Source organism: Vreelandella piezotolerans (assembly GCF_012427705.1).
GTDB lineage: Bacteria > Pseudomonadota > Gammaproteobacteria > Pseudomonadales > Halomonadaceae > Vreelandella > Vreelandella piezotolerans.
In genome coordinates, this window is the sequence record NZ_CP048602.1 from 1,032,680 (window position 1) to 1,263,365 (window position 230,686).

The 230,686-nt window shown below is 58.6% G+C and carries 199 protein-coding genes and 9 tRNA genes (2 of these 208 cut by a window edge); 128 read left to right on the plus strand and 80 right to left on the minus strand.

All coding sequences use genetic code 11. The features are described from left to right. A protein-coding gene (locus tag GYM47_RS04775; protein ID WP_153842281.1) for a DUF4870 family protein crosses the window boundary here: on the minus strand, window positions 1-155 show its 5' portion. 250 nt of this gene lie to the left of the window's left edge; 155 of the gene's 405 nt are visible here — the first part of the coding sequence; it begins with the start codon at window positions 153-155; the stop codon falls past the left edge of the window. A 117-nt stretch (window positions 156-272) separates the two neighbouring features. After that, window positions 273-656 (minus strand): VOC family protein, encoded by a 384-nt coding sequence (locus GYM47_RS04780; protein ID WP_153842282.1) that lies wholly within the window; start codon window positions 654-656, stop codon window positions 273-275. Between the two features lie 41 nt (window positions 657-697). Here GYM47_RS04780 and GYM47_RS04785 point away from each other — a divergent pair, with 41 nt between their 5' ends. From GYM47_RS04785 to GYM47_RS04850, 14 genes are all read left to right on the plus strand, one after another. Next, a complete protein-coding gene (locus GYM47_RS04785; RefSeq protein WP_153842283.1) occupies window positions 698-1,336 on the plus strand; it encodes a class I SAM-dependent methyltransferase in 639 nt (212 codons plus the stop codon). A gap of 135 nt (window positions 1,337-1,471) precedes the next feature. Further along, window positions 1,472-2,842, plus strand: a complete 1,371-nt coding sequence (locus tag GYM47_RS04790) for an MFS transporter (RefSeq protein WP_153842284.1) — start codon at window positions 1,472-1,474, stop codon at window positions 2,840-2,842. Window positions 2,843-2,956: 114 nt separating this feature from the next. Then, entirely contained in the window at window positions 2,957-4,753 is a 1,797-nt protein-coding gene (locus GYM47_RS04795; protein ID WP_153842285.1) for an acyl-CoA dehydrogenase, read from the plus strand. Between the two features lie 107 nt (window positions 4,754-4,860). Next, on the plus strand, window positions 4,861-6,507 hold the full coding sequence (locus tag GYM47_RS04800; RefSeq protein ID WP_153842286.1) for an acyl-CoA synthetase: 1,647 nt from the start codon (window positions 4,861-4,863) through the stop codon (window positions 6,505-6,507). Continuing rightward, a complete protein-coding gene (locus GYM47_RS04805) occupies window positions 6,504-7,352 on the plus strand; it encodes a 3-hydroxybutyryl-CoA dehydrogenase (RefSeq protein ID WP_153842287.1) in 849 nt (282 codons plus the stop codon). The genes GYM47_RS04800 and GYM47_RS04805 overlap by 4 nt, the downstream gene beginning before the upstream one ends. 109 nt (window positions 7,353-7,461) lie before the next feature. Then, window positions 7,462-8,235, plus strand: a complete 774-nt coding sequence (locus GYM47_RS04810; RefSeq protein ID WP_139525333.1) for an enoyl-CoA hydratase/isomerase family protein — start codon at window positions 7,462-7,464, stop codon at window positions 8,233-8,235. Window positions 8,236-8,335: 100 nt separating this feature from the next. Next, window positions 8,336-8,953, plus strand: a complete 618-nt coding sequence (locus GYM47_RS04815) for a LysE family translocator (RefSeq protein ID WP_153842288.1) — start codon at window positions 8,336-8,338, stop codon at window positions 8,951-8,953. 37 nt (window positions 8,954-8,990) lie between these two features. Continuing rightward, the gene (locus tag GYM47_RS04820) at window positions 8,991-9,698 is read left to right on the plus strand and encodes a glutathione S-transferase family protein (RefSeq protein ID WP_153842289.1); all 708 of its coding nucleotides are present in this window, start codon (window positions 8,991-8,993) and stop codon (window positions 9,696-9,698) included. Window positions 9,699-9,744: 46 nt separating this feature from the next. After that, window positions 9,745-10,284 (plus strand): YaeQ family protein, encoded by a 540-nt coding sequence (locus GYM47_RS04825; RefSeq protein ID WP_153842458.1) that lies wholly within the window; start codon window positions 9,745-9,747, stop codon window positions 10,282-10,284. A 304-nt stretch (window positions 10,285-10,588) separates the two neighbouring features. Further along, window positions 10,589-11,527, plus strand: coding sequence for a lipid A deacylase LpxR family protein (locus GYM47_RS04830; protein WP_231125531.1), 939 nt, complete (start codon window positions 10,589-10,591; stop codon window positions 11,525-11,527). Window positions 11,528-11,581: 54 nt separating this feature from the next. After that, on the plus strand, window positions 11,582-11,902 hold the full coding sequence (locus tag GYM47_RS04835; RefSeq protein WP_153842290.1) for a hypothetical protein: 321 nt from the start codon (window positions 11,582-11,584) through the stop codon (window positions 11,900-11,902). Window positions 11,903-11,963: 61 nt separating this feature from the next. After that, window positions 11,964-12,503: a DUF421 domain-containing protein gene (locus GYM47_RS04840; protein ID WP_139525336.1), complete on the plus strand. Its 540-nt coding sequence runs from the start codon at window positions 11,964-11,966 to the stop codon at window positions 12,501-12,503. Between the two features lie 71 nt (window positions 12,504-12,574). Then, window positions 12,575-12,892 carry a DUF6693 family protein gene (locus GYM47_RS04845; protein WP_153842291.1) on the plus strand — a complete coding sequence of 106 codons (318 nt, stop codon included), beginning with the start codon at window positions 12,575-12,577 and terminating at the stop codon, window positions 12,890-12,892. A gap of 153 nt (window positions 12,893-13,045) precedes the next feature. Continuing rightward, a complete protein-coding gene (locus GYM47_RS04850) occupies window positions 13,046-15,157 on the plus strand; it encodes a TonB-dependent siderophore receptor (protein ID WP_231128599.1) in 2,112 nt (703 codons plus the stop codon). A gap of 101 nt (window positions 15,158-15,258) precedes the next feature. Here GYM47_RS04850 and GYM47_RS04855 read toward each other — a convergent pair whose 3' ends face one another. The 4 genes from GYM47_RS04855 to GYM47_RS04870 all read right to left on the minus strand — a co-directional run bounded on the left by GYM47_RS04855 (window position 15,259) and on the right by GYM47_RS04870 (window position 17,625). Continuing rightward, window positions 15,259-15,489, minus strand: coding sequence for a DUF2798 domain-containing protein (locus GYM47_RS04855; protein WP_139525338.1), 231 nt, complete (start codon window positions 15,487-15,489; stop codon window positions 15,259-15,261). Between the two features lie 23 nt (window positions 15,490-15,512). Then, entirely contained in the window at window positions 15,513-16,373 is an 861-nt protein-coding gene (gene yghU, locus GYM47_RS04860; RefSeq protein ID WP_139525339.1) for a glutathione-dependent disulfide-bond oxidoreductase, read from the minus strand. Window positions 16,374-16,622: 249 nt separating this feature from the next. Continuing rightward, window positions 16,623-17,048, minus strand: coding sequence for an organic hydroperoxide resistance protein (locus GYM47_RS04865; RefSeq protein ID WP_153842292.1), 426 nt, complete (start codon window positions 17,046-17,048; stop codon window positions 16,623-16,625). 127 nt (window positions 17,049-17,175) lie between these two features. Then, a complete protein-coding gene (locus GYM47_RS04870) occupies window positions 17,176-17,625 on the minus strand; it encodes a MarR family winged helix-turn-helix transcriptional regulator (protein ID WP_139525341.1) in 450 nt (149 codons plus the stop codon). A 308-nt stretch (window positions 17,626-17,933) separates the two neighbouring features. On the opposite strand from GYM47_RS04870, the gene GYM47_RS04875 reads away from it, so the two are divergent. The 6 genes from GYM47_RS04875 (at window position 17,934) to GYM47_RS04900 (ending at window position 23,549) form a co-directional block, all read left to right on the plus strand. After that, window positions 17,934-19,007: a TRAP transporter substrate-binding protein gene (locus GYM47_RS04875; RefSeq protein ID WP_153842293.1), complete on the plus strand. Its 1,074-nt coding sequence runs from the start codon at window positions 17,934-17,936 to the stop codon at window positions 19,005-19,007. Between the two features lie 71 nt (window positions 19,008-19,078). Continuing rightward, window positions 19,079-19,705: a TRAP transporter small permease gene (locus GYM47_RS04880; RefSeq protein ID WP_139525343.1), complete on the plus strand. Its 627-nt coding sequence runs from the start codon at window positions 19,079-19,081 to the stop codon at window positions 19,703-19,705. Window positions 19,706-19,710: 5 nt separating this feature from the next. Continuing rightward, entirely contained in the window at window positions 19,711-20,991 is a 1,281-nt protein-coding gene (locus GYM47_RS04885; RefSeq protein WP_139525344.1) for a TRAP transporter large permease, read from the plus strand. A gap of 57 nt (window positions 20,992-21,048) precedes the next feature. Next, a complete protein-coding gene (locus GYM47_RS04890) occupies window positions 21,049-21,549 on the plus strand; it encodes a gluconokinase (RefSeq protein ID WP_153842461.1) in 501 nt (166 codons plus the stop codon). Between the two features lie 79 nt (window positions 21,550-21,628). Next, the gene (gene gntR / locus GYM47_RS04895) at window positions 21,629-22,624 is read left to right on the plus strand and encodes a gluconate operon transcriptional repressor GntR (RefSeq protein WP_153842294.1); all 996 of its coding nucleotides are present in this window, start codon (window positions 21,629-21,631) and stop codon (window positions 22,622-22,624) included. 88 nt (window positions 22,625-22,712) lie between these two features. After that, window positions 22,713-23,549, plus strand: coding sequence for an MOSC domain-containing protein (locus GYM47_RS04900; RefSeq protein ID WP_153842295.1), 837 nt, complete (start codon window positions 22,713-22,715; stop codon window positions 23,547-23,549). Here the strand turns inward: GYM47_RS04900 and GYM47_RS04905 are convergent. Then, window positions 23,509-24,414 (minus strand): DMT family transporter, encoded by a 906-nt coding sequence (locus tag GYM47_RS04905; protein WP_139525347.1) that lies wholly within the window; start codon window positions 24,412-24,414, stop codon window positions 23,509-23,511. The two genes, GYM47_RS04900 and GYM47_RS04905, sit on opposite strands and share 41 nt — an antisense overlap. Before the next feature lie 241 nt (window positions 24,415-24,655). Between GYM47_RS04905 and GYM47_RS04910 the strand changes: the two genes are divergently transcribed. Continuing rightward, window positions 24,656-25,078: an OsmC family protein gene (locus GYM47_RS04910; protein WP_044627904.1), complete on the plus strand. Its 423-nt coding sequence runs from the start codon at window positions 24,656-24,658 to the stop codon at window positions 25,076-25,078. Window positions 25,079-25,214: 136 nt separating this feature from the next. Here the strand turns inward: GYM47_RS04910 and GYM47_RS04915 are convergent, their stop codons facing one another. Further along, window positions 25,215-25,694 carry a PRC-barrel domain-containing protein gene (locus GYM47_RS04915; RefSeq protein WP_153842296.1) on the minus strand — a complete coding sequence of 160 codons (480 nt, stop codon included), beginning with the start codon at window positions 25,692-25,694 and terminating at the stop codon, window positions 25,215-25,217. Window positions 25,695-25,981: 287 nt separating this feature from the next. On the opposite strand from GYM47_RS04915, the gene GYM47_RS04920 reads away from it, so the two are divergent. Beyond that, on the plus strand, window positions 25,982-26,947 hold the full coding sequence (locus tag GYM47_RS04920) for a L,D-transpeptidase family protein (protein WP_139525349.1): 966 nt from the start codon (window positions 25,982-25,984) through the stop codon (window positions 26,945-26,947). Window positions 26,948-26,954: 7 nt separating this feature from the next. Here the strand turns inward: GYM47_RS04920 and GYM47_RS04925 are convergent, their stop codons facing one another. From GYM47_RS04925 to GYM47_RS04940, 4 genes are read right to left on the minus strand one after another with little or no spacing between them, the layout of a single operon-like run. After that, window positions 26,955-27,620: a response regulator transcription factor gene (locus tag GYM47_RS04925; RefSeq protein WP_153842297.1), complete on the minus strand. Its 666-nt coding sequence runs from the start codon at window positions 27,618-27,620 to the stop codon at window positions 26,955-26,957. Next, window positions 27,620-29,149: an ATP-binding protein gene (locus tag GYM47_RS04930; protein ID WP_153842298.1), complete on the minus strand. Its 1,530-nt coding sequence runs from the start codon at window positions 29,147-29,149 to the stop codon at window positions 27,620-27,622. The genes GYM47_RS04925 and GYM47_RS04930 overlap by 1 nt, the downstream gene beginning before the upstream one ends. 20 nt (window positions 29,150-29,169) lie before the next feature. After that, the gene (locus tag GYM47_RS04935; protein ID WP_153842299.1) at window positions 29,170-29,838 is read right to left on the minus strand and encodes a 2OG-Fe(II) oxygenase; all 669 of its coding nucleotides are present in this window, start codon (window positions 29,836-29,838) and stop codon (window positions 29,170-29,172) included. After that, window positions 29,835-30,506, minus strand: coding sequence for a CoA pyrophosphatase (locus tag GYM47_RS04940; protein ID WP_153842300.1), 672 nt, complete (start codon window positions 30,504-30,506; stop codon window positions 29,835-29,837). Before GYM47_RS04940 ends, GYM47_RS04935 begins: the two co-directional genes overlap by 4 nt. Before the next feature lie 93 nt (window positions 30,507-30,599). Between GYM47_RS04940 and GYM47_RS04945 the strand changes: the two genes are divergently transcribed. Next, the gene (locus tag GYM47_RS04945; RefSeq protein WP_153842301.1) at window positions 30,600-31,157 is read left to right on the plus strand and encodes an NUDIX hydrolase; all 558 of its coding nucleotides are present in this window, start codon (window positions 30,600-30,602) and stop codon (window positions 31,155-31,157) included. Between the two features lie 35 nt (window positions 31,158-31,192). Here GYM47_RS04945 and GYM47_RS04950 read toward each other — a convergent pair whose 3' ends face one another. Then, window positions 31,193-31,504, minus strand: coding sequence for a YqfO family protein (locus GYM47_RS04950; protein ID WP_153842302.1), 312 nt, complete (start codon window positions 31,502-31,504; stop codon window positions 31,193-31,195). 121 nt (window positions 31,505-31,625) lie between these two features. Between GYM47_RS04950 and GYM47_RS04955 the strand changes: the two genes are divergently transcribed. From GYM47_RS04955 to GYM47_RS05005, 11 genes are all read left to right on the plus strand, one after another. Further along, on the plus strand, window positions 31,626-32,579 hold the full coding sequence (locus GYM47_RS04955) for a sugar-binding transcriptional regulator (RefSeq protein WP_139525356.1): 954 nt from the start codon (window positions 31,626-31,628) through the stop codon (window positions 32,577-32,579). A 164-nt stretch (window positions 32,580-32,743) separates the two neighbouring features. Beyond that, entirely contained in the window at window positions 32,744-34,066 is a 1,323-nt protein-coding gene (locus GYM47_RS04960) for an ABC transporter substrate-binding protein (protein WP_153842303.1), read from the plus strand. 75 nt (window positions 34,067-34,141) lie between these two features. Further along, window positions 34,142-35,032 (plus strand): carbohydrate ABC transporter permease, encoded by an 891-nt coding sequence (locus tag GYM47_RS04965; protein WP_139525358.1) that lies wholly within the window; start codon window positions 34,142-34,144, stop codon window positions 35,030-35,032. A gap of 32 nt (window positions 35,033-35,064) precedes the next feature. Continuing rightward, on the plus strand, window positions 35,065-35,916 hold the full coding sequence (locus tag GYM47_RS04970) for a carbohydrate ABC transporter permease (protein ID WP_153842304.1): 852 nt from the start codon (window positions 35,065-35,067) through the stop codon (window positions 35,914-35,916). A gap of 11 nt (window positions 35,917-35,927) precedes the next feature. Continuing rightward, entirely contained in the window at window positions 35,928-37,085 is a 1,158-nt protein-coding gene (locus GYM47_RS04975) for an ABC transporter ATP-binding protein (RefSeq protein ID WP_139525360.1), read from the plus strand. After that, window positions 37,082-37,780 carry an HAD family hydrolase gene (locus tag GYM47_RS04980; RefSeq protein ID WP_139525361.1) on the plus strand — a complete coding sequence of 233 codons (699 nt, stop codon included), beginning with the start codon at window positions 37,082-37,084 and terminating at the stop codon, window positions 37,778-37,780. Before GYM47_RS04975 ends, GYM47_RS04980 begins: the two co-directional genes overlap by 4 nt. Further along, window positions 37,764-38,549: an L-iditol 2-dehydrogenase gene (locus tag GYM47_RS04985; protein ID WP_153842305.1), complete on the plus strand. Its 786-nt coding sequence runs from the start codon at window positions 37,764-37,766 to the stop codon at window positions 38,547-38,549. Before GYM47_RS04980 ends, GYM47_RS04985 begins: the two co-directional genes overlap by 17 nt. A 7-nt stretch (window positions 38,550-38,556) precedes the next feature. After that, entirely contained in the window at window positions 38,557-39,177 is a 621-nt protein-coding gene (locus GYM47_RS04990; RefSeq protein ID WP_153842306.1) for a nucleoside/nucleotide kinase family protein, read from the plus strand. Between the two features lie 36 nt (window positions 39,178-39,213). Further along, complete coding sequence (locus tag GYM47_RS04995; protein ID WP_153842307.1) at window positions 39,214-40,701, plus strand: mannitol dehydrogenase family protein; 1,488 nt, start codon at window positions 39,214-39,216, stop codon at window positions 40,699-40,701. Further along, a complete protein-coding gene (gene xylB / locus GYM47_RS05000) occupies window positions 40,701-42,185 on the plus strand; it encodes a xylulokinase (RefSeq protein ID WP_153842308.1) in 1,485 nt (494 codons plus the stop codon). Before GYM47_RS04995 ends, xylB begins: the two co-directional genes overlap by 1 nt. 73 nt (window positions 42,186-42,258) lie before the next feature. Next, entirely contained in the window at window positions 42,259-43,107 is an 849-nt protein-coding gene (locus GYM47_RS05005) for a fructosamine kinase family protein (protein ID WP_153842309.1), read from the plus strand. On the opposite strand, the gene cynS is transcribed toward GYM47_RS05005, so the two are convergent. From cynS to GYM47_RS05025, 4 genes are read right to left on the minus strand one after another with little or no spacing between them, the layout of a single operon-like run. Further along, window positions 43,092-43,532 (minus strand): cyanase, encoded by a 441-nt coding sequence (gene cynS, locus GYM47_RS05010; protein WP_153842310.1) that lies wholly within the window; start codon window positions 43,530-43,532, stop codon window positions 43,092-43,094. The genes GYM47_RS05005 and cynS overlap by 16 nt on opposite strands. Beyond that, a complete protein-coding gene (locus GYM47_RS05015; protein ID WP_153842311.1) occupies window positions 43,525-44,481 on the minus strand; it encodes an ABC transporter ATP-binding protein in 957 nt (318 codons plus the stop codon). Before GYM47_RS05015 ends, cynS begins: the two co-directional genes overlap by 8 nt. A gap of 10 nt (window positions 44,482-44,491) precedes the next feature. After that, the gene (ntrB, locus tag GYM47_RS05020) at window positions 44,492-45,349 is read right to left on the minus strand and encodes a nitrate ABC transporter permease (RefSeq protein ID WP_139525368.1); all 858 of its coding nucleotides are present in this window, start codon (window positions 45,347-45,349) and stop codon (window positions 44,492-44,494) included. Window positions 45,350-45,351: 2 nt separating this feature from the next. Beyond that, entirely contained in the window at window positions 45,352-46,776 is a 1,425-nt protein-coding gene (locus GYM47_RS05025; RefSeq protein WP_139525369.1) for a CmpA/NrtA family ABC transporter substrate-binding protein, read from the minus strand. Window positions 46,777-47,069: 293 nt separating this feature from the next. Here GYM47_RS05025 and GYM47_RS05030 point away from each other — a divergent pair, with 293 nt between their 5' ends. The 5 genes from GYM47_RS05030 (at window position 47,070) to GYM47_RS05050 (ending at window position 56,054) form a co-directional block, all read left to right on the plus strand. Further along, the gene (locus GYM47_RS05030; protein WP_176558194.1) at window positions 47,070-49,028 is read left to right on the plus strand and encodes a sigma 54-interacting transcriptional regulator; all 1,959 of its coding nucleotides are present in this window, start codon (window positions 47,070-47,072) and stop codon (window positions 49,026-49,028) included. 148 nt (window positions 49,029-49,176) lie between these two features. Further along, window positions 49,177-50,646, plus strand: a complete 1,470-nt coding sequence (locus GYM47_RS05035) for a TolC family outer membrane protein (RefSeq protein WP_139525370.1) — start codon at window positions 49,177-49,179, stop codon at window positions 50,644-50,646. A gap of 65 nt (window positions 50,647-50,711) precedes the next feature. Further along, window positions 50,712-51,980: an efflux RND transporter periplasmic adaptor subunit gene (locus tag GYM47_RS05040; protein WP_139525371.1), complete on the plus strand. Its 1,269-nt coding sequence runs from the start codon at window positions 50,712-50,714 to the stop codon at window positions 51,978-51,980. Next, on the plus strand, window positions 51,980-55,168 hold the full coding sequence (locus GYM47_RS05045; RefSeq protein WP_139525372.1) for an efflux RND transporter permease subunit: 3,189 nt from the start codon (window positions 51,980-51,982) through the stop codon (window positions 55,166-55,168). The genes GYM47_RS05040 and GYM47_RS05045 overlap by 1 nt, the downstream gene beginning before the upstream one ends. Before the next feature lie 211 nt (window positions 55,169-55,379). Further along, window positions 55,380-56,054: a hypothetical protein gene (locus GYM47_RS05050; protein WP_139525373.1), complete on the plus strand. Its 675-nt coding sequence runs from the start codon at window positions 55,380-55,382 to the stop codon at window positions 56,052-56,054. A 9-nt stretch (window positions 56,055-56,063) separates the two neighbouring features. Here the strand turns inward: GYM47_RS05050 and GYM47_RS05055 are convergent, their stop codons facing one another. Beyond that, window positions 56,064-56,987, minus strand: a complete 924-nt coding sequence (locus tag GYM47_RS05055; RefSeq protein WP_153842312.1) for an alpha/beta fold hydrolase — start codon at window positions 56,985-56,987, stop codon at window positions 56,064-56,066. Window positions 56,988-57,057: 70 nt separating this feature from the next. Then, window positions 57,058-57,669: a TetR family transcriptional regulator gene (locus GYM47_RS05060; protein ID WP_139525375.1), complete on the minus strand. Its 612-nt coding sequence runs from the start codon at window positions 57,667-57,669 to the stop codon at window positions 57,058-57,060. A gap of 243 nt (window positions 57,670-57,912) precedes the next feature. On the opposite strand from GYM47_RS05060, the gene GYM47_RS05065 reads away from it, so the two are divergent. Beyond that, window positions 57,913-58,944 carry a succinylglutamate desuccinylase/aspartoacylase family protein gene (locus tag GYM47_RS05065; RefSeq protein ID WP_139525376.1) on the plus strand — a complete coding sequence of 344 codons (1,032 nt, stop codon included), beginning with the start codon at window positions 57,913-57,915 and terminating at the stop codon, window positions 58,942-58,944. A 182-nt stretch (window positions 58,945-59,126) separates the two neighbouring features. After that, window positions 59,127-60,581 carry a catalase gene (locus GYM47_RS05070; protein ID WP_139525377.1) on the plus strand — a complete coding sequence of 485 codons (1,455 nt, stop codon included), beginning with the start codon at window positions 59,127-59,129 and terminating at the stop codon, window positions 60,579-60,581. A 113-nt stretch (window positions 60,582-60,694) separates the two neighbouring features. On the opposite strand, the gene GYM47_RS05075 is transcribed toward GYM47_RS05070, so the two are convergent. Beyond that, window positions 60,695-61,579, minus strand: coding sequence for an AraC family transcriptional regulator (locus tag GYM47_RS05075; RefSeq protein ID WP_153842313.1), 885 nt, complete (start codon window positions 61,577-61,579; stop codon window positions 60,695-60,697). Between the two features lie 157 nt (window positions 61,580-61,736). On the opposite strand from GYM47_RS05075, the gene GYM47_RS05080 reads away from it, so the two are divergent. Further along, window positions 61,737-62,468: an SDR family oxidoreductase gene (locus GYM47_RS05080; RefSeq protein ID WP_139525379.1), complete on the plus strand. Its 732-nt coding sequence runs from the start codon at window positions 61,737-61,739 to the stop codon at window positions 62,466-62,468. Window positions 62,469-62,810: 342 nt separating this feature from the next. Here GYM47_RS05080 and dusA read toward each other — a convergent pair whose 3' ends face one another. Further along, window positions 62,811-63,854: a tRNA dihydrouridine(20/20a) synthase DusA gene (gene dusA, locus GYM47_RS05085; RefSeq protein WP_153842314.1), complete on the minus strand. Its 1,044-nt coding sequence runs from the start codon at window positions 63,852-63,854 to the stop codon at window positions 62,811-62,813. A 395-nt stretch (window positions 63,855-64,249) separates the two neighbouring features. Between dusA and GYM47_RS05090 the strand changes: the two genes are divergently transcribed. Then, window positions 64,250-64,828 (plus strand): hypothetical protein, encoded by a 579-nt coding sequence (locus tag GYM47_RS05090; RefSeq protein WP_139525432.1) that lies wholly within the window; start codon window positions 64,250-64,252, stop codon window positions 64,826-64,828. 21 nt (window positions 64,829-64,849) lie between these two features. Here the strand turns inward: GYM47_RS05090 and GYM47_RS05095 are convergent, their stop codons facing one another. Next, window positions 64,850-65,374 carry a helix-turn-helix domain-containing protein gene (locus tag GYM47_RS05095; RefSeq protein WP_139525433.1) on the minus strand — a complete coding sequence of 175 codons (525 nt, stop codon included), beginning with the start codon at window positions 65,372-65,374 and terminating at the stop codon, window positions 64,850-64,852. 286 nt (window positions 65,375-65,660) lie between these two features. On the opposite strand from GYM47_RS05095, the gene gltX reads away from it, so the two are divergent. The 3 genes from gltX (at window position 65,661) to GYM47_RS05110 (ending at window position 67,471) form a co-directional block, all read left to right on the plus strand. Further along, on the plus strand, window positions 65,661-67,139 hold the full coding sequence (gene gltX / locus GYM47_RS05100) for a glutamate--tRNA ligase (RefSeq protein ID WP_153842315.1): 1,479 nt from the start codon (window positions 65,661-65,663) through the stop codon (window positions 67,137-67,139). A 129-nt stretch (window positions 67,140-67,268) separates the two neighbouring features. Next, window positions 67,269-67,344: transfer RNA gene (locus tag GYM47_RS05105), tRNA-Ala, on the plus strand. 51 nt (window positions 67,345-67,395) lie between these two features. After that, window positions 67,396-67,471, plus strand: a tRNA-Glu gene (locus GYM47_RS05110). Window positions 67,472-67,846: 375 nt separating this feature from the next. Here GYM47_RS05110 and GYM47_RS05115 read toward each other — a convergent pair. Beyond that, complete coding sequence (locus GYM47_RS05115; RefSeq protein WP_139525435.1) at window positions 67,847-68,728, minus strand: NAD(P)-dependent oxidoreductase; 882 nt, start codon at window positions 68,726-68,728, stop codon at window positions 67,847-67,849. A gap of 99 nt (window positions 68,729-68,827) precedes the next feature. After that, window positions 68,828-70,114: a citrate synthase gene (gene gltA, locus GYM47_RS05120; RefSeq protein ID WP_139525436.1), complete on the minus strand. Its 1,287-nt coding sequence runs from the start codon at window positions 70,112-70,114 to the stop codon at window positions 68,828-68,830. A 488-nt stretch (window positions 70,115-70,602) separates the two neighbouring features. Between gltA and sdhC the strand changes: the two genes are divergently transcribed. The 9 genes from sdhC (at window position 70,603) to sucD (ending at window position 82,374) form a co-directional block, all read left to right on the plus strand. Beyond that, on the plus strand, window positions 70,603-70,980 hold the full coding sequence (gene sdhC / locus GYM47_RS05125) for a succinate dehydrogenase, cytochrome b556 subunit (protein WP_196781579.1): 378 nt from the start codon (window positions 70,603-70,605) through the stop codon (window positions 70,978-70,980). Beyond that, window positions 70,974-71,321: a succinate dehydrogenase, hydrophobic membrane anchor protein gene (sdhD, locus tag GYM47_RS05130; protein ID WP_139525437.1), complete on the plus strand. Its 348-nt coding sequence runs from the start codon at window positions 70,974-70,976 to the stop codon at window positions 71,319-71,321. The genes sdhC and sdhD overlap by 7 nt, the downstream gene beginning before the upstream one ends. A gap of 3 nt (window positions 71,322-71,324) precedes the next feature. Beyond that, entirely contained in the window at window positions 71,325-73,100 is a 1,776-nt protein-coding gene (gene sdhA / locus GYM47_RS05135) for a succinate dehydrogenase flavoprotein subunit (protein ID WP_139525438.1), read from the plus strand. Window positions 73,101-73,127: 27 nt separating this feature from the next. Then, window positions 73,128-73,838, plus strand: a complete 711-nt coding sequence (locus GYM47_RS05140; RefSeq protein WP_016914530.1) for a succinate dehydrogenase iron-sulfur subunit — start codon at window positions 73,128-73,130, stop codon at window positions 73,836-73,838. Between the two features lie 347 nt (window positions 73,839-74,185). After that, a complete protein-coding gene (locus GYM47_RS05145) occupies window positions 74,186-77,020 on the plus strand; it encodes a 2-oxoglutarate dehydrogenase E1 component (RefSeq protein ID WP_153842462.1) in 2,835 nt (944 codons plus the stop codon). A 38-nt stretch (window positions 77,021-77,058) separates the two neighbouring features. Then, window positions 77,059-78,618 (plus strand): 2-oxoglutarate dehydrogenase complex dihydrolipoyllysine-residue succinyltransferase, encoded by a 1,560-nt coding sequence (odhB, locus tag GYM47_RS05150; RefSeq protein ID WP_153842316.1) that lies wholly within the window; start codon window positions 77,059-77,061, stop codon window positions 78,616-78,618. Between the two features lie 112 nt (window positions 78,619-78,730). Beyond that, window positions 78,731-80,170 (plus strand): dihydrolipoyl dehydrogenase, encoded by a 1,440-nt coding sequence (gene lpdA, locus GYM47_RS05155; RefSeq protein ID WP_139525441.1) that lies wholly within the window; start codon window positions 78,731-78,733, stop codon window positions 80,168-80,170. 165 nt (window positions 80,171-80,335) lie between these two features. Beyond that, window positions 80,336-81,502 carry an ADP-forming succinate--CoA ligase subunit beta gene (sucC, locus tag GYM47_RS05160; RefSeq protein WP_016914526.1) on the plus strand — a complete coding sequence of 389 codons (1,167 nt, stop codon included), beginning with the start codon at window positions 80,336-80,338 and terminating at the stop codon, window positions 81,500-81,502. Then, window positions 81,502-82,374, plus strand: a complete 873-nt coding sequence (gene sucD, locus GYM47_RS05165; RefSeq protein ID WP_044627828.1) for a succinate--CoA ligase subunit alpha — start codon at window positions 81,502-81,504, stop codon at window positions 82,372-82,374. Before sucC ends, sucD begins: the two co-directional genes overlap by 1 nt. Window positions 82,375-82,439: 65 nt before the next feature. Here the strand turns inward: sucD and GYM47_RS05170 are convergent, their stop codons facing one another. From GYM47_RS05170 to GYM47_RS05180, 3 genes are all read right to left on the minus strand, one after another. After that, complete coding sequence (locus GYM47_RS05170; protein ID WP_153842317.1) at window positions 82,440-83,477, minus strand: glucosaminyl phosphatidylglycerol flippase; 1,038 nt, start codon at window positions 83,475-83,477, stop codon at window positions 82,440-82,442. Next, the gene (locus GYM47_RS05175; protein WP_153842318.1) at window positions 83,455-84,573 is read right to left on the minus strand and encodes an N-acetylglucosaminyl phosphatidylglycerol synthase; all 1,119 of its coding nucleotides are present in this window, start codon (window positions 84,571-84,573) and stop codon (window positions 83,455-83,457) included. The genes GYM47_RS05170 and GYM47_RS05175 overlap by 23 nt, the downstream gene beginning before the upstream one ends. Window positions 84,574-84,707: 134 nt before the next feature. Further along, the gene (locus tag GYM47_RS05180; protein WP_139525670.1) at window positions 84,708-86,648 is read right to left on the minus strand and encodes an exoribonuclease II; all 1,941 of its coding nucleotides are present in this window, start codon (window positions 86,646-86,648) and stop codon (window positions 84,708-84,710) included. Between the two features lie 180 nt (window positions 86,649-86,828). On the opposite strand from GYM47_RS05180, the gene GYM47_RS05185 reads away from it, so the two are divergent. From GYM47_RS05185 to GYM47_RS05215, 7 genes are all read left to right on the plus strand, one after another. Next, window positions 86,829-87,626, plus strand: a complete 798-nt coding sequence (locus GYM47_RS05185; RefSeq protein WP_139525444.1) for a Cof-type HAD-IIB family hydrolase — start codon at window positions 86,829-86,831, stop codon at window positions 87,624-87,626. Window positions 87,627-87,741: 115 nt separating this feature from the next. Next, entirely contained in the window at window positions 87,742-88,467 is a 726-nt protein-coding gene (locus GYM47_RS05190) for a response regulator (protein ID WP_153842319.1), read from the plus strand. 74 nt (window positions 88,468-88,541) lie between these two features. Next, window positions 88,542-89,945, plus strand: coding sequence for an ATP-binding protein (locus GYM47_RS05195; protein WP_231125535.1), 1,404 nt, complete (start codon window positions 88,542-88,544; stop codon window positions 89,943-89,945). Window positions 89,946-90,116: 171 nt separating this feature from the next. Then, the gene (locus GYM47_RS05200) at window positions 90,117-91,391 is read left to right on the plus strand and encodes an ABC transporter substrate-binding protein (protein ID WP_153842320.1); all 1,275 of its coding nucleotides are present in this window, start codon (window positions 90,117-90,119) and stop codon (window positions 91,389-91,391) included. A 98-nt stretch (window positions 91,392-91,489) separates the two neighbouring features. Then, entirely contained in the window at window positions 91,490-92,404 is a 915-nt protein-coding gene (locus tag GYM47_RS05205) for a carbohydrate ABC transporter permease (protein WP_139525447.1), read from the plus strand. Next, window positions 92,397-93,275: a carbohydrate ABC transporter permease gene (locus GYM47_RS05210; RefSeq protein WP_139525448.1), complete on the plus strand. Its 879-nt coding sequence runs from the start codon at window positions 92,397-92,399 to the stop codon at window positions 93,273-93,275. Before GYM47_RS05205 ends, GYM47_RS05210 begins: the two co-directional genes overlap by 8 nt. 176 nt (window positions 93,276-93,451) lie before the next feature. Continuing rightward, window positions 93,452-94,573 carry an ABC transporter ATP-binding protein gene (locus GYM47_RS05215; protein WP_139525449.1) on the plus strand — a complete coding sequence of 374 codons (1,122 nt, stop codon included), beginning with the start codon at window positions 93,452-93,454 and terminating at the stop codon, window positions 94,571-94,573. A gap of 18 nt (window positions 94,574-94,591) precedes the next feature. Here GYM47_RS05215 and GYM47_RS05220 read toward each other — a convergent pair whose 3' ends face one another. The 4 genes from GYM47_RS05220 to GYM47_RS05235 are packed head-to-tail and all read right to left on the minus strand — an operon-like array spanning window position 94,592 to window position 98,181. Beyond that, window positions 94,592-95,629 carry a YcjF family protein gene (locus GYM47_RS05220; RefSeq protein WP_139525450.1) on the minus strand — a complete coding sequence of 346 codons (1,038 nt, stop codon included), beginning with the start codon at window positions 95,627-95,629 and terminating at the stop codon, window positions 94,592-94,594. Further along, window positions 95,626-97,014, minus strand: coding sequence for a YcjX family GTP-binding protein (locus GYM47_RS05225; protein WP_153842321.1), 1,389 nt, complete (start codon window positions 97,012-97,014; stop codon window positions 95,626-95,628). Before GYM47_RS05225 ends, GYM47_RS05220 begins: the two co-directional genes overlap by 4 nt. A gap of 47 nt (window positions 97,015-97,061) precedes the next feature. Continuing rightward, entirely contained in the window at window positions 97,062-97,253 is a 192-nt protein-coding gene (locus tag GYM47_RS05230) for a hypothetical protein (protein ID WP_058576924.1), read from the minus strand. 58 nt (window positions 97,254-97,311) lie between these two features. Then, on the minus strand, window positions 97,312-98,181 hold the full coding sequence (locus GYM47_RS05235) for a D-hexose-6-phosphate mutarotase (RefSeq protein WP_153842322.1): 870 nt from the start codon (window positions 98,179-98,181) through the stop codon (window positions 97,312-97,314). 117 nt (window positions 98,182-98,298) lie between these two features. Between GYM47_RS05235 and GYM47_RS05240 the strand changes: the two genes are divergently transcribed. The 4 genes from GYM47_RS05240 (at window position 98,299) to GYM47_RS05255 (ending at window position 103,155) form a co-directional block, all read left to right on the plus strand. Next, a complete protein-coding gene (locus GYM47_RS05240; RefSeq protein ID WP_139525453.1) occupies window positions 98,299-98,541 on the plus strand; it encodes a GlsB/YeaQ/YmgE family stress response membrane protein in 243 nt (80 codons plus the stop codon). 181 nt (window positions 98,542-98,722) lie between these two features. Further along, window positions 98,723-101,188, plus strand: a complete 2,466-nt coding sequence (locus GYM47_RS05245; RefSeq protein ID WP_153842323.1) for a DUF1266 domain-containing protein — start codon at window positions 98,723-98,725, stop codon at window positions 101,186-101,188. A gap of 211 nt (window positions 101,189-101,399) precedes the next feature. Further along, window positions 101,400-101,930 carry a C40 family peptidase gene (locus GYM47_RS05250; protein ID WP_231125521.1) on the plus strand — a complete coding sequence of 177 codons (531 nt, stop codon included), beginning with the start codon at window positions 101,400-101,402 and terminating at the stop codon, window positions 101,928-101,930. Between the two features lie 37 nt (window positions 101,931-101,967). After that, window positions 101,968-103,155 carry an MFS transporter gene (locus GYM47_RS05255; protein ID WP_139525456.1) on the plus strand — a complete coding sequence of 396 codons (1,188 nt, stop codon included), beginning with the start codon at window positions 101,968-101,970 and terminating at the stop codon, window positions 103,153-103,155. Here the strand turns inward: GYM47_RS05255 and GYM47_RS05260 are convergent. The 5 genes from GYM47_RS05260 to GYM47_RS05280 are packed head-to-tail and all read right to left on the minus strand — an operon-like array spanning window position 103,123 to window position 107,947. Then, window positions 103,123-103,755, minus strand: a complete 633-nt coding sequence (locus GYM47_RS05260) for an ABC transporter ATP-binding protein (protein WP_139525457.1) — start codon at window positions 103,753-103,755, stop codon at window positions 103,123-103,125. The genes GYM47_RS05255 and GYM47_RS05260 overlap by 33 nt on opposite strands. Beyond that, a complete protein-coding gene (locus GYM47_RS05265) occupies window positions 103,748-104,569 on the minus strand; it encodes an ATP-binding cassette domain-containing protein (protein WP_139525458.1) in 822 nt (273 codons plus the stop codon). The genes GYM47_RS05260 and GYM47_RS05265 overlap by 8 nt, the downstream gene beginning before the upstream one ends. 29 nt (window positions 104,570-104,598) lie before the next feature. Next, window positions 104,599-105,396, minus strand: coding sequence for an ABC transporter permease (locus GYM47_RS05270; protein ID WP_139525459.1), 798 nt, complete (start codon window positions 105,394-105,396; stop codon window positions 104,599-104,601). Next, window positions 105,393-106,373 carry an ABC transporter permease gene (locus GYM47_RS05275; RefSeq protein ID WP_231125522.1) on the minus strand — a complete coding sequence of 327 codons (981 nt, stop codon included), beginning with the start codon at window positions 106,371-106,373 and terminating at the stop codon, window positions 105,393-105,395. Before GYM47_RS05275 ends, GYM47_RS05270 begins: the two co-directional genes overlap by 4 nt. Continuing rightward, entirely contained in the window at window positions 106,364-107,947 is a 1,584-nt protein-coding gene (locus tag GYM47_RS05280) for an ABC transporter substrate-binding protein (protein WP_139525460.1), read from the minus strand. Before GYM47_RS05280 ends, GYM47_RS05275 begins: the two co-directional genes overlap by 10 nt. A gap of 105 nt (window positions 107,948-108,052) precedes the next feature. Between GYM47_RS05280 and nikR the strand changes: the two genes are divergently transcribed. Then, window positions 108,053-108,454, plus strand: a complete 402-nt coding sequence (gene nikR, locus GYM47_RS05285; RefSeq protein ID WP_139525461.1) for a nickel-responsive transcriptional regulator NikR — start codon at window positions 108,053-108,055, stop codon at window positions 108,452-108,454. A 79-nt stretch (window positions 108,455-108,533) separates the two neighbouring features. Here nikR and GYM47_RS05290 read toward each other — a convergent pair whose 3' ends face one another. Beyond that, window positions 108,534-109,016, minus strand: a complete 483-nt coding sequence (locus GYM47_RS05290; RefSeq protein WP_139525462.1) for an FKBP-type peptidyl-prolyl cis-trans isomerase — start codon at window positions 109,014-109,016, stop codon at window positions 108,534-108,536. Window positions 109,017-109,192: 176 nt separating this feature from the next. Here GYM47_RS05290 and GYM47_RS05295 point away from each other — a divergent pair, with 176 nt between their 5' ends. Next, window positions 109,193-109,471: a hypothetical protein gene (locus tag GYM47_RS05295; RefSeq protein ID WP_139525463.1), complete on the plus strand. Its 279-nt coding sequence runs from the start codon at window positions 109,193-109,195 to the stop codon at window positions 109,469-109,471. Window positions 109,472-109,608: 137 nt separating this feature from the next. Here the strand turns inward: GYM47_RS05295 and GYM47_RS05300 are convergent, their stop codons facing one another. The 9 genes from GYM47_RS05300 to GYM47_RS05340 form a co-directional block, all read right to left on the minus strand. After that, window positions 109,609-110,076 (minus strand): outer membrane lipoprotein, encoded by a 468-nt coding sequence (locus tag GYM47_RS05300; protein WP_054641192.1) that lies wholly within the window; start codon window positions 110,074-110,076, stop codon window positions 109,609-109,611. Between the two features lie 225 nt (window positions 110,077-110,301). Next, window positions 110,302-111,900 (minus strand): isocitrate lyase, encoded by a 1,599-nt coding sequence (locus tag GYM47_RS05305; RefSeq protein WP_139525464.1) that lies wholly within the window; start codon window positions 111,898-111,900, stop codon window positions 110,302-110,304. Between the two features lie 381 nt (window positions 111,901-112,281). Beyond that, a complete protein-coding gene (locus GYM47_RS05310) occupies window positions 112,282-112,707 on the minus strand; it encodes a GNAT family N-acetyltransferase (RefSeq protein ID WP_153842324.1) in 426 nt (141 codons plus the stop codon). Between the two features lie 3 nt (window positions 112,708-112,710). After that, window positions 112,711-113,886 carry a cupin domain-containing protein gene (locus tag GYM47_RS05315; protein ID WP_153842325.1) on the minus strand — a complete coding sequence of 392 codons (1,176 nt, stop codon included), beginning with the start codon at window positions 113,884-113,886 and terminating at the stop codon, window positions 112,711-112,713. 50 nt (window positions 113,887-113,936) lie between these two features. Beyond that, window positions 113,937-115,322, minus strand: coding sequence for an adenylosuccinate lyase (purB, locus tag GYM47_RS05320; RefSeq protein ID WP_139525467.1), 1,386 nt, complete (start codon window positions 115,320-115,322; stop codon window positions 113,937-113,939). A gap of 55 nt (window positions 115,323-115,377) precedes the next feature. Next, window positions 115,378-116,016, minus strand: a complete 639-nt coding sequence (gene hflD / locus GYM47_RS05325) for a high frequency lysogenization protein HflD (RefSeq protein WP_153842326.1) — start codon at window positions 116,014-116,016, stop codon at window positions 115,378-115,380. After that, a complete protein-coding gene (mnmA, locus tag GYM47_RS05330) occupies window positions 116,013-117,170 on the minus strand; it encodes a tRNA 2-thiouridine(34) synthase MnmA (protein ID WP_153842327.1) in 1,158 nt (385 codons plus the stop codon). Before mnmA ends, hflD begins: the two co-directional genes overlap by 4 nt. A gap of 72 nt (window positions 117,171-117,242) precedes the next feature. Next, window positions 117,243-117,713: an NUDIX domain-containing protein gene (locus GYM47_RS05335; protein WP_153842328.1), complete on the minus strand. Its 471-nt coding sequence runs from the start codon at window positions 117,711-117,713 to the stop codon at window positions 117,243-117,245. Further along, window positions 117,710-118,381, minus strand: a complete 672-nt coding sequence (locus GYM47_RS05340) for a pseudouridine synthase (RefSeq protein WP_153842329.1) — start codon at window positions 118,379-118,381, stop codon at window positions 117,710-117,712. The genes GYM47_RS05335 and GYM47_RS05340 overlap by 4 nt, the downstream gene beginning before the upstream one ends. 308 nt (window positions 118,382-118,689) lie before the next feature. Here GYM47_RS05340 and GYM47_RS05345 point away from each other — a divergent pair, with 308 nt between their 5' ends. The 3 genes from GYM47_RS05345 (at window position 118,690) to clpA (ending at window position 123,957) form a co-directional block, all read left to right on the plus strand. Continuing rightward, window positions 118,690-120,924, plus strand: a complete 2,235-nt coding sequence (locus tag GYM47_RS05345) for an NADP-dependent isocitrate dehydrogenase (RefSeq protein WP_139525472.1) — start codon at window positions 118,690-118,692, stop codon at window positions 120,922-120,924. Between the two features lie 294 nt (window positions 120,925-121,218). Further along, window positions 121,219-121,527 carry an ATP-dependent Clp protease adapter ClpS gene (gene clpS, locus GYM47_RS05350; RefSeq protein ID WP_044627932.1) on the plus strand — a complete coding sequence of 103 codons (309 nt, stop codon included), beginning with the start codon at window positions 121,219-121,221 and terminating at the stop codon, window positions 121,525-121,527. 153 nt (window positions 121,528-121,680) lie between these two features. Next, window positions 121,681-123,957, plus strand: a complete 2,277-nt coding sequence (clpA, locus tag GYM47_RS05355) for an ATP-dependent Clp protease ATP-binding subunit ClpA (protein ID WP_139525473.1) — start codon at window positions 121,681-121,683, stop codon at window positions 123,955-123,957. Between the two features lie 173 nt (window positions 123,958-124,130). Here the strand turns inward: clpA and infA are convergent, their stop codons facing one another. From infA to aat, 3 genes are all read right to left on the minus strand, one after another. After that, window positions 124,131-124,349: a translation initiation factor IF-1 gene (gene infA, locus GYM47_RS05360; protein WP_007111068.1), complete on the minus strand. Its 219-nt coding sequence runs from the start codon at window positions 124,347-124,349 to the stop codon at window positions 124,131-124,133. Window positions 124,350-124,486: 137 nt separating this feature from the next. Continuing rightward, entirely contained in the window at window positions 124,487-125,221 is a 735-nt protein-coding gene (locus GYM47_RS05365; protein ID WP_139525474.1) for an arginyltransferase, read from the minus strand. A gap of 28 nt (window positions 125,222-125,249) precedes the next feature. Further along, entirely contained in the window at window positions 125,250-125,999 is a 750-nt protein-coding gene (aat, locus tag GYM47_RS05370; protein WP_153842330.1) for a leucyl/phenylalanyl-tRNA--protein transferase, read from the minus strand. Between the two features lie 117 nt (window positions 126,000-126,116). Between aat and GYM47_RS05375 the strand changes: the two genes are divergently transcribed. Beyond that, window positions 126,117-129,389 (plus strand): DNA translocase FtsK, encoded by a 3,273-nt coding sequence (locus GYM47_RS05375; protein WP_153842331.1) that lies wholly within the window; start codon window positions 126,117-126,119, stop codon window positions 129,387-129,389. Window positions 129,390-129,529: 140 nt separating this feature from the next. Beyond that, on the plus strand, window positions 129,530-130,186 hold the full coding sequence (gene lolA / locus GYM47_RS05380; RefSeq protein ID WP_139525477.1) for an outer membrane lipoprotein periplasmic chaperone LolA: 657 nt from the start codon (window positions 129,530-129,532) through the stop codon (window positions 130,184-130,186). Window positions 130,187-130,217: 31 nt separating this feature from the next. Here the strand turns inward: lolA and GYM47_RS05385 are convergent, their stop codons facing one another. Next, window positions 130,218-131,543: a replication-associated recombination protein A gene (locus tag GYM47_RS05385; RefSeq protein WP_153842332.1), complete on the minus strand. Its 1,326-nt coding sequence runs from the start codon at window positions 131,541-131,543 to the stop codon at window positions 130,218-130,220. 234 nt (window positions 131,544-131,777) lie between these two features. Here GYM47_RS05385 and GYM47_RS05390 point away from each other — a divergent pair, with 234 nt between their 5' ends. The 5 genes from GYM47_RS05390 (at window position 131,778) to GYM47_RS05410 (ending at window position 140,633) form a co-directional block, all read left to right on the plus strand. Beyond that, window positions 131,778-132,323 (plus strand): hemerythrin domain-containing protein, encoded by a 546-nt coding sequence (locus GYM47_RS05390; protein WP_139525479.1) that lies wholly within the window; start codon window positions 131,778-131,780, stop codon window positions 132,321-132,323. 156 nt (window positions 132,324-132,479) lie between these two features. Continuing rightward, the gene (gene murI, locus GYM47_RS05395; RefSeq protein WP_153842333.1) at window positions 132,480-133,277 is read left to right on the plus strand and encodes a glutamate racemase; all 798 of its coding nucleotides are present in this window, start codon (window positions 132,480-132,482) and stop codon (window positions 133,275-133,277) included. 57 nt (window positions 133,278-133,334) lie between these two features. Beyond that, a complete protein-coding gene (gene trmA / locus GYM47_RS05400) occupies window positions 133,335-134,444 on the plus strand; it encodes a tRNA (uridine(54)-C5)-methyltransferase TrmA (protein ID WP_153842334.1) in 1,110 nt (369 codons plus the stop codon). 193 nt (window positions 134,445-134,637) lie between these two features. Then, the gene (locus GYM47_RS05405; RefSeq protein ID WP_153842335.1) at window positions 134,638-139,461 is read left to right on the plus strand and encodes an NAD-glutamate dehydrogenase; all 4,824 of its coding nucleotides are present in this window, start codon (window positions 134,638-134,640) and stop codon (window positions 139,459-139,461) included. Window positions 139,462-139,616: 155 nt separating this feature from the next. Beyond that, complete coding sequence (locus tag GYM47_RS05410) at window positions 139,617-140,633, plus strand: quinone-dependent dihydroorotate dehydrogenase (RefSeq protein ID WP_153842336.1); 1,017 nt, start codon at window positions 139,617-139,619, stop codon at window positions 140,631-140,633. A 78-nt stretch (window positions 140,634-140,711) separates the two neighbouring features. Here GYM47_RS05410 and rmf read toward each other — a convergent pair whose 3' ends face one another. Continuing rightward, window positions 140,712-140,921, minus strand: a complete 210-nt coding sequence (gene rmf, locus GYM47_RS05415) for a ribosome modulation factor (protein ID WP_139525484.1) — start codon at window positions 140,919-140,921, stop codon at window positions 140,712-140,714. Window positions 140,922-141,309: 388 nt separating this feature from the next. Between rmf and rlmKL the strand changes: the two genes are divergently transcribed. Further along, window positions 141,310-143,547, plus strand: coding sequence for a bifunctional 23S rRNA (guanine(2069)-N(7))-methyltransferase RlmK/23S rRNA (guanine(2445)-N(2))-methyltransferase RlmL (rlmKL, locus tag GYM47_RS05420; protein ID WP_153842337.1), 2,238 nt, complete (start codon window positions 141,310-141,312; stop codon window positions 143,545-143,547). Beyond that, window positions 143,540-143,875: a glutaredoxin family protein gene (locus GYM47_RS05425; protein WP_139525486.1), complete on the plus strand. Its 336-nt coding sequence runs from the start codon at window positions 143,540-143,542 to the stop codon at window positions 143,873-143,875. The genes rlmKL and GYM47_RS05425 overlap by 8 nt, the downstream gene beginning before the upstream one ends. A 35-nt stretch (window positions 143,876-143,910) precedes the next feature. Here GYM47_RS05425 and GYM47_RS05430 read toward each other — a convergent pair whose 3' ends face one another. Beyond that, entirely contained in the window at window positions 143,911-144,192 is a 282-nt protein-coding gene (locus tag GYM47_RS05430; protein WP_139525487.1) for a hypothetical protein, read from the minus strand. 84 nt (window positions 144,193-144,276) lie between these two features. On the opposite strand from GYM47_RS05430, the gene pdxB reads away from it, so the two are divergent. After that, window positions 144,277-145,416, plus strand: coding sequence for a 4-phosphoerythronate dehydrogenase PdxB (pdxB, locus tag GYM47_RS05435; RefSeq protein WP_153842338.1), 1,140 nt, complete (start codon window positions 144,277-144,279; stop codon window positions 145,414-145,416). A 55-nt stretch (window positions 145,417-145,471) separates the two neighbouring features. Here pdxB and htpX read toward each other — a convergent pair whose 3' ends face one another. The 8 genes from htpX to GYM47_RS05475 all read right to left on the minus strand — a co-directional run bounded on the left by htpX (window position 145,472) and on the right by GYM47_RS05475 (window position 153,979). Further along, on the minus strand, window positions 145,472-146,377 hold the full coding sequence (gene htpX / locus GYM47_RS05440; protein ID WP_139525489.1) for a protease HtpX: 906 nt from the start codon (window positions 146,375-146,377) through the stop codon (window positions 145,472-145,474). A 98-nt stretch (window positions 146,378-146,475) separates the two neighbouring features. Then, the gene (locus tag GYM47_RS05445) at window positions 146,476-147,726 is read right to left on the minus strand and encodes a pyridoxal phosphate-dependent aminotransferase (protein ID WP_153842339.1); all 1,251 of its coding nucleotides are present in this window, start codon (window positions 147,724-147,726) and stop codon (window positions 146,476-146,478) included. A 54-nt stretch (window positions 147,727-147,780) separates the two neighbouring features. Continuing rightward, the gene (gene ylqF / locus GYM47_RS05450) at window positions 147,781-148,734 is read right to left on the minus strand and encodes a ribosome biogenesis GTPase YlqF (protein ID WP_153842340.1); all 954 of its coding nucleotides are present in this window, start codon (window positions 148,732-148,734) and stop codon (window positions 147,781-147,783) included. A gap of 80 nt (window positions 148,735-148,814) precedes the next feature. Further along, entirely contained in the window at window positions 148,815-149,213 is a 399-nt protein-coding gene (msrB, locus tag GYM47_RS05455; RefSeq protein WP_153842341.1) for a peptide-methionine (R)-S-oxide reductase MsrB, read from the minus strand. Window positions 149,214-149,421: 208 nt separating this feature from the next. After that, window positions 149,422-151,008: a gamma-glutamyltransferase family protein gene (locus GYM47_RS05460; protein WP_153842342.1), complete on the minus strand. Its 1,587-nt coding sequence runs from the start codon at window positions 151,006-151,008 to the stop codon at window positions 149,422-149,424. 27 nt (window positions 151,009-151,035) lie between these two features. Continuing rightward, on the minus strand, window positions 151,036-152,361 hold the full coding sequence (locus GYM47_RS05465; RefSeq protein WP_153842343.1) for a TRAP transporter large permease: 1,326 nt from the start codon (window positions 152,359-152,361) through the stop codon (window positions 151,036-151,038). A 3-nt stretch (window positions 152,362-152,364) separates the two neighbouring features. Then, window positions 152,365-152,874, minus strand: a complete 510-nt coding sequence (locus tag GYM47_RS05470) for a TRAP transporter small permease subunit (RefSeq protein WP_153842344.1) — start codon at window positions 152,872-152,874, stop codon at window positions 152,365-152,367. A gap of 1 nt (window position 152,875) precedes the next feature. Further along, window positions 152,876-153,979 carry a TRAP transporter substrate-binding protein gene (locus GYM47_RS05475; protein ID WP_139525496.1) on the minus strand — a complete coding sequence of 368 codons (1,104 nt, stop codon included), beginning with the start codon at window positions 153,977-153,979 and terminating at the stop codon, window positions 152,876-152,878. A gap of 363 nt (window positions 153,980-154,342) precedes the next feature. Between GYM47_RS05475 and GYM47_RS05480 the strand changes: the two genes are divergently transcribed. The 6 genes from GYM47_RS05480 to GYM47_RS05505 all read left to right on the plus strand — a co-directional run bounded on the left by GYM47_RS05480 (window position 154,343) and on the right by GYM47_RS05505 (window position 154,900). Next, window positions 154,343-154,418: transfer RNA gene (locus tag GYM47_RS05480), tRNA-Glu, on the plus strand. 25 nt (window positions 154,419-154,443) lie between these two features. Continuing rightward, window positions 154,444-154,518: transfer RNA gene (locus GYM47_RS05485), tRNA-Gly, on the plus strand. Window positions 154,519-154,522: 4 nt separating this feature from the next. Then, window positions 154,523-154,598 (plus strand) — tRNA-Glu (locus GYM47_RS05490). A 40-nt stretch (window positions 154,599-154,638) separates the two neighbouring features. Next, a tRNA-Gly gene (locus tag GYM47_RS05495) sits at window positions 154,639-154,713 on the plus strand. 4 nt (window positions 154,714-154,717) lie between these two features. Continuing rightward, window positions 154,718-154,793 (plus strand) — tRNA-Glu (locus GYM47_RS05500). A 32-nt stretch (window positions 154,794-154,825) separates the two neighbouring features. Then, window positions 154,826-154,900, plus strand: a tRNA-Gly gene (locus GYM47_RS05505). 159 nt (window positions 154,901-155,059) lie between these two features. On the opposite strand, the gene GYM47_RS05510 is transcribed toward GYM47_RS05505, so the two are convergent. Further along, the gene (locus GYM47_RS05510; protein ID WP_153842345.1) at window positions 155,060-156,691 is read right to left on the minus strand and encodes a methyl-accepting chemotaxis protein; all 1,632 of its coding nucleotides are present in this window, start codon (window positions 156,689-156,691) and stop codon (window positions 155,060-155,062) included. Window positions 156,692-156,964: 273 nt separating this feature from the next. Here GYM47_RS05510 and GYM47_RS05515 point away from each other — a divergent pair, with 273 nt between their 5' ends. The 6 genes from GYM47_RS05515 to GYM47_RS05540 all read left to right on the plus strand — a co-directional run bounded on the left by GYM47_RS05515 (window position 156,965) and on the right by GYM47_RS05540 (window position 160,898). Continuing rightward, the gene (locus tag GYM47_RS05515; RefSeq protein WP_139525498.1) at window positions 156,965-157,927 is read left to right on the plus strand and encodes an ABC transporter ATP-binding protein; all 963 of its coding nucleotides are present in this window, start codon (window positions 156,965-156,967) and stop codon (window positions 157,925-157,927) included. After that, the gene (locus tag GYM47_RS05520; RefSeq protein WP_139525499.1) at window positions 157,924-158,697 is read left to right on the plus strand and encodes an ABC transporter permease; all 774 of its coding nucleotides are present in this window, start codon (window positions 157,924-157,926) and stop codon (window positions 158,695-158,697) included. The genes GYM47_RS05515 and GYM47_RS05520 overlap by 4 nt, the downstream gene beginning before the upstream one ends. Before the next feature lie 62 nt (window positions 158,698-158,759). Beyond that, entirely contained in the window at window positions 158,760-159,593 is an 834-nt protein-coding gene (queF, locus tag GYM47_RS05525; protein WP_153842346.1) for an NADPH-dependent 7-cyano-7-deazaguanine reductase QueF, read from the plus strand. Between the two features lie 27 nt (window positions 159,594-159,620). After that, entirely contained in the window at window positions 159,621-160,181 is a 561-nt protein-coding gene (locus GYM47_RS05530; protein ID WP_139525501.1) for a nitroreductase family protein, read from the plus strand. 31 nt (window positions 160,182-160,212) lie between these two features. Further along, window positions 160,213-160,719, plus strand: coding sequence for a YiiD C-terminal domain-containing protein (locus tag GYM47_RS05535; protein WP_153842347.1), 507 nt, complete (start codon window positions 160,213-160,215; stop codon window positions 160,717-160,719). A 91-nt stretch (window positions 160,720-160,810) separates the two neighbouring features. Next, a tRNA-Ser gene (locus tag GYM47_RS05540) sits at window positions 160,811-160,898 on the plus strand. A gap of 367 nt (window positions 160,899-161,265) precedes the next feature. Here the strand turns inward: GYM47_RS05540 and GYM47_RS05545 are convergent. Continuing rightward, complete coding sequence (locus GYM47_RS05545; RefSeq protein ID WP_153842348.1) at window positions 161,266-162,159, minus strand: hypothetical protein; 894 nt, start codon at window positions 162,157-162,159, stop codon at window positions 161,266-161,268. Between the two features lie 496 nt (window positions 162,160-162,655). Here GYM47_RS05545 and GYM47_RS05550 point away from each other — a divergent pair, with 496 nt between their 5' ends. After that, window positions 162,656-162,859 (plus strand): helix-turn-helix transcriptional regulator, encoded by a 204-nt coding sequence (locus tag GYM47_RS05550; RefSeq protein ID WP_153842349.1) that lies wholly within the window; start codon window positions 162,656-162,658, stop codon window positions 162,857-162,859. Between the two features lie 126 nt (window positions 162,860-162,985). Here GYM47_RS05550 and radC read toward each other — a convergent pair whose 3' ends face one another. From radC to GYM47_RS05575, 5 genes are all read right to left on the minus strand, one after another. Continuing rightward, entirely contained in the window at window positions 162,986-163,483 is a 498-nt protein-coding gene (radC, locus tag GYM47_RS05555; RefSeq protein WP_153842350.1) for a RadC family protein, read from the minus strand. Window positions 163,484-163,494: 11 nt separating this feature from the next. Further along, a complete protein-coding gene (locus GYM47_RS05560; protein ID WP_153842351.1) occupies window positions 163,495-164,106 on the minus strand; it encodes a lambda exonuclease family protein in 612 nt (203 codons plus the stop codon). A 58-nt stretch (window positions 164,107-164,164) separates the two neighbouring features. Continuing rightward, window positions 164,165-164,929 carry an ERF family protein gene (locus tag GYM47_RS05565; protein WP_231125523.1) on the minus strand — a complete coding sequence of 255 codons (765 nt, stop codon included), beginning with the start codon at window positions 164,927-164,929 and terminating at the stop codon, window positions 164,165-164,167. Between the two features lie 10 nt (window positions 164,930-164,939). Beyond that, complete coding sequence (locus GYM47_RS05570; protein WP_153842352.1) at window positions 164,940-165,125, minus strand: hypothetical protein; 186 nt, start codon at window positions 165,123-165,125, stop codon at window positions 164,940-164,942. Window positions 165,126-165,241: 116 nt separating this feature from the next. After that, window positions 165,242-166,210: a DUF932 domain-containing protein gene (locus GYM47_RS05575; RefSeq protein WP_153842353.1), complete on the minus strand. Its 969-nt coding sequence runs from the start codon at window positions 166,208-166,210 to the stop codon at window positions 165,242-165,244. A 162-nt stretch (window positions 166,211-166,372) separates the two neighbouring features. Between GYM47_RS05575 and GYM47_RS18285 the strand changes: the two genes are divergently transcribed. Both GYM47_RS18285 and GYM47_RS05585 read left to right on the plus strand, forming a co-directional pair. Next, a complete protein-coding gene (locus tag GYM47_RS18285) occupies window positions 166,373-166,579 on the plus strand; it encodes a hypothetical protein (protein ID WP_153842354.1) in 207 nt (68 codons plus the stop codon). Window positions 166,580-167,289: 710 nt separating this feature from the next. After that, entirely contained in the window at window positions 167,290-168,435 is a 1,146-nt protein-coding gene (locus GYM47_RS05585) for a YagK/YfjJ domain-containing protein (protein WP_168444436.1), read from the plus strand. Window positions 168,436-169,247: 812 nt separating this feature from the next. Here GYM47_RS05585 and GYM47_RS05590 read toward each other — a convergent pair. Further along, on the minus strand, window positions 169,248-170,525 hold the full coding sequence (locus tag GYM47_RS05590; RefSeq protein WP_153842355.1) for a hypothetical protein: 1,278 nt from the start codon (window positions 170,523-170,525) through the stop codon (window positions 169,248-169,250). Between the two features lie 204 nt (window positions 170,526-170,729). On the opposite strand from GYM47_RS05590, the gene GYM47_RS05595 reads away from it, so the two are divergent. The 11 genes from GYM47_RS05595 to GYM47_RS05645 all read left to right on the plus strand — a co-directional run bounded on the left by GYM47_RS05595 (window position 170,730) and on the right by GYM47_RS05645 (window position 190,177). Further along, window positions 170,730-171,392, plus strand: coding sequence for an SH3 domain-containing protein (locus tag GYM47_RS05595; protein ID WP_153842356.1), 663 nt, complete (start codon window positions 170,730-170,732; stop codon window positions 171,390-171,392). 229 nt (window positions 171,393-171,621) lie between these two features. Then, a complete protein-coding gene (locus GYM47_RS05600) occupies window positions 171,622-174,888 on the plus strand; it encodes a DUF499 domain-containing protein (protein ID WP_168444437.1) in 3,267 nt (1,088 codons plus the stop codon). A 9-nt stretch (window positions 174,889-174,897) separates the two neighbouring features. Beyond that, window positions 174,898-175,530, plus strand: coding sequence for a DUF7680 family protein (locus GYM47_RS05605; protein ID WP_168444438.1), 633 nt, complete (start codon window positions 174,898-174,900; stop codon window positions 175,528-175,530). 80 nt (window positions 175,531-175,610) lie between these two features. Further along, window positions 175,611-178,763, plus strand: a complete 3,153-nt coding sequence (locus GYM47_RS05610; RefSeq protein WP_196781580.1) for a DUF1156 domain-containing protein — start codon at window positions 175,611-175,613, stop codon at window positions 178,761-178,763. A 12-nt stretch (window positions 178,764-178,775) separates the two neighbouring features. Further along, on the plus strand, window positions 178,776-180,170 hold the full coding sequence (locus GYM47_RS05615) for a DUF3696 domain-containing protein (RefSeq protein WP_153842360.1): 1,395 nt from the start codon (window positions 178,776-178,778) through the stop codon (window positions 180,168-180,170). Between the two features lie 8 nt (window positions 180,171-180,178). Beyond that, window positions 180,179-180,706 (plus strand): hypothetical protein, encoded by a 528-nt coding sequence (locus GYM47_RS05620; RefSeq protein ID WP_196781581.1) that lies wholly within the window; start codon window positions 180,179-180,181, stop codon window positions 180,704-180,706. Next, window positions 180,699-181,382, plus strand: coding sequence for an RNA ligase family protein (locus GYM47_RS05625; RefSeq protein ID WP_153842362.1), 684 nt, complete (start codon window positions 180,699-180,701; stop codon window positions 181,380-181,382). Before GYM47_RS05620 ends, GYM47_RS05625 begins: the two co-directional genes overlap by 8 nt. A gap of 31 nt (window positions 181,383-181,413) precedes the next feature. After that, window positions 181,414-183,114 carry a DUF262 domain-containing protein gene (locus GYM47_RS05630; RefSeq protein WP_153842363.1) on the plus strand — a complete coding sequence of 567 codons (1,701 nt, stop codon included), beginning with the start codon at window positions 181,414-181,416 and terminating at the stop codon, window positions 183,112-183,114. A gap of 15 nt (window positions 183,115-183,129) precedes the next feature. Continuing rightward, complete coding sequence (locus GYM47_RS05635) at window positions 183,130-186,909, plus strand: helicase-related protein (RefSeq protein ID WP_153842364.1); 3,780 nt, start codon at window positions 183,130-183,132, stop codon at window positions 186,907-186,909. Window positions 186,910-186,923: 14 nt separating this feature from the next. Then, window positions 186,924-188,378 (plus strand): hypothetical protein, encoded by a 1,455-nt coding sequence (locus GYM47_RS05640; protein ID WP_153842365.1) that lies wholly within the window; start codon window positions 186,924-186,926, stop codon window positions 188,376-188,378. Between the two features lie 38 nt (window positions 188,379-188,416). Beyond that, window positions 188,417-190,177: an acetate and sugar kinases/Hsc70/actin family protein gene (locus GYM47_RS05645; RefSeq protein ID WP_153842366.1), complete on the plus strand. Its 1,761-nt coding sequence runs from the start codon at window positions 188,417-188,419 to the stop codon at window positions 190,175-190,177. A gap of 52 nt (window positions 190,178-190,229) precedes the next feature. On the opposite strand, the gene GYM47_RS05650 is transcribed toward GYM47_RS05645, so the two are convergent. Continuing rightward, window positions 190,230-190,478, minus strand: coding sequence for a WYL domain-containing protein (locus GYM47_RS05650; RefSeq protein ID WP_153842367.1), 249 nt, complete (start codon window positions 190,476-190,478; stop codon window positions 190,230-190,232). A gap of 59 nt (window positions 190,479-190,537) precedes the next feature. On the opposite strand from GYM47_RS05650, the gene GYM47_RS18575 reads away from it, so the two are divergent. Then, a complete protein-coding gene (locus tag GYM47_RS18575; RefSeq protein WP_153842368.1) occupies window positions 190,538-190,816 on the plus strand; it encodes a YkgJ family cysteine cluster protein in 279 nt (92 codons plus the stop codon). Window positions 190,817-190,998: 182 nt separating this feature from the next. Here the strand turns inward: GYM47_RS18575 and GYM47_RS05660 are convergent, their stop codons facing one another. Beyond that, complete coding sequence (locus tag GYM47_RS05660) at window positions 190,999-192,183, minus strand: tyrosine-type recombinase/integrase (RefSeq protein WP_153842369.1); 1,185 nt, start codon at window positions 192,181-192,183, stop codon at window positions 190,999-191,001. A 396-nt stretch (window positions 192,184-192,579) separates the two neighbouring features. Here GYM47_RS05660 and GYM47_RS05665 point away from each other — a divergent pair, with 396 nt between their 5' ends. Beyond that, entirely contained in the window at window positions 192,580-193,461 is an 882-nt protein-coding gene (locus tag GYM47_RS05665) for a GGDEF domain-containing protein (RefSeq protein WP_153842370.1), read from the plus strand. A gap of 137 nt (window positions 193,462-193,598) precedes the next feature. Here the strand turns inward: GYM47_RS05665 and GYM47_RS05670 are convergent, their stop codons facing one another. Then, a complete protein-coding gene (locus GYM47_RS05670) occupies window positions 193,599-194,378 on the minus strand; it encodes a CLCA_X family protein (protein ID WP_153842371.1) in 780 nt (259 codons plus the stop codon). 500 nt (window positions 194,379-194,878) lie between these two features. Here GYM47_RS05670 and GYM47_RS05675 point away from each other — a divergent pair, with 500 nt between their 5' ends. Then, window positions 194,879-195,565: a type 1 glutamine amidotransferase domain-containing protein gene (locus tag GYM47_RS05675; protein ID WP_153842372.1), complete on the plus strand. Its 687-nt coding sequence runs from the start codon at window positions 194,879-194,881 to the stop codon at window positions 195,563-195,565. A gap of 419 nt (window positions 195,566-195,984) precedes the next feature. On the opposite strand, the gene GYM47_RS05680 is transcribed toward GYM47_RS05675, so the two are convergent. Together GYM47_RS05680 and GYM47_RS05685 are read right to left on the minus strand one after the other, a co-directional pair. After that, window positions 195,985-196,188 (minus strand): hypothetical protein, encoded by a 204-nt coding sequence (locus GYM47_RS05680; RefSeq protein ID WP_139525505.1) that lies wholly within the window; start codon window positions 196,186-196,188, stop codon window positions 195,985-195,987. 389 nt (window positions 196,189-196,577) lie between these two features. After that, a complete protein-coding gene (locus GYM47_RS05685) occupies window positions 196,578-197,837 on the minus strand; it encodes a M20/M25/M40 family metallo-hydrolase (RefSeq protein WP_153842465.1) in 1,260 nt (419 codons plus the stop codon). 599 nt (window positions 197,838-198,436) lie between these two features. Here GYM47_RS05685 and gbdR point away from each other — a divergent pair. The 7 genes from gbdR (at window position 198,437) to etfB (ending at window position 207,898) form a co-directional block, all read left to right on the plus strand. Then, entirely contained in the window at window positions 198,437-199,579 is a 1,143-nt protein-coding gene (gbdR, locus tag GYM47_RS05690; RefSeq protein WP_153842373.1) for a choline metabolism transcriptional regulator GbdR, read from the plus strand. A 231-nt stretch (window positions 199,580-199,810) separates the two neighbouring features. Next, a complete protein-coding gene (locus tag GYM47_RS05695) occupies window positions 199,811-200,788 on the plus strand; it encodes a dipeptidase (protein ID WP_139525507.1) in 978 nt (325 codons plus the stop codon). A 179-nt stretch (window positions 200,789-200,967) separates the two neighbouring features. Then, window positions 200,968-201,513 (plus strand): DUF5943 domain-containing protein, encoded by a 546-nt coding sequence (locus GYM47_RS05700; RefSeq protein WP_139525508.1) that lies wholly within the window; start codon window positions 200,968-200,970, stop codon window positions 201,511-201,513. Window positions 201,514-201,536: 23 nt separating this feature from the next. Next, entirely contained in the window at window positions 201,537-203,609 is a 2,073-nt protein-coding gene (gene dgcA / locus GYM47_RS05705) for a dimethylglycine demethylation protein DgcA (RefSeq protein ID WP_153842374.1), read from the plus strand. A gap of 200 nt (window positions 203,610-203,809) precedes the next feature. After that, entirely contained in the window at window positions 203,810-205,813 is a 2,004-nt protein-coding gene (locus GYM47_RS05710) for a (Fe-S)-binding protein (RefSeq protein ID WP_153842375.1), read from the plus strand. After that, window positions 205,810-207,078 (plus strand): electron transfer flavoprotein subunit alpha, encoded by a 1,269-nt coding sequence (gene etfA / locus GYM47_RS05715; RefSeq protein WP_153842376.1) that lies wholly within the window; start codon window positions 205,810-205,812, stop codon window positions 207,076-207,078. The genes GYM47_RS05710 and etfA overlap by 4 nt, the downstream gene beginning before the upstream one ends. Next, window positions 207,068-207,898, plus strand: a complete 831-nt coding sequence (gene etfB / locus GYM47_RS05720; RefSeq protein ID WP_153842377.1) for an electron transfer flavoprotein subunit beta — start codon at window positions 207,068-207,070, stop codon at window positions 207,896-207,898. Before etfA ends, etfB begins: the two co-directional genes overlap by 11 nt. A 77-nt stretch (window positions 207,899-207,975) precedes the next feature. Here the strand turns inward: etfB and GYM47_RS05725 are convergent, their stop codons facing one another. The 3 genes from GYM47_RS05725 to GYM47_RS05735 all read right to left on the minus strand — a co-directional run bounded on the left by GYM47_RS05725 (window position 207,976) and on the right by GYM47_RS05735 (window position 212,481). After that, window positions 207,976-208,863, minus strand: coding sequence for a DMT family transporter (locus tag GYM47_RS05725; protein WP_153842378.1), 888 nt, complete (start codon window positions 208,861-208,863; stop codon window positions 207,976-207,978). 98 nt (window positions 208,864-208,961) lie between these two features. Continuing rightward, complete coding sequence (locus tag GYM47_RS05730) at window positions 208,962-210,707, minus strand: sodium:solute symporter family protein (protein WP_153842379.1); 1,746 nt, start codon at window positions 210,705-210,707, stop codon at window positions 208,962-208,964. A 193-nt stretch (window positions 210,708-210,900) separates the two neighbouring features. Next, the gene (locus tag GYM47_RS05735; protein WP_153842380.1) at window positions 210,901-212,481 is read right to left on the minus strand and encodes a BCCT family transporter; all 1,581 of its coding nucleotides are present in this window, start codon (window positions 212,479-212,481) and stop codon (window positions 210,901-210,903) included. 243 nt (window positions 212,482-212,724) lie between these two features. Here GYM47_RS05735 and fdhA point away from each other — a divergent pair, with 243 nt between their 5' ends. After that, window positions 212,725-213,915 (plus strand): formaldehyde dehydrogenase, glutathione-independent, encoded by a 1,191-nt coding sequence (fdhA, locus tag GYM47_RS05740; protein WP_153842381.1) that lies wholly within the window; start codon window positions 212,725-212,727, stop codon window positions 213,913-213,915. A 215-nt stretch (window positions 213,916-214,130) separates the two neighbouring features. Here the strand turns inward: fdhA and GYM47_RS05745 are convergent, their stop codons facing one another. Further along, entirely contained in the window at window positions 214,131-215,417 is a 1,287-nt protein-coding gene (locus GYM47_RS05745; protein WP_153842382.1) for an aromatic ring-hydroxylating oxygenase subunit alpha, read from the minus strand. 361 nt (window positions 215,418-215,778) lie between these two features. On the opposite strand from GYM47_RS05745, the gene GYM47_RS05750 reads away from it, so the two are divergent. The 9 genes from GYM47_RS05750 (at window position 215,779) to GYM47_RS05790 (ending at window position 228,008) form a co-directional block, all read left to right on the plus strand. Then, on the plus strand, window positions 215,779-216,885 hold the full coding sequence (locus GYM47_RS05750) for an FAD-binding oxidoreductase (protein ID WP_153842383.1): 1,107 nt from the start codon (window positions 215,779-215,781) through the stop codon (window positions 216,883-216,885). Window positions 216,886-217,268: 383 nt separating this feature from the next. After that, complete coding sequence (glyA, locus tag GYM47_RS05755) at window positions 217,269-218,582, plus strand: serine hydroxymethyltransferase (protein ID WP_153842384.1); 1,314 nt, start codon at window positions 217,269-217,271, stop codon at window positions 218,580-218,582. Window positions 218,583-218,629: 47 nt separating this feature from the next. Further along, on the plus strand, window positions 218,630-219,880 hold the full coding sequence (locus tag GYM47_RS05760) for a sarcosine oxidase subunit beta family protein (RefSeq protein WP_153842385.1): 1,251 nt from the start codon (window positions 218,630-218,632) through the stop codon (window positions 219,878-219,880). Between the two features lie 24 nt (window positions 219,881-219,904). Further along, window positions 219,905-220,246 (plus strand): sarcosine oxidase subunit delta, encoded by a 342-nt coding sequence (locus GYM47_RS05765; RefSeq protein ID WP_139525521.1) that lies wholly within the window; start codon window positions 219,905-219,907, stop codon window positions 220,244-220,246. Next, window positions 220,243-223,293: a sarcosine oxidase subunit alpha family protein gene (locus tag GYM47_RS05770; protein WP_153842386.1), complete on the plus strand. Its 3,051-nt coding sequence runs from the start codon at window positions 220,243-220,245 to the stop codon at window positions 223,291-223,293. Before GYM47_RS05765 ends, GYM47_RS05770 begins: the two co-directional genes overlap by 4 nt. Further along, on the plus strand, window positions 223,286-223,918 hold the full coding sequence (locus tag GYM47_RS05775) for a sarcosine oxidase subunit gamma (protein ID WP_139525523.1): 633 nt from the start codon (window positions 223,286-223,288) through the stop codon (window positions 223,916-223,918). The genes GYM47_RS05770 and GYM47_RS05775 overlap by 8 nt, the downstream gene beginning before the upstream one ends. Before the next feature lie 59 nt (window positions 223,919-223,977). After that, window positions 223,978-224,844, plus strand: a complete 867-nt coding sequence (gene purU / locus GYM47_RS05780) for a formyltetrahydrofolate deformylase (RefSeq protein ID WP_153842387.1) — start codon at window positions 223,978-223,980, stop codon at window positions 224,842-224,844. Window positions 224,845-225,027: 183 nt separating this feature from the next. Further along, window positions 225,028-226,410 carry an L-serine ammonia-lyase gene (locus GYM47_RS05785; RefSeq protein ID WP_153842388.1) on the plus strand — a complete coding sequence of 461 codons (1,383 nt, stop codon included), beginning with the start codon at window positions 225,028-225,030 and terminating at the stop codon, window positions 226,408-226,410. A gap of 134 nt (window positions 226,411-226,544) precedes the next feature. Then, window positions 226,545-228,008: a sodium-dependent transporter gene (locus GYM47_RS05790; protein ID WP_153842389.1), complete on the plus strand. Its 1,464-nt coding sequence runs from the start codon at window positions 226,545-226,547 to the stop codon at window positions 228,006-228,008. On the opposite strand, the gene GYM47_RS05795 is transcribed toward GYM47_RS05790, so the two are convergent. From GYM47_RS05795 to GYM47_RS05805, 3 genes are all read right to left on the minus strand, one after another. Continuing rightward, window positions 227,931-229,319 carry a Y-family DNA polymerase gene (locus GYM47_RS05795; RefSeq protein ID WP_153842390.1) on the minus strand — a complete coding sequence of 463 codons (1,389 nt, stop codon included), beginning with the start codon at window positions 229,317-229,319 and terminating at the stop codon, window positions 227,931-227,933. The two genes, GYM47_RS05790 and GYM47_RS05795, sit on opposite strands and share 78 nt — an antisense overlap. Further along, window positions 229,316-229,759, minus strand: a complete 444-nt coding sequence (locus GYM47_RS05800) for a LexA family protein (protein ID WP_139525528.1) — start codon at window positions 229,757-229,759, stop codon at window positions 229,316-229,318. Before GYM47_RS05800 ends, GYM47_RS05795 begins: the two co-directional genes overlap by 4 nt. Window positions 229,760-229,848: 89 nt before the next feature. Then, on the minus strand, window positions 229,849-230,031 hold the full coding sequence (locus tag GYM47_RS05805; protein WP_139525529.1) for a hypothetical protein: 183 nt from the start codon (window positions 230,029-230,031) through the stop codon (window positions 229,849-229,851). Between the two features lie 80 nt (window positions 230,032-230,111). Here GYM47_RS05805 and GYM47_RS05810 point away from each other — a divergent pair, with 80 nt between their 5' ends. Then, window positions 230,112-230,686 carry the 5' portion of an alpha/beta fold hydrolase gene (locus tag GYM47_RS05810; protein WP_168444439.1) on the plus strand. The gene runs 298 nt beyond the window's last position, so the window shows 575 of its 873 coding nt (coding positions 1-575); it begins with the start codon at window positions 230,112-230,114; the stop codon falls past the right edge of the window.

The window sequence follows — 230,686 nt, forward strand, 5'->3', positions numbered from 1 at the left end:
ATCAGCGAGGTAAACCCAACCACGAAGCTGGCCAAGTACAGTGCGTAAATTACCATGGCCATGGTGGTGTCCGGGGAGGGGGAAGGCGCTGAGGATTCTTCCTGTGAGGCGTGGCGGTCGACCACTTCGCCTTCTAGCGGGGTGTCATCGCGCATGGGCGTTCCTTCTTCGATCGGTTCTATTCCAGCATCCAGCGGACACTTCGGCTGCGCGCTATGATAGCGTGGGCGCAGCGACTTATCACGCGCGGGCGGCCCACGATGTGGTCGCGCCTAACGCGCTGCCGGGCGACAAATTTCCAGCAGGTTGCCGTCGGGGTCGCGCAGGTAGAGCGATTCAATGGGGCCGCTAGCCCCTTGGCGGGGTACGGGGCCAAGCTCGACGTCGATGGCCAACGCATCCAGATGCTGCTTGAACTCGTCCAGCGGTAGCTGGCAGCGCAGGCATAAATCCAGACTGCCCGGCGTCGGCGTGGCGGAAATGGGCGCAATATCCGTGTCAGTTTGGTGCAGGCGCAGGGCGGTATCGCCCAGCAGGAGATCGACGCGCTGAGCGTCCCGGTAGCGTACGTCCAGGCCCAATACGCGAGAGTAGAAATCCACTGCGCGACCCATATCGGTCACGGTAACCACAAGATGATCCAGACCTGAGAGCATGCCTCTTTCCTTAAATACGAACGTCAAAACCAGAGAATACGATGATGCGACGCTGTCCGCTATGCCACGCGCAAGAGTCTGCGCTGTACCATCAAGACCGTCGCCGTGATTACTACCAGTGTGCCACGTGTGCGCTGGTGTTTGTGTCTAGTGAGCAGCATTTAAGCGCCGCCGCTGAAAAAGCCGAGTATGACCAGCACCAAAACTCGCCGCAGGATACGGGATATCGACGCTTTCTGGGGCGTTTATTCACGCCGCTGGCGGAAAAGCTGGCGCCTGGCGCAAAAGGGCTGGATTTTGGTTGCGGCCCGGGGCCGACGCTCTCGGTGATGTTCGAGGAAGCGGGTTTTGAGATGGACGTGTACGACATTTTTTACGCGCCCCATGCCGTGTCGCTCAGCCGCCAGTATGATTTCATCACCGCGACCGAGGTGGTCGAACACTTGGCGGCGCCGGGCGAGGTGTTGGGTGAGCGTATCGCGCAACTCGACCATGGCGGCTATCTTGGGCTGATGACCAAGCGAGTGACGAGCCAAGAAGCCTTCGCCCGTTGGCATTACATCAACGATCCCACCCATGTCAGTTTTTTTAGCGAAGCCACCTTTCGCTGGTGGGCGGCGAAAGAGAGGTTAACAGTCGAATTTGCTGGTAATGACGTGGTAATTTTTAGAAAACACTAATTTATTCAGTGTCGGAGCGAAAAAGCATTGACTTTGCGCCTCTGAAAGCAATAATTGCGCGCCCGTTTTCTTGCCTATTCGATGTGATGGCGTGTAAACGGCAACGATTCATCCATTGAGCAAGGTGAGGTAGGCATGTCGCGGCAACTGCTGGCCATGGCGCTAGCGCCCCTATTAGGGCTGTTTATTCTTGGTATTGGCAATGGCTTTTTGGCCACGCTGATTACCGTGCGCCTGGACGCTGCGGGCGAGTCGGCGACCATGATCGGTATCGTCTCGTCGGCCTATTTCATTGGCCTCGCCATCGGGGCCATGCTCAACGACCGCCTGCTGCTGCGCATTGGCCACATCCGCGCGTACGGCAGCTTTGCATCGCTGGTCGCGGTGACCGTGCTACTGCAGGGACTGTTCTTCGATCCTTGGGCGTGGTTTGCCCTACGGCTGATTGGCGGCTGGGCGACCGTTGGGGTCTACTTGGTCATCGAAAGCTGGCTGCTCACGGCGGGTGACCAGAAAGTACGTGGACGCCTGCTGGCGCTTTATATGATTTCGCTTTACGCGGCTGGGGTGCTTGGGCAGCTCATGCTGGGGGTCACCAGTGCGATGGGCGACACAGCACCCTTCATGGTGATTGGTCTGCTGGCATCGCTATCGGTGCTACCCATGGCGATGATTCCCCGCGTCTCGCCGCTCATCGAACACGCTGAACCGCTGCCGCCGCATCGTCTCATTACCATGACGCCTACCGGCGTTATGGGCAGCCTTGGCTCTGGTATGGTGGTGGCTGCGGCCTATACGCTGCTGCCACTTTATTTACAGCGCATTGGCATGAGCGTTAACCAAGTCGGTCAAATGATGGCTGTCGTAATTTTGGGGGCCATGCTGCTGCAGTACCCCATTGGCCGTTGGTCGGACCGCCACGACCGCCAAATGGTGCTGATCGGTATCAGTGCCTTCTGCGTGGTGATTTCGGCGGCCATGCTGTGGCTGCCGCTCTCTACGCCACTGCTCGCTGTGCTGCTCTTTTTGCTGGGCGGCGGCGTCTTTGCGCTCTACCCGGTGGCAGTGAGCCATGCCGCCGACCGCGCGCCTGCAGGTGCCTTGGTGCGGATGAGCCAGGGCCTTCTGTTGATCAACTCGATTGGGGCCACCGTCAGCCCGCTGATGATTTCGCCGGTAATGACGGCAATGGGCGATGCGGGCCTATTCTGGGCATTTGGCGCGCTCAGCCTGTTCTTCGTGTTTTTCTTTGGCTGGCGCCGCAGCGTGCGCCCGGCACCGGTGCCCGTGGCACCGTTCCATGCTACGACGCCGATGACCGCCGCAGGTGCTGAGCTGGTGGTCACCGAGGAGCTGGTGCAAGGGGCGCTCGAACACGAGCACCTAGAAGACCTATCTGATGTCGTACCCGAGGTCGACGTGGCCGAGCCGGTGGTAGGGCCGCCCCAGGCAGACGAGAGCCATATCACCTACTACGACGATGTCGAAACCGAGGTGCGCAAGTAAGACGTCAAGGTGGCTATCTGCTGAGACCTTGGGCTAATGGTGTTGAAGAAATAGGGAAACTACTATCGTCGATAGTGTTTTTACTATATCACCGCGTCTGCCTGAGGTTTTGCCATGAATGTTTATGCTGCGCCGGTCCGCGATCTGCGCTTTGTGCTCGAAGAGATGCTTGCGCATCGCTCCTTGTCGCTGCCGGGATTCGAAGAAGCCACGCCAGATCTCGTCGAGGCCGTTTTGGAAGAAGCTGCGAAGCTGGCTGGCGACGTCTGGGCTCCGCTCAACGGCACCGGCGACCGCCAAGGGGCCAAGCGCCAAACTGATGGCAGCGTCACCACTCCTGAAGGCTTTGCCGCCGCCTATCACGCCTACGTCGAAGGCGGCTGGAACGGCATTGGCGTGTCGGAATCGCTGGGCGGCCAGAACCTGCCCGAAGTGGTGGCCAGCGCGGTACAGGAGATGCTTCACGGCGCGAACATGGCTCTGGGGCTTTGCCCGATGCTCACCGCCGGTGCCATCGAAGCGCTGGCCCACCACGGTAGCAATGCTCTCAAAGCCATCTATCTACCCAAGCTGGTCGAAGGGACTTGGACCGGCACCATGAACCTCACCGAACCTCAAGCAGGGTCGGACCTCTCCAAAGTGCGTACCAAAGCCGTTCCAGAAGGCGAGCACTACCGCATCAGCGGCCAAAAGATCTACATCACCTGGGGCGAACACGACGCCGCTGAGAACATCATTCACCTCGTCCTTGCTCGCAAGCCCGATGCCCCGGAAGGCAATAAGGGCATTTCGCTGTTCCTGGTTCCCAAGTTTCTAGTGAACGACGACGGCTCGCTGGGTGAGCGTAACGACGTCACCTGCGCCTCCATCGAGCACAAGCTCGGCATTCACGGCTCGCCCACCTGCACGCTGAGCTTTGGGGAAAACGGCGGTGCCGTAGGCTACCTCGTCGGCGAGGAGGGGCGCGGGTTGAACCATATGTTCACCATGATGAACGAGGCGCGCCATAAAGTCGGGATCCAAGGCATTGGCGTGGCCGAGCGCGCCTGCCAGCACGCCTTGGCCTACGCGAATGACCGCACCCAGGGGCGTTCGCCCAAGCAGCGCGGCGGCAGCGAATGCACGATCAGCGACCACTTCGACGTGCGTCGAATGCTGCTCTCCATGCGCGCCCGCACCGACGCGCTGCGTGCACTGGCACTCTACTGTGCCGGACAGCTAGATATCGCTCGTCATGCAGAGAGCGAGGCCGAACGCCAAGCCGCCCAGGCCTGTGCCGATGTGCTGATTCCCATCGTCAAGAGCTTCTCGACGGACCAAGCGGTAGATATCGCGTCCATGGGCGTGCAGGTACACGGCGGCATGGGCTACGTGGAAGAGACCGGCGCTGCCCAGTTATTGCGGGATGCGCGCATTGCGCCTATCTATGAAGGCACCAACGGCATTCAAGCGCTGGACTTGGCTGGTCGCAAATTGCAGCGAGACGGCGGCGCGGCACTCTCGGCGCTGATCGATGACGTGCATAAAACGGCCGAAACGCTGCGGGGTGAAGCGTCGCTGGCCAGCATGGGCAGTGCACTCGCGGCAGGCGCTGACGACCTGCGCGTCGCCATGGCCTTGGTGCTGGAGCAGGGCCGCGACCCTGAGCACGGCCCCGATGCCGTACAGGCTTACGCGACGCCGCTGCTTAACTTGGCCGGGCACGTACTGTGCGCTTGGCAAATGGGCATTGCAGCGCTGCACGCCCAACAGGCTGTAAAAGGCGGCAGCGATGAGCCGTTTTACCGCACCAAGCTGTGCAGCGCCGAGTTTGCCATTCACCAATGGCTGCCGGTGGGCCGCGCCCACCGTGCCGTGATCGAGGCCGGCTGGCACTGTTTCAGCCAGTTTGACAGCCACCTTGCCCACTAGCCCCGCCGCCGCCTTTTAGGCGGCGGCGTTCATCAGGCATCGCCGATTGGCGAACGTCGCGCATACTAAGATCTTCAATAATAAAACCAAGAGTGCAGGAACCGATCATGACCTCCATCTTTGAACAAGACTTACCGCCAACCGCTGCCAACCATGTGCCGCTCTCGCCACTTACCTTTATCGAGCGCTCGGCGGCCATCTATCCCGATTATCCGGCTGTGGTGCATGGCACGACGCGCCGTACCTGGGCAGAGACCTGGACGCGCTGCCGAAGGCTTGCCTCGGCGCTGGAAAAGCGTGGCATTCAGCCAGGGCAGACGGTGGCCGCCATGCTGCCCAATATTCCCGCCATGTTCGAGGCGCACTTTGGCGTGCCGCTGGCGGGCTGCGTGCTGAATACGCTGAATATTCGTCTCGATGCCGACGCGATTGGCTACATGCTGGCCCACGGCGAAGCCAAAGCGATTCTAGTGGATCCTGAGTTTGCCGAGGTGATTCAGGCGGCGGTGGCCAAATTGGAAAGCAAGCCGCTGATCATCGACGTGGCCGACCCGGAATTCCTGGGCGAGACCCAAGGCATCGGCGAGCTGGAGTACGAGTCGCTGCTGGCCGAGGGAGATCCTGAGTACGCCTATCAACTGCCCAGCGACGAGTGGCAGGCCATTTCACTCAATTACACGTCGGGTACCACCGGTAAACCCAAAGGGGTGGTGTATCACCATCGCGGCGCCTACCTGAACGCGGTGAGTAACATTCTCGAGTGGGCCATGCCCCATCACCCTGTCTATCTCTGGACGCTGCCGATGTTCCACTGCAACGGCTGGTGTTTCCCCTGGACCATTGCCGCCAATGCCGGTGTCAGCGTGTGCCTACGCAAAGTCGACCCCAAACGCATCACCGACCTGATCGCCGAAGAGAGCGTCACCCACTTCAGCGGTGCGCCTATCGTGCTCAACGGGCTGGTCAACCTGCCCGCCGATCAAAAGCGGGTGTTCGATCATCCGGTGAAAGTGACCACCGCAGGGGCTGCGCCGCCCGCCTCGGTGATTGCTGGGGTGGAAAAGCTGGGCATCGAAGTGACCCACGTTTACGGGCTCACCGAGGTGTATGGCCCGGTGACCGTGTGCGCTTGGCGCGAGGCGTGGAACGAGCTGCCGCTGGAATCCCGTGCCAAAATCAAAGCCCGCCAAGGGGTGCGCTACCACATGCTGGAAGCGCTCTGCGTGGCCGACCCGGTGACGTTAGAACCGGTTGCAAAAGATGGCCGAACCATGGGCGAAATCTTGATGCGCGGCAACAACGTGATGAAGGGGTATCTCAAAAACGCCGAGGCGACGGAAAAAGCCCTGGAGGGCGGCTGGTACCACACGGGCGACTTGGCGGTATGGCATGCCGATGGCTATATCGAGATCAAAGACCGCTCGAAAGATATCATCATCTCCGGCGGTGAAAACATCTCTACCATCGAAGTGGAAGATGCCATTTACAGCCATCCCGCGGTGGAAGAGGCCGCCGTGGTCGCGAAGCCGGACGACAAGTGGGGCGAAACGCCCTGTGCGTTCGTCAAATTGAAAATAGGCTACGGCGAAGTCACCGAGGCGGATATTATCGCCCACTGCCGTAAGCATCTTGCGAGCTTTAAAGTGCCGAAAACGGTGGTGTTTAGCGAACTGCCGAAAACGTCCACGGGCAAAATTCAAAAATTCGTGCTGCGTGAAGAAGCCAAACAGCACCAGCCAGGGGAGTCGAAATGAGCGAACAACGGATTGGCGTCGTAGGCGCAGGCACCATGGGGCAGGGCATTGCCCAGGTGGTCGCGGCCAGTGGCTTTAACGTGCGGCTGTACGATGTCGCCGACGAGCAGCTCACCCGCGCCAAGAGCGCGATCGATAAAGGGTTCGAGAAGCTCGTTACCAAAGAGAAGATGACCGCTGAGGGCAAACAGGAGGCGCTGGCTCGGCTTTCGACCACCACGGCGCTAGATGCGCTTAGCGACTGCAGCGTGATTATCGAAGCTGCCCCCGAGCAGCCTGCGTTGAAAGAGAAACTGTTTCGCGATCTCAGCCATCTGAGCAGCGATGCCATTCTGGCCTCTAACACGTCTTCGCTGTCACTCACCCGCCTGGCCGCGGTGTGCGAGCGCCCTGAGCGGGTAGTGGGCATGCACTTCTTCAATCCGGTGCCGGTACTCAAGCTGGTGGAAGTGATTCGCGCCGAGCAGACCTCGGATGCCACCGTGGAGCGCATCGAAGCGCTGGCCAAAGCGTTGGGCAAAACCGCCGTGCCGGTAGGCGACGCGCCGGGCTTTGCCGTGAACCGCCTGCTGGTGCCGATGATCAACGAAGCCGCGTTTATCGTGCAGGAGGGCACCGCGACACCGGAAGCCATCGATGACGCCATGAAGCTAGGTGCCGCGCACCCCATGGGGCCGCTGGCGCTGGCGGATTTGATCGGCCTGGATGTGTGCTTGGCGATTATGGACGTGCTGCAGGAAGGCTTTGGCGACCCGAAATACCGCCCCTGCCCGCTGCTCAAACGCATGGTGGCCGCAGGCTACCTGGGGCGTAAGAGCGGCCGTGGGTTCTATATCTACGAGTAGCCAGCGGCTGGGTCGAAGCGCGACAAAAGAAGTGATTGCCACCCAACCAAGCGTTCGCTAGGGTTGAGTGGTTACCACTTCTACGCGCAATAACAATCAAGGAGCCACTATGAGCGACGCAGTGATCGAGAAGGTTGATAACGACGGCGTGGTGCGCCTGACCATCAATCGCCCCAAAGCCTTGAACGCGTTGAACAGCGACGTGCTCAGCGCCTTGGAAGCGCATTTGGTCGAACTCGAAGCGCACCCCAGCCTGCGGGCGGTGTTGATTACCGGTGCTGGAGAAAAATCCTTTGTAGCCGGAGCCGATATCACCGAAATGCGTGATAAAACTCCCGAAGAGGCCCGCGCCTTTGCCAGCCAAGCGCTGCGTACCATCAAGCGTCTTGAAACGCTGCCCGTGCCGGTGGTCGCGCTGGTCAACGGGTTTTGCCTTGGCGGCGGCTGCGAACTGGCGCTGGCCTGTGACTGGGCCGTCGCCAGCGACAACGCCGTCTTCGGCCAGCCGGAAGTCTTGTTAGGCGTCATTCCTGGCTTTGGCGGCACCCAGCGTCTGCCGCGTCGTGTCGGCCCCGCCATGGCGATCGATCTGGTTACCACCGGGCGCAAAATCGATGCCCAGGAAGCGCTGCGCATTGGCCTCGTGAACCGCGTGATGCCCCAGGCCGAGCTTGAGAGCTATGTCGAAGAGCTCACCAAGCAGCTGAAGGGCAACGGCCCGCAGTCGGTCCGCGGTGCCAAACAAGCCGTCCACGACGGCATGGACCAGGATCTCGATAGCGCCCTGGCCCTGGAAACCAGCCTATTCGCCTTCTGCTTTGCAGGCCAAGAGCAGAAAGAGGGCATGAGCGCCTTTGTCGAGAAGCGCAAACCCAACTTCTAAGTTTTCTTTTTCGTGTTTGGTTCATTTAAGGGGTGGCGTTTGCGTCATCCCTTATTTTATTCTCAGGCTTACGATTTTTTGATAAGCCGGAGTCATCGCGATGGAGTGGGTTGCCTTTCTTCTCGCCGCGCTGGGGTTTGCCTATTTACCCGGACCGGCGATGTTGTACACCGCTGCGCAAACGCTGGGACGCGGTCGGCGCGCAGGCTGGTTGGCGGTGACTGGCGTGCATTTAGGCTGCTACGTGCATGTGGTGGCTGCCGCTTTTGGTTTGGCTCTACTGTTCGCCGCCATTCCGCCTGCCTATCTTGCGATGAAGGTCATCGGTGGCATTTATTTACTTTGGATGGGGGTGCGCTTATGGCAACAAGGTATCCGGACGAACGCTGAGGAGCTGCCGCTCGCGACCACCAGACGGGTACTGCGCGATAGCTTTTTAGTGGAGGTACTGAACCCTAAAACGGCGCTCTTCTTTGTGGCCTTTTTGCCGCAATTTGTGCAGCCCGACAGCGCCATGCCGGTGGCATGGCAGCTCCTTTGGTTAGGCATTGCTACCAACGTTTTGTTCTCATCAGCGGATGTGGTGGTAGTGCTGTTAGCCAGCCCACTGCGTGCATGTCTGCAAACGTCTCACGGCTCTTCCAAGCTGATTCAGCGAATGGGAGGCGGTGTGTTGATGGGACTCGGAGGGAATACGCTGGTCCAGGCGGCACGGTAGGGCCATTCATTGTTATGTTCAACGTAAGGAGCGCAGCATGTTAGACCTATATATCGCTAACAAGAACTACTCTTCCTGGTCGCTGCGCCCTTGGGTGTTGCTGAAGGCGCTGGAGATCCCCTTTAACGAGCACTTGATGCCTTTCGAGGGTGGCTTTGGGGAGAGCCTCGCGACGTTCAAGCGCTTTTCACCGTCTGGCTTGGTGCCATGCCTAGTGGATAGCGAGCACAGTGTGGCCGTATGGGACTCGCTGGCGATTGTGGAGTATGTGGCGGAAACACACTCCAACGTATGGCCTCGGGCACGTGCTGCGCGGGCGTGGGCACGCTCTGCCAGTGCTGAGATGCACAGTGGCTTTGGCGCGCTGCGGGATGAATGCTCCATGAACTGCGGCGTTCGCGTGACAATGAACGCGCTCTCTCCAGGGCTGAAAAGTAATTTGGCCCGGTTGGATGCGCTGTGGCAAGAAGGGCTCGAGCATTTTGGCGGCCCGTTTCTGGCAGGCGAGCACTTTACTGCGGTGGATGCGTTTTACGCCCCTGTTGCGTTTCGGATACAAACCTTCAACCTGCCGCTAAGCGATGCCTCACTTGCCTATGTAAAGCGCCTATTGGCACTACCCGCCATGCAGGAGTGGTACGAGGCTGCCTTAAAAGAGACGTGGCGCGAGCCGATGCATGAAGAGGAAACGGTGAAAAACGCCACGCTCATTAGCGATGAACGCAGCGCCGCAGGAGAGCCATAAATCCGCTACACTGCGCGCCACTTCTTTTTCGAACGAGACCTTCGCCATGGCGCTGAGCGCTACCCCTTATAAAGTCGACGTTAACCTGACCGACCTGGACCGCAGCGTTTTCGAAACGCTGCGCTTTACGGTGGCTCGCCACCCCTCCGAAACGGAAGAACGTTTATGCGCTCGGCTGATTGCTTATGTCCTATGGTACAGCGAATCGCTGGCATTTGGACGTGGGTTATCGGATGTCGACGAACCCGCCTTATGGGAAAAAAGCCTGGATGGCCGAGTGCTGCACTGGATCGAGGTCGGTCTACCCGACGCCGAGCGTTTGATCTGGTGCTCGCGCCGCGCTGAGCGGGTGTCCCTGCTGGCGTATGGCCGCGTCGATATCTGGGAGAGTAAGGTGCTACCGGCCGTTGCCTCACTGAAAAATGTTCACGTCGCAGGGTTGCCGCAAGAGGCGCTGGCCACCGTTGCTGCAGATCTTCCCCGTGCGATTAATTGGGCCGTCATGGTTAGCGACGGTTCGCTGTTCATCACCGATGAAAATGGCCAGCATGAGATCACCCCGCAGTGGCTATTGCGGGAGCGTTGAAGCATCTTGTGCTAAGTTTTGATGGTCGGGCGGTGGGTCTGCCCGCCATGAAAGGGACTTCTTTTGGGCACGGTGGATGCGACAAAGCAATGTAGCTTGCTATCTAATTGTGTAATTACATACAATCAGCAATGTTTGTTGTTCCCCTGTGTCCCTGACTACCTGCTTCAGCACTCAACTCAAGGAATGAGCCATGATGCCCTCTGTTCTATGTTCCCGCGTTGCCCGTGGTAACGCCCCTGTTCATCAGAAAAAGCGCTACGCAGGAGGTCTCCGTAAAGCCATCCTGCCGCTGGTGCTGCCTATGACCCTGCTGCCCGCCGTGGCGCCCGCCGACGACAGTGCGCTGTCCATCAAGTTCGAAAACGATGGGTTTGCCAGCAGTGATGATGGTCACTTTACCAGCGGTTTCGAGCTGAACTGGATGTTTACCCCCGAGCCGCAAAGCTGGACCCAGCGTTTGGCTGTGGCGTTACCCGATAGCCTGATTGGCGAAGCGGATCGCGCCTCGTATCGCTTGGTACATCAAATTTACACTCCCAATGTGATCGAGCGCCGCGACTTGATCGAAGACGACCGCCCCTATGCGGGGTTAGTGTACGGGGGCGTGTCGCTTTACGAGGATAAAGCGGTAGGCCGCTGGCAGCAGGCGACGGATCTGCATCTAGACGTTGGTTTGGTGGGGCCTTCATCACTGGCAGACAGTATTCAGCGCGAAGTGCACCGCGTGACCGACAGCGACCGTCCGCGCGGTTGGCGTAACCAGCTGGGTGACGAGGCCATCCTCAACCTGACCATGCGCCGCCAGTGGTGGCATGATGCGCCATTGGCCGGCAAGCAGTTTTCTCATGGGCCAAGCGTTGGCGCGGCGCTGGGTAATTTGTATACCTACGCCAGCGCGGGTTATAGCGTGCGTTGGGGGGACGATGCGCAGGGAGTGCCGACGCTAACGCCCAATCCTGGCAGCCGCCATCAGCTCGAGGGCACCCGCGGGTGGCAGTGGTACCTGTTTGCGAACGTGGAAGGGTACTACATGGCGCAAAACCTGACGCTCGATGGCAACACTTTCCGCAACAGCCACTCGGTCGATCGCAACGAATGGGTGGCCGAGGCGTCTGCCGGGTTGGCACTGGCCTGGGATGCGTGGCAGGTGACCTACGCGGCCGTTCAGCGGACCCGAGAATTCGATGGGCAAGACGAGCAGGATAAATTTGGCGCACTAACACTCACCAGACGCTTTTAAGACCTTCATCGATAGCCGGTGGGCGCGGCTTTAGGGGCTAATAGGGGGAGGGCGATGGCCAATCAGTATCCTCACACGCCAGATGGCCGCTATTTCGTTGCCAAGAATCGGCTTTGGCGTTGCACCGACCCGCGCCTCTCGGAAGGGGAGAAGCGCCTCCATATCAAAGCGCTGATGAAAGCGCGTCGGGCGGTACGCAGCGCTCAGCAACAGGAAGATGAACATGCGCTGCGCCAAGCGCGTCAAGCGGTACAAGCAGCGAAAGAAGCGTTAGGGGAGCGCGGGCCCGTATGGTGGGAAGATGGCGCGCCTGATGAGGGTGGCCTTGCGCCTCACAATAGCTCCTACGCCCAGTGGTGGGCGTCGCGCTCCTAACCCACGGTTGCTACCCTGAGCAGTGGAAGAGATAGATGTCTTCACTTAGGAGTAGTGACATATGGAGATGGTTTTTTTTAGCAGTTGGGAAAGTTTAGGTCGCACGCTGATCGTAGGCGTGCTTGCCTACGCGGTGCTGATCGTATTTTTACGCTTGTCAGGCAACCGTACGCTTTCCAAAATGAACGCCTTCGATCTGATTGTGACAGTGGCGTTGGGGTCGACGCTGGCCACGGTACTGTTGTCCAAAGACGTGGCGCTGGCCGAAGGGGCGCTGGCGTTGGGGTTACTGATTTCTCTACAGTTCATAATTACGTGGCTAAGCGTGCGCGTGAGCTGGGTCAAACGGGTAGTCACCGGTGAGCCGCTCTTACTGCTGTACGAGGGCGAGCTGTTGCTCGACGCGCTCTACAGGGCGAGGGTAACACGCGATGAAGTTCGCTCTGCCGTGCGCAGTAGCGGGTTAGCCAGCCTCGACGCTGCCCAGGCGGTCGTGCTGGAGACCGATGGCTCGCTGAGTGTGGTGAAGCGTAGTCGCCGAGCAGATGAGTCCAGTCTGGCTGGCGTGCGAGGGGCTAGGTGTGAAGGCTGGGAGCGATAGTCATCGTTCACGGCGAGCTTCGACGATGGTACGCTGCGCTCCCTCTTTCTATTACCGTGCAAGGGCAACCCGTGAACGTAAAAGCGGATCTTTCGATTTTGGACATCATCGGCCATTTGTTGATTTGGGTGGTATTGACCCTGATTACCTTTGGCATCGCGCTGTTTTTCTTTCCTTATTCGTTTGCTCGCTTCGTGATCAATCGCACCCGTGTGATCGATAACACGACGGGCATCGAGCGGAGAATGGTGTGCGATATCAATATTTTCAGTAATTTGGGGCATATCATTCTATGGATGGTGATCTCGTTTCTCACCTTGGGACTTGGTTATATTTTCTACTTTTACCGGGTGTGGAACTACGCCCTGAATAACGCTCGCCTGCAGTAATCTCTCCGGTTGTACTTCCCAACAGCGCCACGACACTCCCTCTGCCGAGCATCGGCAGGGGAGTGTGTGTCATTGACAACCCATGTACAACTCCCTATATTTGCGTGAATAAAAATTACTATCATTAATATTAATATTCGCTCCGGGATCTACATGATGAAAACCACACCTAGCTTTCGACTGCGGTCACTTGGCGTTGCGGTCGCCCTTGCGTCTGCTGCTTCGGTATCGGCAGCCAATGCACAAGACAATGCGTCTGATAGCGTCAATTTAGAAACAGTGGAAGTGACTGCAGACGCTGCAGGCCGCTTTGGTTATAGCGACGCCGAGCACGAACCTGGCGTAGGCAAGTTGGATGTTCCCCTGGCCGAGCAGCCTTACTCCATGTCCGTCATCGACCAGGAGTTCATTCAGGATAGCGGTGCTAAAAACATTCAGGATGCACTGCTTTATACTCCCGGCGTCTATGCGGGCAACTTTGGCTTCGACACCCGTGGCGACAGCCCCAAAGTGCGCGGGCTGGATGCCGGTCGCTATTTGGATGGCCTGCGTCAAGTATACGGTTCTTACAATACGGTTCGCACCAATGTATACGCTCTAGAAAGCGTAGAGGTGCTACGCGGTCCCTCTTCCATGCTGTACGGTCAAGCGGATCTGGGCGGTATCATCAACGGTGTCTCGAAGCTGCCGCAAGAGGAGCGCAGCGGTGAAATATGGGCCCAGTATGGCTCTTATGACCGCAAGCAGCTCGCAATGGACGTGACGGGGGCCGCTGATGAGGATGGTGAGTTTCTGTATCGGCTCGTCGCGTTGACCCGCGATAGCGATACCCAGGTCGATCACGTCGAAGATGATGGCTATTTGTTTGCGCCTTCATTTACCTGGCGCCCCAGCGATGACACCCATATCACGCTGCTGTTCAATCGTCAGGAGAACAAGGGGCAGGTGTCGGCACAGTTTCTTCCCCAAGTAGGCACCTTGGAACCAGGGTCACTCGGCTTCATTGGCTCGGAACGCTTCGTCGGAGAGCCTGGTTGGGATCGTTATGACCGCGAAAAAACCGAAACCACGCTGTTCGTCGATCATCAGCTCAACGATGACTGGGCGTTTGCCGCCACCGCGCGCTATACCGACTCCAGTACCGAGACCCGCGAGCACTGGGTCGACATTCCCAGTATTCCCGATGCGGATGGCAATGTCAGTCGCACCATTTTTACGGCGGATGCCCAAACGCGTATTCTCAATATGGATGCTCGTCTGGAAGGCTCGTTCGAACTCGGTAACACCCAGCACACGCTCATTGCGGGTGTCGACCGTCAGGACGCCCGCTGGTCGCAGGATAACTATAGTTCGGTGCCCGGTGGTGGTGGTCAGTTCAACGTCTACAACCCCCAATATGGCAACTTGCAGTTAGATTCATTGAACCCCACCGATCGTCCGGATAATGAAATCGAGCAGGTCGGCATCTACGTAGCCGACCATATCGAGGTAGGGCCGGTGGTGGTGTCTGCTGGCCTGCGTCGTGACTGGGCGGAGAACCGGACGCTGGCGCTGTCTGGGCCGGATACCGTCAGCGATGAGGGCGAAACCACGGGCCGCGTGGGGTTGATGTACCGTTTCGATAACGGTTTCTCGCCTTACGTGAGCTATTCGGAAGCGTTTGCCATGAACCTGGGTACCGACGGGACGGCCAATCCGAGTCCGTTGAAACCCACGACCGGTGACCAAGAAGAGGTTGGTTTCAAGTACGTCTCTCCTGATCAATCGTTGGCCATTAGCGCTGCCTATTTCGATATTACGCAGCAAAACCGTATTAGCGACGGCGTTACCCCCGGCGGTGTCGAACAGCTAGGTGCCGTGGTCGATGGCTGGGAACTACAGGTCAACAAGCGCTGGCAGCAGTTTGAGACCCAGGTGGCCTACACTAACTTGAACGCTAGCAACGATAGTACCGGCACGCGGTTACCCTACGTAGCCGAAGAGCAGGCTTCCTGGTGGAACCGCCTGTACGTTGGCAGTAACTGGCGTATTGGCGCTGGCGTGCGCTATGTCGGTGACAACGTCGGCTCTGGCGGTGCGCCGGTGGTGCCCTCTAGCACGCTATACGATGCAATGGTCGGTTACACTATGGGCGAGTGGGACTTCTCGGTGGACCTGAAAAATGCCACCGATGAAGAGTACGTCTCCTGGTGCCGTTATGACGGCGGCGACTGTGGCTACGGCGACCGCCGCAGCGTCACGGCCAACGTACGCTATCAGTTTTAAGGTAAACGATGCGTGACGCGCGTTGGCGAAACGTCACATACACAACGGGGCCTGCTCATCGCAGGCCCCGTTGTTTTTTGGAACTCGACGTGATGCCACGGTTAGTGTGGCCGCTTGATCAGCAGCTTCACTAAACGCCGCACGATAGGGGAGACTAGATTGATGACCGGCAGCGCGACGGCAAAGGCAAACAGCCACGCTTTGAGCCAAATCATCACGATTCCCTCGACGAGGCCCACGTTATACAACGTAATCACCAGCGACATGATGCATGACATGAATAGCGCCATCAGGCATGAAAATATCAGCTGGGCGTATTTCGGATCGAACATCGTGCGTTTCCTAAATACGCGAATCAACGCTTGTCTTCGGTTTTTTCAGTAAAATCGCTGGCGTCATGGCGCTCGTGAAGCTGCTCGCTGGGCTCGCCCCAGGTGCGGTTCACCATACGGCCTCGCTGTACTGCGGGGCGGGCATCTATCTCTTCCGTCCAGCGCAATACGTTGGTGTACGTATGCGCTTCTAGGAACTCGGCCGCCTCGTATACGCGGTTCTTAACCAGCGCGCCGTACCAAGGGTGAATTGCCATGTCGGCAATCGTGTATTCATCGCCCGCCATGAAGCGGTTGTCGGCCAAGTGACGATCCAGCACGTCTAGCTGACGTTTGACTTCCATGGTGTAGCGGTCGATCGGATATTGGTACTTCTCTGGTGCGTAGGCGTAGAAGTGTCCAAAGCCGCCGCCCAGCATCGGTGCGCTGCCCATTTGCCAGAACAGCCAAGAGAGACACTCGGTGCGCTTGGCGGGGTCTGTCGGCAGGAACTCTCCGTATTTCTCCGCGAGGTACAACAAGATGGCCCCTGATTCGAACACGCGCTGGGGTGGGGTCACGCTGTGATCCATCAGCGCCGGGATCTTCGAATTGGGATTCACCTCGACGAAGCCACTACCAAACTGATCGCCTTCGCCGATTTGAATCAGATGCGCATCGTATTCGGCGGCGGTGACGCCTTTTTCAAGCAGCTCTTCGAGCATGACCGTCACTTTGACGCCGTTAGGTGTCGCCAACGAATAGAGCTGTAGGGGGTGCTTACCAACGGGTAGCGGCTTTTCGTGGGTCGCGCCTGCCACCGGGCGGTTGATATTGGCAAACTTGCCGCCGTTGCCCGGCTCCCACTTCCAAACCCGCGGTGGCGTGTAGGTCGTATCGCTCATAATAGCCTCGCTGTTGAACAGGTGATAAGTGCAGTACCAATTGCCTAGCTTGCTAAGTTGTGTCTTTTTAATGGGGACGTAAAACCTGGGTACAAGGGTAGTTCGCGTGTTCGTCAAATAAAAATATACAGGGCGTATAGGGGGACTGACGGTAGGAGCTGTCTGGATGACCCGCAAGGGTAAAAGAAAGCGCAGAGCAGATGCAGTGTCGCCGCCTTGCCGATTGGCAAGGCGGCAAAGAGAGCGGCTTTACACCAGTGTCAGCGTGACATCGATGTTGCCACGAGTGGCATTGGAGTAGGGGCAAACGATATGCGCTTTATCGACCAGTGCCCGCGCAACGTCCTTCTCAAGACCCGGCAAGCTGATTTTTAGCTCTACTTCGATCCCAAACCCCGTGGGGATAGCGCCAATGCCTACGCTACCATCGATCTGAGTATCTGTGGGCAGTTTGACTTTTTCTTGGCTGGCCACGTGCTTCAGCGCGCCTAGAAAGCAAGCGGAGTAGCCTGCCGCAAACAGCTGCTCTGGGTTGGTGCCGTCGCCACCTGCGCCACCCAGCTCTTTGGGGGTGCTCAGTTTGACATCCAGCGCGCCATCGGAGGACTTGGCATGGCCTTCACGGCCACCCTTGGCGTGAGCATGTGCACGATAAGCAATCGTTTCAATCGACATAGACGTCTCCTTTTTTGGTCGTTAAGTGGGTCATGCTGGGATAATGATCTGTTTTAATTTAGTCCAGCTTTGTTTTGCGCGCAATATAATTGAGCGGAAAAACGTTTCCCATTGAAAAAGCGGGTCGTCATTTTGCTTTTTGCAAACTCTCACGCAGCTGTACTAAGTCCTCTTTGAGCTGCGTCAGGGCCTCGACCGATTTCTCACTGGCATTCACTACGCAGCTAGGGATGTGGCGAGCCTGTTCGCGCAGCGCCCGGCCTTTGTCGGTGAGAAAGAGCTCGACGACGCGCTCATCTTGCACGCTGCGCTGGCGGCGCAGTAGCTGGTCCGCCTCCAAGCGTTTGAGCAGTGGAGTGAGTGAGCCAGGGTCCGTCAGCAGTCGCTTACTCAGCGCGCCAACGGTAATGCCATCTTCTTGCCATAGCACGAGCATGGCGAGGTATTGCGGGTAGGTCAGCCCTAGCTCTTTCAAAAGTGGTTTATAGATTTTGGTCATCGTCAACGACGTTGAATAGAGGGCGAAACAGAGCTGGTGATCGAGCTCAAGTTCGCTGCAAGGGTCTAACGCAGGCATGTGGACTCCCAGACGAAATGCATAGTGGGTAATGTAGCGCGCCAAACGATGAGTGGCTATCCCTAGACGTTGGTCGTAAGTGAGCAGTTTTGTTTTGACACCCCGCCAAGCGATCGCTAGCCTTCGCTTATTGAATGTTACCGGTAACAAAAAAGGCGTAACCCGTCGATTAGCCGCAGCATTCATATTGACGCGTTATTCGATAAAGCGAATGAAGACGCGGCTCGCTCGGGTGGCAGATAAACGCTCAGCATCTCAGTACACCACTGCTCAACATTTAACAACAATGAATGTTTGGAGATAACGTCATGACAGCGATTTGGCGCAGCACGCTTACTCTGGTAGGCGCAACGACTCTGACCTTTGGTATGGCTCATGCCCAAAGTCCCGAGCTTTCCGATCCGCCCGCCATCGAAGGGGATATCGTCGCCGACCACGGTAGCCACACGCTTCGTATGGGTATTGGTTTGTCGGAAACGTCCCCGCAGTTTCTCTCTAGCCAATACTTTGGCGAGATTCTAGAGCAGCGCACCGAAGGCCGTATCACGGTCAACGTGTTCCCCAACAGCCAGTTGGGCGACGATGTTCAGATGATGGAAATGCTGCAGACCGGCACGCTAGACATGACCTATCCCTCCAGCTCAGCCACCACTGGCTACGTTGAAGAGCTGTCTGCTTTTGATCTGCCGTTCCTGCTGCCCAGCCGTGAAGCCGCCATTGCCGTCATGCAGAGTGACGTAGCGCAGGAAATGCTGGATAAGTTCGAGGGTACCGGCCTGAAAGCATTGACGTTCTCTGAGAATGGCTACCGTCAGCTCTCCAACAGCGCGCGTCCGGTCGAATCGCCGGAAGACGTCGCCGGTTTGGACGTTCGCGGTTTGAGCGTGCGCACCATGCAGAATCCGGTGCACTTGGCGATTTGGGAAGCATTAGGTGCTAACCCCACGCCGATGGCGTTTGGCGAGCTGTTCTCTGCCCTAGAGCAGGGCGTGGTCGATGGCCAGGAAAATCCCTGGAGCACCATCCTGACATCCAACTTCAACGAAGTTCAGGATTACGGCACCGAAACTCGTCACGTTTATACACCGTTCATCATGATGTTGTCCGAGCGTACCTGGGACCGTATGGCACCCGAGTACCAAGAGCTGGTGCTTGAAGCCGCGCGTCAATCCGCCGAGTACGAAATTCAGCTCTCTGCTGAGTATGACGACTGGTCCCGTGAGCAGTTAGAAGCCCGCGGTATGCAAATCACTCGCCTGAGCGATGAGCAACTGGCCGCGTTCCAAGACGCCGTGCAGCCCGTTTATGAAGAGTGGGCACCGCGCATTGGCGAAGATCTGATCGCTGAAATTCAACAGATCGTTGAAGATGCCAGCAACTAATACGCACCATTAAGCGCGCCATCGGGCAGGCCATTGTGCCTGCCCGACTTGTCAGTGCCCTTGGAGTTCTTATGACATCCTCCTCAACACCTCCCAACGCTGATCCCTCTTTGGCAGCGCCCATCATGGAAGATCCTTCGGTTTACCTGGACGATCCCAATCGCAAGCTGCTGGAAATCGATACCGACACGCGCCAGGGCCCTGCGCTGTTTCGCTGGTTAACGCTGGGTATGGAATATCTGATTGGCATGATCTTGGTGGCGTTGATCGTCGCGGTGTCGAGCAACGTGGTGGGCCGCTCGCTGTTCAACCACTCGCTCCCCTGGGTCGATGAGCTGGCGCGCATGCTGTTCATTTGGCTGGTCTTCATTGGTGCGGCGGCCGCGTTCGCCCGCTATGAACATATTGCTGTGGATGCGCTGGTGCGGCGTCTGCCGCTGCGCTTCGCACACATGCTCTACTGCCTGCAGCACCTGATCATTACGGGTTTGATGCTAGTGATGGTGTTTGGTGGTTATCAAGTCTTGTCACGCTCCAGCGGTCGCTCGGCCATCATGGGCGTGCCGCTCAGCCTTGTGAGTCTTTCCCTCGTGCTATGCGTTGCCTTCATTGCCGCCGTGTCACTGTGGCGGGTATGGATGAGCATACGCGTGATCGTTCAACCACACGACCCATCGACCAAAGCGCAAGGGGAGTAATCGACATGCTGTGGATTTTTCTGGCTATTTTATTGGTCTCGATCATCATCGGCTTACCTATCGCTTTTGGTTTGGGAGTCGCGGCGCTGGTGATGGCCGTCCTATCGGATATTCCGCTCTCCATCCTGATCGAGCAGTCCATCCGTGGGGTGAATAGCTTCCCGCTACTGGCCATTCCGTTCTTTATTTTGGTCGGCGAGGTCATGAGTAACGGCGGCATCGCGCGCCGTTTGATGGAGTTAGCCGGTGCGCTGGTCGGCTTCATGCGCGGTGGCTTGGGGCAAGTGGCCATCACTGGCTCGATGTTCTTTGGCGGCATCAGCGGCTCGGCAGTGGCCGATACAGCGGCCACTGGCTCGATGATGATTCCCTCGATGAAGCAGCAGGGCTACACCGCTGCCAACGCCACGGCGATCAATACCGTTTCATCGGTGATCGGGATCATCATTCCTCCTTCCATTCCACTGATTCTGTACGGCATCGTAACGGAAACGTCCATTAGCCGCCTGTTCATCTCCGGTATCGTTCCGGGGTTACTCATCGGTGCGGCCTTGATGGTCACCACCTTCATTCTGGCCAGCAAGCAGGGTGGCGGGGTGCGGCAATTTCGCTGGGACGTGCTCTGGAAAGCCTTCAAAGACGCTTGGCTGGCCCTGGTGCTACCGGTCATCGTGATTGGCGGCATCATTGGCGGTGTGTTTACGGCCACCGAAGCGGCGGTCGCTGCACTGCTTTACTCGCTGGCAATTTCGCTGCTGGTGTATCGTGAGTTCAAACTCTCAGAACTGGTCGGCATGCTGATTCGTACCGCCAGGCTCTCCGGTATGGTGATGATGCTGTTGGCCTTTGCCACCGTGATTGCCTGGTTCTTGACCATCAATATGGTCCCGCAAACCCTGGTACGTCAGGTACAGGCGATTACTGAAGAGCCTTTTTTGCTGCTGCTGATCGTGGCGGCCCTGCTTCTGATCGTCGGTTTCGTGATGGATCTGACCCCGGCCATGGTCATCATGGCGCCGATGCTGGCACCTATCGTCACCTCGGTGGGTGTGGATGCCGCTTACTTTGGCGTGCTCATGGCCTTCATTCTGGGAATTGGGCTACTCACGCCGCCGGTGGGCACCTGTCTTTACGTGGGCTGTGGCGTGGGTAAAGTCTCCATGGAGTCTTTGGTCAAGGCCATGTTGCCTTACTATGCCGCGCTGCTTGTGGTGCTGGTGCTGCTCATCGCCTTTCCAAGCATCGTGACTTGGTTGCCCGACCTCACCGCCGTGCGCGGTAACTGATAGGAGCCGCGTGTGACGACTGATTCAAATCATAACGGCTCATATCGCATTCTCGTCATGGGGGTTTCTGGATCGGGAAAATCGCATATTGGTCAGCAGTTGGCTGCGACGCTAGGTGCCACCTTCATCGATGGCGATGATCATCACTCGCCCGCTAACGTGGCCAAAATGGCCAGCGGCACACCGCTAAACGACGATGACCGCCGCGACTGGTTGGCAACTCTGGCCATGCTGTTTGCTGAGTTCAAAGCGCGAGGCGAATCGGTGGTGATTGCCTGCTCTGGTCTCAAGCGGCGCTACCGCGACCGCTTGCGAAAAGGGGATAGCGAACTGCGAATTTTGTACCTGGAAGGCACCCACGAGCTACTGCGGAAGCGCTTGGAAACCCGAGCCGGGCACTTTTTCAAAGGCGATAACATGTTGGCCAGCCAATTGGCCGACTTGGAGCCGCCCCAGGTAGACGAAGCCGTGACGCTCCCCATCAGCTTAACGCCTGCGGTGATCGTGGAACGTTTTAGCGCTACGCTCGCGCCCACGCCGCGCCGCTCATTAGGCTAAAGGAAGGGATAGGCGGCGGGCCCTGCTATTCGCTATGGTAGGGTTCGAGCGCCATCCATTGTACAAGGCAGCGACGCCATTGAAGAAAAAACGCCCTACATTACAAGATATTGCTGATCGCGTTGGTGCCACCAAGATGACCGTTAGCCGCTGTTTACGCGACCCGGAAACGGTATCGGAAGGGCTTCGAGAGCGCATCTTCGGCATCGCCGAGCAGCTTGGTTATATACCCAATCGTGCCCCGGATCTGCTCTCCCGCGCGACCAGTCACTCGATAGGCGTACTGGTCCCCTCGTTGACCAACCAAGTATTTGCCGACGTCATCGTGGGGATCGAAGCCCATACCGAACCGGCAGGCTATCACTTGATGCTCTCCCACTACGGCTATAGTCAGGAGCTCGAGGAGCGCAGCCTTGCCTCGCTACTGTCGTATAACGTAGATGGGGTGATTCTCTCTGACCATGATCACACGCCGCGCAGTCTACGCATGCTGGAAACGGCGGGTATTCCCATCGTCGAGATCATGGATACCCACCGCCCGCCCCTGCAGCAGGCAGTAGGCTACGACAATGTACGCGCCGCTTACGACATGGTCAGCGAGATGATTCGCCGCGGTCGTCGTCAGGTGATCTACCTCGCCGTTCGGCTCGATGAGCGTACCCGGCAACGGGAGCAGGGGTATCGCCAAGCCATGGAAGAGCAGGGGCTCACGCCGGTGACCCTGCAGAGCAGCCAGCGCTCCTCCTATACCGTCGGGGCCGCGCTGATGCAGGAAATTCAGCGCGACTACCCAGAAGCAGACGGCATTTTTTGTACCAACGACGACGTAGCCGTAGGGGCTTATTTCGAGTGTCGGCGTCAGGGCGTCGACGTGCCCGCAAGGATGGCGATTGCCGGCTTTCATGGGCACGACGTGGGCCAAGCGATGTCACCCCGCTTGGCCAGCGTCGTGACGCCCCGCCAAGCCATCGGTGAGGCGGCCGCCCAAGCGTTGTTGGCGCGCATTCGTGGTGAGACGTTGGCGCAGAGAGTCGTGGATTTGGGATACCGCATCGAAGCAGGCGACACGCTATAGCGGCGCGACCAAAAATCGTTTGGCGGTGCATCAGAACCTCGTTAGGCTAACGGTTCATTTTGCCATGCCCTAGGCGTACGAGGCCGCTGTGAACATTACCCAATTGACGGTTTATCCAGTGAAATCCCTTCGGGGGATCGATGTGACCCAGAGCGAGATTCATGCCCACGGCCTCGCTTGGGATCGCCGTTGGATGCTGGTGGATGCCCAGCAACGCTTCGTCACCCAGCGCCAGCTACCTGCGCTGGCCACGATCACCGTGGCGTTGACCTCCGATGCCCTGGTGCTCTCTCACCCCACCGTCGAGCCGATTTCCATTTCACTGGAAGAGCCCAAGGGCAACTTGCGGCTGGTATCGGTGTGGAGTGATCACTGCAAAGCGCTGCCGGAGAGCGAGGCGGTGTCCGAGTGGCTAGAGGCGGCATTGGGTGAGTCGGCCAAGGGTGTGAGTCTGGTGCGTTTCGCCACTACCTTTACACGGGCGGTGGAAGACGATTTTCTGGCCGGTGGCGAGGCGCACACCTACTTTGCCGATGGTTATCCCTTTTTGATCACCACTACCGGTTCGCTGGATGCGTTGAACAACGCGCTGGTGGCGGGCGGCAATACACCGGTGCCCATGAATCGGTTTCGGCCCAATATCGTGGTGGATTGCGACGAGGCCTGGCAAGAGGATGGTTGGGCGACGATCGAGAACGGCAGCTATCAGCTCACCCTGCGTAAACCCTGCCAGCGCTGCAAAATCACCACCGTCGACCAGCAGACCGGCACGATTCCTACTCAAGCCGAGCCACTGAAAACGCTGCTGGCACTGAATACCCAACCCCACTTGAAGGGCGCGCACTTTGGCCAAAACGCCACGTTGACGGCGGGGGAAGGTAGCGTCATTCGTGTGGGGGAGGCGGTCTCCGTAACGCCCCGCTAGGCCTAAAACGTAGCATTTTCGTGGCAATGGCAGTGCCCAGTAGGGTAATCACCATCCCCGCAATGACCTGTAGACTCAGCGTTTCATCCAGTAGCCAATAGCCCCACAGCAGGGCGCTAACGGGGACTAAGAAGGTGACCGTCGAGGCTGCCGTTGCGCCCGCGCTTGCCAGTAAACCAAAGTAGAGCAAGAACGCCAGTGTCGTGCTGAGCATGGCCAACGCCAGCGCGTTGCCCCACGCCAAGGGGCTGATGGGGTCGCTTGGCCACAGCAGCACGCCGGGAATCAGTAGCACCAGGGCCGACATGGCACTGCTGCCCGCGGCAAGCACCCGCGTAGGCAAATGGCCCAGGCGCGTTTTGGAATAGTTGCCCGCGATGCCGTAGCAGAACGTGGCGCCGAGGATCGCGATGATGAACCAGCCGTCGCCGCCGAGTGCGAAGTCCAGTCTGTCTGCCGAGAGCACGTACACCCCCAACAGCGCGAGCGCCAATCCCAAGTACTGCTGGCGTTGCACAGGGGTCGCAAAGAAGGCGGCGCCCAGCAGGGCAGTGAAAATGGGGGTCGTTGCATTGATCAGCGAGGTAAAGCCTGCCTCTAGCCGAGTAGTGGCCAGGGCCAGTAGCGAAAAAGGCAGCACGTGGTTGACTACCCCGAGCAGCAGCAGCGGCCCCTTATGCTGCCAAATCAGACGCACGTAGTGCAGGCTCAGCAGCAGCGGCAGTAGCAGCAGAGCGCCAATGCCCATTCGTACCAACACCAGCGGTATCGGGCCGAACTCGGGCGCCGCGACGCGCATAAAGATGAACGACAATCCCCATAACGAAGAGAGCAGTAGCAAGCGCAGCGTATCGGCCGATGACATGGAGTGTCCTTACCGTGGTATGTCGGTCTTTTTAAAGAGATGAACAGCTTAACGACAAAGCCACCGCCAGCGAATCCTTTTTATTGTCCGCAGTGAAGCGCCAGCAGTTTTATCGTCGGGGTTTAGAGGTTTCGACAGCCACATAGAATCGCTGCTAAGAATCAGCTACGCTGAATGAGCACCGAACGTAACCCTGCGTTCATCCTGCGAGAAGCACACTACCCTAGGAAAGGAGAACAGAATGGATAGTAAAGCAAGCGCACATTGGGAAGGTGGTTTGAAAGATGGCCAAGGCAAAGTCGCCACGGAAAGCGGCGTACTGGATGCAGGTTACTCCTTCAAACAGCGTTTCGAAGGCGAGCCCGGCACCAACCCAGAAGAGTTGATCGGCGCCGCACATGCCAGCTGTTTCTCGATGGCCCTATCGATGATCCTGGGTGAGAAAGGCTACACCGCCGACGCCATCGATACCCAGGCAAAAGTCACGCTGTCGCAAAGCGATGCCGGTTTCGATATCTCCAGCATTCACCTGGACGTGGAAGCCAGCGTGAGCGGTGCCGACGACGCTGCTTTTCAGGAGGCCGCCGAAACCGCCAAGGCCAACTGCCCAGTATCTAAAGTCCTCAAGGCCGATATCACGATGTCTGCCAAGTTGAAAGGCTAATATCTGGCGCTGCCTTAGGGCAGCGCTTGGCAGCGTGTTGTATACCGTTGTTGCCACTCACATACGAGAAGGGCCTTGCCGAATGGCAAGGCCCTTTTTGCGAGCAATGGCTGCTATGTACTCGTTAAAGTACCGCTTAGCTCTGTGTGTCGCGCATCTCGTTAGCGTTGTCTTCGCTATTGTTCATCTCGGTGTCGCGCTCGGTGCGAAGATCATCGTTGCGCTCGTACTCCTGGGCTTCCTGAAGGGCTTCTTCAGAGGCGTTGACGGAGATGACGTACTCTTCGTTATCTTCGCCCTTCGTCAGTTCCAGGGAGTCCCATTCGATGGCGACGTTCTTTTCGCCCATCCCTAGAAAACCGCCGACACCAACGACCACGGCGTTGATTTTGCCGTCTTCATCGATGATCAAATCGTTGATGGTACCAATGTCTTCGTCGTTTTCGACACGGCTGCGCACTTGGTTACCCGTAAGCGAGTCAGAGTGAAAAGTGTTGTCTGGGGCATGGGTCAGGTAAGACGCTTCCATACCATTGCCGCCCTCATTGGCCTGAGCGATGCCTGCCGTAGCCATCAGCGCGGGAAGGATGAGGGTAGTCAGAAAGGTCGGTTTCATGGTGATTGCTCCTTGCGTGGTGATGAAGAGGTCTCACTGTGCGTGGCACCTCTTTGTCCGAAGTTGCCCTGCACCTCGCTGTGCAAGGACACTTCTCAAGGTAGGTGCTGAGACGTTCTTTGCAATCGCTGTGTCAAACTCTTAATCAATATCAATAAAATGCTAGATAAAGGTTAAACGGCTGCGACAGTCTGGCGAATTGACCCGCTGCCTGTGGCTGTGCATATTCATTTTCATCGTCATCAAGATCGCCGTAGAGCGATAGCGACATAGAGAGAGATTTTCCAATGACCCTGACAGACCCTTCATGGCTGTTTCAGCCATTGAAACAGCGCTTGGCTGGCGGTGTTGTGGCATTAGGCGCTTGGCTGATGACAGCCAGCGCGATCGCCAACGATACTGAGCTGCCGAAAGGCCATTTTTTACTGCCCGAGTCGGGCAATATGGTGGGCGAAGTGTATACCGTCACTGCGAGTGAAGAGGACACGCTGCTGGATATTGCCCGAGCGCATAACGTGGGCTACGAAGAGATCCGCATGGCTAACCCGGACGTGAGTCTGTGGGTGCCTGGCGAAGGCACCGAGGTCACCATTCCGGGGCAGTTCATCCTTCCTGACGAGCCTCGCACTGGTATCGTGATCAACGTTGCCGAGCTGCGCATGTACTACTACCCCGAGGCCGAAGATGGCCATGCTCCCCGTGTCGAAACCTATCCCATCGGCATTGGCCGCGATGCCTACAATACGCCGTTGGGTATCACCGAAACCACCATGCGCTTGGAAAATCCGGCATGGTACCCGCCTGAGTCGATCCGCCGCGAGGCCGCCGAGCGTGGTGACCCGCCGCCTGCGGTCGTACCGCCTGGACCGGATAACCCGCTGGGTCAATATGCCATTTTGTTGGATATTCCCGGTTATCTGATTCATGGCACCAATCAACCTGACGGGATTGGTATGCGCGCCAGCCGCGGCTGTATTCGCATGCACCCCGAGGATATCGAGTCAGTCTTCTGGCGTGTGCCGGTGGGCACCCAAGTGAACATCATCGATGCGCCGATCAAGTTGGGATGGGACGTCGGAGGCGACGCCTACATTCAGGCGTTCACGGCGACCGATGAGCAGGCGTTTGGTATGGAGACGCTATTGAATGTAGTGAGCCTGATCGAAGCGCATGAAGGTGAAGGTCGCGCGAACTACGAGCAGGTGAGCCGCGTCTTGGAAGACGCCAACGGCCAGATCGTGCCACTTAGCTAACCAACGATCAGTCGACATCAGGCGGCAACGCGGGGACCAACGAGAGCGCTACCGCCTGACGCACTAAGGCAGCCACGTTGGCTGCCCCCATCGCTTTCATGGCACGCAGCCGATAGACCTCGACGGTTTTGGCGCTGATGCCCATGTGATCGGCGATTTCACGGCTGGTCATGCCCTCTGCAACATGCTGCACGATGCGCTGCTCTTTGGGGCGCAGGGCGTCGAACTCTGTTTGTAATCGTGCCAGTGCCTGGGTCTGTTGACGCTGCTGTTCGGTATGGCTGAGCGCTTGCTGCACTACATCGATGAGCTGCTGATGATTGAAGGGCTTCTCGATAAAGTCGAATGCGCCGTTCTTCAATGCTGCCACCGCCATGGGAACGTCGCCGTGACCGGTCATCATGATGAGGGGCAGGCGGCTGCCCTGGTCAACGAGCTGTTGTTGCACCTGAAGACCACTCATACCCGGCATGCGCACGTCCAGCAGTAGCGCGCCAAAGGCTTCGTGCCCCGTGGTTAAAAAGGCGTCACCGCTGGCGAAAGCGCGGGGGGTGAGCCCTACCGATTCCAATAGCCACACCAGCGATTCCCGAAGCGCGTCGTCGTCATCGACCACCGCGATGGCGCTAGCCTTAGGCGAAGAGGCAGTCGTAGGCGCGTTAGCCGAGGGCATCAAACGTCGGTCTCCGTGCGTAGAAATACGTCAAAACAGGCACCTTTAGCGCTGTCGGCACGCAAAGCAAGCGCGCCCCCCATACTTTCCACCAGTGTACGGCTAATGGCTAGCCCCATGCCAAGCCCTTCATCACGGGTGGTAAAAAAAGCGTCAAAAATCATGGGCTGATGCCTCGGGTCGACCCCCGGCCCTTCGTCCTCCACGCTTAGCATGATTTGTCGCTGGCCGCTTCGCCGTGCGCTGACGCGCACTGTTTTGGCATCAACCACTCGACGGCTGGCAGTCAGCGCATTCAGCAATAAATTGACGATGACCTGTTCCAAGGCAATCGCGTCGCCGTAGATCCGCGGCAGCACAGCGGGAAGCTCTACCGTTAGACCCACCGCTGCCTGTTGGTACTGCCAGTCGCAGAGCCCGCAGGCGGCCGTCACTACGTCAGCCAACACCAGTGGGCGTACTTGATGGCTACGCTTTCGGACGAAGCTGCGCAGATGCCGCAGCCGCTGAGCGAGGCGCTGTACCTGCTCGTCGATGCGCTCTAGAGGTAGTTGAAGCTCGCTGGCGAGGGGCGTGGGTTGCTGCTGGCACTTTAGCAACGCGCCGCTGGTATAGTTGGCAATCGCGCCGAGAGGCTGGTTCAATTCGTGGGCGATATTGGAGGCCAGTTCCCCCGCCGCGGCCAGTCGGTTGGCGTGAGCAATCTGCTCCTGATGGCGTCGCGCCTGGGCGTCAGCGGCTTTGCGGGCGCTGATATCACGATTCACCAAGGCGTAGTGGCCGGGTGTGGCCCCCCGGCTGCGATGGGCCAGTACCACGCTGAGCACCGGCACGCTGCCGTTCTCGGTGCACATCTCCAATTCCCCGCTCCAGGAGCCGTAGCGTTCGACGGCTGGAAACACCACCTCGATGAGCAAGCGCAGCGACTCGGCTTGATACAGCGCGCTTAGCGCCGTAGGCGACGCCGCGGGTAGGGCAAAGCAGCGGCGGGCGGCTTCGTTGGCACTGAATACTTGCTGGTCCGGCCCTAAAAACAGCACGTAGTCAGTAGTGGATTCGACGACTTGGGCCAAGCGCTCGCGGGTGGCTTCTGCTTCGATACGTCGGCCGACGTCGCGGGAGACGCACAAAATATCGATCAGCTCACCGGTGTGAGTGTCTCGCCGGGTACGGCTGGTGGTTTCGAACCATACGTAGTGGCCTGCCTTGGCACGAAACCGATAGGTTTGCTGATAGAAGCCATCGTGATAGTACACCCGCGGCGACTTGTTGAGCAGGTCGCTCAAATCTGCTGGGTGAAACAGCTGATACGCAGAGACGCCGATAAGTTCATCCGGCTCATAGCCTAGCAGCTCCCGAGCGGCTTGGGACGCGTACAGAAACGTGCCGTCTCGGGCGTGGCGTGAAATGAGATCCGTCGTACTCTCGGCCAGCCACTGATAGTGGCACTTCTCCTCTTCGAGTGCGGCGTTGCGAGCTTCCAGGGTCGCCACTTTTGCCGCTAGGATAGCCTCTCTTTCAGCACTCACGGGCTCGTCTCGCTCATCGTTTAGCGGGCAGGGTCTAACACGCCACCCATGGAGGCGTTGCGACGGAACCAACCTGCAATGCTGGCGCGGGGCTGGCGGGTGGGGAGCACTTCATGGGGAATGGTTTCCGATAAAAAGCAGGCAAAGGTGCCAGCTTCGGGTACTACCCGGGCCACTTCCAGAGTGGGGTCATCGGGGTGGTAAATCACCATTTCGCCACCGCCGTCGCTCGGCCAGTTGGGGTTCAAGTAGCCGACGGTGGAAATCACTCGGTTGGCCCGCCCGCGAAAGCTGTCCAGGTGGCGCTGGTAGAAGGCACCGGCAGGGTAGTGGGCAAAGTGGGCTTCGTACTCGAACAGACCCAAAAACAGCGCTTGATTCAGCGACTGCTGCAGCTCTGCCATGGCATCCAGATAGCGGCGCTGGGCGTCGCTTTCGCGATCGAGCCAGTGGATGGCGTCGCCGCGGATGTCTTTACGCAGGTGGTGCTGTTGGCCTCGCCCAATGCCCGCCTCATCCAGCGCGTCACGCTCGGCCAAGAGATGGATTTCCCGGTGCAGTGATTGGCAAAGCGCTGGGTCGATCACGCCTTTACCGACGTACCAACCCTGTTCCACCAGTGCGTCTACGAGCGCCAAGTGGGCCTGGGGCGTGAGGGCTGGCGTATCCATGTCAGGCGTTGCAATCATTTCGTTGATCTCGTAGCGGGGTCGCGCTTGGTCGTAGCCGAGCGACGGCTAGTGGGGGTACGGCGTTCAGGGTAGTGGCGTAGGGCGCCGGGCGGGCGCTGATAAAGGTCAATCTCCATTCCAAAACCCTCGGCCAACAGCTCCACCAACATCATGGCAGATAATCCCCAAATGACGTGACCATCGACGTGATAGCTGGGCACATAGTGCGCGACGCCATCGACGGTGATCACATCGGTATGGGTGCGCTGGTCGTCTAAAAAGTGGCTGAGCGGGACCTCGAAGATGGCGTCCAGCTCGCCAGGGTCGGCGACCAGCGGCAGGTCTGGCGGAATCAGACCGACCCAAGGCGTCACGCGAATGCCGTGAAGCGAAATCACATCCGACAGTCGCCCGAGCGGTTGCACTTGGCCAGGCGCCAGCGCAATCTCTTCTTCTGCTTCTCTCAAGGCGGTGGCGTATAGGTCGGCATCGTCCGGTTCGCGTTTGCCGCCTGGAAAAGCGACCTGACCTCGGTGGGTCGTCAAGTGGCTGGCCCGGCGTGTGAACAGCAGGGTAGGAGCAGGACGCTCGACGATGGGCATGAGCACGGCCGCCTCCGGCAGCGCTATGTGGTCTAGCCGTTGAGGGGTATGCTGTTGCAGCCGTTTGCGCAGTTTCTCTAACATAGGCGTCTCTTTACTTTGCTCTCTTTTACCCAGCCACGGTGATCATCGTCAAGCACGTTGATGCCCCGACCCACCAGCCGTAGAGAAAACGCGATGAACTTTTGTAGTCAGTGTGGTGAGAAAGTCCGGTTTGCCGTTCCCGAAGGCGACGATCGCCCCCGCTACCTGTGCGACGGCTGTGGCACGATCCACTATCAGAACCCACGCATCGTGGCGGGTACGCTGCCGATCAGTGGCTCCAAAGTACTGCTTTGCAAGCGGGCGATATCGCCTCGAAAAGGGTACTGGACGCTACCGGCGGGGTACATGGAAAACGCCGAAACTACCCAACAGGCCGCCATGCGAGAAACCTGGGAGGAGGCGTTTGCCGAGGTCGCCCTTGGGGACCTATACACGCTGATCGACCTGCCGCATATCAACCAAGTCTATATGATTTTTCGTGCCGACTTGGTGGGGAGCTTCGACGCAGGGCCGGAGAGCCTCGAAGTGGCGCTCTTCGAGGAGCACGAGATTCCCTGGGACGCGCTGGCGTTTCCCACCATCGAGCGGACGCTGCGTCACTATTATGCTGACCGTGAAAGCGCCATATTTCCGCTGCATATCAGTAAGATCACGCCCGAGGATCGCGAGCGCTACTTCGGCAGCGCCTAGATCGTTCGCTTCGCGCATTCGTCTAGTCCATGCGCTTACAGGTCGGCGAGCTGCCACACATCGTAGGCCACTTCTTCATAGGGGTGAGCCAGCTTGAGCGCAGCAATGGCGGCGCGGATATGCTCGTCGTCGCACACCATCTCGATTTTGAACTCGTCGACCGTTTCCAGCGTGCCGACCTGTCCAATATGCGGTTCGGCGCCCGCCATCGGTCGAAACTGACCGGTGCCGCGGGAGTGAAAGCAGACATGCTCGTAGTCGCCAATGCGACCGGCACCCGCCTCGAAGACGGCGCGTTTGACGCTATCGGCATTTTCAATGGGAACGAAAAACGCAAGTTTATACATGGCCACCTCTGTGCATCGGGAATAAGACGTCGCTGCCCATGTTAGCGGATCGGACACTACTGGTCTTGGCGAAGGCTTTGTATGATGAGGTTTTTTTAACGACAAGGCGGCGAGCCCAGTCATGGATAAGTTCGAAGTAAAACTGGATCAGGCGGCGAGAGCTGCCTGGATGTCCTATGTCGGTGGCATGACCCAGGACGAGATTGCCAGCCAACTTGGCGTCTCACGCCCCGGTGTTCAGCGTTTACTGGCCCTGGCGCGCCAAGAGGGGTTGGTGAAAGTGCATATCGACCACCCCATCTCGACCTGTATGGCGCTCGGCAGCACGCTGCGTGAGCGTTTTCAACTGACCTACTGCGACGTGGTGCCAGCAGACACCCAGGCCCCTGAGAGTGCGGCCTACTACTTGGCCGTAGCAGGGGCAGAGCGCATTGCCCGTCTGGTGGAGCGCAGCGAGCCGTTAACGCTGTCGCTGGGAACTGGACGTTCGGTGCGCGCCGCGGTGGAAGCGTTGAGCCGCGTGGAGCGGCCGCAGCATCGTTTTGTCTCACTGGTGGGCAACGTGGCGCGTGATGGTTCCGCCAACCGCTACGACGCCGTGATGGTGCTGGCGGATAAAACCGGCGGAGAGCGTTTTTTGCTTCCCGCTCCGGTCGTCGCGGCGTCACTGGCGGAAAAAGAGGCCATGCTCTCGCAGCGTTTGTTCAAAGCGATTGCCGACGTGGCGCGGGAGTCGGAAGCCGCCTTTATCGGTATTGGGCGCATCGATCGTCGAGCCACGCTGTTTCAAGATCACTTCATCAGTGAAACCGAGCTGGATGAGCTACTGGGCCGAGAGGCCGTGGGGGAGCTGTTGGGTTGGCCGCTGAACCGCCGTGGCGAGGTGGTGGACTGCTCGATCACCCGGCGCGTGACTAGCCTGCCGCTTGAACGCTTTGGCAAACATCTGATGGTAGGCATTGCCGGTGGCCGGGATAAAGCCCCCGCCATTTTAGCCGCGCTGCGCGGCGGCTGGTTGAAAGGGTTGGTCACCGATGAGATTGCCGCCCGACACATCGTGGAGGCAATGGAGTGAAGCGCGACTTCGCGCCTGCAACATGCAAACGATTGAATGCATTAGCGTAAAGTCTAACGCGGCAGGCTTTGCTTTTTTTTGGTCTGCATACGATCATTTGTTCGGTTGATGATCAATAAGATCAAGGCAACAACAATGCCAATATTTGCCAAGAGGAGTGCTGTATGCGTCTCGCGCGTCATTTGCCCGTTACGACCCTAGCGGCTGCCGTTGCGGTAGCTGGCCAAGCCCAGGCTCAAACCGAGATCACCGTCGCGACGGTGAACAATAACGACATGGTCATCATGCAGAGCCTGACCGACGCCTTTGAACAAGCGCATCCTGAGATCACGCTGGACTGGGTGGTGCTCGAGGAGAACGTGCTGCGTCAGCGTATGACCACGGACATTGCCACCGGCGGTGGGCAATTCGACGTCATGACCATCGGCACTTACGAAGTGCCCATTTGGGCGGAGCGCGGCTGGCTAGAGCCGCTGGACGACCTGGCTGACGACTACAACGAAGACGATCTGCTGGCATCGGTGCGCGATGGCTTGAGCCTAAATGGTACGCTGCACGCCCTGCCGTTCTACGCGGAAAGCTCGATGATGTATTACCGCACCGATCTATTCGAGCAGGCAGGCATCGAGATGCCCGAGCAGCCCACCTGGTCGCAGGTGCGTGACTGGGCCGAACAGCTCCACGGTAGCGAAGAGGGCCTTGCGGGTATCTGTTTGCGCGGTAAGCCGGGCTGGGGCGAGAACATGGCCTTTGTTTCGACGCTGGTAAACACCTTCGGTGGACGCTGGTTCGATGAGCAGTGGAACCCAGAGCTCAACTCCGAGGCCTGGAATGAGGCAATTGCGTTCTACGTAGATCTGCTTGGCAACTATGGCCCGCCCGGCGCCAGCTCCAACGGCTTTAACGAGAACCTCGCGCTCTTCTCCCGCGGCAACTGCGCGATGTGGGTCGATGCTACCTCGGCGGCTGGCAAGCTCTATGATGAGAACGAATCCGACGTAGCCGACACGCTGGGCTTTGCACCCGCGCCCATCGCGGAAACCCCCAAAGGCTCCCACTGGCTGTGGTCCTGGGCGCTCGCCATCCCAGCCTCCTCTGAGCATAAAGAGGCTGCGCAGGCGTTCATCACTTGGGCCACATCCCAGGAGTACATCGAGCTAGTCGGTGACACCAACGGTTGGACCAGCGTACCGCCTGGCACCCGCGAGTCTACCTATGCTAACGAGCAGTACACCTCCGCCGCGCCGTTTGCTGGCTTCGTACTGAACGCCATTCAAGAAGCCGACCCCACCGATGCCACCCTTGAGCCGAACCCCTATGTGGGCGTGCAGTTCGTCGGTATCCCCGAGTTCCAGTCGATTGGGACGCAGGTTGGCCAGACCATTGCTGCGGCACTTACCGTCGATACATCGGTTGAACAGGCGCTGGATAGCGCCCAACGCGCCACCGAACGCACCATGCAACGGGCGGGCTATATCGAACGTTAAAGGCACTCCCGCGCCTGCCCGGCCCTGGGCAGGCGTTGCTGGTGGTTCTCGCAGGTCTTTCTTGCAGGTATTTACATGAATAGAACACGTGCTTCTGGCCGGACGGTCGGCGGGCTGAGGACGCTGTCGCTTCAAGCGCCCGCCGTCACGCTGTTGCTGCTCTGGATGATCGTGCCTTTAGGCATGACCCTCTGGTTCTCTTTTCAGCGCTACAACCTGCTGATGCCCGGAATGACCGGCTTTGCCGGGTTGGAGAACTACGAGTATCTGCTCACCGACCCCGCGCTCTGGTCGGCCATGGGCACCACGCTGCTGCTGGTGGGCTGGGTGCTGGTGGTCACCGTTGTAGGCGGCACGCTGTTGGCGGTGCTGTTTCAACAGGAGTTTGCCGGGCAGGGTATCGCCCGCGTACTGGCGATCTCTCCCTTCTTCGTCATGCCAACGGTCAGCGCGCTGGTGTGGAAAAACATGATGATGCACCCCTCCAATGGGGTCCTGGCATGGCTGGCGGAGTCGTTAGGGCTCCCCGCGCTGGACTGGTTCTCGTCGCTACCGCTGACCTCCATCATCATTATCGTCTCGTGGCAGTGGCTGCCGTTCGCGCTCCTCATTCTACTCACGGCCATGCAATCGCTGGATGAGGACCAGGTGGAGGCCGCCCGGATGGATGGCGCAGGGCCGCTGGCGATTTTTTTCTTCATCACGCTGCCGCATCTCAAGCGTGCTATAAGCGTGGTGATCATGATCGAAATGATCTTCCTGCTGACGATTTTTGCCGAGATATTCGTCACCACCTCCGGCGGGCCGGGGCTCGCGACGACCAACTTGGCTTATTTGATCTATATCCAAGCGCTGCTGGATTTCGATGTGGGCATGGCCTCGGCGGGTGGGGTGATCGCCATCATTCTCGCCAATATCGTCGCGATTTTCCTTGTCCGCATGGTCGCTAAGAACTTAGAAGACTGACCCCGGCACCAGGGCGTCTTGGGAGCATTTCAATGACAACGCATCGTAATAGCGCACCAGCACACACTCGCTCGTTGCCGATGAGGCAACTGGTGCTCACCCTGTTGGGCTGGACCATCGCGCTGATCATCTTTTTTCCCATCCTCTGGATGGTGCTGACGGGGTTCAAAACCGAGACAGCGGCGATTGCCGATCCCAGCTTTATTTTTTCGCCCACCCTGGAAAGCTATCAGGCGGTACAGGACCGCTCGGGCTACGCCCGCTTTGCACTAAATAGCGTAGCCGTGGCGTTTGGCTCGACCTTTTTAGCGCTGCTGATCGCCATTCCCTCGGCCTACGCCATGGCGTTTTTACCCACCAAGCGCACCAAGGGCACGCTGCTGTGGATGCTCTCCACCAAGATGCTGCCTCCGGTGGGTGTTTTGGTGCCTATCTATCTGATTTTTAGAGATGTCGGGCTGCTGGATACCCGCACTGGGCTGATCATCGTCTATACCCTGATGAACCTGCCCATCGTGGTGTGGATGCTCTACACCTTCTTCAAAGACATGCCCAAAGACATCCTCGAAGCGGGCCGGATGGACGGTGCCTCTACGTTGCAGGAAGTGTTTTTCCTGCTGTTACCGCTCACGCTGCCGGGCATTGCCTCTACCGGGTTACTGTCGGTGATTTTGAGCTGGAACGAGGCGTTCTGGAGCCTCAACTTAACGTCGTCGAAAGCCGCGCCATTGACCGCCTACATTGCTTCCTTCTCGAGTCCTGAAGGGCTGTTTTGGGCCAAGCTGTCGGCGGCGTCCACCATGGCTATTGCCCCCATCCTGATCCTCGGTTGGCTGACCCAAAAACAAATGGTGCGTGGCCTGACCTTTGGCGCCGTCAAGTAAAGGAGTTCCCCATGGCGACCTTACAACTCAAGAACATTACCAAGCGGTTTGGCGACACCCAGGTCATCAAAGGTATCGATCTCGACGTGAATGATCGTGAGTTCGTGGTGTTCGTTGGCCCCTCGGGCTGCGGTAAATCCACGCTGATGCGCATGATCGCGGGGTTGGAGAGCGCCAGCGACGGCGATATTCTCATCGATGGCCAGCGCATGAACGACGTGGGACCCGCCGACCGTGGATTGGCAATGGTGTTTCAGAGCTATGCGCTTTACCCGCACATGACCGTCGAGGGCAACATGGGCTTTAGCATGCGCTTGGCTGGCGTGCCCAAAAAAGAGCGCCGCGCCAAAGTGCTGGAAGCCGCCAAGATCCTTCAGCTCGAGCCGCTGTTGGACCGCAAGCCCAAAGCGCTGTCCGGCGGCCAGCGCCAGCGGGTGGCGATTGGCAGGGCGATCGTGCGTAACCCCAGCATCTTCCTGTTCGACGAGCCGCTTTCCAACCTAGACGCGGCGCTGCGTGTGCAGATGCGTATCGAGCTGGCGCGGCTGCATGAAGAGCTGGATGCCACGATGATTTACGTGACCCACGACCAGATAGAAGCCATGACCATGGCCGATAAAATCGTCGTGTTGCACGATGGCGTGGTGGAGCAGGTGGGCTCGCCCATGGCGCTCTATCACCATCCGCGTAACCGCTTCGTGGCGGGCTTTATTGGCTCGCCCAAGATGAACTTCTTCAGCGTCGAGCAGCGCTCCATTGGCGATGACGGTGTCACCGTGCGCCTGCCCGGCGGGCGGCCGTGCACCATTCCCGTCTCGGGCGAAGGGCTCGCCAGCGACGAAGCGCTGGAGCTAGGTATTCGTCCTGAGCACCTACAGTTGGATGAAAACGGCCCGCTGAGTGGCCAAATCAAAGTGTTGGAGCGCTTGGGCGGGCAGACCTCGCTGTACGTTCAGATGGGCGAGCTGCTCATCACCCTCATGGCCGATGGCGACGTGGCCTACCGGGTGAACGATACCGTGCAGTTTGGCTTTGCCGCCGAGCGTGCTCATCTGTTCGATGCCCAAGGGTTGGCGCTAGAAAGCCTGTCACAGCACCCGCTGGCCAGCCTGACCCGACAGGATAACCGTGCGGCGACCGAGACGCCTACGCCCGGAGCGCAGGTATGAAGGTGCTGATTTTTGATTGCGATGGCGTCTTGGTGGATAGCGAGGCACTGGCGGAAGAGACCTTGGAAACCCACCTTGTGCAGTGGCTGCCGGATCTGGATATTCCCTCGCTGCTCAGCCAAGCCCTGGGCATGACGACCGCCGACATCCTAAAGCACTTGGCGCAGTTAAGCCGCTATCCGCTGCCGTCCAATGCCTCTGAAGTCGTCGATAGCGCTATAGAAGCGCGTCTAGCGCGAGAACTCACCGCTATTGAAGGGGTTCACGACGCTGTGAGCGGTATCGATTTACCCAAAGCCGTGGTCTCCAACAGCCGCCGCTGCCGCGTGCTGGCATCGCTCGCCACGACACAATTGAAAGAGGCGCTGGGCGACGCCCCCATTTTCACCGCCGAGCAGGTCGACAACCCCAAACCGGACCCCGCGATTTATCGCTTGGCGGCAAGCGAGTTGGGTTGCCCGCCCAGCCGCTGTCTAGTGGTCGAAGACAGTGTGGCAGGGGTGAGCGCTGCCCATGCCGCCGGCATGCGGGTGATTGGTTTTGTGGGCGCCAGCCATATCGACGACGAGCAGTCTAACCGCCTGCTCGCGGCGGGTGCTTGGCGAATTTTGCCCCATATGCGTGGGCTCAACGCCTTGGTCGACGAGTGGCAACTACATCTGCAAGGAAACGATAACAATGAAACTGCTCGATAAACGTGCCGTGATTACCGGCGGTGCCCGTGGCATCGGGCTCGCCATTGCCCAGCGCTACTTGGCCGAAGGAGCCCAGGTGGTGGTGGCCGATATCGATGCCAACGCCATCGAAGACGCGCTCGCCACGCTGCAGCAGGATGCTAGCGCCGAGCGGGTCATGGGCGTGGTGCTGAACGTGTGTGACCAAGGCTCCATCGATGCCATGGTGGAGAGCGTCACCGAGCGCTTTGGCGGCATTGATATTTTGGTCAATAACGCGGCGGTGTTCGATATGGCGCCGGTGCTGGACGTGACCCAGGCCAGCTTCGATAAACAGTTTGCGGTGAATACCAAGGGCATGTTTTTCACCCTGCAGGCCGTAGCCCGCGCCATGGTGGCCCAAGGCCAGGGGGGTAAGATCATCAATATGGCCTCCCAGGCGGGTAGACGAGGCGAGCCGCTAGTAAGCGTTTACTGCGCTAGCAAAGCCGCCGTGATTAGCCTGACCCAGTCCTGCGGTCTCGATTTGATCAAACACCACATCAATGTGAATGGCATTGCCCCCGGCGTAGTGGATACCCCGATGTGGGAAGAGGTCGATGCGCTGTTCGCCCGCTACGAGAACCGCCCGCTGGGTGAGAAAAAGCGCTTAGTGGGCGAGTCGGTGCCCTTTGGCCGTATGGGGCTGCCGGAAGATCACACCGGCGCCGCCGTGTTTCTTGCCAGCCAGGATAGCGATTACGTTGTCGCCCAAACCCTGAACGTCGATGGCGGCAACTGGATGAGCTAAGACGCCCATGAGCCCTGATCTTGTTTCGTTAAGCCACCAACTACTGGATGCTGCCGACGGCAAGGCGCGCTGGATGGTTGCCCTGGCGGGGCCGCCGGGGGCAGGAAAATCCTACCGCAGCGCGCTGCTCTGTGAGGCGATCAACCAGCTGCGCCCTGGGCAGGCGGTGGTGGTGCCGATGGATGGCTACCACTTCGATAACGCCGTACTGGGCGATGAGCAGCTTCCTGTGAAAGGCGCGCCCCATACCTTCGATGTGGAGGGGTTGCATCATGATTTGACGCGCATCCGTCGTGTGGATAAGCCGGTCGCTGTACCGGTCTTTGATCGACCGCTGGATCTTGCCCGTGCCGGTGGGCGGCTCGTGACGCCAGAGCATCGCATCGTGATCGTGGAGGGCAACTACCTACTACTGGACCAAGACCCGTGGCGTTCACTGCACGCGCTGTTCGACTGGACGGTATTTATCGACGTGGACGATGCCGTGCTCGTGGAGCGGCTGGTGAACCGCTGGCTCTGTATGGGCCAAGACCGGACCGGTGCCCTCGAGCGTACCCACCAAAAAGACATGCTCAATGCCGCGCTGGTCAAAACCTGCAGCGTGACACCTGACCAGCGCTGGCGCTAGGACGCGCTTGCCTAACCCATAACCCGGAGAGTGACGATGACCCAGCTTAACAACCACAACATGGGTGCCCTCAGCGCGGCGGTCGAGACGCCAACCTATGATCGTCAGGCCGTGACGCCTGGCATCGTGCATATTGGCGTTGGTGGTTTTCATCGAGCCCATCAGGCCATGTACGTGGATGCGCTGATGAACCAGGGCGAAGCGCTGAATTGGGGCATTGTGGGCGTGGGGGTCATGCCCGGCGACAAGCGCATGCAGCAGGCCCTCGCTGCGCAAGACTACCTCTATACGCTGGTGGTCAAGCACCCTGACGGTGAGTATCAGCCTCGGGTGATTGGTAGCATGGTGAACTACCTGTTTGCCTCGGAAGACCCCGAGGCGGTCATCGAAACCATGGCCGACCCCGCCATCAAAATTGTCTCGCTCACCGTTACGGAGGGCGGCTACAACTTTCATCCGGTGTCCGGAGAATTCAACTTGGACGCCCCCCAGGTGCGCGACGATCTCGCCCACCCTGAGCGCCCCTCCACCAGCTTTGGCTTGGTGGTGGAAGCCCTGGTACGCCGCCGGGCACGGGGTATTGCATCGTTTACGGTGATGTCCTGCGATAACATTCAAGGCAACGGCGATGTCGCCAAGCGCATGTTCAGCGCCTACGCCCGCGCCCGCAGTGCGGAGCTGGGCGACTGGCTAGCCGCTGAGGTAGCGTTCCCCAACGCCATGGTGGACCGCATCACGCCAGTGACCGCGCCCACGGATATCGAAGAGCTCTCCCAGCGCTTTGGCGTGGAAGATGCCTGGCCCGTGGTGTGTGAGCCCTTTACCCAGTGGGTGTTGGAAGATCACTTCCCCTTGGGCCGCCCGGCGTTCGAGAAGGTCGGCGTTCAAGTTGTCGAGGATGTCGAACCGTACGAACTCATGAAGCTGCGCCTGCTCAATGCCAGCCATCAGGCGCTGACCTACTTTGGCTATTTGGCGGGCTACCGCTACGCCCATGAGGTGTGCCAAGACCCGCTGTTTGTCGAGTTCTTGCTCGGTTACATGCGCGAAGAGGGCACGCCGACGCTGGCCCCCGTGCCGGGGGTAGATCTAGAAACCTACCGGCTGACGCTGATCGAGCGCTTTGCGAACCCGCAAATCAGAGACACCTTGGCGCGGCTGTGCGCCGAAAGCTCGGATCGCATTCCTAAATGGTTAGTGCCGGTGATTCGCCAGCAGCTTGCCCAGGGCGGTGAGATTGAGCGCAGCGCCGCCGTGGTGGCCAGCTGGGCACGCTACGCCGAAGGCGTCGATGAGCAGGGTCAGTCCATTGAGATCGTGGACCGTTTGCGCGAGCCGTTAATGGCCATTGCCGCCAATAACCGCACCCATCCAGCGGCCTTCGTGGAAAACCGCGAGCTGTTTGGCGACTTGGCGGACCAGCCTCGTTTCCTTAACGCCTACCTGGAGGCACTGAAGTCGCTGCATGAACGAGGCGCACGGGCTACTCTTGAGGCTCTGGTCGCGTCCAAAGGAACGTTGTGATGTATATCGGGGTGGATTGCGGTACGCAAAGTACCAAAGTCGTGGTGGTTGATGTGGAGCGGGGCGTCATTCTGGGCGAGGGCAGCCGCCCGCATCGCCTGGATGAAGGGGAGCATGGCCGCCGGGAGCAGGCACCCGCGGAGTGGCTGGCGGCGCTCAAAGGCGCGTTCTTTCAAGCGATTGAGCGCGCCGGCATCGATGCCAAGCAGGTGCGCGGCATCGGCGTGTCTGGCCAGCAGCACGGCATGGTGGCACTCGATGCCGATGGCGTGCCGGTGTATCCCGCCAAGCTGTGGTGCGATACCGAAACCAGCGCTCAAAATAGCGCACTAGTGGAAACGCTGGGGGGCGAGGCGGGCTGCCTGGAGAAGCTGGGCCTGGTGCTGCAAACCGGCTACACCGCCTCAAAAGTGGCTTGGCTACGCAACCACCATCCGGATGCCTATCAGCGTATTGCCACACTCTTGCTGCCCCATGACTATCTAAACTTCTGGCTAACCGGCGAACGCGTGACCGAGGCAGGCGACGCCTCGGGCACTGGCTACTTCGATACCCGCGCCCAGTGCTGGCAGAAAGCGGTGTTTGCCGCCATTGCGCCGGAGCTCGACCCTGACCGTGTATTACCTCGGATTATTGACGCCCATGAACCAGCAGGCCGGGTGCGCCCGCTAGTGGCGCAGGAGCTGGGGCTGAGCGATAACGTGGTGGTCTCCTCCGGCGGTGGTGACAACATGATGGGGGCGATTGGCACCGGCAATATTACCCAAGGACTGGTCACGCTCAGCTTGGGCACCTCCGGCACGGTGTGCGCTTACTCGCCTAGTCCCGTGGTGTGTGACAGCGCCATGGTGGCGAATTTTTGCGCCAGCCACGGGGGGTGGTTGCCGCTGATTTGCACCATGAACGTGACCTCGGCAACGACTCGCGTGCGTGAACTGTTTGGGCTGGATTTGGCCGCCTTTAGCGAACAGGTCGCCAGCGCCCCGATTGGCGCTGAAGGTGTCACCGTATTGCCGTTTTTTAACGGCGAGCGGGTGCCCATGCTGCCCGATGCCGCCGGCGATTTTCTCGGGTTGACCAGCCTGAACATGACCCAGGCCAACCTCTGCCGAGGCGTAATGGAGGGCGCGACCTTTGGTCTACGCTATGGGCTGGAGCTGTTGGGTGAGCTTGCCGCAGGCACCAGCCAGATTCGGCTGATTGGCGGCGGGGCGAACAGCCCGGTGTGGCGGCAGATGGTGGCGGACATTACCCGTACCCAGGTGATCTGCCCCGAGATTACCGATGCCGCTGCGCTAGGGGCTGCCATTCAAGCGGCCTGGTGCGATCTACAGGCCGAGGGGGTCAGCCTGGCATCGCTCTGCGAGCGCCTAGTGCATCTGGATGCTGCCTCGCTGGCGGAGCCCGATGTCGAGCGTGTGGCGACCTATGAAGCGGCCTATCGGCGCTATTTGGCTGCGCTAGGGCAGCGCCATACGCTATAACCCCCCATTGCCTTCATGGTCGATGGCCCTGTAGCGTGATCTATTCAACCACGGTAACGCAGCGGAGAATGCCATGGAGGCGCGCTTACGCCATCTGCTCACGACTCACGATATAGCGCCAACCGGCGAACTAGAGCCGCTAAGCGGCGGCGACAGTGCAGCGGTGTACACGTTATCCACGCGCCAGGGGCGGGTGATCGTGAAGCACGACGATCCCGAGCGTCTTAGGGGCGAGGCAAAGGGCCTGCACGCCCTGGCCGGGGCCCATACCTCGCTCATCATTCCGGAAGTGCTCGGCCAGGCGGAAGGCTGGTTGGTGATAGAAGCCCTGGAGACTCAGCCCGCCAACCGGCAGGATGCGACCGCGCTAGGGGAGGGGCTTCGCCAGCTGCACGGCGTGATAGGCAGCTCCCATGGTTGGCATGAAGACAACGCCTGCGGATTGACCCCGCAGCCCAATGCGCCACTGGCCGATGGGCGGCAGTTCCAGCGCGAGCGGCGCCTGCTCCCTCTTTGCGAGGCTTGCTTTCAGCGTGGTTTACTCGATAGCGCGCTACGTCGCCGTATCGAGCAGCAGGCCGAACAGCTTGAGCGCTGGTTGCCGGACGGCCCCGGGAGTTTGCTTCACGGCGACCTATGGTCCGGCAATGTACTGACCACGCCCTGCGGGCCAGCGCTGATCGACCCGGCGATTTATCGCCACTACCCCGAGACCGACCTGGCCATGCTGACGCTGTTCGGCTCCCCCGGTGACGCGTTTTTCGAGGCTTACTGGAACGGCAACGCCCCGGCCGACTGGCCGAGGCGTGAGGCGCTGTTTCAGCTCTATCCGCTGCTCAACCACCTACTGCTGTTTGGCGTCAGCTACCGTGGCGGCGTCGAGCGCAGCGTCGCGCGGCTGGAGCACTACCAGGATTTATAGGGCAGGAATTTGCCGTTGAGGGTGAGCAGCACACGGTCGCCTTTCGGGTCTTCGACCTTATCCACCTCCATGGTGAAGTCGATGGCGCTCATGATGCCGTCGCCGAACTTCTCCTGCACCACGTCCTTGAGCGTTTCGCCGTACACGCCCACCACTTCGTAGAGCCGGTAGATGAACGGGTCTTGGGGAATCGCTTCATCCCACGCTTTGGTGGGGAAGGCCGTGAGTGCGGTAGCGACGTCGCCATCCACTTCGAGTACGTCGCAGAGTTTATGAGCGATATCGGCGCTGGCGCTGTTCATGCCGTAGCAGGCAGAGGCGACCCACACCGGCGACATGCCGACGGCGCTGGCAATGTCGTCCCAACTCAGTTTTTTGCGGGCCTTGGCAGCCAGCAGGGTATGACGCATTTCTAGCTTATCCATGACGGACCTCCTTGGGAGTGAACTTCACTAGGTTTTCTTGGGATTCGGTGGCAGGGGTTGCCGGGGTTGAAACCGTGGTGGCCTCGGCAGTCGCTAGTTGCACCGGGTTGACCGGTGTGGGATAGCGCAGGCCTTGGCCGTCGAACTCCTGGGTGCGCAGCTCGCCGGAGCGGTTCACCAGGAAGTCGACCAGGTAGTTACGAATCGTGTAGAAGTGCGGGTGTTTAACGATACTTGCCCGCTGGCGCGGCCGTGGCAGATCGATCTCCACCGCCTCGGCGATACGCGCCTGGGGGCCGTTGGTCATCAAAAAGATGCGGTCGGCCAGCAAGATCGCTTCGTCCACATCGTGGGTAATCATGAACACGGTTTGCTGATCCTGGCTCCAGATGTTGATCAGCTCGTCTTGAATGACGCCCCGGGTCAGCGCATCCAGCGCGCCAAACGGCTCATCCAACAGCAGCAGTTTGGGCTTGGTGGCAAACGCCCGGGCGATGCTCACCCGTTGACGCATACCGCCAGAGAGCTGGGAGGGCTTGCGGTCCACCACTTCTTTCAAGCCGACCATGTCCAGGTACTTCATGCTGTGGTCGGTAACTTCTCGATCGCTCCACGTTTTCCACCGGGCGCGTACGCCAAAGCGAACGTTTTCAAGCGCGGTTAGCCAGGGCAGCAGGCTGTAGTTTTGGAACACCACGCCGCGCTCGAGGCCTGGGCCGCTGATCTCTTTGTTCTCCATCACCAAGGACCCTTCGGAGAACTGATCCAGCCCGGCGAGCGCGTTCATGATGGTGGATTTACCGCAGCCAGAGTGGCCGATGATGCACACGAATTCGCCTTTCTCGAGCTGAAAACTGATGTTCTCGAACACCGTCAGCGGTTCGGCTTCTTTACTGGCACTTGGGAAGCGCTTGGCAGCTTTCTGTACCTCTACGAACGCATGACTCATGGTCGGCTCCTTATTCGGCGTAAGTGACGAAGCGGGCAATATAGGCAAGCGACATATCCAGCAGCATGCCCACCACGCCGATCATTAGGATGGAAAAGATCACGCTGGTCAGGTCGAGGTTGTTCCACTCGTTCCAGACGTAGTAGCCAATGCCCGTACCGCCCACCAGCATCTCGGCGGCCACGATGACCAGCCAGGCGATGCCGATGGAGATCCGCATACCGGTCAGAATGGTGGGCGCTGCCGCAGGTAGAATGACCTTGAAGGCCGTTTGCAGCGACGACAGCTCGTGGGTGCGGGCCACGTTCACCCAGTCGTTGCGTACGCCCGCCACGCCAAAGGCCGTGTTGAGCAGCATGGGCCAAATGGAGCAGATAAAGATCACGAAGATGGCGGAGGCTTCGGAATCGCGAATGATGAACAGTGCCAGCGGCATCCAGGCCAGCGGGGAGATGGGCCGCAACACCTGAATGAACGGGTTGAGCGCTCTGTACGCCAGCGGCGACATGCCAATCAAAAAGCCAATGGGAATCGCCACCAGCGCGGCCAGCAAATAGCCGCTGAGCACGCGATACAGCGAATAGCCCAGCTGAATGCCAATGCCTTTATCGTTGGGGCCTGCATCATAAAAAGGGTTCGAAAGCTCTTGCCACGCTTTGACGGCGATTTCTGAAGGTGGCGGTACTTTAGCGCTCTCATCGGCCCCGGCCAGCAGCTGCTCGTATTCGCTCAGCTCGGCACCTCCCCCCATGAGCGGGGATTGATTCAACCCTTCCCAGATGCCCAGACCCACGACCAGCAACATGATGGCAAGAATCGTGGCGCGAACGTTTAGGCTCAATTTCCACTCGGTAGTGGTGCGGTCCATGGTTAACCCCTCCGAATGGCGAAGCTGTCGACGTACGCTTCGGGCTGGGTGTAATCAAAGGTCTTGCCCATGATTTGGTAGTTGCGGGCGGTCTCTTCGGGCGCTTCATAGCCCAGCTCGCGCATCACGGTCTGCGCATCGGTAGCCAGATACACGTCCCGAGCGATCTGCTGATAATCCACGTCGCCTTCGATATAGCCCCAGCGCTTCATCTGCGTCAGGATCCAGACCGCCATGGAGTGCCAGGGGAAGGGGTCGAAATCGATGCGGTCGGGCACGTTCTGTACGCCGCCCAAACCGTCGGCAAAGCGCCCGGTGAGTACTTGCTCTATGACCGTGACCGGCTGGTTCAGGTAATTCGTCGGAGCAATGGCTTCGGCAATCTCTGAGCGGTTGGCAGGGTCGGAGGAGTACTGTGTCGCGTCGATAATCGCGCGAAGCAAAGCGCCGTAGGTGTTCGGGTTCTCGCGGGCAAAGCGGGCGCTGGTGGCAAAGGCGCAGCAGGGGTGTCCGTCCCAAATCTCTTTGGTCAGCAGATGAATGAAGCCGATGCGTTCGAATACCGCGCGCTGGTTGAAGGGGTCGGGTGATAAGAAGCCGTCGATGTTGCCTGCCCGCAGGTTGGCGACCATCTCGGGCGGCGGAATCACGCGAATTTGAATATCTTGATCCGGATCCAAGCCGTGCTCGGCGACATAGTAGCGCAGTAGGAAGTTGTGCATGGAGTACTCGAACGGTACGCCAAAGGTAAAGCCTTTCCACTGCTGCGGATCGCGCTTATCCAGGTGGTCGTTATGTAGCACGATGGCCTGACCGTTGATGTTTTCTACCGCTGGCATGATGAATGGCTCGGGCGTGGAACCCGCACCGAGGGTCATGGCCAATGGCATGGGCGTTAGCATGTGCGCCGCGTCGTATTCGCGGTTAAGGGATTTATCCCGCGCCACTGCCCACCCCGCGGTTTTGATGACCGAGACATCCAGGCCGTAGCGCTCATAAAAACCCATGGGGTGGGCCATGATGATGGGGGTAGCGCAGGTAATGGGAACGAAGCCCACATTAAGCTGGGTTTTCTCGAGCGGACCTAAACTCTCTTTGACGGCGGCTTTGATCGAATCTAGGGGGAACAGGCTCGCTAACGCCGCGGCGGCCGTGCCGCCACCCACCAGCTTCATGAACTGACGGCGGTGCATGTCGCTATGGCCAAACATGCCGCGTATTAAGGCGCTTTCGACCACTCGATCCATAACGTCATCGGCGCTGCTTGGCGTTAACGATGGTGCCACTGCGTTTGTCTGATGCGGGGACCTAGCGCTGTTGGGTTGGGAGGGGGAGCACTGATGGCAATCGCACTGTCGTCCGTGAATCAGTGATTGGCGATGATCGAACGGGTTGCCAAGACTGCTGGGGTCGTTGTTCTCTTTCATGGACGTTCACCTCACAGGAGCAAAAGGGGTTTAAGCTGCGCCGTCTTGGTGCGTAACGATTCCCTGCGGCGCTATGTCCATAGATAGCGACTTATATGCCAAAACGAGTTTTTCTGATGTTTTTGTCGATGAGTCATAGGGTTACTGGTGTGAGAAGGCAGTCGCTGAGTCAACGAATTCGTCACGATTTTTCGTCAATGACGATATTTCGTTGTTTAAATAACGAAAATTCGTGATTGGCCCGCTGTTTGTATGGAAAGAGAGTCGTCCAGCTGGCTGCCAAGGAGCCTGTGATGCGTGGCACTTCCCACTCCTCGATCATCGAAACGCCCTTAACGCATATGGCCAGCCATACGCCGCTGGCCATGATCATCGTCGATCCGCTTAGCGATTCCCTGATCGATGCCAACCCTGCCGCCTGCCACTTGCTGCTCCTAGCGCGTGATCAAACCCTCACCACCCCCTTCAGTCACCGCTTGAGCGCCTCACTGCCGCTATGGGTCAGCTTTACCGACGAGGTACTAACGACCGGGCAAGGGTGGTCGGATGATTTAGTGCTGCTGGATAGCGCCCGCCAACCTCGTCGTGTCGAAGTCTATGGCCAACGCTTGCAGAGCGAATCGCAGCTATTGTTGACGTTGATCGATCGCAACAAGGCCGAACAGCGTCGTGCCAAGGCCGAGCTTAGCCGACAGCACCGGCAAGGGGAGGTGGGCTGGCAGCGGGTCGAGCAGGTGTTCGAGCGTATCGAAAAGCAGAACCAGCTGATTCTCAGCGCGGCCGGGGAGGGCATTTACGGCCTGGATGCCGATGGCAAAACCACCTTCGTCAATCCGGCCGCCGAGCGCATTCTTGGCTGGAGTACGGAGGATATGGTGGGCCACGATGCGCATCTGATGTTTCATCATACCCACGCCGATGGCAGCCACTTCCCCGTCCAGCAGTGCCCTATCCATGCCTCGTTTAGTGATGGTCAAGTGCACCATGTGGATGACGAAGTGTTCTGGCATAAAAATGGCGAGGCCATTCCCGTGGAGTACACCAGCACGCCGATTTTCGAAATGGGCCGATTAGTGGGAGCGGTGGTCCTGTTTCGCGATATTCGCGAGCGTAAACGTGCCGAGCAGCAGCTACGCGATGCGCTAGAAGAGGTGGAGTCGCTCAAACGCCGCTTGGAGCTAGAGAACCAGTATCTGCAAGAAGAGATCAAAGCCGAAGTGAACCACCGCAATATCGTCGGCAACAGCCCGGCGGTGGCCAAGCTGACTCAGCAGATTGCCATGGTCGCGCCGACCAGCGCTAACGTGCTGATTAGCGGCGAGTCAGGTACTGGCAAAGAACTGATTGCCCGGGCAATTCACGCAGGTAGTACTCGCAGCGACCGGCCGTTGATCCGCGTGAACTGTGCCGCGATTCCCCGCGACCTCTTCGAGAGTGAGTTCTTCGGTCACGTGAAAGGCGCCTTTACCGGCGCGGTGCAAGACCGTCCGGGACGCTTTGAATTGGCCCATGGCGGCACGCTGTTCCTGGATGAAGTAGGGGAAATCCCATTAGAGCTGCAGAGCAAGCTGCTGCGCGTATTGCAGGATCAGCAGTTCGAGCGGGTGGGGGATAACCGTACCCGCGAAGTGGATGTGCGGGTGATTGCGGCGACCAATCGTGAGTTAAAAGAGATGATCGATGCCGGGCAGTTTCGCGAGGATCTCTACTTCCGATTGAACGTCTTTCCCATCGACTCCGTTCCACTGCGCAAACGCATCGAAGACGTGCCGCTGCTGGCCCGCCACTTCTTGCATCGCGCCTGCCTGAAGTTCAACAAACCTGGGGTACGAATACCGCCTGCGCAACTTGATGTCCTCACGCGTTATCCCTGGCCCGGCAATATTCGCGAGTTGGAGAACGTCATCGAGCGTCAGGTAATCGTGACGCAAGATCAGCGGCTCTCTTTCGATGACCTTTTGTTGGTAGAGCCACTATCTCGTCACACGGCGTTCAACGAAACGTCGCACGATAGTAGCGAGTTGCCCGACCACCTGCTCACCGAGCAAGCGCTGTGCCATCAGCAGCGGTGCAATGCACTAAAAGCGTTGAAAGCCGCAAACGGAAAGGTGTCTGGGGCGGGAGGAGCGGCTGAGCTGTTGGGCATGAAGCCCACCACCCTCACTTCGCGACTGCAAAAATGGGGCATCGATCCTCGGCAATATCGCAGACGCCAGCGCAAAAGTACGTCAGCCAACGATGCTTTGGACTAAGGTTAGGGAGGATCTGCTTGACATCCGTTTGTACACACAAATCAGGCAACTTCAAGTCTAGCATACATACATGAATGTAACTATAATGCCACTCTTTCATAATGGTGCTCTGCTGCGCCGTCTTACGTTGACACCTAGAGGCAATCCCATGCGACTAGCACACTGGGCAGTCAATGCCCCCTTCCGCCCCCTATTGTTGGCAGTACTCACGGCGTCCTTTATCGCGCCCGCCCAAGCGGCCGATTTGGTGACCATTACCCGTGACGCGCTGAATAACAATGCGGCTCTGGCCTCTGCGCGGTCTGAGTTTTCAAGCGTCGAAGCGGCGCGTGACGTCGCCCGCGGTGGACTGCTGCCTCAAGTGAACGCCTCTGGCAGCGCTGTGCATAACGAGCAGTTCGAGAGTCAAGGCTCGGCCCGTGGTGCCGGTACCGGAGCAGGGGCTAATGCGGGTGTCGGCGTCAGTGACGATAGCTACAACACGGTCTCTTTGACGTTAGAAGCCACCCAGGCTCTATTCAATGCGGTGACACGGCAGGAAGTCACTCAGGCAGAGCGTCAGATCGATCAGCAGGTCTATCTGCTGGCCGCCACCGAGCAGCAGCTGTTGATCGATGTGGCCAGTGCCTACTTCGATATTCTACGCGCTCATGAAGTGTTGGAAGCACGGTTAGCGCAGGAGCGTGCTATCGGCCGTCAGCTAGAGCAGGCCCGTGAGCAGTTCGAGGTCGGTTTGATTGCGATTACCGAAGTCGAGGAGGCGCGGGCGAGCTTCGATCAATCTCGCGCCGATCGCATTGCTGCCGAGAGCAACCTGCAAGTAGCGTTTGAAGTGCTGGAGCAGCTTACCGGCCAGCGTTATGCCAGCATCGAAGCCCTGGGCGATAGTATGCCCATCGCGCTGCCGACGCCCACCGACCGTGATTACTGGGTCGAACAGTCACTGGAGCGCAACCCCCAGGTACTTGCCCAGCAGGCGGGTATCGAAGTTTCTCGTGTGGGAGTAGAGCTGGCCCGTGCTGGTCGTTTGCCCACCGTGCAAGCGTTCGCCAACTATCAGTACGCCGACAGCGACAGCGAATTAGTGAGCGGTTACGACACTTCCGCTCAGGTCGGTGTTTCGGCGAACGTGCCGATCTATACCGGTGGCAGCACCAGCGCCAGCATTCGACAAGGCACTTTCCAATTGGAGAGCAGCCAGTACGACTTCGAGTCTCAGCGCCGCACTACGATTCAACAGGTTCGCTCGCTCTATACCCAGGTCAGCAACAACGTCGAAACGGTCGAAGCGCGCCAGCAGGCCATCGTGTCCAACCGCAGCGCGCTGGAAGCGACCCGCGCGGGTTACGAAGTGGGTACGCGCAATATCGTCGACGTGCTCAATGCCGAGCAAAACCTCTATAACGCCATCGCCAATTATGCCGAGGCGCGTTACGACTATGTCGTGAATCTGCTGTCGCTGCGTCAGCAGGCAGGGCTGCTCGATGTCGAGGCCATCGAAGAAGTGAACGCGTGGCTCACCGGCGAGGACATCCACTTTATTCTACCGGAAAGCAATGAGCCCGACGCGTATCAGCGTGCAATGGATATTGGTGCACCGCCCACTCCAGGTGCTTGACGTACGCTGCGCATGCCTTCTTGGCGGTCGGTCAATGTTTAGAAAAATGAATGGGAATTCGACGCATGAAAAGAGTGATTCACTCAGGTAGAGCGAGTCTAGTGACGCTGATCGCCGCGTTAGCGCTCACGGCGTGTGGCCAGGAGCAGCCACAAGAGCAGCAAAGCCAGCAGCAGGAAGCGCCGCCCCACCCGGTGGAGGTCACTGAGATAGCGCGTCGGGACATACCGCTGGATAAATCCTACCCCTCGCTGTTGCGCAGCGATAGTGAAGTGACGCTCGTGGCACGCGTCAGCGGCTTTTTGGAAGAGCGCCACTTCGAACCTGGTCAAATGGTCGAGCAGGGCGATCGTCTGTATACCATCGAGCCCGATCTGTATCAGGCGACCGTCAACCAGCGGGAAGCCGACCTGCAAAGCGCCCGCGCCGAGCTGGCCCGTGCCCAGCGCGATGCTCAGCGTTTCGAGCAGCTGCTGAGCCAAAACTCCGTTAGCCGCCAGCAGTACGATCAAGCGCTTGCCGAGCAGCGCGTGGCGCAGGCCAACGTTGCCCAGGCGGAGGCGGCACTGACCAGCGCCAACCTGGACTTAGGCTACTCCAACGTGACGGCACCGGTATCCGGCATGATCAGCTTGAGCCAGATCAACGTCGGCAACTTGGTGACGTCGGGCACCGAGCTTGCCACGATCACGCCGCTGGATCCGCTGGAAGTGCGCTTCCAGTTGCCCCAGCGTGATGCCTTCGAGCTGCGTCGCCAGCTCGGCAGCGACGGCGATGCTTCCCAAATCACCGCTCGCCTGCGGGTGCCTGGGTTGGATGGTAGCGAAGGCAGCGAGCTGGAAGGTCGCCTGGACTTCCTCGGTTCCCGCGTGGATACCGGCACCAGCACCGTGCAGGCCTCGGCGACCTTTGCCAATCCCGATGGCGCAGTGCTGCCAGGCCAATTCGTGCGCGTGCGTATCGAAGGCTTGAAGCGCTTCGGCGTGCTGGCCGTGCCAGAAATTGCCGTCACGCAAGGCTTGATGGGGCCTTTGGTATACGTGCTGGATGACGAGAACAAAGCCCGGGAGCGCACCGTTCAGTTGGGTGAAGTCGCAGGCCCATGGCAAATCATCCGCGATGGTCTGGAGCCTGGTGATCGCGTGGTCGTCGGTGATCCTGCCGGTCTGGAAGCGGGGGTCTTGATCGATCCTCAGCCGTTTAGCGGCAGCGCGACTGAGGTAGTGGAAGAAGCGATGCAGGAAGATGCCCAGGAAGAAGCGCAAGCCGCTGAGGCAATGCAGCAAGCCGACGGCGCGCAACCCGCTGCTGAAGGGGAAGAGGGCGCGCAATAATGAATTTCTCTAACTTCTTTATCAGTCGTCCGATTTTTGCCACGGTACTGGCAATCATCGTCACGCTGGTAGGTGTGATGGCCATGCGGGTCCTGCCGATCGAGCAGTACCCCAGCGTGGTGCCGCCCACGGTATCGGTACAGGCCCAGTTTCCAGGGGCGGATGCCGAAACCGTAGCGCAAACGGTGGCGGCCCCGCTCGCCGAGGCGATTAACGGCGTCGAGGACATGCTCTACATGACCTCCAATAGCGCCGATAACGGCACCATGAGTCTGAGTGTAGCGTTCAATATCGGCACGGATGGCGATATCAACACGATCAACGTCAACAACCGTGTGCAGGGGGCGCTATCGCAGCTACCGGAGGCCGTGCAGTCCCAGGGGGTCACCGTCGAACTGCGCTCAGACTCCATTTTGATGCTGGTGGCGCTGACCTCGCAAAGCGGGGATTACGATAAGATCTACATGCAGAACTACGCCACGCTCAACATTCTGGATGAGCTTCGCCAAGTGCCAGGGGTGGGTAACGCCGAGGTGCTCGGCGGCGGTGAGTTCGCCATGCGGATATGGATGGACCCCGACAAGCTGGCGCAATACGACCTCACGCCCAGCGAAGTGGCTAGCGCCATTCGTGCTCAGAACACCGAAATTCCCGCTGGTAACCTGGCCGCGACGCCGCAAAGCGACCCGCGCGCCTATACCTACACGATCACCGCCGGTGGACGACTCACTAGCACCGATGATTTCCGTGAGATTTTCCTTCGCACCAACCCCGATGGCTCGTCGCTGCGCCTACAAGACGTAGCGCGTATCGAACTGGGCGCCTCGTTCTATGGCGTCGACGCACGATTGAACGGCGACGCCATGACGCCGATCATCATCAATCAGCAGCCGGGGGCCAACGCGCTGGAAACCGCCGAGGCGGTGCGTGCCACCATGGAAGAGCTGGCCGGGCGGTTCCCGCCAGGGCTCGAGTACGTCACTCCCTACGATACGACGCTGTTCATCGATGCCTCGGTAGAAACGGTGATCAAGACGTTCATCGAAGCGTTTCTGATCGTCATCGTGATCCTGTTCATCTTCCTGCAGAACTGGCGCTTTACCGTGATCGCCATGTCGGTGGTGCCGGTGTCGGTGATCGGTACCTTCGCAGGCTTTTATCTGTTCGATTTCTCGATCAACCTGCTGACGCTATTTGCCCTGGTGCTGTCGATAGGCATCGTGGTGGATGACGCCATACTGGTGGTCGAGAACGTCGAGAGGGTTCTTAGCGAAGAGGACGACATCAGCGTTCGTGAGGCGACGATCCGAGCCATGAAGGAAGTCGGTGGGCCGGTCATTGCGACCTCGCTGATCATGGCGGCGGTATTCGTACCGGTCGCTTTCTTGGGAGGCTTCACCGGGCAGATCTATCAGCAGTTCGCGATTACCGTAGCCATCTCGGTGGCGCTGTCGGCGCTGATGGCGTTGACCTTCACCCCCGCCCTGTCGGCGATCTTCATCAAGCACAACTTGCACAAAACCAAGCAATCGGCGTTCAAGCGTGCCATTACCACGCCGCTGCGGCTGTTCGACCGCTTCTTTGCGGGCTTCACCGCGGTGTACATGTGGGTGGTGAAGAAGCTGGTGCGTTTCTGGGTGCTGGCGCTGGCGTTGACCGTGGCGGTGGGCGCAGGCTCTTATTGGCTCTACGCCAATACGCCCTCGACGCTGGTGCCAGAAACCGACCAGGGGATCGTCTTGGCAAGTATCTCTTTGCCGGATGCGGCCTCGCTGAGTCGTACTCAAGCGTACATGGCCGAGTTGAGCGAGCAGATCGAAGCCATCCCTGGTGTCGAGTACTCCTCAGCTGTGGCGGGTTACGACATTCTCTCCAGTGCGGTGAATACCGCACGCGGCATCATGTTCATCAACATGAAGCCATGGGCAGAGCGTGAACTCACCGCTAACGAACTGGTCGGCCGCATCATGCAACTGGGTGCCAGTATCGATGGCGGTTCGGCGATGGCCTTCAACGTGCCGCCGATCATGGGGCTTTCCACGACCGGTGGCTTCACCGGCTATTTGCAGTCGTTCGACGGAGCGTCCACGCGGGAGCTGTATGAAGCTTCGTTGCAAATCATGCAGGCGGCGAACCAGCACCCGGTGCTGAACCGTGTGTTCACCACGTTCAACGTGAACGTGCCTTCGTACCGGGCGGAGATCGACCAGCAAAAAGCGCTCAGCTACGGCGTTGCGCTGGAGAACATCAATTCGGCGCTGGCGAACACCTTTGGTAATGGGTTTGTGAATTACTTTAGCTACCAAAACCGCAACTTCCAGGTGTACTTACAGAACGAGGACGAGTTCCGTAAAACACCGGAAGACGTCAACAACGTCTACGTGCGCGGCGGTAATGGCGAGCGTATTCCACTCTCTGAGTTCGTCACGCTAGAGCGTCAAACGGGACCTGCGGTGGTGTCGCGTTTTGGGGTCTACGCGGGGGCGCAATTCCAGGGTAACCCGGCACCCGGCTACAGCTCGGCCCAAGCCATCGAGGCCATGGAAGAAGTGGTGCAAGAGACGCTGGGCGATAACTGGGGCATGGGCTGGACCGGAACGGCGTATCAGGAGTCCAACCTGGGTAATACCGCCACGCTGGCCATCGTGTTCGGTATCTTGATGGTGTTCTTGATTCTGGCGGCACAGTACGAAAGCTGGTCGTTGCCGTTGGCGGTTCTCACCGCTACACCTTTCGCCTTCCTGGGCGGCATCGCGGGTATCGTGCTACGCGGATTGGATACCAGTGTCTACGTGCAGATCGGCATGCTGGTGGTGGTCGGCCTGGCGGCGAAGAACGCCATCTTGATCGTCGAGTTTGCCGAGCTGCAGCGTAAAGAGCAGGGTAAGTCGATTCGTGAAGCTGCGGTGACCGCAGCAGAGCTGCGCTTCCGTCCGATCGTCATGACCTCATTGGCGTTCATTTTCGGCACGTTACCGTTGGCGCTGGCCACCGGTGCCAGTGACGTGAGCAGTCACCACATTGGTACTACGGTAGCGGTGGGTATGGCCTCCGTGGCGGTGTTGGGAAGTCTCTTCATTCCCAGTTTCTACGCCATGATCGCGTCGGTCTCGGATTGGCTCTATCGTAAGCGCCATCCGAACGGCAACCGCCAATCGCAGGCGGAACTTGGCCACGATAACGGTTAATGTATCTGGCTTGACTGACGACGGGCGCCCTTTTCAGGGCGCCCGTTTTTTTGCCACCGATCCGATTGCCCCTCGACCCTGGCGCTTCATAAGCCAATGAGATGAGCTACGCTAGTAGTGACCCCGTTTTTAGCTTGTACTAATAAACGCCAATAATCAGAGCGTGGGTCAGGCGCAAACAAGACTGGGTACGCCCAGAGGAGGACACGCCATGCAAACGCTTATCTCTGCTGCGCTGCAGTTTCCTACCGTCGTGTTTAGTTTTTTGCTGGCGCTAATGGCGCTCTACTGGCTGCTGGTACTCATTCGACTAGCCCCTCTAGAGCTTTTCGAGCGCGACAGCTTACGCGATGATCATATGGCCAGCACCTTGGTCTCGCTTGGGTTTGCCGGGGTACCCGCGACGCTGGCGCTCAGCTTCTTGATGCTCATTGCCGGTGCGTTATCACTAGCCGTCGAGCTGCTCGCTCTGCGATGGATGCCGCTTGGATTGCTCAGGGTGCCGGTCGGGGTGTTGGTCGTGTGGGCTGCGCTCGCGGTAGCTTCCCCCATCGCTGCCGCTTTATGCCATGCGCTGCAGCGTGCGCTGCACCGTTATCAACCCTTCAAACGTCGCTGTCTGCTGGGCGCTACCGTCGTGGTGGCAGAGCGCCAAAACGACGAATCTGCCAGCGCTACGCTGCTCAATGAGCCCAACAGTACGGTCATATTGCACTGTAAAGCCGGGGACTGCCCGCAGCCGGGTGAACGCCGTGTGTTGGTGAAGTATCTAGCCAAGGAAGGGGCATACCGCAGCGTGCTAGAGCAGCACTATCTGGATACACGGGTGCGTATCAATAAGCTTCGTTTGCAGCACAAGCAGCATCCTAACGGATACTCCACCTAACGGCTGCCTTCAGCGATGAAACCAGCGCTGCCACTGTCTCGTCAGCCAGCTCAATAGGGTGGGCGCAGCGGTGGCGGCACGTTCGCGATGTGTGCGTGCAGGCGCGTCGAGGAAGTGGCGTATGGGCGTAACCTGTTCGGGCGTGTTGAGCATCGGAGCGTGGCCGCATCCTGTGACGGTCAAGGTCGTCAAGGTAGGCTGGACCTCGGCCATCTTGGGTAGCGTCTCGGCATCCAATAGGGTCGATGTCTCTCCGCGAATCACCATCAGCGGGCAGCGAATGTTGGCCCAGTCGGCCCAGGTGTCTCTGGGTGTGTCGTGGATAAACTGTTCGCCGATACGCGGGTCGAAGTGGTAGGTCCAACTGCCGTCGGGCAGGCGGCGAGCGCTGTTCAAGGCCAGCTCTCGCCACTCCTCCTCGCAGGTGATACCAAAACTGGCGTAATGCTCGGTAAGTTCTGCTTTTAAGTCGGCAAAGTTGTTGAACCGATGCGTCACGCCAAAGTAGCTCGACAAGGCGATCAGCCCCTCTTTATTCAGCTCGGGCCCCACGTCGTTGAGTATCAGCCGTGAAATGCGCGAGCGGTGCTGTGCGTCTGCTGCGATCAACATGCCCAGCAGGCCGCCCATGGACGTCCCCAGCCAGTCCACCTGATCGAGCTCGTAATGATCCAGCAACGCAACGGCAATGGTGATGTAGTGACTGTAGAGATAGTCATGGGCGGGAAACAGCGACCAGCTGGAGAGTCCGCGACCCGGAGTGTCTGGGGCGATGATGCGCCACTCGCTGCCCAGCTCTCTCGCCAGGGCGGCGAAGTCACCGCCGTGGCGGGCAAGCCCGTGCCAAGCGATCAGAGTGCGCGTTGCTTTTGGGTTCCAAATGCGTACGGCCACGTCCAACTCGCGCACGCGGATAAATTCCAAAGCATCCATACTGGGCTCCTTTCATGAGATAGCTCCAGTATAGGCGATTTGCTGCAGTGCAACAGAGAGGGGAGTCACCTCAGCGGTGGAGCATGGCCATTAAAGCGTCAATCAACTCTCCGCCGCGCTCGCGTAGGGAAAACGCATCGGGATTACGTAGCCAGTCGTGAAACAGGCCGCCAAGAGTAGCCTGCATGAGCCTCGTGGCAATCTCCGGTGTTATATCATCGCGTAATAGCTGCTGCTGTTGGGCGAGCTGAAACACCAGAAGCATCTCGTCGAAGCATTCTTCGGCAATTTCATCCTGCATTTCGATGGGATTGATGTCGCTAAAGAACTCACAGCGATGCAGCAGAATCGATAGGATGCGCTGGTGAGAGGGCTGCTCCAAACGGTTCAGGCCCGCATGGCAGGCAAGACGGATGGCATCGAGTGGTGACACCGTGGGGTCGGCGTTATTAACCTCTTCCATCAACGACTGAAATGGCATGCGCACCCGCTGTACCAGCGCCATGAAGAGGTCACCCTTGTTTTTGAAGTGCCAATAAACGGCACCTCGGGTAAGGCCAGCATGGCGAGCAATTTGCTCCAATGACGTGCGCGCAACGCCTTTTGCGAAAAACACCTCTTCAGCAGCATCCAACAGCGCTTCGCGAGTTGCAGCAGCCTCCGCTTTGGTTTTTCTTGCCATGAAACCATTACCTCACTCTCGATACACAATGGCGTTATTTTATCTGATGTGGTGCCTTTTTACATTCAAAACTGTATGGATAATGGGTATAAGTTGATAATCTAGGTTATCAAGCACGTTACTTAATGGTTGAAAACGGATATGATTTCATTTTAAAACACTGTTTTAAAACCTTTCAAAGCCCTGGTGCCACTTAGAAATGGCGTATCAGGCTATGTCTCCCTGCATGTATAAGGAATGGCCATGGCGCGAGCTCCTTTCTCCCTAGCTGGGCATACCGTGATGCCTGGGCAACGTTTACAGATCGACGTGCCGGTGGCGCGCCTGTATACCCATACGCCGCTGCATATTCCGGTCGAAGTGGTTCATGGCCGCAAAGAGGGGCCGGTAATGTTAGTGTGTGGAGGGATTCATGGCGATGAGATCAATGGTGTGGAGATCGTCCGCCGTTTGCTGCGCTCGAAGACGATCAATAGCCTGCGTGGTACGCTGATTGCGGTGCCGGTGGTCAATGTTTTCGGCTTTCTCCAACAGACGCGTTACCTGCCTGACCGTCGCGACTTGAACCGCTGTTTCCCTGGTAGCGAAAAAGGTTCGCTGGGCGGCCGAATCGCGGCGCTGTTTCGCGATGAGATCGTCGATCACGCCACCCATATCATTGACCTGCATACCGGCGCCATTCACCGCACGAACTTGCCGCAAATCCGTGCACAGCTAAGTACGGGCAGCGAAACCGAGCGCATGGCAGACGCCTTTGGTGCGCCGGTTATTTTGAATGCGGAACTACGCGAAGGCAGCCTGCGTCATTACGCCCAAAGCCGCGGTATTCCGGTGCTCACCTATGAGGCGGGTGAAGCGCTGCGCTTCGATGAATGGGCCATTGTCCCAGGGGTGCAAGGCGTGCTGCGCGTCATGCGCCGCTTGGGCATGCTCACAGGCGAGCAGCGTCGCCGTGCCCCGGCTCCGGCCGAACTGGCCAATGGCTCAAGCTGGGCGCGCGCACCCATCGACGGCATCTTGCGCCCCAAGGTGCGCTTGGGGGCGCGAGTGGCCAAAGGCGAGGTGCTTGGCAAAGTGGCAGATCCATTCGGCAACGATGAAGACGAAGTGCGCGCCATGGCGGACGGCATCGTCATCGGCATGAGCCGCTTACCGCTTGCCAACGAAGGAGAGGCGCTTTACCACATTGCCCGTTTCGATGAGATCGAAGAAGCCGAGACGGCCATCGAAAGCTTTCAGTCCAGCCTGACGCCTCCACCAGACGCGCTGTATTGACGTTACCTCGATAGTTAACAGCTATTAAAGCAATAGCCCTATAACCAGCGCCATGGATGGCGCGATGCTGGCTTGTTGACTATACCTGTGTGGATGCCGTTTTAGCTTACGTTAAAAAGCAGTAGCGGTGATTTCCAGTGGTACAGACCGTGCCATGTCGAGTGTGACAAGGAGGAAGAGCAATGAGTAGTGGTAGCCAGCATCCCACCACCAATGAAGCAGGTATTCCGGTAGCGAGCGATGAGCATTCGCTGTCGGTAGGCGCGGATGGTCCGATCGTGATGCACGATCACTACCTGATGGAGCAAATGGCGGCGTTTAACCGGGAAATGATTCCCGACCGGCAGCCCCATGCGAAAGGCAGTGGCGCTTTTGGTCACTTCGAAGTCACTCAAGACGTTAGCCAATACACCAAAGCAAAATTTCTGCAGCCAGGCACGAAGACCGATGTCCTCATTCGCTTTTCCACCGTAGCAGGGGAGAGCGGTAGCCCGGATACATGGCGCGATCCGCGCGGCTTCTCGATCAAGTTCTACACCGAAGAAGGTAACTTCGACATGGTGGGTAACAACACCCCCGTGTTCTTTGTACGCGACCCAATGAAGTTCCAGCACTTCATCCATTCTCAAAAGCGCCGCGCCGATAATGGCCTGCGCGATCACGACATGCAGTGGGATTTTTGGACGCTGGTGCCTGAATCTGCTCACCAAGTGGCTTGGCTCATGGGCGACCGCGGCGTTCCCGCCACCTGGCGGCACATGAACGGCTACTCCAGCCACACCTATATGTGGGTAAACGATGAGGGCGAACGGTTCTGGGTGAAGTACCACTTCAAAACCGATCAAGGCATCAAATGCATGACTCAAGAGCAGGCCGACCAGATGGCCGGTAGCGATGCGGATTACCACCGCCGCGACCTGTTCGAGGCCATCAAGCGCGGCGATTACCCCACCTGGACGTTGCACATGCAGATCATGCCGTTCGAGGATGCCAAGATCTATCGCGTTAATCCCTTCGATCTTACCAAAGTGTGGTCACACAAAGATTACCCCTTGATCGAAGTGGGTAAACTGACGCTCGACCGTAACCCTACCGATTTCCATAGCGAAATCGAGCAGGCCGCGTTCGAACCCAACAACATGGTGCCCGGCACCGGGCTGTCGCCGGATAAAATGCTGCTGGCTCGCTCCATTTCCTATGCGGATGCCCACCGCGCACGGTTAGGGGTAAACTACAAGCATATCCCCGTGAATACCCCCAAATGCCCTGTGCATAGCTATGGTCAGGGTGGCGCCATGCGCATTCGCCACGCCACTGATCCTGTCTACACCCCCAATAGCAAAGGCGGCCCCAAAGCAGATGGGCAGCGCTACCCGGAAGATGCGGTGTGGTCGACGGATGGGCAATTCGTACGCGCCGCGTACACGCTGCGCAAAGATGACGACGACTGGAGCCAAGCGCACACCCTGGTGCGTGAGGTGATGGACGATGCCCAGCGTGACCGGTTGGTTTCCAACGTGGTGGGGCACCTTTCCGGTGGCGTCACCGAGCCGGTGTTGGAGCGCGCGTTTGAGTATTGGCGCAACATCGACCAAGAGGTGGGCGAGCGTATCGAGCAAGGCGTTCGCGCGCAGTAGCCCCGTAAACGACAACGCCCAACGATAACATCGTTGGGCGTTAGCTAAACTGTCAGCCCATTGGCCCGGGCACCATTTAGCATGTCTGATTTATTTCCCCTAATACTTGGCTATTACCTAATCCTGGCAATATCACGTGCTGGCGGGTTGCCAAACATGCGTGCATATTCGCGGCTGAACTGCGAGGGGCTTTCGTAACCTACCTTATATGCTGTGCTGGCCGCATCCAAATGCTGCGCAATCATCAAACTACGCGCTTCGACCAACCGGACTGACTTCTGAAACTGCAACGGACTCATGTTGGTTACCGCTTTAAAATGGGCATGAAAAGACGACACGCTCATTCCAGCCATCGCCGCCAGTTCCTCTATGGTGACGGTTTGATCGTAGTCCCGGCGTAATTTTTGAATAGAAACCGAAATGCGCTGAGTTGGCGTGCCTTTTAATGAGATCTGAGCAATTTCTTTGCCGTAGTTGCTACGCAGCATACGATAGTGCATCTCGCGGACTAGGCTTTCGCCAAGTACCGGAATATCGTCTGTCACTTGCATTAATGTTAATAAACGCAGCAGGCTATCGCCCATTTGTGGGTCAACCTGGCCGATAAACAATCCACTTTCGGCTTTGCGGTTTGCAACGGCCAAATGTTCCATCTGTAGCAGTAATTCTGACAGTATCCTGACATCAATATTAATCTGGATAACATAATACGGCTGCTGCTCTGATGCTTCTACCACGGTACCAAGAATGGGTAAGTCGACCGAGGCCACCAGAAACTCCAGTTCGCCATAACTTAGTATATCGGTGCCAAGCATTACGTTTTTGCGGCCCTGCACGATAATACATAGACAGGGTTCATACACCGCTGGCATCGTGACCTGAGAGCTGCGAACTTTGTAACAAAATACATTAGGTAAAGCGGTGCTGTTTAGCCCTTCATTAACGGCAACTTGCTGGACCAGCGGCAACAGTTGTCGTTTCAGAGTACTGTGAATCATCTCTCCACCCCCCCCCCTCTGACTTAGGTTGGATAATCAGGCAATCATAGCGTATTTTTGGGTATCCATAACAGTCCTTCATGCTTTTAACATAACAGGCATCGGGTTAGCCCGTATAAAAGCAGCATTATTTTCTTTATTTACAAAGGATTTTGTTATGAGCGCTATCAAACCTAGAGTTGTTCTGGTCACCGGTGCCAGCAGCGGTATTGGTGAAGCCACCGCTGAAATATTAGCTAACGCCGGGCACACCGTGCTGGTAGCAGCGCGCCGTACTGATCGGCTTGAAGCATTAACTCAGAGAATTAAGCAAGCAGGTGGTAAGGCGAAAGCTTATACGCTTGATGTCACATCACGCGATAACTTTAAGGCGGTAGTGGCGGCTGTCAGCGAAGAGTTCGGCCCGGTTGATGTTTTGGTGAACAACGCTGGCTTAATGCCGCTGTCACCCATGGCGGCGCTGAAAGCAGATGAGTGGAACCGAATGATAGACGTGAACATTAAAGGGGTATTAAACGGCATTGAGTCTGTGCTCAGCGTGATGGAGCAGCGTGGCGGGCATATAATCAATACTGCGTCTATAGCTGCCCACAGTGTATTTCCGACAGCTGCAGTGTACTGCGGAACTAAGTTTGCAGTACGTGCTATCTCCGATGGTCTGCGGATGGAAACAAAAAAAGTCAGGGTTACCACTATTTCGCCGGGTGTAGTCGAAAGCGAGTTGGCGCACACCACCACAGACACCGCAACTAAAGCCTGGCTGGAAGATTTTCGTCAGGTAGCGCTGAAGCCTGACGCGATAGCAAATGCCATTGCCTACGCCATAGTGCAACCGGATGATGTAAATATCGATGAAATAATTATTCAGCCAACGCAATCTGGCTACTAAGGTTTATCTGTTTACGCAACCGGTAAATTAAAACCCCGGCCGCGCAGTTGAGCTGCGCACCGGGGTCTTCTTCGAGAGGTGCTGCAGCCGTTTTTGCTCACGCTGCGCATTCATCAGCGCCGGTAGCTAGCAACGTTAGTACTGAACTTATTGGCAAGGCTTACACGAAAGAGGCGCCTTTAGCCAAAATATCCCACGGCTTACCGTCAAAATTTGCCACTGCGACGATGAGGTTAGCACCATCAATTAGGTGTGGCGCTGTTTGAACGAAAAGCCCGAGGTATCGAGCCTACAGAGGCGGCGCACGATTTAGCGCTGCAGGTTTCAACTCCCCTGGATGTGTTAGAACAAAAGCTGGCTGGTCTTATGCTCTTCGATAGACTCCGCTTCAAACTTAGGCTCGCGAACCAAGCCGAGCGCATCATCAAACAAACGTAAGCCTGCACCCTCTTTGTGCGCATGCTCCGACAGGTGGCGACGGAACCGACGCCCGCCAGGACAGCCCTGAAACAGCCCAAGCAGATGCCGAGTGATATGATTCAGCTTGGCCCCTTCATCCAGCCGCTGCTGAATGTACGGGCGAAACGCCGTGGCTGCTTCCAATCGCGTACGCGCAGGGCCAGACTTCCCAAAAATCTGCTTATCCACACTCGCCAGTAACCACGGGTTTTGGTACGCCTCACGACCTACCATCACGCTATCTACGTGCTCAAGCTGCGCTTGGCACTCTCCAAGCGTTTTAATGCCGCCGTTGATGCCGATGTGCAGCTCAGGATAGCTCTGCTTCAGCCGGTGCACGCGGGGATAATTCAGCGGCGGAATATCGCGATTCTCTTTCGGCGACAGCCCCTGCAGCCACGCCTTGCGGGCGTGTACGGTAAACACCTCACAGCCCGCCGAGGCCAAGATATCGATAAATCGTGCTAAATCTGTATCTTCATCCTGATCATTGATGCCGATGCGGCACTTCACCGTGACCGGAATCGACACCGCCGCCTGCATGGCTTTCACCGCCGCCGCTACTTTCTCTGGGTGGCCCATCAGACACGCGCCAATCATGTTGTTCTGTACCCGGTCGCTGGGGCAGCCAACGTTCAGATTGACCTCATCATAACCCCACGCCTGCGCAATCGCCGCGCACTCCGCCAGTTCCCCCGCATCGCTGCCCCCCAACTGCAGTGCAATCGGATGCTCCACCTCGCTATAACCCAGAAAGCGCTCCCGGGGAGAACCATGCAACACCGCCCCAGTCGTCACCATCTCGGTATATAGCAGCGCCCGCTTGGTCAGCGTGCGCGCGAAGGCGCGGTAATCTCGGGTCGTCCAATCCATCATAGGCGCGACGGAGAATCGGCGTGCCATGTCTGCTGGGCTTTGTTTATTCATATCAATCACTTGCATCATAAGATGCTATCTATAAGTCATGCTCTATGTACCACTAATGTTCCAATAGCAAGTTTCTTGCCGTGTAACGAAAAGCGGTGGTGCACCATGGCTATGTATTCGAAGGGGCATCGTTGGCGTGCGATTGTACGCAAGAAGCTATGAACAGTACAAAGCTAAGCTATCTCTGTACGACTGTTGAGGTCCTAACACTGTGGACCCCATTGGAGAGGCATGGCGTCTCTAAGGAGGGGTGAGAGGTCTGTCTCAATCATCGCGCAGCCCTCATCAGTTCTTATAAACCCCTGCATCACTTTGCGTATTTTGTGGTCAAAAAAAGGTATGGTGAGAGTCAACGCTGGGTAGGCAGGCGTGGCACATTAAGATGAGGAGTCGTTATGGGGAAGACGCTCGGTTATGTTGGCGTGGCGTTAGTCGGGGCCCTGCTATTGAGCGGGTGCAGCGGGCCGGAGGAAGAGGTCTCACAAACCCAGCCTAACTCCGTGGCCGAAGAGCGCGCCTCTGAGCCGGAACCGCCAACGCAGCAGGTGGAGCCCCTGGAAGTCGTTATTTCGACGTCAGCGTCACTGCGTCCCGATCGCCGCCTAATGGTAGAAGGCGACACCAATTTGCCGGATAACGCCCAAGTGCAGGTGATTATCGAGCGGGAGCTAAGCCGCGTCCGTTGGCAAGCGCGTACGCGAGTGATGGACGGTAAATTCGAAGCGGGGCCCTTTGGTTCTGGCAGCGGCCTACCGGATGGGGGCTATTGGGTTACGGTACAGTTAGGTGAGGCTGCCGTTCAGCCAGAAAGCGTGCAGGAACGCATTGGTGGAGAAGGCGAATACTTGGCGGGAGAGCTGGTCAGCCAATCCCGCCACGGTCTAGGGCAGATAGCCACCTACTCGCGCCGTTTCTTGATTGGCAATGAACCAAGACGGACGCGCGACCAGGTGGAGGTGATTGAGGACAACTAAAGGGATGGGGAGGTAGTTGCTTTAGGCAGGACACCAGTGTGCCAGTAATACGGCATGGATAGAGATGTCACTTGGCGCTTTCGCAAAGTGTTCGATCACGAAGCGGTTATCCCGCTGGACCAAGTAATGGCCCGCCTTATGGAACACATGTGTTGGGCCGAGCAGGAGTAAATCCCCGGATGCAATGGGTGAAAAATCCGTGTCTTTGCCCGGGGTCGCCATCACGCAGGGCGCTTTCCAGTCGATCTTCAACGGCAGATGATGCGGCACGGTAATGGTCGTGGCCTGAACCTGTTCCCAGGGGAGGGGACCCGTATGGCTCAGGGTTAACAGTTGAGGTGCACTATCACCTTCTAGCAGGGTAGCCAGCGAACAATCGAGGGCATCGGCGAGCGCCACTAGACGCTCGTGGCCGATCTGTTTAATCGCCCCGGACTCCCAGTAAGAAATGGTGACATCTGACACGCCAACTTTACGTGCAAGGGCAGCCTTGTTGAGCTTGGCCCTAAGCCGCAGTTGCTTGATACGTGAGCCTAGCGATTCCATTTCATTTTCCTGTCGATGAGCTGAATCAGCTCGTTGAATGTACTTCCACCCGCAAGGTGGCGCTCTGATCATACTGAGAAAGACGCAATGTTTTCTCATGTACGAACACGAATCATAGGTACTGCGTCATACTAAGCGATTGTGCATTAGCGCGCATCTTCCTATCGACGATCCTTGAGCACTCGTTCAGACGCTTTTAAGCCAAACTCGTTCCCTTATGGAGGCTGTTGGTTGATCTAAGGGTGCGTATAATGGCGCCACGCTTAATTGCCAAAAGGATCCGTTGATGACCGTTCGCACTCGTATCGCGCCTTCTCCTACAGGCGATCCGCACGTAGGTACTGCTTATATTGCGTTGTTCAATCTCTGCTTTGCTCGTCAGCACGGCGGGCAGTTCATTCTGCGTATCGAAGATACCGATCGGGTGCGTTCGACTCCCGAGTCCGAACAGATGATTTTGGATTCCTTGCGCTGGCTGGGGTTGGAGTGGGATGAAGGTCCTGACGTTGGTGGCCCACATGGCCCTTATCGCCAAAGCGAACGTGGCGATATCTATGCGATGCACGCCCAGCGGCTGCTGGATGCTGGTCATGCTTTCAAATGTTACCGCACCAGCGAAGAGTTGGACGAACTGCGTGAGTCTCGCAAAGAGGCGGGCCTACACTTAGCGCTGAAGCCAGCCGATCTAGCCTTGGACGTCGACGAGCAGGCACGCCGTGAGCAAGAAGGCTGGCCGTACGTCATTCGTATGCACGTACCCAGCGAGGGTGTGTGTGTGGTGAGCGACATGTTGCGCGGCACGATCGAGGTCGATTGGGCGCAGGTCGATGCGCAGATTCTGATGAAGTCAGACGGTATGCCCACCTATCATCTGGCGAACGTGGTGGATGACCATCTGATGGGCATTACTCACGTACTGCGTGGTGAAGAGTGGATCAACTCCGCGCCGAAGCACCAACTGCTATATGAGTACTTTGGCTGGGAAATGCCGCAGCTCTGCCATATGCCGTTGCTGCGTAATCCGGATAAGTCCAAGCTCTCCAAGCGTAAGAATCCCACATCGATCAACTACTATCGTCGCATGGGGTTTTTACCCCAGGCCGTTACCAACTACCTAGGGCGCATGGGCTGGTCGATGCCCGACGAGCGTGAAAAATTCAGCCTGTCAGAAATGATGGCGGAATTCGATATTCAGCGCGTCTCCCTCGGTGGTCCCGTGTTCGATCTGGAGAAGTTAACGTGGCTAAACGGCGTTTACATTCGAGAAGATTTGGATGACGACGCCCTGCTTCAGGCGCTGCGCGAATGGGCGTTCAACGATGCGTACGTTAAACAGATTTTGCCGCAAGTGCGTCCACGGATAGAGACGCTTTCTCAGGTCGTACCGCTCGCTGGCCATTTCTTCTCAGGTTTGCCAGCGATCAGTAAAGATGACTTTGATAGCGTAAAGCTGGACGACGAAGAACTCGTCAAGCTGCTGCAATTCCTGGTTTGGCGTTTCGAGGCCGTTTCTGCTTGGCATAAAGACGCACTTCTGGCCGAGGTGAAAACATTGTCAGAGCACTTCGAGCTCAAAATGAAAGTGTTCTTGGCACCGGTGTTCATTGCCATCACCGGAAGTGCGTCCAGTACCTCGGTGATGGATGCGATGGCTATCTTGGGCTCCGATGTGACACGTGCGCGGTTGCGTAACGCTATTGACGTGTTAGGGGGTGTTTCCAAAAAGCAAGCGAAGCGGTTTGAAAAAGAGTACCGCGATCTGTAATTGACCCCTGGTATGAAAATGGAGAGAGCGTCGCGCGGTCTAGTTATGAACGCGTGGCGTTTTCTTCGGGAAATAGGCTTGACGAAGATCAGGCGAATCAGTAATATACGCTCCGTCTTCGCGACATGTGGGGCCTTAGCTCAGCTGGGAGAGCGCAACACTGGCAGTGTTGAGGTCAGCGGTTCGATCCCGCTAGGCTCCACCAATATCAGCCATCCCTGATGTTGATTGTCCAAGATATCTAAGGTCTGACAACGTCCCATTCGTCTAGTGGTCTAGGACACCGCCCTTTCACGGCGGGAACAGGGGTTCGAACCCCCTATGGGACGCCACTCTCTTTGTTTCTCTCCTTAAATCATTTCGATTCGCGAATAGCAATGAGTCTTCTCACTTGCCTTTTTTGCATTCCCGTCGTCTAGAACTTGCGTCTATTTCACGCGTTTTTTGTCCATATTGTGCTTGACTTGTCCACTTTTGTAACTTGGAGGATCGGGTTGTGCACAACCACATAAAGATGAAGCAAAAAATCAGCAATTTAGCGTAAGCTCTTTAAAATCAATCAGTTATATTAGGTTAAAAAATAACCAATTTAAGGTTGAGTCACTGTTCATGGCGATTGTGGGGCGTTTTCTAGTGGTTGTGAACAGGGTTATCCACAGATAGTGTGGAAAACCCTGGCTAGGCAGCGAGTGCCAAAAAGTCAAGCGTTATTCAGGTTTGCGCAGCCGTTTTAGTAGCGATGACGTGTCCCAGCGGCCGCCTTCCATACGCTGTACGTCCGCATAGAATTGGTCGACCAACGCCGTGACAGGAAGGGTGGCGTCTAACCGTCGCGCTTGCTCGAGGCATATCCCCAGATCCTTGCGCATCCAGTCCACCGCGAAACCATGGTTATACTCATCAGCAATCATTGTTTTATGACGGTTCTCCATCTGCCAAGACCCTGCAGCGCCTTTGGAAATGACGTCGATGACTTGGTGCTGATCGAGTCCGGCTTGCTCAGCAAAGTGCAGGCCTTCCGCCAAGCCTTGTACCAAGCCTGCAATGCAGATCTGATTCACCATTTTGGTGAGCTGACCACTGCTGGCAGCGCCCATGAGCGTGACGGCACGTGCGTAATGATTCAGGAAAGGGGCGACGGCATCAAAATGCGCTTGCTCGCCGCCGCACATGATGGTCAGTGCGCCGTTCTCGGCACCTTGCTGGCCGCCTGACACGGGGGCGTCAATAAACGCTACGCCATTTTCTCGACAGGCAGCATCCAGCTCCAGCGCTAAATCCGCTGACGCGGTGGTGTGATCGACGAGGTAGCTCCCGCTGGTCATGGTGCTCAGTACACCATCGCTGCCCATGGTCACTTGGCGCACATCGTCATCGTTGCCGACACACACCAATACCAAATCGGCCCCCTGGGCTGCCTCGGCGGGTGTCGCGTGAGCCGTGCCGCCAAAGGCGTTAGCCCATGCTTCTGACTTGCTTGCGGTGCGGTTGTAAACCCGCGTGGTGAGGCCCTGCTTGGCGAGGTGGCCGGCCATCGGGTAGCCCATGACGCCAAGGCCGATAAACGCAACGGTTTTGATAGATTGCATAAAGCACCTTTGTTGTTGGTAGGAAGTACGAGCAAACAAAAGGCCACCCGTGGGTGGCCTTCGTCATCCTATGCATGCATTAGCGCGTTAGCTGCCAAATCACTTGCTGGGATAGTCACGTTTTTCGTGACCGACGTACAGCTGGCGCGGGCGGCCGATTTTGTAGCTTTCGCTGAGCATTTCATGCCAGTGGGAGATCCAACCAATGGTACGCGACACCGCAAAGATCACGGTGAACATGTTGGTCGGAATGCCCATGGCTTTCAGAATGATGCCTGAGTAGAAATCGACGTTCGGATACAGTTTGCGCTCGATGAAGTATTCATCTTCGAGTGCGATTTGCTCCAGGCGCTTGGCGATTTTGAGCTGCGGGTCGTCGGCCATGCCGAGCTCGGCCAGTACTTCGTCGCAGGTCTCTTTCATCACTTTGGCGCGTGGGTCGAAGTTGCGGTAGACGCGATGACCGAAGCCCATCAGTTTGAAGGGATCGTTCTTGTCTTTCGCTTTATCCACGAAGCGCTGAATGTTCTCTTCGGAATCGTCGCCGATTTCGTCCAGCATGTTGAGCACGGCCTCGTTGGCACCGCCATGCGCAGGACCCCACAAGGCCGCAATGCCCGCGCTGATACAGGCAAACGGGTTGGCGCCAGTTGAGCCTGCCAGACGAACGGTAGAGGTAGAGGCGTTTTGCTCGTGGTCCGCATGCAGCATGAAGATGCGGTCCATGGCTTTCGCGTATACCGGGTTGATTTTGTACTCTTCGCACGGGTTGCTGAACATCATGTAGAGGAAATTCTCTGCATAGCTCAGATCGTTGCGCGGATAATTGAACGGTTGGCCCACATTGTACTTGTGCGACATGGCGGCCAGGGTCGGCATCTTGGCGATCAAACGGATCGCGCTGATGACGCGGTCTTCTTCCTGAGTGATGTCCATGTGATCGTGGTAGAAGGCTGCTAGGCCGCCCACGACACCGCACAGAATCGACATTGGGTGCGCGTCACGGCGGAACCCTTTGAAAAAGTTGTTGATCTGGTCGTGCACCATGGTGTGATTGCGAATACGTGATTCGAAATCAGCGTACTGCTCGTCGTTGGGCAGCTCACCAAACAGCAGGGTGTAGCAAACTTCTACAAAGTTCGACTCTTTCGCCAGTTGATCAATGGGGTAACCGCGGTGCAGCAGTACGCCCTTGCCGCCATCGATATAGGTGATGGCAGATTGGCAGGAAGAGGTGGCCATAAAGCCGGGGTCGTAGGTAAACAGGCCTTCGGCGCCTAAGCCGCGCACGTCGATGACGTCGGGGCCAAGTGTGCCGGAATACATGGGTAGCTCGATCGTTTTGTCGAGACCGTCTACCGTCAATGTCGCTTTCCTGTCAGCCATGCTGGCCTCCTTTCGAATTCGGTTTGGGACGTAAAGTCGTTGTTTCGCATACCGCGCCGGCGAAAAGGCTTGCCCACTATAGAAGTGTGCGACATTTTGTCAATTAGCCTAAGCGCTAGCTATGCTTGTACAGAGATTGTTGTTATGAACAATTTTTGTATATGATAAATGAGGTGTTCATAGTAGCGAAGTGCCAGAGGATTGACGATACGTTAACAGGCTTATCAAACCATCAATCTCCTGTCACTATAACCATGCTGCATCGCAAAATCGACTCGGGTAGGCGGCATTTTTCTTGCACCATGGTCGAGTTAAGCCTGAGATCGGTTTGTCAGCAGGGGCTAAGGTTCTTATAATCCACGGCGCGCGACCGGCAGGTAGGTGGTCGTGCCCGACTTGGCAACGGCCGAGCCCCTTCCAGCAACCACTGCCCGCTCGGGCTATGCCCGACCTGTCGCAGAGCGGGCCAAGAGAGTGTGTATAACGCCGTGAATAGCAAACGACCCGTAAACCTAGATCTAACGACGATACATTTCCCACTACCGGCGCTAACGTCGATTACACACCGTATCACGGGTGTGATCCTGTTCGTTGGCCTGATTTTCGCTTTTTGGGCGTTGGGTAAATCCCTATCATCTCCGGCTGGCTTCGATGCTGTCAGCAGTGCCTTAGCCAACAACTTCTTTGCCAAGCTCGTTGCGTGGGGGCTGCTGTCTGCCTTGGCATTCCACTTTGTGGCAGGCATCAAGCACCTGCTGATGGACGCCAATATTGGGGTGACCTTAGAAGGTGGCGTGAAAAAAGCACAGGCGACCGTCGTGGTAAGCGCGGTTCTGATCATTCTGGCAGGAGTTTGGGTATGGTAACCAACATTACGAGTTTTGGCCGTAGCGGTCTGTCTGACTGGCTGATGCAGCGTGTTTCTGCGGTCGTGCTGGCCCTCTATACCGTTTTCGTCGTTGCTTACCTGCTGTTGAATCCGAACCTGGATTACTACACCTGGAGCGGCCTGTTCGAGCAAACCTGGATGCGTATTTTCTCGCTGCTGGCGTTTATCTCGATCGCTGCGCACGCCTGGATCGGTTTGTGGACCGTCACCACCGATTACCTCAAGTCCACTCGCCTGCGCGTGGGTGCCCAGACGCTGATCATTCTGGCCATCTTCGTGTACCTCGTGTGGGGCATTCAAATTCTGTGGGGAGCTTGATACATGTCTAACCTTCGTAGCCTGACATTCGACGCCATCATCATCGGTGGCGGTGGCTCTGGCCTGCGTGCGGCGCTCGAACTAGCAAAATCCGGTAAAAAGACAGCCGTACTTTCCAAAGTGTTCCCGACGCGCTCTCACACGGTTTCTGCTCAAGGCGGTATTACCTGTGCCATCGCCTCCGCCGACCCGAACGATGACTGGCGTTGGCACATGTACGACACGGTCAAAGGCGGCGACTACATTGCTGACCAAGACGCCGCTGAATACATGTGCTCCGAAGGCCCCAAAGCGGTCTTCGAACTGGAACACATGGGCCTGCCGTTCTCGCGTTTCGATAACGGCCGCATCTACCAGCGTCCGTTCGGCGGTCAGTCGAAGAACTTCGGTGAAGGCGGTCAGGCAGCGCGCACCTGTGCAGCCGCCGACCGTACCGGCCACGCACTGCTGCACACCCTGTACCAAAACAACCTCAAGAACAACACCACGTTCTTGAACGAGTGGTATGCAGTCGACCTGGTCAAGAACGCCAGCGGTGACGTAGTGGGCTGTATCGCCATGTGCATCGAAACTGGTGAAGTGGTGCACGTCAAATCGAAAGCCACGGTTCTGGCGACGGGCGGTGCGGGTCGTATCTACGCCTCTACCACCAACGCTCTGATCAATACCGGTGACGGCATCGGCATGGCGCTGCGCGCGGGCTTCCCGATGCAGGATATGGAAATGTGGCAGTTCCACCCGACCGGTATCTACGGTGCGGGCACCTTGGTGACCGAAGGATGCCGTGGTGAGGGTGGCTACCTGATCAACAAAGACGGCGAGCGTTTCATGGAGCGTTATGCACCGAACGCCAAAGACTTAGCGGGTCGAGACGTGGTGGCACGCTCCATGGTCATGGAGATTCTCGAAGGCCGCGGCTGTGGCGAGAAGGGTGATCACGTCTTCCTGAAACTCGATCACCTTGGCGAAGAAGTCCTTGGCAAGCGTCTGCCGGGGATCGTCGAGCTCTCCAAGACCTTCGCCCATGTCGATCCGGCGAAAGACCCGATTCCTGTCGTCCCGACCTGCCACTATATGATGGGCGGTATTCCGACCAACATCCATGGCCAAGCGATCACTCAAGACGAAAATGGTAACGACCAGATCGTCAACGGCCTGTTCGCCTGTGGCGAAGCGGCGTGTGTATCGGTCCACGGTGCCAACCGCCTGGGCGGTAACTCACTGCTCGACTTGGTGGTCTTCGGCCGTGCTGCGGGTATGTTCATCGAAGGCGCGCTGAACGAAGGTATCGAATACCTCGACGCTTCCGAGTCGGACATCGAGTTCGCCATGAAGCGCATCACGCGCTGGAACGAATCCGAAGAGGGTGGCGAAAGCATTCCGGCACTGAAAGCCGAGCTGCAAGACATCATGCAGAACTCTTTCGGTGTATTCCGTGAAGAGAAAAACATGCAAGAAGGTGTCAAAAAGCTGGCGGACCTGCGTGGCCGCATTGCCAATGCGCACCTGCCGGACAAATCCAACGCGTTCAACACGGCTCGTGTCGAAGCGCTGGAGCTGGACAACCTGATGGAAGTGGCAGAAGCAACGGCGATTGCTGCCCTCGAGCGTAAAGAGAGCCGTGGTGCCCACTCGCGCTACGACTACCCTGACCGTGATGATGTCAACTGGCTGAAACACTCGCTCTACTTCCCGGCCAGCAAAGAGCTGAAGAAGCGCGACGTCAACTTCAAGCCGAAAACCGTCGATACGTTCGAGCCCAAGGTTCGTACCTACTAATCTTCGCACCGACGAGAGGGAGTCACCATGTCCAATCTTCAGGTATCCGTATACCGCTACAATCCGGAAACCGACTCCGCACCTTATATGCAGGAGTTTCAGGTCGATACCAAAGGCCGCGATCTGATGGTGCTGGATGTTCTGCATCTGATGAAAGAGCAAGACAGCGGTTTGGCCTATCGCCGCAGCTGCCGTGAGGGTGTTTGCGGTTCCGACGGCATGAACATGAATGGCAAAAACGGCCTGGCGTGCATCACGCCGCTGTCAGACGTCGTGAAAAACAACAAGCTGACACTTCGCCCGCTGCCTGGTCTTCCGGTCATCCGCGATATGGTGGTCGACATGGGGCTGTTCTATAAACAGTACGAGCGTATCCAGCCGTATCTGCAGAACGACACCCCGGCACCGGCCATTGAGCGCCTGCAGTCGCCGGAAGAGCGCGACAAACTGGACGGCCTATACGAATGTATTCTGTGCGCGTGTTGCTCCACATCGTGCCCGTCGTTCTGGTGGAATCCGGACAAATTCGTGGGTCCTGCTGGCCTGCTGCAATCCTACCGCTTCCTGGCCGACAGCCGCGATACCGCAACCCGTGAGCGCCTGACCAGCTTGGAGGATCCGTTCTCGGTTTTCCGCTGCCGTGGCATCATGAACTGTGTTGCCGTGTGCCCGAAAGGTCTTAACCCGACCCGTGCAATTGGTAAAATTCGTGAAATGTTGCTTGCGGACGCTACGTAACTATCTAATCCCATGAAGAAAAAGCGTGTACCACGTAAGTTGCAGCATAAAGCTACTTAAATCGTGGCGCTTCGCTTGTTATCATAGGGGCCGTCACGGTGCGGCGACGCGTCGCACCGTGGTCAGCCAAGTTTAAAAGCCGGTGCTTTAAGTACCGGCTTTTGAGCATGAACTGAATGAGAAACGCGTCGCAACTACGTGGTCTTAACCACGTGTATGAACAAGGGCTTCCGGCCTCCGGTCGGCGCCGCCGGCAAACGTCCCGCCCCGCCGGCAGGGCAATAGCGATGTCGTTGCATGCATGCAGCGATGCCGATACCACCCCATCAGTGCAGGGTGACCGAGAGATGCAACAAGGCATAATGGAGTTGATGTGGCGTTCCTCTCACGTTAGTGGTGGCAATGTCCACTACGTGGAAGCGCTTTACGAGCAGTACCTCGCCGATCCTGATTCTGTCTCAGACGAGTGGCGCAGCTATTTTGATCAGCTGCCGCGTCCTGAGGGCAGTGCCTCCCACGATGTTCCACTAAGCCCCATTCGTGATCAGTTCTACCAACTGGGCCGTGAAAGCCGCCCGGGCCGGGTAGCTGCCGCCTCCGACAGCGGTGAGAACAAGAAGCAGGTCAAAGTCCTGCAGCTGATCAACGCGTATCGCTTCCGTGGCCATCAGAAGGCCAATATCGACCCGCTTGGGCTGCGTAATCCCACTCCCGTTCCCGACCTCGACCTGTCGTTCCACCAGCTCTCCAAAGCTGATCTCGACACCGAGTTTCAAACCGGCTCGTTTTTCCTGGGTATCGATAAAGCGCCGCTGCGTGACATCGTCGACGCGCTGGAGCAGACCTACTGTCGCTCCATCGGTTGCGAGATCATGCACATCGTCGATACCGAAGAGAAGCGCTGGCTACAGCGTCGGTTCGAATCGGTACGCAGCGCACCCAAGTTCAGCGATGACGTGCGCAAGCACGTGCTGGAGCGGTTGACCGCAGCGGAAGGATTAGAAAACTACCTAGCGTCCAAGTACCCGGGCACCAAACGCTTCGGTCTGGAGGGTGGTGAGTCGTTCGTACCGATGATGGACGAGCTGATTCAGCGCGCCGGTGGTTACGGCACCAAAGAAGTCGTCATCGGCATGGCCCACCGTGGTCGCTTGAACCTGCTGGTCAATATCTTGGGTAAAAACCCAGCGGATTTGATCGACGAGTTCGATGGCAAGAAAGTCATCGAGCGTGGCTCCGGCGACGTCAAATATCATCAGGGCTTTAGCTCGAACGTCATGTCACCGGGTGGGGAAGTCCACCTCGCCATGTCGTTCAACCCGTCGCACCTGGAGATCGTTGCGCCGGTCGTCGAAGGGTCTGTACGCGCTCGCCAGGATCGTCGTAACGATGACGAAGGCAGCAAAGTACTGCCCATCAACGTCCATGGTGATGCTGCATTCGCCGGTCAGGGCGTGGTGATGGAGACATTCCAGATGTCTCAGACCCGTGCTTACAAGACGGGCGGCACGGTGCACATCGTCATCAATAACCAAGTGGGCTTCACCACCTCGAACCCCTTGGACGCGCGCTCTACGGAATACTGTACTGACATTGCCAAAATGGTTCAGGCGCCGATCTTCCATGTCAACGGCGACGACCCTGATGCCGTGATTCACGCGACACAAGTAGCGCTGGATTATCGTCAACAGTTCAAGAAAGACGTCGTGATCGATCTGGTGTGCTACCGTCGCCGTGGTCACAACGAGGCAGACGAGCCGTCAGGCACGCAGCCAATGATGTACGCCAAGATTAAAGACCACGCTTCCTCACGTACGCTTTACGCGCAGCGTTTGGTCGAGCAGGGCGTCATCACTGAAGACGATGCCAAGGCCATGGTAGAAACCTACCGTGATGACCTTGTTGCAGGTAATCATGTTGCCAATGCGCTGGTCCAAGAGCCCAACACCTCACTATTCGTGGATTGGGCGCCTTACCTTGGCCACGAGTGGACCGGTGACGCCGACACCACCTTCGATATGAAGCGTCTTCAGCAGCTAGCGGCGAAGATGTGTGAAATACCGGACGGTGTCGACGTTCAGCGCCAGGTCGCCAAAATCTACGAAGACCGCCGTAAAATGCAGGCGGGCGGCATGGGGCTCAACTGGGGCTTTGCAGAAACCCTGGCGTACGCCACGTTGCTCGACCAAGGTCATCCTATCCGCATCACCGGGCAGGATGTGGGGCGTGGGACGTTCTCCCACCGTCACGCGGTCGTGCACAACCAGAAAGACGGGTCGACCTATGTACCGCTGCAGAATATGGCCGACGGTCAGCCGCGCTTTACCATCCACGACTCCTTCCTGTCGGAAGAAGCCGTGCTGGCATTCGAATACGGTTACTCGACCACCGCCCCGAATGACTTGGTCATTTGGGAAGCGCAGTTCGGTGACTTCTTCAACGGCGCTCAAGTGGTGGTCGACCAGTTCATCTCTTCCGGTGAGACCAAGTGGGGTCGCCTGTGCGGCTTGACCATGCTGCTGCCTCATGGCTATGAAGGCCAAGGGCCCGAGCACTCTTCTGCCCGTCTAGAGCGCTTCTTGCAGCTGTGCGCCGAGCACAACATGCAGGTGTGCGTACCGACGACGCCAGCGCAGATTTTCCACCTGCTGCGCCGCCAAGTGATTCGTCCGCTGCGTAAACCGCTAGTGGTCATGTCGCCTAAGTCGCTGCTGCGCCACAAAGAAGCAGTGTCGAGCTTGGAAGATCTCGCCCACGGCAAGTTCCACATGGTACTGCCGGATCAAGCGAATCTCGACGCCGACAACGTCACCCGCGTCATTATGTGCGCAGGCAAGGTCTACTACGATCTGGCCAACTGGCGCGCTGAAAACGAGCGTGACGACACGGCGATCATTCGTCTAGAGCAGCTCTATCCCTTCCCGAAAGAAGAGCTTCTGGAAGTGCTCCAGGCGTATGCCAATGTGGAAGACATCGTATGGTGTCAGGAAGAGCCGCTGAACCAAGGCGCCTGGTACTCCAGTCAGCACCACATGCGTACCGTGGCCGATATGTTGAAAGATGGCCTTGGACGTGAGTTGAAATTCGCAGGGCGTCCTGCCTCGGCTGCTCCGGCAGCGGGCTACATGTCCGTCCACACTGAACAGCAGCGCCAGCTGGTGGAAGACGCTTTTAACCTATAAGCGCCCACCGGGTTTAGAGAACACATAAGGGAAACGACATGGCTACTGAGATCAAAGCGCCAACCTTTCCGGAATCCGTTGCCGAGGGCACTGTGGCCGCGTGGCATAAAAAGCCGGGTGACAGCGTCGAACGCGACGAGCTGATTGTTGAAATCGAAACCGACAAAGTGGTGCTCGAAGTCGTCGCACCGGAAGCGGGTACCCTGACCGACGTCATGGCCGAAGAGGGCGATACCGTCGAGTCTGAGCAAGTATTGGGCAAAATTGGCGAAGGCAACGCGTCTGCCAGCAAAGAAGATAGCTCTTCTAAAGAGAGCGCTTCAAGCGATAGCAGTACTGAAAAAACCGAACCAAAAGCAGAGTCTAAGCCTGCTGGCGGCGGTAAAAAGCACGATGTAAAAGCCCCCAGCTTCCCTGAATCGATCCAGGAAGGCACCGTTGCCACGTGGCACAAAAAAGTTGGCGAAGCGGTCAAGCGTGACGAAGTACTCGCCGACATCGAAACCGACAAGGTCGTACTCGAAGTCGTGGCACCGGCCGACGGTGCGCTGCAAGAGATCAAGGCCGAAGAGGGCAGTCAGGTAGAGTCGGAAGCGATTCTGGCGACCTTCGTCGAAGGCGGTGGCAGCGACGAAGCCAGCGCACCGAGCACCGAAGACAAGTCCGGCAGCGACGACGACGGCGCTGACGAGAAAGTCGGCGACAAGATCCTGGCACCGGCGGCACGTAAAATGGTGGCTGAGCACGATCTGGACGTGTCCAAGATCGAAGGTACCGGCAAAGGCGGCCGTATTCTGAAAGAAGACGTTCAGAAAGCCGTCAAAGAGGGCTCGGCAAAGAAAGCGGCTAAGTCCTCTGCACCCGCTAAAGCCGCTGCTGCGCCAGCGGTCGAGGGTGAGCGTGCCGAGAAGCGCGTGCCGATGAGCCGTCTGCGTCAAACCATCGCCAAGCGTTTGGTTCAAGCACAGCAGACCGCTGCCATGCTGACCACGTACAACGAAGTGGACATGGGTGCGGTGATGTCGCTGCGTGCCCAGTACAAAGATACCTTCCTGAAGGCCCACGACACCAAGCTTGGCTTCATGGGCTTCTTCGTAAAAGCCGCCTCCGAAGCTCTCAAGCGCTTCCCGGATGTCAACGCCTCTATCGATGGCACCGATATCGTTTACCATGGTTACCAAGACATCGGTGTTGCCGTATCGACGGATCGTGGTCTCGTGGTGCCAATTCTGCGTGACACTGACAGCATGAAAATTGCCGACGTCGAGAAGACGATCGTCGACTTTGGCAAGCGTGCGCGTGACGGTAAGCTCGGCATCGACGAAATGCAGGGCGGCACCTTCACCATCACTAATGGTGGTATCTTTGGCTCGCTGATGTCGACCCCGATCATCAACCCGCCGCAAACCGCTATCCTGGGGATGCACAAGATCCAGGAACGTCCGATGGCGGTGAACGGTAAGGTCGAAATTCGCCCGATGATGTATCTGGCACTGTCTTACGACCACCGCATGATCGACGGCAAAGACGCGGTACAATTCCTGGTTACGATTAAAGAGCTGCTGGAAGACCCGGCTCGTCTGCTGCTGGACGTATAACGAAGCGCGCTGATCCGCCTTCGCTAGTGTTGAGCACGCTGAGTTAATCGCACACAGCCTCCTACCCGCTGTCATCCACCCGGGAGGAGGCCACCAAGCTAAAGGAGCCAACATGGCTGACAAGTTTGACGTGATCGTTATTGGTGCAGGCCCTGGTGGCTACGTAGCGGCTATCCGCGCTGCGCAGCTGGGTCTGAAAGCCGCCTGTGTTGAAAAATGGATCGGTAAAGAAGGTAACGTCGTTCACGGCGGTACCTGCTTGAATGTCGGTTGTATCCCGTCCAAAGCGCTGCTTGAAGCCTCGCACAAGTTCGTCGAAGCCAAGCACGATTTCGACGACATGGGTATCGAAGCCGGCGACGTGACCATGGACGTCAAGAAGATGATGGCGCGCAAAGACAAGATCGTTAAGAACTTGACCGGCGGCATCTCTGGCCTGTTCAAAGCCAATGGTGTTACGGCCATCGAAGGTACCGGTAAAGTCATCTCTGGCAAGCAAGTCGAAGTCACCGACCTCGACGGCAATACCACGACTTATGACGCCGATAACATCGTCATCGCGGCAGGCTCCGTGCCAGTGGAAATTCCGCCGACCCCGCTGACCGAAGGCCTAATCGTCGATTCCACCGGCGCCCTGGAATTTCAGGAAACGCCGAAGCGTCTTGGCGTCATTGGCGCGGGCGTCATCGGCCTGGAGCTGGGCAGCGTATGGAACCGTCTGGGTTCTGAAGTCACCGTCCTGGAAGCGATGGACTCCTTCCTGCCGATGGTCGACACCGCGATTGCCAAAGAGACCCAGAAACTGCTCAAGAAGCAGGGGCTGGACATCAAACTGGGTGCCCGTGTGACCGGTTCGGAAGCGAACGGTGACGAAGTCGTCGTCAAGTACACCGATGCCAACGGCGAACAAGAGATGACCTTCGACAAGCTGATCGTTTGCGTTGGCCGTCGCCCCTACACCAAAGGCGTGATTGCCGATGGCGTGAGCGTCGAGCTGGACGAGCGTGGTTTCATCTTCGTCGACGACCAGTGCCGTACCAACGTGCCGGGTGTTTACGCCATCGGCGACTGTGTACGCGGCCCGATGTTGGCGCACAAAGCGTCCGAAGAGGGCATCATGGTGGCGGACATCATCGCTGGCCACAAAGCCGAGATGAACTACGACACCATCCCGAACGTGATCTACACCTTCCCGGAAGTGGCGTGGGTCGGTATGACCGAGCAAGATGCCAAGGCCAAAGGCATTGAGGTCAAAACCGGCAGCTTCCCATTCGCCGCCAGCGGCCGTGCCATGGCGAACAATGCCACCGAAGGTAGCGCCAAGATCATTGCCGATGCGGAAACGGATCGTATCCTCGGTATGCACATCGTCGGTCAGCACGCCGGTGAAATGATCGCTCAAGGCGTGATTGCGATGGAATTCGGCTCTAGCGCCGAAGACCTCGCGCTGACCTGCTACGCGCACCCGACCATGTCGGAAGCCGTGCACGAAGCTGCTCTTGCGGTAGAAGGCCATGCGATTCATATGGCGAACCGTAAGAAGCGCAAGTAATTCGCTAAGCAACAACCAAGCGCCACCGTCAGGTGGCGCAACACTTTCAGCCCCGCGCGGTAATGTGCTGGCCACTGAAAGTACGGGGATGGTCAGGGCGGTACAGATACACTGTCACGCCAGCTGATCATCGTTCGAGTCACATGCAACCAATGGCATGAATCGATGAACCTTCACGAGTATCAAGGCAAGCAGCTGTTTGCCGATTATGGTCTGCCAGTGTCCAAAGGCTTTGCCGTGGACACTCCCGAAGAAGCTGTAGAAGCGTGTAAAAAAATCGGCGGCGACATGTGGGTCGTCAAAGCCCAGGTTCACGCTGGCGGCCGCGGTAAAGCGGGCGGCGTCAAGCTGATCAAAGACCCGGCAGAAGCCAAAACCTTCGCCGAGCAGTGGCTGGGCAAGAACCTAGTGACTTACCAGACTGACGAAAAAGGTCAGCCGGTTGCCAAGATTCTGGTAGAGACCTGCACCAACATCGCCGACGAGCTCTACTTGGGCGCGGTCGTTGACCGTACCACTCGTCGCGTCGTGTTCATGGCTTCCACCGAGGGCGGTGTCGAGATCGAAACCGTTGCTGAAGAGACGCCTGAGAAGATCCTCAAAGCGGAAATCGATCCGCTGGTCGGCGCACAGCCCTACCAAGCGCGAGAGCTGGCCTTTGCGTTGGGTCTGGAAGGCGATCAGGTGAAACAGTTCACCAAGATCTTCCTGGGTCTCTCCAAGCTGTTCCACGACAAAGATCTGGCACTGCTCGAGATCAACCCGCTGGTCATCACTGACGAAGGCAACCTGCACTGCTTGGATGCCAAACTGGGGCTCGACAGCAACGCCCTGTACCGTCATCCAGACCTGCAGGCCATGCGCGATCCTTCCCAGGAAGATCAGCGTGAAGCCGACGCGGCGAAGTGGGAACTGAACTATGTTGCCCTCGACGGTAACATCGGTTGCATGGTGAACGGCGCAGGCCTGGCCATGGGCACCATGGATATCGTCAACCTGAGTGGCGGCAAGCCCGCTAACTTCCTGGACGTTGGCGGCGGCGCGACCAAAGAGCGCGTTGCAGAAGCGTTCAAGATCATCCTGTCTGACGACAACGTCAAAGCCGTTCTGGTGAACATCTTCGGCGGTATCGTTCGTTGCGACATGATTGCGGAAGGCATCATCGGTGCCGTCGAGCAAGTGGGCGTCAACGTCCCGGTGGTCGTACGTCTGGAAGGTAACAACGCGGAATTGGGCGCTGAGAAACTGGCGTCTAGCGGTCTGAACATCATCGCTGCTACCAGTCTGACCGACGCGGCTCAGCAGGTTGTCAAAGCAGCGGAGGGCAAGTAATGAGCATCCTGATCGATAAGAACACCAAGGTCATCTGCCAAGGTTTCACCGGTGGCCAGGGCACGTTCCACTCCGAGCAGGCGATTGCCTATGGCACGCAGATGGTCGGTGGTGTCACGCCGGGCAAAGGCGGCCAGACGCACCTGGGCCTGCCCGTTTTCAACACCGTGAAAGAAGCGGTCGAGAAAACCGGTGCAGAGGCCAGCGTGATCTACGTACCGGCACCGTTCTGCAAAGACTCGATCCTTGAAGCTGCAAATGCTGGCATCAAGCTGATCGTGTGCATCACCGAAGGCATCGCGACCCTCGACATGCTCGACGCAAAAGTCAAATGCGACGAGCTGGGCGTACGCCTGATCGGCCCGAACTGCCCGGGTGTGATCACTCCCGGTGAGTGCAAAATCGGTATCATGCCGGGTCACATCCATCAGCCAGGCCGCGTCGGTATCGTGTCTCGCTCTGGTACCCTGACCTATGAAGCCGTTAAGCAGACCACTGATCACGGTTTCGGTCAGTCTACCTGTGTCGGTATCGGCGGCGACCCGATTCCGGGTTCTAACTTCATCGACATCCTGGAGATGTTCGAGAAAGACCCGAAAACCGAAGCAATCGTGATGATCGGCGAAATCGGCGGCACCGCCGAAGAAGAAGCCGCGGCTTACATCAAAGCCAACGTGTCGAAGCCGGTGGTTTCCTACATTGCCGGCGTGACGGCACCTCCTGGCAAGCGTATGGGCCACGCGGGTGCCATCATCTCTGGTGGTAAAGGGACTGCCGATGAAAAATTTGCGGCTCTAGAAGACGCCGGTGTCAAAACCGTTCGTTCTTTGGCGCAAATTGGCGATGCGTTGAAAGAAGTCACCGGCTGGTAAGCCGCGCACTTTTTTCATGACGCTGAAAAGGGCACCCTCGGGTGCCCTTTTTGCGTTCGTGAGGGTCAAGGAAAGCGGTGGGGCGGCTTGCGCTGACGCAGCAGACGCGCGCTGTAGAGCAGTAGCAGCGGCGCGCCGGCGGCGAGGTAAAGGTGGTAGCTAATCAGCCGCCAAACCAGCACAGCGGCAGCGGCCTGCTCCCTGCTCATCAAAGGCAGCAGCAAGCTTCCCACCCCCACTTCAGCCGCTCCCGCGCCGCCAGGCAGAAAGCTGAACTGGCTGGCGGCCATGGCCAGCATCTGAGTCAAAAACGTCCACAGCCAGTCGGCATGCCCGCCGATGCCAATCACTGCTAGGTAAAGCAAGCTGTAGCGCAGTAGCCAGTGCAGGGTCGTCAGCGCCAGCATTGCTGCCAGCGTGCCCTTGGGGAGCGCTAACGTCATACGCAACGCATGGCGGCAGCGTAACAGTCGCCTGACCAGCCAGCGCCGTCGGCTTGGGCGTAGCCAAGCCAGCCACTGACGACGCGACCGTAGCAGCTTGGGTAAATATCCCATGATCAGCGAGACGCCTACGGCTAGCAGCGCCAATCCCAGCAATGAAAGCTGTACCAGGCCCTGGTGCGGCCACTGGGCATCACCGACTACCGACATCGCCACCAAGCCGCTCAGCATCACTAGGAAGAACAGCAGGTCACAGCCCTGGTCGATGAGAAATACGGCGGTGCCTTTCGAGGGTGAAAATCCCCGCTGGGCAAGCAGTAACAGCAGGGTGGCCGGACCGCCGCTGCCGCCTGGCGTCGCGCAGAGCGCGCACTTCGCTGCCAGCTCGATGCCCAGCGCGCCGCGCTGTCCAAGCTGGCCAGCGCGGCCGTTCAGCATCAGGCGTAGCCGGGCGGCGTTCAAGTTCCAGCACAGCGCCGCCATGGCGATCATCAGAACCAGCAAGCCAATGGGGAATTGCGCCACATGGTCGAACGCACGGCTGCCACCGGCCAGTGAGGTGAGCACCAGCGGTGCCACCAGGGCAGCGAGCAGCAACACACCGTGTAGCGGACGAAAACGTAGCAGCCGTTGGGCGTTAGCGGCGGACGGCACGGGCATCGGGCTGTTCGAGTCCGCATAGGTCGATGTAGTGCGTCAGCAGCGAGCCAATCACGCTATCCCAACTGAACTGTCGCTCGACATAGTGGCGCGCATAGCGACCGCTCGCGGCGATGTCGTTGCTAAATAGTGCGGCGCAGGCGTCAGCCATGGCATCTGGGTCCAGCGGCTGGCAGAGCACGCCCGCGCCCAGCGGTACGTTCTCGATCAGCGCACCCGCCCGCGCACCAATGACTGGCAGGCCGCTGGCCATCGCTTCCTGAGCCACTAGCCCAAAGGTTTCGCGGGTGCCGGCATGCAGTAACGCATCGCTACTGGCCAGCGCTCTTGCCACTTCATGGCTGCCGCAGCAGCGGTTCACCACCGTGACATTGCTGGGCACCTGCGTTGGCATGCCCGGCCCCATTAGTAACAGATGATAGTCGCTGCCCAGCGCCCGCATGGTGGCGAGTAAAACGTCGATGTTCTTTTCTCGCGAGAAGCGACCGACGAATATCAGTAGTTTCTTATCGTCAGGTACACCCATGGCTGCACGGAAGCCAGGGTCGCGCCTTGAAGGGTGGAACTGCACTAAATCGACCCCTAACGACTGCACGCGTACGTTGGGTACGCCCCACTCGGTGAGACGGTTGGCCATGGCGTGGCAGGGGGCGAGTACGCTATCGAAGCGCTGGTACAGATCTACCACGTAGCGAACCAGCCGTTGGTGGACGTGTCGTCCAAAACGGTCCCCCATTAAGTTAGGTAAGTCGGAGTGGTAGAAACCCACCACTGGCACACCTAGCCGCTGGCCAGCCTCTAGCGCGGCCCAGGCGGTCACATACGGATCACCTGCTTCGATCAACGTGGGTGAGAGGTCTACCAAGGCTTCTCGCCAAGGACGGCGGCGCAGCGGAAATCGATAACCCTGCCCAAGCGGCAGGTGCAGCGCCGGCAGCGTATGGTGGTCGCCCAAACTATCGCGTTCGGCCCCCGGCACCAGCAGGCTGGTTCGCAGGTTGGGGCTGCGCGAAAGCACGCGATGTTTAGCCTGTAAGTAGGTGCGAACGCCGCCACTTGCCGGGGCGTGGAACATGGTCACATCGGCGATGTGCAAGGTAACCTCCGAGCCACATGAGTGTCATCGACTTACCTTAGGGTAGAAATAAGTCAGTTCTGCGACAACGTCACCGTGCAGCAGAAATAAAAACGCCACGGCAAAGCCGTGGCGCGAACACGTGTTGGCTGCGTTTAGGCAGCAGGTTTGGCGACCAGCGATCGTGTCTCTTCGCGAGCTTCGGTCAGTGAGACACGCAGGCTATCGCCCAGCTTGAAGCGCTCCTCGCCCTCGATCTGAATGCGGCCCTCTTTGTCATCGATGACCACTTTATCGCGGTCACTGTGCATCAAGGGGGCGGGCACGAACGCCGTCGCGCCGTTTTCTATCAGACGAACCCGCATACCGCCACGGTTGATCGCCATGATTTCGGCGTCGAAGGTGTCCTGATTCTGCGCCGCCGGGGTCAGGTAGCGCACGTAAAGCCAATCTTTTACGTCGCGTTCAGCCATACGATTCAGACGGCGGCGCTCGGTGAGCTGCTCGGTGAGCTGCTGGCTGGCTTCTGCCGGAGCCTGCTCGCCCTTGAGCACACGCTTGATCAAGCGGTGGTTGACCATATCGCCGTACTTACGAATCGGCGAGGTCCAGGTGGCGTAGGCGGGCAGCCCCAGCCCAAAATGCGGGCCAGGCTGGGCCGACATGCTGGTGAAGCCCTGGAAACGGCGTAGGCGCGCATCCAACCAAGCGTCGTCGCGGCTCTCAAGCGCACGCTTGAGTTCCTTATAGTGAGCCAGTTCGGTCAAGGCCTGTTGATCGACGACGATTTCCTGAGTGGCGAGGAACTCTTGGGCCGCTTCGGCTTTTTCCGGCTCGAAAGCGCGGTGGACGTTGAAGATGCCGTGGCCGATATGGCTGGCCAGGAAGTCCGCGCAGCAGGCGTTGGCGGCAATCATCGACTCTTCGATCATGCGGTTGGCAATGCGGCGGTCTTCGGTGCGAATGCCCAGCACGTTGCCCGCTTCATCCAGATCGAAGACGTAATCAGGACGATCTTTGAAGACCAGTGCGTGCTCGTTACGCCATGCAGTGCGAGCTTCCGTCAAGGCCTGCAGCGCCTTCAGCTGCTCGGCAATCTCCTCGGCCGGTGCCCAGTCGCCCTGGCCTTCGATCCAGTCGGAGACGCGCTCGTACACCAGCTTCGCGTGGGACGTCACGTTGGCCGCGAAGAAGCGGTAGTCGCCCAGGCTGCCGTCGGCATGAATGGTCAGCGTGCAGGCAAGGGCTGGGCGCTCTTGGCCTTCCCACAGCGAGCACAAGTCGTCCGCCAACTGCTCGGGCAGCATGGTGACGTTCTGGCCCGGCAGGTAGACGGTAAATGCGCGAGTGCGCGCTTCCAGATCGGCGGCGTGGCCCTCTTCCACATAGGCGGTGGGGTCGGCAATGGCCACGCTCAACTGCCAGCCGCCTTCGGGACGGGCCACCACATATAGGGCATCGTCCATGTCTCGCGTCTTTTCGCCGTCGATGGTAAAGAAGGGCTGTGCGGTGAGGTCTTCCCGCGTCAGTCCCTCGTCGCGTAGCGGCCAATCGCTGCCAGCATCCGGGCACTCTTGTTCCAGCGCGTGGCGAGCAAGCGTCACGCGCCAAGGTACGGCAGGGTCGTCGGCTTTGGCCACCAACTCATCGATCTGGGAGAAGAAGCCGCGGTCGTTCTCTTTTAGTGGGTGGCGTACCAAGCGCGCCACGACCCAGTCGCCATCGCCAATGCTATTTTCGTCGAGGCTGTTTTTTATACGTGCTTTCAACACGTTGCGAATCGAAGGGTGGTCCGGCACCACCGCCAGGCGGCCGTCGCGTTTTTGCACACGTGCAACGAAGCGGTCCAAACCGGCTTCGATGAGCTTTTCCGGCTCGACCGACTTCTTATCGCCGTTTTCGTGTATGACGGCTTCCACGCGATCACCGTGCAGTACCTGCTTCATGGCGGGAGGTGGCACGAAATAGGAGTCGCCGCTGTCGGTTTCAAGAAACCCAAAGCCTTTTTCGGTAGCTTTGATCACCCCTTCGGCGCGAGGAGTCGTTTCACGGATCTGTTGCTTGAGCTGGGCAAGCAGGGAGTTGTTTTGAAGCATGTGTTCGATCAGTTGGCGAGAGTAGGGTGCCACTATACGGATTCCCACTGGCCGCGCCAATCGTTGCCCTGGGGGAAGTGGCGGTGGGCACGACAGGTCAATGGCTTACTTACGCTTGGCTGAATCGGTTAAGCTGAGTAGATCGACCGCTAAGGCGACTAACGTACAAGGAGCGCGCTTATGACCCCACGCCTGATCGTTTCCGACCTAGACGGTACGCTGCTGGGCAGCGACCACCGGTTACATGACAGCACCGTCGAGGTGCTGCGTAGGCTGGTACAGCAGGGGCACCATCTGGCGCTGGCCTCCGGCCGCCATTACCACGATATGCGCGTATTCCGTGACGAATTGGGCGTCCCTGCCCACCTGATCAGTACTAATGGGGCGTACACCCATGATCCCGCGGATAGCTTGGTCAGCGCGTCCCATCTCGATCCGGCTCATGCCCGCACGCTGATTCAATTACCCCGACCACCCCAAGTGCGTCTCAGTCTTTACCGCGAGGTAGGCTGGCATGTGGATGCCCACGCGCCACATCTGCTGTCATTACATGCCTCAACGGGCTTTCGCTATGAGGTCGTGCCGCCCGATCAGATGGACGCCAACGGCGTGGGTAAAGTGCTCTATTTAGGCGACCCGGAAGCGCTAGCAGAGCTGGAAGCTCAGGCCCAGGCCGCCCACGGCGATGGGCTGCACATTACCTACTCCACGGTGGACTCGTTAGAGATCATGGCGGGCGGGGTCAACAAAGGCGTGGCATTGGCGGCGCTACTGGAGTCGCTGGGGCTCACCGCCGCCGACTGCTTAGCCTTCGGAGATAACCTCAACGACACTGAAATGCTTACCTTGGCAGGTGAAGCCCAGGTGATGGCCAACGCCCATCCGGCGCTGTTCGATCGCGTGCCAAGAGCCCAGCGCATCGGCCACCACGGCGAAGCGGCGGTGGCGTCGTTCCTGAAGCAGCGCTTTGGGCTTTAGCATTTTTGCTGCCATTATCACTCTGCCACCTTAGTCGAGAGCCGCTTGCGGTAGGCGATACGCTCCACCATCATCTAGCCCCTAAAACGATAATAACCTAGGGGCCCTTTCTACGATGACTACCACACCTGCGACCTTGATGGTGGTCGACGATGATCCGGAAATCCGCGAGCTACTGGCGGATTACCTGGGGCGACACGGTTACCACGTGCGGACCGCCGAAGACGCGAACACGCTTTACTCACAGCTTGCCGAGCGAACACCCGATTTGCTGATCGTCGATGTGATGATGCCGGGGGATGACGGCTTCACCATTTGCCGGGAGCTGCGCAAAACCAGCGACACGCCGATCATCATGCTCACCGCCAGCGCCGACGATACCGACCGCATCTTGGGGCTGGAATTAGGGGCCGACGACTATATCGGCAAACCCTTCAACCCTCGTGAGCTGCTGGCGCGTATCAAAGCGGTACTGCGCCGCACGCGCACGGCTGCCTCGGCGGCCGCCCCTCATGAAGCGCGTTGGGTACGCTTTGGTGAGTGGCAACTCGACCGCATGACGCGGGAACTGGTCGGTCACAACGGCGAGCGCACCGCGCTGTCGGGGGCAGATTTTCAGCTGCTTCAGGTGTTCTTGGAGCGTCCCGCCCAGGTGATCACTCGCGATGATCTCTATACCTTGACCCGAGGCCGTGATGCGCCGCCGCTGGATCGTTCGATTGATGTGCACGTCTGTCGGCTACGCCAGCGGCTAGGTGAGGATGCCCAGCATTCACAGTTGATTCGTACCGTACGCGGGGCGGGCTACGTGCTCACGGCCCGGGTAGAACCAACGTCGTGAGGGCGTGGCGACGTTGGCTGAAACGACGTTCACGCTGGCTGCCCGGCAGCCTGCGCGGGCGCTTTGTCATCATCATGATTGCTGGGGTGCTGGCCGCTCAGGTGGCCAGCTATACCATCTGGACCTCTCAAGTGCGCGCCAGCCAGCTTGAACAGCTCGATGAGCTCTCCAGCAATATGGCGTTTAGCATTGCCTCCACCATGAAATTTTTCCGTTCGCTGCCGGTGGACTATCGGCATATCGTGCTGGATCAGCTGCGTAGCATGGGCGGCACGCGTTTTTTTGTCAGTGTGAACGAGCGGCGTATCCCCGTAGTGGACATCGGCAACGGTCCGGAAAAAGCAGTGGTGGTGAATAACGTTCGCACCATTCTGACTCAGCAGCTCTCGATTGACGATGTGGTGGTGGAGTTTTCCCGCCCGGAAACGCTGCGGGTATTCAATAACGAAGTGCTGCTCCACGATCTGCCGCCCCGTTGGGGCCAGCATAGCCTGTTGATGGAGCCGCTATCGCCGCCGATTCTGGTGGTGCAGTTGGAGTTGGCCCCGGATACTTGGCTCTATGTGGCCACGCTGCTGGGCGTCCCGGATATCTTCAGCGGCTACCGCTGGCTCTCGGAAGAGCGGCTGCTGGCGGGCATCGTCGTGCTGCTCACCGTGCTGGCGCTGTCGTTATTGAGTATTACCAGCGTCACGAGACCGCTGGCTAGACTTTCTCGGGCGGCGCGTCAGCTCGGCGACGACCTGGATAGCCCGCCGCTGAAAGAGAGTGGCCCCAAGGAAGTAGCAGCTACCGCCGTGGCGTTCAATCGTATGCAGCGGCGTATTCGCGAGCAGGTGGAGGAGCGCGAGAGGCTCTTCTCAGCGATCTCCCACGACTTGAAAACGCCGATTACCCGCATGCGCTTACGGGCTGAAATGCTCGATGACCCAATACAGCGTGAGCGCTTCTGCGCCTCGCTGGACGAGCTGTCCGAGCTGGTCAAAGGCGCGCTGGCCTCGGTCAAGGGGTTAGACCTGCATGAAGAGCCGCAGCCAACGGATCTCTACGCGCTCACGATTGAACTGGCCGAGGCGCTGCGCTTGCAGGGGGGCGACGTGCAGGTGGCCGGGCAGGTGGCGCCACTCACGGTCAAGCCGCTGGCGATGAAGCGCTGCCTGGCGAACCTGTTAGAAAATGCGGTGTTTTACGGCCAGCGGGCGAGGGTAACGCTGGAAGAGCAGTCGGGCGTGGTGCGCCTACATATTCACGACAGTGGCCCTGGCATTCCTGAGGATCAGCTTGGCCGCGTGTTTTCACCCTTTGTACGCCTGGAGGTGTCCAGAAGCCGCCACACCGGTGGAAGCGGCCTGGGGCTAGGCATTGCGCGGCATATCGCCCGTGCCCATGGGGGCGATATTACCCTTGCCAACCACCCCGTAGGCGGCCTGCTGGCCACGCTTACGCTGCCTCGCCAAACCAGCGTTACAGACTTGTAATAAATCGCTAACACTATGCAGGACTCGGTAACTCCCGTTGTGGGCGCAGGTGACGTACTCTGCGATGAGCCGCCTCTCCACGAAGCGCGGCGCGATAACCGCGATAAAAACGGCGCTCTCGCCGTTTACCCATCATCGTTATCCCTATAAAAACAACAGCAGGAGCAACTCATGCGTCATTTGTTACCCGTCTTCAAAAAATCCGCCCTCGCGCTGGCCCTTGCCGCCGGTACGGCCCTGGCAAGCACCGCGCAGGCCAATGAGGTCGAAGTGCTGCACTGGTGGACGTCCGGTGGTGAAGCCCGCGCAGCCAACGTTCTCAAAGAGCTACTCGAAGCCGAAGGTTACGGCTGGCAGGATTTCGCTGTGGCCGGCGGTGGCGGTGAAACCGCCATGACAGTGCTCAAATCCCGTGCCATGTCAGGTAACCCACCCTCCGCCGCGCAAATTAAAGGCCCGGAAATTCAGGAGTGGGGCGAGCTTGGCCTGCTAGGTGACTTAAATGAAGTGGCGGATGCCGAAGGCTGGAACGACCTGTTACCAGAAATTGTGGCCGATATTATGCGTTATGACGGCCAGTACGTAGCCGTGCCCGCAAACGTACACCGGGTTAACTGGCTGTGGGCCAACCCAGACGTGCTGGAAGCCGCTGGCGTAGAAATGCCCACCACCCTCGACGAGCTGTTTGCCGCCGGGGAAGCGATTCGTGAAGCAGGCTTTGTGCCGCTCGCCCACGGTGGCCAGTCCTGGCAGGACGCCACCGTGTTTGAAAGCGTGGTGTTAGGTAGTCAAGGCACCGAGTTCTATCAGCAGGCGCTGGTGGAGCTAGACCCAGAAGCCCTGGGAGGCGAGCAGATGGTCGCCGCACTGGAAGATTTCAAACGCCTGCGCGAGCTGATGGACGAAGGCATGCCGGGCCGCGATTGGAACATTGCCACCGCGATGGTGATCGAGGGCGTGGCTGGTTTCCAGTTGATGGGTGACTGGGCGAAGGGGGAGTTCACCGCTGCAGGCATGACCGCCGGTGAAGACTACCTGTGCACCGCCGCTCCGGGCACCGAAGACGCCTTTACCTTCAACATCGACAGCCTGGCGATGTTCCGCGTGTCCGATGATGCCGAGCGTGAAGCTCAGCACACGCTGGCGCGTTTGGTGCTTGAACCCACCTTCCAGGAAGCCTTCAACCTTGCCAAAGGCTCCATTCCCGCGCGCCCTGACCTGGATATGAGCGAGTTCGATAGCTGCGCCCAGCAGTCAATGGACGATTTCCAGAGCACTGCCGATGAAGGCGGATTAGTGCCCAGTATGGCTCACGGTATGGCCGTACGTGCCGACGTTCAGGGAGCCATCTTTGACGTCGTGACCAACTACTTCAACGACGCCGATATGCCCGCCGAAGAAGCGGCCCAGCGACTGGTCAGCGCCGCAGAAGCTGCCTCGTTCTAAGCGCGGCACCATTGGCAATAGCGCAAGTACGCGCTGAACGTACGCAACCAGCGCCGCCGCAACGGCGGCGCTAGCGGTTGACTGGCGAGGAATTCCCCATGAGCGAAACCCCAACGCACACCGCGTTGCGGCCAACGGCCTCTGGTCGGCTGCAGGCCTGGCTGCCAAGGCTAGTGCTGGCACCCTCGGTGGCGGTGTCTCTGTTTTTTGTTTACGGCTTTATGCTGTGGACCTTTGTCTTATCACTCACCAGCTCGCGTATGCTGCCCAGCTACGATTTTGTCGGGTTTGGCCAGTATGCGCGGCTGATGGCCAACGAGCGCTGGTGGGTGGCGTCTACCAATCTGATGATCTTTGGCACGCTGTTTATCGTGATCTGCTTAGTGCTGGGGGCACTGCTGGCAATGCTGTTGGATCAAAAGATTCGTCAGGAGGGCGCGCTACGCACGGTGTATCTCTACCCCATGGCGCTGTCGTTCATTGTTACGGGGGTCGTGTGGAAGTGGCTGCTGAACCCGCAGCTAGGCATTCAGGCCATGGTGCGCAGCTGGGGCTTCGAGTCGTTCGAGTTCGACTGGATCGTCGATCCGGATATGGCGATCTACACCTTGGTGATTGCCGCCGTTTGGCAGGCCTCTGGCTTCGTGATGGCGCTCTTTCTCGCCGGGCTGCGCGGTATCGACGATAGCATTATCAAAGCCGCCCAGCTCGATGGCGCGAGCCTGCCGCGCATTTACTGGCGGGTGGTCATGCCCTGCCTGCGCCCGGTGGTGTTCAGCGCGGTGATGATTCTGGCCCACATTGCCATCAAGAGTTTTGACTTGGTCGTCGCGCTCACCGGCGGCGGGCCGGGTTATGCAACGGACCTGCCGGCCACGTTCATGTATACCCATGCGTTCAACCGGGCGCAGATCGGGCTGGGGTCGGCCAGCGCCATGCTGATGCTCGGTGGGGTGTTGGCCATCCTGATTCCTTACCTCTACTCCGAATTAAGGAGCCGCAAACATGGCTAATGTGATTCGTCGCCAAACGCCTGCGGCCAAGTTATGGCGTGGCGTGCTGTACGCGGTCCTGGTCATCGCCGCGCTGTTCTACGTGCTGCCGTTGGTGGTCATGCTGATGACCTCCATTAAACCGTTGAGCGAAATCAGCGCCGGGTCGCTGCTGTCGTTACCGCAAAATCCGACGCTGGCCCCCTGGGCAAAAGCCTGGGGTGAAGCCTGCACCGGTATGCGCTGCGACGGCGTGGGTGGTTATTTTTGGAACTCCTTTGCCATCGTCATTCCTGCGGTGCTGATCTCCACCGCCGTGGGAGCGCTGAACGGCTATGCGCTGACAAAATGGCGCTTCAAAGGCTCCGAGCTGGTCTTCGCGCTGATGCTGTTCGGCTGCTTTATTCCGTTTCAGGTGGTGCTACTGCCCATGGCGCAAACCCTGGGCTGGCTGGGGCTCTCTAGCTCTCGAGCGGGGCTGATCCTGGTGCACGTAGTGTTTGGTATCGCCTTTACCACGCTGTTTTTCCGTAACTTCTACGTGGGGATTCCTAACGAGTTGGTCTCGGCGGCCAAGCTGGACGGAGCCGGGTTCTTCCGTATTTTCTGGCGCATCCTGCTGCCAGTGTCGGCGCCCATTATCGTGGTGTCGGTGATTTGGCAATTCACCCAGATCTGGAACGACTTCCTATTCGGCGTGGCGTTCTCGGCACACGACACCCAGCCGGTTACCGTGGCGCTCAATAATCTGGTGAACACCTCCACCGGCGTGCGCGAATACAACGTCGATATGGCCGCCGCCATGATTGCCGCACTGCCCACCCTGGTGGTGTACGTGCTGGCGGGTAAATACTTCGTACGCGGGCTCACGGCAGGCTCAGTTAAGGGCTAATAACAACTAGGTGCATGGCAGTCGCAGGTAGAGGTCAGCATCACCCCGTAGCGGGGGTCTTTCGCCAGGACGGCGAAAGTAGCGCCCAGGGAAGGGTTTACAGCGCCCCCGCCAAGGGGTGATCTGACCGGTGCCAATGCGCTTCTTGCCAGCCCCCTTAGAACAGGATTTTGATCATGGCAGCGTTAGAGATTCACAACGTACGCAAAGAGTTTGGCAGCGAGCGGGTGCTGAAAGATGTCAGCATCTCCATAGATTCCGGCGAGTTTTTGATTCTGGTGGGGCCATCCGGCTGTGGGAAATCCACGCTGATGAATGCCATCGCCGGGCTTGAGCCGGTCACCAGCGGCAATATCTATATCGACGGTGAGGACGTCACTTGGCGCACCCCCGCCGAGCGCGATATTGCCATGGTGTTCCAATCCTACGCCCTGTACCCCAGCATGACCGTGCGCCAAAACATCAGCTTTGGTTTAGAGATGCGCAAAGTGCCCAAGGCCGAGCGGGAAGCCGCCGTGGAGCGGGTGGCCGATCTGCTGCAAATCTCCCACCTGCTAGAGCGCAAGCCCGCCCAGCTCTCCGGCGGCCAGCGCCAGCGGGTGGCCATGGGGCGTGCCCTGGCGCGGGAGCCCAAAGTCTATCTTTTTGACGAGCCGCTCTCGAACCTGGACGCCAAGCTGCGCGTGGATATGCGCACCGAGATCAAAAAGCTTCACCAGCGCCTGGGCACCACTATCGTTTACGTTACCCACGATCAGGTAGAAGCCATGACCCTGGCAGACTGTATCGCGGTGATGCGTGACGGGCATATTCTGCAGTTGGGCAGCCCCGATGAGGTCTACAACAATCCGGTGGATATGTTCGTGGCGGGCTTTATGGGCTCGCCGTCGATGAACTTCATCCGCGCCACGCTAGAAGCCGACGGCGATGGCTATGCACTGCGCATTGCCACCCCCGACGAAGCCGACCTGCTGTTGCCCTGGCCAACGGCCCGACACACGGCAGGCTTGGTAGAGCAGCTCGACAAGCCGGTGATTCTGGGTCTACGGCCCGAGCACTTTAGCGAAGAGGACCTGCGCCTCAGCGAGCAAGCCGAAGGTACGCTGTTGGACGCCAAGGTGAGCGTGGTGGAACCGACCGGTGCCGATATTCTGCTGCGCCTGCCGCTGGGTGAGCAGGAGATTACCGCGCGGGTCGGGCCCAAATGTGAGGTATCACCCGGGGAGCGCTTGGCGCTGAGGGTCGATATGTCCCGAGCGGTGCTGTTCGATGCCGAAACCGAGCAGCGGCTGGCGTGAGCCGCTGGGTGAGTGGTATTAATCGCGGTGACGCGCGGCGGGGGCGGGCTCTTTGTCGAGCCGCTTGATCTGCCGCCAGAGGTCTTGGCGAAGGTCGGCTAATTTGGGCTGCTCCTCTGGCGTAAAGGCCACCGGGCGGCACAGCCGCTGGGCACGCAGCCCCAGGCGGGCGCTCAGCAACCCGGTCGCCAAGCCCTGGCCGGCTCGCGCCGAAAGGCGGCCTGCCAAGTCCAGCGAGAGCATGTCCATGCTGGCATCGGTGGCCAGTTCGCTGGCGCCTGCAAAGGCCATGTTGTGCAGCACGTGGCGAAATAGCCGCAGGCGGCTGGCGTAGCCAAGCTCCAGCCCGTACAGACGGCTCAGCCGATCCACCATGGCCAGGCTGCGCCACGCCACCAGCGTCATGTCCACCAGGGTCAGCGGGGAAACCGCCACCATGATGGCGGTTTCCCCCGACATCCGGGTAATCAACCGCTGAGCTTCCCGGTCACGGGGGGCCAGCAGGTGGTAGCGCAGCAGGGTTTGAATCTCTTCCCCGCTGTGGTGCGGCTGGCACGCCCGCTGGAAGGCCAGCCAGTGAGGATCATCGTTGCTCAGCGCGAGCTGCTGTTTCAATTGAACGGCCATCGCCTGGGCCTGCTGGCTGGAACGCTGGGGAAGCTCGGCTAGGTTGGCCCGTAACTGGTCGTGTCGCTTTAAGCGCCGCAAACGGCCCAGCTCCTTGAGAAGCGATACACCGCCCAAGCCAATCAGGCTAATCCCAAACAGCTGCCACGCCATCGTCATCCACTGGGACTGGGACAGCGCGTCAGGAATGCCGGTTGCCAGCTCTACCGTGCCGAGTGTGGCTCCGCCTGCCAAGGCGAACATCAGCCCCCAGCGGCGCTTGCGGGGCGCGCCTAGGGTCTCTTCCGGCAGTGCTTTGAGTTCGGCTTGGGTCGCTAGCGGCTGGTGCGATTCAGTCGCCGAAAAGCGTTCGTGCTGGCGCAGGGTTTCCGGGGTAGGTTCGGGCGGCGCTTCGGTGTGGAAGTCGCGGCGGGGCTGAGGGTTGCTCATGTCAGTTTGTCTCCAATCAGCCAGTCAATCGCGGCGTCCATACGGATGTGGGGCAGTGCCTCGCTATCGGCGGGCATCGGGCGGAAGCTGGGGAAATCAAACCCTTGCTGCTGCCAAAAATCGGCTTTGGGCAGGCGGCTGGGCACATCGCCGGGGTACACCAGCACGTCTTCGCCTTCTAACGTGGTGCCTTTCAGCGCTGGTGTTCGCTTGCCATCATGCAGCACTTCGCGGGCCTCGGTGGCGCGAATGGCCGCCAACGACAGCGCTTTCACCGGGATATCTGCAAAGCGTAAGTCTTTCAATGGCTCCGCCAGCAGCGCTTCTAACAGCTGCACCACTTGGGTGTGTTGGTCGGGTGTCACATGGTCCGCTTTGGTGGCGGCAATGGCGAGGCGGTCAATTTTGGGAGCGAACAGCCGGGTCAGCAGGCTGCGCTTGCCGTAATCAAAGCTCTTCATCAGCTGTTGCAGCGCGCGGGAAAGATCCTCGAAGCGCTCCGGCCCGGCATTGAGCGCGCCCAGCACGTCCACCAGCACAATCTGGCGGTCAAAGCGGCGGAAGTGGTCGCGGTAGAAGGGGCGAACCACCTGCTGCTGATAGTAGCGAAAACGCGCCGCCAGGGTGGCGTAGAGGCTCGACTCGGGCAGCGCGTCGAGGGTTTCTTTGGGAATATCTAATCCGGGCAACGGGAAGAACTGCAGCACCGGTGCGCCATCCAGCTCGCCGGGCAGCAAAAAACGCCCCGGCTGCAGGTTAGAAAAGCCCGCCTGCTTGGCGCGCCGTAGGCCCAATGCGTAGGCCTCGGCCAGCGTGGCGAGCTGCGCTTCATCGGCTTCCGCCGTGGGGTCTAGCTGCTCTGCTTCGGCCAACCATTCGCTAAACAGCGCTCGGCGATGGGGGCCTTCGTGCTGGGCTTGGCTCTGGCTCCAACTATAGAAGTCGTGCTGCAGCAGCGGTAAATCCAGCAGCCATTCGCCAGGGTAGTCGAACAGGTCCAGTGTCAGGTGAGCGATATCCGGCGTGAACCAGCCCTGTTGGGCAGGGCGGTAGCGCAGCTGCAAGCGAAGCTCGCTGATACCCCGAGTAGGCTCTGGCCAGCGCGGCGGTGTGTCTCTCAGCGAGGCCATGCCGGGGTCGTAAGGGAAACGCGGCACCCCTAGGTCAGGCTGATTCAAACGCTGCGCGCCTAGCAATCGCCCTTCGCGGGCAACCGATAACAGGTCTAATCGTGCTTCTACGCCTGCATGGCGCAGTTGGTTCACTAGCGAGGTCAAAAAGGCTGTTTTTCCTGCTTGCGACAGACCCGTCACCGCCAGACGCAGCTGCCGGTCTCGGCTTCGCTCTAATAGGTTGCTCAATTCGCGGCTCAGCGGCTGGCGCATCCTGTCGCTTCCTTGGTTGGGTAGGGCGTTCGAATGAGATGAGCGCGCTAGCGCTGCCACATCAAGACCAGCTGAGAGAGCATGGGCAGGGTCGCAATGATGAAGCCAACGACCGCAAGGCTATAGCCGGGCCAGCGGCGCTGCATTTTTTGCGCAAGGGTCAAACCCACCAAGCACACCACCATGCCGATTAGGTTAAAGGCCAGCGTGGCGGCCTCCAGCCATTGCTGCGGATCCATCGTCTCTCCTTGGGGATATTGGTGGCATGATCATAGCAAAGCCTCGATGAACCGATCATTAACCGCGGCTTATTGTCGTCCCTAGCAAGTGCTGTGCTCCGGGAACCAGCCAAACGGGATCAAGGCGAGTATTGGCGGCTTCGACGCATACAAAGTGCTTGGCGGCGTCAGCGGGGGTATCGTTGGGCAGTTCGCTATCCGGGTGCCAGATCACCGTAGAGTCGCTGGACTGTTTGCCGATGCGCAGCGTGCGCTGACCGTCGTCGAGCAGCACGGCTTCGTTGGTGTGATAAATACGGTCGACCGGTCCACGAATCGCCAGCGTGCCCTGCTGCTCAGACTCGGCAAAGTCGCGCAGCTTGTCCAGGTAGCGCGCCCCCGCCAGGCCCTCTAAACGGCACTGATGGGCGTCATGGACAGCCAAGTAGCTGTGCAGCGCACCGCTGGTCTTGATCGGGGCATCGCCGATGTTTTCGCTGATGATCTCGACGTTGAGCCGCTGGGCGTTGGCTTGAATCACCACGCGCGCGGTGAGCTGGCTATGCAGACGCTCTTCTGGCGAGAGGTGGACCTCGATGCCTTCGGCGTGGTCGTCAACGGCGTCCAGGCGCCACATGGCGTGACGGGCAAGCCCATGAAAGGGGCCGTTACGCTCGGGGCTTTCGTCAGCGTAGCGCTCGTCGGCGAACCAAGGCCAGCAGAGCGGGATGCCGCCACGGATCGCGCCGGGCAGCGCTTGGGGCGTTGGCGTTACCCATAGCCAGCCAGTGTCGCCTGTCGGCTGAAAGTGCAGCACCTGTGCGCCTTGCAGGCTAATGACCATTTCCCCCCAGGCCATGTTGAAGAGCGTAACGTCACGGCCTTCCCAGGTGACGCGTTGATGACCATCAACATGACTAAGTAGCTGTTTAAGGGAGTCGGGAATCATAGGGGAATCCTTGTGGGCAAAGGCAACAAATAGGCAGAACAGTAGCGCCGTGTGCTATGGTAGGACAAGCATAGATGGAAGGTAAAACCCCAAGCTGAGTGAAACCAAGGAGGTAGTATGGGCTTTATTGCGTGGTTAATCATTGGTGGTTTAGCTGGCTGGATCGCCGGCAACATCATGCGTGGCGGCGGCTTTGGCGTGCTCGGTAACATTGGCGTCGGCGTGGTCGGTGCGCTCGTCGGTGGTTTCCTATTCAGCCTGCTGGGGCTGCAGGCGGGCGGCTTCATCGGCTCGCTCGTCACGGCGACCGTGGGGGCCGTGGTCTTGTTATGGGTCATTAGTAAAGTTAAAAGCGCCTAGCGTTTCTCACGCTAAGTGGTATCTGCTGCCCGGCCTTTGTGCCGGGCAGCGCTGTTTTGTGCGGCGGCTATCGGTCTTGGCAGCAGATTCCGTTACACTATTCGGCTTTTAGCAGCCGCGACTGGCTGCTCCGATGGGTGATGGCTTTCATGGATCGCTTTCTGTTTCTTCGAGGTGTCTTTTGGTCGACGCACTAACTACCTGGTGGGCTCAACAGCTGGTGCTGTGTGACTGGGCTTTTACGCCGCATCCACTGGCGGTGGATGCGGTTGCAGCGGAGCAGCGCCTGCTGGAACTGGGTATGACAGATCGTGGCGCGTTGGCAGACCAGCTATTTTTTGCCCTTGGTGCGCCATCGGGGGGTGCCGACCAACTGCTGGGCGCGCTGGAGTGGTCAGCCCTGGCGGGAGCAGCAGGCTGGTTGAGTCAGGCGCAGGCGGCGAACTGGGCGCACCACCTAATACGACGCATCACCGCCGACTACGGCGATCAGCGAGCGTGGCTGGCCGACCTGCGCCGCGCCTTAGGTGCTAAAGGCTGGGAAACCGGTGCCGATGACCGTTTTATCGATGCCTGCCAAGCGTTGTCGGATCTAGAGAGTGAAGGTGAAGGTGTTACCTGGCAGGCGCTGGATGCCGCGCTCGCCGAGCGTGGCGCCCCAGCATCGTTGTGGCCTCAGTCTGCTGCAGCCCAGCCCTGGCGGTTGGGCGCACTGTTCCGCCCGCTGGTGTGCTATCCAGCCAGCACCGCCGATTGGCCCGACGCCACGCAGTGGTTGGCGCGTGTTTGGCAGATTCACGACCGTGAGCAGTTACTGGAAGTGATGCTTTGGCTCAGTGCCCAGGGCGAGCGCCAGCGCTGGGATATCGAAGCCCGCGAACTGCTAACCATGGATCATGCTCAGCGCCAAGAGTGGCAACGGGGCGCGGTGAACGATGCGCCTTACGCGCCGGTGCTCACCACGTTCGTCAATCAGGGCGAGCCGCTGGAGTGGGCTGCCTGGGATTGGCTGCGATTGGTGGAGCTTGCCTGGGCCGGTGCCTGCTGCGGCTGGCTAAGCCAGGTGGAAGCGGACGACCTGGCGGCCCACGCGGCTGATCTCGTCGGGCGCCGTTACCACGACTGGCATGCTGTACTGAAAGCCTACCTTCGCGGGCAAAGCCTCTTCGAGGGCGTCGATCGCCGGGGGATGACGCCTAGCGCGCGTCATAAGCTGCTCATGCACGCGCCCCACAGCCCTTGGAAACACTCGCTGGGGGCGTTACTGGACGAGCCGACCCGTGATGCCTCGCGGGCGCGCATCAAAGCATGGCGTCATACGCCGCACCATTGGCTGCTCGCGTTGGCGGGCGTCCGCGAGCCGGACGTCATGTTGCGGCAACTCGATCCGTCAGCGCCGATCGCCGAACAGCGCAGGGCAGATGCCGCCGTTTACCTTCAAGACTCTCTGGGGCTGCATGCCGATGAGGGCCACCAAGTGCTGGCGCGCTACTGGCTACCTGCCCAGGCGCACCATCTTAACCAGCTGGCTGCGGATGCCGCCCATGGCGTATTGCCACCGTCGCAGACGCGCTTTGGTCAGCCGACCCCCGATGAGCTCAAACAGCGCAACGCGGTAAAAGGCGTGAGCCGCCACGCCGCGACGATTCACATGGCGGAGAAATTTGCCTTCTATCTGCATATGGCTTTCGACAGTGGTCTGTTCGAGCGCGAACCGCTCATGCAACACGCTAGCGCCTTACGTAGCTGCTTGTGTCGCTTTTATGCGTCGCCCAAGCGTCTGCTAGAGGCGTGGTTTGCCTGGGAGAGTTGCCTGCCAGAGCCCGAGCATGATTCGCTGATCAATGAAATCGCATGGCATTTGGAAGATCCTGGCAGCCTGTTCCACTGGCTAGATTGGCGCCCCGATGCTTGGTGCGAACCGGGTGAGAGACCTACATTGACCCACTTCACGGCGATGTCGCTGGTGGGGCCGCTGAACAGCGCGGTCTGGAGCGAGCCACAGTTGGAAAGTCCTCGTGAGTGCGCCGACATTCGCGAATGGGTAGAGAGCCACTATCACCTCTCTAGCGCCGACGACATGCAGGAGTTTTTGACCTTCATGTTGGAGGCGGGAGATCGGCAGGAGTACCAGATCAACTACGCGCCCTACACGCTGAACCCGGAGCGGTTGGCGGCTGAGATCGCCATATTGGAGTCCGGCGACTGCGGCGAAGAGGAGCGTCACCACTTGTTGCGCCTGCGCCGAGTGAGTACCAACGAAGATGGTTGTAATGACGTGGATATGGCCGCCTGGGACATTGCCCAGCTCGTCGATCTCGCCATTGCGGCACGTCAGCTAGGTTGGCTCGACAAGTCAGCGTTCGCGAACGTGCTCGACCGCGCCTATCAGTTGGCGGCGGATCATTACTCGGGTTGGCAGGAGTATGCGGCGGGCATGTACGCAGGGTTTTCGTTTTTCATGGGCGACACCCCGGAACGAGAGAGTTTCTTGGCCGGTTTTCGTCAAGCGCTGGTGGCTTGGTTATGCGGCGCGCCAGTGCTGGCCGGCCCCTGGGCGAGCCTGGATTTTCCAGGCAACAAGCCGCGCCATTTCGCGCCGCTGCATATCGATACGCTGCCGGGTGATCAACGAATCTTACATTAGGCTCGCCAAGCATAGGATAACTAGCTTATAGTCCAGGGTTTGTAAAAAATGAGTTTTCTCATGCTTGGGTCTTTTCCACTTTTTCTTCAGTCACGAGGTTAATCGCATGGTTGCGTCGCCACACCCCGCTGTGACCGCTGTCCGTGTTGTAAGTGTTTGTGTCGTCGTTGCTTTGTTAGCTGGTTGTGCGGGCTCCGCCTCACGCCAGGGTATGGAACCCCCCGAGGATTACTTCTCGATGTCGCTTCCCGGCATGCAGGGCGCCAATCCTCAAATGTCGCCCGTTGATCCCATCGATGCGCATCTTCGCAGTCTGCAGACACCCCCGCCAACAGTCGTGCGCCAAGCGCTTCTAGAGCAGCATCAGCGGTGGGCCGGAACGCCTTATCGGATTGGAGGAACGACGGATCGAGGGATCGATTGCTCTGCCCTGGTGAGAAACGTATTCCGCGATACCTTTGACGTCGAGTTACCCCGTTCCACCCAAGATCAAGTGCATGAGGGACGCCCGATCGACCGCCAAGAGCTACAGGCGGGCGATCTGGTCTTCTTCCGCCCACCGGGACGCTACAACCATGTGGGCATTTACGTCGGCAATGGCTACTTTCTCCATGCGTCCACCTCCAAAGGGGTGATCATCTCAAGCTTGGACAACAGCTATTGGCAGCGCTATTACTGGCAGTCGCGTCGGGCGCTAGAGCCGACCAATCTGGCTCAGCTCAGCAGCCGTTTCATGCCGTAAGTGTTCGCCGTGAGCGTCCGTTCACGTTGGAAAGGCCATGATTGAAGCAAAGACGCGCGCTTGGTGGCGCGCGACGGCGGCCCTCTGTTTAGGGTCGTTTTTGGTGTTCATCAACCTGTACGTACCGCAGCCGCTGCTGCCTGGACTCAAAGAGACCTATGGCGTGTCGACGCTAGGTGTCAGCCTGCTGATGTCGGTGTCGACACTCTCGCTGGCCTTGGCGCTGCTGGTGTTTGGGCCGCTCTCCGACGCGATTGGTCGGGAAGCCATCATGCGGTTTACGCTGCTCCTGGCCGGTGGCCTGTCGCTTGCCTTGGCCTTTGCGCCGTCCTTCGAAAGTTTGCTGTTGCTGCGCTTGCTGCAAGGCTTCGTGCTCGGAGGTTTGCCTGCGGTGGCCATTGCCTGGATGGGCGATGAGTTCGACAAGACGGCTCTGCTGAGCGCCGTCGGGCTCTATATCGGCGCCAATTCGTTGGGCGGTATCAGCGGACGTATCGTTGGCGGTGGTGCCGCCGCCATCGGCGGGCCAACGGCAGCGTTTATTGCAGTGGGAGCCATGACCCTGGTTGGCTGTGTGCTTTTCTGGCGGCTACTGCCCAACAGCCAAGCCTTCGTGCCCAAACGTTTTCATTTGCGTGACGCAGTGACAGACCTGCTGGGACATCTGCGCTCACCGGTGCTGCTCGCCGCCTACTGTCTAGGCGGCATCAACTTTCTGATTTTTATCAACCAATACAGCTATATCACTTTTCGTCTAGCGGATGCGCCTTATCAGTTGGCGACCAGCGGTCTAGGGCTGATTTTTCTTACCTATCTGGGCGGTACCTTTGGTTCGACGGTGTCCGGCAAGTTGGCGGGGCGTTTTTCACCTGCCATCTGTATTAGCGCAGGCATCGTGATTCTGATGCTGGGGACGGCTGTGACCTTGGCGGACTCGCTGGCACTGATCATATTGGGTTTGACCATTAACGCTTTTGGCTTTTTTATGGCGCATTCGCTGGCGTCTAGCTGGGTGGGGCGCTATGCCCAAGGAGCGCGGGGTAGCGCATCAGCGCTCTATCTCGTGTTTTACTATCTAGGTGCCAGCATTGGCGGTTTTTGGTTGGAGCCCTTTTGGCGCTGGTCGCAGTGGCAGGGCGTGGCGATCGGTTCGTGGCTGCTGCTTTGCGTGACGCTGTTCATTAGCGTGGGCCTATGGCGCTTCGAGCGCCGTACCAGCCGTTAATTGCCCACCCGCCAAATGCCACCGTTGATGGCACAGGCGCTTTAGCAGCGCCGTATCGTGGCTGATTACCAGCACGCCCAGGTTGTGGCGTTCCGCTTGGGCGCGCAGCGCCTGCCAAAGGGTTAATTGGGTGATGGGATCCAGCATGGTTGAGATTTCATCGGCCACCACGTAGCGCACGCCGGGGGCGAGTGCGCGAAGTACGCATACACGCTGTAGCTCTCCGCCAGAGAGGGCGCTGGGAAAACGCTTGAGCCAGTGCGGCTCAATACCAAACGCTTTCATCAGCGTATCGGGGGGTGTCCATGCCTCTCTCACTATCTTGCCTACCCGCCAGCGCGGGTTGACCGCCAGCTCAGGTGACTGCGGAAGCCACTGTACGGGGCTTAAACCTTGTGTCGGTAGCGGCGCGCCGTCAATGGTCACTTGGCCCTCGTGGGGGGCTAGCTGACCTGCCAGCAGTTTACCCAGGGTGGTTTTTCCTGCCCCAGAGTCGCCGCTGAGCCCGATCCATTCGCCAGGTGCAAGCCGAAGGGAAACTCCTTTCAGGAGCGGCAAGCCGGAAGGAAAGTGAAACGAGACACCATGGGCTTCAAGCAAGCGTTGGCTCCTGTCGCAAGGCGGTGACTGGCAGCGTGCTGAAAGCGTTATCCGGCAGCGCGTGCCAGAGGGCGCGTGCATAAGCGGTGGTTAACCGTTCCCCTTGGCCCTGAAACGCTTTGGCGGGGGCGGTCTCTAGGCCTTTGCCGTGTCGCATCACGGTGACGCGGTCGGCAATGGGCAGGGCATGGCGAAGGTCGTGGGTAATCAGCAATACTGCTTTGCCCTCGAGTGCCATGGCCTTTAGCGTTGCCAGTACGCGGTCGCGCTGTGTGGGGTCTAGACCCACGCTGGGCTCATCGGCAATCACTAGGTGCGCGTTGCCCACTTGGGCCATGGCGATGAGTACGCGACGGGCCATGCCACCCGAGAGCTCATGGGGGTAGAGGGCGGCGGCGTGGCTAAGCTGGTAGTGGCCGAGCAGCGCCTCGGCACGCTGATCGGCGGCGGGGCGTTCAAACCCCACGCGCTGGGCAGCCCAGCGTACCTGTTGCTGGCTACGAGCGAGAGGGTCAAGGGCGCTTAGTGATTGGGGAATCAGCGCTAGCTGATGGCCGCGTAGCTGGCGCTGACGCGCAGGGGTTAAAGGCGCTGAGTGAAAATGCAGCGTTCCCTTCATCTTAGCCGCCGACGGCAGCAGTCCCATAATGGCGTAGGCGAGCAGGCTTTTCCCTGCGCCTGATGCCCCCACCACCGCGTGTATTTCGCCCGCTGCTATGTGCAGCGATAGCGCGTCGATACAGGTGGCCCACTCTCTTTGCCACCAGCGGGGGTAATGGGGCAGTTCTAGGGTCAGCCGTTCGATATGCAGCATGGCAAACTCCTCAGGTAGACCGTATCGCCTTACAGCGCTTGGCGCAGCAGGGCCGCAAAACGCCCAATGGCCAGCACCATGAGCAGTAAGCCCAGCCCCGGAAACACGCCAAGCCACCAGTAGCCACCAGTGAGATAGCGCATGGCGTCGGCCAGTAGTACGCCAATGGCGGGCTGGGTTGGGTCCAGGCCAACGCCCAAAAAGGTCAGAGCGGCTTCATGCAAAATGGCATGGGGGAACAGCAGCAGTGCGCCGACCAAGCAGTGAGGCAGTAAATGGGGCAGCAGGTGGTGCCACACAATAAACCCGTGGGGTTTGCCGAATGCTTTCGACATGGCTACGTACGGGGCATGGCGTACACTCAATAGCTCTGCGCGCAGCACCCTGGCAAGACTGGGCCAGTGGGTCAGTGCGACCGCTATAATCACTGCCTGGGTTCCGCCGCCGAGGGCAAAGGCAATCAGCAGCAGTAAAATCAGGTGCGGTACGCTTAGCAGCGTATCAATCAGCAGGCTGACCAGGGCATCTAGCGTTGATGACAGCATCGCTAGGCTCGCCAGGCTTACGGCAATCAGCGTGCCTAGTAGTGCGGCGCTAAGACCTACCCAAAAACTCAGAGCAAGACCGGCCAGCGTGCGTGCCCATAGCTCCCGGCCCAGCGCATCCGTTCCCAGCCAGTGGGTGGCGCTAGGAGGCATTAAGCGCGCCTCAAATTGCATGTGAAAAGTCGTATCACCTAGCCAGACATGGTGGCTGAGCAGCAGTGCCACCAGTAGGCAGAGCATTGCTGCGTAGCCTGCTGCCAGTAGGCGCGGTTGGCGGTTCATCGCTGCCCCTGCGCTATGCGCGGGTCGGCTAACTGGTAAAGGCCATCGGCGATAAGATTGCCCATGCTGACAAACAGCGCGGTGAACAGCGCAATCGCGAGCAGCAGGGGCACATCGCTTCTTAAACCCGCCGCAACAGTGGCCTGACCAAGCCCGGGATAAGCAAAGACTTGCTCAATTAGTAGGGAACCGCCAAACAGCTCGCCGAGAGAGGCAAACGCCAGGGTGATGGCGGGCAGGCTGGCATGGCGAAGGCCATGACGCCAAGCGATATCGAAGCGGCTTGCGCCTTGTGCAAAGGCGTGCAGCGCCGTCTCCGAGCGCATAAACGCCACCATCTTGGCACGCGTGTGCAGTGTGATCGTCGCCATACCCAGCAGCGCCAGTGTCGCCATCGGCAAGATCAAGTGATGTAGACGCGTCAGTGGGCCCACCTCTTGCCTGAGAACGCCCATGGGGCCGGCGCAGCAGGTGGGTGTCCAGCCGAGGGTGACCGAAAAGAGCAGCAGCGCCAGCATGGCCAGCCAAAAGGTGGGCGTCGAGGCGGTGATATAGGCATAGCCGCTAATCAGACGGTCAAGCCAAGCGCCCTCTTTGCTGCCTGCCGCGATGCCCAGGAGCATCCCCAGGGCGAGTGAGAGTAGCCAGGCGCCAAACAGCAGGAAGAACGAGCGCTGGAAGCGCTGGCCAATGACCTCGCTGACCGGCTGGTTGTAGATATGGCTCCAGCCCAGCTCTCCGCTGAGCAGCTGGCGCAGCCAGTGGCTAAATTGGACCATAGCAGGCGCATCAAACCCCCACTGCTCTGCGATTAAGGCCCGCTGTTCCGGGCTTACCTGGGCCATCTGCGGGCCAAGATAGGCATCGACAGGGTCGATGGGCGAGAGCATCATCAGCCCAAACGAGACGGCCGCGACACATAGTAGTACCAGCACCAACCGCAGTAGGCGTGCCGTGAACCAGGTGGCTAGTCGCACGACCAGCGCCACTCCAGCAGGTTAGCTGTTATCGGCCAGCCGTGTCCGTGGGGGGCCACGCCCAGCTCACCCAGATCAAGGCAGCGGTGGGTGGCATACACATGGGCAAGGTTGACCATCCAGGCCCAACTGGTATCACCCTGCAACCCATAGCCGGTGTCGCCATCCCACTGCGCCGCTTGCCAGAGTGGGTTGGCCGCTTCCGGCGTTGCTGCGGCCTGAGCGGCCTCTAAGTGTTTATCCACGGTCTCGTTGGCGTAATAGCCGCTGTTATAGAAACCAAATCCAGCATGCTCGCTATGAAACAGGTAGTACACCTCCTGCGGACTATGGCTGCCGAAACCAAACACAATGGCATCTTGATGGAGGGCTTCCCGTTGAATCTCGTCCCAGTGGCGGCCGGTGGGCTGCATCTCGATGCCAAGCGGTCGCACCATCTCAGCGCTCACTTGGGCGAGCTGTTGGCGCGTGGTGTCGCTCGATGGGTACGTCAGGCGAAAACGTGCTGGCTGGCCGTCTTTAAAACGCAGCCCGTCTTCGTCCTGGCGAACCCAGCCTGCTTCATCGAGTAGGGCATTAGCGCGTGCTAAATTGGGCGCCGCCACTTTCTCGCCTTCTTGGCTCCAGGGCAGGCCGTCCGCCGGGCCAAAGGCCGGACGACCAAAACCGTTGAGCGCTACGTCCACCAGTGTTTCGCGGTCGAGGGCAAGATTCACCGCCTGACGGATGGCGAGATCAGACGTGACGTCATTGCCAATCGGAGCGCCGTTGGCAGCCTGTTCGCCTTCATCGGGCTGCATAGGAAACAGAATGCCGCGGTTGTCCACACTCTTCATGATGACCCGCTGCATTTGGCTGGGGAGGTTGTTCGCCAGTGCTTGTGGCACCGCGGCGAGATCCACCTCACCGGCGTGGGCGGCACTGAGCGTGGCGGCCTCATCGGTAAATAAAAACACCAGGCGCTCAAAGATGGGCGTGGGGCCATAGAAGTAGGGGTTGCGCTCAACAATCAGCTGCTCGCCCTCTTGCCATTCGACCAACTGGTAAGGCCCGGATCCTAACGGCTGTCTGCCGTAACCCTCGCTATAGCCATTGTCCCGGTCAGCGTCAGGCACGATGCCCAGCGTCATGAGTTGATCGATAAAGGTAATGCGCGGTGCCTTTAGCGTCAGTTCAACCGTGTTGCCGTCGATGGCCCGGGCGCTCTCCAGTGCACTGAGATCGGCACGGCCACCCGCCTCCGCGGCGGCATTGAAGGTGAAGGCCACATCGTCAGCGGTGAGCGGGGTGTTATCGGAAAAACGCACATCCGTACGTAAAGTGAGCGTCCAGGTGAGGCGATCGTCAGACAGCGACCACTCGGTCGCCAGCCCCGGTTGCGGCGTCAAATCTTGGCCACGGGTGAGTAGCGTGGATTGAAACAACGGGTTGCCGTACTGCCCCCAGCCCAGCAGTGGGTTAAAGCCTTGTTCCGGCTCGCCGCCAATGGCTAGCACTAGCTGCTCTTTGGCCAACGCAGGCGCGCTTAGCGCTACGCATGTGGCTGCTAGAGCCAGTATGATAGAGCGACGCATAAGACACCTTTTAAGGCTGCTGATATGATGTTTTTACAATAACATCATACTATCAACGCTGGAAGTTGCGGCGATGCACAATGAGAGACCGGCGAAGGAGAGGGTATGCAGCGGGTAACGGTAACGCTGGATGAAGAGCTGTTAAGCGACGTCGACGCGCTGATGGCGCTGCGCGGCTATCAAAATCGCTCGGAGGCGATTCGTGATCTCACCCGCAGCGGGCTGACGCAGGCTAAAGAGCAGGTTGCACCTGATGCGCCGTGCATGGGAGCGCTGGTGTACGTGTATGATCACGCGGCGCGAGATCTTTCCAAGCGGCTGACTCGCCACTCCCATGATCATCACGACTTGACGCTCTCGACGCTGCACGTGCACATCAATCACGATAGTTGTCTGGAGGTGGCGCTATTGAAGGGGCAGGGGAGCGCACTGAAGCAGTTCTCCGATGAGGTGACGTCATCGCGCAGCGTGCGCTACGGCCAGCTCGTACTGATTCCTGACGAATAGGGCGCTAATGCCCACTTGAAAACCTGATATCCATAAAAAAGGGCGGCCCAGTGGCCGCCCCTTGATCGCGTCGAGTCGCTCAGTGCTCGACACCACCTTCGCCGTGCACGTGGCCGTGCTCGACTTCTTCCTGGCTAGCTTCGCGAACGGTCGCAATCTCAACGTCGAAGTTGAGGTGCTGGCCTGCTAGCGGATGGTTGCCATCGACGACGACGGTATCGCCTTCGACTTTCTTGACGGTCACCATCAGCGGGCCACCCTGGGTCTGGGCTTGGAACTGCATGCCGGGCTCGACGCTCTCGACGCCTTGGAACGCATCGCGCGGCACTTCTTGCATCAGCTGTTCTTGAACTTCACCGTAGCCCTCTTCCGGAGCGACTTGGACGTTCAGTTTGTCGCCAGCAGCGCGGCCTTCGAGCTCTTTTTCCAGGCCTGGGATGATGTTGCCAGCGCCGTGGAGATAGGTGAGCGGCTCGCGGCCTTCGGAACTGTCTAGCACCTCACCTGCATCGTTGGTCAGGGTATAGTGGAACGCGACAACCGAGTTTTGCGCAATTTGCATTGAATAACCTTTCGGTGAGTGCATGTCCCAACATGGTAACGCGTGTGGAGCGGCTTGTCAGGGGGGCGGCGGGGTTTTTCCACCCACACGCCTTTAGCGCTATTGCGCCTAGGGGTGTGCAGGGATACCCTACATCCACCCATTTTTAACCTGCCATACACTCGCTGGAGTCCGTTATGACCATCTTCTTTATTTGGGTTGTCGCCTTCGCGCTGATTGCATATTTTGCTAATAAACGTTGGGAAAGCGGCGTTAGCCAAGGGTTGGACAAAGTGCTGCCCGAGGTGCTGAAAAGCCATGGTGACAACCGCTACCTGTGGGTAGCGGCGTTGGCCGTACTGGGCGCAACGACACTGATTCGCCCGGTAGACGTGCTGCTGGTGGCGATCTTGCTAGCCGTGATTGGCTTGATCATCGTGAAGCTCGCCAATTGGGCAAGCAGCATGGCCCACTAAGTCGAGCCATCGAGTCCACTCCTGGGTTCGAATCGTCAAATAGCTGAATAAACAACAGCCCGGCCAAATCGGCCGGGCTGTTGTTTTGACGAGCCGCGACGCGTATAGCGTCGGGCGAATAGTGGGCAACTCTGGTGCTAGTAAGGCGCAACGCTCAGGTTGGCACCGCTGCCAATCAAACGAACCCGTTGGCCTGCTTGGTACTGACGATCGGCGCTTTGCACGACGACCACATCCGTCCCATCATCACGACGAATTTCCATTTCCAGTGCGTTGATCCGGTTGGCGCGATCTTCTGCGGCCGTACCGGCAACGGCACCGCCCAAGGCACCGGCAACGGTGGCAAGCTGACGGCCAGAACCGCCGCCAATTTGGCTACCTAGCAGGCCACCAATCACGGCGCCGCCGCCACCACCCAGCAAATTGCCGGTGCGGCTATCGGCCTGAATTTGTACGGGGCGAACGGCCACGATGGTGCCATAGCTGACGCTCTGCCCCGTTTGCGCTTGGTTACCACGGTAAACATCGCCTGAGTAGGGCGCGGTATTGGCGCAGCCAGCCAGTGTCAAAATGCTCAATGCAGCAACGGGTAATAAACGTTTCATTAAAACCTCCAGTGGGTATCTATCCGCGTCAATGGCGTTTCATCAATTGCCAAACATCGCGTCTATTTCGTTTTAGAACAGCGTTCGTTAAAAGATAACGGAAGTGTGGCGCTTTGACCAGCCATCCCAAAAAAAGGTCACAATGATAGTGTAGACAGGCATTAAGAAAGCAGTGTGCAAAAAAACAGGAGGCCGACGCCTCCTGTGGGTCATGCGAAGAGCGGATTAACCAAACTGGTTCATGGTGTTGTCTTTACCGCCCGCCTTGAGCGCGGCGTCGCCATGGAAGAACTCTTTGTGGTCGTCGCCGATATTGGAGCCTGCCATGTCCTGGTGTTTGACCGTGGCGATACCTTGGCGAATCTCCTGGCGTTGAACGCCTGCGACGTAGGCCAGCATGCCTTCGTCACCGAAGTAGCCCTTGGCGAGGTTGTCGGTAGACAGCGCTGCCGTATGGTAGGTGGGTAGCGTGATCAGGTGGTGGAAGATACCGGCTTCGCGAGCACCGTCGCGCTGGAAGTTGCGCGTCCACTCGTCGGCGAGTTGACCCAGTTCGGTGTCGTCGTACTCGACGCTCATCAGCTTGTCGCGCTGGTAAGCCGACACGTCCTTGCCCTCTTTCTCCCAAGCATCGAAGACCTGCTGACGGAAGTTGAGCGTCCAGTTGAAGGAGGGCGAGTTGTTGTAGACTAGCTTCGCATCCGGCACCACCTCGCGGATACGGTTCACCATGCTGGCAATTTGGCCAACGTGGGGCTTTTCGGTCTCGATCCACAACAGGTCGGCACCGTTTTGCAGGCTGGTGATGCAGTCCAGCACCACGCGATCTTCCCCCGTGCCCGGCTTGAACTGGTAGAGACCCGAGGCTAAACGCTTGGGCTTGACCAGCTTGCCGTTTTGCTTGATGACGACGTCACCGTTGCTGATGTCTGCCGCGTTCTCGATGACGTCCCCATCCAAGAAGCTGTTGTACTGGTCGCCCAGGTCGCCCGGCTCATGGGTGACGGCAATCTTTTGGGTGAGCCCTGCGCCAAGGGAGTCGGTGCGCGCCACGATGACGCCATCTTCGACGCCCAGCTCTAAGAAGGCGTAGCGCACGGCGTTGATCTTCGCTAGGAAGTCTTCGTGGGGAACGGTGACCTTGCCATCCTGGTGGCCGCACTGCTTCTCGTCGGAGACCTGGTTTTCGAGCTGGATACAGCAAGCGCCCGCTTGAATGAATTTTTTGGCCAGTAGGTAGGTGGCTTCGGCGTTACCGAAACCGGCGTCGATATCGGCAATGATCGGCACGATATGCGTTTCGTAGTTGTCGATCTTGCTGATCAGCTCTTTCTCTTTAGCGCTATCGCCTGCCGCCTTGGCGTCGTCCAGGGCGCGGAACAGGTGGTTGAGTTCCCAGGCATCCGCTTGCTTGAGGAAGGTGTAGAGTTCCTCGATCAGGTTGGCGACCGAGGTTTTCTCGTGCATGGATTGGTCGGGTAGCGGGCCGAACTCGGAGCGCAGCGCGGCTACCATCCATCCAGAGAGGTAGAGGTAGCGGCGTTTGGTGGTGCCGAAGTGTTTCTTGATCGAGATGAGCTTTTGCTGACCGATGAAACCGTGCCAGCAGCCCAACGACTGAGTGTACTGGGAGGTGTCGGCATCGTAGGCGGCCATGTCGTCGCGCATGATCTTGGCCGTGTAGCGAGCGATGTCCAAACCGGTATGGAAACGGTTTTGAGCGCGCATACGGGCAGCATATTCAGGTTTGATGGCTGACCACTTGCCGCCTTGGGCTTCGCGAAGGTGGGCCATGGCTTTGATATCGTCGAGCAGTCCTGTCATGAGCTGTTTCCTCCAGAGTTATCGTCGTTCGCACGTTAGCTTGTTCTTATGCTGCACCTGCGAGATAGATTCCAGCATTATTCAAATTCGCGGCGCTGTCTCTACACCCATCGTCTCTTAATAAAACGTCGCGGTGTGGCGCTTTGCGTTTCACAGCGTCGGTGTCTCCGAAGAGGAGAGTCCTTAACGCTGCAGTGCAATAACTATCGACTAGGCAAGGAGATCCAACAATTGTCACTTGGGGGCACGCGGCGTTGTAGTCCGACGACAGCGACTACGCCAAACGCCCTGTTTGTGTAGTCGTTTTTCGTCATGGCTTTGACTAGGAACACAAAAAAAGCGCCACACGGGGTGGCGCTTGGCGACATTGGCGCTGAATCACTACAAAAACAGCGTCATCTCACGATGGGGAATGCCTGCATCCATAAACACGTCGCCGTGGGCAACGAACCCTAGCTGCTCGTAAAAAGCGAGAGCATGTAGCTGGGCGCTGAGCACCGCCCGGGCGTGCCCGGCATCGCGTGCCGCTTGGATGGCGGCCTCCATGAGTTGATAGCCAATGCCCAGCCCCCGGGCATGTTCGAGCACTGCCACTCGGCCAATGTGGCCATCGGGAAGAAGGCGGGCCGTGCCGACCGGCTCGCCTTTGAGCATGGCCAGAAAATGCAGGCACTGCGAATCGAGGCCATCCCACTCTTCCTCTTGAGCTACCTGCTGTTCATCGATGAAGACGACTCGGCGGATCCGCGAAGCGTGCTCTTCCAGTATTTCCCAGTGGCCGCTTGTCACGGTGGCGTTTTGTTCCAAGCGTTACTCCTCGTCGTCGCCCATGAAGCCCAGGCTGCCGCTATTGATCAGTCGAGTCACCAGAGCGGCGGCGCCCTCGAGTTCCAGCACGTCTGCGTACATCGGTGTAGCGTCGGCAAGGCGTTTGGCGAGGGGTTCTGAGCAGGCGTGCCCGTCGCCATCGACGAACAGCGTGGTGCCAGAGGCATCGCTGCGCCAAGCGAAGCGAGACCCCGGCATATGGAACAAAGGTTCGCCGTCTTGTAGTTGAGCAACAAGGTCGGCTTCGCTCATCGACTCTTCGAGAGGCACGACTTGATCGATATATTTGGGCTGGGTCATCACGCGGCCAAACCACTGGGCCACTTGCTCAGGGTTATCCAGCGCGCTCAGCATGAACTGACGCATGCGTTCGACGGCGGCATCGTCCAGCTCGCCTACCTCCTCGGCAGGGGCCATGCCCGCATCGCTATAACGCTGGGAGTCCGACATTTGTTCGCCGACATAATCGGCATACGAGGTGATGGCTTCGTCGGCCGAGGGCGCGCGAAAACCCACCGAAATGGTCATACAGTCATCGCTTTGGCTGACGCCGTGGTGTGCCCAGCCTGGCGGCAAATACAACATGTCGCCGGGTGCCAGGGTCCAGTCGGAGTCTGCTTCGATCTCGAACGACTCGAGGATGCGCAGATCGATCCCTTGGATGATCGGCGCATTGTCGAGCTGCTTGCCACCCAACTGCCAGCGGCGGTGGCCGCTAGCCTGCAGGAGGAAGACGTCGTACTGGTCGATGTGTGGCCCAACGCTGCCACCGGGAGGGGCGTAGCTGACCATGATGTCGTCCAGCCGCCAGCGAGGTAGGAAGTCGAACTCGTCCATCAGCGCCGCAATGGAGGGCACGTAGTGGTCGACCGCTTGTACCAGCAGGCTCCAGTGACCTTCGGGCAGCCGCTCGAAAGTGGCGTCGTCGAACGGCCCGTGCGAGACCTGCCAGGGGCCGTCGGGGCCATTCTCTTCGACCAGCCGCGCTTCGACGCCCGGTTCGCAGGCAAGGCCTGCCAGTTCGTCGGGATCGATGGGGCTGACGAAATCGGGGATAGCGCCACGAATCAGCAGTGGCTTCTGCTGCCAGTAATTGGCCAAGAAGTCTGCGGGCGTTAAATCGCCCAACAGGGTGAGTGGCTTATCGTGATGACTCATGGCGTTATCCTAGTTCAAGTGAGCACTACGTCAGTGCCGCAGAGCGTCGTTTAGAGTGCAGCAAGCCGCTGATTGAGAGCTTCGGCCTGGGCCTTCGCATTACCAATATAGCTGGCAGGCGAGAGATCCTTCAGCTCCTTTTTGACCGTCTCAGGTAGCTCGAGTGTGTCAATGAAGGCAGCAAAGCCTGCCTGATCGATCCGCTTGCCGCGGGTCAGTTCTTTGAGCTTCTCGTAGGGTTTTTCAATGCCGTAGCGACGCATCACGGTTTGAATGGGCTCGGCCAGCACTTCCCAGCTGTTGTCCAGGTCTTCTGCAAGACGCTCAGGGTTGGCTTCCAGTTTGCTGATGCCTTTCAGGCTGGCGTGGTAGCCAATCAGGCCGTAGGCCAGACCAACGCCAAGGTTGCGCAGCACGGTGGAGTCGGTCAGGTCGCGCTGCCAGCGCGAAATCGGCAGCTTCTGTGCCAGGTGGCTCATCACTGCATTGGCCAACCCCAAGTTACCCTCTGAGTTTTCGAAGTCGATCGGATTGACCTTGTGCGGCATAGTCGACGAGCCAATTTCGCCTTCTACGGTACGCTGCTTGAAATAGCCCAGCGAGATATAGCCCCAGACATCGCGATCGAAATCGATCAAAATCGTGTGAAAGCGGCAGATCGCATCGAACAGCTCGGCAATGTAGTCGTGGGGTTCGATCTGTGTGGTGTAGGGGTTGAAGCTCAACCCTAAACCTTCGACGAAGGTGCGCGCGTTGGCTTCCCAGTCGATGTCCGGGTAGGTGGTCAGGTGGGCGTTGTAGTTGCCCACCGCGCCGTTGATTTTGCCCAGAATCTCGACACTTTCGATCTGCTTGAGCTGTCGCTTGAGGCGATACGCCACGTTGGCCATCTCTTTGCCCAGCGTGGTGGGGCTAGCGGTTTGGCCGTGGGTGCGCGACAGCATCGGCTGACCGGCATGGGCAATCGCCAGCTTGGCAACTTCATCGGCGACTTGATGCATGGTCGGCAGCAAGGCTTTAAGGCCGTCTGCCAGCATCACGCCATAGGAAAGGTTGTTGATGTCCTCAGAGGTGCAGGCGAAGTGGATGAACTCGGTGACCGCGTTCAACTCTGCTTGTCCTGCGATCTTTTCTTTCAAGAAGTACTCGACCGCTTTGACGTCATGGTTGGTGGTGCGCTCGATCTCTTTGATGCGCTCGGCGTCGTCCACGGAAAAGTCGCGAATCAACTGCTCTAGAAAAGCGGTAGCTTCTGCGGAGAGCGGGGGCACTTCCACGATTTGGCCGTGGTCAGCCAAGCGTTGCAGCCAGCGCACTTCCACAATGACCCGCGCGCGTATCAGGCCGAATTCGCTGAAGTGTTCACGTAGCGCGGCGGCTTTGGCGCCGTAGCGGCCGTCGACGGGGGAGAGGGCGGTCAGAGCAGAGAGTTGCATGGCTTGGTTTCCAGAGTAGTCAAAGTCAGGGATCGAAAGTGAGGTGGCGCAGAGGCTAGCCGAGGTCATCCAGTGCTCGGCGCATTGCCTTGCGCTGGAAAACCAGTTTCCAGCGGCGCCCACCCTGCTGATGCCATAGCAGGGCGAAGCGGATGCCGGCCATCAGGCAAGCGCGCACCCGCTCCGGCATCATACGGGTTTGCAGTAACGAGGGGTCGCCCTGCACCACGATGCGTGTTTTAAACGTCGAGATAGTCTCTTGGTAAGCTTCACCGAGGCTGGCGATGACGTTTTCGTGGGTCGTGCCAAAGTGCTCCGCTTGTCCTTGGATATGAGCGAGTTTCTGGCCTAGCAGGTCCATCATCTGGCGGTCGGTGCGCAGCTTGTTCATCAACAAAAGCAGCGAGAAACCGTAGCGAAGCACGACCGGGTTAGCTTGCTTGCGCCCCACCAGTGCTTCCAGCGTTTCTAGACCGCGGCGCAGATTATTGGGATGGCCGCCGTAAATCGCCTCGAAGCTTTCGGGATTCGTGTCGACCGTCGCGTTGATCAACGTTTCCCAGGCGCGGGTATCGACCTGCCCGGTACGTGCCAGCTCGTCGACCAGACTGGCGGCTTGGAATACGCCCGCCAGCGCAAGGGCCTGGCGGGCAGCGGGGGAGTCGGGCGCGCGGTGTATCGGGGTGGCGCTCATGCGGCGGCCTCCGCCATTTTCCAGGTGGCGCGGATGACGCCGCCGCCCAGACAGATATCGTTATCGTAAAGCACTAGCGACTGGCCGGGCGTGACCGCCCACTGTGGATCGTCGAACACGACCTCGACACTGCCGTCCGGCTGGGCAATGATCTCGCAGGGACAGTCACTTTGGCGGTAGCGCGTCTTGGCGGTAAAGCGGCCCCGCTGCACGGGAGGATGACCCGCGACCCAATCCATGGGCTCGGTGGCCAGCGCATCGGTGTACAGCAGCGGATGATACTTGCCCTGAACCACGATCAGTACGTTGCGATCGAGATCCTTAGCCGCCACGTACCAGGGCTCTTCGGAGTAGTTGGCCAAGCCGCCGATTCCCAGTCCCTGACGCTGGCCTAAGGTGTAATACATCAAGCCCATGTGCTGGCCGATCTCATCGCCTTCGGGGGTCTCGATGGTCCCGGGCTGGGCGGGCAGGTACTGTTGCAGAAAGTCGCGGAAACGACGTTCACCGATGAAGCAAATGCCGGTAGAGTCTTTCTTCTTGGCGGTGATCAGATCGTGCTGCTCCGCCAGCGCGCGCACCTCGGGTTTCTCCAGCTCGCCCACCGGGAACAGGGTGCGGGCGATGGCCGCTTCCGGCACGGCGTGCAGGAAGTAGCTTTGGTCTTTATTGCCATCCAGGCCTTTCAGCAGGCGCGGGTGGCCGTCGCGAATGCCTTGCCGCACATAGTGGCCGGTAGCGATTTTATCGGCACCTAGCATCTCGGCATACTCTAGAAAGACTTTGAACTTGATCTCGCGGTTGCAGAGGATGTCAGGGTTCGGCGTACGGCCCGCTTTGTACTCCGCTAAGAAGTGCTCGAAAACGTTGTCCCAGTATTCGGCGGCGAAGTTGGCAGTATGCAGTTTGATGCCCAGTTTAGCGCACACGGCTTCTGCATCCGCTAGGTCTTCTTTGGCCGTGCAGTATTCGGTGCCGTCGTCCTCGTCCCAGTTCTTCATAAACAAGCCTTCGACATCGTAACCCTGCTGGAGCAGAAGGAGTGCCGAAACGGAGGAGTCGACGCCGCCAGACATGCCGACGATCACCTTGCCGGTGGCCGCAGTGCGGATGTCCGCCGTGTCCTGGGTGGCTGAGCCATGGGTGGATGTCATGAGCATCCTCGATTGAAGTGGTGTGCAATTGGGGGCGATTATACACGATGGGGGCTCGATGCTTCGAGTGCTTCACTCCTTGATCACACCAAGCGGGTAAAGGCGGCCGCCCAGCGCATCGTCGATGCGTTGAAGAACCAGCGGGCTGCGCAACCGTCGGTCGCCGTCCAACATGGCAATCTCCTCTCGGGTCAGCCAGTGAGTCGCGACGATGGCCGGGTCGATAGCAGAGCTAACGTACTGGCTGGGCGTGGCAACGAAACCGTGACTATGGAAGGTCGTACCGGCAGGCGTATGAAAGACGTACAGCCCCAGATAGCCGGTCAAAGCGATCTGCCAAGCGGTCTCTTCCATGACTTCACGGTGAACGGCTGCCATCGGCCCTTCCCCGTGCTCGACGTGTCCGGCAGGCTGATTGAACAGCGTGTGTGGGCCACCTTTATTCTCTTCCACCATTAGAAAACGCCCCTGCTGCTCGATCACACAGGCAACGGTGCTGTGAATGATGGGGCGGGCAACGTCCGTTTGGACAACGCCGCTCATTTGCGTCTTCCTCTTGGTTTTGCACTGCTTTTCGAGCCGCGTTTGGCGCCCCTTTCAGCGTCCTTGTAGGTGTTGAGTGGTTTGTGTTGTCCGCTGCGCGGCTTGGTCGCTTGGGTCGTCCGTGGCGCGTGTAGCGTCTCTTTGCGCCACTGGCCGGGTGCGAGATCGCCCAGTTGCCAGGGGCCAATCGCGGCACGTATCAGGCGCAGAGTGGGAAAGCCAACGTGGGCGGTCATGCGGCGCACTTGGCGATTGCGCCCCTCGCTAATGGTGAGTTCCAACCAGCTGGTCACGGGATGGCGTTTGGGATCGATGGCCGGGGCGCGCTCAGCCACGTCAGGGGGCGACATACGCCGAGCTTTGGCGGGCAAAGTGGGCCCATCTTTCAAGGTAACGCCGGATACGAGTGCGCGAATGGCCTCGTCGGTAATGTGACCTTCGAGCTGCACCCAGTAGGTTTTTGGCTGTTTGTGACGGGGGTGGGCGATACGGTGGATCAGGTTGCCATCATCACTCAGCAAGAGCAGTCCTTCCGAGTCGTAATCGAGGCGTCCGGCCGCATAAACACCCGGCGCATCGAGCACGTCGGCCAGCGTAGAGCGGCCTTGGCTGTCGGTGAACTGGGAGAGCATGCGGTAGGGTTTGTGCAGTAGATATAGGGTGCTCATCGTCTCTCGAACTGTCTTGCAGACTGTAGGCAGAGGATTTGTCGACAATCGCTCATGCGGTTAAAGTGCAGCGCTGGTATAATCTGGCCCGGCTGTTGGAGTTTGAAAGGGCCGAAAGCAGAACGGTGCTTGCCGCGCCGTCGCCGTTACCGCAGTAACCACCGAGTGACCAGTAGTACCACCGACTGACTAAAGGGGCAGCGCATACAGGATGCTCCACACGCTTCGCGGCATGGCCAATCGTTGTAATGGGCCGCGTAGCTCAGGATTTTATAATCACAGCGACCGAAAAAGAGGTTAACGCAAAAATGTCTAAAACGCCGAAGATCATTTATACGCTCACCGATGAAGCTCCTGCGCTCGCTACCTACTCTCTGTTACCCATCATTGATGCTTTTACCGACTCTGCCGGTGTCGAAGTAGAGACCCGCGACATTTCGCTGGCTGCCCGTGTGCTGGCACAGTTTCCCGACATTCTGAACGACGAGCAGCGCGTCAGCGACGACTTGGCTGAGCTGGGTCAGCTGGCGAAGACGCCGGAAGCCAATATCATCAAGCTGCCTAACATCAGCGCCTCTGGCCCCCAGCTCAAAGCGACCATCAAAGAGTTACAGAGTCAGGGTTATCCGCTGCCGGCGTATCCGGAAGAGCCTAAGAACGATGAAGAGGCCTCCATCAAAGCGCGCTATGACAAAGCCAAAGGCAGTGCGGTAAACCCGGTGCTGCGTGAGGGTAATTCTGACCGTCGTGCGCCGAAATCGGTCAAGAACTACGCGCGTAAATACCCGCACCGTATGGGCGAGTGGAGCGCTGACTCCAAGTCTCATGTCGCGCACATGAGCGAAGGCGATTTCTACGGCAGCGAGCAGTCAGCGGTCATGGAAAAAGCGGGCACGCTGAAGATCGCGCTGCAGCAAGCCGATGGCACCCAGGTAGTGCTAAAAGAGGGGCTTGCGGTACAGGCGGGTGAAGTGATCGATGCGGCGTGCATGAGCAGCCGTCGTCTGCGTAGCTTCATCGACAGCCAGATCAACGATGCTAAAGAGAGCGGCGTGCTGTTTTCGCTGCACCTGAAAGCTACCATGATGAAGGTCTCCGACCCGATCATGTTCGGCATCGTAGTTGAAGAGTTCTACAAAGAGGTGCTGGAGAAGCACGCTGACGCACTGAAGAGCGCGGGCTTCAACGCCAACAGCGGTATCGGCGACCTGTACAGCGCCATCGAGAAGCTGCCCAGCGACCAGCAAGACGCCATCAAAGGCGATGTCGAGGCGCTGTATCAAACACGCCCGGCCATGGCGATGGTGAATTCCCACAAAGGCATCACCAACCTCCACGTGCCCAGCGACGTGATCATCGACGCCTCCATGCCGGCGATGATTCGTGATTCCGGCAAGATGTGGAATGCCAACGATGAGTTGCAGGATGCCAAAGCGGTCATCCCGGATCGTTGCTACGCCACCATCTATCAAGCCGTCATCGAAGACTGCAAGCAGAACGGTGCGTTCGATCCGACCACGATGGGTAGCGTTCCTAACGTGGGCCTCATGGCGCAGAAAGCCGAAGAGTACGGCTCCCATGATAAAACCTTCCAAATGCCCGCCGACGGTACCGTCGTGGTGACCGACGACTCGGGCGAAACGCTATTCAGCCACACGGTAGAAGCGGGCGACATTTGGCGGATGTGCCAAACCAAAGATGCGCCGATTCAAGACTGGGTGAAGCTGGCGGTCACTCGTGCCCGCGACAGCGGTGCTCCAGCGCTGTTCTGGCTCGACGCCAACCGTGCCCATGACGCCCAACTGATCAAGAAGGTCGAAACGTACCTGAAAGACCACGACACGTCCGGCCTGGATATCCGTATACTAGCGCCCGTCGACGCGATGAAACTCTCCCTGGAACGCATTCGCAAGGGTGAAGACACCATCTCCGTCACCGGTAACGTGCTGCGCGACTATCTCACCGACCTGTTCCCGATCATGGAGCTCGGCACTAGCGCCAAGATGCTTTCCATCGTGCCGCTGATGAACGGCGGTGGTCTGTTCGAAACCGGCGCTGGCGGCTCGGCACCGAAGCACGTTCAGCAGTTCCTGGAAGAGAACCATCTGCGCTGGGATTCGCTGGGTGAGTTCCTGGCGCTGGCAGCGTCGCTCGAACACCTAGGCAGCACCTTCGGTAATGCCCGCGCGACGCTGTTGGCAAAAGCGCTGGATGAAGCCAATGGCAAATTCCTCGACAGCAACAAGTCGCCATCGCGTAAAGTCGGCGAGCTGGATAACCGTGGCAGCCACTTTTACCTGGCCCTCTACTGGGCAGAAGCATTGGCAGCTCAGGATCAGGATGGCGATATGAAAACGCTGTTCGCCCGTTTGGCCGAAGCGCTCAAAGCCAACGAAGCCGCGATCGTTGACGAACTCAATAGCGTTCAAGGTCAGCCGGTCGATATTCAAGGCTACTTCCACCCGAACGGTGAACTGGCCAGCCAAGCCATGCGTCCAAGCAAGACGCTAAACGACGCCCTGGCAATGGTTGCCAAAGGCTAAATCGCCTGGTGACAGTCGCACCCTGTGTGCGGCTCGCCCCCTGCCTGCTTAGCAGGCAGGGGTTTTTTGTTTTGCCCAGTGTGATAATTTCGAGTTTTTCGTGAACCCTTGTTGATGGCGTGCGTCTTATACAGCAGATTATAGTGTGTACAACCGAGGCTGCTCTCAGCATCCTCCCTAGAACTGCTTGTCAGACACCGTCCGTCAGCCTAGAGATGATCCTTGCAGCTTATGCGTATTACAGAAAGCCCAATCGTGGTAGCGACGCTACAGGCAGGCATGACGCGTCCAGGCATGCCCGAGCACGATGATGACTTAGCGGTGCAGTCGGCCGAGCCCGCGCTGGCACAGCCGCCTTTATATAAAGTGGTGTTGCACAACGACGACTATACCCCCATGGAGTTTGTCGTCGAAGTGCTGCAGGGTTTTTTCAATATGGATAGCGAAAAAGCCGTACAGGTCATGCTGGCCGTACACACTCAGGGAAAAGCCACGTGCGGCATTTTTACCCGGGATATTGCTGAAACAAAGAGCTATCAAGTGAATGAGTACGCCCGTGAGTGCGAGCACCCATTAATGAGCGATATCGAAGCGGCCGATTGACCCCGTTGACGTAACCTGCGTTGAAAAAAAGTAGCGCAGGGGCTTGCAACCATGCCATTTGTACCCGATGTTGAAAGTGCCGGTCGATTAAACTGATCCGACGCAAGCCCTAGGTGGCGATATGCCCTAGGTAGTAGCGAAAAGGGGACTGCCATGCTGAGCAAAGAACTTGAACTGACCCTGAACACGGCCTTCACCGTGGCTCGCTCGAAGCGCCACGAGTTTATGACCGTCGAGCATCTGCTTCTGGCGCTGCTAGACAATGCTTCTGCGGTGGATGTGCTGAAGGCGTGCGGGGCAAACCTCGACAAGCTGCGGTCCGATCTGCAGGATTTCATCAATTCGACCACACCGCTGATCCCCGAGGGGCAGGGTGACCGTGAAACACAGCCAACGCTGGGCTTCCAACGCGTGCTTCAGCGTGCGGTATTCCATGTTCAATCGTCTGGCAAGAGTGAAGTAACAGGCGCTAACGTGCTAGTAGCGATCTTCTCTGAGCAAGAGAGTCAGGCAGTCTATTTCTTGAAGCAACAGAGCGTGGCACGGGTCGATGCAGTAAATTACATTGCTCACGGCATCTCGAAAGTGTCTGGTCATGGCCCTTCACCCTCTCCCTCTTCTCAAGAGAACGACGATGCAGAAGAGGGCAGTGCCGAAGGTGCCGCTCACCCGCTGACGGGCTATGCCACCAACCTGAACGAGCAGGCGCGCCAGGGTAAAATCGACCCGCTAATTGGTCGTGATCACGAGCTCGAGCGTGTCGTGCAAATCCTGGCCCGTCGTCGTAAGAACAACCCCCTGCTGGTGGGTGAGGCGGGCGTGGGCAAAACCGCCATTGCTGAAGGCCTGGCCAAACGCATCGTCGAAGAAGACGTGCCCGAAGTGATCGCCGATGCGGTGGTCTACTCATTGGACATGGGCGCACTATTGGCAGGCACCAAATACCGTGGCGATTTCGAAAAGCGCCTCAAGAGCTTGCTGAGCGAGCTGCGCAAACAGCCCAATGCCATCTTGTTCATCGATGAGATTCACACGGTCATTGGCGCGGGCGCTGCCTCGGGCGGCGTAATGGACGCCTCCAATCTGTTGAAACCGCTGCTCTCTTCAGGTGAGCTGCGCTGCATTGGTTCGACCACGTTCCAGGAGTTCCGCGGAATTTTCGAGAAAGACCGCGCCTTGGCACGCCGCTTCCAAAAGGTCGACGTGCTGGCACCGTCCGTTGAGGACACCATCAAGATTCTCAAAGGGCTGCGTTCGCGCTTCGAAGAGCACCACGAACTGAAATACACCGACGGTGCGTTGGAAAGTGCGGCCCGATTGGCGGATCGCTACATCAACGATCGATTCCTGCCCGATAAAGCGATCGACGTGATCGACGAAGCGGGTGCGCATCAGCGGATGCTACCCCCTGAGGTACGCGCTACGACGATCGACGTGGAGCAGGTGGAAGCCGTGGTGGCCTCCATTGCGCGCATTCCGCCGAAGAGCGTCTCGAGTTCGGATCGTAAACAGCTCGAGAAGTTGGACCGCGACCTGAAAATGTTGGTGTTTGGTCAAGACGAAGCGATCGATTCACTGTCGGCGGCCATCAAGCTCTCCCGTGCGGGCCTGAAATCTCCCGATAAGCCCGTGGGCAGTTTCCTGTTCGCAGGCCCGACTGGGGTCGGTAAAACGGAAGTAGCCAAGCAACTGGCGCATATCATGGGCATCGAGCTGGTGCGTTTCGATATGTCGGAGTACATGGAGCGTCACACCGTGTCGCGTTTGATCGGTGCGCCTCCAGGCTATGTGGGGTATGACCAGGGTGGGCTACTGACCGAGGCCGTCACCAAACAGCCGCACTGCGTGCTGCTTCTCGACGAAATCGAAAAAGCGCATCCAGAAGTCTTCAATCTGCTATTGCAGGTCATGGATCACGGTCGTTTGACGGACAACAACGGCCGCGAGGCAGACTTCCGCCATGTGATTTTGATCATGACCTCGAACGCTGGGGCGGAGCAGGCGTCGCGTCGCTCTATCGGTTTCCAGAGCCAGGATCACTCGACGGATGCGATGGAAGTGATTCGTCGGACCTTCTCGCCGGAATTCCGTAACCGCCTGGACGGCATCATTCAATTCCATGCGCTGCCCACGACGGTAGTGCGCAACGTGGTCGACAAGTTCCTGATCGAGCTTCAAGCGCAACTAGACGAGAAGCGCGTGCAGCTGGATGTAGACGACGTCGCCCGAGATTGGCTAGCAGAGAAAGGCTACGACCCGGATATGGGGGCAAGGCCGATGGCTCGCTTGATCCAAGAGAAGCTCAAGAAGCCACTCGCAGAGATGATTCTGTTTGGAGAGCTGGCCGAGCACGGTGGTATCGTACATGTTAGCCTGGAGGAGGGAGAGCTTCATCTTTCGACAGAGTCGGAAATGGCAGATGCGCCCTGAAAAGGGCGCTAAGATGACCGACAAGCAGTAATGCATATTCGCTAGCACGCACAGCGCCCTGTCTTCGACGGGGCGTTGTCGTTTCCAGGGAGCGGCGCCGTCGTTACGCGGTGCTACTAATAGCCGTGGGACGCGATCTGTGAGCAGACGTTGCTTGAGGGCACACTCAAGGCTTAGCGCGAGCGATAAACGATACGGCCTTTGGACAAGTCGTAGGGCGTTAGTTCTACCTTGACCTTGTCGCCAGTCAGAATGCGGATGTAGTTTTTACGCATTTTGCCAGAGATGTGAGCGGTCACGACATGGCCGTTTTCAAGCTCAACCCGGAACATGGTATTGGGAAGGGTGTCAACGATCACGCCTTCCATTTCAATATGATCTTCGCGTGCCATATAGGCAGATCCTCACTTTTAGATATCGTGGATAGTCGAATGAGTGTTTCCGACGGCGTTGGCACAGACCTGCACGCCTAAGAAACAGCGCTATATTGTGCCGTAAGCCTGCCGTCAAGGCAAAAAAGCTGCTCAGATTAGCGAATTAAGGGGCGCCAGTGGCGACCATCGAGCAGCTCGATAGGCGAAAACGCCTGCTTGTATCGCATTTTTCGGCACTCCTCGATCCAGTAGCCAAGGTAAAGGTGGGGAAGCCGTTTCTCTTGGCAAAGCTCGATTAGCTTTAAAATGGCAAACGTGCCCAAGGATCGTTTCTCTAACGCATCATCCACTTTGAAAAACGTATAGATGGCCGATAGTCCATGTTCGAGCTGGTCGAACGCTGCCACGGCCACCAGTTCGTCGTCGAGATACATTTCCAGCAAATGGGCGTAAGGTTCTTCCAGCGTCAAAAAGGTGCGATATTGGTCGCGGCTGGGTGGGAACATATCGCCGTCAGCGTGTCGCTGTCGAATGTAGTCAGCGTAGAGCGCGTAGTGCGAAGCATCGAAGCGCGCTGGGATGACACGCGTTTCGATATCGGCATTGCGCCGCCAGACTTTTCGCTGGGTGCGGTTGGCGCTAAAGTGATCCACCGGAATCCGCACCGATCGACAAGCGTTGCATCCCTCGCAGTGGGGGCGGTATAAGTGGCGCCCGCTGCGTCGGAAACCCAGCAGCGACAGTGAGTCGTACACCCCTGGCACGGGTGACTCCTGGGGGTCAAGAAACAGCGTAGTAGCCTCTTTGCCTGGCAAGTAGCTGCAGGCATGAGGAACGGTTAGGAAGAAGCGCAAATCCCGCACGGGTCGGCGAGGAGCGTTACTACTCACGGCTTGCCTCCTTGATCATGAACGGCGGTCACTGTGCTGTTGCGTTTGAAGCAATGGCTGCAAGCCACGGAGATTCTGGCACCTGGGGCGCTTGAGTCTCAGTGCTGGATAAGCAAAACGCCTTTTCTGGCAGCCACTTCTCAAGATAGTTGATGAACGTTCGCCGGGCGACCGTTGTTGCGCCGAGGCTGGCCAGATGCGGTGTATGCACCTGGCAGTCGATGAGCTTGCCGCCGTAAGTGTGCATGGCGCTTGCCAAGTGGGCGAGGGCAATTTTAGAGGCGTCTGGCTGGCGTGAAAACATCGACTCGCCGAAAAATACCGGCCCCATCGCCAAGCCATAGAGTCCGCCTACCAGCTGGCCCCCATGGTGGACCTCGACACTGTGGGCAATGCCCAATGCATGCAGCCTCTGGTAAGCGTCGCGCATGGAAGGATTGATCCAGGTGCCCAGCTCGTCTTTACGTGGCGCAGCGCACGCTTCGATTACCTGGGCAAAGTGTTGATTCAGCGTCACGCTAAAGCCACCATGTCGCAGCCGTTTAGCAAGGCTGCGGCGTCGTTTAAACTGTTCAGGCAGCAGTATCATGCGTGGATCTGGGCTCCACCATAAAATGGGGTCATCGTCGCTATACCAAGGAAATATCCCTTTTCGGTAAGCGTCTACCAGCCAGGCTGGTGTAAGCTCTCCACCGGCAGCCAACAGGCCGTTAGGGTTCTCCAACGCCTGTTCGGTAGAAGGAAAAGTGGGGTGTGGCGATGAGAGCCAAGGTAGCATCGCTTGCTCCTGTTGCTAGTGGCGTCCGTCGAAGCGCTGTGACGGCGGAAGGATGCTCGGTATGATGCAAACTCGCAAGTGGATTAAAGACACCGTGTGGTGTAAAGGGAGAATCGCTTGAAAGTAAATAAGGCGGTAGACAAGCGAACGCAGCGGCAGTCGCGTCAGTCACCATCGAGTTCTCAATCATCGGCGCGGGTCAATGCCGCGAAGGATAAGGCGCGCCGCGTTGGTCTGCGCTTGCAAGGCTCTGCCCGTGAAGGGGTGGTGGTCGTCATGCTGGCGCTCTGCGTCTTCTTGCTGTTGGCCCTGTTTAGTTACCATCCTGCCGACCCAGGCTGGTCGTACCAAGGCCCCGAAACCGAGGTTCGCAACTGGATGGGGCCCGTGGGTGCTTGGCTGGCCGATGTGCTCTATTCACTGCTGGGTGCAAGTGCCCTATGGTGGCCGGGTATGTTTGGTTACGCCGCCTGGTGGCTGATGCGCTCTCGCCAGGTACGCTTCGAGCTAGACCCAGTGGCCATCGCCGTACGTGCGGGCGGGCTAGTGCTGCTGATGTTCGGCACGACCATGTTGGGGGCACTGCACTTTTACCATCCCGATAGCATTTTGCCCTATGCCTCTGGCGGTATATTGGGAGAGGGGCTGGTGGGCACCTTAAAACCGCTCGTCAGTAGTGGCGGAGTAGGGTTGATCGCTGCAGCGCTCATTCTCATTGGTTTCCCGCTGTTTAGCGGTATGTCTTGGCTGCAAGTGGCCGATGAAGTCGGTCGTAAACTTTGTCGTATCGGCGGTTGGTTTGGCGAGCGCCGTGCCAAGCGGCGTGAAAAGCGTGCCGAACGGGCCGCGGTGCGCGCAGCGGCCAAGGCAGCGTCCAAGAAAGTGAAGCAGCGCTCCTGGGCTGAGCCGAGTGACACGAGTACCGATCCCGTCGATGACGAAGTGGCGACGACTACGCCTCGGGCCAGTGAAGCAATTGAGCCTCCCGTGCGTCCTACCGTCAGTGAGCGCTCACCTGTCGGTCGTCGCGAGCGCCGTGAGCCGAGCTTCTCGGCACCCGCAGAGGATGAGGCGTCGTCGGTCACCGATACGTCGATTCCCTGGGAAGCGGCCGCTGTGCTGAGCGAGCGTCATGCACCGGCCCCTCCCGCGGCTGCCGCATCTCAAGACCCCGAGTTGGAGACATCGCCTTCTCCGAAGATGACGCCAGAGAAAGACGCGCCTGAAGAGCCGATCATGCCGCTCTCCGCGCACGCTCCGGAGGACGTCCAAGAGCCTGCTCCGGAGCCAGAACCTGAGCCGACACCCTCTATTACCGATACAGAGGTACCGCTCGAAGCGCTTGAGACATCCTCGCCAAACGCGCATGCGTTTGCGACCAAGCCCGTGGATGAGCCAGAGCCTGCCGTGCGTCAGGAAGATAGTGAGTACTCACCTTTGAGCGCTGGCGAAGAGCAAACGAGCGAGGACGTTGCCCCGACCGTGCCGCTACGCGCGTTACGCAATGAGCCAGAAGAGACCTCGGAATCCATTGCGCCCGTTGAGCTGGCTCGCCGTTCAGAGCCAGCACCAGAACCAGAGGCAGCACCCGCCCCCGCTCCTACGACGCTGCGCAGTGACGAAAGCGATCCCGCTTATCGGCCTACGCCCATGTCTGCGGAGTCGCGCCGTGAGCGCGTACCCGAGGTGGTGCCCGAGCCGGTGTGGGGTGACGATGATGATGAGCAACCGATCAAGCCCGCCATCCAGGCGCCAGCCAGTGCGCGCCATGAACCTACGTTCTCGACCGAGTCGGTCGAAGAAGAGTCAGACAATGGGCCAACGCTCTGGACCGTCGAGCATCTTCAGAGCCAGCGTCCGACGTTTGAAACGCTTCCAGAGCCCGAGGGCGAGGTGCCCAGCCTGCAGCTGCTAACACCGCCGGAGCCGCATCAGCCGAACTACACGGATGAGCAGCTGGCCGATATGGCGGAACTCCTGGAAGTCAGGTTACGTGAATACGGTGTAAAAGCTGAAGTGGTCGATACGTGGCCGGGGCCGGTCATTACACGTTTCGAGATCAAGCCTGCTGCCGGGGTGAAGGTTTCCAAAATCAGCAACCTGGCCAAAGACCTTGCTCGTTCGCTGATGGTCAAGAGCGTGCGTGTGGTCGAGGTCATCCCTGGTCGGCCCACGGTGGGTATCGAAATTCCCAACCCGCATCGCGCAATGATTCGTTTGCGTGAAGTGATCGATTCGGACCGCTACCAGCAGGAGAATTCACCGCTGACGATGGCGCTTGGCCAAGATATTGGCGGTGGTCCGGTAGTGGCGAATTTGGGCAAAATGCCCCACCTGTTGGTGGCCGGTACGACCGGTTCGGGTAAGTCGGTGGGGGTCAACGCCATGCTGATCTCCATGCTGCTCAAGGCTACACCCGATGAACTCAAGCTGATCATGGTCGATCCCAAGATGCTGGAACTGTCGGTGTATGACGGCATACCGCATTTGCTGGCGCCTGTCGTCACCGATATGAAGGAAGCGGCCAATAGCTTGCGTTGGTGTGTGGCTGAAATGGAGCGCCGTTACAAGCTGATGGCCGCCATGGGCGTGCGTAACATCGCCGGGTTTAACGCGCGCCTCGATGAAGCCGAACGTGCCGGTGCCCAGGTGGCCGACCCGCTATGGGAGCCCCAGCCCTGGGAAATGCATCAAACGCCTCCAGTGCTGGAAAAGCTGCCCTATATCGTAGTGGTCATCGATGAGTTTGCCGATATGTTCATGATCGTCGGCAAAAAGGTCGAAGAGCTGATCGCGCGGCTGGCGCAGAAAGCGCGGGCTGCCGGTATCCATCTGATTCTGGCTACTCAGCGCCCGTCGGTGGATGTGGTGACCGGCCTGATCAAGGCGAACATTCCGTCACGGATGGCGTTCCAGGTCTCCTCGCGGATCGATTCGCGCACCATTCTCGACCAGGGCGGTGCCGAAAGCCTGTTGGGTCATGGCGATATGCTCTACTTGCCCGCGGGCTCCGGTCCACCGAATCGTGTCCATGGTGCCTTCGTGGACGACGATGAAGTCCACCGGGTGGTCGATGACTGGAAGCGTCGAGGCGAGCCGGAGTACATCGAAGAGATTCTTTCCGGCGGCGTATCTGCCGATGCGCTAACCGGGCTAGAAGCGGAAGGCGTCGATGGCGATGATGCCGAACAGGACGCGCTCTATGACGAAGCGGTGCAGTTCGTTACTGAAACGCGAAAAGCGTCGATTTCTGCCGTACAGCGGCGCTTCAAGATCGGTTATAACCGGGCCGCACGTCTGGTCGAGGCCATGGAAGGGGCCGGGGTGGTCTCCTCCATGGGTACCAACGGTGCCCGCGAGGTGCTGGCGCCGCCGCCGGTGGGCCATTAACACGTCAACCATGCAATAAGCGTGAAAGTCGCGCCGCCGGTGAAACCCTGCGGCGCGTTTCGCGTCTGAGGGGCATAGGGAGCTTTTTACGCTCTTTGCCTCGTCCGCTATTCGGCAATGAATGCCTAGGGAGAAAGAACATGCGCGAACCCTCTAACCGCCGTTCACCGGCATTGGCACTGGCCGCCAGTGCGCTGGGATTGACTTTTGCTGCCCCTATGACTGCCTGGGCCAATGAGGCGGCAGAGCGGCTCACCGAGCGCTTGGATCCGTTGGAAAACTACCACGCCACCTTCGAGCAGCAGATTCTCGATGGCAGCGGTGATCGTTTGCAGAGCGCACGTGGGGAAATGTGGCTGTCGCGGCCCGGCATGCTGCGCTGGGAAGTCGAGGCGCCTTATTCGCAAACCGTGGTCTCCGATGGTGAGGAGGTGTATCTCTACGACCCTGACCTGGAGCAGGTCACGGTACAGGCGATGGATGACCGTGTGACCCATACGCCCGCGCTGTTGTTATCAGGCAGCGCCGATGAATTGACGGCAAGTTACGATGTGTTCTACGAGCAGCAGGATGGCGACGATGTCTTTACCTTGATGCCGACGCTGGCCGATACGCTGTTCGAGGAGCTCAGCATGGTCTTCGACGGCGATACTCTCACCGAGCTCTGGATGATGGACAGTACCGGTCAGCGCACTGCCATCACCTTTAGCGGCATCACTCGCAATGGCACTATCGACCGCGATCTGTTCGATTTCCAGATCCCCGAAGGTACGGACGTGATTCGCGAAGAGATGTAGAGGGTGAATCAGTAGATTACGATCGGGCGCTCTAAGGCGCCCGATCTGCTTCTTGGTCGCGCTCTTCCCGCCACGCCATGATTTCCCCGAACCGTTTCTCCTGGCCAAACGGGCTCGGCTCATAGAAGCGTGTTTTGGGCACGTCTTCTGGCCAGCAGTCGTGGTCGCTGCCTGCTGGATATCCGTTTGGCTCGTTGTGAGCGTAGCGATAGCCTTCACCATGGCCGAGCTGCTCCATGAGCTTGGTTGGTGCGTTACGTAGGTAAGTGGGCACTTCCACCTGAGGCTGCTGCTGAACGAACTGCTGGGCGCTCTTCCAGGCGCGGTCTATACGGTTACTTTTTGGAGCGACAGCCAAATGGATCGCGGCATGAGCAATCGCGCGCTGGCCCTCGTAATCGCCCAATCGCAAATAGGCATCCCAGGCAGCAATCACTAGCGGTAGCGCGCGAGGGTCGGCATTGCCGACGTCCTCCGAAGCGATGGCGGTCAAACGTCTTACTATATCCAGCGGGTCGCCGCCGCCTTGGATGAAGCGCGCCATGTAGAGGAGCGCGGCATCGGGACGAGAGGAGCGAATCGATTTGTGAATCGCCGAAAGCAGGTCGTAATACGCATCGCCCTGTTTATCGAACGCGCTGGTGTGATGACCCACCACGTCCGCCAGTACTGCCTGACGTAACACCTCACGACCACTCTGTTGTTCTGTGAAATCGCAGGCGGTTTCCAGTAGCCCCAAGGCTCGCCGAGCATCGCCGGCACTGGCGTGAGCCAACGCGTCCAATACACCGGTCTCTACCTCGATGGCACGCTTGCCAAGTCCCCGCTCGGTATCGGCAAGCGCTTGCTCCATGACCTCGACCAGCTCTTGCTGGGTCAATGACTTCAGGACATACACGCGTGCTCGGGAGAGCAGGGCCGAGTTGACTTCGAAAGAGGGGTTTTCGGTGGTAGCGCCGATCAGCGTCAAAAGACCAGACTCCACGTGGGGCAGCAGCGCATCCTGCTGGCTCTTGTTCAGGCGGTGGATCTCATCTAGAAAGAGAAGCGTTGGCGCGGTGCGCTGGCGAGCGCGCTCTACGACCGTTCGTATCTCTTTGACGCCAGCCATCACTGCACTCAGGTGCTCGAGCTGCGCGTTGGATGCACGTGCTAGGAGCTCAGCAAGCGTGGTCTTACCAACGCCGGGTGGTCCCCATAAAATCATCGAGCGCACCACGCCTGATTCGGCCATGCGACGTAGAGGTTTGTCAGGCCCGACGAGTGCTTGTTGACCGATATAGTCGTCCAGGGTCAACGGGCGCATACGATAGGCCAGCGGCGCGTCGTCACCCGGGGTTGCGTCAAAAAGATCCATATAAACTTCCGTTGTAAATCGAGACGTTGAACAACCAACGCTTAACAAGTGTCTGTGGTAAAAGAGGTTACGTCAGACTACCTTTTGGCATGACCGTAAAGAAGCGCCCATGTTATTGAATATCGCGGAGGCGCAGGACAAGGATTAACGCTAGTGTAGTAGAACCCAGCTCATGATCGCGTGCTGACTGCAGTAGAAAGCAGCCAGCATGACACTCACTAAGGAGACGGCACGATGTTAAACCAACTGCGTCTAGATCATGCCAACATGGCGCGAATGCTCCATGTGCTGCAGCTCAAGCAAAAAACCTTGGCTAGCGGAGAACGGCCTGACTTTCAGCTGATGCGCGAAGTGGTGGACTATATCCTGTCTTACATGGAGGGGTTCGCAACGCCGTTAGAGCGTATTTGTGTCGAGCGGTTGCAGGTGCAGGCCCCTGAACACTTGCCACTCATGGAGCAAATGGCCAGCGATTATCGTGAGCTCAAGCCTCGCTTGATGCGCCTTTCCCATGATATTGACATGATCCTCATGGACAACATCCTGCCAATGGATCGCTTCGCCGACGACCTCAAAGCGTACTTGGAGGCGCATCGCGGCTATCTGCGTCATGAACGTGAGGGGCTTTTCCCGTTGATTGACAAACATTTCACCCCAGATGATCTGGAGGAGCTGCGCCAAGCCCTGCCCGAAGAGGCGGAAAAAGAGCTAGAGCGACTTCAGCTTGCCTATCCAGAGTTATACGCCGAGCTGCGCGGCGCCGACGTACCTGCTCTGTAATCTCAGCATGTGACACCTTCAGTGCCGAACGGGGCGTGTTAAACTAGCGCCCCGTTTTTATGGGCGGCTGAAACGTCACGCTAACGCGTGATAACAAACGTCACCGGCGTTGATCAACGCGGTACTTCAATAGAGCGGATGGGCAGGTGAGGGGTAATGGCAGGGCCAATACTGATTTTCGATTCTGGCGTGGGCGGGCTTTCCGTCGCCCATGCGCTGCGTCAACACTACCCTTCGGCGGCTCTCTGTTACGCTTGCGATAACGCTTGGTTACCCTACGGACTGCGCGACGACGCAACGCTTGCTGCGCGTATCGTGACGGTGTGCCAAGCGGCGGTGCGCGCCTGTCAGGCTAGCGTGCTGGTCGTGGCGTGTAACACCGCGAGCACCCTGGCACTTGAGAAGCTGCGTCAAGCGCTTTCGATACCGGTCGTGGGCACCGTGCCAGCGATCAAGTCGGCGGCCAAGCTGAGTGCCACGCGTCATATTGGTTTGTTGGCGACGGCGGCCACGGTGAATCGTCCCTACACGCAAGGATTGATCGACAGCTTTGCCAGCGACTGTGTGGTTACCCGGGTCGCTGCGGGTGATTTGGTGACCGCGGCCGAGGCCTGGCTGGGGGGAGCGCCCTTTGACGTTGAACGCATGCGTCAGGTGCTGGCACCGCTATGGCAAGCCACCCAGACCCAACCGGCGTTAGATACCGTGGTGTTAGGCTGCACCCATTTTCCGCTTTTGCAGCCACAGCTAGCATCGCTGGCACCGGTGCCTATCACTTGGGTCGATTCTGGCGATGCCATTGCGCGACGGGTCGGCCAGGTTGCCACCGCGCTCATTAGCCACACCGTCGATGACCGCTGCTTTACGACTGCCCCTGCGATCGCATTGACCGACGGCTTTGCCCGTTACGGTTTTCAGCCAGCGCAACCGCTCGAATTGCCCAACGCCCGCTAGGCTGCCAACGAGCAGCGCATCTTCCAAGACGTTCACCATGAGTAGAGAGGAGCCACCTTGGCGATCCCGACTGTAGACCCAGCACGTTACGATGAGCAGCTGGCCGATAAGCAAGCCTACGTGGCCACCACCTTCGCCGCGTTCGATACGCCTGAACTGGAGGTGTATCCCTCGCCGCCGAGTCACTATCGTCAACGCTGCGAGTTTCGTATCTGGCATGAAGCGGACGATCTGTTCTATGCCATGTTCGAGGTCGACCCAGAGAATCCTAAAAACAAACGGGTGGTACGCCTCGACCAGTTTCCTGTGGCCAGTGCCCAGATCAACGCGTTGATGCCCCAACTGCGAGAGGCGTTTTTAGCTAGCGATGAGCTGCGCCGTCGACTGTTTCAGGTGGAGTTTCTGACCACACTCTCTGGTCAAGCGCTGGTAACGCTGATCTATCACCGCCCGCTGGGTGATGCCTGGGAAGCGGAGGCCCGTGCGCTAGAGCGCGCGCTGGGTATCATGATTATTGGTCGTTCTCGCAAGCAGCGCTTAGTGCTCACCCAGGACCATGTATGGGAGAAGCTCACGGTAGATGGCCGCACGCTGCATTATCAGCAGGTGGAAAACAGTTTTACCCAGCCCAACGCGTATATCTGTCAAACCATGCTGAGCTGGGCCAAAGAGGTCACACAAGGTCGTCAGGACGAGGATTTGGTGGAGCTCTACTGCGGCAACGGTAACTTTACGATTGCCCTGGCCGACAATTTCCGCCGCGTACTGGCCACTGAAATTTCGCGCACCTCGGTAGCCAGCGCCAACGTCAATCTCGATGCCAACGGTGTGACCAATGCTCACGTAGCGCGTATGTCGGCGGAAGAGTTTTCGTTGGCCCTAAAGGGCGAGAAGGCGGGCCGCCGCGTGGCCGACATGGCCCTCGACGAGTACAACTTCACGACCGTGCTGGTCGACCCACCTCGGGCGGGACTTGATGAGCAGAGCTGCCATCAAGTCAGCGAATACGCTCAAATCGTCTATATTTCATGCAACCCGGTCACACTGGCCGAAAATTTAGCGCTGCTGACCAAGACCCATGACATCGAGCGATTCGCCCTATTTGACCAGTTTCCGTTTACCCACCACTGTGAATGTGGCGTGCTGCTGACCCGTCGTCAGCCTTGAGCGCACTCACACGAGACGCGTGGAACTTGTCAATAGTGCTTATGATGCACAAGCGGCATACACCATGAATAACCTGTCAGATGGTTAGGGTGGCGATGATGGGTAGCGTAAGCTAATGGGTAGTGTGGCCTAAAGGCCTATTGTCCTTCGTTTTTTTGGCCTAAGTAGTGGCCCCAGGCAGTCGAGGTGATGGATGCATTACGTTGCGATCGAAGAGAGTCGGCGAGATCTTTTAAAGCAGCTACAAGAGCGTTTGGAAGCGCGACTGGAGCCAGCGCGGGCGGCCGATATCGAAGCCTTTGCGCGCCACTTTTATGCCACGGTGCCGGTGGAAGACTTGGTCGACCGTCGCTTGGACGACCTGTACGGTGCGACGCTGTCCATCTGGCAGTTCCTCCAGCACCATGATCCGAAAAGCCCTAAAGTACGCATTTTTAACCCGGATTTCGAAGAGCACGGCTGGCAGTCTACCCACACCTTCGTGGCGGTGCTGCATGAAGACATGCCGTTTTTGGTCGACTCCGTGCGCATCGAACTCAACCGTCGCGGCCTAACGGTACACGCCATTCAAAACGCCGTGTTCGCCGTGGCCCGTGATAGCCAGCATCAGCTGAAGGCGCTGACCTCTCCCAAAGACGAGAACGCACCGGACGCCCGTGAATCGCTGATCGTCATCGAAGTCGATCGTCACACCGATGCCGAATCCCTGGCAAAAATCGAGCGTAATCTGCACGAAGTGCTGCGGGACGTGCGTACCGCCGTGGGCGATTTCGATGCCATGTGCGGCCAGATCACCTCGGCGATACAGGAGTTGGAAAAAAATTGCCCGCCACAAATCGACCCGGACGACCATGAAGAGGCCATCGCTTTCCTGGAGTGGTTGCTGAAAGATAACTTCACCTTCCTGGGCTACGATGAGTACCTGTTAGAAGGCAACGAGCTGCAGCGTGATCCCAACAGCGTGCTGGGCGTATTCCGGCTGGATCAGCCGCGCTACCGCGAGCGAATCCGCACCGAAGAGGGTGTCGACGAACACAATGACTACGTGCTGGTGCCGCAGCTGCTCTCGTTCGCTAAAAGCGCCCACCACTCCCGCGTGCACCGACCCACGTATCCAGATTACATCACCGTCGACCGCTACGACGATGACGGCAACGTGATCGGTGAGCGTCGCTTCTTTGGCTTGTTCACCGCCACGGTGTACAACGAGTCGCCGCGCAATATTCCGCTGCTACGCCGCAAACTCAAGGCCGTGATGGATATCGCTGGCTTCAACCCCCAGGGCCACAACGGCAAGCAGCTGTTGCAGGTGCTGGAAGTCTACCCACGCGATGACCTATTCCAGATCAGTACCGAATCCCTGGCTAGCACCGCACTGGGTATTCTCAACATCCGTGAGCGCCGTCAGGTGCGGCTATTCATCCGCGCCGATGTCAGCGGTAAGTTCTATTCCTGCCTGGTGTTCGTGCCGCGTGATGTGTTCTCGACCGATCTACGCCAGCGCATTCAGGGCATGCTCTGCGACGAGTTGGACGCGCACTTCGGCGACTTCAACACCTACTTATCCGAGTCGGTGCTGGCGCGTATCCAATTGATCCTGCGCTTCAACGGCGACGCCCCGAGCCAATACGATCTCAAACGTCTGGAGAGTAAAGTCGCTCGCCTAGCCCGCAGCTGGCGCGACGATCTGCAGGCGGCGATGATCGAAGGCTTCGGGGAAGAGCGTGCCAATCATCTGATCGATCAGTTCCACGACGCGTTCTCCGCCAGCTACCGGGAAGATTTCAACGCTCGCACGGCCGTGTTCGATGTCCAGCATCTGCTGAATCTGGATAACGGCGACGATCTCTCTCTGTCGCTTTATCGCCCCTTGGAAGAGCAGGCGGGCGGCATGAACCTGAAGCTGTTCCACCGCGAATCGCAAATTCCACTCTCCGACGTGCTGCCGATGATGGAAAATCTGGGGCTGCGCGTGATTGGCGAGCGCCCCTACGACATCAACGCACCACAGCAGCGCTACTGGATTCACGATTTCGAACTGGAACACAGCCGTGAAGGCGTCAACCTGAGCGAAATGCGCGACACCTTCAGCGAAGCGTTCAAGCGTATTTGGGCAGGCGAGGCCGATAATGACGCCTTCAACCGCCTGATCATCGGCGCAGGGCTCGACTGGCGCGAAGTGGCTATGCTGCGCGGCTATGCACGCTATTTGAAGCAGATTCGCTTCGGTATGTCTCAGGATTACATTGCCGCAACGCTGGCGAACTACCCGGCCATTACCCAAACCCTGGTGGAGTTGTTCCGCCTGCGTTTCGACCCGGCCCAGCAGCCCAGCAACGTCGATGACTGCCTTACGCGACTCAACGAGCACTTAGAAGGCGTTGCCAGCCTCAACGATGACCAACTGCTGCGCCGCTTCATGGAGCTGATTCAGGCCACGCTGCGCACCAACTACTACCAGACCACCGACGGTGGCCGCTTCAAGGATTACATCGCCTACAAGTTGGAGCCGTCGAAAGTCACCGGAATGCCCAAGCCGCGCCCGGCGTTCGAGATCTTTGTCTGCTCGCCGCGTGTCGAAGGCGTTCACTTGCGCGGTGGTAAAGTGGCCCGTGGTGGCCTGCGCTGGTCGGATCGTCTCGAGGATTTCCGTACCGAAGTGCTGGGCCTCGTCAAAGCGCAGCAGGTGAAAAACGCGGTCATCGTGCCTGTCGGCGCGAAGGGCGGCTTCGTATGTAAGCGCATGCCGGAAAACGCCGACCGCGAAACCCAACAGAAGGAAGGGATCGTCTGCTACCAAATCTTCATTCGTGCGCTATTGGACGTCACCGACAACTTGGTGGGTGGCGAGGTAGTGCCGCCGCAAAGCGTCGTGCGTCACGATGAAGACGACACCTACTTGGTGGTAGCCGCCGATAAAGGCACCGCTACTTTCTCGGATATCGCCAACGCGATTTCCATCGAGTATGGCCACTGGTTGGGTGACGCCTTTGCTTCCGGTGGTGCCAACGGCTACGACCACAAGAAGATGGCAATCACCGCTCGCGGCGCGTGGGAATCCGTGAAGCGTCATTTCAAGAACCTGGGCGTCAATACCCAGGAAGACCTGTTTACCGTGGTGGGTATCGGAGACATGGCGGGGGACGTGTTCGGTAACGGTATGCTCCTTTCCGATAAGATCCAATTGGTGGGCGCCTTCAACCACCTGCACATCTTCGTCGACCCGAACCCGGATTCCGCAGCGGCCTTTGCCGAGCGCAAACGCCTGTTCGATCTGCCGCGCTCCAGCTGGGAAGATTACAGCAGCGAACTGATCTCCCAAGGGGGTGGGGTGTTCAGCCGCAGCGCCAAGTCGATCACCATCACGCCGGAAATGCAGCAAGCGTTTGGGATTGAAGAGGCTCGCCTGTCGCCCAACGACCTGATTCGCGCCATGCTCAAAGCAAAGGTCGATCTGATTTGGAACGGCGGCATCGGTACTTACGTGAAGAGTTCTGAAGAGACCGATGCGGATGTGGGCGACAAAGCCAACGATGCGCTGCGTATCAACGGTAAAGAATTGAACTGCCGCGTGGTCGGCGAGGGCGGTAACCTGGGCCTGACCCAGCGTGGCCGGATGGAAGCCGCCGCCAACGGGGTACGCGTCTACACCGACTTTATCGACAACGCGGGCGGCGTGAACTGCTCGGATCACGAGGTCAACATCAAAATCTTGATCGATGAAGTGGTCAAGCGTGGCGATATGACCGACAAGCAGCGTAACCAGCTGCTGGCCGACATGACCGAAGAGGTCGCCGACCTGGTGATTCTGGATAACTACCGCCAGACCCAGGCACTGGACCTGTCGGAGATCTTGTCTCACCAGGGCATGGGGCCGTACCGTCGCTTCATCAGCGAGCTGGAGTCCGCCGGTCAAATCGACCGCGAGCTGGAGTTCCTGCCCGCCGATGACGTGCTCAAAGAGCGCGCCAGCAACAATCAGGGCATGCGCTTACCGGAACTGTCGGTGCTGATCTCCTACGCCAAGAGCACCCTGAAGGGCGACTTGATCAACTCCGACGTGCCCGACGATCTGTATATCCACCGTCATCTGGAGCGTCTGTTCCCGGCCGTGCTCACCGAACGCTACCAGAACGAGATGTACGACCACCGTCTAAAGCGTGAAATCGTCGCCACCCAGGTGGCCAACGATCTCGTCGATCACATGGGCATCGTCTTCGTGCGTCGCCTGATGGATTCGACCGGCGCTGGCCGTGCGGACATTGCCCGCGCCTACGTGGTGGCCCGCGATGCCTTCAATCTGCCGTCGCTGTGGGCGCAGATCGAAGCGCTGGATAACCAAGTGCCCAGCCGTGTGCAGTACTCCATGATGCTGGATTTGATGCGCATGATCCGCCGCGCTACGCGCTGGTTCCTTCGTCAGCACCTGGGGCTCTCGACCCAGGACACCATCGAGTACTTCGGCCCACGCTTGGCGCAGTTGCAGGAGGGCATTGGCGAGCTGCTCAGCGGTGAAGAGCAGGCCGTATGGCGCCAGCGCTGTGATGAATTGCTGGAAGCTGGCGTGCCGGAAGCACTGGCCGCCACCGTGGCTGCCGCGCCGAGTCTCTACGCTGGCCTGGGCATCATTCAAGCCGCGCGGATCACCAACGAGAAGCCGCAACGGGTGGCCGAGGTGTTCTATGAAATCGGCAGCCGCTTAGAGCTACCATGGATGATCCAGCAGGTTACCCACCTGGAGGTCCGCGATGCCTGGCAGGCCCAGGCGAGAGAAACCTTCCGCGACGACATCGACCGTCAGCAGCTGGCGCTCACTACCAGTGTTCTGAAGCTAGAAGCCGGCAGCCGTGACACCCAAGAGCGGGTAGCCCAGTGGCTAGAGCAGCATGCCGAGCTACACCGCCGCTGGTGCCGCCTGATCGACGAAGTGCGCGGTGGCAGTGAAGGAGGGTTTGCACTGTTTGCCGTGGCCGTGCGTGAACTGGTCGACCTGGCCGAAAGCGACAGCGAAGCGTAAACCGAAGCGCGTGCTCAACGGCACGCTGCACGCTCGGTAGGAAGCCGCGCCCTGGGGGATCAGGACGCGGCTTTTTTCATCCTGCGAAGCCTGGGCGATGTGCGCTATACTGCGCCCGCCCCGCACGTCGCCCACCGATTAGGAGAGTCTTACCGATGTACCCCATTGCACGCTCGCTGCTGTTTCGCTTGGATCCCGAAACCACCCATGGCATGGCGCTGAACGCGCTCGACGCGTTGCACAAAGTGGGCGGTATTCAGCGACTGTATGGCAAGCCGGTGAGCGACCCGGTCGCACTCATGGGGCTGCGTTTCCCTAACCGTATTGGGCTGGCGGCCGGGCTGGATAAAAACGCCGACCACTTGGATGCGCTGGGCGAGCTAGGATTTGGCTTTGTGGAGGTCGGCACCGTAACACCCAAGGCGCAGCCGGGAAATCCAAAACCGCGTCTCTTTCGATTGGCCGACCACGAGGCGATCATCAACCGCTTCGGGTTCAACAACAAAGGGGTGGCGCATCTCGTCGCGCAGGTCAAAAAACGTCACTACAACGGCATCGTCGGCATCAATATCGGTAAGAATTTGACCACGTCGGTTGAGAACGCCCTGGATGACTACCTATTATGCCTCGATGCGGTACATGGCGCGGCGGACTACATAGCGGTGAATATCTCGTCGCCCAATACACCGGGGCTACGCACGCTGCAGTTTGGCGAACAGCTAGATGCCCTGTTGGGGCCGATTCGCGCCAAAAGCCGCGAGTTGGATGCTCAGGCAGGTCGCAGGGTGCCTCTGCTGGTGAAAATCGCACCAGACATGAGCGAAGAGGAGGTCGCGCTGGTGGCTGGCAGTATCGCACGCAACGAGCTGGACGGCGTGATTGCGACCAATACCACCGTCTCCCGGGAGGCCGTGCAGAACGACCCGCAAGCACAAGAAGTCGGCGGGCTCTCCGGTAAGCCGGTGTTCGAGGCGTCCAATACGGTCATTCGTCTACTGCGCAAGCACCTGCCGACGCTGCCGATCATTGGCGTGGGTGGCATCGATAGTGGTGAAGCGGCCCGGGCGAAAATGGCGGCCGGTGCGGATCTTGTGCAGCTCTATTCGGGATTGATCTACCAAGGGCCTGGGCTAGTGAAGCAGTGTGCCGAGGCGCTCAAGCAAATCGGTTGAAAAAGCCGCAGATAGACGATAAAAAGCCCGCTTTGCAGCGGGCTCCGTCTCCTAATGTTTGAGTAAAAGGTAAATAAATTAGGTCATGACCATGGGGTTTTTATGAATACCGGAGACGCCGATCATTCCGTCCCATTGGTCACCACGACCTTCACGCCAACCGCTCATCCAATATTCGCGTAAATTGACATCTTGACTGGGGCAATCATCACGGGAGCGACCCATGATGCCCGCTTTGTAGCCGTGAACATAAGCCCGCTGGAAGCGATCACGTTTTTGTCGTTTCATTGGCTAACCTCTTTGCATGAAAGCCTTTGATAAGAAGCAGGTCACAAGGCAACGTAGTAATAACAGGCCCATAGGCGTGCTTTACCCAGATTGCCAACACCACTTCGAGAAGTGACTTCAAGTTCAAGAGTGAGCTGCTGCCTCAGCGCTAATGCCTAGCACTCACGTGCTGAACGGAAGAAGCGGCAAGCTCAGACAAGCCAAGGATCGTTACCGGCGTTTAGAAACAGACACGATAAAGACCCTGACAAGCAACGCATGCGTTTTTAGTAGCTACCCTCTTATTGTTAGACCATGATGGGGTCACTTGTCGACCATCAAATTGTCATAAGACATACATTCATTTGCCATATACAGGAATATCGCGCGGTGACGCGCGGCGATCATCATGACCGAGCTGAGCCAAACTGCCCCTCTCAACCTACTAGCGACCTGCCCCAAAGGCATCGAAGGCCTGCTGGCGGATGAACTGACGGCCCTGGGCGCCGAACCGGGTAAAACCACCGTGGCGGGGGTCTATTTTTCTGCCGACCAAGCCACGGCCTACCGAGTCTGTTTATGGTCTCGCCTAGCGAACCGTGTGATTTTGCTACTGGCGCGGGAGTCTCTGGTCGAGACCGCCGAGCAGGTACGCAATGTGGTCGCACGCATCGCCTGGAGCCAGCATCTTGCCCCCGGCAAGACCTTGGCGGTGGATTTTCATGGCCGCAGCGACCATATTCGCCACACGCGCTTCGGCGCACAGACGGTGAAAGATGGTGTGGTGGACGCGCTGCAGTTAGGCGGTCGAGAGCGGCCCAACGTGGACACCAAAGCGCCTGACCTGCGCATTTACGCCCACCTGCACCGGGCCAACTTAAGCCTGGGAATCGATCTCTCCGGTGATAGTCTCCACCGCCGTGGCTACCGCCGCGATGTCGGGCACGCGCCGCTCAAAGAGAACTTGGCGGCAGCGCTGCTGGTGCGCGCAGGCTGGACGGAACGGGCCAAAGCGGGCGAGCCATTGATCGATCCGCTATGTGGGGCAGGAACGCTGCTAATCGAAGCGGCGCTGATGGCATCTGACCAAGCCCCTAACTTGAACCGCGAGCGGTTTGGCTTTCACGGCTGGGCAGGCCATCAAGACGCTGTGTGGAGTGAATTAAAACGCGAAGCCGAAGCACGCGCCTCGATTGGACGCAAACGTTGCAAAACCGAACTGATAGGCTTTGATCAAAGCCCGGCAGCACTGACCGCCGCGAAATCTAACGCCATGCGGGCGGGCATTCCTGCGCTGATCACGCTCCACGGCCAGAGTCTCGCCCAACTACATCGGCCGGAGACGCTGACCGCCGAGCAGGGGCTATTGATCACCAACCCGCCCTACGGCGAGCGCCTGGGCGAGCTGCCGGAACTGGTGCGGCTTTATGCTCAGCTCGGTGAAAAAGCCAAGGCGCTGTTTCCTGGCTGGACGCTGGCGCTGTTTACCGGTAATCCGGATCTCGGCCACCGCCTTGGGCTGCGCGCTCATAAACAGCACGCGCTAAAAAACGGCGCGCTGGATGCCAAGCTGCTGCTCATGGAGATTGCCAGCGCCCGCCCTGCGCCTAAGCAGAGCGGTGAGCCGACAGACGCGGGCGTAGTGCCCCAGGCAAGCCGTACGACAACATCGACGGTGTCGGAAAATGCAAAGATGTTTGCCAACCGTCTGGCAAAAAATCAAAAACGTCTGAAAAAATGGCTGAAGCAGAGTGGTGAAACCTGCTATCGCCTTTACGATGCCGATATGCCAGAGTACGCGCTGGCAGTGGATCGCTACGGCGACCGCGTGCACGTTCAGGAGTATGCGGCACCGAGTTCCGTGAACCCTTCTCAGGCACAAAAACGGCTGTTTGATGCCCTGGACGTGCTGCCCGAGGCGTTGGGGGTCGATCCCAGCAAGATTTACGTCAAGCGCCGCGAGCGGCAAACCGGTGCGGCCCAGTACCAAAAGCGCGATGCCAGCGGCGAGCGTTTTGAAGTGCGGGAGGGCAGCGCAAGGCTATGGGTCAACCTGCGGGATTACCTGGATACCGGTCTGTTTCTGGACCACCGGCCGGTACGCCGAATGCTGGGCGAGATGGCCAGCGGCAAGCGCTTTCTCAACCTGTTCTGTTACACCGCGACGGCCACCGTGCAGGCCGCGCTAGGCGGGGCCAGCGACAGCGTTAGCGTGGACATGTCCAACACCTACCTGGAGTGGGCCCGGGACAACTTTGCGCTCAACCAGCTCGAGCCCAGGCTGCACCGCGTGGTGCGGGATGACTGCTTCCGCTGGCTGGAAACCGCCAACGCGCAGTTCGATCTGATTTTCATGGACCCGCCGACCTTCTCGAATTCGAAAAAGATGCGTGACACGCTCGATGTGCAGCGCGACCACCCGCGCTTGGTGGAGCTCGCCATGGCGCGCCTGGCCCCCGGCGGTACGCTGGTGTTCTCCAACAATCAGCGCCGCTTCAAGCTCGACGAAGCACTGAGCGAGCGCTACGCCGTCGAGGAGATCACTGCGCGCACCTTCGATCCGGATTTTCAGCGGCGCACCAACTTGCATCACGTATTTTTGCTGCGTCACGCCCCCTTTGCCGATAAAGGGCAAGGCGATGATTGAACTATCGATTTACACCACGCTAGGCTGCCATCTATGCGCCCAATTGGAGGTGCTGGTGGCAACCCTGGCCAACCAAGAGGTGAGGCTGCACCACATCGAGATCAGCGACGACGACGCTCTAGTGGAGCGTTACGGCACGCGGATCCCGGTGCTGGTCGATGACGACGGGGTCGAGTTGGATCGCGGCTTCGACGTGGCGCGTTTGAGCCACTGGTTGAGCGAGCGGGGCTGGCTGGATGAGACGGCGCTGGCCGCACTCACCGCGCCGCCAGAACACGCGCCCCCCGTGGGGGCCCATCAGCGCAACGGGCGGCGCTTCTTAGGCTAATGAAGCGGGGAGAGTCAGTCTAAAAGGGTGATGCGTCAGAGCGCGTCTAAAAGCGACAGCTGACGCATCGCTTCTTGGCCTTCTGGCGTATGGTCGGCGGCTTCAAGCACTTTGCGGAACCCGCGTGAGGATTGAATCGTCGTTTCATCCTCCAGCCACATTTCTGCTTGCTCCAGAGTGTCCGCTAACTGGTGTTTCAATCCGCCAAACTGGGTGCCGATTTGCCCCCAGGCGCGGCTGAAAATCCAGTCGCCGAACATATCCTGGTGAATATGCACCAACACATAGTCATGGTCGGTTTCCCAGCGTACGATCACACCCATCTCCTTAACCACTGCTTGATCACGCCTGCACAGCAAGCCATTGCGGGCGTATTGTAAAGCCCGGATACCAAAACGCCTATGAAACTTGTTATCGACGCTAATATCCCCGCTGCCGACGCCTGTTTTGCAGGCATGGGGACGCTGCACCGTCTGCCAGGCCGCGAGATCCGTGCGGCAGACGTGCAGGACGCCGATGCGCTGATCGTGCGCTCGATCACTCAGGTGAACCGCACACTACTGGCCAACAGCGCGGTGCGTTTTGTGGGTACCTGTACCATTGGTACTGACCATATCGATCTCGACTATCTCAAAGAGCGTGGAATTGGCTTTGCCAGCGCGCCGGGATGCAATGCGGACGCGGTGGTGGACTATGTGCTGAGCAGCTTACTGACGGTGAGCGAGCGAGAAGGCTGGCCGCTGTTGAAACGAACCGTGGGCATCGTTGGCGCAGGCAACGTGGGTAGTCGCTTACAGCGCCGCTTGCAGGCACTTGGCGTGGCGGTACGGGTGTGTGACCCCCCCAGGGCGGAACAAGAGGGCGCGAGAGGTTTCGTCTCCCTCGATACGCTCATCGAGGAGTGCGACGTCATCTGCCTGCACACCCCGCTGGTGAAGGCGGGTCCTCATGCCACTTATCAGATGCTGAGTGCCCAGCGTATCGACGAGCTTGCCCCGGGTACGCTGCTGTTGAACGCTGGGCGCGGTGACTGCCTGGATGGTTTAGCGTTGCGCAGCCGTATGGCAGGGAAGGGCGATATCACGGCCATACTGGACGTTTGGGAAGACGAGCCTGGTATCGATGCGGGGCTACGTGACTTGGTTGCTTTAGCGACACCGCATATTGCCGGGCATAGCCTGGATGGCAAGCTGCGCGGCACCTGGATGATTCAGCAGGCGTTGGCAGCGCAGTTAGGCCTGCCCAGCGACATGCCGTTCAGCGCGCTCTGCCCACCGCCAGCACTCGCTACGCTCACGCTGCAGGAGGCACTGCCGGTGGAAGAGGCGCTTCGGCTATGTGCGCGGGCCGTGTATGACGTACGCCGCGACCACGATGCGTTGCAGCGTCAAGTGGTGCATCAGGGCATTGCCAAAGGCTTTGATAGCTGCCGCGCCAACTATCCGCTACGTCGCGAATTTGGCACGCTGACCGTTCACTTGGAGAACGACGCGGTGTCATTGCAGCCATCGCTTCAGGCGGCGGGTTTTTGGATTGCCTAAATTAACAAGGCCCGCATTAGCGGGCCTTGGCATCTTTTATCGCGCGGTTTGTCGCTTACTGACGGTAAGCCGCTTCTTTCAGGGCACGAATACGGTCATCCAGCGGCGGGTGGCTGGCGAAGAGCTGCTCGACCAGCGAGCGGGTCTGGCCTTTGGTGATTGCCATGGCGCGCAGGGTGTCCGGCATTTGGTCGGGCATTTCGGTTTCGGCCTTCAAACGTGCCAGGGCGTTGACCATCGCCCCCGTGCCTGCCAGGCGGGCACCCGCTTCGTCGGCACGGTACTCACGGTAGCGGGAGAACCAGGCCACGATGGCGGAGGCGACGATACCAAAGACGATTTCGGCCACCATCACCACGGCGAAGTAACCCATAAAGCCCAGGCCACCTTCGCCATCGCTGCGGCTTTTCAGGAAGCTATCGACCAAGTGGGCGACGATACGAGCGAAGAACATGACGAAGGTATTCACCACGCCTTGAATCAGCGCTAGTGTCACCATGTCGCCGTTAGCAACGTGGCCAATTTCGTGGGCAAGCACCGCGCGCACCTCCTCTGGGCGCATACGGTTGAGCAAGCCCGCCGATACTGCCACTAGGGCATCGTTTTTATTCCAGCCAGTGGCAAAGGCGTTGGACTGTTGGGCGGGGAAAATGCCCACCTCTGGGGTTTTGATACCCGCTTCACGGGAAAGCTCGGCCACGGTATCCACCAGCCACTGCTCGGTGGCGTTCGACGGATTTTCGATGATCACCGTGCCGGTCGAGCGTTTCGCCATCCATTTAGAGATGAACAGCGAGACCAGTGAACCGGCCATACCGAACACAAAGCAGAAGATCAGCAGGCTGGTAAAGTTAATGCCCTGGCTGTTGAGATAGCTCTCAACGCCAAACAGCCTTAGCGTCAGGCTGGCGACCAGCAACACCGCTAAGTTGGTGGCTAAAAACAGCACGATTCGCATCATGGGTGACGATCTCCCTCAAGGTCATAACAAGCGTTAATGGAATGATGGCTTAGATACGTGCATTTCATGTCAGTTTCAAGTCGCTGGTAGCGTGTCGATCACGTTTGGCGATAGCGGGACAAGAAATTGGCAAAGCGGTCGAGCGCGTCGCCGAGCTGGTCGGCCCAGGGCAGCGTCACGATACGCACGTGGTCGGGGGCTGGCCAGTTGAAGGCGGTACCTTGCACCAGCAGTATTTTCTCTTGCAGAAGCAAATCCAGCACCAGCTGCTGGTCATCTTTGATATTGAACACCTTGGGGTCCAAGCGCGGAAAAGCGTAGAGCGCGCCTTTGGGCGTCACGCAGGAGACCCCGGGAATCGCGTTGAGCTTCTCGACGGTAATGTCGCGTTGGGCCAGCAATCGCCCGCCCGGCAGAATCAGGTCGTTGATCGACTGATACCCGCCAAGCGCCGTTTGAATAGCGTGTTGGGCCGGTACATTGGCGCATAGCCGCATCGAGGCCAGCATGGTCAGGCCCTGAATGAAGTCCTTCGCCCGCTGCTTCGCTAGGGTTCCAGAGATCGTCATCCAGCCAGAGCGAAAGCCGGCGCAGCGGTAACTTTTCGACAGGCCATTCATGGTGATCACGAGCTGGTCATCGTCGGCTAGTGCGCCAGTGGCGGTGTGCTCGACCCCGTCGTAGAGGATCTTGTCGTAGATCTCATCGGAGAACACCACCAAGTTGTGTTCTTGGGCGATATCGAGCACTTCCCTGACCACTTCCGGGGGGTAGACCGCCCCGGTGGGGTTATTGGGGTTGATGACCACGATAGCACGGGTGCGGCTGGTGACTTTGGCGCGAATATCGGCGATATCCGGTGCCCAGTCGGCCTGCTCGTCGCACAGATAATGCACGCCATGGCCGCCGGAGAGATGAGCGGCTGCCGTCCATAGCGGGTAGTCGGGCGCGGGAATCAGCACCTCGTCGCCATCATTCAATAGCGCCTGCATGGCCATGACGATTAGCTCGGACACGCCGTTACCAATGTAGATATCTTCGATACCCACCCCAGGAATCTGCTTACGCTGACACTCCTGCATGATCGCCTTGCGGGCGGAGTAGAGGCCTTTGGAATCACAGTAGCCCTGGGCGGTGGGCAGGTTGCGCATCACGTCCTGCAAAATCTCTTCCGGCGCCTCGAAGCCAAACGGTGCCGGGTTGCCAATGTTGAGCTTCAAAATCCGCTGGCCTTCCTCTTCCAGGCGCTTGGCGTGGTCGAGGACCGGGCCGCGGATGTCGTAGCAAACGTTGTGCAGTTTGTGTGATTTTTTTAGCGTGTGTGATTCTCTAGGCTGGGGCGTGTCCATGGGGTGCGTTATCCAAAAGTGTCCAGTGCCGTGGAAGTGTCTGTTGTTGGCTTATTATGCGTCGGATAGGGCCGGGCTGTCTTGGTCGTTTTGCTCGGGCGGCGGCGGAATGTCTGCGGGGGTTTCAAGCGTTACCCGGCCAAGCTTTCCATCGCGTAGCTCATGCAGCAGCACCTCGGCGCCACGGTGAAGATCCACTTCGCCGCCGGGGCGCAGGCCACCGCGTTTACCGGCAATCTCTTTGAGAATGGCGTGACCATCGAACCCGGCCAGCGCCAGGAAGTCGGGCCTTTTCGGCCCGTCGGCATCTACGTCATCTGACTCGGGGGCTGCGTAGGTGGGCAGCGCTTTGAGCTTGTAACGGGCGGTGAGCTCGGCGGGGTAGCGTTTGGCGAGCTCTGCGCAGGCAACGATGGCCACGTCGGTATACTCGATGGCAGTATCGCGAATCGCACCGCTAGCCGCCAAACGGTAGGCGCTCGCTTGGTCTTCGATTTTCGGCCACAGCACTCCGGGGGTGTCGATCAGCGCGACACGCCCGTCGATGCGCACTTTTTGCTGGCGCTTGGTGACCGCCGGCTCGTTACCGGTTTTGGCAATTTTGCGACCGGCCAAGCCGTTGATCAGCGTCGATTTACCGACGTTAGGGATGCCCATCACCATCACGCGTACATCGCGGTCGGCACGCACCGCACCGGCCAGCTCGTGGCACAGTTTGGGAATCTTCTTGAGCTCGCGGGTCTGTGTGGTGGTAATCGCCAGAGCGCGGGTGTCTGCCTGGGCATCAAAAAAGGCCACCCACTCGTCGGTACGAACGGGGTCGGCCAAGTCGGCGCGGGAAAGAATTTTCAGCACCGGCTTATGGCGAGTCAGCTCGGCCAGCATCGGGTTGGCGCTGGAGTAGGGCAGGCGCGCGTCGAGCACCTCGATGACCACATCGATTTCTGGCAGCGCGTCCTTGATCTGGCGGCGGGCCTTATTCATATGTCCGGGGAACCAGCCGAGCATGGGGGTCTCCTACAAGCACAAAAAAAGCGGGCGACCATTCTAGCAGATGGTGCCCGCCTTGCCGTGCTTCCTTTCAAAGGTTACTCGTCGGGGTGGAACTCCAACGAGACGGAGTTGATACAGTAGCGCAAACCGGTGGTGTCAGGAGGTCCATCCGGAAAGACGTGGCCCAGATGAGCGTCGCAGTGCGAGCAGACCACTTCGGTGCGAGTCATGCCGTGGGACGTATCGCGGTGCTCCTCGACACAACGAGCCCCCAGTGGGCGATCAAAGCTGGGCCAGCCGCAGCCCGCATCGAACTTATGCTCATTCTCGAACAGTGGCGCGTGGCAGCAAACGCAGTGGTAAATACCTTGAGCATCGCTTACCTGGTGATCTCCGGTAAACGGTCGTTCGGTGCCTTTCTCCCGGGCAACCCGGTACTGCTCGGGCGTGAGCTGCTTGCGCCACTCGTCGGGGGATTTTTCAATTTTCGCCATGGGAATCTCCTCTCCCTCTGGTTGCCGTTTATCAGAGGCTGTCTAAGGCGGCTAGCCTATTAGCGTTAGCACGCATCGTAGCGAGTGCGGCAAGGCTAACGACAATGGGCCGCCTGTCCAAGTTCAGCATGTGCGAAAGTGATAAAATCCGCCAGTCGCTTTCCACACTAAACCGCTGAAGGCTCCTTAAACACCCGCTGAAGGCTCCTTACACGCTAGCCGCTCCCCCGTTGCTGCGCGGGTCGTGGGCGCTCTCGATCAGGCCATTCGGGTGGCGCACGATGCCGCCTGCGTGGCCCATGGTGTCGCTGAACGCCTCTGGCAGTACCTCTACGTCGTGGCCTGCGGTGGCAAGTTCGGCCACTAAGCGGTCATCAAAGCGCTCTTCTAATTTCAGGTTAGTGCTGGACTCTCCCCAGGTGCGCCCCAATAGCCAGCGCGGTGCGGTGACGGCTTGCTGCAGTGGCATGCCGTGCAGCGCGTAGCGGGAGAACACGGCGGCTTGAGTTTGCGGCTGGCCTTCGCCGCCCATGGTGCCGTACACCATCGTGCGCCCATCGTTGAACAGTGCCAGCGCGGGGTTGAGCGTGTGGAAGGGTTTGCGGCCAGGGGCTAAACCGCGTAAATCGTCAGGGTCGAGCGAGAAGCTAATGCCGCGGTTTTGCCACAGCACGCCGCTCTCAGGCAGTACCACGCCGCTGCCAAACTCCCAGTAGATGCTCTGAATAAAGCTCACCGAGCGGCCTTCGCTGTCGACGGTGCCCATCCAAATAGTATCGCCGGGCGCAGGTTCGTGAGGCCAAGGTAGCGCCTGGTTAGGATTAATCTCGGCAGCTTCTGCACCAATGCGCTCTTCGCTGAGAAGCTCCTGTAGCGGCGTGGGAACTCGGTGTGGGTCTGTAACGTAGCGGTCGCGCAGCATAAAGGCGCGTTTGGTGGCTTCAATTAACCCGTGCAGGTGGTCAAAGCCATTGGGCTCGGCGGCTTTAACGCGCTCGTAAATGCCCAAAATCATCAGCGATGCCATGCCTTGAGTAGGCGCGGGCAGGTTATACAGTGTTGCGTCGTTGAGGCGCACGTGCAGCGGTGTGACTTGCTGAGCGCGGTAAGCGTGAAAATCGGCTAAGCGTAGTGGGCTGCCGAGTGCCTCCAGATCCTTCGCCATGCTGGCGGCGAGTTCACCCCGGTAGAAGTCTTCCAGCCCGGCGCTGGCGAGGCGTTTCAACGTCTTCGCCAGGCGGGGCTGGCGCAGGCGCTCGCCTTCGCGGGGGACTTGACCGTCAAGCAGCAGGGCATCGCTGAAGCCGGGGCTTTGGCGCAAGCGCTCCAGGTGTTTGGCGGTGAGCGTTTCCTGGCTTTGCGAAACGGCCACCCCTTCATCGGCGTGACGAATGGCGTCGGCCAGCAGCGTGGTCAGCGGCAGCGCGTTACCCCAACCCGCCGCCACATTGAGCGCTTCCTGCCAGCCACTAATCGTGCCTGCCATGGTAAGCGCGGCTTTTGGGCCGCGTTCAGGGATGTGCGATTCCCCGGCGTAAAAATCGCCGTTGGCGAGTTGTGCAGCGGGGCCGCAAGCGTCGATGGCCACTGGCGATTTGCCGGGCTCGTGAATCAACCAAAAACCGTCGCCCCCCAGGGCGTTCATGTGTGGGTAGACCACGGCGATGGCCGCTGCTGCTGCGACCATGGCTTCGACAGCGTTGCCACCCTGTTTCAAAACATCGCGACCGGCGCTGGCGGCCAAGTGGTGTGACGCGACACAGCTGCCGCCGTAACTACGTTGGGTGTGGAGCATTGAAGAGTCCTTTGTTATTAGTTGTGGTTACCAGCCAATGGCATCGGGTAGCCACGTGGCTATGCTTGGGAACATAAACACTAGCGCCACGGCTAAAAATTGCAGCCCGATAAAGGGTAGCGCCCCTTTGTAGATATCCAGTGTGGTCACCTCTTTGGGCGCGACGCCTTTCAAGAAAAATAGCGACCAGCCAAAGGGCGGGGTAAGAAACGATGTTTGCAGCACCAGTCCCACTAAAATACCCAGCCACACCATATCCACGCCCATCTGTATAAAGAAGGGCAAAAAGAGCGGTAGAGCAATATAGCTAATTTCGATCCATTCCAAGAAGAAACCCAGCACGAACATCAGTAGTAGCATGAACAGCAGTGCGCCAAACTCGCCACCGGGCACCCAGTCAAACATGCGTTCTACCAAGTGTTCGCCCCCCAGCCCGCGGAAGGCAAGGCCAAAGACCTGCGCGCTGATTAAAATAAAAAAGACCATGGCGGAGATCACTAGCGTGGCTTTGGCCACGTCGCTTAATAGCGATATGGTCAACCGTCCCGAGCAGGCAACGAACACCAACGCCCCCAGCGCGCCCATGGCGGCGGCTTCCGTGGGAGCCGCAATGCCGCCAATAATGGAGCCGAGTACTGCAAACACCAGACCCACGGGTGGACCCACTACCGTCATCACCTTGTACAGTAACTGCCTTTTGCTAAGCTCAGCGCGCTCTTCTGCCGGGATGGGGGGCATCATGCCGGGATAAAGCTGTGCCACCACTAAAATCGCCACGATGTAGATACCCGCTAGCGCTAACCCGGGGACCATGGCAGCGGCGAACATCGTGCCCACCGATTCACCCAGGATTTCGGCCAATAGAATGAGTACCAAGCTAGGCGGAATGATTTGGCCCAATGTGCCTGAGGCGCAAATCATGCCGGTGGCCAAGGTTTTGGGGTAGCCTCTGCGAAGCAGGGTGGGCAGTGTCAGCAGGCCCAGGGTGACGATAGTCGCGCCCACGATACCGGTAGCGGCTCCTAACAGCACGCCAACGAAAATAATCGCCACGCCCATCCCGCCGGAAAGCCCGCCGAACAAGTGGCCAATCACATCGATCAGCTCTTCGGCTAGCTTCGATTTCTCCAGCATGACGCCCATGAACACGAACAGGGGTATCGCCATGAAGGTGTAGTTGGTCACCACGCCGTAAATGCGCGAGGGCAGCAGGTTAAATAGCACAGGGCCAAAGCCGAGATAGCCAAATACAAAAGCCGTGACGGCAATACTGATCGCTACCGGAATGCCGATTAACAGCAGTACAAAAAAGGCGACGATCATGCCGATCGCGAGCCACTCATTAGGAGACATGCGTTATTCACCTCGGTTTGGTAGAGCAAACCCTTGGCGCAGCGCATGGGCCAAGCCCTGAAGCGCCAATAAAAGAAACCCGAAGGGGATAAGAGCTTTGAGCACCCAGCGCAGCGGCAGGCCGCCTGGGTTGGGAGAGGCCTCGTTCCGAAGATAGGACTGCTCGACCCAGGGCAGCGTTAACCAGGCGATATAGAGCCCCATGGCCAGCAGCAGCAAGCCGCCAATCACTTCGATCACCCGCTGTAAGGCTTCCGGAAAGCGCTCGTAAAACACATCGACCCGCACCTGTTCGCCCATGAACAAAAGGTACGACATACCGAATAGCGCAATGGGGGAGATCAAGTGCCACTGCAACTCTTGTAGCCACACGGCGCCAATGCTGAACAGGTAGCGCATCACCACATCGCCTGCGACTAGGGCCACCAGTACCACGCAGATCCAAGCGGCGATCCAGCCAAATAGCCGGACCACCGCCTCGATCCCGTGGACAACGCGTTCCACGGTTTGCATATCACACCCCAATGATGTCGTTTAACCAAGCGCGTTCGCTGGCGCCTGCCCAGCGGTCATGGTTGGCCTTGAAGGCCATGTAGCTGTCGTGGACTTTGCGCACCATTGGGTCGGCGTTGGCTTCGGTGGCCAGCGTATCCATGGTGGCTTCGCGCAGGGCATTCACTACGGGGTCGGGCAGCATGCTGGCGGTGACGCCGTGGTTATCGACCAGGTCGGTCATCGCTTCGCCGTTCACCGCTTCGGACCAGGTGACACTCTCAAGACATGCGGCCATGCAGGCGCTCTTCACGATCATCTTCAGGTCTTCCGGCAGTTCGTCCCAGTGCTGCTTGGAAATGAGCAGCTCGCCGGTAGTAGAGGGTTCATGCCAGCCCGTGGTGTGATAGAACTTGGCCGCGTTTTGCAGCCCCATGCGGCGGTCTTGATACGGGCCAACGAACTCAGCGGCGTCGATCACGCCACGCTCTAGCGCCGGGAAAATTTCACCGCCGGGCAGTACACGGGCATCGACGCCCAGTGCCGAGTAGACTTTGCCTGCAAGGCCGGGCACGCGCATGCGTAAACCGTTGAGTTGTCCGATATCCTCGATGGGCTCGCGGAACCAGCCAGTCATCTGCACGCCAGTGTTGTTGAGCGGTAGGGCGACCATGCCGTAAGGAGCATAGACCTCTTCCCACAGTTCTAAGCCGCCGCCGTGGTAGAGCCATGCCATATGCCCCATGAAGCTCATGCCGAAGGGCACGGTGGTGAAGTATTGAGCGGCAAAGGTGGTGCCCGACCAGAAGTAGCTGTTGGCTGCGTTCATTTGGATGGTGCCGCTCTGCACGGCTTCGAACCCTTCCAGTGCAGGAATCAATTCACCCGCTGCGAAGTGCTGGATGTTCAAACGCCCGCCGGACATCGCGTTGATCTTGGCAATCACATCGGTAGGGCTGCCGGGGCCTTCGACATAGAAGGGCGAGCCGGGGCTGTAAGCGTTGGTCATGCGCCAGTTGAAGCGCTCGGAGGATTGAGCGCTTGCCACACTAGGTGCGCCAAGCACTAAGCCAGCCGTGGAGGTCAGTGCAGCGGTGGTAAGAAACTTGCGACGAGTAAAAGACATAAGGCACCTCAAGCAGTCGGGAAGCGAAGAGTCGTGGAGCAGTTACGTCGTTGGATCGTTAATGAGACTGCAAGGGGTGTGCCAAAAAATCGATTTTATTGTAAATGAAAGATTTTTAGCGGTTTGTCGTTACTGTCAGAGAACAGGAGGGCTACACGGTCGATGAACTCAGTAGCGGCAAGTGCACCGATGTGATGCGTATGCGCGCTGTAAACACTCTGTTAGGCACTACAATTGCGCAGCGTTTGTTTTGAGCCACCTTACTGCCTCATGAACCATCAATTAATGTTTTGATATCAGAGTGCTTGACACTCGACCCTCGTCCTGAGTAATATACGCGCCACCTCGACGAGGCAATGAAACGTCCCATTCGTCTAGTGGTCTAGGACACCGCCCTTTCACGGCGGGAACAGGGGTTCGAACCCCCTATGGGACGCCAATTAAGTCGTTCAGGTATCGGAGTTGCGGGAATAGCTCAGTGGTAGAGCATCGCCTTGCCAAGGCGAGGGTCGAGAGTTCGAATCTCTTTTCCCGCTCCAGTACGTCCCATTCGTCTAGTGGTCCAGGACACCGCCCTTTCACGGCGGGAACAGGGGTTCGAACCCCCTATGGGACGCCAATCCGATAGCAGAAATGCTAATAGTGAGACAGCCTGTTTAGCGGGAATAGCTCAGTGGTAGAGCATCGCCTTGCCAAGGCGAGGGTCGAGAGTTCGAATCTCTTTTCCCGCTCCAGCACGTCCCATTCGTCTAGTGGTCTAGGACACCGCCCTTTCACGGCGGGAACAGGGGTTCGAACCCCCTATGGGACGCCACTCACTCTAAAGCATCGTTGCATGTTTGCGTTGCGGGAATAGCTCAGTGGTAGAGCATCGCCTTGCCAAGGCGAGGGTCGAGAGTTCGAATCTCTTTTCCCGCTCCATGCAAACCCCTTCTTGTTTCGTTACATACTCCCTTTTTTTAATCCCCTTTCGAAAAATGTTGCTACCGCCTCGTTGCGGCGCTTTCGTGTGCGCGTGTGTTGCGTTGACCGATACGTAGGGTGGGCGTGCCCAGGCGCAGGGCCTGGGCAGTGGGTGGGTCAATCCACTAGGGTGAAGTGGCCGACGACGCTATTGAGCGACTGGGAGCGCTGCTTCAAGTCGTGAGCAGACAGAGCAGTTTGCTGAACCATGGCGGCGTTGTCCTGGGTGGCTTGATCGAGCTGAGCAATGGCGACGTTGATCTGCTCGATGCCGCGCGTCTGTTCATGGGTCGCGGTAGTGATGTCGGTAAACAGCTCGTTGACGCGCTGGATGCGCTGATCGATCTCCTGCATGCGCTGTTTGGCGGCATCCACTAAGTTGGCGCCGTTGCTGACCTGGGCGTTGGAGGTATTGATCAAGCCTTTGATCTCATGCGCCGCGTTGGCCGAGCGGTTGGCTAGCTGGCGAACTTCACCAGCCACTACTGCGAACCCCCGGCCATGCTCACCCGCGCGGGCGGCCTCGACCGAAGCGTTGAGCGCCAAAATATTGGTCTGGAAAGCAATGCTGTCGATCAGCGTGACGATCTCGGTGATTTTATCCGCTTCGGCTGTTATCTCCTTCATGGACGCCACTGTATCACCGATGGCTTTCTGGCCCGCCTGAGACGTTTCATTCGCACTGTTGACCAGTGCTTTCGCCTGCTCGACGCTGTCAGCGGTTTGGCGAACCGTGGCGGTCACTTCTTCCATGCTGGAGGACGTCTGTTGAAGCGCGGCGGCCTGCTGCTCGGTGCGCGATGAAAGCTCTTGATTGCCTGCGGCGATATCGCCTGCGTTATGGTCTACGGACGTGCTGGTGGCATGAATCTCCTGCATGGCATCGTGTAGTTTGTCGCGCATCTGACAAATGTCATGCAGCAGGCTGCTCGTGTCGTTGGGATGAAGCGCCACAGGGGCCGTCAAATCGCCTTGCGCGATGCGTGATACCACGCCTGCGGCATAGCGCGGTTCCCCGCCTAGTCGGCGTAGAATGAGAGAGATCATGCCCCAAAAGGCCAGCGTGACCAGCGCGCCTGCCACGATGCCTACCAAGATGCTTTTGACGAGCTGGCGCATGATGGTACTACTGACGTCACCGACGAACACGCCGCTAGCCACGTAGACATCCCACGGCGTAAAGGCGGCTGAGTAAGCGCGCACTTTGGGCTTGGCGTCGCCCCCACGAGCAAAGTTGGAGAAGTACTCGGTAAAGCCACTGCCGGCTTGCTGCGTATTATCCAGAATGGTTTGGAAGATCAGCGTCCCCTCGGGGTCTTTGACTTGCGAAATGTCCTCTCCTACGTCACGGCTTGGGTGAGCAAGCATGCGCAGGCTGCCGTTGAACGCGAACAGGTAGTTGTCCTCTTCGCCGAAGCGCACGTCGCGTAGGGTGTTGAAGGCTTGTCGCTGCGCTTCTGGCATGGAGAGCTGGCCCTGTTCGGCAAGCTGATGGTAATGCTCCAGCGTAGACACGGCGATATCCACGGCGGTGACCATGCGCTGTTCGCGCTCGGCATACAGCAACGCGCGGCTTTGCCAAGCGTTGATCGTGATCATCATCGCCAGAATCAACCAAAGAACAACGACGCCCAGCCATCGTTGGCGGCGCAGCGGCAGTGTGGATAGCTTTTTTTGTGTGGAGGCAGACGACTCTGATGGCGAGAGATGGGTATTAGCGCCGGAGGGCGAGGTAATGGCGGTGCTCATTATCGATAGGCTCTCTTGTATGATCAGTATGTTCCCTTGAGGTGCTGCTGCCTAGCTAGGCAGGCACTGGCCTAATACTAAAGTATTAACTTGAGCGCTGCCGCAGTAATCGAGTGGCAAAGTGTCACTTAATGTAGTGCTTAATAGAGGGCAACCAGCAGCATGGAAAAGGCTTTGACGCGCTTTATGCTGCTAACTTGAAAAAATATACGCGTGCCCCGATATCTTACTCTTATCGCTTTATGCTTCCCCACTTGCTGACAGGACATGTTCATGGCCGAACCGGCATTGTCGATCCGTGGCCTTACCAAAGCGTATGGCAACGGCTTTCAAGCGTTAAAAGGTATCGATCTAGACGTCCAGCAGGGCGATTTTTTTGCGCTGTTGGGCCCCAACGGCGCAGGAAAGTCCACCACCCTAGGCGTCGTGTGTTCGCTGGTGCAGAAAACGGCGGGCAAGGTGTCGATTTTTGGGATCGACATCGATAAGGACTTCGCCAAGGCGAAGTATCAGCTCGGCGTGGTGCCTCAAGAGTTCAACTTCAACCAGTTCGAGAAGGTGCTGGATATCGTGCTGGCTCAGGCAGGCTATTACGGTATGAAGCGCAGCGAAGCGCTGCCCCGCGCCAAGCAGCTCTTGACCGATCTAGGGCTGTGGGAAAAACGCAACGGTAGCGCGCGGATGCTCTCGGGGGGCATGAAGCGCCGCCTAATGATTGCCCGCGCGTTGATGCATCGTCCCAAACTGCTGATTCTCGACGAGCCCACGGCGGGCGTCGATATCGAACTCCGCCGCAGCATGTGGGAGTACATGCGCCGCATCAACCGCGATGAGGGCACGACGATCATCCTGACGACGCACTATCTCGAAGAGGCCGAGAGCCTGTGTCGCAATATCGCCATCATCAACCACGGTGAGATCGTACGGAATACCAGCGTGCGCGAGCTGTTGGCGGAGCTGGACACCGAGACTTTTCTCTTGGACCTGGCCGAACCGTTGACACGCGTGCCTGCCATCGAAGGATTCGAGCTACAGCAGATCGAGCCGTCCCAGTTGGCGCTGGTCATTCACCGTGGCCAGCAGCTGAACGATGTGTTCAGTGCGCTGAGTGCGCAGGGGATTCAGGTGGTCTCCATGCGTAACCGTGCCAACCGCCTAGAGGAGATGTTCGTTTCCATGGTAGAGAGCAGCCAGCAGGCCATTGATCAGCGTGAGCAACAGGAGGCCAGCGCATGAATATCATGCAAACTCTGGTGGCCCTTTGGACGTTGGTGCTCAAAGAGATCAAGCGTTTTACCCGTATCTGGCCGCAAACCCTGCTGCCGCCGTCGATTACCATGGCCATGTATTTCATCATTTTTGGTAACCTGATCGGGTCGCGCATTGGTGATATGGACGGCTTCAGCTATATGGACTTCATTGTGCCAGGACTGATCATGATGTCGGTGATCACCAACAGTTACTCCAACGTGGCGTCCAGCTTCTTCTCCAACAAGTTTCAACGCTCCATCGAAGAGATGATGGTGTCACCCATGCCCAACGGCGTGATTCTCTCCGGGTTCATACTCGGCGGCATGGCGCGGGGGTTGGGCGTGGGGTTGATCGTTACTCTGGTATCGCTGTTCTTCACCCGTTTGACGGTCGAACATCCGTTATTGACGATACTGGTCGTGGTGCTGACCTCGGCGCTGTTCTCCATTGGCGGATTTATCAACGCGCTGCTGGCGAATAAATTCGACGATATCTCTATCGTGCCGACGTTCATTCTGACCCCATTGACCTATTTGGGTGGCGTGTTCTACTCGATTTCGATGCTGCCGGATTTCTGGCAGGGCGTATCGATGCTCAACCCGATCTTGTATATGGTGAACGTCTTTCGCTACGGCTTTTTGGGCGTTTCCGATATTCCGGTAGGCTGGGCACTGGCCGCTATTTTTGCCTTTATCATCGTGCTATTCATGGTCGCGCTGACCATGCTAGAGCGCGGCAAAGGCATTCGCAGCTAATGGGTGGTAACGGCCGCCCACCGACATGCCTTCATTGACATCGCACGACTGAGAGAGTGTCCATGGCACATCGCCCCGATACCTTAGAACACGCGCCCTTGGGGCGCGACTCCACTTACCCGGAGCAGTACGACGCGGGGCTTCTATACCCCATTCCTCGCGCAGCCAACCGTGCGCCGCTGGGCATCGACGAGCGTACGCTGCCGTTCGTCGGTGAAGACGAGTGGCATGCTTTCGAGGTCTCTTGGCTCAACGCGCGCGGTAAACCCATCGTCGCGGTGGCGCGTTTTCGCTTACCCGCCAGCTCGCCGCATCTCATCGAGTCCAAATCTTGGAAGCTCTATCTCAACAGTCTCAACCAAACGCGCTTTGCTAGCCAGACCGAGGTAGAGGAGACGTTGGTACACGACCTGAGCCGCGCTGCCGGTGCCAGCGTTAGCGTCGAGCTGTTGGGCGTTGATGATAGTGAGCTGGCGCCCAAGCGACTGCCGGGTGAGTGCCTGGACGACCTGGATATCGAGGTGAGCGATTACACCCCGAGTGCCATGCACCTTGCTATCAGTGATGAGATCGTCGAGGAGACGCTGCATTCGCATCTGCTAAAATCCAATTGCCCGGTGACCGGTCAGCCGGATTGGGGAAGCGTCTTGATTCGCTATAAAGGTCCCAAACTCGACCGAGAAGGGCTACTGCGCTACCTGATTGGCTACCGGCAGCACCAGGATTTTCACGAGCACTGTGTCGAGCATATCTTCACTGATTTAATGCAGCAGGCGAAGCCGGAAGAGTTGCTGGTGTTGGCGCGCTACGTGCGACGCGGCGGCTTGGACATCAGTCCGTGGCGTGCCACACCGGGCCTTGCCCCTCCCAGCCCTCTGCGCTTGGCGCGCCAGTAACGCTCACCTCAATGGATAGGAGTTTCCATGGACGCACTCACGCTGCTTCACGAACGTAGTTCCATGGGCAAGCTCGCCGAGCCTGCCCCTAACGCCGATCAGCTCAGCGCCATTTATCAGGCGGCCCTGCGTGCCCCTGACCACAAAGAACTGCGCCCGTGGCGCTTCATCGAGTTTACTGGCGAAGGCCGGGAGCGCCTAGGCGAGCTGTTTGCCGAAGCGGAGTTTCAGGAAGACCCCAGCGTCAGCGATGATACGCTCGATGCCGCGCGTAAAAAGCCGTTACGCGCGCCGATGATCATTGCCGTGATTGCCAAGGTCACTCCGGATATTCCCAAAGTACCCAAAATGGAGCAGGTGATCTCTGCTGGCTGTGCGGCTCACGGCATTCTGCTGGCCGCCCACGCGTTGGGCCTGGGAGCCATGTGGCGCAGCGGTAAGTACGCTTTTGATCCGGTGGTGCGTAAAGGTCTTGGTCTCGATGAGGAGGACGAGGTCGTGGCGTTCATCTACCTCGGCAGCCTGGGCGGACGTCACAAACCCGTGCCAAAGCACGACGCGGCAAGTTTCGTCGAGCACTGGCGCTAATGCACGCCGCCTAGCGATGAAGGAGAGCAACATGCGCCATACGCGTCAGCCGGGTATGCCATACCCTCGTTTGCCGTTACCAGACGGGGAGGAGGATCTGCGGGCTTTTCAACGTTGGCTAGAAGCCGCCATCCCTATGGTAGAGGCGCTGGGTATTACCCATATGAGTCAAGCCAATGGCGCGCTCACGTGGCAACTGGCGCTTACGCCTAATCTCAATGACAAAGGCACTGGCTTCGGCGGAGCACTGACCGCGCAAACCACGCTGCAAGGCTGGTGTTGGGTCACTCTGTGGCTTCGTCAGCAGGGCAGAGCGCAAGACGTGGTGGTCGCCGAGGCCGACCAACGGTTTCTTGCTCCGGTCACAAGGGACTATCGCCTCATCTGCACGCCCAGCCATCCGGAGGGCCCTGTCCAGCTTGCCGACAAACTCAACGAGCGAGGCAAAGGCAGTATCGAATTGACCCATCAGCTCTACTGCGGTGATGCACTCTGTTTAGAAGCCCACGGACGCTACGCCGTGCTGCCCAATGCCTAATCAGGAAAAGGCTTGCTATTTCACGGCTTAGGCCATAGAATACGCGCCGTTCTGTTGAGAAAGGCAGCGCCCGACGGCAGAGCAACAATGTGGAGAGGTGTCCGAGTGGTCGAAGGAGCACGCCTGGAAAGTGTGTAAGTCGAAAGGCTTCGAGGGTTCGAATCCCTCCCTCTCCGCCACCGAATATAGATAAGCCGCTGATTTCAGCGGCTTTTTCTTTTTCAGGCTATCTCCAGTCCCCCACTCAGTCCCCCAGTCGTTTTTGTAATGGGGGACCGTGTCATTCAGCCCCCTTGAGCCATCCTTCGCCTTCTGTGGCAGCGGTCCGGGGTCAGATGCCAGCCTTTCGCTCGGCAACGTCATTGGTGCCCTGTCACTCCTCGGCTGTAGCCGACCCTTGGCCCAGAGATCAATTACGTCTTCTATGGCCCTTCAGTGCCTGGATAGCAGCACGCATGCAGGGCATAGGACTAGATCGAGGTCATCAAGGGTGAGACTGCGGACCGTGACTTGGAGCACTCCTCCCGGGAGGTCCGCTCAATATTCTCAAACATGACTGTCATATTCTTTGTCGATTAGCCACTCGAGTGTCTTGTTTATATTTTGCCCGCGCTGCTTGGCTAGCCAATTAAGTCTCTGCTTGGAATCTTCGTTGATGAATGTATTTAAAGGTTTTTTACCTTTTAGTTTCTCGCGATATTTTTTCTGATCACATGCCTTCTTCATGTTCATCAGGAAAATTCTTTTTGTATCCCTATGGACACCAGCTAAGTCCATGGAGGCAACGGCTGAAAGGTATTTCTCTTTATTGTTTGTCGGGCTGAAAATGGACATGCTGGCACCATGTTTTTGCAAGTACTCCCACGCCCAGGCGCACTGTAACTCATTTGAAGGATCGATAAATTTCAACGGATGCGGGCTATCCAAAACCGACATCCATGTTGCTTTCATCTTCTCAATATCCTGCTTCTTTTCTTCTAAATTTACTGATCTGGTATCGAAAAAATAAACTATCGAATTAAATCGTTCCCTTGTGTTGGTAGGAAATGTTTTCAAGCTATTTTGAAACTCAGTCGTAGGAGGATAAGACATACTTCCGTCATTGTTGAAAACTGGACTGCTTAGATGACTTGTCATCAGCCATCCCCAAGCCCAGCAACATACACGCTCATCAATCTTTATCCATTCGAAGTGCTCGTCTGGTAGCAGGCTTAAGTTTCGTTGAGAGTTAAGCCAATTGATTTGTTCAGATCTATCGCTGCCTGTATATCTGGATAGATAGCTTAATACTTCCTGCATGCACGCGCCGGGGGTTGAAGTGACGGCATTAAATATTTTGAAACTAGAGCTAAGCAGGTGCGCATAAAAAACAAAATCCCTTCCGGACATTCCTTTCAGGCCTTTAAATTCTTTATGCTTGGTTCCTATGAGAACAGCCATTATTTGCTTCCTTTCTAGTTTAACTAAATCTCGATATTTTTTGAGCAACAGCAGAACTACGTAGTATTTTTGTGTTTTTCTAGAAACAATTCTGTATGGATATCGATAGGATTTCAAGGTTTTTCTGTAAATTTTGCGAATTTTTATTATTACCAAAAAGCCTGCGATTCTTAATAAATACAATGGTTTACTGACTTTTTTTCGGCATGAATCGCAGATTCATCTTGATTTTCCTGCTGAATGCAAGGGGGGGGGCTGCGAGCCCCTGGTTTCTTCTATGGGTGAGCTGTGGGCGAACAGTGGTGTGGATGTTTAGTTTAGCCGGCGCAGCCTTGAATGACTCATTTTAAAGATTGGGGTTATCAGCCATCCAGTCCGACTATATGGTTGAGACAGGATGGGATCCGCTTAATCCTGAGCCGCCCCGACGGGAGTGACTTTTAGTAATTTTTCACATGCATGGCCTATCTCATGGGATCAAATCGGAGACTTTCTCATGAGGCTCATCAAGCTTGCAAAGGTCATGGATAACACAGGGCTCTCACGTTCAACTATCTACAAGTACATTTCTGATGGTAGCTTTCCAAAGCCAGTTTCTCTGGGAGTTAGGAACGTTGCTTGGGTTGAAAGCGAAGTGGAAGACTGGATTCTTGAAAGAATAAGGGAGCGGGATGATGAAACTGCTTTAGTAGTACCCTGATGCTGAGGTTCGTATCTCCTGCGCATCAGTATAATGCGTGCCACTCTCTTGGAATAAAAAAAATTCTGTCTCCCCATAGGCTACTGTGACGCCCACCGGCGTCACAGTAGCCTATATGTCGCGAAGTTATAGGTATCCAAGGTCTGCAAATGAAGAGCAACCGTCGTTACCGACTACAATGTGGTCAATTACTCTCACCTCAATAAGTCTAAGAGCTTCTTGAAGTCGCTGAGTGATACGTCGATCAGAATCACTTGGTTTGGGATCGCCAGATGGATGGTTATGTACAAAAATCACAGCGGCGGCGTTGTTGGCCAAAGCCTGCTTGACCACCTCGCGTGGGTAGACGCTGGCCGAGTCGATGGTGCCGCGGAACAGCTCCTCGAAGCTGATAACGCGGTGCTGGCTGTCGAGGAAGACGGCGCTGAACACCTCGTACTCGTAGTCCTGCAAAAGGATCTGTAGGTACTCGAACGCCAGCGCTGGCTGGGTGATCTTGCGCCCCTTGGCCAACCGTCGACGAGAAAAGGCCTTGGCGATGCTCAAGAGTTCCGCCTCTGTTACCGGGGCGGTGATGCGATAGGTGCCGGCGGTCTCGCCGGCACTCAGCTTACGGTGATTCATGGTGTCTCTCCTCAAGCCGCCATGACCATGGCCATGCGGCGCTCCAGCTCTTCGTAGAACGCCTCGACGCGCTCCGCGATGGTCCGGATCATGTCCTCGTCCCGGTAGGCGCGCTTCACAAACAGCGGCATCCCCGGCCAGTAGCTGACGAAGTCGATCCACTCCCGCTCGCTGACCCACAGGCCGCCCTGGCACTGGGCCAGGTGCTCCTGGGGCAGCTCATCGGCCAGCAGCAGCTCAATCTGGTATTTAGGCAGCTTGGTCTTGATCTCCACCAGGCCGTTGTTGTCCACCAAGCAATCCGGGGAGTAGCCCGCCCCGTGGTTGAGGATGATGCCCACCTGCTCCAGACGGGGCAGACCGGTGGCTTCGTGATAGAGCTCCCGGGCCACGGGCTCGAGCTCATGACCGCGCTGGGTGTGGGCGTTGCCCTGGAAGGCATCCGAGGGCTCGCCGGTAATGCGCTCACCGATCAGCTGGTGCATGTAGCTCAGCGCCCCGGTACCGAAGCCACCCGGCCCCTTGCCCTTGACCAGTAGGGTCTTCAACTCGGACATGGTGACGATGCCGAGACGGGCGGCATGCCACTCAGGCGTGCCCTGTTCCAGTGTCAGGATCTGCATGACAATCTCCTTGGTGAAATGCGGCATAGCCAGCGAGGGAACGCCCCTCGCCGGGTTGTCAGTGCTGTTGACAGTTAGTTAGTGCTCGCTTTTGCAGCGAGGCGCGTAGCCTGTCGAAGTCGTCGCGCGGCACCTGCTCGGCATCGCCGTACTTGCCGACGAACCACTCCTGGGTGGCGGAAGGACAGGCGGCGATCAGCTGCCGGATCTGTCCCGCCTGGAAGGGCGTGACGAGCTTTACCGGTGCCGCGGCATGGCCGTCGTCGTCCTGGCCGCGGGTGGTGATGTTGAGCAAGGCGCACAACACATAGCGCTTGCCGTAGCTGGTGGAGGAGCCGAAGGCCTGCACGGCGTTCTTGCTGCCGCTGGTATCGGCCGGCAGCAGCATGCTGGTCTCCTCGCGGTGTCCGTCCTTGTGCATCAGCACACCGGTCACCTGAATGCCGCGTTCCTGGGTCTGGATGCGGAAGCTCACCGCGAAGCCATGCTTCTTCATGATCGGCCTGACGGTGTCGACGATGTCCTCCAGGGTGGCGTAGCAGCCGGTGTTGGTGCGGCCCCGCTCGGCGATACTGGGCAGTTCGGTCTGCATGGCCGCCATGGCGGTGCTGTAAGCCATCAGCGCCTGGCGGTCGAGTACGCGCTCCTGCATCTGCAGCAGGCGCTCCATCTTGTCGATGTCGACCTCGGGGTTGAGGGCGGCCCGCTCGATCACCTGGATGATCGCGGTGCTCTCCTGCAGGGGCTGAGCCATCGGCTCGGGAGTGAGCTGGCCGTTGGGCTGACTGCCCCGACGGCTCTGGGGAGGAATGGGCGTTGCCATGGGAATCACCTCACAGGTAGCGGTTGATGACGTCCGGGAGCTGCTCGGTGGGCACCGGCTCCAGGGAGACGACCACGCGGTAGACCTGGCCCTTGGCCAGCACATGGGTCTGGGCTTCACGCTCGCCGGCCCCCAGCAGCTGACGGGTCAGCTGGGTCAGGGCGCGGCAGATCTCGAATGACAGTCGCGATGACATGGAATCCTCCAGAAGCAGAAACGCCCGGCCGAGGTGGGCCGGGCGCTATGCCGTGATGGGAATGGGTTGGATGAAGTGACGAGGCTTACTGCTGATGTCGCTGCCGATGGAGCCAATCAGGCCACCAGCGCCATGGCCGATTCCAGCGCCTTGTCCTTGAGGCTCGCCCCCTGGCCGAACCAGGCGGAGTCCATACGGTAGTCGTTGCTGCGAGCACGCTTCTCGTGGTCGACGTACTCGGTGATGGCGTTGAGCAGGCCCCAGGCCGTGCCCTGGGCGGTGCAGAGCTGCGCTCCACGCCCCTCCCCATGGAACAGCTTCTGGACGCGATTCAGTGCCCGGACGTTGGGCAGCTTGGAGGGATCGTCCTGCGGCTCCTCGGCGTTGCAGATCACCGACTGGAAGTAGCTCTGGATCTCCTCCTGGCTCACCTTGCGCTCGGCCAGGGTCTTCATGCGGTACATGAAGTCGTCCCACTGCGAGACCGAGATGCCCAGCTGCTGCTTCACCAGTTGCGGGCGGAACTCGGTGCTGTGCGGAACCTTCACGCCCTGGGCCATGCCATCCACGGCGATGGTCAGGGTGTTGTTGCAGACCACCCGTACCGAGGTGGGCGTCGCCACCGTGGCAAGTGACCCGTCACAGGAGGTCGCCAGCAGCAGATAGGCATTCACTTGATCCTGCCCCTTCAGCGCCGTCCCTAGGCCACTACGGGCCAGCGCCCAGAACTTGCGGCCGCCCTTGAGCACCCCGGCGGTCTCCAGTTCGTAGCCGGCGTACTCGGTGAGGTCGCGGTAGAACTCCAGCACCTCCTCGGGCTGGACCACCTTGTAGCGCTGGGAGACCACCGACAGCGGGGTTCGGGTGTCGGAGCGGTAAAGCACCTTCTGCTCCGGGAAGGAGTGGATGCTGCCCAGGTGCCCAGCGCCATCGGCAATAAAGCGCACCGGGGACTCCTTGATGTGCCAGTCCATCCCGGCTTGTTCCCGCCATACTTCCAGCGGTTGATGACGCGACAGTTGCTGCCCCAGGCCATGCCAGGGCGTGTCCCCGATGTAAGCCATTTGCTCGATCAGATGGGCCATGAGAATGACTCCTGCTTGAGTGTTTATCACGGCATAAAGGCCCGCCACCTCCAGGGCAGCGGGCTAACCGTGAATGCGTGTGAAAGGAAAAGACGAGAGAAGAGATGACCGGGAGCGGAGCGACACGCTCCATGGTTACTCGGCGTGGGGCCGGAAGGTGTGATGGCAGCGACAGCACTCAACGTTGTCGAGTACCTTGGTGTCCAGCTCCTCACCCAACCGGGCACCGGCGATGCCGCCTGCGGTGCCCCCGACCAGACCGCCAAAGACGGCCCCGGCCAGACTGCCAATGGTTGCCCCCAGAGGACCACCCACCGCACCAACCAGGGCACCAGCCTTGGCCCCCGACAAAGCCCCGGCAGCGCCTGATGCGGTGCCCGCCACCGCTCCGGTTGTGCCGCCGACCTTGCGACCGATGTTGCGGGTGATGACGTGATGCGAGCCGCAGCTCGGACAATGAATCGACATGCGCTTACCTCCTGTCGTGTGGTGTGAACGTTCATCGAAGCTATCGCCTGACAGCTTCATGGAGGTAATACAGGGCTGAGATTATTTTGAATCGAATCGGTAGGTGGGCAGCCAGTATTCCCATGGCGAGCCTTGTCTTCGACACTAACTTTTTCAATCGCTTACGGCCCAACTTCCTGGTGGATACCGTCCTTGATAGCTCTTGTCTCCCCGTAGTCTCTACCTGAGCCATCCATGCTAATTTGGCTTTGTATGTTATTAGTTATAGCCAATAGCTCTAATAGGGATAACCAGTAGACTCAGAGAGAGCAATGGGCTCACGTAGTAAGAGCCCACAAGGCAGAACAGGAGAGAGAGGCGAAAGACTGGGAGGGACGATCCCCCAAAGGATCGCACCGACTCCCTGACAGCGAGAAAGACACCGGAGAAAGCATCGAGGGAGTGACGGCGAAGCCGAATCACGACACGTCCTCAGGTAGGGAATCTTTGGTCGCGATGGGCAGGCCTCCTTTCTGGTGACCTGACCCGTTGCCCGGTGGTGACGTAAATTTCTACAGGCCTCGGCGATGGTACGAGCGAAACGCTCCACGACCATCAACAGAGGCTTTCCCATGTACGACGATGTTTACGACGACACCCTGAACGAGACCGACATGCTGGCCATCTGCCAAGGCATGGACGCTACCGTGTTGGAAACCACCGCCCTGGGCCAGGAGATCGCCACGCTGTCTCACCACCTGTGGCGACAGGACGTGATCGAGGTGGATCGCCAACTCAAGGCATTGGCGACGACAGAGACCTTGCTGGACAGCCAGCGCTTAATGCTGCCGGATGGCTACGGCAGCGATATCGTGGTGCTGGCACCGGACGCTCTGCTGGACACGCTGACCACGCTCTACACGGTGCTGATGACGATATTCCAGGAGACCGATATCGGTCAGCACTACCGGCCGAGCCCCTACGCTCTGCGTTTTCTGTGGGCGTTTGCGAGCAGTGCGTACCTGCGCGAGGCAGGGTTTCATCAGCCTCCCAGCATGAGTCGGCAGGTAGCCGAGCAGACCGTGATGGAGCTCAACCAACGCCTGACGGCCTGGTACCAATGCCTAAAGCAGCCGGACTTTGTCTACGAGTGCAATAAAAATCGCCGCAATAGCCGCAACAACTACCAGCGTCTCCAGGCGTTGATGGATGCTCTGTTCGCTCGCCATAGCCGCCTGACGGTACTGAGAGTGGATCTAAGTTATAGCGAGCATGATGGTCCCTCCATCGACTACGAGACAGCACGCTACCATCGTAAGCAGCTGTGTCAGGCATTCCACACGAACCCGCTCTTCAAGCACTTGCTCGGCTTTGCCTGGAAGCTGGAGTGGAAGCCCAAGAAAGGCTTCCATTATCACTTCGTGTTCTTCTTCCACGGCCACCACGTGCAGGAAGACGTTACCCAGGCCCGGCGTATCGGCGAGCTGTGGGCGCGCTCGATCACCGGGGGCCAAGGCCATTACTTCAACTGCAATCGCAATGCGGAGAACGTGTACCACTACAACGCCTTGGGACGCATCGAGTATCACGACTTTGAGAAGCGGCGCGGGTTGGATTACATTGCTCGCTACCTGACCAAGGTCGACGAATACGCCGCCATGCTGGTGACAGGGCGCAAGTTCCAGACCAGCCCCATGCCCCATGTACCGGCAGGACCTCGCCCTGGGCGTCCACGTCAGCCCCCCGCCACCTGGTGTTACGGCGAGCTCAGTTTCTGACCTCTCTACCTGCCTATGCTATGTCACGCCCCGGCAATCACGGGAAAACGTCAGGGATTCCGCCCCGCCGACGACCAACGCCGGGTTTGTTTTCACGCCACACGAGACTCGGCCTGCCCCTTGATGGGGAGCAGGCCTTCTTCGTTTCACCATAAGGAGTTCGCCATGTTCCCGTTCCGCTTCCGACAGGATACCCATCAGAACGCCGCAGACGCCGTTCAGCCAAATGCAAGCCACACAAGTAGCCCATTGCCCTGGCAGAGCGCTGCCGACGCGCCAGAGGACGCTCAGCGTCGGCTCGATGCGATGGAGCGGGATCAGCCTAAGCGACGCTTGATCCGGGATGCGAAGGCACTGGCCAAGATCCGCAAGATCACTCAGGCTCAGATGGCTGAAGAGGTGGGTGTGCCGCACCGGACCCTCGAGGAGTGGTTACAATTCCGGCGGATGCCCAAGGCCCCCGGGACAACGCTTCTTCGGCGGTGGGTAGAGACGTATCACCGCGAGGACTTAAAAACTTCCCACATCGACTCCCCTCCCAAGAGTACTTCAACACAGCGATCATCTCAGTACCAGTAGCGCAGTGAGCTCGCTCTGCTGCTGGTTCACCCTCACAGGAGATGATCACCATGGCGAAAGGTAAGACACCCATGACCCAGGCAGCTGCCTCACGTATCCAGAGCAGCACGGCAAAATCGAGTGGTGGCAAAGTGTCACCGGGTGACTTTGCTGCTCGAGCTGCCAAGGCGGCCGCTCACAATACTGGTGGTAGTCGCGGTAAGAGGTAGCGTTTCAGTGCTATGGTCCCAGGCTCACCGCTGGTGAGCCTGGGCTTTGACGTGTGCCCAATAGTCCGGATAACTCGAGAATCTGGCTAACAGCCAATCTCGATTCAAGTGCACGGTAAGGGATGGGTCTTCCTGCAATTGCTTTTCAAGGTTAGCTAGCTCTTGTTCGATCCAATTTGTCCAAGCGGTTGCAACATGAGTCATTATTAGTGGCATGAAGGCGCCATAGCTCTCGCCGGTTAAGGATTCGATAAAAGCGATCAACTGATCTATTTTGGGAGCTGTGCCAGTTCTCCATTCTTTGAGCCTGCTGCGGCGTGTCTCATTAGCAGCGTTATGAATGTCCTCTAAGGTTGCCTGATCACCGACACGAGTCCGTGTGATCGAGGGGGTCGGTAGGTGCAGTGACATGGTGCGGTACGACATCGGTTTCTCGCTATTTAGCGAGAATGCGCCAAGCCAGAGTTCGTACAGCCGATATGTCGGCGTGACGAGTTTTTCTCCTTCAAGAAATGGCATCAATTGCCCCATGCCACCGTGGTTGACCAGAGCATCTGTCAGTGTGTCTGGAATCCTGAGTGATTCTTTTATTTTCAGCATGTCAGTCATGAAGCTGGCAAGGAGCTGATGATAAAAATCCACCCGGAGGCAAAATAAAACTTTTAATGCTTCTGCTACCAGCTCTGTCGTTCTCTGCTGACCAGGCCGACTGGCATCGATCATGGCAGTGCTATAGCTTCGGATCTCCTGTGAGTTGAGCAAAGTATGGTGTCGGAACACTTCGCAAATGGCCTTGCGCATTCGTGTAAGTTTCTCTTCAGGCGAGGTCTCCATCTTCCTGGCCTGATGGCATGTCAGAATCAGTTGCCTCTCCGCTTTGGCGCGCTTCTCCAGGAAAGAGAGCGTCAGGGGGAGTTCGAGCTTCTGTATCGGCTGATGCTGGTTGATTCCCTCGAGAAGTCCTTGGCTGAACACCAGCCACTTGGTTCCATTAGTATCTCTAACTATAGGCTCTTTCGGAGTAATATGACTGAGCAGATCAGCCATATTTTTTTGTTCCGCCACTTTATGGAGGTTTCTCTCGATCTTCTCGGCAATGCGAGGAGAAACTCCATTCCGGTAGGCCTTCTTGAGAGTCTGCCTATGGACTGGTGTCAGTTTTAGACTTTCATCTTCCTGCATGCGATGGAGGAGCGTGTGCATGCCGGTGCACTTATCATCGAGCCAGCCGACAAGCTCCCATACCGGTGGCATGAACGGAAAAAGGGTGTCGGGCATATTGATGATGACTTTCTCTGCCATTGAGTGACCTCCAAGTCAGTATTCTCCCCGCACAGGGTGATCTCTCTAACCTACCCCATTCCCAAGTCGTTAAGTATAATTCAGCTTCGCTGCCTGAGCTGTTATGATAGCGATGCGGAGGATCGGGCCGGCTGCACACGCCGCCATGCAGCAGCTTCTGGGATACCATGCCAGTGGGGGCATAAGGGAACTGAGGGGGGGGGAATGACAAAAATTCTATTATTTGCGTTGTTGTGGCTGATGCCGGTGGCTATGGCGGTGGCCATGCCGATCGGGATGACAACGGCCCAGTCATTGAATGTCCGGTCAGCACCATCGGGTGAGGTAGTGGACTCTTTGCCAATGGGCACGGTTGCTGGCGTGCTGGATATGCAGGGGGACTGGCTGAAGGTCATGTACTTCGAGGGAGGGGATACCAGCCGTTCTCGCGAAGGCTGGATTCACGGCCAGTACTTCCGCTTGACCTCCGCGTCCGGTGTTGGTGGCTCGAGCTGCGAAACGGAATATCGTTCCGGGGCAGAGGTCTGCCTGAATATCATCGATACCAACCTCGATTGTCGCGAAGACTTCTCCAGCGACACCTACCGGAGCTGCGACGTCACTGCCGAGTACGAACTGACGACCGACTACCGTGGGCAGTCGTCCCTGGGGGTGGATGTCTCCTGCGACGCCGAGATTACCCATCACGCCATCAACGGCAGGCGACGCAGTAGTTCAGAGTCAGACTGGTTCAGCCACTCGCTGTACTCACAGAGCTCCGACTGGAACTCTATGAATTTATCCTTCAGATTCAATACGTTTGATGAGATCCGTCGTGTTCAACTCGATTCGGTGACGTGCCGCATCGAGAGCGTTCAGCTGTGGTAGCCGGGGCAAGGGGAGGAAGGGCTCGCCATTCATGACAAGAGGGCCTCAAGCTGGCCCTCATCCCCCTTACCTATCTTAGTCAACTGGCGTAACATGACCTCCTAATACCCATAAGCGAGCTGGCCAGGGGTCTACGCCTCGTCGAAGCATCCCTATGCCGGCCTTGAACCTCGTCGCTGATCAGAGGGGCACCTTGGTCGGCAGCAAGCAGCACTGCAGGGAGCAACCGATGCGAGACGTCCTTTCCACCTGCCAGCCACGACCCGAGATCCTGGCGGGCACCTTCAACCCTGAGATCTTCACGGCCAGCCTGAGCCGCGTACTGGGCGACTATCGCAAGGGGGAGGCCCGCGAAGGAGCCAGCTCGCTCTACTCCGACCCAGTGGCCTTCTTCCGGGATGCCACACACCCGACCCAGGGCCTATGCACGATCCTGGATAACGCCCTGGCCAGGTTGACCAACGGCGATTTGTCCCGGCCAGCGATGCAGCGGTTGGATACCGCCTTCGGTGGCGGCAAGACCCACACGCTGATCGCCTTGGCTCATGCGGCCATGCAGGGCCAGCCCCTGGCCGAGCACATGACAGGGATCGTGGAGCCTGAGCGGCTGCCGGAGCCCAACCTGGTCCAGGTGGTAGGGATCATCGGCGACACCGTGGACACGCTCAGAGAAACCGCCGGCGGGGCGGCTCCCAAGCCCAACACCCTGTGGTGGCAGATCGCCCAGCAGACCCTTTCATCCGACCAGCAGGCTTCCATTCAGGCGCGCCTTGATGATGCCTCGGCGCCGGCCTCGGATGAGTTCTTCGAGACGCTGTTCGGCGACCGGCCGACGCTGATCATCATCGATGAGATCGCACAGTACCTGTCGCGGATGGAAGCCGCCTTCCCGGGCGTGGGTGCCGAGCAGTCCGCTGCCTTCCTGATGTCGCTCTCCACCTACGCTGCCGGTAAACCCAATGTCGCAGTCGTGCTGAGCCTGGCCTCGGCAACCAATGCCTTCGGGAGCTTCAACAAGCTAATCGGAAGTCTGAAAAGCACGCACGGTTTCACCGATGCGCAGGCTGAAGCTATCGTGGCCGATGCCCAGAAGAGCGTGCTGGACGTCGTCAACCGCACCTCCGAGGCTACGACGCCGGTGCAGGAGGGCGACCTATCGCGCATCATGGCCAAGCGCCTGTTCGTGTCGGTCGATCTCGAGGCGGCAAGCGAAGTTGCCTCAGCGTTCATCGAGACCTATCGCCAAGCTGGGACGGATCTGCCGGCCGGAGCCAACGACCCACAGCTGCATGATCGCCTGATAGCGCACTATCCCTTCCACCCCACGCTGATCGAGTTCCTCTCCGAGGAGCTGGCCCAGGTCGAGAGCTTTCAGGGTACCCGGGGGCTGCTACGCACCCTGGCACGGGCCGTGCGGCGGATCTGGGAGGCCAAGCTCGCTATCCCGCTGATCCAGACCGGCCATATCGATCTCTCGGATGGGACCATCCGCGGTGAGCTGCTGGGCAAGACGGACAACACCGATTTCGTCTCCGTGCTCGACTCCGATATCAGCAAGGCCTCAGGCACTCAGACCACTAGCCGTACCGTGGCCGGCGAACTGGATGCCGCCAACCCCCATCCCGATGGCTACCCGGTGCACGAGTGGGCTTGGCGCGTGGTCTTCCTGCACAGCCTGATCGGTCGTGGAGGTGGTCAGCAGGACGAGAAGTTCGGCATCGACATGACCTCGGCGGTCTATGAGATGGCCTCACCCGCCATCAAGCCGGCCACCGTGCGTTCCGCCCTGGAAACCATCGAGCGTGAGGCGAACTACCTCCGCGAGCGTAACGGTCGGCTGTATGCCGACACGGTACCGACGCTCAACAACATCCTGCGTCGTATCGAGGGCAACGTGGCCTACCCGGAGGCCATGACGCGTGTCGAGCAGGTCGTTCGGGGCCTGATCAAGCAGTCGTCCGTGTTCGATATTCATCCCAATATCGATGATGGTGAAGGGATTCCCGACAAGACGCGCAAGCCGCAGCTGGGCGTCATCGCCTTCGGGGTGGAAGCACTGGATCCGGCGCGCTTTATCGAGCGCCGCGGCGAGGCAGTTCGCGAGTACCAGAACCAGGTGTTCCTGCTAGCTCCCAGCACCACCCATATTGCCGGCTCGACCTGGACGGAAGCGCGTACGCACCAGGAGCACCGCACCCGGCAGAACATCCTTACCCTGGCGCGCAAGGCCATCTCCGTGGAGCGCCTCAAGGAAAACCCCGAGAACTGGGGTGTCAGTCATGACCAGCTTCAAAAAGGGGAGTTCAGGGAACGGGCCGCCAAGAGCCCGGCCGAGCTGCGCACGGCCATCGACGAAGCCTATCGTTTCCTGATCTACCCGGGGCGTGATGGTGGCCGTGTGGTGGTGCGCGATCTGGGCAAGCGTGGTGCCGGTCCCACCGCAGGTGGCTCCAGCGGCCTGCACCTGGAAGATGCCATCCTCAAGCAGCTAGCCGAGGAAGGCGAGCTGATCACCGAGGAACGTGCTTCCACCGCAGAAGCGGCGACGCTGCTCGGCAAGCTGTTCTTCGAGAACCAAAAGCAGGTCAATGTCAGTGACCTCGTGGAGCGCTTCGCCACGCGCCGTAACTGGCCGATACTGCAACGTCCAGCGCTGCTGGCCAACGTGCTGGTAGAAGGCGCCAAACGCAGCAGTTGGTGTCTGGGCCACATGCCCGATAAGAAGGCCCACAAGCCCGATGCCCTCTATCACAAGGACAACCCGCCGCCGTTGACGGTGGAGCCCCTGGGGAAGGATGGCGAAGGCTGGATTCTCTGCACCAAGGAGCACGCCAAGCAGCTGGGCTGGCTGGAGAGCATCGTACGCGACCCCAATACCGTCGCAGCCTGGATCGAGCAGACCATCCAGAGCCGTGATCAGGTCGACCTCAGCCAACTGCCGCAGATCATCGAGCAGGAGCATGACAAGGTCGACCCACACGTCTACCAGCAGCAGCTGGAGAATCTCTTCGCTCAGCGGCAACTGGCGGCCTATCCGCAGGAAGCGTTCAACGAGGAGGGTGACGCCGACCCCGAACAGGCGATGACAGGGGATACTGTACCCGTTGGCGGCGTGACGGGCGGCATCGTGGTGCCCTACCAGACGGCACAGGCGCGGGGCTGGATCAGCAAGCCCAAGGTCGAGAACCGCGCATTCCTGCTGCGCACACCCGACAAGGTCAAGCAGCTCTTTAACCTGCTGGCGGGTACCGTACTAAGTCAGTCCACCACTGAAGTTCAGATGCTGCAGATTCAGGCGGAAACCCCCGACAAAGGCCGTTTCCAGCTGGCCATGGGTCCTACCACGGTTGGTGGCCTGGTCGAAAGCCGCTCCCTGTTCGCGGCCCTGAACAGCCGTTTACGCTTTACTACTGAACAGCATCAGGTTCGCCTGACCCTCGGTGAGCTGGATCAGAACTGCAAGTTCACCAAGATGCTCGAGCAACTGGAAGGATAAACACGACCGATGGCCACCACCGCCACCAAGACGGCGCCCCGCGGGCGCCGCAAGAGCTCACAGGCCGATGAAGCGCAGTTGGCCAAGCTGGCCAGGCGCTCGCCCTATGTGCTGCGCCTGACGCGCCACAAGGATCTGCCGCCCCCGGTGCTGGTTGTCAAGGAGCGCATTGCACCGGAAGACCGTGACGATACCGAAGGGCTGACCAATCCCAGGGCCAAGCACGTGGAGCGCGGCACCCTACACGGCGAGAGCGTGCGTGCCTGCCTGCCGGTCCTCAAGCGCATCCTGGAAGAGGTAAATGACGAGCAGGGTATCCCGCTGGGCCTGGAGCGTTTCATGTCCGCCCAGGGGCTCAAGCAGACCGATATCAACTTCCCTCTGGATGAAGCTGCCGGTGCACGACTGGCGCTGTTCTTCCGCCTGCAAACCAAGGTGAAGGACGTCGACCGCATCGAGCTGATCGGACGCCGGGTCGCGATGTTCTCCCGGGAGGAGGCCGTCTACTGGCTGGCCAACGTGACGACCGCCGACCCGGCGTTGCGCAGCTGGGCCACCAGTGGATTACGCATGCTGCTTTGCGGCGAGGCCGGTGACAAGCGCGTGCCGCGTATCCTGGAGAAAGTGCGCGCTCGTGGCTGAGGGATAGGAATCGACGTGGCTCGCAGAGCGGGCCGGAAATGGCAGCTTAGCCGTGTCAAGAACGGCAGCGCCAAGAATGCATGATCAGCCAGGCCCGCCGCCTGGCTGTCACTTTACAAGGAAGCAGCACCATGGATTTCAGCAACGACCAGCGCCTGATCGAAGCCGGCTTTCCCTGCCACCAGGTGGGGGCGGAGACCCAGCGTGAGCGCGGTGCCAGCTCGGCACTGCCGCCGCTCTACTACCTGCACGTCTGGTGGGCCCGGCGGCCCCTGACGCCTAGTCGTGCGGCCATCCTGGCGTCTCTGCTGCCTGCTGATGCCGACTCCGAGGAGTTTGTTAAAGGCCTTGGTATTCGACTGCAAGTAGCCGAAGTGGGTGGTGTTGGTTGGGTGCTGAATGAAGCTAAGCTTCGTGATCGCGTCACTGTGCAGGATGGTCAAGCGATACTGGAAGTGGATGGCGTCATTCACCGTGCCTTGATCAAAGAGCAGGAAGCACGTTATGAGCAGCAGGCCTTAATTGGGGAGATGCTCAACAAGACACCTGAGCTTGCAGAGGAAGAGGCTATACAGAAATGGCAACAGCTAGTTCAGGACTTTCCTTATTTGCCACAGCAGGGTGAATGGCTCCATGTTCATGAAGAAATGGGCGACCCAGCTTGGTTCAAGGAGCTAATGGAGCTTGCCAAACAGGCTGGAGTGAGGGTGCCCAACCTTTATGGCTATGACCGTGCGTACCAGAATGCGGCACCGCTTACCAAAGATCCCAAGGTGATCCTGGATCCTACCTCGGGTGGTGGTTCCATTCCTTTCGAAGCACTCCGACTAGGTCATAAGGTCATCGCCAACGAGCTTAACCCTGTTGCCAGCGTGATCCTCAAGGCCACTCTCGATTATCCAGCTCGTTTTGGCTCTGAATTGCTGAAGGATATTCAGCACTGGGGAGAGCGTCTTGAGTCTACTCTCGACGCAAGGATGAGGCCTTTTTTTCCTAGCTGCGATGCCGAAATCGATCTGTCACATCCTGAAGCAGTTAATCGGGATGCGTCATATCTTTATTGTCGTCAGGTGACCTGCCCCCACTGTTCGGGCGATGCACCTCTACTTAACTCCCTATGGCTTTCCAAGGTGGGTGACAAGTGGGGAGTGGCAGTCAAGCCTCAGCCCGACAGGACAGTGCGCTTCGAGCCCTTCGAGGTGACCAGCGGCAATCGCGGCCCCAACGGAGAAGACCTGGATGCCGGCACCGTAACCCGCGGCGTGGGCCAGTGCGTGCACTGCCATCAGGCGATCTCGGGGGATGAAATCAAACGTCAGGCCCGTGGCGAGTCAGAGCTGGGGAAATGGAAGGACGTGCTGTACTGCGTGGTCGGCATCCGCATCGAGCCCAATCTAGACAAACATGGCAAAGTGCAGCGCTTCGCCTCAGGTGAGCGGAAGGGAGAGATCAAGACAGGCAAGGTACGCTACTTCCGTGCGGCGAATCAGAAAGATTTGGAAGCGCTGCATGCGGCAGAGCAGGAGCTGGAGGAGGGTCGCCTTGAGTTTGAGATGAAGGGGCTTATGCCAAATGAGCCTTTTCCTCAAGGTAACGATATGCGCCCGGTCAACTATGGCATGCCAACCTGGGCAGACCTGTTTACCCCGCGTCAACTGTTAGGCCATCTTAGTGTGATGGAGGCACTGCAGGAGGCGAAACCTGAAATTCTCTCAGAATTTGGGGAAGATAAGGGGCGGGCACTGATTACCTATCTTCAGTTCGCGATTGACAAAATTGTGGATTATAACAGTCGGCAGACGCGCTGGGAGTATACCCGAGGTGTCATTAAAGGAGGTTTTGGTCGGCATGACTTTTCTTTAAAGTGGACTTTCGGTGAGATGGTCTATGCTGGCCCATCATCAGGGTTAAAATGGGGGCTTTCTCAAGCGGCTGATGCATATAAGGGGATAGCAGCCTTGGTGAAAGAGCGGGGGGCGCTCGGGATCAAGGAAGGTGAAGTTTTACAGATTCAAGGCTCAGCGACAGATATGTCCGATGTCGCTGATGAAAGTGTCGATGCTGTGGTGATGGACCCACCTTACTACGACAACGTCCAGTACAGCGAGCTCTCTGACTTCTATTACGTCTGGCAAAAGAAAACGCTCGGGGATCTGTATCCAGGTTGGTTCGATCAGGAAGTGACTGACAAGGCGTTGGAAGCCGTCGCCAATCCGGCTCGCGACGGCTCAGCCAAGAGCGCCAAGGCTCGCTATGAGGAGCTGATGCAGGGCATCTTTGCCGAGAGCAAGCGGGTGCTCAAGCCGGACGGCATCATGACGCTGATGTTTACCCACAAGAGCTCTGATGCTTGGGAAACCCTCACCAATGCGCTTATTCAGTCCGGTTGGGATATCACAGCCTGTATGCCAGTCGAGTCTGAAAGCGGCTACTCAACCCACCAGATGAATATGGCCTCGGCCGCCTCCACCATCTTTATCGCCTGCCGCCCGGCAGACCGCCGTGATCGCGAGCCCTCCAGCTGGGCCTATGAGGTCAAGGGCAAGCTGGAAGCCGCGGTGCGTGAGGGTCTGGTCGAGTTCGAGCGCCTCAAGCTTAACCCCGTCGACCGCATGATTGCCTCCTGGGGCCGCGCCCTGCGCGTCTATTCCGCCCACTGGCCGGTTCAAGATGGCGACGAAGAGGTACCACCCACCCGCGCCATGCAGGAAGCCGCCCGCGTGGTGGCTGAGGAGGAGGTCAGCCGCCTCTCCGGTGGCCTGGTCACCGTCGACGACCTGGATGCCGAATCCCGCCTGGCGGTGATCGCGCTCGGCATCAATGGTCTGGGCGACTTCGCCTTCGACGATGCTCTGCAGATGAGCCGCTCGCTCAACTTCCGCCTGCAGAACCGTAACGGCAACTACCGCGTCAGCGACGATATGGTGGCCTATGCCAACGTCGGTGAGGACGAGCGCGCCGCGCCTCTGGCCATCAAGGGTAACAAGCTGCGCTTGCTCAAGCCGGAAGAGCGTGCCGCTGCGCGTCTGGAGAATCCGCAGACCCTGTGGGATGTGCTGGGTGGTCTGATCGTCACCTACCGCGACGGCGGCATCGTGGCAGCGCGTAACTTCCTGACCCAGCATGGCAAGCGCGACAGCGACGCCCTGCGCGGCCTGCTCAAGGTATGGGCCAAGGAGTGCCGCGACGACGAGCTCAAGCGCGAAGCCCAGCTGATCGACTACGAGCTGTAAGGAGACAGGCCCATGCTCACTGAGCTGCGACTGCAGAACTTCAAGGCCTGGCGTGATACCGGTCCCATGCGCCTGGCACCGCTTACGGTGATCTTCGGCACTAACAGCTCAGGCAAGTCGAGCCTGGGCCATCTGTTGATGGCTCTGAAGCAGACAGCGCTGCTGACCGATCGCAAGCGCTCTCTGCATCTGGGCGACGACAACTCGCTGATCGATCTGGGCACCTTCGAGGATTGCCTATACGACCACGACCTGAACCAGACGCTGGGCTTCTCGCTGAGCTGGAAGAGTCGGGAGCTTCTTGAGCTGAGCGACATCCTCAATCCTGACCAGACTTTTTGTGGCGATGAGCTAACGCTTGCGGCGGAGATCGCGGCCAGCAAGACGCAGCAACCCGAGACGCGGCAGTTCTCCTACACTCTGCACAGGGGCGATGATGAGGTGCTCAAGGTTCGGCATGGGCGCCGTGATGGAAAGCCTTTCCTCAAGTGCGAGCCGCTGCGCCTGGTGCATGCCCAAGGCCGAAACTGGGGTGTCGAATCGCCGGAGAAATTCTACCGTTTCTCGGACAAGACGCTGTCGCGCTACCAGAATGCGCACTTCCTGACCGACTTCGTGCTGGAGACCGAGCAGCTGCTGGAGAACTTCTACCACCTCGGCCCGCTCCGCAGTCCCCCCAAGCGTGTCTATCCCTGGTCGGGTGATACCCCGCCCGATGTCGGAGCGGAAGGCGAGCTGACCATACCGGCGCTCCTGGCGGCCACCCAGCAAGGTAGGAAGCTGAATCGTGGGCCCAAGCAGAAGTATCAGCCCTTCGATGCCTTCATCGCCGGTTGGCTCAAGAACTTGGGTATCATCCACGAGTTCAAGGTCGAGCCCATCGCGGAGGGACGTAAAGAGTACGAGGTGCTGATCCAGACCCATACTGGCGCCCCCGAGGTAAAGCTGACCGATGTGGGGTTTGGCGTCTCGCAGATCCTGCCGGCCCTGGTTCAGGCCTTCTATGCCCCGCCGAACTCGGTACTATGGATGGAACAGCCGGAAATCCATCTCCACCCGCGCGTTCAAGCCAATCTGGCGGATGCCTTCATCAGCGCGATCCAAGCACGAGAGGATGGCGAACATCGCAATACCCAACTGATCATCGAGAGCCACTCCGAGCACTTCCTAAATCGTCTGCAGCGACGCATCGCCGAAGGCGGGGTGACACCCGATGAAGTAGCGATCTACTTCGTGACGCGCAATCGTCATGGCGCCCACCTCGAGCCGCTACTACTCAACGAGTACGGCGATATCGAGAACTGGCCAGACGATTTCTTCGGTGATGACATGGAGGACATCACCCAGAGGGCGCTGGCGGCGGCGCGCAAGCGCAAGGTCAGGAAGGCACAGGGGGCAGGTACATGAGGCGAGCCGTGGTCGATACCAACGTGCTGCTGGTGGCGAATGATGATCATGAGGGCGTTTCAGAGGAATGCATCATTGCCTGTATCGAGGCCATTGACGAGATCCGCCGTCGCGGCGTCGTGGTCATCGATGATAGCTGGAGGCTGCTCGAGGAGTACCTGCACAAGCTGGATCCAAACAAGGGCCAGCCCGAGCCCGGCGACGCCTTTCTCAAGTGGCTGCTGCAGCGTCAGGCCAATCCAAAGCATGTCGCCCAGGTGTCGGTGACCGAATCGGCAGCGGACTGGTTCGAGGAGTTCCCCAATCACGAACTCCAAAAGGTGTTCGATCCACCGGATCGCAAGTTTATCGCTGTGGCGGCGGCTGATGATGGCAATCCACACGTGCTTCAGGCCGCCGACTGCAAATGGTTGAGCTGGTGGCCGCAGCTTGCCGAGGCAGGGGTTCGCTTCCGCTTTGTGTGCCCAGTGGATGTGAAGCGCTTTTACCGCGGTAAGTTCGACGGTCCTGTTCCGGAGCTACCGCAGGATGAGTGAGTTCTTCCGCTTTCCCCATACACCGCACCTTGCCTGGCTCGGCGAGGGGGAGCCCCGCGACGACAAGCTGCTCGATCCTCCAGAGGTCGAGGCGATGTTGGCCGGCGAGGTGCTGATTGAGGAGAAGCTCGACGGTGCCAACCTTGGCATTTCCTGGGGAGAAGAAGGTCAGCTGCGCACACAGAACCGTGGGGCTTACCTTGAGGCGCCTTACCGTGGCCAGTTCTCGCGCCTTAACCAGTGGCTGATGCAGCACCTCGCGGTGTTCCAGGAACATTTACTCGAACACGTCATTCTCTTCGGCGAGTGGTGCGCTGCGCGCCACTCGCTGGATTATGCCGCCTTGCCGGATTGGTTCCTGGTTTTCGATGTTTACGACCGACAGGCCCAGCGCTTTTGGAATCAGGCAAGGCGCAATGTGCTGGCCAGCCAACTGGGGCTTTCCGTGGTGCCGCTACTCAATCGAGGGCGTTTCACCGTCAAGGAGCTGGAAGGCCTGGTACTTACCGGCCGTAGCACCTACCGAGATGGCAGGCTGGAAGGCCTCGTGATTCGCCAGGATGGGCCGCAGTGGTGCGAACGCCGCGCCAAGCTTGTTCACCCTGATTTTGTGCAACAAATCGAGGAACACTGGCGGTCAAGGGCATTGGAATGGAATGAGCTGGCGGTGAACTAGATTTTGACATTTGGACGAAGAGTACGCAGGGATGAATTCGATAACAGGTCAAGATAAAAAAGTTCACGAAATATTCTCTAAGGAGAATAAATTCAATATTCCTGAGTATCAAAGGCCTTATTCTTGGGGTGTTGATCAGTGCGATGAGCTATTGGGAGATCTGATTGGTTTTCAAAAAGAAGAAGAGTCTGATGATTACTTTCTTGGTAGTATAGTTGTTGCCAAAAGCCCTGGAGATAATTTTACTTTTGATGTTGTTGATGGGCAGCAGCGACTCACCACTTTGACTATCTTGCTCTCTGTTATTTCTCATTGCCTGCGTGGTGCAGAAGGAGAAGGTGCGTTTGAAAAGTATATTGCCCCTTCTGATGTGTCGTTGAATATACCTCCGCAGCCTAAGCTTTACCTCAGGAAGAATGACAGAGATTTCTTTAAAAAATTTATTCAAGATCCAGGTGGTATCGAAGGGATAAGGTCTGTCAAGGAATCCAGTTTGAAGGATTCTCAGTTTAATATTTACAAGAACGCAAGGTTTTTTTTGACCCGGCTTGAGGGCGTGAGCTCAAAGGAAATATTAGAGTTCGGTCGCTTTGTTGTTGCCAGATGTGTGGTTGTTTTTGTGACAACTCAAGGAATCGAAACTGCATATCGTATCTTTTCAGTTATGAATGACCGAGGCCTTGACCTTCAAGCATGCGACCTTCTGAAAGCGGAAATAATAAGCAAGATAGAAAATTCGGAAGAAAGAACAGGCTACAATGAGATGTGGGAAGAGATGGAGGAGCGACTGGGTCGCGATTCATTCAATTCACTATTCCCATATGTGAGAATGATTAAAGCAAAGTCCAAAGCTAGAAGATCTACCGTAGAGGAGTTTAGGCGAGAGGTTGTTAAGGGGTGTGATCCGAAGAGTGTAGTTAATGATACTCTTCTTCCTTATAGCGAAGCGCTGACTATAATCAGCCACCAATGCTATCAAGATGGAGGGACCGAAGAAGAGAAAAAGATAAACCAGTTGCTGACTTGGTTAGGGCGGCTAAATAACTCGGACTGGGTGCCAGTTGCTATGGAGCTGGTAAGGATATTTGAAAGTGATCCCAAGATATTGCTTTCACACTTGGAAAAGCTGGAGCGCTTGGCGGCAGCAATCCTTATTCGTGGCAGCTATGTCAACTCTCGAATAAAGCGATACTCCAGAGTGCTTGCAGCGATAGAGGCCCGAGAGGATCTGCTTCAGGCTGGATCCGCGCTGGACATTGCTGAGGAGACTCAGCTTGAGGTTCTCAAGTACCTTAACGGTGATATTTACTGGTATGCAGGTCCGATAAAAAGCTATGTGATGCTTCGCCTGGATTCATTCTTATCTGGCGAGGGCGTGGATTATGAGCATAGCGTCACGACAATTGAGCATGTGCTGCCACAAAATCCTAAAAATGAATCGGTATGGAACAAAGACTGGTCAGAAGAAGAGCGTGTGAAATGGACGCATCGGCTTGGTAACCTGGTGCTTCTTTCCAGGAAGAAGAATCCTCAGGCTTCCAATCATGACTTCAAGAAAAAGAAAGAGGTTTATTTCAAAACCGATAAAGGAGTTTCTCCCTATGCATGCACTACTCAAGTTTTGAACCATGAAAACTGGACGCCAAAAGAAGTTCAGGAGCGACAGAAGGACATACTTAAGGTTTTGGCGAGCAATTGGAGCTTGAAGGGACTCGAGCTCGTTGAGGTTTAATGATTGGAGGTGGGCATGACATTACGTGACTTTTCTTGGGAGCCGAGCTATGCCACTTCCGATATTCGTGAGGATGGTAAGCTGGTCGATGTGCTGCATGACTTCTATATCCCGGCGCTAAGGCGGGCGACCCGCTATGACCGTGTCGCCGGCTATTTCACGTCCTCTTCGCTTGCAGCGGCATCACAAGGGTTTTCACGTTTTGTCGAGAACAGTGGTGTGGCGCGCTTCGTGGTAGGCATGCAGCTCGACCCCGAAGATGCCGCCGCGATTCTGCAAGGCGATGAGCAGCGTGCGAGTCAAGTGATGCTGGCTGAGCTCGAGTCTTCCCAGCAATGGCCCACCGCATTACGCCATGGCGTCGAACTGTTGGCGTGGATGGTGGCTAATGGCCATCTGACCATTCGGGTGGGTCTGCGTGTACATGCTCAGGATGGTACCCCACAACCCATGGACTTTGCCCAGGATGGTTACCTGCATGAGAAGTGGGCGATCATTGGCGATGGCCAAGATGAGCTATTCATTTCGGGCTCGTTGAACGAATCCCGAACGGCGCTTGCCATCAATGCCGAAAACATTACCGTCCAGCCCTCGTGGGAAGAGTGGAATCGCAAGCTCTTCGCACAAAAGCATCGCAGTTTTCTCGCTCTCTGGGAGGGGAAGCATCCTGCCATCAAGACGTTCTCCCTACCCGAGGCGGTCAAGGCCGAGTTGGTAAAAATCGCCAGTCGCACCAGTGGGCTGTTTGAGATCGATGGCACGCCCATGTCGCGGAGTCCACACCAAGTCCGTGAGAAAGACGAGCTAAAGCCCAGCCTGTCCGAGCGCCTTAGTTTTGCTTTGATCCGCCTGGCGCCATTGCTCCCTGGTGGCGAGCGAATTGGGATTGAGACCACGCCTATCGAGCCCTGGCCTCATCAGCGCTTCGTGGCCAGCCGCTTGTTGGACACCTATCCGCGCAATCATCTGCTCTGTGATGAGGTGGGTCTTGGCAAAACCATTGAGGCGGGTCTGGCTTTTCGTTCCCTTTGGCTCAGTGGCCGTGCCAGCTCAATACGGGTGTTTGCCCCGGCCTCGTTGACCTCGCAGTGGCTGGTTGAGATGGCCGAGAAGTTCTTCCTGCCCTTCGTGAGGCGCACGTCTCGCAAGGGGCGCTGGGAGCGTCTTGACATGCTCAGCGGCGAGCCCATCCAGGGCGATGGACAGATGTTCGATGCCCCGCTGGAGATCGTCTCTACTGGTTTGGTTATCAACCGCCATGGAGGCCGATTGCTGTCGAGCTTGCCAGAGACGGATCTGGTGCTGGTGGATGAGGCCCACAAGGCCAGGCGCCAGACGCCCGATAACCAGACCACCATGCCTCGCTTCAATAAGCTCTATCAGGAGCTGCAGAGCTCGCTGTATGGCAAGTCACGGACCCTGCTGCTGGCTACGGCGACACCGATGCAGCTCAATCGGGTCGAGGCCTTTGATCTGCTTAAGCTGATGCCCTCTGCAGGCGCCGTACAGTTCTCCGAAGACCTATGCGAGATCTTCTACCGGGTCCGGGACAAGCTGCTGAACAACGATCCCATGGCGGACTACGAAAGCGAGTGGCTACGCCGCTACCTGAACAATGTCCGTGCGTCATCGCCCGAGCAGTGGCAGTTCGTGCATGAGCATGTGCTCTCTACCTTTGGTAAGAGCGGTTTGGATGACTTTGTCGAGCGCTGGGTTGAGCCCATCTTTGGCTGGGATGAGGTGCAACCGGCGCTGAGCCTGCTGGCACCGCTGGGCCGCAGCATGCTTCGCCACACCCGCTCGCTGCTGCGCGCTTATCAGCGGGAAGGTCTGCTGAATGCCAACCTGGCATGGAGAGAAGTCCACCCGGGTATCATCCCCCTGGCTGGGGTGGAGCGTGAGGTCTATGACGAGCTACAGGCTTACTGTGCCGAACTGGCCAGCCATATGGCCGCCAACATGGAAGAGGGTCAACAGAGAGCGGCTATCGGTTTCTACCTCAGCTTCCTGCGCCTCCGTTATTCGTCCTCTTTCCATGCACTGCGATGTTCTCTCGAGAGGCGCCTGGTAAAAATTCAGCAAACCCTGGATCACAAGGCTCAGCAGCTCACCAATAATGATGCCGATCGGGAAGAGTTGGAAGAGCTAGGTGATGAAGAGGTCGAAGGGTTGATCCTCAAGCATCGCACCGAAAGTGATCTGACGTGGGAGCAGGGCGCTGTAGCCCGTTTGATTTCCACAATGGACCGGCTCCCGACGACGCCGTCTAAGATGCAGCAGTTACTGAAGGACATCGAAAAGCGACGAACCAATGGCACCGACCGTGTACGGCAGTTGGTACTGTTTACACGTTACGCCGACACCATGAACTACCTTCATGATGAGTTGAGGCGGCTACTCCCTGGGTGTCCAATCGGTACCTTCTCCGGAGCTGGTGGTACCCTGCGCCGTGCTGGTGAATACCATCCTGAAAGGCTTGATCGCACGACGATCAAGCAACGTTTCGTCGCTGGCAAAATCGACATCCTGTTATGTACAGATGCGGCAGCAGAAGGTTTGAACCTGCAGAGCGCTGACCTGCTGATCAACTTCGATTTACCCTGGAACCCGATGATGCTGGAGCAGCGCATCGGCCGCATCGATCGTATCGGCCAGCATCACGAGCACATCCACGTGCTTAACTACCTCTATCAGGATAGCGTGGAAGAGGTGGTGTACTCGCGCTTGGTCAGGCGTTTCCGTGAGGCACTTACTGTATCCGGCGAGCTGCAATTCTCGCTTCTTCCCATCCAGCCAGAGGATTTCGAGGATTACGCCAAGGCAGAAGGTGAGGAAGGCAAGATCGACGAAGAGGAGCTGATTCGCCGAGCCCAGCGGCATGCGGAGCGCATCAAGGAGCGACAACAGCTCACTGAGTTCAAGGCGGAAGAGCAGAAGGCGGCTTATGAACATCTCGAGGCCCAGCGTCGTGCAGAGCCGATGCCGGCGACTCTGGAGGATATCTGGCGGGCCATTAGCGAGAGTCAGTATCTCAGGGCTCTGGGAGGCGGCATCGAAAGCTTCAAGCATGGGGATGCTTACCGGGTGGTCGACGTCCCCGGGTTACCTAAGGAAGTGTTGCTGACGACCTCTCGGGAGCTCTATGAGCATGGCCTTGGAGAGTCTGATCATCGCAGACTGCACTTTGCGACCTATGGCGACCCTGTCTTTGAGAAGCTGCTGGATTACATGCTGCAACCGCTGGAAGCGGTGCAAGCCGCATGGCAGTCGCGCAAACCACTGGGATCCGTGCGCGTAGCTGACTATGACCTGAAAACCTTCGAGGAAGCCTTTGGCGTTAAAATTGGTGAAGAATCTGATATTGAGCTGGTAGAGCGCTCCCTCCCGTTAGCGAAACGACAAGATGACCGGATTGGGCGTCAGCAGAAGGTCATGCTGGATACCGTATCCGCCAGCCTTGCCGAGCTGAAGTTAAAACCCAACCCCGAGACAGCTAATAACCAGATTGCTGAGATTGATCGGTTCCGATCTGATGTCAACAACCGACATGGACAACGAGTGCATCTGAAGTTTGATGCGCCGGATCGCAGTGGAATGCTGGCGTTGAAGGATAAGCTTCTGTGGCCAGTGTTGCAAAAGAAAGATGGGCTAACAGTCGATGCGGATCCTCTGCTGTTAAGTGCAGCTAGAGATGTCATATTCAGGCAGCTTGGGGATATGAAAAGAGACAGTCGGACTAGCCATGATGTGGCTAGGCGTTTAGATGACGGCGCAAAACAGCTCTTGTCGAGATGAGCAGGGGAGGGGATGTGAGCGAGACGTTACAGGATGAAGTTGCTGATATCAGTGAAGCCCAGAGTCTTCGTGAGCTGGACGACCAGCTGACTGCCGTTATGGCGGCTCGCCATGTGCAGGAATTCATCCATGGTGACCGCCTTTCCTTGATTGTACAGCGCGCTCAGGCGCTTTGTGAGTTGAATAGTGCTGAGGAGAGGCTGTTGTTGGCCTCGGTGCTGGGACGCCTTGCTGCCGTAGCGCGAGGCCGAAGCGGCGAGGTGTTTGAAGGTTTTCAGCACTTCATGACGGAACCACCGGCTTCACTGGCAGTGCTACAGGATGGTGACGAGAAGGCCTATGCTGCCTTGGCATTAGCCAACTTGGGAGAGCTCAGCCCTGCCTGGTTGAGTGACTACGTCATTCGTGAGGCCTTCGCCCTGGATGCCGCCGAGAATGCCAGGAAGGCACTTCTGATCATTCTAAGGGATCATTCTGATGACTATCTGGCGATATTGAACAGCCTGGCTCAGGGCTTTGATGGCCTGCAGATCGAGGCACCGGATGCACGGCTGAGAAGAGTCAAGCGGGTGCTCGAGGCCTGGAAGGAAGTAGCTCAAGACCACTTCTGGGCGCTTGAGGCAAACCCAGGGGAAGCCATCTCCCGTGTCGTTAAGGCGGCCATGCGCAAAGTGACTGGAGCCAAGGAAGAAGCACTCGCAAATGAAGTTGGTGACCTGCTCTTCGAACTGCTGCTGCGCGTGGTACAGCTTCGGTTCTCCTATGCGCTGGAGTCGGCTACCTATGCGCCTCTGGCTACCCTGAAGGCGCATCTGGGAACTCGTTTATGGACATATCTGCGTGGTCACTCCGCCGTCAAGCCCCGGGTGCTCTCCTGCTTGCGCGAGGCGTGTCTCGTACTTGCACGCCAGGGGCAGACTGACATGGCCATGCTCGATGCCATGAAGGTGATGTATGCCACTCGTACCAGTATGGGCAATGACCTGCGGCGCCACTTCGAGGGCCATCACGAGTTGGATTCCGAAGTGGCGGAGTGGTGGACCTCAGGGGGCACTAAGCGAGCCTCCAACGCTAAGAAGGAAAAATCGCTAAAGTCCGATGAGGACATGCTGATCGGCCAGCTGTTGCTGGAAGGTGAAAGCGCCCGGCGCCCGCTGGACAATGTGCGAACCAATCTGCTGCCACTGATCGAGGAGTTCGTTCATGATCCTGTGGTGACCGCTTCACTGCGCAAGGGGCTTGGTGGCTTCGTGGAGCTTTCCACAGTCCTGCGTCAGCTATGCCGCATGCGACGCTTGGAACTGTCTGGGCTTGAGGGAGAAATCATCACCTACAACCGCACCCGACATGAAATGGTTAGCGGGCATCAGCCGGGGGTAACGAAAGTCAGAGTGGTACGTGATCAGGTCGTGCAAAAACTCTATGGTCGTGAAAGAGTTTTGGTGAAAGCGTTAGTTGAGCCGGTATAGTCAGCAGGCGACTAAAAATATAAGGGAACGGAGGGGGAATGGACAACAACAAGGCAAAGTGGCTGCTGGAGAATTTGCTCTTTCGTTTGGCTGATCGGGACGACGGAAAGCAGGAGCTACCTGGCATTATTACCGAAGCGGAACAGCAGGCATTATCAGCAGCTATCGGTGCATTGAGTACACCACCTCAGACGACACCGGAAGAGCCCACCGATACACTCTCTTTGCGTGCAAGGGCGCCGGTAGCCAGTATTGTTGCTGAGAAGTATAGCAGTGGCGATAGCGATGCCTTAGCGGATGAAGCGCAGGAAGCTGCCGTAGAATCGGAGCCAGTCGATGGTGACGTTGAGATCGAAGAGCCACTAGAGTCGAAAGATGATGAAATTGAGATCAGCTTGCCTAGCTTCGCTGATGAGCCTGTATCGCCGGACTTCAGGCTTTGCATAGACTTTGGCACGGCTATGTCCAAGGTAACCCTGGTACACGATGGCGCGGGAAAGGACGGAGGCGACGAGATCCGGGTGCTTGAGCTTGGCGAAGTCGCTGGTCAGGACCCTTCCGACGGCCCTCTAGAGCTGTTGATTTCCTCCGTCTACATTAGCAACGATGGCTATGTTTACTTTGGCAAGGATGCTCTGGAGGTCTCCGAGCAAGAAGCCGGTGACGGCAACCGTCAGCGTATCGATAACATGAAACGTTTTCTCTCCGAAGACGGTATCGATCAGGTTCTTTCAGATGAGTTCAATCCGACCAGTGTCGAGATTGACTATCGAGATATCGTTCTATTTTACCTTGTCTACCTGACATGGGTGATCAACCAATGCTCGGATGAGCTGGGTTACGAGAAGGCGATCTGCCGGCGGTTCGCTATGCCATGCTTCGAGGTTGGCAAGGCACGACAGTATTCGAGCATGCTCTCCCGCATGCTGGGGGATGCTCAGGTGGTAGCTGATTTAGTGGCTGAGGAGATCAGCGAAGGCATTGCTCTGGATAAACTCAAGCTTATTTGTGATAAAGTTCAGGAAAAGAACTTTGAATACTCCTTTGTTGGAAGCCCCGTCACAGAACCTCTCGGCGTTGCGTCTGCACTGGTTAGTGAGGATGGTGCCGCAAATAATCTATCCATGGTTATCGATATCGGTGCTGGCACTACTGATATTAGTCTTTTCCGTATTCGCGTGGATTCCAATGAGAGTGTTTATGTTGCCAATCAGGTCCCCGGCGCTGCACGCGGTCTGACTATGGCCGGAAATTACATCGATCGTGTGCTGGTGCAGAAAATTCTTTCGTCAGCCGGGATAACCTACCAGTCAGACAATTATCGTCGTATCAGAAATGATCTCGAACGCAAGATCAGAGTGTATAAAGAAGAGCTGTTTGAAACCGGAAGTATCGATGTGCCGCTTCCAAACGGTGAAGTCATCGAGGTGATGCTTGAGGAGCTGCTTCAATCTCAATCTATCCATGAATTTCAGAAAGAGCTTCGCAACAAGATCGTAGAGGTGCTTGAGGAAGTTGATGATTTTATTCTCAGGACTGCTCCGCGTAAAGAGTTGGTTTTGGTGCTGACGGGAGGCGGTGCATCGCTTCCGTTTGTGCGAAGCATGGTGGGAGAAAATATCGAAGCCAGAAATATTTCACTTAAAACTGTTAAATCGCATGATTTCCCTGAATGGCTGGAGGAAGATCATGCGGATCTAGAGAATATTTTTCCTAGGATAGCTGTTTCACTTGGTGGTGCCAGAGAAAATGTCATTGTCCCGTATGATCAGCAAAATATGGAGCTTGCTGACGCCTAATCGGAGTACTTCACGCCAGGCAGCAAGCCAGGCGTGAAGTACTCCTGTTATGTCACTCTGCTTGCGAGAGAACCCTCCTTGCTGTCTCGATGATTTCCTTTCGCCAGCACTCAGGTTCGAGCACCTCAACGTTGGCGCCCATGCCCATCAGCCACCACAAGGTCTGCTGATCGTCAGGCACCAGGGCCTTTAATCGCTTCCAGTCGCTGCCTGGAAGAAGTGCAAGGTTCTGCTCGACGGACAGGGGTGTCTCGGTGAGCAGCCAGGCTACCTGAGGCGCCACGTTGGCGACCAGTGTCACGTCTTCTGGGCTCTGCCGGTAGCCGAGGGCTCTGAGAGTACTCGGAAATGGTTGGCATCATGCATCAAGTGATAAGCACGTTTCCATGCACCCAGTGTGGCCTTTGTTGCCAGCATGTCAATTTGGCGAACGAGACTAAGCCCCTTGATCGGGGAGATGGTACTTGCAGGCATTACAGTGATGCTGATAGGAGGTGTACCATTTACACTGATCGACCTGACATTTGTCGGGTTGATCGGCAGTATGAGTTGCACTACGCCGAGCAATACAGTTGGAATGAATTTGTCGATTTGAATCTTCAGGTATGCAATCTTTTGTGGGAAGCATCTGAAAGTTAGTTTTTGTATCTAAAAAAATTGGGCCGATGACGATTTCGCCAGAGAGCGCTCTGTCAAAACCTAAGTGTCGATAGCTACATGCAAAAAATGCTTACTCGTCAAGCCAGTGCTGCCCCCGTGGGGGCAGCACTGGCATTATGTCGTGTATCGCTTCCACAGGTATCCCAGCATGTTATGCATTGTTAGTCAGTAATAAAGTCACTCCAGTCCTGCATCATCGAGCGGCGTTTTTCGAACAGGTCACCTCGGCGGTAGGCAGCTTCCACCTTGTTCTCGATGGTGTGGGCCAGTGCCATTTCGGCGACATCCCGCGGATAGCTGGAAACCTCACCTGACCAGTCACGAAAGCTCGAGCGGAAGCCGTGGGGTACGTAGTCGCCACGCTTGCCACCGACGCCATACCCCATGCCGCGCATCAGTTGCAGCATTGCCATGTTCGACAGGGGTCTGCCGAGCCGTGCCCCAGGGAATACGTATGGATTACCCTGCACCCGCGGCAGGTCGGAAAGCAGTGAGACAGCCTGGGTAGATAGCGGAACTCTATGCTCCCGGCGCGCTTTCATGCGCTCTGCTGGTATTGTCCAGGTTGTGTTCTCAAGGTCGATTTCCGGCCACTCCGTCCGCAGGACTTCCGAAGTCCTCGTCGCTGTCAGGATCAGGAACTGCAGCGCCTTGGAGGAAATGCTGGTATAGCCCTGAAGCTCGGCCATGAAGGCAGCAACTTCATCGTATGGCATAGCCGGGTGGTGGCTGACCCTCTTGACCCGGGAGGGCTTGGCCAGCAGCTTGTCCAAGTGGCCGCGCCATCGCGCCGGATTGGCTTCATCGCGGTACTTGTGAGCTGAGGCATAGTCCAGGACGTTTTCGATTCGCCCCTGTACCCGCTTCGCTGTTTCTGTCTTCGACGTCCAGATAGGATTGAGAATCGATACGATATCTTGGGTATCGATCTCGTCCACCGGCATATTGCCAATTACCGGGCGAGCGTATGTCTTCAGCGTGCTGACCCACTGTCGAGCGTGCTTCGCATTGCGCCAACTGCGCCGGTGGGATTGGATGTACCTAGCAGCGCAACTCGTGAAGGTTGGCGTAGAGGTCTCTTGCTGTTCTGCATCTCGTGCCTGAATCGGGTCGGCTCCGTCCTTGGCGAGACGACGGTAATGCTCAGCCTTGCGACGAGCATCAGCCAGGCCGGTGTCAGGGAAGCTTCCCAGCCCCATCTCACGGCGCTTGCCCTTCAGCGTGAATCGGAGCACCCACTTCTTTGCCCCGCCCCCTGAGACCACCAGACGAAGTCCGCCGCCATCCTCATGCTTGCCAGGCCCCGCGGTTGCGACCTTGCGCGGACTGAGCTTGTGTATTGCCATCGATGCCCTGCCTCCATGGAAGGGGAAAGTCCCCCAAATGGTCCCCCAGGTTGATTGGATTAAGGTAGACCTTGTTGGACTTTGTGGCAATACAACTATCTGATTTAATGTGAGTATGTGGAGCTTTCAGGACATCGTGGGAAGCTAAAACAACGGACTCCCTCTCCGCCACGAAATATAGAAGGGGAATCAACACTTATGTTGATTCCCCTTCGTCGTTTCTGGGCTTTGGGAGCGGTTTTGGGAACATTCTGGTGAGATCTCCGTGAAACAAGGTTGGCTGGAAACTTCATCGAGTTCACAGTGTTAATTTCGATGGAAGGGTCGAGACAGACGGTACTCATACAGCTCTTGATCCGTCTATACTCGGGAGAAAGTCACCCCACCAGGCTGCCCATGACCGTCGATTTGCAGGCGCTTTACCCCAAGCTGATTCACCTGATGCTCGATACCGTGTTCGTGGTAGATGCAGAGCATCGCATTCTATTCGTCAGTGATGCCTGCGAGTCGCTATTGGGGTATCGCGCTGATGAGCTGATAGGCACCCTAATTACCCGCTATATGCACCCAGAAGATGTGGCGATGACGCATGCTTCCATCAAGCGAGTAATGAATGGACAGCCTCATCTCGATTTTCGTAACCGCTACCTGCACAAGAGTGGCAGCGTGGTGCATATATTATGGTCTGCGCGCTGGTCCGAGGAGGAGCAGGTGCGTATTGGCGTCGCACGCGACATCACCCCCCAAGTTCAAGCGGAAGAGGAGTTGCGTTTTCTCGCACACCACGACCCGTTGACGAAGCTGACCAATCGCTCGCTGTTTTATGACCGCCTAGCCTCGGCGTTGACTACCGCTAGGCGTTATCAAGCCCGTTTGGCTCTTCTATTCTTGGATGTGAATGACTTTAAAAGTATCAACGATGTGCACGGTCATGCGGCAGGAGACGCCGTGCTGTGTGAGATAGCCCGCCGCTTGAGTAGCTGTGTTCGTGATACCGACACGGTGGCACGCATGGGTGGGGATGAATTCACGGTACTCTTGACCGATCTTCACTCCAAAGAAGCCGCGATGGAAAAAGCGGCTCAACTGCTTGACGAGTTATCCTCGAACGAGAGTGTGAGTACACTCTGCATGGGTATGCCGTCTTGCAGCGTGGGTGTGGCCGTCTATCCCGAAGACGGCCAAGATGCCAACACACTGCTTCGCCATGCCGATGTCAACATGTACCGGATGAAAAAACAGCGTGTTCGTGCATACTCCGGTGCGTCAAAACGGTAGGCCACCGCTAAAACCAAAGATCACCACGGCAACCACGACAACGACGACCACGATAGTAGTAGTAGATGGCATGCTCTCGTCCTCTGAGAAATAAGTGAGTCTACAGCCTAGTCGCTAGCAAAAGATTTTGCACATCGCTATTGCTCAAGGCTCAGCGCTGCGCCAAGGCTAGAGAAGTAGTGGTTAAATGCGCGGTTGATCGCTGCGCGTTGCTCACCTACCGGGTACAAGCCGCGTTCGGCGTCAGGAGAGCACTGGGTGCCTTTGACTAAAAAGTGGTTTTTGATCGGAGCATCTTGAACGAAAGCTTCGAAAGCGCGAGCGCACATCTCTTCGGGTTTGCTGTAGTAAAGCTGCCCCAGCGCTTTGTCCATTGCGGCAGCGTTAAAAAACAGCGCGCTAGGCTGCTGGCCGTCCGGTTGAAGTAAGATGGCCCGGAAACAGGCGAGTAATCGCTGGTTGAGGGGGTGGCGAATGGGCGCGGCATTGGTCAACCAGGCGGCTGAGGCGAAGGCGTTACTAGGCAGGTCTTGAAAACATTTGGGGGCAATGAAGTGGTCGAATGCGTGAAACCACTCATGAGCGATGCTGCCGGGGCCAGCGTTTTTGGCAAGCGCAAAGCTACGCTGGCTGGGATCATAGTGTGCCGACACGCCAGGACGTCCACCGGTGCCGTACTGCAGCGCTAGTGCGCCTCTAAGTGAAATCAGCGTTTCGTTGCCTTGTAAAATGAGCATGAGGTCGCAGAGCGCATCATGAAACAGGGCTGCCGCTCGATCGCGCTCTTCACGCGTTACCCAGCGGCCAATTTCGATAGAGCGGAAGTCAAATTGGCGGCGAATTGCGCCAAAGCTACTGGCGGAGTCTGCGCGATGTGTAGGGCCGTTCCGAAAAAATGGTCGTTCATGAAAGCTCACGTATCACCTATGTCGGTGGAAATCATAGCGTTAGCTACCTTTCGCCCATGAAAAAGCGCCCTCAAAACTGAGGACGCTTTTTTAAGCACCGATGCTTCTAGTACCTTGCCTTCCATGGTCATCGCTTAGCGCTTCCTTGGCTAGCTCCTTCCGTGGCTTTGCATGGCTCTTCCTGAGCACGCTCTCTTTCCATGAGCTGGGTGTCGCTATTCCTTAGCGTACATTCCTTTGTGCCGCGGTATCCCTGCCGCCGACCCTTCAAACTATAGGTTAGGGATAAATAATGTACAAGATTAAATTGTATATTTATTGTACCTGAATGGTACGAAATGATGATTTATGTCGTTTAATTTATATAAAACAAAGAGTTACTTTTCGTTTGTTCGCGATGGTTTTGCTATACAATATCAGGAGGTAGGGCTTGTAAGCCTCGATGAGCGCCCCAACGTAGCCCTAGGAGTGCAAATGCTATCCCATGCGTGACCAATAGGAGCATCGAGATGAGTAAGCGTATTCTAATGGTGTTGACCTCGCACGATCAGCTAGGTGATACAGGAGAGAAAACCGGCTTTTGGCTGGAAGAGCTGGCGGCACCTTACTACGTCTTCAAAGACGCGGGCGCTGAAATAACGCTTGCCTCACCTAAAGGTGGGCAACCGCCGCTGGACCCCAAAAGCGATGCGGAAGAGAGCCAAACCGACGACACCCGACGCTTTCAGCAAGACGAGACAGCTAAAGTCGAATTGGCGAATACGCATCGCCTGAGCGACATGAGCGCAGACGATTTCGACGCGGTGTTTTACCCTGGTGGCCATGGGCCGTTATGGGATTTGGTGGACGATGAAGACTCTATCCATTTGATCGAAACTTTTATCGCCCAAGGTAAACCGGTGGCGTCAGTATGCCACGCACCTATCGTGCTGGTGAATGCCAAAGACGTAAGCGGCGAGCCGCTGGTGAAAGGTCGTCAAGTGACCGGTTTTACTAATGGTGAAGAAGAGGCGGTGGGTCTCACTAATGTCGTACCGCATTTAGTAGAAGATGCGCTACAGAAATGTGGCGGTATCTACAGCAAAGCCGATATCTTTACACCCTACGTACGTGAGGACGGTCAGTTGATCACCGGCCAAAACCCGCCCTCTTCTGCTCCTACGGCAGAGGCGCTGATGGCATGGTTCACACGCTAGTACGCTGACGTAATGCCATCGACAAGGCGGGCCTTCGAGCCCGCCTTTTGCGTAGGTAAGCAGCCCATCGGCCGTTAAAGCGTCGCGGTCTCACTCATCGATGAGTGGCCAGCGAAGCGTGGGACGTTTTTGATGCCGACCTGCGTAAGCACGCGTAGATGGTGCGCGCACGAAACTAAAAACTTTTCGCGTTTCATATCCCAGGTTAGATAACTCGAGCTTTATAGGGCGCACTGTGTGCACATAACGCAAGGAAGGCGTTACAAGGAAGTGCAAGTAGGGAGTGCTTGCGGCGCACAAGGAAGCATGAACAGGATGTTCGTGATGTAAGATTAGGGAGGACCTGATGAAACCCCGGCCAGCGATGGTCGGGGTTTTTTTTGCGAGCCGCACTTATGTGCTCGAGTTCATCTAAGCCATTAACAGGCGTAGTGATAGAACAGAGCGCTTAGCTGGCTCATGGGGGCCGACACCGACGTTTGGCAACTCAAACAGCGAAGCAGCACGCTGTCCTTACCGGTGCCTTCCAACCGGAACCGATTGAGGTACGATGTGGTGGCGGATTCTGCATTGCCGCAGTGGCGGCACATGATATCCACACCGTGGACGGTCGAACTGATCATGATATGTCTCACGCTGACCTCCTACCGCTAGGGAATGAGTGGGTTCAGGCGTGGTAACGTCCGTGTAGAGAAACATCACGATGGATGCAGAAAAAGTATAGGCGGTCGCCTGGTAAAGCGCTAAGAAAAGCATGCTGCGCGCCTGAAGGGGGCTCGGTATGCCAAAAGGTAAAATTTATCAAAAGTGCGCTATTTTCTATCTCAGGTTAATGTTTTTGACACATAGAAGGTTCAAGGTAAGTAGCAACACAGGGAGAGGTGTTAAGGAGCGAGAGCAAGCATGGAACGCTTGTCAGACCAGGGATGCACGAACAGGAGGTTCGTGAAGAAGGATTACGGAGGAATTACTACTACCCCGGCCAGCAATGGCCGGGGTTTTTTTATAGGGATCAAGCGGATTTTTCGTCATCGTTCTCAGGTTTGGCGCTGCCTTGATGGGTTAGTGGGCTGGCTTGATCGAGACGCGGATGATTATCCAAAAATGCCTGCTTGGGATTGGGCAGGGTATCCAGCGTTTTAATGGTGTGGTGTAGCGCGTGAATTGCCGCCAGCACGTCATGGGTGTTACCGGTTTCCGAAATAGTGTGCATGTTGCGGATTGGGAACCCCATAGACGTTGCTGCGCTATCGATGGAGGCCAGAACGCCAGCCATGCCATCGGTGCCGGTATCCACCCCCACGATATCCCGCTGCATGGGGATGTCTTGCTCTTTGGCAGCGCTGGCAATGATACGGTTGAGCTGTTCACTGGCAATCGAGCCCACCGACAGCGTAAACCCTTTACCCATTTCCAGCGGCTGCATGCGCTTGTCGCCGATGCCAGGGGCGGCCACATAGTCGTGGTTAACGTCCACGCCAATGAGCGCATCGGGCTTGAGCTCACCAGCCAGCACGCGGCTACCGAAACGGCCAATCTCTTCGTAGCTGGCGATGGCAAACATCACGCGCACCTTCTCGGTGCCGCCCGCTTCGGCGATTAGGCGCGCCACTTCGGCGGTGACAAAGCAGCCTAGGCCGTTATCTAAATACGCGCCATAGAACGTATTCGGGCTAAAGCCAGAGCGAATAGGGCGGTTGAAGATAATCGAGTCGCCTGGACGCACGCCTAGGTTCAGTACCTGCTGCTTTTTGTTCTCGCCATGGATTTGCAGGTCAAGATAGATCTGTTCCTTTTTGATCCCTTTGCTGCCATCGCGCTGAGCGGGATCAGAAAAGTGGATAGCGCCGAGTGCTTCTACTGTGCCGCCTTCGATGCTGCGGTAGTGGCCTGGGGCGTTTGGATCTTCGCTGAACAGCGTGACTTCATGGCCGATTAATACGCCGGGCAAGAAAGAGTCGGTGTTGATCCAGACCTTGCCGTCTTCGCCAATCGAACGAACTTGCATACGGATTTTGTCTGCGTGGCCGATGATCATCAACTTGAACATGTCATCGCGGCCCGGATGCGTGTCTAGCACCACGCCTGCGTTGCCTTTGAACTGGTGCAGGTGCCAGTCGCTGGGCGCGAAGCTCTCGAAGTAGGGCTTTAGTACGCCGTAGGTCATCGCGCCTTCCAAGCCCACTGGGCTGGGGGCCGCCAAAATGTCGCGCATCAATTTGAACTGCGCATCGGGCATCGGTTGCGTCCAGGGTTTTGCGGTATCGCTCATCATGCTTACTCACTTCTGAGGGGGTATAAACACACTAGTCTGCCAGATTGTGGCTGGCTGTATAGCGTTCGCCAGTACTTGAAGTTAGTTGATTAAGTATCATTTGGGTCGCTGGTCAATTGCTCATCAGCATGAACGGCTAGGGCACGTCATGCTGGCGGTATCAGTGGCTACTGTCCATGGATACCTGAATGGCAATTTTTATCGATATGAATATTCTTAAAAGTAATTAATTCAACGTATTAGTCAGCGATGACGAGGGCTAACCTTCCGCGGTCTACACAAGGCAACCTTCAGTGTGCTCCTCTATCAGCGTCTCATCCTCAAGTCTGGAACTAACATTTTTTCGCTCAATACACCTCTAGAGGTCCCAATGCGACTTACAACATGTTATTTGCGACTTTTGCGAGCAGATGAGTGTAATAGTCTTGTCTCTAACCGCTCTATTCGTGCCAGTATACGACGACGGAGCAAGACGCCCCCTTGGATGAGTTAGCATTCAGGCATACTGCATCAGGGGAGGCTATGAAACGCCAGGGATACCAAAAAACTCTAATAAAAAAGACGAATGGTTTAAAAAGGTGAGTGAGGGTAGGACCATGACATCACATTCAGTAAAAGACTCGGCCACGACTAACCGTGCGTGCGAACCACAGACCCTTGGCTTTCTGCTGTTGGACAATTTCACCCTGATTTCGCTGGCATCCGCCATCGATCCACTGCGTATGGCCAACCAGTTGGCCGGTCGTGAGCTTTATCGCTGGTACACGCTGACCCAGGATGGCCTGCCGGTGCGTGCCAGTGACGGCTTGCAGGTGACGCCAGACGCTTCCATTCATACGCCGCTGTCGCTCGAGTGGGTCGTCGTGTGTGGCGGAGTGGGCCCGCAGCATAGTGTGACCCGCGAACACCTCCGTTGGCTGCAGGCACAGGCGCGTCAGGTGAAGCGGCTTGGCTCGGTATGCACGGGTAGTTGGGCATTGGGCCAGGCGGGGCTGCTGGATCATTACGAAACCAGCGTGCATTGGGAGTGTTTGCCCTCCATGCAGGAGGCGTTCCCTAATGTGATTCTGACCCCGCACCTGTTCTCTATCGATCGCGATCGGTTCACGGCCTCAGGAGGTACCGCCCCGCTCGATATGATGCTCAACCTGATTGCTCACGACCATGGCAAAGAGCTGTCGGCGGGTATCTCCGAAATGTTCATCTACGAGCGCGTGCGTAACGAGCAGGATCAGCAGCGCGTGCCCCTCAAGCATGTGCTGGGGACGACTCAGCCCAAGCTGTTGGAAATCGTGGCGCTCATGGAAGCCAATCTAGAAGAGCCTATCGAACTAAACGAATTGGCGAGCTACGTAGGCGTCTCACGGCGCCAGTTAGAGCGGCTTTTTCAACGCTATCTGCTCTGTTCACCTTCCCGCTACTATCTCAAGCTGCGGTTGACCCGGGCGAGACAGCTGCTCAAGCAAACGCCGTTGTCGATCATCGAAATTGCGTCGGTCTGCGGCTTCGTCTCTACGCCGCACTTTTCGAAATGCTATCGAGAGTACTTTGGCGTGCCGCCCCGCAACGAGCGCCTGGGTGTCTCCGACCGCCAGGAGAGTCACCCCGATAAATCTGCGTCTCTGATCAAGCGGTGGGGAATCAAGCCTTACAAGAACGAGCCGTTGTCGAGTGCCCAGCAGGCGTTGGCCTACGCTCAGGGGGAGCCCACCTTTGCTAGCGTACCGGTATTGAGCTGATGTGACGTGTGAAAGTCCCTTTAAAACGTGCCGCTTACTGAGAGCGGCACGTTTTTTTTATGGGCACGGCTCCCCTTTGGCCGGTCGGCTGTTGCTCTGTTGGCGGGGAATCGGGCTGCGTCGTTTTAGCGACAGAATGACGCTTTTGGAATTTCCACGGTCGTTTCCAAGCGTCGCCCTGCCCAGCGTCGGCGCTATGCTCGCTTCATTCACCCATGTTGGAGCTTAGCCATGACCCCCTCTGAACTGCACGATGACGCCATCGTCATCGATGGATTGATCATCGCCAAATGGAACCGCGAACTGCTCGAAGACATGCGTCGCGGCGGTTTGACCGCTGCCAACTGCACCGTCTCGGTGTGGGAGGGGTTTCAGGCCACGGTCGACAACATCGTCAAATCCAATCAGCTGATGGCAGAGTGCAGCGATCTGGTGCGTCCGGTGCGCACCACCGCCGACATCACCCGCGCCAAGGAGGAGGGCAAGACTGGGATCATCTTCGGTTTCCAGAATGCCCATGCCTTCGAAGACCAGATCGGCTATGTCGAGATCTTCAAGCAGCTGGGCGTGGGCATCGTGCAGATGTGTTACAACACCCAGAATTTGGTCGGTACCGGTTGCTATGAGCGCGACGGTGGCCTGTCCGGTTTTGGCCGCGAGATCGTGGCCGAGATGAACCGTGTGGGCATGATGTGCGACCTTTCTCACGTCGGCGCCAAGACCTCCGAGGAAGTCATCCTCGAGTCCAAAAAGCCCGTCTGCTACTCCCACTGCCTGCCCTCGGGCTTGAAAGAGCATCCCCGCAACAAGTCCGACGCAGAGCTGAAGTTCATCGCCGATCACGGCGGTTTCGTCGGCGTCACCATGTTCACCCCGTTCCTCAAGAAAGGCGTCGACTCGACCATCGATGATTACTGCGAGGCCATCGAGTACATCATGAACATCGTCGGTGAAGACGCCATCGGCATTGGTACCGACTTCACCCAGGGACACGGTCAGGAGTTCTTCGAGTGGCTGACCCACGACAAGGGCTACGCACGCCGCCTGACGGACTTTGGCAAGATCATCAATCCCGAGGGAATCCGCACCGTGGGAGAGTTCCCCAATCTCACCGAGGCGCTGCTTAAGCGCGGCATGAGCGAAAAACAGGTGCGCAAGATCATGGGCGAGAACTGGGTGCGCGTGCTCAAGGACGTCTGGGGCGCCTGACGCCGAGCAGATGACTGCCTCCGAAGCGAGGGGCGCCGGGAGCATGCCGTAGAGGAGGTCCGACGCCAGGGATGGCGTCGGTAGCGTCCAAGGATGGATTCATAGCGCCTCCTCGTAGGCATGCTCCCGGGGTAGCCCCGTCGATAACCTGACATAACAAAGATTCGAGGAATATAACCGTGACCAAACTGGCCCCCGCACTGCCCATCGAAGTCGATAGCGAAACCGGCGTCTGGACGAGTGATGCCCTGCCGATGCTGTATGTGCCGCGTCACTTTTTCATCAACAACCACGTGGCCATCGAAGAGGCGCTGGGTGCCGAAAAGTACGCCGAGATTCTCTATCACGCTGGTTACAAAAGCGCCTGGCACTGGTGCGAAAAAGAGGCCGAATGCCACGGCATCGAGGGCGAGGCGGTCTTCGAGCACTACATGAATCGTCTCTCCCAGCGCGGTTGGGGGCTTTTCCTGACTGAGCAGATCGATCTCGACTCGGGTACCGCCCAGGTGCGTCTCGAGCATAGCGCGTTCGTTTACCAACTCGGCAAGACCGGTAAAAAAGAGGAGTACATGTTCACTGGCTGGTTTGCTGGTGCCATGGATCAAATCCTCGCCGCGCGGGGAAGCTCGCTGCGCACCGTGGCCGAGCAGACCCAAAGTGCTGCCGAAGAGGGCTGTGACGTTGGGCTCTTTACCGTCCAGCCGCTGAACGACGCCGCCCGCTAGCCAGAGGTAGAGGAGAGACGTACATGGCATTCGACGCAATTTTTCAGCCGATCGAAATCGGTAAACTGACGATCCGTAACCGTGTGGTCAGCACCGCCCACGCCGAAGTACACGCCACCGACGGCGGCATGACCACCGAGCGTTACGTGAGGTACTACGAGGAGAAGGCCAAAGGCGGCTGCGGTCTATGTATCTGCGGCGGCTCCTCGGTGGTCTCCATCGACAGTCCCCAGGGCTGGTGGAGCTCGGTGAACCTCTCCACCGACCGCATCATTCCGCACTTCCAGAACCTTGCCGATGCCGTGCACAAGCATGGCGGCAAGATCATGATCCAGATTACTCACATGGGCCGCCGCTCCCGCTGGGACGGTTTCAATTGGTCGACGCTGGTCTCACCCTCCGGTATCCGTGAGCCGGTGCACCGCTCTACTTGTAAAACCATCGAAGTCGAAGAGATCTGGCGCATCATCGGCGACTTCGCCCAGGCCGCGCGCCGAGCGAAAGAGGGCGGCCTCGACGGAGTCGAACTGTCGGCCGTGCACCAGCACCTGATCGACCAGTTCTGGAGTCCGCGAGTCAACAAGCGTACCGACGAGTGGGGCGGTAGCTTCGAAAACCGCATGCGCTTCGGTATGGAAGTGCTCAAGGCGGTACGCGCCGAAGTGGGTGACGACTTCTGCGTCGGCATGCGCATCTGCGGCGACGAGTTCCATCCCGACGGTCTTTCTCACGATGACATGAAGCAGATCGCCGCCTACTACGACGCCACCGGCCAAGTCGACTTCTTCGGCGTCATCGGTTCCGGCTGTGACACCCACAATACCCTGGCCAACGTCATTCCCAACATGTCCTACCCGCCGGAGCCTTTCCTCCACTTGGCGGCGGGCATCAAGGAAGTGGTCAGCGTGCCGGTGATCCATGCCCAGAACATCAAGGATCCCAACCAGGCGCAGCGTATCCTCGAAGGGGGCTATGTCGATCTGGTCGGCATGACGCGCGCCCACATCGCCGATCCCCACCTGATCGCCAAGATCAAAATGGGGCAGGTCGACCAGATCAAGCAGTGCGTCGGCGCCAACTACTGCATCGACCGCCAGTATCAAGGCCTGGACGTGCTGTGTATCCAGAACGCGGCGACCTCGCGGGAGTACATGGGACTGCCGCACATCATCGAGAAGAGCGAGGGTGGCAAGCGTAAGGTCGTCGTGGTCGGCGGCGGTCCTGGTGGTATGGAAGCGGCGCGGGTGGCGGCCGAACGCGGTCACGATGTCACGCTGTTTGAAGCGGCGGACGCCCTGGGTGGCCAGATCACCATTGCCGCCCAGGCACCGCAGCGCGACCAGATTGCCGGTATCACCCGCTGGTATCAGCTCGAACTGGCGCGTCTCAAGGTCGACCTGCGCCTCGGTACCCGCGCCGACGAGGCAACGCTGCTCGATTTGCGCCCCGACATCGTCGTCCTGGCCACCGGCGGACAGCCGTTCCTGAGCCAGCACCCCGAGTGGGGCTACTCGGACAATCCCGAGGAAAGCCTAGTGGTCAGTACCTGGGACATCCTCTCCGGTAAGGTCGAGCCGGGGAAAAACGTGCTGATCTATGACGCCATCTGCGAGTTCTCCGGCGTCTCGGCGGCCGACTATTTGGCCGACAAGGGCGCCAAGGTGGAGATCGTCACCGACGACATCAAGCCCGGCGCAGCGGTGGGCGGCACCACCTTCCCGACCTACTACCGCAGCCTCTACGAGAAGGAGGTGATCATGTCCTCCGACCTGATGCTGCATAAGGTCTACCGCGAAGGCGGCAGCCTGGTGGCGGTGCTCGAAAACGAGTACACCGGCGCCCTGGAAGAGCGCGTGGTGGATCAAGTGGTCGTCGAGAACGGCGTGCGCCCCGATGAGTCGCTCTACTACGCCCTCAAGGAGCAGTCTCGCAATAAAGGGCAGGTGGATCTGGAGGCGCTCTATGCGATTCAGCCTCAGCCCTGCCTGAGCGAAGAGGGGGATGGCTTCCTGCTGTTCCGCCTGGGCGACTGCACGGCACCGCGTAATACCCACGCGGCCATCTACGATGCCCTGCGAATCTGCAAGGACTTTTGACCCGAGCGAGAGCCGGGGCGCCGGTGGAAGACCGTAGCGAGGGTCGTTTGACAGGGCCGTAAAACAGTTCCGTACGTTTACGGCATTTCCGCCATCCATGGCGGTCATATGTCGAAAGTAGCGCCCAGGGATGGGCAGACAGCGCCCTCGCCGAGGTCTGCCGCCGGAGCAGCCCCGCCGCGAAAGATGAGGTGAGTACTATGCTCGAAACGCTCTTGCCGATACTGATTTTTAGCGCTTTGGCCCTGGCCGTCATCGGCGCCGTGCGCCGCGTGCGTCTATGGCGCCAGGGGCGCCCGGCGCAGGTCGATCTGCTCAAGGGGCTGATCGCCATGCCGCGCCGCTATTTGGTAGATCTGCACCATGTGGTGGGGCGCGACAAGATGATCTCCAACACCCACGTGGCCACCGCCGGTGGCTTCGTGGCCGCTGCCGTGCTGATGATCCTGGTGCACGGTCTTGGGGTCGCTAACCCCGTGCTGGGTGGATTACTGCTCCTGGCCAGCACTTCGATGTTCGTCGGCAGCCTCTTCGTGGCGCGTCGGCGGCTCGATCCACCCGCGCGGCTCTCCAAGGGGCCCTGGATGCGCCTGCCCAAGAGTTTGATGGCGTTTTCGCTAGGCGTTTTCCTGATCACTCTGCCCACGGTGGGCCTACTGCCCGAAGGGCTGCTGGAAAACAGTGGCGGCTGGCTGCTGGCGCTGGTGCTGGTGGGCGTCGTCGCCTGGGGGCTGGGTGAGATGTTCTTCGGCATGACCTGGGGCGGGCCGATGAAGCACGCTTTTGCGGGGGCTTTGCATCTGGCGTTTCACCGCCGCGCCGAACGCTTCTCGACGCACAAGGGCGGCACCGGCCGCTCGACGGGCCTCAAAGCGCTGAATCTCGACGATGCCAAGGCGCCGCTGGGTGTGGAAAAGCCCGCCGATTTTACCTGGAACCAGCTGCTGGGCTTCGATGCCTGCGTCCAGTGCGGTCGCTGTGAAGCGGTGTGCCCGGCGTTTGCCGCAGGCCAGCCGCTCAACCCCAAGAAATTGATCCAAGACATGGTGGTGGGCATGGCCGGGGGCAGCGACGCGGGCTATGCCGGCTCTCCCTACCCGGGCAAGTCGGTCGGCGAACACGCCGGTGCGCCCCATGCACCCATCGTGGCGCTGGAGGGCAAGGCGCTCGTCGATGCCGAGACCCTATGGTCCTGTACCACCTGCCGTGCCTGCGTGGAAGAGTGTCCGATGATGATCGAGCACGTGGATGCGATTGTCGATATGCGCCGCCACCTGACCCTGGAGCGTGGCAAAACGCCCAATAAAGGCGCCGAAGTGCTCGATAATCTGATTGCCACCGACAACCCCGGCGGTTTCGATCCAGGCTCGCGGCTGCACTGGGCGGCGGATCTCAACTTGCCGCTGATGGCCGATCTCAAGCAGGTCGACGTGCTGCTGTGGCTGGGGGATGGCGCCTTCGACATGCGCAATCAGCGTACCCTGCGCGCCCTGGTGAAAGTGCTGCGCGCCGCCGAGGTGGACTTCGCCGTGCTAGGTACCGAGGAGCTCGATAGCGGCGACGTAGCGCGTCGTCTGGGTGACGAGGCAACGTTCCAGTCACTTGCCAAGCGCAACATTGCCACGCTGTCCAAGTATCACTTCCTGCAGATCGTCACCTGCGATCCGCACAGTTTCCACGTACTGGGCAACGAGTATGGTGAGCTGGGTGGCCACTACAAGGTTCGCCACCACAGCACCTTCATTGCCGAGCTGTATGAGGCCGGACGGCTGGCGTTCGCACCTTGGAAGGGCGGTCGCGTGACGTATCACGACCCCTGCTACCTGGGCCGCTACAACGGTGAATACGATGCCCCGCGCAACGTGCTCAAGGCATTGGGTATCGAGGTCAAGGAGATGGAACGCTCCGGCTTCCGCTCGCGCTGCTGCGGCGGCGGTGGCGGCGCGCCGATTACCGATATTCCCGGCAAGCAGCGTATTCCCGACATGCGCATGAACGACGTCAAAGAGAGCGGTGCCGAGCTGGTGGCGGTGGGCTGCCCGCAGTGTACCGCCATGTTGGAAGGCGTGGTGGATGCCACTGCCGAGGTGCGTGACATTGCCGAACTGGTGGCCGATGCCCTGGTCGAGCGCCCTAATGACCCTGCGCTCGAGGCGGCCCGTCGATCTGCTACCACCACGCCCGCCGAGGAGGTGACCGTATGAGTGAGATCATTCGCCGCGACCCGCGTCGCGAATGGATTGCCCGCAACCGCTTGCACCCCGAGCACGCTAGCGTGGCGTCCGAGATGAATGGCGCTGCTGTCAGCGAGTGGCTGGGGCCCAACGGCGTGATGCGCAAGAACCCCCACGCCATGGGCTTCATCGGCCCCAATGGCGTGAAGCGTATCGACCGCAGCGGTCTCCAGCAGGGCGAGGCATCCACGGCGGCCGCCACGGCCAGCCGTGATAGCCGTCGCACGGTGACCATCGAGCAACCGGCCTTCCTGGTTGCCGTGGTGCCCGATCTGACCGGCGGACGCCTATCCGGTCACGACAAAGATCTGTTGGGCCTGGCTCGGCGGTTGGCGGATGCCGACGCCGAGCGCCCTGGTGCGGTCGTGGCGGTGCTGTTTGGCGAGCACAAAGAGGAAGCGCTAGGTGAAGCCGGTATTGATCGGGTCGTGCATCTGGACGATGAGTACTACGCTGGGTTCGCGCCCGAAGCGCGCCTGGCGGCGCTAAACGCCGTCGAACGGGAGATGGCACCGCGCTTTTGGCTGCTGCCGGACTCGCCGCTGGGCGGTGCCGACCTGGGGCGGCGGCTGGCCGTGCGCCTGGGCGAGCGCGCCGCCACCGGCGTTTGGCAGGTCGATACCGATCCAAGCGCTTCGCTGGGCTGGCGCTGTACCGCACGCGGTGCCGCCGACAGCCTAGACATTCAGCGTCCGCTATGCCGCGTCACCCTGGCGCTGGCCGAGTGCGCCGAGCCAATGGACGAAACGCGCCATGCGGCGGAGCCGGTGAGCCTAGCGGCGTCGATTCCCACCACGCTGTCGCGGATCGAGGATCTGGGGCAGGTGGCCGTGGACCCAGCGGGCGTGGCGCTGGCCGAGGCGGAGTTCATTCTCTCCGGCGGCAACGGTGTCAAAGAGTGGGAGGCTTTCCACCACGCTGCCAAAGTGCTCGGTGCTACCGAAGGGGCGTCCCGGGTGGCGGTGGACGATGGTTTCATGGCCCGCGACCGTCAGGTAGGCGCGACCGGCACCTGGGTCACGGCTCGCGTGTACATGGCCGTCGGCATCTCAGGCGCGATCCAGCACCTGCAGGGCATTCAGCGCTGCGACAAGGTGGTGGCGGTCAACGTCGATCCTGGGTGCGACATGATCAAGCGGGCCGATCTGGCCGTCATTGGTGATAGTACGCAGATTCTGGCCGCCCTGGTGGCCATGGTCGAACGGCAGCGAGGAGGAGAGCGCGATGCGGCCTGATTCAACGCAGCAGAAGCAGCCATCCCAGCAGGCGTTGAGCATCGCGGTGCTGGTTTCCGTTGGTCGCCACCCGACCACCGGTCGTCCGCGGCGTGCCGAGCAGGATGCCCGCGGGCTGGAGCTGGCGCTGGCCATGCAGACCGAGCAGCCGGGCGCGCGGCTAAGCGTCTTGCATGCCGGTCCGAAGGACGATGAGAGCGACGCCGCGCTGCGCGGTTACTTGGGGATGGGGCTCGATGCCATGACTCTATTGGAGCAGCCCGAAGGCAGCGACGCCATTCCGGCGTTGGCCGAGCACCTGACGGCGACGTCACCCCAGCTCGTGATCACCGGCACCCGCGCGGAGCGCGGGGAGGGCTCGGGGCTGTTGCCCTACGCGTTGGCAGAACGCCTGGGATGGCCGTTGATCAATGGCTTGGCGGCCGTCGAAAACGTGGAGAACGGCGTGCTGACCCTGCTGCAGGCGCTGCCACGCGGACAGCGTCGTCGCCTCAAGGTGCGCCTGCCGGCCATCATCAGCGTGGACGAGGCGGCGCCGGTGGCGCGTCAAAGTGCCTTTGGTCCGGCGCGGCGCGGGGAACTGGCCGTCGAGCCGACCCAGCCCGAAGCCGATACGGCACTGGCCGAGTGGCACCTGGCCCCCGCCCGTAAACGGCCCAAGCGTTTGAAGATCGTCAAGGCCGCGTCGGCCAGGGATCGCTTCAAGGCGGCGGCCGCCAAGTCCGAGGGCAAGGGCGGTCAAGTGCTCACCGACGTGACGCCTGAGCAGGGCGCCGAGGCGATCTACAAGCTGCTCAAGGAGGAGGAGGTGCTACGCTGACGTCTATCCCTCTAGCGTTACCTACCAAGCCCGCACTCCCGCGGGCTTTTCATTGCGTGCGCATGTGGGGGCGTTGGTTACTTGGCGCAAAAGGCGGGAGATACCCGTAGCCGCTGGCGTTCGAGGCGCAGGCCTATCCAGGCGTGCAGCACTAGCACCAGGATCACCACGCCGCCACCGATCAGCGTCGAGACGCTGGGCGCTTCGCCCAGTAACCACCACACCCACGCCGTGCCCAGGGCGGTTTCGACCAGATAAAACAGCGCCACTTCGGTGGAGGGCAGGTAGCGGGTGGCGCTGTTGATCAGTACCGTCGCCAAGGGCATTTGCACGAGCCCCATCAAGGCCAGTACGCCGTAGCGCTGGGCATCGAGGGCCAGCGGCGTGGCCATGGAGAGTGCCACCGCGGCGGATAGCAGCCCACCTCCGGCGACCACCGTCATGGTATCGACGGCTGGAAAACGGCGCAGCAGCGTCAGGTTGCCACCGATGGCGACGGAGGCCGCCAGGGCGTACAGGTTACCCAGCAGCATCCCGTGGGCGCCGTGGCCCATGAAGACCAGGCTCATGCCCAGCATGCAGGCCACGATGGCCGCCAGCGTGTGCCGGGCGACCCTCTCCCCCAGGAACATCCGTGAGAACACGGCGGCGAACAGCGGCGCGGTGCTGAGAATCACCACCACGTTGGCAACGCTCGCGTTCATCACCGCCAGCACGAACAGGCTGGAGATCAGCGCCAGCAGAACGGCCGAGGCCAGTGACGCCATCGGGTAACGTCGCAAGGCCGTCAGCCGCTGGCCGACAGTGCATATGAGCCCCAGTACGCAGAACATCAATAGGCCGCGCCAGAAGATGACGGTCCAGCCGTCGGTGGCGGCGAGCCGGATCAGCAGACCGTCGAAACTGAGAAATACCACACCGAGTATCACGATGAGCAGGCCGCATTGATACGTTGTGAGCTGCATGATCGCGTCTCCTTGGTCGTCTTGAAGTGAAGCGCCCGCCGAGTAGGCGGGCGATGGACGTCGTCAGGCCGATGAGGCGAGCGGCCTCGCGGTGATCGTCACTGGGTTGGACGGCTGGCTATTGCCGGGTTCTTCGCGTGACGTTCGCGCACTATCCAGACACCCACGGCACCCGCGATCAGCGGCATGCTGCCGCAGCCGATGGCCAGCAGATAACCGCCCTGAACCGCCCCGCTGGGCAGCGCGAAGCGCTCGGCGAACCCCGCCAGTATGGCGGCGTACTGCCGCCACAGAAACACGCCGATGGCGACGCCCGAGAGCATGGTGCACAGGGCGATCCAGCGGGTGCCGGATACCCAGCCGCTCATGGCGCTGGCATCGAATTCGTGCAGAAAGGCTCGATACGCCGACTCGGCCTCGCTCACCTGGGTCACACGCGAGGCCAGCGTAATGGCCACCAGGGCCAAGAGCGTGCTGAGCAGCACCGGATGCAGGTAGACGGGCAGACTAAGCCACTCGGCCTGCACCATCAACGAGAGCGCGACATTACCGGCAAAGCCTACGACCAAGCCCCAGCTTGCGCCCGCCGCGGTGATGCGACGGCTCCAGATGCTCATCAGCGCCACTGGCCCCCAGGAGGAGGCAAACAGGGTCGCCGCGAACCACACCACCGACATGACGGCGGGGGGCTGAAACAGTGCCAGCAGCAGCGCGATCAACCCAGCCACCAGCACCGCGATGCGGCTCTTGCGCATGGCCGACCGCTCATCCGTGGAGGCGGGCAGGATGTCGTTGGAGAGGCTGAAGCCAATGATCGATAGAAAGGTCGAGCAGGAGGAGAGCCCGGCAGCGAACACCCCGGTCAGAATGACCACCCCCAGCCAGGTCGGCAGCACGTTGAGCGCCACCCAGACCATCGAACGCTCTGGTTCGAGCGTCGAGTCGTACAGGTTGATCGCGGCGCCGGTCATCATCATCAGTGCGTAGAAAACGGCCAGCGCCACGGCAGTGAGCATGGCCGAGCGCATCACCACGTGCTCGTTACGGGCCATTAAATAGCGGCTGGACTGCCAGGGGCTTGCCGCCAGCACTGCGGCCCACACGAGCCCCAGGGTGAGGCCCCACACCAGCGCTTCGCCAGCAGAAGAGAAGCTGGCCTCCGGCCCGTCGATCACCCCATGCCAAAGCGCAATGCCGGGTTTGTCGGTCTGGATCAGCAGCCCCTCGACGACCCCGCTCCAGCCGCCTAGGTCGTGGATGACATACAGCGACCCGCCCACGGCGGCCAGGGAGAAGATCACGAACATGATGGTATCGGTGAGCATCACCCCCGGCGAGCCGGAGTAGAGGATGAAACCGGTGTAGGTCGCCCATACCAGCACCAGACCCACCCAGTAGGGCATGCCGGTCAGTTCGGCGAACATGATGCCCGCCCCCTGCATCACGCCCAGCAGGTAAGCCCCTAAGCCAATGATCGTGGTGAGACCGGCGATGGCCTGTACCCGACGCGAGGCAAAACGCTTGCCGAAGAACTCCGGCACGGTGCACGCGCCGCTGCGGCGCAGGTAGCGGCCGAACACCAGTGCCCCCAGCAGGCAGCCCGACGTGCTGACCGCCGCAAAGATCAGCATCACGAACGGATAGCCCTGGTAGGCAAACCCCGTTTCGCCTAGAAAGGCGCTGGTACTTAGGTAGCTGGCCACTAGGGTGCCGAGAATGAAGAAGGTAGGCGCATTGCGGCCAGCGACCAGATAGTCGTCCAGCCCCTTGACGCGCCGTCCGGCCAAATGACCGATCACGAAATAGCCGACCAGGCTTAGCAGTATTGCGATGGTGTAGATCATGGGGGGCGCCGTGGAGTCGTTGAAGTTATGTCGTATGACGTGATGTGAATGACGTCATCTTAATGGTGCAGCGCGTGGCGGGACGACTCATTGCCAGCAGCGCCCTATAGTGCCGGAATCACGACACGCTGTCCGAAAAACGAACGGGGCGCCATGTGCGTGGCGCCCCGTCATCTGCCGTTAATTGACGCGATCAGACGACGGCGTTGGGCACCGTGTTGATCTGCTTCCACTCTTTGTGCAGCCCTTTATAGAGGCTGAAACACATCAGCAGCAGCACGATGGTGAAGGGAAGGCCGGTGGCGACCGCGCCCGCCTGGAGTGCCGTGAGGGCAGTGCTGCCTCCGCCGTAGAGCAGCACGCCGGCAATCACACCCTCCAGGGTGGCCCAAAAGACGCGCTGGCTTCTGGGCGCGTCGGTCTTGCCGCCCGCGGTGATGTTGTCGATGACCAGCGAGCCGGAGTCCGAGGAGGTGATGAAGAAGACCAGCACCAGCACGATGGCCAGCGTCGAGGTGATACTGGTCAGGGGCAACTGCTCCAGCATATGGAACATGGCAAGCGAAACGTCACTGATGCCGTTGGCCAACTCACCGACCCCGTTGGTCGCTTGAGAGAGCGCCGTGCCGCCAAAGGTGCTCATCCAGACCAGCGTGACCAGCGTTGGCACTAACAGTACCGCAATCAAAAACTCACGAACCGTGCGTCCCTTGGAGACGCGAGCGATGAACATGCCGACGAACGGTGACCAGGAGATCCACCACGCCCAGTAGAAGATGGTCCAGCCGTGGTACCAGGTGTCATCCTCGCGGCCGATCCAGTTCGACAGCGGCAGAAGATAGCTGGCGTAGTCCACTGCGGTGGTGCCGATACCCGTCAGGATCATCAGGGTCGGGCCCGCGACGACCACGAACAGCAGTAGCGCCGCCGCAATGACCATGTTGATGTTGGAAAACAGCTTGACACCGCCATCGATGCCCCGCCATACCGAGATCAGCGCGATGACCGTGACCACGACGATGATCGCCAGCTGGGTGCCAATGGTATTGGGCACGTCGAACAGGTAAGCGAGGCCGCCTGCCGCCTGGGTCGCGCCAAACCCGAGCGAGGTCGCCAATCCGAAGATGGTGGCCAGTACGGCGAGAATGTCGATGACATGGCCAGCCCAGCCGCGGGTACGCTCGCCCAGAATGGGGTAAAAGGCGGAGCGCAGCGTCAGCGGCAGTCCTTTGTTATAGGCAAAAAACGCCAGCGAAAGCGCGACGACGGCATAGATGGCCCACGGATGTAGTCCCCAGTGGAACATGGTCGCGCCCATGGCGGCGCTGGCGCCCTCCGGCGTGCCCGCGGGCGCGTTGAGGGGGGTGCCGTACCAGTCGGTGTAATAGGCCACCGGTTCGGCGACGCTCCAGAACATCAGGCCGATCCCCATGCCCGCTGCGAACAACATGGCAAACCAGGAGGTGCGTGAGTACTCCGGTTTGGCATCTTTGCCGCCCAAGCGAATTCGGCCGAGGGGTAAGCAGATCAGTATCAGGCAGAAGACTACGAAAACGTTACCCGCCACCATGAAGAGCCAGTCGAAATGCTCGATCGACCAGTTCTTGGCGAGACCCAATTGTGCGTTCGCGGCGTCTGGATAGACCAGCGCATAGATAATGAAGAGCAGGATGGCGAGAGCGGAGAGTGGGAAGACGGGGTTATGGAAGTCCAACCCCAGTATCTGTTTGTTGTCCTGTCCAGGCGACAGAACGGGATCATCGTCGTTGTTCATCGCGTTTCCTTTTAGGTTGTTGTAGTGCGTCGAGCAGGATAGGCACCGCCGACGTCGGAAATTGTTGAGCGTGTTCGAGGCGAGAAGTATCTCGAAAGCGACCTCTACCTATTCATCCTGACGGGCATGTCTCGAATAGACATGTGGATGCCTTTTTGGAGCAAGTCTCGGGGTGGCGAAGGGATAGTGTGAAAAAGCGCCATTCACGCTATGCACAACAACAAGCAGCGACAGGAGTCATCCATGAGTGCAGCCAATCGCGGAGTCGTCTATAAGGGCCCAGGTGAAGTCGCCGTCGAATCTATTGCATATCCTGAGCTTGCGCTGGGGAATCGCAAATGTGAGCACGGTGTCATTCTTAAAGTCGTGACCACCAACATCTGTGGCAGTGACCAGCACATGGTGCGGGGGAGAACCACCGCGCCTGCGGGTCTGGTGTTGGGCCACGAAATCACCGGGCTGGTGATCGAGACCGGTCGCGACGTCGAGTTCATCAAGCCGGGCGACTTGGTGTCTGTGCCGTTCAACATCGCTTGCGGCCGCTGTCGTAACTGTAAATCCGGCAAGACCGGCATCTGCCTCAACGTCAATCCGTCGCGTCCAGGCGCTGCCTATGGGTACGTGGACATGGGCGGTTGGGTAGGCGGCCAGACGGAGTACGTCATGGTGCCCTATGCCGACTTCAACCTGCTGAAGTTCCCGGATGCCGATCAGGCCATGGAGAAGATCAAGGATCTGACCCTGCTCTCCGATATCTTCCCTACCGGTTTTCACGGCTGCGTAACGGCCGGCGTCGGACCGGGCAGTACCGTCTATATCGCTGGCGCGGGCCCGGTGGGGCTGGCCGCTGCGGTGTCCGCTCAACTGTTGGGCGCAGCCTGCGTGATCGTCGGCGATATGATCGAAGAGCGTCTGGCCCAGGCCCGCAGCTTTGGCTGTGAAACCCTCGACTTGACCCAAGACGGTGATATGGCCGACAAGATCGAGGCGATTCTCGGCGAGCGAGAGGTCGATGCCTTCGTCGACTGCGTGGGGTTCGAAGCCCACGCCTGCGGCTGTAACCATGGCAAAGAGGCGCCCGCCACGGTTCTCAACTCGGCCATGTCGCTGACCCGTGCGGGCGGGCAGATCGGTATTCCCGGTCTGTACGTGACCGAAGATCCAGGCGCGGCTGACGAGGCGGCCAAGCAGGGCGCGTTGAGCATGCGCTTTGGCCTCGGCTGGGCCAAGTCCCACAGCTTCCATACGGGGCAGTGCCCGGTGATGCAGTATCACCGTCCGCTGATGCAGGCGATCCTTTTCGGTAAGGTCAAGATCGCCGATGCGGTCAACGTACAGATGATCGATCTGGATCAGGCGCCCCAGGGCTATGCCGATTTCGATGGCGGTGCGGCCAAGAAATTCGTCATCGATCCCCACGGCAGCGTGGCTTGATCGCAGCAACGCCATAGCATCGGCTAAGGCAACGATCACGAACGGCACTCCACGGAGTGCCGTTTTTGTCGTGGATGGTGTGAGCCCGGCACTCTTTCCTTAGCGCGTATCGAGGCCGTTGAGAGAGTTGTTGAGAGAGTTGTTGAGTGCCCATCAAAAAGCTGGCCCGCGTTTGCGGGCCAGCTGCTGGGTGCCGTGTGGCTCACGCCTATTGATCAACCCTGGGCGAGCTTGAGCGACGGCTGGTCGTTTTCGAGATTCTCTAGCATGCGCGCGGCATACCAGTTGACGAAGTCGATCACGCCGAATTCGTAGGTTTCCGAGTACGGGCCGGGCTGGTAGGCCTTGGAATTGATACCACGCTGGTTCTCTTCCGCCAGCTGGCGATCCTGGTCGTTGGTGGCATCCCATACTTGGCGCAGCCGCTCGGGATCGTAGTCGACCCCCTCTACCGCATCTTTGTGCACCAGCCACTTGGTGGTCACCATGGTTTGCTGAGGGCCAATGGGCAGCACGCGGAACACCACCGCGTGATCGCCCATGAAGTGGTTCCAGGAGTTCGGGAGATGCAGAATGCGCAGCGAGCCCATGTCGGGGCTTTGTAGGCGTCCCATCAGCTTCTGGCTACCCGGTTTGCCATCCATGGTCATGGAGACGATACCGTCCAGCAGCGGTGTGCGGGTGAGGCGATTGCGCTTGCCATGCCGCTTTAGCTGATAAGGAACGCGCTCGGCATCCCAGTCCGCCTGCTTTTTGGCCACCAGCGCCTTGTAGGCGGGGGTGGCGCGGGGGTCGTCGGTATCGTCGAACTCCTGCAGCGAGTTGAGTAGCTCAGGGTGCGACCCGTTGCAGTGGTAGCATTCACGGTTGTTTTCGATCACCAGCTTCCAGTTGGCCTGCTCGACGATGGTGGACTCGACGGCCACCTTGACGTTATCCATCTGGTAGGGTTCGAGGTAGTGATCCAGGGTGGCGAGGAACTCATCGAACGCGGGCGGTTGTTCGCTCAAGTTGATGAAGATGAAACCGCCCGCCGTCTCTGCGTGGACCGGCTTGAGGCCGAACTGTTTGAGATCGAACTGGCTGCCCATTTCGCTGCCTGCGAACAGCAGGCGGCCGTCGAGCTCGTACGTCCACTGGTGGTAGGGGCAGACCAGCTTGGCGACCTTGCCTTTTTCTTTCAAACACAGACGCGAGCCGCGATGGCGGCAGACGTTGTGAAAGGCGTGAATGGTGCCGCCGTCGCCACGGACGATGACGATTGGGTTATCGCCGATGTCCAGGGTCATGAAGTTGCCCTTGGCGGGAATTTCGCAGGTCATGCCCGCAAACAGCCACTCTTTCTCGAACACTTCTTGCATGTCGAGCGCAAACAGCCGGGCATCGTTGTAAAACGGCTGCGGGAGCGAATAGGTCGTTTCGCGGGTTCGCAGCATTTGGGCCGTTGCCTCGCGCGCCGCTGCCAGCGGGTCTTCCATCATGTTCAACACACTTTTTTGCATACCAGTATCCTCGTGAACCACCGCTTTCCTGTTGAGGGCTGCGAGTCGGCCGTTAGTCAAGATCGTTTGTCTTGTTGTTGTGCTGCGTAACCTGGCGTTTTGTTCGACTGTGGTGCGATGTCTGTGGCTGATTGTGTTGCAGACGACCGTGGGCGAGTTATCCAGCCGCGACATACGGTGACGCAGTGGCGACTAAAAAAGTGATTTCTAAACGAGAGAGAGTGGCGCGAGGTAAGTGCGCGTCGCTGTCAGGTAAGTCTGCTGGGTTGGGCATCCCCAGAATGCTCGTCAACGGTACTGGTCGTGCAGCGACACGATCCGGTGATGCACAGCGATGAAGGCCGGTCAGGCAGAGGCGATAATGACAACCAATTTTTTCAATCCGGTCACGACCCAAACCTGGACCAACGGCCGTCACCAGGTGCGCTGCGTCAAGGTGATACAGGAAACGCAGGATGTGCGTACGTTCTGTTTCATGGCCGAGCAGCCGGTGATGTTCTTCTTCAAGCCCGGTCAGTTCGTCACGCTTGAGCTAGAGATCGACGGCCAGCCCGTCATGCGCTCGTATACGATCTCCAGCTCGCCCTCCATTCCCTATAGTTTTTCCATCACCGTCAAGCAGGTGCCGGGTGGCAAGGTCTCCAACTGGCTGCACGCCAACCTGAGGGTGGGTGATGAGTTGGTGGTGCACGGGCCGGTCGGTAACTTCAACTCCATCGATTTTCCCGCCGAGAAAGTCCTGTTCCTCTCCGGCGGTGTGGGTATCACCCCGCTAATGTCCATGACCCGCTGGCTGTTCGATACCAACGCCAGCGTCGACGTCGAGTTCGTACACAGCGCCCGCGCGCCTCGCGATGTCATCTACCATCGCGAGCTGGTGCACATGTTCTCGCGCATTCCTGAATTCAAGCTGCACATCATTTGTGAGAACAAAGACGATATCGGTGAAGCCTGGGCCGGTTACCGTGGCTACCTGACCAAGCCGCTGTTCGAACTCATCGTGCCGGACTTCATGGAGCGAGAGATTTTCTGCTGTGGCCCGACGCCCTACATGAATGCCATCAAGAATATTCTTCGTGCCAACGGCTTCGACATGAACCACTACCACGAAGAGTCGTTCGGTGCCACGCCGGTGGAGGTGCGCGAAGAGGTGCTCGAGCTTGCCGAGCAGGCCGAGGTCGCGGCCGAGCAGATCGACACCAGCGAGCTACACAGTATCGAGTTCGCCAGCTCCGGGAAAAGCGTTCGTATCCAACCCAGTGAGACGGTTCATGAAGCGGCCGCGAAGCTCGGTCTGCACATACCCAAGGCGTGCGGTATGGGTATTTGCGGCACCTGTCGGGTGGCGCTCAAGTCCGGTGACGTCGAGATGGAGCATAACGGCGGCATCACCGAGGAGGATGTCGAAGAGGGTTATATCTTGTCGTGCTGCAGTCGCCCGAAAGGCAACTTGGTGGTCGATTTCTAGCCATCGCGCGACGCTTTGATGTGCTTCTAACGCCCTGAACGGCTACTGACCGTTCGGGGCGTTTTGCTTGTTTTACGAGCCTGGCGATGGCGGGGAGTGGCCGGTAATTGGCGTGTTGGCGACGTTCGAGGTGGGGATGCCCACTGCGTAAAAGGCGCTGGACAAGACGATGTGTAGGGGCCGATGCAGCTCGTCTGGCTAAATGCCGAGCATGTCGCAAATGCATCCCCTGGTGACGTCGGTAAGCATCTTGGCGGTACCAACCAGCGATAGTATCGCCGTAACAACACGTGATAGCGCTCTAGCCCATGGTGGCCAAAGGCTCATCAGTATTGAACGCACTGCATGATAGTGAATAACAAGTGACGAATGAGGAGGCGATGATGCTTCAGAATAATTTTTCCCCCCGTGCCCGATTAGCCCAGTACGATACGCTGCTCGCCGAAGCCATGACCGAAGAAACGGCACGCCAGGAAGCGCATATCGAATTGATCGCCTCCGAAAACTACACCAGCAAGGTCGTCATGGAGGCCCAGGGGTCTCAGCTCACCAATAAGTACGCGGAGGGGTATCCGGGCCGCCGCTACTACGGTGGCTGCGAATACGTCGACAAAGTCGAAGCGCTCGCCATCGAGCGTGCCTGTGATCTGTTCAGCGCCAACTACGCCAACGTTCAGCCGCACTCCGGCGCCCAGGCCAACGCCGCGGTCTTCATGGCCCTGGTCTCTCCGGGTGATACCGTGCTGGGCATGAGCCTGGCCCACGGCGGCCACCTGACCCACGGTGCCGCGCCCAACTTCTCCGGCAAGCACTACAACGCCGTGCAGTATGGTCTCAAACCGGAGACCGGCGAGATCGATTACGAAGAGATGGAGCGTTTGGCCCGCGAGCACCGCCCCAAGATGATCATCGCAGGCTTCTCGGCCTACTCCCGCGTGGTGGACTGGCGGCGTTTTCGCGCCATCGCCGACGAAGTGGGCGCTTACCTGATGGTCGATATGGCCCACGTGGCGGGTCTGGTCGCGGCGGGTTTGTATCCCAGTCCCGTGCCCTACGCTCACGTCGTGACCACGACGACCCACAAGACGCTGCGCGGCCCCCGCGGCGGGCTGATTCTCTCGGCAGACGGTGACGAGTCACTCTACAAGAAGCTCAATGGCGCCGTCTTTCCCGGCCAGCAAGGCGGCCCACTCATGCACGTGATCGCGGCCAAGGCCGTGGCCTTCAAAGAGGCGATGAATCAGGACTTCGTGCGCTACCAGCAGAAGGTGATCGATAACGCCAAAGCGATGGCGGCCGTATTCGTCGAGCGCGGCTACGACGTGGTGTCTGGCGGCACCGACGACCATCTCTTCCTCGTGTCGCTGATTCGCCAGGGCATCACCGGTAAAGACGCGGATGCGGCCTTGGGTCGTGCGCACATTACGGTCAATAAAAACACCGTTCCCAACGATCCGCAAAGCCCCTTCGTGACCTCTGGCTTGCGTATTGGCACGCCCGCAGTCACTACGCGCGGATTCGATGCCGACGAGTGTGCCGAACTTGCGGAATGGATTTGCGACATTCTCGATGAGCTGGCCGCCGGCGTGGATACCACTCATATCGAAAGCCGGGTGCGTGCCAACGTGGCCGAGGTGTGTGCTCGTCACCCGGTGTATGGCGCTGCCGTTACTGAATCCGTCGAATCCATTGCTTGAATCGGCTTGCCGGCAGGGCCCGGCGCGGCTGAACTAAGGAGACCACTATGCAACGCTATTCCGGCTTCGGCCTGGTCAAGCACGCGCTGAGCCACCATGAGAACTGGGAGCGCCAATGGCGCAATCCCACGCCCAAGAAACAGTACGATGTGATTATCGTCGGTGGCGGCGGCCATGGTTTGGCCACGGCTTACTACTTAGCCAAAGAGTTCGGCGTCAAGAACGTCGCGGTGATCGAAAAAGGCTGGTTGGGCGGTGGCAATACCGCGCGTAATACCACCATCGTGCGTTCCAACTACTTGTGGGACGAGGCGGCGGCGCTTTACGAACACGCCATGAAACTGTGGGAAGGGCTCTCCCAGGATCTCAACTACAACGTCATGTTCTCGCAGCGGGGCGTGCTCAACCTGGGGCACACGCTGCAGGACATGCGCGATATCCAGCGCCGGGTGAATGCCAACCGCCTCAACGGTATCGACGGTGAAGTATTGGATGCCAAGGGCGTGCAAGCGCTGGTGCCCATCATGGACTGCTCCAAGAACGCCCGCTATCCGGTCATGGGTGCCTCCTGGCAGCCGCGTGCCGGTGTGGCTCGCCACGATGCCGTGGCCTGGGGCTACGCCCGGGGTGCCGATGCTCACGGCGTGGACATCCTTCAGCAGACCGAAGTCACCGGCTTCAAGATCCGTGACGGCAAGATCTACGGCGTGCACACCAATCGTGGTGACATCGAGGCCAAGACCGTGGGCTGCGTGGCCGCCGGTAACTCCAGCGTGTTGGCCAAGATGGCGGGCTTCAACTTGCCGCTGGAGTCCCATCCGCTGCAGGCGTTGGTCTCCGAGCCGATCAAGCCGATTCTCGACACCGTCGTGATGTCCAACCACGTCCACGGCTATGTCAGCCAATCCGACAAGGGGGATTTGGTGATCGGTGCGGGTATCGACGGCTACAACGGCTACGGCCAGCGCGGCAGCTACCCGACCGTGGAGCATACGCTCCAAGCGATCGTCGAGATGTTCCCGATCTTCTCTCGGGTGCGCATGAACCGTCAGTGGGGCGGTATCGTGGATACCTGTCCGGACGCCTGCCCGATCATTTCCAAGACGCCGGTCAAAGGCCTCTACTTCAACTGCGGTTGGGGCACCGGCGGCTTCAAAGCGACCACGGGGTCGGGGCACGTTTTCGCTGCCAGCCTCGCCAAAGGGGAGATGCATCCGATTGCCGAGCCGTTCTCCATGTTCCGCTTCCACAGCGGTGCACTGATCGACGAACACGGCGCTGCCGGTGTGGCCCACTAGGGTTTGTAAGCGAGGAGAATTCGCATGTTCTATATCTATTGCCCTTACTGCGGCGAACACCGTGAAGAAGAGGAGTTTCACCCCAAGGGTCAGGCGCACATCGAGCGTCCCAAACAGCCCGAGGAGTGCAGCGACGAAGAGTGGGGAGACTATCTGTTCTTCCGCGACAATCCGCGCGGCGTGCACCACGAAATGTGGGTGCATGCAGTGGGGTGCCGTAAGTTCTTCAACGTCACGCGTCACACGGTGAGCTACGAAATTCTCGAGACCTACAAGATGGGTGAGCAGCCGTCGATCACGGCCGAGAGCCAGACAGCGCCTCGCGAAGCGGTCGCGGAGAGTCGTCCAGAAGGAGTGCGGGCATGAGCCAGTCCAAGCAACAAGCCTACCGCCTTGACACTGGCGGCCGTATCGATCGCTCACGCACGCTGAGCTTCACCTTCAATGGCCAGCGTTATCAAGGCCAGGCAGGAGATACCCTGGCGTCAGCCCTGTTGGCCAACGGTGTCGATATCGTCAATCGCAGCTTCAAATACTCACGGCCCCGCGGCATCGTGGCGGCGGGAGCCGAAGAGCCCAATGCCATCGTGCAGCTAGGCAGCAGCGAAGCGGCCCAGGTGCCTAACGTGCGTGCGACCCAGCAGGCGCTGTTCGACGGCTTGACCGCCCGCAGCACCAACGGCTGGCCGAACGTGCAGCGCGACATGATGGGGCTGGTGGGCAAGATCGGCGGTCAGTTCATGCCGCCCGGCTTCTACTACAAGACTTTCATGGCCCCGGCGTCGATGTGGATGACGTATGAAAAGTACATCCGCAAGGCGGCGGGACTGGGCCGCAGCCCCCTGGAGAACGATCCGGACAGCTACGACCACCTCCACCAGCACTGCGACGTGCTGGTGGTGGGCGCCGGTGCGGCAGGCCTGTCGGCCGCCCTGGCAGCGGCACGCAGCGGTGCGCGAGTGATCGTCGCCGACGAGCAAGAGGAAATGGGCGGATCGCTGCTGGATACCCGTGAGATGCTGGCAGGCAACCCCGCCGATCAGTGGGTCGCCCAGGTACTCGACGAACTGGCGGGCTGTGACAACGTCACGCTGCTCCCGCGCACCACGGCGAACGGCTACCACGACCATAACTTCGTCACGCTGCACGAGCGGCGTACCGAGCATCTGGGGGAGACCGCGCCGGTGGTCCACGGCCATCGCCCGGTGCGCTCGCGCATGCATCGCGTACGCGCCGGTCAGGTCATCTTGGCCACGGGCGCCCATGAGCGGCCGCTGGTCTATGCCGGTAACGACATTCCCGGCAACCTGCTGGCCGGGGCCGTGTCCACCTATATCCGTCGCTATGGCGTGGTGCCCGGTCGCCGTTTGGTGCTCTCCACCAGCAATGACTACGGCTATCGCGCGGCTCTCGATTGGAAAGAGGCGGGCCATGACGTGGTAGCGATCGTCGATGCCCGTGAAGCACCGAAGGGCGATTGGATCGACGCTGCTCGCGCCCAGGGTATCAAGATCGTCACCGGCAGTGCCGTGATCGAGGCCAAAGGCAGCAACCGGGTCACCGCGGCGCGCGTCGCCCCTATCGATATCGACGCGTTCAAGGTGAACGGCGCGGTGCAAGAGCTAGCTTGCGATACCATCGCCAGCTCCGGCGGGTACAGCCCCGTGATTCACTTGGCGTCTCATACGGGCGCGCGGCCGACCTGGCGTGACGAGATCATCGGTTTCGTGCCGGGGCTCGTGAAAGGCGTCCAGGCCTGCGGCGGTGCCAACGGCACCTATGCCTTGGGTGACGTGCTCGCGGCGGGCATCGAAGCGGGCATCAAGGCAGCGGCGGCCATGGGTAAAACCACCCAGGTCGTCAATGCGCCCAGCGTCGAGCCGTTGCAGCAGGGCCAGGCGGTGGCGCTGTTCCAAGTGCCCCACGAGAAAGCGACGACGCGTGCGCCGAAGCAGTTCGTCGATCTGCAGAACGACGTGACGGCGGCCGGTATCGAGCTGGCGACCCGCGAGGGCTTCGAGTCCATCGAGCATGTCAAGCGCTACACCGCCATGGGCTTCGGTACCGACCAGGGCAAGCTGGGTAACATCAACGGCATGGCGATTGCGGCCCGCTGCCTGAGACGCTCGATTCCTGAGGTCGGCACCACGGTCTTCCGTCCCAACTATACCCCGGTGACGTTTGGCGCCATCGTCGGTCGACACTGCCGCGAACTCTTCGATCCTGAGCGCTACACGGCGCTGCATCAGTGGCACGTCGAGCGCGGCGCCGAATTCGAGGACGTCGGCCAGTGGAAGCGGCCGTGGTACTACCCGCAGAAGGTCAATGGCAAAACCGAAACGATGCATGAGGCCGTGGCGCGTGAGTGCCTGGCGGTGCGCGAAAAGGTCGGCATCCTCGACGCCTCGACGCTGGGCAAGATCGACATTCAAGGCCCCGACGCCCGTGAGTTTCTGGCGCGGGTCTATACCAACAAATGGGAAAAACTGGCGGTGGGCAAGTGCCGCTACGGCTTGATGTGTAAAGACGACGGGATGGTGACCGACGACGGCGTCACGAGCTGTCTGGCCGAGAACCATTTCCTGATGACCACCACGACCGGCGGCGCGGCGGCCATTCTCGAGTGGCTGGAGCTGTGGCATCAAACCGAGTGGCCGGAGCTGGACGTCTACTTCACCTCGGTGACCGACCACTGGGCCACGATGACCGTCACCGGTCCCGAGGCGCGCAAGCTGCTCTCCGAGATCACCGACATCGATCTCGATCGGGACGGCTTCAAGTTCATGGAGTGGCGCTCTGGCAAGGTGGCCGACGTACCGGCGCGGGTATTCCGCATCTCCTTCACCGGCGAGCTGACCTTCGAGATCAACGTCCAGGCCAACTACGCCATGCACGTATGGCAAACGCTGTTCAAACATGGTGAAAAGTATGGCCTGACGCCCTACGGCACCGAAACCATGCACGTGCTGCGCGCTGAAAAGGGCTTCATCATCGTGGGGCAGGAGACCGATGGCTCGGTGACGCCAGAAGATCTGGGCATGCACTGGTGCGTCGGCTACGACAAGCCGTTTTCCTGGATTGGCAAGCGGGCGCTGACGCGTAGCGACACCAAGCGTGAGAATCGTAAGCAGCTGGTGGGGCTCAGGCCGAAGGATCCCAAGGTCGTCCTCGAAGAGGGGGCGCAGATCGTGTTCGACCCGAACCACGCGATTCCCATGCCCATGGCAGGGCACGTGACCTCCAGCTACTACAGCCCGACGCTGGGTGCAGGGTTTGCCCTTGCCGTGGTCAAAGGCGGCCTCAAGAAGATGGGAGAGACGGTCTACCTCCCCATGGCCGATGGCCAAACCCATGAAGCCGAAATCGTCAGCTCCGTTTTCTACGACCCGAAGGGAGAGCGCCAGAATGTCTAATGCGGCCACTTTTGACACCCGTACCGATACCGCTGTTCCAGTGGAGTCACCGCTCGCCTACAGCTACCGGCGCAGCGGCGCCCCACGGGGCAGCAGTTATCGGCTGAAAATACGCGAACGTGCAATGCTCGGCCATCTGGTGCTGCGGGGAGGTGCCATCGTGCTCGACGAAGCGGTGCGCGACGTGCTAGGCATTGGCTTGCCGGGGCGCCCGCAGGCGCTAGTGCACGATGCCAGCGGCGAGCGCTCCATTCAGTGGCTCTCCCCGGACGAGTGGCTGGTGATCGTGCCCGGTGGCGAGGAGTATCCGCTGGAAACCAAGCTGCGCGAGCGTCTGGCTGATGCGCACTTCGCCATCAGCGACGTCAGCGGCGGGCAGACCCTGCTCGAACTCACCGGCGAGGCGGCCCGAGAGCTGTTGATGAAAACGGTGGTCTACGACGTCCATCCCAGCCATTTTCCTGTCGGCAAGGGGGTGACGACCGTCTTCGCCAAGGCGACCGTCAATCTACGTCGCCCCAGTGAAGAGTGCTGGGAGCTCGTGATACGCCGTAGCTTCGCCGACTACTCTTATCGCTGGTTGCTGGATGCAGCCGCCGAGTATGGCGTTCACGTAGAACAATGAGCGGACCCGCCGGAACGGCGTTCCGGCGGTGATCGTCTGCCCTCATCGAGAGACACATTATGAGCCGAATGAGCGATACCTGGATTCTTGCCGCCCAGTGCCCGAGCCGTTTGGGAACGGTCGACGTCGTGACGCGCTTTTTGAAAGAGCAGCAGTGCTACATCACCGAGTTGAACTCGTTCGATGATCGGTTGGGTGGACGCTTCTTCATTCGCGCCGAGTTTCGTCCGGAGTGCGATACGTTCGACGAAGCGCGCTTCGACGCTGATTTTCTGGCCAGGGCGCGGGAGTTCGACATGCAGTTCGAACTGACCGCGCCGGGCAAGCGCACCGGGGCCGTGATCATGGTCTCCAAGGCCGATCACTGCCTGAACGACCTGCTCTATCGCTATCGCACGGGGCAGCTGGCGCTGGACATCAAAGCCGTGGTCTCCAACCATCCGGACCTGGAGCCACTGGCGGCGTGGCACGGTTTGCCTTACTACTATCTGCCGATCACCCCCGAAACGAAGCTGCAGCAGGAAGCCCAGGTACGCGACATCATCGCCGAGACCGACGCCGAGCTGGTGGTGCTGGCCCGCTACATGCAAGTGCTGTCTCCTTCCATGTGCGAGTTGCTGGCGGGACGCGCTATCAATATCCATCACTCGCTGCTGCCCGGCTTCAAAGGGGCCAAACCCTACCACCAGGCCTATGAAAAAGGGGTCAAGCTGGTGGGTGCCACGGCGCACTATATCAACAACGACCTCGACGAGGGCCCGATCATCGCCCAAGGGGTCGAGTCGGTCGATCATACGCACTATCCCGAAGACCTGGTGGCCAAGGGGCGTGATATCGAGTGTTTGACCCTGGCAAGGGCGATTAGCTACCACTTGGAGCGCCGCGTGTTTTTCTACTCGGGTCGCACGGTGGTGTTCGGTAACTGATACGTTGACGGGCGCTCGTCGAGCGCCCGTCATGGCTTGCCCATGACACCTTGCCCAACCAAGACATCGAACGGCGCACACGCCGTTCGACACCGACCGTCGTTTTAACCATCGTTCGTTCACTCATTCTAGGTATCAGGCACGGCCTGATGTCCTCCCGTGCATAGGTAAAGAGGTGCTCCAATGCCTATCAGTGTTTTCGACCTCTTTAAGATTGGAGTCGGTCCCTCCAGTTCGCATACCGTCGGGCCCATGCTGGCCGCCTATACGTACGTGACCCAGCTAAGAGATCGACAGCTGCTCAACGACGTCGGGCATCTGGACGTACATCTCTACGGATCGCTCTCAGCCACGGGGGTCGGGCACGCGACCGATCACGCCATCATCATGGGGTTGCTGGGTGAGAGGCCCGACACGATCGATCCTGCAGTGATCGAGCCGTCGATCGAGCGCTTGAAAGCATCTCGGTCGTTGAGTCTCGGTCGTCAGAAAGAGGTGCCCTTCGACTGGGACGCGGACATTCATTTCCACGAAGAGAGCCTGCCACATCACCCCAATGCCATGCGGCTGGCCGCGTACACGTCGGAAGGCGCGGTGCTCTACGACAATACCTACTACTCGGTGGGGGGCGGCTTCGTCGTGGAGCAGTCCCAGGTAGACAAGCCGCTGGACGACCTCGATGGCGTCGTGCTGCCCTATAACTTCGATACCGCCGATGAGCTCTTGTCGCTCTGCAAGCATCACGGGCTGCGGGTCAGCCAGCTGATGCTGGAGAACGAGAAGGTGTGGCGCAGCGAAGATGAGATCAGAAACGAGCTATGGCGTATCTGGCAAGTGATGTGTGAGTGCATCGACAACGGGCTGACCCACGAAGGCATTCTACCGGGCGGCCTAAAAGTGAAGCGTAGGGCAAAGCTGCTCTATCAGCGTCTGCAAACCGCAGAGCAGAACGACTGCCTGATTGCCTCGACCTTCTCGGCCATGGAGTGGGTGAACATCTTCGCTCTGGCGGTCAACGAGGAGAACGCGGCTGGCGGGCGCATGGTCACGGCGCCTACCAACGGCGCGGCGGGTATCATCCCCGCCGTTCTCCACTACTACATGAAGTTCCAGCCCAACGCCTGTGAAAAGCAGGTGGTGGACTTTCTGCTGGCCGCGGGCGCCATCGGCATTCTCTGCAAGAAGAATGCGTCGATCTCTGGGGCTGAAGTGGGCTGCCAGGGTGAGGTGGGCTCCGCCTGTGCCATGGCGGCCGCTGGCCTGGCCGACGTGATGGGGGCAACGCCCGAGCAGGTCGAACACGCCGCCGAAATTGGCTTGGAGCACAACTTGGGGCTGACCTGCGATCCCGTCGGCGGGCTGGTGCAAGTCCCCTGTATCGAGCGCAATGCGATTGCCACGGTCAAGGCCATCAATGCCGCGCAGATGGCGCTGCGGGGCGATGGCACGCACTTCATCTCGCTGGATAAAGTGATCCGCACCATGCGTGATACGGGTAAAGACATGCTCGATAAATATAAGGAAACCTCCAAAGGCGGGCTGGCCGTCAATGCCATCGAATGCTGATACCGCAAAAGGCTAGAGAAAGGGTCGGAGAAAGGGCTGGGGAAAGAGCGTTAAAGGCGTCTTGCACAGGCATCGTGGGCATTCGCGACAAAATCCACTAGGATAGGCGCTTTTTTCCGACAGGGTAGATGGTCATGGCGTCTTCGGGACAACCTCGCATTCAGTGGCTGGGCCGCTGGGGCTTCATGCTGGCGGCCACCGGCTCGGCGGTGGGGCTGGGCAATATTTGGAAATTCCCCTACATCACCGGCGAGTACGGTGGCGGGGCCTTCGTGTTGGTCTACTTGGCGTGTATTTTGGCGGTGGGCGTGCCGGTCATGATGACGGAAATCGCCTTCGGCCGCCGGGGGCGCGGGAGCCCCATCGACGCCATACGTCGCGTGGTCACCGAATCTGGAGGGTCGTCGGCCTGGTCGCTGCTGGGTTGGATGGCCATGCTCTGCGGCTTCATGATTCTGTCGTTCTACGTCGTGGTGGCGGGCTGGTCGTTCTCTTACCTATGGAAGATGCTCTCCGGCGGCTTGGCGGGGTCCAGCGTGGACGACATGGCGGCCGTGTTCGGCGCCAACAACGCGAACCCCTTTGCGCTCGGCGGCTGGAGCACCCTGGTCACGCTGCTGACCATGTTCATCGTCGGTAAAGGCGTTCAAGAGGGTATCGAGAAAAACGTCAGCTGGATGATGCCTGGCCTCGTGCTGATGCTCTTGCTGCTGATCGCCTTCGGGATATTTTCTGGCGGCTTCGGCGATGCGGTCGCGTTCCTGTTCTCCTTCAAGGCGGGCAGCCTCTCCAGCGAAGGGATGCTGGCGGCGCTGGGCCACGCGTTTTTTACCCTCTCGCTGGCGTCGGGAGCGATTCTGACGTACGGCAGCTACCTGCCCAAAGGTGCCTCCATTGGCCGCACCACTTTGAGCGTGGCCGTGGCCGATACCGTGGTGGCGCTGATGGCGGGGCTGGCGATCTTCCCGGTGATTTTTGCCAACGGTATGAATCCCGGCGAAGGCCCGGGCCTGCTCTTCATGAGCCTGCCGTTGGCGTTTCAGGCCATGCCGCTGGGGTCGCTGTTTGGCGTGCTGTTCTTCTTGATGCTCTCCATGGCCGCGCTCACCTCGTCGATCTCCATGGTGGAAGCGACGGTCTCTTGGCTGTGCGATAACAAAGGCATGAGCCGTCGGTCGGCAGCTTGGGCCACCGGCATCGTGCTGTGGCTGATCAGCACGCTGGCGATGCTGTCGTTCAACCTGGGCGCAGACTGGACGCTGGCGGGCAAGCACTTCTTCGACTGGTTGGACTACCTCACCTCGCGCTGGATGATGCCGTTGGGTGGCCTGGGTATGGTGCTGCTGGCGGGCTTCGTGCTGAACAGCGAGACCTTCCGCGACGAGCTGGGTCTTGCGCCACTGCCCTATGCACTGTGGCTGGCCATGGTGCGCTATGTGAGCCCGCTGGGCATTCTGGTGATCTTCGTCGATGCTCTCGGGCTGTACCAGGTGTCGTTTGCGGCCCACTGGCCGGTGCTGCTAGCGCTGTTGGTGCTCGTGGCCGTGGTGGGCGAAGCCATTAGCCCGCGTCTTCGCCGAGCGCTTTCTTCCCGCTAAGCGCTGCTGCGCTTCTCGTCTCGCCCTGGCCTCAGCGATGGCGCCAGGGTGAGTGCCTGCCTCCATTAACTCATCCCAACACGTGGTATAGCGCTTGGAGCGATGCGCACAGCGCAGCTGCCAAGGTGCGTCGGCATCGGTCATACCAAAGCGTAGCGTACCTTGCCCCATCTTCTGGTTGATGGCGTCGACCGTCTTCATCAAGTGCGGGTGTGCTTTGGCGGCAGGCTGTAGCAGCGAGAGTTGATACTGCTGCGCATCCACCAAATCCAGCAGCATCACGCCCGCTTTCATGAACTGAAAGCCGGGCAGGTACATCTGGTCGAGCCCTTCGCGAACGGCCTCCAAGAGGATACGGGTATCGTCGGTAGGCGCGTCGAGTGGAATCATCGCGCTGGGCGAGCGCTGCGGTTGATCTTTGCGGTGGCGGTTGGTATTCAAGAACAGCATCACCGCGCGGGCCAGGCTGCCCTGCTGACGCAGTTTTTCGGCGCTGCGCTGGGCGTGGCGGCGCAGCGCCGCGTGCAGGTCCGCTTTGACGCCGGTGGCTTGACCGAACGAGCGTGAGGTCATGATGCGTTGACGGGGCTGCTCCACGGCGTTCATCTCCAGGCAGGGCGTACCGCGTAGTTCCAGTGCGGTGCGTGCCACTACCACGGAAAAGCGTTTGCGCAGCTGTTTCGGGTCGCACTCACGCAGGTCCCAGGCGGTGCGAATACCGCTCACCGCTAGCCGCTCCGCCAAGCGTCGCCCGACCCCCCACACGTCGCTAACGGCGAGCTGTTTGAGCAGCACATGGGTGGTCGCGCTATCGCCTTGAAGTAGACATACCCCTTCATAATGCGGCTGTTTTTTCGCTACGTGGTTGGCCAGCTTGGCCAGCGTGTGCGTCGGCGCAAGGCCCACGCACACGGGCAGCCCTAAATGGCGGCGAATACGGCGGCGCAGCGCTGCACCGATGGCTTGGCACTGGGCATCGTCGAAGCCGTCCAAGTAGATGAACATCTCGTCGATGGAGTAGGGGGCGACCTCGGGACAGGCATCGCGCAGTAGCTGGGCCAGCCTTGCCGACATATCGCCATACAGCTCGTAGTTGGAAGAGAGCAGGTGAATCACTCCGCGTCGGCGCAGCCCCTCTAACTGGTAGGCGGGCGTGCCCATGGCGATCTCCATGGCTTTCATCTCCGCCGAACGGGCAATCACACAGCCATCGTTATTCGACATCACGCCCACCGGCTTGCCTTCTAGCGCTGGGTTGAACACCCGCTCGCAGGAGACATAGAAGTTATTGGCATCTACCAGCCCGATCATGGCAGGTACTCGTGTATGACGGCACGCACCACGCCCCAGTGCTGACAGTCGGTGTCTTCCAGTGGCAGCGGCGGGTAGTGGGGGTGGGCAGAGCAGAGGTGTGGCGTGCCGCGATACAGCGCGTAGCGTTTGATCAGCACTTCGTTATCGAACATGGCCACGAGGATATGCCCTAAGCGGGGCGTGACGCTGCGGTCGACGACCAGTAAATCTCCCTCGAAGATGCCCCAGCCCTCCATGCTGTCGCCAGCGGCGGTGAGGTAAAACGTCTGGGTGGGATGTTTGATCAGCCGCGCATTGAGGTCGAGGGTGCGCGGCTCATAGTCTTGTGCCGGAGAAGGAAAGCCACTAAAGCCTGCGCGGCCTCGCAAGGGAGGAAACGGCAGCGGCTGAGACGTTAACGGCAAGGCTGTCGCAACGGGGGCGAGTTGAGACGGCATCGTCGGTATCCTCGAGAATGAATGGTGTGTTTATATACAGTATAAATAAACAGTATTTATCCACGAGGTAAAAATTGCAAGCTCGCCTCTTAGCGGGCCAGCCACAGCCCCACGACCAGGGCACTAATGACCGTGATAAAAAACACAAGGTTGCGAACGCGGGTATCGCGGCGAGGTTTCATGGCAATCTCCATCAAAAAATAATCGGCGTCGTGGCCCGTGGCCGCGTAAAAGCAGCGCAAGCGCTGCGTCGAGCATGGTAACGTTTGCATCCTAATGTTTGCATCCATAGCGTCATCTGACGCGCCGGATTTTCGCTGTGAGACACTGATTTATGAAGGACGCTTCTCGAATGAGTGCGGCGCCTCAGCCGCTTTCGTTGGCCGATGGGCGGTTAGCGGCCCTGAGCTGGGGACAGCGTGACGCGCCCACTTGGCTGGCGCTGCATGGCTGGCTGGATAACGCCGCGAGCTTCACACGCCTAGCCCCGCACTTGGTGAGTACATTGGGCATTCGCATCGTGGCGATCGATTTTCGTGGCCACGGGCACTCCGTCCATGCACCTGCGGGCAGCGACTACGCGCTCTGGGACTACACCCATGATGTGCTGGATACCATGGACGACCTAGGCCTCGAACAGACCACGCTGCTGGCGCACTCCATGGGCGCGGCGGTTGCCTGTTTGATCGCGGCTGCCTTGCCAGAAAAGGTCGCGCAACTGGTGCTGCTGGACGGCTTGGGCGCGCTCAATACGCCGCCAGAAGAGACGGTTAGCCAACTGCGCAAAGGCGTCATCGCTCATCGGCGCAGTTCTTCACGCACGCCGCGTTATCCTGACCTGGAAAGCGCCGTGGCGGCCCGGGTGGCGGGCGGTGTCACGCCGTTGGACAGTATCACCGCGATGCCTTTGGTCGAGCGCAATACTCA

Bases quoted from the DNA above. Each gene is read 5' to 3' on its own strand.
- GYM47_RS04780 (WP_153842282.1), bottom strand. From the start codon at position 656: ATGCTCTCAGGTCTGGATCATCTTGTGGTTACCGTGACCGATATGGGT.
- GYM47_RS04785 (WP_153842283.1), top strand. From the start codon at position 698: ATGATGCGACGCTGTCCGCTATGCCACGCGCAAGAGTCTGCGCTGTAC.
- GYM47_RS04790 (WP_153842284.1), top strand. From the start codon at position 1,472: ATGTCGCGGCAACTGCTGGCCATGGCGCTAGCGCCCCTATTAGGGCTG.
- GYM47_RS04795 (WP_153842285.1), top strand. From the start codon at position 2,957: ATGAATGTTTATGCTGCGCCGGTCCGCGATCTGCGCTTTGTGCTCGAA.
- GYM47_RS04800 (WP_153842286.1), top strand. From the start codon at position 4,861: ATGACCTCCATCTTTGAACAAGACTTACCGCCAACCGCTGCCAACCAT.
- GYM47_RS04805 (WP_153842287.1), top strand. From the start codon at position 6,504: ATGAGCGAACAACGGATTGGCGTCGTAGGCGCAGGCACCATGGGGCAG.
- GYM47_RS04810 (WP_139525333.1), top strand. From the start codon at position 7,462: ATGAGCGACGCAGTGATCGAGAAGGTTGATAACGACGGCGTGGTGCGC.
- GYM47_RS04815 (WP_153842288.1), top strand. From the start codon at position 8,336: ATGGAGTGGGTTGCCTTTCTTCTCGCCGCGCTGGGGTTTGCCTATTTA.
- GYM47_RS04820 (WP_153842289.1), top strand. From the start codon at position 8,991: ATGTTAGACCTATATATCGCTAACAAGAACTACTCTTCCTGGTCGCTG.
- GYM47_RS04825 (WP_153842458.1), top strand. From the start codon at position 9,745: ATGGCGCTGAGCGCTACCCCTTATAAAGTCGACGTTAACCTGACCGAC.
- GYM47_RS04830 (WP_231125531.1), top strand. From the start codon at position 10,589: ATGACCCTGCTGCCCGCCGTGGCGCCCGCCGACGACAGTGCGCTGTCC.
- GYM47_RS04835 (WP_153842290.1), top strand. From the start codon at position 11,582: ATGGCCAATCAGTATCCTCACACGCCAGATGGCCGCTATTTCGTTGCC.
- GYM47_RS04840 (WP_139525336.1), top strand. From the start codon at position 11,964: ATGGAGATGGTTTTTTTTAGCAGTTGGGAAAGTTTAGGTCGCACGCTG.
- GYM47_RS04850 (WP_231128599.1), top strand. From the start codon at position 13,046: ATGATGAAAACCACACCTAGCTTTCGACTGCGGTCACTTGGCGTTGCG.
- GYM47_RS04855 (WP_139525338.1), bottom strand. From the start codon at position 15,489: ATGTTCGATCCGAAATACGCCCAGCTGATATTTTCATGCCTGATGGCG.
- yghU (WP_139525339.1), bottom strand. From the start codon at position 16,373: ATGAGCGATACGACCTACACGCCACCGCGGGTTTGGAAGTGGGAGCCG.
- GYM47_RS04865 (WP_153842292.1), bottom strand. From the start codon at position 17,048: ATGTCGATTGAAACGATTGCTTATCGTGCACATGCTCACGCCAAGGGT.
- GYM47_RS04870 (WP_139525341.1), bottom strand. From the start codon at position 17,625: ATGCCTGCGTTAGACCCTTGCAGCGAACTTGAGCTCGATCACCAGCTC.
- GYM47_RS04875 (WP_153842293.1), top strand. From the start codon at position 17,934: ATGACAGCGATTTGGCGCAGCACGCTTACTCTGGTAGGCGCAACGACT.
- GYM47_RS04880 (WP_139525343.1), top strand. From the start codon at position 19,079: ATGACATCCTCCTCAACACCTCCCAACGCTGATCCCTCTTTGGCAGCG.
- GYM47_RS04885 (WP_139525344.1), top strand. From the start codon at position 19,711: ATGCTGTGGATTTTTCTGGCTATTTTATTGGTCTCGATCATCATCGGC.
- GYM47_RS04890 (WP_153842461.1), top strand. From the start codon at position 21,049: ATGGGGGTTTCTGGATCGGGAAAATCGCATATTGGTCAGCAGTTGGCT.
- GYM47_RS04905 (WP_139525347.1), bottom strand. From the start codon at position 24,414: ATGTCATCGGCCGATACGCTGCGCTTGCTACTGCTCTCTTCGTTATGG.
- GYM47_RS04910 (WP_044627904.1), top strand. From the start codon at position 24,656: ATGGATAGTAAAGCAAGCGCACATTGGGAAGGTGGTTTGAAAGATGGC.
- GYM47_RS04915 (WP_153842296.1), bottom strand. From the start codon at position 25,694: ATGAAACCGACCTTTCTGACTACCCTCATCCTTCCCGCGCTGATGGCT.
- GYM47_RS04920 (WP_139525349.1), top strand. From the start codon at position 25,982: ATGACCCTGACAGACCCTTCATGGCTGTTTCAGCCATTGAAACAGCGC.
- GYM47_RS04925 (WP_153842297.1), bottom strand. From the start codon at position 27,620: ATGCCCTCGGCTAACGCGCCTACGACTGCCTCTTCGCCTAAGGCTAGC.
- GYM47_RS04935 (WP_153842299.1), bottom strand. From the start codon at position 29,838: ATGATTGCAACGCCTGACATGGATACGCCAGCCCTCACGCCCCAGGCC.
- GYM47_RS04940 (WP_153842300.1), bottom strand. From the start codon at position 30,506: ATGTTAGAGAAACTGCGCAAACGGCTGCAACAGCATACCCCTCAACGG.
- GYM47_RS04945 (WP_153842301.1), top strand. From the start codon at position 30,600: ATGAACTTTTGTAGTCAGTGTGGTGAGAAAGTCCGGTTTGCCGTTCCC.
- GYM47_RS04950 (WP_153842302.1), bottom strand. From the start codon at position 31,504: ATGTATAAACTTGCGTTTTTCGTTCCCATTGAAAATGCCGATAGCGTC.
- GYM47_RS04955 (WP_139525356.1), top strand. From the start codon at position 31,626: ATGGATAAGTTCGAAGTAAAACTGGATCAGGCGGCGAGAGCTGCCTGG.
- GYM47_RS04960 (WP_153842303.1), top strand. From the start codon at position 32,744: ATGCGTCTCGCGCGTCATTTGCCCGTTACGACCCTAGCGGCTGCCGTT.
- GYM47_RS04965 (WP_139525358.1), top strand. From the start codon at position 34,142: ATGAATAGAACACGTGCTTCTGGCCGGACGGTCGGCGGGCTGAGGACG.
- GYM47_RS04970 (WP_153842304.1), top strand. From the start codon at position 35,065: ATGACAACGCATCGTAATAGCGCACCAGCACACACTCGCTCGTTGCCG.
- GYM47_RS04975 (WP_139525360.1), top strand. From the start codon at position 35,928: ATGGCGACCTTACAACTCAAGAACATTACCAAGCGGTTTGGCGACACC.
- GYM47_RS04980 (WP_139525361.1), top strand. From the start codon at position 37,082: ATGAAGGTGCTGATTTTTGATTGCGATGGCGTCTTGGTGGATAGCGAG.
- GYM47_RS04985 (WP_153842305.1), top strand. From the start codon at position 37,764: ATGAAACTGCTCGATAAACGTGCCGTGATTACCGGCGGTGCCCGTGGC.
- GYM47_RS04990 (WP_153842306.1), top strand. From the start codon at position 38,557: ATGAGCCCTGATCTTGTTTCGTTAAGCCACCAACTACTGGATGCTGCC.
- GYM47_RS04995 (WP_153842307.1), top strand. From the start codon at position 39,214: ATGACCCAGCTTAACAACCACAACATGGGTGCCCTCAGCGCGGCGGTC.
- xylB (WP_153842308.1), top strand. From the start codon at position 40,701: ATGTATATCGGGGTGGATTGCGGTACGCAAAGTACCAAAGTCGTGGTG.
- GYM47_RS05005 (WP_153842309.1), top strand. From the start codon at position 42,259: ATGGAGGCGCGCTTACGCCATCTGCTCACGACTCACGATATAGCGCCA.
- cynS (WP_153842310.1), bottom strand. From the start codon at position 43,532: ATGGATAAGCTAGAAATGCGTCATACCCTGCTGGCTGCCAAGGCCCGC.
- GYM47_RS05015 (WP_153842311.1), bottom strand. From the start codon at position 44,481: ATGAGTCATGCGTTCGTAGAGGTACAGAAAGCTGCCAAGCGCTTCCCA.
- ntrB (WP_139525368.1), bottom strand. From the start codon at position 45,349: ATGGACCGCACCACTACCGAGTGGAAATTGAGCCTAAACGTTCGCGCC.
- GYM47_RS05025 (WP_139525369.1), bottom strand. From the start codon at position 46,776: ATGAAAGAGAACAACGACCCCAGCAGTCTTGGCAACCCGTTCGATCAT.
- GYM47_RS05030 (WP_176558194.1), top strand. From the start codon at position 47,070: ATGCGTGGCACTTCCCACTCCTCGATCATCGAAACGCCCTTAACGCAT.
- GYM47_RS05035 (WP_139525370.1), top strand. From the start codon at position 49,177: ATGCGACTAGCACACTGGGCAGTCAATGCCCCCTTCCGCCCCCTATTG.
- GYM47_RS05040 (WP_139525371.1), top strand. From the start codon at position 50,712: ATGAAAAGAGTGATTCACTCAGGTAGAGCGAGTCTAGTGACGCTGATC.
- GYM47_RS05045 (WP_139525372.1), top strand. From the start codon at position 51,980: ATGAATTTCTCTAACTTCTTTATCAGTCGTCCGATTTTTGCCACGGTA.
- GYM47_RS05050 (WP_139525373.1), top strand. From the start codon at position 55,380: ATGCAAACGCTTATCTCTGCTGCGCTGCAGTTTCCTACCGTCGTGTTT.
- GYM47_RS05055 (WP_153842312.1), bottom strand. From the start codon at position 56,987: ATGGATGCTTTGGAATTTATCCGCGTGCGCGAGTTGGACGTGGCCGTA.
- GYM47_RS05060 (WP_139525375.1), bottom strand. From the start codon at position 57,669: ATGGCAAGAAAAACCAAAGCGGAGGCTGCTGCAACTCGCGAAGCGCTG.
- GYM47_RS05065 (WP_139525376.1), top strand. From the start codon at position 57,913: ATGGCGCGAGCTCCTTTCTCCCTAGCTGGGCATACCGTGATGCCTGGG.
- GYM47_RS05070 (WP_139525377.1), top strand. From the start codon at position 59,127: ATGAGTAGTGGTAGCCAGCATCCCACCACCAATGAAGCAGGTATTCCG.
- GYM47_RS05075 (WP_153842313.1), bottom strand. From the start codon at position 61,579: ATGATTCACAGTACTCTGAAACGACAACTGTTGCCGCTGGTCCAGCAA.
- GYM47_RS05080 (WP_139525379.1), top strand. From the start codon at position 61,737: ATGAGCGCTATCAAACCTAGAGTTGTTCTGGTCACCGGTGCCAGCAGC.
- dusA (WP_153842314.1), bottom strand. From the start codon at position 63,854: ATGAATAAACAAAGCCCAGCAGACATGGCACGCCGATTCTCCGTCGCG.
- GYM47_RS05090 (WP_139525432.1), top strand. From the start codon at position 64,250: ATGGGGAAGACGCTCGGTTATGTTGGCGTGGCGTTAGTCGGGGCCCTG.
- GYM47_RS05095 (WP_139525433.1), bottom strand. From the start codon at position 65,374: ATGGAATCGCTAGGCTCACGTATCAAGCAACTGCGGCTTAGGGCCAAG.
- gltX (WP_153842315.1), top strand. From the start codon at position 65,661: ATGACCGTTCGCACTCGTATCGCGCCTTCTCCTACAGGCGATCCGCAC.
- GYM47_RS05115 (WP_139525435.1), bottom strand. From the start codon at position 68,728: ATGCAATCTATCAAAACCGTTGCGTTTATCGGCCTTGGCGTCATGGGC.
- gltA (WP_139525436.1), bottom strand. From the start codon at position 70,114: ATGGCTGACAGGAAAGCGACATTGACGGTAGACGGTCTCGACAAAACG.
- sdhD (WP_139525437.1), top strand. From the start codon at position 70,974: ATGGTAACCAACATTACGAGTTTTGGCCGTAGCGGTCTGTCTGACTGG.
- sdhA (WP_139525438.1), top strand. From the start codon at position 71,325: ATGTCTAACCTTCGTAGCCTGACATTCGACGCCATCATCATCGGTGGC.
- GYM47_RS05140 (WP_016914530.1), top strand. From the start codon at position 73,128: ATGTCCAATCTTCAGGTATCCGTATACCGCTACAATCCGGAAACCGAC.
- GYM47_RS05145 (WP_153842462.1), top strand. From the start codon at position 74,186: ATGCAACAAGGCATAATGGAGTTGATGTGGCGTTCCTCTCACGTTAGT.
- odhB (WP_153842316.1), top strand. From the start codon at position 77,059: ATGGCTACTGAGATCAAAGCGCCAACCTTTCCGGAATCCGTTGCCGAG.
- lpdA (WP_139525441.1), top strand. From the start codon at position 78,731: ATGGCTGACAAGTTTGACGTGATCGTTATTGGTGCAGGCCCTGGTGGC.
- sucC (WP_016914526.1), top strand. From the start codon at position 80,336: ATGAACCTTCACGAGTATCAAGGCAAGCAGCTGTTTGCCGATTATGGT.
- sucD (WP_044627828.1), top strand. From the start codon at position 81,502: ATGAGCATCCTGATCGATAAGAACACCAAGGTCATCTGCCAAGGTTTC.
- GYM47_RS05170 (WP_153842317.1), bottom strand. From the start codon at position 83,477: ATGCCCGTGCCGTCCGCCGCTAACGCCCAACGGCTGCTACGTTTTCGT.
- GYM47_RS05180 (WP_139525670.1), bottom strand. From the start codon at position 86,648: ATGCTTCAAAACAACTCCCTGCTTGCCCAGCTCAAGCAACAGATCCGT.
- GYM47_RS05185 (WP_139525444.1), top strand. From the start codon at position 86,829: ATGACCCCACGCCTGATCGTTTCCGACCTAGACGGTACGCTGCTGGGC.
- GYM47_RS05190 (WP_153842319.1), top strand. From the start codon at position 87,742: ATGACTACCACACCTGCGACCTTGATGGTGGTCGACGATGATCCGGAA.
- GYM47_RS05195 (WP_231125535.1), top strand. From the start codon at position 88,542: ATGATTGCTGGGGTGCTGGCCGCTCAGGTGGCCAGCTATACCATCTGG.
- GYM47_RS05200 (WP_153842320.1), top strand. From the start codon at position 90,117: ATGCGTCATTTGTTACCCGTCTTCAAAAAATCCGCCCTCGCGCTGGCC.
- GYM47_RS05205 (WP_139525447.1), top strand. From the start codon at position 91,490: ATGAGCGAAACCCCAACGCACACCGCGTTGCGGCCAACGGCCTCTGGT.
- GYM47_RS05210 (WP_139525448.1), top strand. From the start codon at position 92,397: ATGGCTAATGTGATTCGTCGCCAAACGCCTGCGGCCAAGTTATGGCGT.
- GYM47_RS05215 (WP_139525449.1), top strand. From the start codon at position 93,452: ATGGCAGCGTTAGAGATTCACAACGTACGCAAAGAGTTTGGCAGCGAG.
- GYM47_RS05220 (WP_139525450.1), bottom strand. From the start codon at position 95,629: ATGAGCAACCCTCAGCCCCGCCGCGACTTCCACACCGAAGCGCCGCCC.
- GYM47_RS05225 (WP_153842321.1), bottom strand. From the start codon at position 97,014: ATGCGCCAGCCGCTGAGCCGCGAATTGAGCAACCTATTAGAGCGAAGC.
- GYM47_RS05230 (WP_058576924.1), bottom strand. From the start codon at position 97,253: ATGGATCCGCAGCAATGGCTGGAGGCCGCCACGCTGGCCTTTAACCTA.
- GYM47_RS05235 (WP_153842322.1), bottom strand. From the start codon at position 98,181: ATGATTCCCGACTCCCTTAAACAGCTACTTAGTCATGTTGATGGTCAT.
- GYM47_RS05240 (WP_139525453.1), top strand. From the start codon at position 98,299: ATGGGCTTTATTGCGTGGTTAATCATTGGTGGTTTAGCTGGCTGGATC.
- GYM47_RS05250 (WP_231125521.1), top strand. From the start codon at position 101,400: ATGGAACCCCCCGAGGATTACTTCTCGATGTCGCTTCCCGGCATGCAG.
- GYM47_RS05255 (WP_139525456.1), top strand. From the start codon at position 101,968: ATGATTGAAGCAAAGACGCGCGCTTGGTGGCGCGCGACGGCGGCCCTC.
- GYM47_RS05265 (WP_139525458.1), bottom strand. From the start codon at position 104,569: ATGCTGCATATCGAACGGCTGACCCTAGAACTGCCCCATTACCCCCGC.
- GYM47_RS05270 (WP_139525459.1), bottom strand. From the start codon at position 105,396: ATGAACCGCCAACCGCGCCTACTGGCAGCAGGCTACGCAGCAATGCTC.
- GYM47_RS05280 (WP_139525460.1), bottom strand. From the start codon at position 107,947: ATGCGTCGCTCTATCATACTGGCTCTAGCAGCCACATGCGTAGCGCTA.
- nikR (WP_139525461.1), top strand. From the start codon at position 108,053: ATGCAGCGGGTAACGGTAACGCTGGATGAAGAGCTGTTAAGCGACGTC.
- GYM47_RS05290 (WP_139525462.1), bottom strand. From the start codon at position 109,016: ATGCAAATTGCGCAAAACTCGGTTGTCGCGTTCCACTATACCCTGACC.
- GYM47_RS05295 (WP_139525463.1), top strand. From the start codon at position 109,193: ATGACCATCTTCTTTATTTGGGTTGTCGCCTTCGCGCTGATTGCATAT.
- GYM47_RS05300 (WP_054641192.1), bottom strand. From the start codon at position 110,076: ATGAAACGTTTATTACCCGTTGCTGCATTGAGCATTTTGACACTGGCT.
- GYM47_RS05305 (WP_139525464.1), bottom strand. From the start codon at position 111,900: ATGACAGGACTGCTCGACGATATCAAAGCCATGGCCCACCTTCGCGAA.
- GYM47_RS05315 (WP_153842325.1), bottom strand. From the start codon at position 113,886: ATGAGTCATCACGATAAGCCACTCACCCTGTTGGGCGATTTAACGCCC.
- purB (WP_139525467.1), bottom strand. From the start codon at position 115,322: ATGCAACTCTCTGCTCTGACCGCCCTCTCCCCCGTCGACGGCCGCTAC.
- hflD (WP_153842326.1), bottom strand. From the start codon at position 116,016: ATGAGCGCCACCCCGATACACCGCGCGCCCGACTCCCCCGCTGCCCGC.
- mnmA (WP_153842327.1), bottom strand. From the start codon at position 117,170: ATGACATCCACCCATGGCTCAGCCACCCAGGACACGGCGGACATCCGC.
- GYM47_RS05335 (WP_153842328.1), bottom strand. From the start codon at position 117,713: ATGAGCGGCGTTGTCCAAACGGACGTTGCCCGCCCCATCATTCACAGC.
- GYM47_RS05340 (WP_153842329.1), bottom strand. From the start codon at position 118,381: ATGAGCACCCTATATCTACTGCACAAACCCTACCGCATGCTCTCCCAG.
- GYM47_RS05345 (WP_139525472.1), top strand. From the start codon at position 118,690: ATGTCTAAAACGCCGAAGATCATTTATACGCTCACCGATGAAGCTCCT.
- clpS (WP_044627932.1), top strand. From the start codon at position 121,219: ATGCCCGAGCACGATGATGACTTAGCGGTGCAGTCGGCCGAGCCCGCG.
- clpA (WP_139525473.1), top strand. From the start codon at position 121,681: ATGCTGAGCAAAGAACTTGAACTGACCCTGAACACGGCCTTCACCGTG.
- infA (WP_007111068.1), bottom strand. From the start codon at position 124,349: ATGGCACGCGAAGATCATATTGAAATGGAAGGCGTGATCGTTGACACC.
- aat (WP_153842330.1), bottom strand. From the start codon at position 125,999: ATGCTACCTTGGCTCTCATCGCCACACCCCACTTTTCCTTCTACCGAA.
- lolA (WP_139525477.1), top strand. From the start codon at position 129,530: ATGCGCGAACCCTCTAACCGCCGTTCACCGGCATTGGCACTGGCCGCC.
- GYM47_RS05385 (WP_153842332.1), bottom strand. From the start codon at position 131,543: ATGGATCTTTTTGACGCAACCCCGGGTGACGACGCGCCGCTGGCCTAT.
- GYM47_RS05390 (WP_139525479.1), top strand. From the start codon at position 131,778: ATGTTAAACCAACTGCGTCTAGATCATGCCAACATGGCGCGAATGCTC.
- murI (WP_153842333.1), top strand. From the start codon at position 132,480: ATGGCAGGGCCAATACTGATTTTCGATTCTGGCGTGGGCGGGCTTTCC.
- GYM47_RS05405 (WP_153842335.1), top strand. From the start codon at position 134,638: ATGCATTACGTTGCGATCGAAGAGAGTCGGCGAGATCTTTTAAAGCAG.
- GYM47_RS05410 (WP_153842336.1), top strand. From the start codon at position 139,617: ATGTACCCCATTGCACGCTCGCTGCTGTTTCGCTTGGATCCCGAAACC.
- rmf (WP_139525484.1), bottom strand. From the start codon at position 140,921: ATGAAACGACAAAAACGTGATCGCTTCCAGCGGGCTTATGTTCACGGC.
- rlmKL (WP_153842337.1), top strand. From the start codon at position 141,310: ATGACCGAGCTGAGCCAAACTGCCCCTCTCAACCTACTAGCGACCTGC.
- GYM47_RS05425 (WP_139525486.1), top strand. From the start codon at position 143,540: ATGATTGAACTATCGATTTACACCACGCTAGGCTGCCATCTATGCGCC.
- pdxB (WP_153842338.1), top strand. From the start codon at position 144,277: ATGAAACTTGTTATCGACGCTAATATCCCCGCTGCCGACGCCTGTTTT.
- htpX (WP_139525489.1), bottom strand. From the start codon at position 146,377: ATGATGCGAATCGTGCTGTTTTTAGCCACCAACTTAGCGGTGTTGCTG.
- GYM47_RS05445 (WP_153842339.1), bottom strand. From the start codon at position 147,726: ATGGACACGCCCCAGCCTAGAGAATCACACACGCTAAAAAAATCACAC.
- ylqF (WP_153842340.1), bottom strand. From the start codon at position 148,734: ATGCTCGGCTGGTTCCCCGGACATATGAATAAGGCCCGCCGCCAGATC.
- msrB (WP_153842341.1), bottom strand. From the start codon at position 149,213: ATGGCGAAAATTGAAAAATCCCCCGACGAGTGGCGCAAGCAGCTCACG.
- GYM47_RS05460 (WP_153842342.1), bottom strand. From the start codon at position 151,008: ATGCTCCACACCCAACGTAGTTACGGCGGCAGCTGTGTCGCGTCACAC.
- GYM47_RS05465 (WP_153842343.1), bottom strand. From the start codon at position 152,361: ATGTCTCCTAATGAGTGGCTCGCGATCGGCATGATCGTCGCCTTTTTT.
- GYM47_RS05470 (WP_153842344.1), bottom strand. From the start codon at position 152,874: ATGCAAACCGTGGAACGCGTTGTCCACGGGATCGAGGCGGTGGTCCGG.
- GYM47_RS05475 (WP_139525496.1), bottom strand. From the start codon at position 153,979: ATGTCTTTTACTCGTCGCAAGTTTCTTACCACCGCTGCACTGACCTCC.
- GYM47_RS05510 (WP_153842345.1), bottom strand. From the start codon at position 156,691: ATGAGCACCGCCATTACCTCGCCCTCCGGCGCTAATACCCATCTCTCG.
- GYM47_RS05515 (WP_139525498.1), top strand. From the start codon at position 156,965: ATGGCCGAACCGGCATTGTCGATCCGTGGCCTTACCAAAGCGTATGGC.
- GYM47_RS05520 (WP_139525499.1), top strand. From the start codon at position 157,924: ATGAATATCATGCAAACTCTGGTGGCCCTTTGGACGTTGGTGCTCAAA.
- queF (WP_153842346.1), top strand. From the start codon at position 158,760: ATGGCACATCGCCCCGATACCTTAGAACACGCGCCCTTGGGGCGCGAC.
- GYM47_RS05530 (WP_139525501.1), top strand. From the start codon at position 159,621: ATGGACGCACTCACGCTGCTTCACGAACGTAGTTCCATGGGCAAGCTC.
- GYM47_RS05535 (WP_153842347.1), top strand. From the start codon at position 160,213: ATGCGCCATACGCGTCAGCCGGGTATGCCATACCCTCGTTTGCCGTTA.
- GYM47_RS05545 (WP_153842348.1), bottom strand. From the start codon at position 162,159: ATGGCTGTTCTCATAGGAACCAAGCATAAAGAATTTAAAGGCCTGAAA.
- GYM47_RS05550 (WP_153842349.1), top strand. From the start codon at position 162,656: ATGAGGCTCATCAAGCTTGCAAAGGTCATGGATAACACAGGGCTCTCA.
- radC (WP_153842350.1), bottom strand. From the start codon at position 163,483: ATGAATCACCGTAAGCTGAGTGCCGGCGAGACCGCCGGCACCTATCGC.
- GYM47_RS05560 (WP_153842351.1), bottom strand. From the start codon at position 164,106: ATGCAGATCCTGACACTGGAACAGGGCACGCCTGAGTGGCATGCCGCC.
- GYM47_RS05565 (WP_231125523.1), bottom strand. From the start codon at position 164,929: ATGGCAACGCCCATTCCTCCCCAGAGCCGTCGGGGCAGTCAGCCCAAC.
- GYM47_RS05570 (WP_153842352.1), bottom strand. From the start codon at position 165,125: ATGTCATCGCGACTGTCATTCGAGATCTGCCGCGCCCTGACCCAGCTG.
- GYM47_RS05575 (WP_153842353.1), bottom strand. From the start codon at position 166,210: ATGGCCCATCTGATCGAGCAAATGGCTTACATCGGGGACACGCCCTGG.
- GYM47_RS18285 (WP_153842354.1), top strand. From the start codon at position 166,373: ATGGCAGCGACAGCACTCAACGTTGTCGAGTACCTTGGTGTCCAGCTC.
- GYM47_RS05585 (WP_168444436.1), top strand. From the start codon at position 167,290: ATGTACGACGATGTTTACGACGACACCCTGAACGAGACCGACATGCTG.
- GYM47_RS05590 (WP_153842355.1), bottom strand. From the start codon at position 170,525: ATGGCAGAGAAAGTCATCATCAATATGCCCGACACCCTTTTTCCGTTC.
- GYM47_RS05595 (WP_153842356.1), top strand. From the start codon at position 170,730: ATGACAAAAATTCTATTATTTGCGTTGTTGTGGCTGATGCCGGTGGCT.
- GYM47_RS05600 (WP_168444437.1), top strand. From the start codon at position 171,622: ATGCGAGACGTCCTTTCCACCTGCCAGCCACGACCCGAGATCCTGGCG.
- GYM47_RS05605 (WP_168444438.1), top strand. From the start codon at position 174,898: ATGGCCACCACCGCCACCAAGACGGCGCCCCGCGGGCGCCGCAAGAGC.
- GYM47_RS05610 (WP_196781580.1), top strand. From the start codon at position 175,611: ATGATCAGCCAGGCCCGCCGCCTGGCTGTCACTTTACAAGGAAGCAGC.
- GYM47_RS05615 (WP_153842360.1), top strand. From the start codon at position 178,776: ATGCTCACTGAGCTGCGACTGCAGAACTTCAAGGCCTGGCGTGATACC.
- GYM47_RS05625 (WP_153842362.1), top strand. From the start codon at position 180,699: ATGAGTGAGTTCTTCCGCTTTCCCCATACACCGCACCTTGCCTGGCTC.
- GYM47_RS05630 (WP_153842363.1), top strand. From the start codon at position 181,414: ATGAATTCGATAACAGGTCAAGATAAAAAAGTTCACGAAATATTCTCT.
- GYM47_RS05635 (WP_153842364.1), top strand. From the start codon at position 183,130: ATGACATTACGTGACTTTTCTTGGGAGCCGAGCTATGCCACTTCCGAT.
- GYM47_RS05645 (WP_153842366.1), top strand. From the start codon at position 188,417: ATGGACAACAACAAGGCAAAGTGGCTGCTGGAGAATTTGCTCTTTCGT.
- GYM47_RS18575 (WP_153842368.1), top strand. From the start codon at position 190,538: ATGCATCAAGTGATAAGCACGTTTCCATGCACCCAGTGTGGCCTTTGT.
- GYM47_RS05660 (WP_153842369.1), bottom strand. From the start codon at position 192,183: ATGGCAATACACAAGCTCAGTCCGCGCAAGGTCGCAACCGCGGGGCCT.
- GYM47_RS05665 (WP_153842370.1), top strand. From the start codon at position 192,580: ATGACCGTCGATTTGCAGGCGCTTTACCCCAAGCTGATTCACCTGATG.
- GYM47_RS05675 (WP_153842372.1), top strand. From the start codon at position 194,879: ATGAGTAAGCGTATTCTAATGGTGTTGACCTCGCACGATCAGCTAGGT.
- GYM47_RS05680 (WP_139525505.1), bottom strand. From the start codon at position 196,188: ATGATCAGTTCGACCGTCCACGGTGTGGATATCATGTGCCGCCACTGC.
- GYM47_RS05685 (WP_153842465.1), bottom strand. From the start codon at position 197,837: ATGAGCGATACCGCAAAACCCTGGACGCAACCGATGCCCGATGCGCAG.
- gbdR (WP_153842373.1), top strand. From the start codon at position 198,437: ATGACATCACATTCAGTAAAAGACTCGGCCACGACTAACCGTGCGTGC.
- GYM47_RS05695 (WP_139525507.1), top strand. From the start codon at position 199,811: ATGACCCCCTCTGAACTGCACGATGACGCCATCGTCATCGATGGATTG.
- dgcA (WP_153842374.1), top strand. From the start codon at position 201,537: ATGGCATTCGACGCAATTTTTCAGCCGATCGAAATCGGTAAACTGACG.
- GYM47_RS05710 (WP_153842375.1), top strand. From the start codon at position 203,810: ATGCTCGAAACGCTCTTGCCGATACTGATTTTTAGCGCTTTGGCCCTG.
- etfA (WP_153842376.1), top strand. From the start codon at position 205,810: ATGAGTGAGATCATTCGCCGCGACCCGCGTCGCGAATGGATTGCCCGC.
- etfB (WP_153842377.1), top strand. From the start codon at position 207,068: ATGCGGCCTGATTCAACGCAGCAGAAGCAGCCATCCCAGCAGGCGTTG.
- GYM47_RS05725 (WP_153842378.1), bottom strand. From the start codon at position 208,863: ATGCAGCTCACAACGTATCAATGCGGCCTGCTCATCGTGATACTCGGT.
- GYM47_RS05730 (WP_153842379.1), bottom strand. From the start codon at position 210,707: ATGATCTACACCATCGCAATACTGCTAAGCCTGGTCGGCTATTTCGTG.
- GYM47_RS05735 (WP_153842380.1), bottom strand. From the start codon at position 212,481: ATGAACAACGACGATGATCCCGTTCTGTCGCCTGGACAGGACAACAAA.
- fdhA (WP_153842381.1), top strand. From the start codon at position 212,725: ATGAGTGCAGCCAATCGCGGAGTCGTCTATAAGGGCCCAGGTGAAGTC.
- GYM47_RS05745 (WP_153842382.1), bottom strand. From the start codon at position 215,417: ATGCAAAAAAGTGTGTTGAACATGATGGAAGACCCGCTGGCAGCGGCG.
- GYM47_RS05750 (WP_153842383.1), top strand. From the start codon at position 215,779: ATGACAACCAATTTTTTCAATCCGGTCACGACCCAAACCTGGACCAAC.
- glyA (WP_153842384.1), top strand. From the start codon at position 217,269: ATGCTTCAGAATAATTTTTCCCCCCGTGCCCGATTAGCCCAGTACGAT.
- GYM47_RS05760 (WP_153842385.1), top strand. From the start codon at position 218,630: ATGCAACGCTATTCCGGCTTCGGCCTGGTCAAGCACGCGCTGAGCCAC.
- GYM47_RS05765 (WP_139525521.1), top strand. From the start codon at position 219,905: ATGTTCTATATCTATTGCCCTTACTGCGGCGAACACCGTGAAGAAGAG.
- GYM47_RS05770 (WP_153842386.1), top strand. From the start codon at position 220,243: ATGAGCCAGTCCAAGCAACAAGCCTACCGCCTTGACACTGGCGGCCGT.
- GYM47_RS05775 (WP_139525523.1), top strand. From the start codon at position 223,286: ATGTCTAATGCGGCCACTTTTGACACCCGTACCGATACCGCTGTTCCA.
- purU (WP_153842387.1), top strand. From the start codon at position 223,978: ATGAGCCGAATGAGCGATACCTGGATTCTTGCCGCCCAGTGCCCGAGC.
- GYM47_RS05785 (WP_153842388.1), top strand. From the start codon at position 225,028: ATGCCTATCAGTGTTTTCGACCTCTTTAAGATTGGAGTCGGTCCCTCC.
- GYM47_RS05790 (WP_153842389.1), top strand. From the start codon at position 226,545: ATGGCGTCTTCGGGACAACCTCGCATTCAGTGGCTGGGCCGCTGGGGC.
- GYM47_RS05795 (WP_153842390.1), bottom strand. From the start codon at position 229,319: ATGATCGGGCTGGTAGATGCCAATAACTTCTATGTCTCCTGCGAGCGG.
- GYM47_RS05800 (WP_139525528.1), bottom strand. From the start codon at position 229,759: ATGCCGTCTCAACTCGCCCCCGTTGCGACAGCCTTGCCGTTAACGTCT.
- GYM47_RS05805 (WP_139525529.1), bottom strand. From the start codon at position 230,031: ATGCAAACGTTACCATGCTCGACGCAGCGCTTGCGCTGCTTTTACGCG.